This is a genomic window from Actinoplanes sp. NPDC049548, from assembly GCF_040676695.1.
In the GTDB taxonomy this organism is placed as follows: domain Bacteria; phylum Actinomycetota; class Actinomycetes; order Mycobacteriales; family Micromonosporaceae; genus Actinoplanes.
In genome coordinates this window covers 1-207,706 of sequence record NZ_JBFAPM010000015.1, presented here as the reverse complement: position 1 = coordinate 207,706, position 207,706 = coordinate 1, and the positions used below count along the sequence as shown (strand labels likewise).

Genomic DNA, 207,706 nt, shown 5'->3' with positions numbered 1-207,706 from the left:
CTCTGCACCGTGGCCGTCACCTGCGGGCCGGTCGACGACGAGAAGGCCTCAGTCACCCGCTGACGCCACTGCGCGTCGGTCCAGTCGTCCCTCCCGCTGCCCACGAGGAACAGCCTTTTGCCAGGACTCTCGGCCAGCAGACCGCCCAGCCCCGGCAACAGCAGGCGTGCGGTGAGGTCGCCGCTGGCGCCCAGCACCAGCAGTGTCTGTTCGTTGTCGGCTGATGCCACGGATTGCGTCGTCATGAACCGACCATCCCCCGCCCGCAACCTCGCTAACCGTCTCGGCGAACGCCGGTCAGGTGCCGCTCGAGCGGAACGGAGGAGGGCGGCAGAACTCGGCGACCTCACCGGGCCCCACAGGTGGGGTCAGCCCTACCCGGATGATGGGGTTCTGTCGTAGTGCCCGCAGGCAGCGCGGTTGATGTACTCAGACCTATGCGATCTTCTGCTGTGGCTACGATAGGCGCCTTCTGCTGGGCGGCCGCTGCCCCGCTGTTCCTGGCTGCGAATGTTGTCGTCGGGCTCGCCTGGGACGACCCGGCCTTCAGCTGGGCGACCAATAACATCAGCGACCTGGGGAACGTGACCTGCGGCGTGTGGGACACCACCCGCCCCCGGTACGTGTGCTCACCATGGCACACCACCATGAATGTGGCGTTCGTGCTGACGGCGGCGCTGCTGATCGCCGGGCTGGTGCTGAACCGGCGGATGCGGGGGCCGGGAAGGGTCGCCCGCTGGGGTTGGTGGCTGATGCTGTTCGGGTCGACCGGATTGGGTCTGGCCGGGGCTTTCCCGGCGGACAGCAACGAGAACCTCCACCTGCTCGGCGCGGTGTTGGTCTTCGGGTGTGGGAACGTGGGCTTGATGGCCGCGGGGTGTGCCCGCGAGGGTGCTCTGTCGGCCCGGCTGCGGCCGGTCACGCTGATCCTCGGCGTGCTAGGAGTCGGCGGCAGCCTCCTGTTCATCGCACAACAAGGGATGGGTCTAGGCGTCGGAGGCATGGAACGCGTCGCCGTATTTCCGCTGCCTGTATGGGCCTGCTACACCGGCTGCTTCTTGTACCTGACGACGCGCAAGAATCGGTCCCGCCCCATCATGATCACCGGGTGAACGAGCAGCGAGCATTGTGCCGGATCTCTCCTATCGCCGTCGGTGGGACGAGATCCGAGGCGATGAATTCGGCGGCCGGGGCATTCAGTCTGGCACTTCGAGGCCGGTCGGTGATGACGGCCGGCCCGCGGTTCAGCGCTCGGCTTGCGACCAGAAACGGACGCCCTCATGGAGTCACGAGCGTGTGGTTCGTCGAAAGGCCGTAAGCCGATGAGATGATCATCTTCATGAGCTCAAGCGCGGCCGGCAGTCCTTCACACCGCCGCGCGTGGTGGCCCACTGTGATGGGTTGGGCGGCCTTGGCCTGCTCCTATTTCGTGGCGGTTCCTGTATTCGGAGTGCTGTCGCCGGTGACGTGGACGATGGCCTACCTAGGCTGGCTTGGTGCCATCCTGGGTCCGGCATACGGGGCGTTACGGTCGGCTCGGATCCGAGGTCTAACTCCGACGGTGATGTGGTGGTGCCTGTGGGTGGTGCTGGCTGTTGCCATCCTTACGATGCTGCGCCCGCCCGTGCTCACGGTCGACGACCTGTACCAGAGGCATCGCGCTGATCTGGATCAGTTAGCTGCCGAGTACCGAGCTGAAGGCATCGGCGAAGATCGTGCCCTGCCCTTGCGGCTGCGTTTTCTAGCAGTGGACGGGCAAGCGCATCTTCGGTGCACCTCTCGAGACCCGGATCGCGGCTGCGGTGTCTACCTGATGCTGTGGCAGGACTGGCGGGCCGAGGCCGGCTTCGGTATTGCGTACTTCCCGGTGCGGCCGAATTCAGAAGTGCGGATTACTACGGCGTCGGGCGACAGTGGCGGACCCACGCGAGAGCTCGGGAAGGGCTGGTGGCTGGTGGAGTGAAACCCGGCTACATACTGATCTCGCCACGTTCGGGACCTCGGCGGTTTGCTGCGGGCCTGGCGGAACCTACGATGGTCCGACGGATCATGAGTGCCCGGAGGTTCACGGATGAACGCCCAGGAGCTGTCGCCGGAGCGGCCCGGCCGGGTGCCGCCGGCGATCGACACGTCGGTGGCGCACCCCGCGCGCCGCTATGACTACTGGCTCGGGGGGAAGGACAACTTCGCCGCCGACCGGGAGTCCGGGGATGCGATCGCCGCGAAGTTTCCGGCCATCCGGACCGCGGTGGTGGAGAACCGGCGGTTTCTGCGCCGCGCGGTGAGCTTGCTGGCCGGTGAGGCGGGGGTGCGCCAGTTCCTCGATGTCGGCACCGGGCTGCCGACCGCGAACAACACTCATGAGGTCGCCCAGTCGATCGCGCCCGATTCCCGGATCGTCTACGTCGACAACGACCCGCTCGTGCTGGTCCACGCCCGGGCCCTGCTCACCGGTTCCGGCACGGGCGCCACCGCGTACGTCGACGCGGATCTGCGCGAGCCGGAGAAGATCCTCGACTCGCCGGAGCTGCGGCACACGCTGGACCTGAATGAGCCCGTGGCGCTGATGCTGCTGGCCATCCTGCACTTCATCCCCGAGGAGGACGACCCGTACGCGATCGTCCGCCGCCTCGCCGGCGCCCTGCCGTCCGGGAGCTACCTCGTCGTCTCGCACGCCACCAGCGATTATCTTCCGCCGGACCTGGTGGCCGACATCTCCTCCGGGCGGCACGGGCAGGGCCGGCTGCGTACCCGGGACGAGGTCTCGCGGTTCTTCGCCGGACTGGAGCTGGTCGAGCCGGGGGTGGTGCCCCTGGCCGAGTGGCGCGCCGAGGACGAGCCCGGGCCTCGGCCGGCCGCTGAGGAGACCGCCATGTATGCGGGCGTCGCGCGGATTCCCTGAGGTCCGGACAGCAGACTTCGATCGACTTCGATAGGTTCTGGGTGACTGATCCACGTCGGACCGTGATCCGGTCCGCCGACGGAAGGAAGCCCGACCGTGCGACGACTTCTGGTGGCGACGCTCGCCACCGTGTTGACCCTCGCCGGGACCGCCGCCCCCGCGGCAGCCGCGCCCGCACCCGGCGGCGCCGGCCTCGGGGACGAGTACTTCCCCGACTACGGCAACGGCGGCTACGACGTCTCCCACTACGACATCCGGCTGCGCTACTACCCGGACGAGGACCGGCTGACCGGCACCACCACCATCCTCGCGCGCGCGGAGCAGGACCTCAGCTCCTTCAACCTCGACTTCATCCTGGACGTCGCCTCCATCAAGGTGAACAACCGCCCGGCCACCTTCGTCCGGCAGGGCGACCACGAGCTGGTGGTCACCCCGGCCCGGCCGGTCACCGACGGGCAGGCCATGACGGTCGTCGTGCAGTACTCGGGCGTGCCGTCGAACAAGGTCGCGGCCGGCTTCACCGCCTGGATCCGTACCCCTGACGGTGCTCTTGCCGTCGGCGAGCCGGAAGAGGCGTGGTGGTGGTTCCCGAGCAACGACCACCCCTCGGACAAGGCGACGTTCGACGTCTCCGTCGCCGTGCCCGACGGCGTGGAGGTGATCAGCAACGGGGTGCAGCCGCGTACCCCCACGCCGGAGATCCTCGGCTGGACGCGGTGGTACTGGCGCTCGGCCAAGCCGCAGGCGACGTACCTGGCGTTCATCGCGATCGGGCAGTACGACATCACCCGTGACGTCACTCCCGGCGGCGAGCCGGTTATCAACGCGTACTCGCAGCGGCTGCCGGGGGACTTCGACGCCGCGGCCCGGGCCAGTGTGGAGCGGACGGCGGAGATCACCCAGTGGGAGGAGAGTGTCTTCGGGCCCTGGCCGTTCACCGCGCGCGGCGGGGTCGTGGCGCCGCCCGCCACGCTGAGCTTCGCCCTGGAGAACCAGACCCGGCCCGTCTACTCGGCCAACTTCTTCCGCGCCGGCGCCAACACCTCGGTGATCGTGCACGAGAACGCCCACCAGTACTTCGGTGACTCGGTGTCGGTCGCGCAGTGGAAGGAGATCTGGCTCAACGAGGGCTTCGCCAGCTATGCGGAGTGGCTGTGGTCCGAGGAGCAGGGCGAAGGCACCGCGGACGAGATCTTCGACTACCTGTACGCGACCGAGTCGGACGACTTCTGGACCGTGGAGCCCGGCGACCCCACCGCGCCGCGGCTGTTCGACAACGCGGTCTACGACCGTGGTGCGATGACCCTGCACCAGTTGCGCAAGACGGTCGGTGACGACGACTTCTTCGAGATCCTGCGCACGTGGACGGCCGAGCATCGCTACGGCAACGCCACCACCGAACAGTTCATCGCGCTGTCGGAGAAGATCTCCGGCGTCCAGCTGGACGACCTGTTCCAGACGTGGCTGTACACCCCGTCGAAGCCCGTCCTGGCGAGCTCCTTCGCCCGGCCGGTCGCGCCGAAGTCGTGGGCGACGATCCAGCGGACCCACGAGCTGCTGCACCAGCACTGACGGTGCGGGCCCTGCGGAGCTATCTGCCCCGCAGGGCCTGCGTCAGCCGGTCGGCGAGATCGCGGGGGAGCTGCTGCTGCCGCCCGCTGAGCACCTCGGACACCAGCTGGTAGAGCCGCGTGCTGAAGGCGACATAGTTCGGTGACACCGGGCGCAGCCGTGCGGTGTCGACCGCCTCGCGCAGCAGTGGAGCGTACGGATATTTCTGCTTGATGAGCTCGTCCTCGTAGACGGCGGCGCGGGTCGCGGCGAAGCCGCCGGGGTCGAAGAGGTTGCGCTGGCTACGTTCGCTGGTCAGGAACTCGATCAGCGCCTGCGCCGCCCGGGGCTTGCGGGTCCGCTCGGAGATCGCCAGGTTCTGCCCGCCCAGCACGCTCGGCCCGGGCAGCCGCGCGACGTCGAAGCGCACCTGCCCCCGGCTCGCGTGCGTCTGGTCGCCGGCCGTGGCCGCCCGGGGCTCGTCGCCGGCCGTCATCGCCCGATAGGCGACCGGCCAGTTGCGCATGAACGCCACCCGCCCGTCCTGGAACGCGCCGCGGCTGCCGGTCTCGTCGAAGGACGTCGACTCGGGCAGGACCACGGCGGGGCCCGACCGGCGCGGGGTGAGCCGCCGGACCGCTTCGTCCCACTTGTCGAGGTCGAGGGTGACCCGGCCGTCGGCGGCGACGTCCAGGCGGCCGCCCGCGGCCCACACCGCCTCGAGCACGTTGACGGTGAGGCCCTCGTAGCCGGCGAGCTGACCCGTGTACGCGGCCTCGAGCCCCTTGCGGCCGGCGGCCTTCTCGATCGCGGCCCAGTCGAACGGCGGCTTCAGCCCCTGATCGGTCCGGTAGTAGAGCAGCCCGGCGTCGGTGTTGAACGGCAGCGCCCACAGCTTGCCGGCGTAGCGGCACGTCTCCAGCGGCTTTGCCATGAACGCCCGCTCCGGCTTCTCCGCGAGCAGCGACTCGTCGATCGGGCGGATCAGCGGGCGCGCGGACGGCGACGGCGGGTCGGCGAAGTACGCGGTCCAGGCCACGTCGAGGTTGAAGATGTCGGTGTCGCCGTCCTCGGCGCGGTTGGCCATCTCGAACCACTGGCCGTCGGCGGCCTGCGGCACCGTGACGATCCTCGCGGGGTTGCGCGGGTGGCTGTCGTTCCACAGGTTGATCAGCTCCTGCCGCTGACCGCCGGTGCTGTCGTCCTGCCCGCTGAGGACGACGAGCTCACCGGGCTCCAGCTCGGGCGGCCCGGCCAGCGGCCCGTACAGGAACAGCGCCGCCGCGACGGCGGCGCCGGTCAGGTTGCCGGCGACGAAGATCCACCACGGCTTGCCGCGTACGCGCACGAGCCCTCCCTATCCCCAGATCGCCCGGAAAACCCGGGTCAGCACCGGCTCGAGCGAGCCCAGGCCGGCGTCGTAGCAGCTGCCGCCGGTGTCGCCGGTGAGCCGCTTCAGCCCCGCATCGGCGCAGGTCACGTCCCCGACCGCGATGACGACGACGCGGACCCCCGCGGTCTGGGCGGGGGTCGGCCGGGGCTGGGCGCCGGTGTTCTTGCCGTCGGTGAGAACCACGAGCGTGCGCCGCGGATCGCCCGTGTCCGGCCCCTGCCGCAACGCGGCCGCTCCTCGCCGGACCGCCTCGTAGAGCGGGGTGTCGCCGCCCGGCCGGACTCCGGCCGTCGCCTTGCGGACCGCGCCGACCGGATCCGGACCGGGCGGAGCGAGGCGCCGCAGGTCGCGGATGGGACGGCCGTCACCGGTGTCGGCGAAGGTGAGCAACCCGAAGCGGTCCCGGCCGCCGAGGCGCGTGACGGCCTGCTCCACCGCGGCGACGGCGACCTCCCATCGCGTACGGGTCGGATCGGCGGTGACGGTGTTCATGGACCCGGACGAGTCGAGCGCCACGAGGAAGTGTCCCGGGCGCCGGGCTCGCGTGTAGACCTGGCTGACGTCGCGGCGGACGAACGCGTCCGGCTCGGGCTGCACCACGCGGGCGAACGGCCAGTCGGTCAGCGCGCCCTGGTCGGCGCTCAACGGCGGCCCGGCGTCGTACGCCCACGGCCGCAGCCCGACCCGCACCAGCGCCGCCCTGCCGGGGTCGGTGTGCAGCCACCGGGCGAACCACCGCGCGTACGCCTCGGTGGTGCCGGCCTGCACCTCGCGCGGCCAGTCGAGGGTCACGACGAGCTGCCGGACGGCGGGCGTGTCGGAGGGGTAGTAGGCGCGCAGCCGGTCCCCGTCCCGCGGAACCGTGGATCCCGGGCAGACGCCGCCGGCCAGGTCACCGCGGTTGAAGCGCACGAGCTGCTGTTCGGTGAGGACGAGCGCGGTGCTGCCCCGCAGCTGCGTCTGCCGGCAGAGCAGCCCGGACTCGTCGCCGACGGGATAGCCGCCCGCGTCGAGCGACTGTTCGAGGTGCTGCTCGAAACGGGTACGCGCGGTGGCGGGGTCGATGCCGCCGTCGGCGTACAGCTTGGCGGTGGCCATCCGCGCGACCGGGGAGACGTCGGGGTCGCCGCGGACGATCCCGATCCGCGGCGCGGCCAGCGCGAACAGCTGCGCCCAGGTGGTGGTGGCACGCCGGGCGCCGTCGCCGAGACCGGCCCGCTCGGGTACGCCCAGCACGATCGGTGTCCGGGCGACCTCCTCGGCGCTCGCCACCAGGTCCGCGGCGGGCCCGCTCAGCGGCGGCAGGTCGGTGGCGGCGGCGGGCAGCCACACGTCCGGGTGCGGGCCGACGTCGCGCAGGTACGCGCGCCCGTCCGGGTCCCGCCCCCACCCGCGCCGCAGCCCGTCGGCCATCTCCTGCGCGCCGACCGGGTAGACGTACAGGTCGGCGGAGCGGCAGCCGTGCCGCTGCCCGGCGACCCAGTCCTCGAACGCCGTGGCCAGCTCCCGGTACGCACCCAGCGCGGCCGGCGCGGCGGCGACCCGCAGGTGCGTAGGCACCGGGCAGCCGCCGCCGCCGGTGGGGCTGTCGGCCTGGACCGCGCACCCGGACAGCAGCACCGCCGCCACCAGCAGCCACCGCCTTGAGGTGCGCAAGATCAGCGAGCGGCGAGCAGGCGAGGTGGCCGGTGGCGCGGCAGGTACTGGGGAGGCGGGCGGTGGCCCGGCGGGCGTAAGGGAGGCGGCCGGTGGCGCGGCGGGCGTGGGGGAGGCGGGCGGTGGCCCGGCCCGGTGGGCGATGCGCAACATGCCCTGCAGCCGGTGCACCGAGTAGGACGGGTGCTGCTCGACCCCCGCACCCAGCCGCCGCATCCGCGCGTCGACGTACAGGTGGAGCTCGTGGGCGTCCACCTCGCCGTCGTGGTTGAGGTCCGCCTCGCCGGTCCGCAGCCCGTGCACCACGCAGCGGGTGAAGAGCCCGCCGGTGCGGCCCTCGGTCGCCTGCTGGATCGAGGTGGCGGCGGCGATGACCACCTGGCCGCGGACGTGCGCGTCGTCGGCCGGGGGCAGGCCGAGGCGTTCCGTGCCGGTGGTCTCCGCGGAGCCGACCGGGGGAGCGGTGGGCACCGGGCGCGGTCCGGCGTGGTCGAGGTCCTTGCGGTCGTCGAAGGCGCCGGCGTAGCAGCAGTCGAGCAGCACGACGATGCGCCGGGCCGGGCTGGTCTCGATCTCGTGGGTGATGTCCTTGGCGGCGAGCGCTGTCACCCAGAGCAGGTCGGGGACGGTGTCGGTGACCGCGAAGTACAGGTTGCCCTCGTCGTTGCGCAGGCCGTGCCCGGCGATGTACAGCAGCAGGATGTCGTCCGGTTCGGCCCGGGAGAAGAAACTCTTGATCTGCCGGCCCGCGGTCAGCACGTCCGGGTCCTGGAGCACGATGGTGTCGAAGTCGCCGACGCGCGGATCGCCGAGCACCTGGCGCAGGGCCTCGGCGTCGGTGGTGGTGCCGGGCAGCTCGGAGAACGCGGGGTCGAGGTAGTGCTGCGAGGCGAGGATCAGCGCATGTCGGTGGGTCAGCGTCGCCTCAACTCCCGGACGAACGCGTCGACGATCTTCTTGGTGTCCGCCTCCGTGGGGTTGCTGACCTCGAGCTCCTTGTCGCCGATCTTGACCCGGATGGTGCCCCGGTTGTTGCCGGGGCGGCGCAGCCAGTCGATCAGGTAGGTCAGCACCGCGCCGAGGACGTCGGGGCTGGCAGCGACGGTGAGCAGCAGGGTGCCGACCGCGACGAGGTCGATGCTGCGGGCGTTGTCGGGGCCGGGGACGGTGGCCTGCTCGACCGCGATGATCTCGGGAAGGTCGTGCAGCTCCTTCATCAGCTTCTGCGCGGCCTCGTCGGAGGCGGCCGGGTCACCGGCCACCACTGTGAGGCGCGCCACGGTTGTCGTCTCCACGCTGTGCACCATACACAGTGGAATCAAGATCACACTGTCCGTGATCCCAGGGTCGCGCGGTCGGCGGCGGTGCGCCCGGACTCCCAGCCCTCCTCGCTGTCCACCCGGAAGCCCCGGCCCCGGACCGTACGGGGGAACGCCCGCTCCCGCGCCTGACGTACCTGCGTCTCGCGGGATGCCAGCACGGGCAGCAGCGCGGCGGCGTCAGCCGCACCCTGCAGGGCCGTCCGGTCCGCCTCGGCCAGGCGCTCGCCGATGCGCACCGCGTACCCGATCAGGAAGGACTGCCGGAAGGTCTTGAGTCGCGCCCGCCCGGCCTTCCCGCCCGGCGGCTCGTCCCGCGCCATCGCGCGGTGCGCCTGCACCAGCAGCGACGTGTGCAACAGGTCGACCGCGTCGATGTCGGCGTCGAAGCCGAACACCGTGGCGAAGCCGAACTCCGGCGACCAGACGACCTGGCACCGGTTGGCGCGCGCGACCGCGTCGAGCAGGGACGCTTTCTCGCTCTCGTACGGGTGGTCCACGCCGAGGCGCCGGGCGTACGGGGTGACCGCGGTGTCCCCGGCCTCGAGCAGCGCCTCGTCCAGGCTGTGCCGCGAGATCAGCTCCTGGGCCTTGGCGCTGAACGCCTCCGCCTCGGCGGGGAACGTGGTCGCCTCGGCCTTGGCCAGCAGCGCCCGGACCCGGCTCAGCATCGCCTCGCTGCCGCCCGGCCGGGTGGCCCGCGCGACCTGTCCGGGCGGCGGGACGAGAATGTCGATGGGTGGCAGCGTGGCCAGCACCTGCAGGACGCTGAGGAACGCGTCGATCAGGGCGACCCGGTCGGTACGCCGCCGCGCAGCCACCTGCCGCAGGTAGTCGTCGTCGGCACCCCACCACACGCGGGCGCCGAGCTCGTCCGCCTGCGCGCGCCAGCGCGGGTCGACGGTCCGCGGCTTGAAGCCCCGCAGGTGCGCGGCGACCGCGTCGACGATCAGGTGCGCCTGGGCGGGATCACCGCGGCGGGCGACGACGCGGTGCAGCTCCGCCGGCTGCCACCCGTCGCGGAAAAGCCGGGCGGACGCGTCGAACAGCGCGCGGCCGAGCACCGGATCCACCTCGGCGGCCGGCGCCACGGTGAGCAGGTCGAGCCCGTCCTCGTACCCGGTCCGCCCGCTCAGGACGGCCGCGACCGTCTCCCGCACCGAAGCCATCCGCCCAGCGTAGATGCGGTGCGGACGGCGATCGGTGGGTGGGTGGACAGCCCGGGCCGCCGCGGTCGCGGCGGCCCGGCGTTCTCAGCGGCTCGCGCCGACCAGCTCGGTCTCCGGGGTCTCGCGAGGCTCCTCGGCCACCGGGCGCAGCTTCTCGCCCTCGACGTCGACGTCCGGCAGGATCCGGTCCAGCCAGGCGGGCAGGGCCCAGGCGCGGCGCCCGAGCAGCGCCATCACGGCCGGCACGATCGTCATGCGGACCACGAACGCGTCGAAGAGGATGGCCGCGGCGAGGGCGAAACCGATCGACTTGATGATCGACTCGGGGGAGAGGACGAACCCGGCGAAGACGCTGACCATGATGATCGCCGCCGCCGTGACGACCCGGGCGCTGTGGCTGAAGCCGTCGACCACCGCCCGCTTCCCGGTGGCGCCGTGCACGTGCTCCTCGCGCATCCGGCTGACCAGGAACACCTCGTAGTCCATCGCCAGGCCGAACACGATGCCGATGAGGATCACCGGCAGCATGCTGACGATCGGCCCGGTCTGCTCGACACCCAGCAGCCCGGACAGCCAGCCCCACTGGAAGACCGCGACCACCGCGCCGAAGGTGGCGCCCACACTGAGCAGGAAGCCGGCGATCGCCTTCAGCGGCACCAGCAGCGAGCGGAACAGCACGGCCAGCAGCAGGAACGCCAGCACGACGATCACCGCCAGGTACGGCACCAGCGCCGCGCCCATCTTCGCCGACATGTCGATGTTGACCGCCGTCGTGCCGGTGACGGAGAGGTCCGCGCGTACCGAGTCGTCCTTGTCGCGGATCGCGTGCACCAGGTCGGTGGTCTCCTGGCTGTCGGGTGCGCTCGCGGGCACGACCTGCAGGACGGCGGTGTCGCCGCCGGGGTTGAACGTGGGCGGGCTGACCGCGACGACGTCCGGCAGCCCCTTGACGGCGTCGGCGGCCTCCGTGGCCGCGGCCCTGGGGTCGGCGCTGCCGGCGGCGTCCACGACGACCACCAGCGGCCCGTTGAAGCCCGGCCCGAAGCCCTCGGTGAGCAGGTCGTACGCCTTGCGCTGGGTGGTGTCGGGGCCGGCCATGTTGTCGCCGGGCAGACCGAGCCGCAGCGACAGCGCCGGGATCGCGACCACCAGCAGACCCAGGGTGGCGGCCATCAGGGTCAGGGCCGGGCGGCGGGTCACCAGGGTGGCCCACCGGCGTCCGGCGGTGACGCGGGTGCCGTCACCCTCCGGGTCGCGGCTGCGGCGGCGGCCCATGATCCGGGTGCCGGTGAAGCCGAGCAGCGCCGGCAGCAGCGTGAGCGCGATGAGTACGGCGATCGTCACGGCCCCCGCGGCGGCCAGGCCCATCTGGGTCAGCACGGGAACGTTCACCACGGCCATCGCCGCCAGTGCGATGACCACCGTCAGCCCGGCGAAGGTGACCGCGGAGCCCGCCGTGCCGACGGCGCGCCCGGCCGCCTCCAGGGGCGGATGCCCCTCGGCCAGCTCGTGCCGGTAGCGGGAGACGATGAACAGCGCGTAGTCGATGGCGACCGCCAGGCCGAGCATCAGCGCCAAGGTGGACGTGTTGCTGCTGAGGTCGACGAACCCGGAGACGATCTGGATCCCGGAGATCGCGGCGGCCACGCCGAGGATCGCGGTCAGCAGGGGCAGCCCGGCCGCGACCAGCGACCCGAACGTGATCAGCAGGACGACCGCGGCGACGAGGAAGCCGAGCACCTCGCCGATGCCCTGCTCGCCCTGTTCCTGCATCGCGTCCCCGCCGGCCTCGACGGCGAGCCCCGTGGCCCGGGCGGCGTCAAGGGCGCCGGTCAGCGCGGCCCGATCGTCGTCGGTCACCTCCGGCGCCGGGATCTTGTACGTGACCTGGGCGTACGCGACCGTGCCGGCCGGGTTGACCGCGCCCTTCAACGGGTCGGTGACGTTCGCGACCTGCGCGCCGGTCTTCAGCTGTGCCACCGTGCGCTCGACGGCGGCGCGGTTGGCGGGGTCGGTGAGCTTCTGGCCGGCCGGCGCTGCGAAGACCACGCGGGCCTGGGCGCCGCCGGCGGCGGCCTGCGGGAACCGCTCGGTGAGCAGGTCCTGCGCCTGCTGCGCCTCCGTACCCGGGATGGAGAAGCTCTCCGAGGTCGGCCCGGAGAGCGTGGCGGCGCCCACCCCGAGGGCCGCTATCAGGGCCAGCCACATCGTGAGGACCAGCGCGCGGCGGCGGAAGCTGAACCGCCCGAGCCGATAGAGATAGGTAGCCATCACTTCTCCTGTGAGCCTGCGTCTGGGACTCACCCACCGTGCCGAAATGCGGGCGCGAAGTCGTCGTCCCGGTGCAGGCATCGCCGTACCATGATCGTGGTACCGGAACCGGTGCCGCTTACCACGGGGAGATGACGCGCGGCCCGCAGTGCGCGCGTACGGTCCTTAGCTGATGGAGACCAGGCACATCGCGCGGCTCAGGGCGTGGAAGGAAGCGGCGGACAAGCCTCTGCTGCTGGACATCGTGCTGGCCCTGGTGCTGGCGTTCGCGGTGCTCAAGGCGGCCGCCGACAACTCGGTGACGGGCAACGACGTCGTCGTGGCCGGGGTGGCGTTCGTCGCGGTGCTGATGCGCCGGATCCGGCCGTATCTCGCGCTCGGCGTGGCCACCGCCGCCACGGTCGGCGCGGTGCTGCGCGAGGTCGACAACCCCGGGCTGATCGTGGCGATGGGCGTCATCACGTACTCGATCGCCGCCCACACCGGCCGCCGCGAGGGCTGGGTCTGCGCCCTGGCCGCGTCGTCGGTGGTCTACCTGACCGGGCTGATCGTCGCCGCCGAGGACTGGTGGCGGGCCGAGACGCTGGGCGTCTTCGCCTGGATCTTCATGGCCGCCGCGGCGGGGGACGCGGCGCGCACGCACCGCGCGTACATCGAGGAGGTCGAGGAGCGGGCCCGGCGCGCCGAGCGGACCCGCGACGAGGAGGCGCGGCGGCGGGTCATGGACGAGCGGTTGCGCATCGCCCGGGAGCTGCACGACGTGGTGGCCCACCACATCGCGGTGATCAGCGTGCAGGCCGGGGCGGCCGCCCACGTGCTGGAGCGCCGCCCGGACCAGGTCGGCCCGGTGCTCGCACACATCCGGGAGGCCTCGGACACCGTGCTCAAGGAGATCCAGTCGGTGGTCGGCGTGCTGCGCAGCACCGACGAGGGTGAGAGCACCGAGCCCACCCCGGGGCTGGCACGGCTGCCGGAGCTGCTCGCGAGCCTGGAGGCGACCGGGTTCACGGTACGCCTGCACCAGCGCGGCGAACCCCGGCAGCTGCCCGCGATGGCCGACCTGGCGGCGTACCGGATCGTGCAGGAGGCGCTGACCAACGCCCACAAGTACGGCGACGGCTCGGCCCGGCTCCTCGTCGAGTACGCCCCCAGCGGCGTCATCCTCGAGGTCGCCAACGACGTACGCCCGGCCTTCTCCCCGCCGGGCTCGGGCTACGGCCTGCTCGGCATGCGCGAACGCGCGACGTCCGCAGGCGGCCAGGTCACCGCCGGCCCGACCGGCGACGGCGGTTTCCGGGTGCACGCCGTCCTGCCGACCGAGCCCCCGGCGCCCGTCGAGGAGCCGGTCCCGCGCACGGGACGGATCAGAGCCTGCCTTCCCGGTGAGGAGCCGGCATGACGATCCGCGTGCTGCTCGCCGACGACCAGGCGCTGATCCGCGCGGGCTTCCGCATGATCATCGACTCGGAGCCCGGCTTCGAGGTGGTGGCCGAGGCGGGCGACGGCCGGGAGGCGGTCGACCTGGCCCGCACCGCGCGCGCCGATGTGGTGCTGATGGACATCCGCATGCCCCGGATGGACGGCCTGGAGGCGACCCGGCGCATCGACGCCGACGACAACCTGGCCGGGGTGCGGGTGCTCGTGCTGACCACCTTCGAGAACGACGACAACGTGGTGCTGGCGCTGCAGGCGGGGGCGAGCGGCTTCCTCGGCAAGAGCGTGCCGCCCGAGGATCTGCTGCATGCGATCCGGGTGGTGGCCGGTGGCGAGGCCCTGCTGTCGCCGAAGGCCACGCGCGGGCTGGTCAGCCGCTTCCTGACCACCCTGCGTCCGGAGGGCGCCGCCCGGCCGGCGGGGCTGGACCTGCTCACCGAGCGGGAGCGGGAGATCCTGGTGCTGGTGGCCCACGGGCTGTCCAACGACGACATCGCCGAGCGGCTGCACGTGTCCCCGCTGACCGCGAAGACGCACGTCAACCGGGCGATGACCAAGCTGAACGTCCGGGACCGGGCGCAGCTCGTGGTGCTGGCGTACCAGAGCGGCCTGGTCCGTCAGGGCGACGCCCTGCCGGAGCCGTGACCCTCAGAGCGAACGCCACCGGCGGCGCAACAGGTGCGCGGCGGCTTTGGGCTGCCGGTCGCGGGTGAAGACGCCCTTGCGGTTGCCGCCCACCCGCGTGATGCCCGACGTCGTGGCGAAGTCGGCGAAGTTCCAGACGTGCTCGCCCACCACCTCGGGGATCCGGTCGAACAGGCGGTGGTTCATCTCCAGGTACGCGGCCTGGTACTCCTCCGTCCACGGCACCGGAACGACGGCGTGCAGGCCGGGCAGGGTGTCGGCGCCGTACTCGCTGATCAGGATGGGTTTGCCGGTCCCGGCCCAGGCGCGCAGCTCCGCCTCGAACGCCTGCTCGGCCGCGGCGAGGTCGCCGGTGTGGACGTACCAGCCGTAGTAGCGGTTGAGCATGAGCACGTCGGCGTGGCGGGACAGGCGGCAGCGGTCCGGGGTGGCCGCGCCGTAGTTCGCGAATGTGACCGGCCGCTCCGGGTCCAGCTCGCGGGTCAGGGCGAACAGCGGCAGGAAGTACGCCTCGGCCGCCGCGGTCTCCGACTCGGGCTCGTTGGCGATCGACCACATCACCACGCTGGGATGGTGCCGGTCGCGGGCGACCAGCTCCCGGATCGCCTGGGCGTGCACCTCGCGGGTGGTGTCGTTCACCGTCTCCGGCCCGTACGTGGGAAGGGGTCGCCGGCTCGCCGTGCCCTGGGCCAGCGCGGTGTTGAGGCCCACCGCCGCGGTCTCGGAGATCACCACGATGCCGTGCCGGTCGGCGTAGTCCAGCACGTCCTCGCTGTAGGGGTAGTGGGAGGTCCGGAACGAGTTGGCGCCGATCCAGTCCATGAGCGCGAAGTCGTGGAGCAGCCACGCGTCGTTGTGTCCCCGGCCCAGCACCGGCAGGTCCTCGTGCCGCCCGAAACCCCGGAACCGGAACGGTCGCCCGTTGATGAGAAACCGCGGGCCGTCGACGGTCACCGTCCGGAATCCCACGGTACGCCGATAGCTGTCGCGAACCTCGCCGTCCTCGATCCGCTGCGCCTCCAGCTCGTACAGGTAGCCGTCGCCGGGCGACCAGGGATGCACGTGGTCGACCTTGACCGTTCCCTGGTCGCCGCCGCTCGCCACCACCCTGCCCTCGCGGTTGCGCAGGATCATGCGGGACCCGCCGGTGATCTCCCAGGACAGGGTGCCGTCCGCCGCCGCGGAGAAGGTGACGTCGGTGATGCAGTCGCGCGGTGTCGCGTACAGCCAGACCGGGCGGTGCAGTCCCGCGTAGTTGAAGAAGTCGTGCCAGTAGCGCTGCCGCCGCCCGCCCGGGCTGTCCTCGACGACCCCGGGCGGGATGGACGCGAACGTGAGCGTGTTGTCCACCGCCACCACGATCTCGATCGTCTCGCCGGCGGTGACGTCCAGCTCCGCCTCGAACGGCGTGTACCCGCCCTCGTGGCTCATCACCTCGGCGCCGTCCACCCACACCGTCGCCCGGTGCGTGGCCGACTCGAAGTGCAGCACCACCCGCTGCCCGGCCCACCCGCGCGGCACCACCACCCGCTTGCGGTACCAGACCGGGCCGACGTGCTCCCGGCCACCGGGCAGCACGTCGTTGTACGACGCCGGGACGGCCATCTCCGCGTCGTACACCGGCGGAGACGAGAACGAGAAGTCCCACAAGCCGTCGATCCTCCGGCGGTCCCGGTACGCCGAATCCTGTGGCCGCAGCATGTCTGGACCCTCTCACGTCTGTGTCACTCTTGGGGCTGGAGAGGGGACAACCATGACCGAGTCCTTCCGGTACGCCGGCGCCACCGTCGAGATCGTCGAGGCCCGCACCATCCTCGCCGCCGCCCGGGTCAACCCCGTGGAGCTGCTGCGCCGCGCCACCTTCCCGCCGCCGGTACGCCGTGCCGACCTCACCGTGTCCAGCGCCGACACGCCGGCCGGCCCGGTGCACGTGTTCGCCGCCGAGATCAGCACGTCCGTGAGCGACCTGCCGCAGAAGGACCGCATCCGGGCCGTGGTGCTCGGCCACGACCCCGTCGGCACACTGCTCGCCAAGCGGATCGCGGCCGGCGACCCGATCGCCACCCGCATCGTGGACGGCGTGGGAACGGCGGCCGTGGCGGCGTACAAGAAACTCGGTCTTGACCGTCCGAGCGGGACCACCCCCGAACCGGAGACGGCGGTTTTGGCCGACGCGACCGCCGGGTTGCAGGCGACGGTCACCAGCGAGGCCGACGGAAGCCTGGTCCGCCTGCGCGCCGAGGTGCCCCGCGACGAGGTCGACCCGGAACACCTCACCGCCATGGTCCGGCTGGTCCTGCAGGCCGTCGTCGAGCTGCTGCCCCCGTCGACCGAACCGCTGACCGGCCGCCGCTACGTGGTGAGCCGCGAGAGCATCCCCCGGGTGACCACCACCACCCAGGAGGTCACCCTCGACCAGGTCGGCGGCCTCGCCGACGTCGTCGCCGAGCTCCGCCAGATCGCGGTGTCGTTCCGCCACCCGGAGGCGATGGCCCGCTGGGGCGCCCGCCGGCCCCAGGGCATCCTCATGTACGGGCCGCCCGGCACCGGCAAGACCATGCTGTCGCGCGCCCTCGCCAACGAGATCGGCGCCGACTTCCGCGAGATCCGCACCCCGGAGATCCTCGACAAGTGGCTCGGCGGCTCGGAACGCAACATCAAACAGATCTTCCGAGACGCCCGCCGCTACCGGGTCCCCACGCTGATCCTCTTCGACGAGTTCGACTCCATCATCAGCTACGCGGGCGCAGGCGGCGACGCGGCCAGCCAGGCCATCAACGCGGTCGCGGGCATCTTCAAGCAGGAGATGAACGACCTCATCGAAGCCAACCCCAACGTCATCGTGGTGGCCACGACCAACTTCCCCCACCGCGTCGACGACTCCCTGATCCGCTCGGGCCGCTTCGACGTCAAGATCTCCGTCCCCAAACCGGACGACACCAGCCGCTCCGAGATCTTCCGCAAGATGATCGCCCAGCTCGCCGCCGCCCACGAGGAACCGGGCTTCACCATGTTCGCCGACGACCTCGACCTGGGCGAGCTCGGCCGCGTCAGCCCCGGCATGACCGGCGCCGACATCAAGGAGGCCCTGCGCCGAGTCCAGCTGGCCAAGGCGATGCAGGACGCCCGCACCGGCGGCATGGTCGACCCGATCAGCCAGGCCGACCTGCTGGCGAGCATCCGGGACCTGCTCGGCCAGCACTGACCGGGTCAGTCATCATCGCCGGTGACGGTGATGCGGACGGCCACGGGAACCCCAGCGGCGTCGACATCCAGGTGGACGGGAAAGAATCCGTCGCCGACGGAGGTCATAGCCATCATCAGGCGGGCGCCGCCGACCTCGATGCCGGCGGCCTCGTGGTCGGATGCCCGTACGTCGGCCATGACCTGCCAGTGGTGCGAGTGGGGCCGGAAGTCGAAGGCGAACATGCGTGGCGGATCCGCCTGCCTGCGGTGGTCGAGGGCGAGGGCACGTGCGTAGGCGTCCCGCACCGGCAGGTTCAGCCAGCCCTGGACGTCCTCGCCGGGCGTGTCTGTAGGCCCGGCGGCGATGGCCGCCGCATCCCTGCCCCAGAACACCACATCGGCGAGGCCGTCGAGAGGCCGGTGGTGGTCCCACGAGCCGAGTGCATCGGCATCAGCGAACACGAACCGGGCGAAGTCCACACCGATCTCGCCGAGCGGGCGGGTGGCAACCGCGGTGTCCTCACGGAAGCCGATTCTGATCTCCCGCCATCCCCACTGCCCGCCTACAGCGGTCACGGGCAGCGGCCGGTCGATGGGCACTTCACCCACCGGGACTACCGACACACCAGTGATCAAGAAGTCGGGATCGCCCACAGTGGTGGCGCGCCGCACCCGGTCACGATGCGGCACCCTGCGAGCTGACCGGTGCAGTGCCGCGTTCAGCCCTCTCGTGCGGCAGTGTTCGTCGAACAGCTCGGCGAACTCGGCCGTGCCATGCTCGGGGATGTCGTACAGCATGCGGCCGGACTGCCGGTCGAACGACCGCGCCGCCGCGTCTGCATCCGCTCCTACGACCTCGAAGTCAGCTGCGGGCCCGGAGTCGTCTCGGGCATCGTCGTCATCCGGTGAGCGGTCGCCGGACCACAGGTCCAAGTAGCCGCCGTCCATGAGGACGAGCTCCCCGGAAGGGCACGTCACCTGGCCCAGCGCCGCAGTCTCTTCCATGATCGCGACAGTCTAGGGTCAGCCGCCGGAGGCCTTCTTGATGGCCTGGCGGACGCGGTGGTACGTGCCGCAGCGGCAGACGTGCTCGATGTGGCCGCCGGCGCGGTCCGCGACGGGGACCACGGAGGGTGGAATTCGGCTGGTGAACGATGACAACGCTGAGCCTGCCGAGTATTGAGAAAACGCCGTCAACGGCGGCCGATCGCGAACCGCCGACGCGTGAATTGCGAAACGTCAAAGCCTGCGATCCTGTGGCCTTGTCGCTGTTTCCGTCTTGCCAATCTGCGGATCATCAAGTCAGCTTCGGATCATTTCTTTATATGAAACATCCGCGGCTACCATCGCTGATTCCGGGGAGTGCCGGGGATAATTGTAGGATGACGCAGCTCGCATTGTTCCCATCGAAGAATGTGCGGAACCGCACCCTGCGTCGCAATTATTCACCGGCGGCTGAGAAGTTTCGGCGCGAGCATGAACGCCACCGCTCGTGGGGATTGGTACAACGTCATTCCCGGCGTTTGCGCCGGCTGCGCGAGGCCGGGGATCAGTCCGCGGGCCTGCAGGCCGGCCCTGGCGACATTCGCCCTGGGGTGTCGCCCGGCATGGCGCATCGCGGTGACACCACTGACTGTCTCGAGCGGCCGGATGCTGAGCACAAGACGACGAGTCGGGCAGGCACAGCACCCCAGGACGGCGAAGGGCAAAGCAGTAGCGCGGACGATCAGCGGCGCGAGCTGGTGGCTGCGGACCGGGCGCGGAGGCTCGGCCGGTCATTTCCCGCCGGTCGCGGTAGCCGCGTGTCCCGCCGGGTCGGGCATCCGCAAGCGGCGTGCAGGCTTCGACCGCGCCTGCTTTCGGGTTGCGCGGGATGCTGTCATGTCGGACCGGCGAGGCGGCCGCTACTGATCACGGTCGAGAGGGTACGTGGCCCTACCCGGAAGTACTGCCGGGGCAAGCCGTTGGGGTTCTCGTTGGAGCAAGCGACTGACTCAGCCCTGCCAGGAGGGTGGAGAGCACGAGGCTTGGCCGCCTGCGAAAGTGTGCGGCGTTGCGGCCTTGCGGGACGCGAATGAGCAGGATGTAGCGGGTGCTGCGCTCGACCGGGGTGCCGATGGCCGTTCGCTTGTGGACTCCCATGAATCGCCTGGTTCGGTCATCCGGCAAGTGTGTGCAGGACTGTGGCGGTTGGTCAGTGGTGGCCGGACGCCTTCTTGATGGCCTGGCGGACTCGGTGGTAGGTGCCGCAGCGGCAGACGTTCTCGATCTTGTCGATGTCGGCGTCCGTGGGGTGGGGAGTGCGGTTCAGGAGGGCCACCGCGGCCATGATCTGGCCGGGCTGGCAGAAGCCGCACTGGGCCACGTCGCAGTCGAGCCAGGCCTGCTGGACCGGGTGGAGGTGGTCGCCGTCGGCGAGGCCTTCGATCGTGGTGACCTGGCGGCCGGCGCAGTCCGCGATGGGGACCACGCACGGCTGGATCTCGGCGCCGTCGAGGTGGCTGGTGCAGGCTCGGCAGGCGCCGATGCCGCAGCCGTACTTGGGGCCGGTGATGCCGAGCAGGTCGCGCAGCGCCCACAGCAGGGGCATGTCGGCCGGGGCGTCGACGGTGACCGGTTCGCCGTTGACGGTGAGGCTGTACTGCGGCATCGGTGGCTCCTCAGCTGACGATCGGGAAGCGGCGCGGGTGGGTGCCGGTCGCCCGGGCGTACGCGGTGGCGACGGCTGCCGCGGCCGCCGGGACGCCGAGTTCGCCGGCGCCGCCGGGTGCGCGTTTCGACGGCATGATGTGGACCTTGAAGTCCAGGGGGCTCTGCCGTTGGCGGGCGTAGTGGAAGTCGGCGAAGCTGCTCTCGCGGACCGCTCCCCGGTCGATGTGCAGACCCGCGTGCAGGATCGTCGAGATGCCGTCCATCGCGGCGCCCATGAGCTGGGCTTCGAGGCCGCGGGGGTTGATGACCGTGCCGACGTCGACCGCCATCACGATGGTCTTGACGCGGGGTTTGCGGGGGTCGGTGGCGTCGATCTCGGCGAGGCAGGCCAGGTAGGAGCCGTACTCCTCGTGCACCGCGACGCCCTGGCCCCAGTGGGCCGGGAGGAGGCGGCCCCAGCGGCCGGCGGCGGCCTTGTCGAGGACGGCCTTGGCGGGGGCGGTGAGCCGGGTGCGGCGGAAGGCGACCGGGTCCTTGTGCAGGGTGCGGGCGACCTCGTCGAGGATCAGCTCCTCGGCCACGCGGGACGTGCCGGAGTCCACCGAGCGCCAGGCGCCCAGCGGGATCGGCAGGTCGAGGCCGTGGCCCGCGCCCTCGTTGACCGAGGTGGCGTCGTGGTCCAGGCGGGCGATGCGGCCGTCCTTGACGTTGGCGCGGACCCGGCGGTACGTGGCCGGGCGCATCCGGCCGTGCCGGATGTCGTCGGCGCGGCTCCACATGAGCTTGACCGGCCGCCGCGCCGCCTTGGAGATGAGCGCCGCCTCGATGGCGGCGTCGTAGTTGAGCCGGCGCCCGAACGAGCCGCCGGCGCGGACGACGTGGACTCGGACTTTCCCGGCGGGAAGCCGGATGGCGGCCGCGACGCTCTCCGCAGCCTCGACCGGGGTCTGTGAGGAGAACCAGAGCTCCGCTCGGTCGGTGCGGACGTCCGCCACGGCGGTGAGCACTTCCATCGGGGCGTGGCTGACGAACGCGAACTCGAACTCGCCCTTGACCGGTGTGGAGCCGCGCGGGGCGGCGCTGAGCGGGGGCAGGGCGGCGCGCAGCCGGGTCCGGATGCCGGCGTCGGACAGGGTCGCGATCGGGCCGCTCGACCACTTGATCTTCAGCGCGTCGCGGGCCTGGAAGGCGTGGTGGAAGGTCTCCGCGACGACGGCGACGCCGCTCGGGATGCGGACCACGGCCAGCACGCCGGGCATGGCGCGGGCGTCGTCGACCGAGACCACCGTGCCGCCGAGCTTCGGCGAGCGGGCCACGACGGCCGGCTTGGCGCCGGCCACGGTCAGGTCGCCGGCGTACCTGGCCTTGCCCGTGACGAGGTCGCGGGCGTCGATGCGGGTCGTGGGGCGGCCGATGGTGCGGTGCTGCGCGGCCGGCTTGGGTTTGGCGGGCACGTCCGGGTGGGTGATGCCGCTCGCGGCGGCGGTCAGCGAGCCGAAGGTCGCCGTACGGCCGTCCGGCGCGACCACCGTGGTGTCCTTGGTCCGCAACGTCTTGGCGGGAACGTGCCATTGCCGGGCCGCCGCCGTCACGAGCCGGGCACGAGCGGCCGCCGCCAGCCGGCGGGCGGGGTCGTAGAGAGAGCTGACCGAGCTGGAGCCGCCGGTGAACTGGTTACCGCCGTCGGTGCGGGCGTCGGCCAGCGGGATGTCCACGTCGGCGAGCCGCGCGTCCAGCTCCTCCGCGATCATCATGGCCACCGCGGTGGTGATGCCCTGGCCGACCTCGGCGCGCGGCAGCCTCACCCTTACCTTGTTGGCCGCCGTGACCTCGAGGACCAGCTTCTCCTCGTCGGCCCCGACGACCACGACGTCGGAGCGGTGCGGATCACCCGGCGCGGGTGCCTGCGCCGCCTCGGCCTGCGCCAGCCGCCGGATGCCCAGCGGTGCCACCAGGGTCAGCGTGGACGCCGACAACGCATAGACGATGACCTTCCGGCGTTCCATGGCGCAGACAATGCCGCTGCGGGCGTAAGGCTCCCGTGAGGTGGACCATCACGGATCTCTAAATGCCGGGCAGGGGTCCCGTAACCGGCGGCAGCTGCTTGGCGTCCGCGTCCGGTGCCGTCTGGACGGAGAACCCGCCGGCCTTGCCGCTAGTGAACGGCTGCATCGGCGAGCGGCAGATCGTGCCGGCCGCGGGCAGCGTGACGCGCAGCAGGTACGAGTCGATCGCCCTGGTGACGCAGGTGCCGGTGCCGTACGCGGTGTGCCCCCAGTTGTCGCTGGTCAGCAGCCGGCTGTTGGGCAGCAGCTTCGCCGACGACACGGCCTCCCGGTAGTTGGTGGCCGGGTCCCAGTAGCTGCCGACGACGAGCACGGGTGCGATGGTGCGGCGGTTGAACGGGCCGACGTAGGCGTCCTCGTCGCGCACGGTCCAGGTGTCGCTCGCGCACTGGGAGCTGCCCCAGCCCCACGCCCGGCCGAAGTAGGGCGCGCGCCGGTCGGCCGCCGCGGTCAGCGCGGGCCAGCTCGCGGCGTCGGCGGGGTGCAGGCCGTCGGTGCACAGCACGCCGGCGAAGGCCTCGAGAGAGTTGTCGTACGCGAAGTCGCGCGCCGCCGCCCGCAGGTCGACGACCCGTCGCAGCAGCGCCTGCCGCGCGCGCGTGGCCGAAGTCGCCTGCAGGGACTCCGCCTCGGCGGTCAGTGCCGTGACCGCCTCGCCCGCCGACGGGGTGTAGAGGGCGCCCAGGGTCAGGCCGATGAAGGTGGCGTACGTGAGCTTGATCGTGCCGCCGGTCTCGTCCCTGCCCAGCACCAGCGGCTTGGTCCGCAGCTTGCGGGCGACGGCCGCGAACCGCGCGGACGGGCTGCCGGCGGCGAGCGGGCACCGCTTGACGCCGGCGTGGTCGCAGCGCTCGAACAGCTTCCCCAGCGCCCGGTAGGCACCGTCGGCCGAGCGGAGCCGGTCGTCCTGCAGGATGCCCGCGGTGGCCGAGCTGCCCACCCAGGACACCGGGTTGATCACGCCGTCGACGGCGACCGCGCGGATCCGGTCGGGGAACATGTTGGCGTAGTACTGCCCGAGTGCCGTGCCGTAGCTGAAGCCCAGGTAGGTGAGCTTCGGGTCGCCGACGGCGCGGCGCAGCACGTCCATGTCGCGGGCGGCCTCGGCGGTGGACATGGCACCGGCCAGGTCGGCGCCGGTGGTCGAGCAGCCCTGGCCGATCGTCCGGGCGGACTGGACGAACCTGCCCTCCTCCGTGGCGCCGTACGGGAAGAAGACGTTCATGCGGGCCAGCGTGATGCTCTGGCTGCGGGTCGACGAGAAGCATTTCAGCTGGGCGCTCGCGCCGATGCCGCGCGGGTCGAAGCCGACGACGTCGAACCGGTCGAGGACGCTGTCGCTCAGGAAGAGCCGGGCCGCCGCCGCCATCTCGGTGCCGGATCCCCCCGGTCCGCCGGGGTTGACGAAGAGGCTGCCGATCCGGCTCTCCGGCTTGCGCGCCTTGACCCGGACCACGGCGATCTCGACCGTCGGACCGTACGGGTCGTCGTAGTCCAGCGGCAGCCGGGCCGTGGCGCACTGCGCCTTCTCGTAGCAGTTGAACCAGGCGAGGTCCGGCGTGGGCACGCTGTCGACGCGCTGCGCCTCCTGCTCACTGGTCACGTCGGAGGCCGCGGCGGCCCGGGCGGGCGCGGGAGCCGGCTGGGCGACCGCGGGGGCGGCGAGTGACGCGGTCACCATCGCCCCCGCGATCACTGCGGCGGACATGCGAGCGCTGAGCGACATCCGTGGTCCTCCAGGTACGCGGGGCGGGGCGGTGGTCATCGGGTGCTGCCGGACATGTGCGGGACCAGGAACGACGGCTCCGCGACCGGCCGGCCGAAGTGGTAGCCCTGGGCCAGTTCGTAGCCGAGGCGGTGCAGCTCGGCGGCCTGCTCGGCGGTTTCCACGCCCTCGGCGACGGCCTTGAGCCCGAGCCCCGCGCTGACCTGGATGAGCGCCGTGGCGATGACGGCGTGCCGCCCCGCCATGGTGATGCTGTCGACGAAGGACTTGTCCACCTTCAGCACGTCGACCGGGACGGTCTGCAGCAGGCCCAGCGACGAGTGACCGGTGCCGAAGTCGTCCAGCGCGATGCGGACCCCCAGATCGTGCAGGTCCTGCACGGTCTGGACGGCCTGGCCGCCGCCGAACACCGCGGTCTCGGTCACCTCGATCGTCAGGCTGCCGGCGCTCATCCCGGTCTCCTCGAGCACCCTCGCCACCAGCGCGGCGAAGTCCGGCTCGGCGAGCTGGCGGGCGGAGACGTTGACGCTCATCCGGGCCGGCGCCAGCACGCCGTGCTGAGCCCGCCACTCGACCGCCTGGGCGCAGGCCGTCCGCAGGATCCACTCGCCCAGCTCGACGATGAGGCCGTTGCGCTCGGCGGCGGGGATGAACCGGTCCGGCGGCACCAGGCCGTGCTCCGGGTGGTCCCAGCGCACGAGGGCCTCGACCGCGACGGTACGCCCGGTGGGCAGCGCCACGATCGGCTGGTAGACCACGCGGAACTGCCCGGCGTCCAGCGCCGTGCGCAGCTCCGCGCCCACCCGCGCCTGCTCGTCGGAGCGTTCGTCCAGCTCGGCGGCGTAGCGGCGGGGCCGGTCGGCGGCGGCCTTGGCGGCGTACATGGCGACGTCGGCGCGGCGCAGCACCTCGTACGGGTCGTCGGTGCCGTCGGCGCCGGTGACGCCGATGCTGGCCCCGACGAGCAGCTCGTGCTCGCCGGCGCTGACCGGGGCGTTCAGGGTGTCGGCGAGGCGGGCCACGATCCGGTCCGCCCCGGCGTCGGTCTCGCCCGGCATGAGCAGGGCGAACTCGTCGCCGCCCATCCGCGCGACCAGGACCTCCGGGCGCAGGGCGGCGCGCAGCCGCCGGGCGATGACGGTGAGCAGCTCGTCGCCGACGCCGTGGCCGAGCCGGTCGTTGACACCCTTGAAGTCGTCGAGGTCGAGCAGTGCCACCTGGGTCTGACCGGCGGCCAGCGCGGTGCGCAGCGCGTGCTCGAAGCGGCGGCGGTTCGCCAGGCCCGTCAGGTCGTCGGCCATGGCGAGGTCCTCGAGCAGGTCCGCCTGGTGCTGCACCTGCTTGACGAAACCGGACATCCGGACCACGACCAGCAGGAACAGGACGACGGCACCGCCGGCGACGGTCAGCCGGTCGACGTGGTCGGAGCCGATGCCGGGAAGGAAGAGCAGGGCGGGGGCGAGCAGCGAGCAGACGGCGAGGAGCACCAGCCGGGACCGCCCCACCCGGGCGCCGAGCGTCCGCTCCGGCGCGGTGCCGGCGGTACGCATGGAGGGGTGCAGCGCCGCGGCGCCCCAGCACACGTACGACATCAGCCAGCCGGCGTCGAGGATCCCCTCGTCGGCGTCGGAGTAGAGCTCCATGAGGGCGTACGCGATGTCGGCGACGAGGAGCAGCAGCGCGGCCGCGCCCAGCAGGCGGATGCTGCGGGACCGGGCACCCATGCCGGTGTAGAAGCGTGCCAGCATCGCCAGCAGCAGCGTGTCGGCGGCCGGGTAGGCGACGCCCACGGCGCGCTCGAACGCCGACGCGGTGGAGTCGGCGGCGATCGGGTGCATGACGAAGACCCAGAAGACCAGACCCAGCCCGACCGCGACGATCGCGGCGTCGACCAGGGCGGTCAGGTCACGGCCTGCACCGGTACGCCCGCGCATCAGCATGACGAGCCCGGCCACGAGCATCGGGTACGCGCTCAGATAGAAGTAGTCCGCGGGCGACGGGTACGGCTCCCGGTCCAGGACGTACATGTAGTACTCCCACACCAGGTCGCCCGCGACCCAGGTGAGCTGTCCGGCGGCGAACAGGTACCACATCGCCGGCCGCCGGGCGCGGTGCAGCCGGACGCCGATCAGGATGAGGGCGGTCGACGCCAGTCCGATGGCGTCGTACCCGAGGTTGGACGCGAGCCCGTCGGAGGGCAGCAGGTAGTAGGCGGCCGTGGCGACCGAGCCCACCGCCAGCCAGCACCACCACAACCGTTCGCGCCGCACGTCTTGACATCGGCTGCCGCTCCGGACAGCTGAGATGTCCGACGGTCGGGGAGATCGCCGCCACAGGCGTGTCACCCGAGCGCCGGGCGAGCCGGGCACCCTAGGATGCGATACGCATCGAGATCAATCTATCTCTGGAGGACGCTCATGAGGTCTCGTGTCCGCGCGACGCTGGCGGCGCTCATCGCCGCCGGGTCCATGATCGTGGCGCCGGCCACCACGGCCACGGCCGCCGGGACGGCGCCCGACCCGATGACCGGCCTGGTCGCGCACCGGCCCGCGCGGGCCGCCGCCGCCGCGGCGGACTGGACCTCTCTGGGCGGCACCGCCATCTCCCAGCCGGCCGTGGCGTCCGACCGCACCGGCCGGCTGGACGTGTTCATCGTCGGCGCGGACCACGCCCTGTGGCACAAGGCCCGGACCGCCGGGAGCTGGTCGACCTGGGAGTCGCTGGGCGGCACCCTCACCTCCGCGCCGGCCGCCGTCTCCTGGGGGCCGGGCCGCATCGACATCGTCGCCCGCGGAGCCGCCGACGACGTGGTGCATCTGGCGTACGCCGACGGCTGGTCGCGCTGGGAGTCGCTCGGCGGGACGCTGATCGCGGCGCCGGCGATCGCCTCGCGCGGGCCCGGCCTGCTGGACCTCTTCGCCGTCGGCGTGGACCGCGAGATCTACGTCAAGTCGCTCGGCGCGAGCTGGTCCGGGTGGACGTCGCTGGGCGGGTACGCGGCCTCGCTGCCGTCCGCGGTGTCCTGGGGACCGGACCGCACCGACGTGGTGGTCGCGGGCACGGACGACGCGGTCTGGCAGAAGTCGTACTCGGCCGGCGCCTGGTCGAACCGCTGGGTCTCCCGCGGCGGCGTCGTGGCGTCGGCCCCCGCCGTCGCGTCCACCGGGCCCGGCCGGCTCGACCTCTTCGCGGCCGGCAACGACGGCGCGCTGTGGCGCAAGTCCTTCGACGGCATGTGGACCAGCTGGTCGTCGGTGGGCGGCCGGCTGAACTCGGGTCCCGCCGCGACCGGGTCCGCCGCGGGCATCGACGTCGCCGTCATCGGCCACGACGACGCCGTCTGGCACCGTACGCTCGCGCCCTAAGCAGGCATCGCGCGCTCGAGCAGCGCGGTGGTGTCGGCACCCGGCGGCAGGGTGCCGAAGGTGTGACCCCAGTCGCCGCCGAGGCGGGTGGCGCAGAACGCGTCGGCGACCGCGGCCGGGGCATGCCGCACCAGCAGCGAACCCTGCAGCACCACGGCCATCCGCTCCACGATGCGCCGCGCCTGGGACTCGAGGTCGTCGCCGCCCAGCAGGATGTCCAGGCCGGCCGCTGCCGCGTCGAGGCGGCGGTCGGCCCCTGCCGCGGCGGCGACCTCGGCCCGGAAGGCCTCCAGGCTGGCGGGTTCCCGCCGCAGGGCCCGCAGCACGTCCAGCGCCTGGACGTTGCCCGAGCCCTCCCAGATCGAGTTCAGCGGGGCGTCGCGGTAGAGCCGCGGCAGCCCCGACTCCTCGACATAGCCGTTGCCGCCGAGGCACTCCAGCGCCTCACCCACCACCGCGGGCTGGCGCTTGCAGACCCAGAACTTGGCCACGGCCACCGCCAGGCGGCCGAAGGCGCGCTCCGGCGCGTCACCACGTACCCCTCGGTCGACGGCCCCGGCCAGCCGCAGAGCCAGCGCCGTCGCTGCCTCGGTCTCCACCGCCAGGTCCGCGCAGACGTTGCGCATCAGCGGCTTGCCGATCAACGGGCCGCCGAAGGCGGAGCGGTGCCGCACGTGGTGCAGGGCCTGCGCGAGCGCCGCGCGCATCCCGGACGCCGAGCCGATGACACAGTCCAGCCGGGTCGCCGCGACCATGTCGATGATCGTGCGGACCCCCTGGCCCTCCTCGCCGACCAGCCACCCCACCGTGTCGTCGAACTCCGGCTCGCTGCTGGCGTTGCTGCGGTTGCCGAGCTTGTCCTTGAGCCGCTGGATCCGGAACGTGTTGCGGCTGCCGTCCGGCAGCACCCGCGGCACCAGGAAGCACGACAGGCCGGCGGGAGCCTGCGCGAGCACCAGGAAGAGGTCGCACATGGGCGCACTGGTGAACCACTTGTGACCGCGCAGCCGGTAGGTGCCGTCGTCGGCCGCGGTGGCGGTCGTCGAGTTCGCGCGGACGTCCGAGCCGCCCTGCTTCTCGGTCATCCCCATGCCGGCGAGCAGTCCCCGCTTGGCCTGCGGAGTGCGCAGCCCGGGATCGTACGTCCTGCTGGTCAGCAGCGGCTCGTACGCGCCCGCGAGCTCGGCGTTGTGGCGCAGCGCCGGAACCACCGCGTACGTCATCGAGATCGGGCAGATGTGCCCGGCCTCGACCTGACTCCACACGAAGACGCCGGCGGCCCGCGCCACGTGCGCCCCCGGCCGCGGATCGGCCCACGGTGCGCCGGCCAGTCCCTCGCCGACGGCCACGTCCATCAGCCGGTGCCAGGACGGGTGGAACTCCACCTCGTCGATGCGGTGGCCGTAGCGGTCGTGGGTGAGCAGCCGCGGCTCGTAGCGGTTCGCGTCGTCGGCCCACCGCTGCGGCTCGGTCTCGCCGGCCAGCTTGCCGAGCCGGTGCAGGTCACCGGCTGCCCAGCCGGCACCCTCCCGGTCGACGGCCTCGAGCAGCGCGGCATCCGCGGCGACGTCGTGACCGGCGAGGGGTGGGGGCTGGTTGACGACCTCGTGCGTACTCATCGGCCGAATGTAGCGCCGGCAGCGACGCGGCGGTGATCACGAAGGGTCAGTGCCAGGACCATGAGGCCGGCGGTCACGAACGTCACGGTCGTCACCCAGCCGAGGAGGTCGGTCCGGGACGGCGGCACGCAGCGCGGGACCGGATGTCGGATCGGATCTAGGACATGCGGACGTCACGCCCGGGGCCTGAGGAGGGTGATGCGGGAGGCGCCGAGCTCGGTGACGTACAGGTTGCCGTTGGCCGGGTTCTGGGTGAGGTCGAGCGGCTGGCTGAAGCCCGTGAACCCGGTGATGCCCGTCGTCCGGTTGCTCAGCGAGCCGTCCGCCGCCACGTCGAAGGTCTCGATGTCCTGGCCGGACGAGTAGCGGACCACCAGGAGCTTGCCGTCCAGGGCGCCGCCGCGGTACTCGATCGCGCCGTCCGCCGAGGCGTGCAGGCCGGCGTCGTACGTGCCGGCGCGGTCGAAGTTCGGGTCGGGCCGGGTGCCCGTGGGGTACGCCGGCACCTCGAACGGGTCCGTGGCCGTCGTGGGGTTGCCGCCCGCCAGGACCCATTCGCAGCGCAGCGGGTTCGGGTGGCCGTAGTAGCGGCCCGGCTTCACGTCGAACACGTAGTCGGTCTCGGCCGTCGGCACCGCGGTCAGCGCCGGCACCGCGGGGCCGGTGTAGCCGCGGCGGGTGCACGACGACGGCAGTGGGGACGGCGTCGCCGGGGTGTTGCCGCCGGCCGCCGAGCCGTTGGTGGGGGCGTACAGGTGGCCGTTGCGGTGCCAGACCAGGTCGTAGGCGTTGCGGACGCCGGTGGCATGGATCGTGAGCGGGGCCGTGGCCGCGTACGGGTCGTAGCTGCCGCCGTCGGCCGTCCTCACGTCGAGCGGGGTCGTGCCCAGCCGGGTGGTGTCGATCCGGAGCAGCGCCGCGCTCAGGAGCTGTTCCGGGCGGTTGCCCCAGGTGGAGTCGGCGGCGCCCATGGCGTTGTTCGCGCCCTGGGTGACGTACAGGGCGCCGTCCGGGCCGAAGGCCAGCGAGTTCGTCTCGTGGTCCTTGACCGAGCGGGGCAGGCCGACCACCTTCGGCGTGTACGTCCCGAGGTTCGTGCCGCTGAGCCGGCCGATGCGCCCCGACCAGTCGGGGACGTCCAGCGGGCCGACGTACTGGTAGTTGTCCGTCACCCACAGGCCGCCCGCCGCGTCGAACGCCATGCCGATGACCGTGCGGGCCGGGGCGCCCGGCAGCCCGAGCGCCGCCGCGTTGTCGCGGACCGCCGTGATGACCGTGGCGGCTCCCAGCGTGCCGTCGGCGTTGATCGGGTAGCGGAGGATGCGGCCGTCGAGCGTGCCCGCGTACAGGCGGCCGTCGGGACCGGTGACCACCGACGTGAAGGACGCGCCGGTCGCGACCCCGACCACCTTGTCGAAGGCGGCCGGGCCGCCGGGCCCGCCGCCGGTCCCGGTGGTGAAGACGATCGAGTACGGCTGGAACGCCCGCCCGCTCACGTCGCGCACCCCGGAGGTGAGGCTGAACCGGTACGCCGTGGACGGCGCGAGCGGCGCGGTGGGGGAGAGGTTGACCACGTCGCCGCCGCCGCTCGTGATGACGGTGGCGGGCACGGGCGAGCCGTCGCCGACCCGCGTGAGCGTCACCGTGCTGCCGGTGAGGGTGGCCTGGTCGACGCCGCCGTTCGGCAGGACGAGGTCCTCGACGACGCTGGTGGTCAGGGCGACGCCGGTCGCGCCGTTCGCCGGGGTGCTCGTCCGGACGGCCGGGACCGTGTTCGAGGCGGGGACGGCCGCGATGTCGACGTAGTCGAGCTTGGTGTTCGTGCCGCCGGCCGCGCTGAGCGTGAGCCTGCCGTCGGTGACCGTGACCGTACGCGTGACCGTGGCGTGCTTGACCGTGGCCGTGGGCGTGAACGCCGCGACGCCGTTCTGGTCCTCGATGCTCAGCCAGTGCGTGCTGTCCACGGCGGTGCCGGCGTCGCCGACCGTGGCCGTGACCGTGTACGCCCCCTCGGGCAGCCCCACCTCCCACGATCCCGGGGTCGTCACGCCGGCCGAGCCCGCCGGCAGCTGCATGTGCATCAGGGTCGCCAGCCGCACGTCGCTCTGGCCGGCGGCGGGGTTGCGGTTGCGCCCGTTGCCGCTGAGGTCCAGCGGTGTCGTGGTGCCGGCCCGGACCCAGCCGTACCCGCGGGAGTCGGTGTACGCGCCGCCCGAGTCGCGCACGTAGCCGGCGGGTGCCGCGGTGGCCGCGTCGGAGAAGTTGACCTTCAGGGCGAAGGCCGGCGCGATCTCCACGTAGTTCAGCTTGGTGTTGGTGCCGCCGACCGCGTCCACGGTCAGGCGCCCGTCCGTGACCACCACCGTCACGGTCGCCGTCCGGTACTCGGCCGCCGCCGTGGAAACGAACCCCGAGATCGCGGGTACGCCCTCCACCCGGACCGTGTGGGAGCTGTCGTACGCGGGCTGGTCGCCGGCCGACACGGTCACCTGGTAGGAGCCGGCGGGCAGCGCGTACTCCCACGCGCCCGCGGTCGGTACGCCGTTGCTGCCGCCGACGTCTCCGTACTGCAGGTGGATGAGCGTGTTGAGCCGTGCGTCGATCCCGGCGCGGGCCCGGTCGCGGGTGTTACGGGTCAGGTCCAGCGGCGTAGCGGACCCCTGCACGACCCAGCCCGAGCCGCGCGCCGCGTCGTACGGGGCCCCGGTGTCGGCGGTGTACCCGGCCGGCACGGTGGAGGAGGCGGGCTGGAAGTTCACCCGCGCGACCGGCTCGGCGGCGGCACGGGCGGGGCTGACAACGGCGAACGGTGTGACGAGCGCGGCCGTGGCGGCGATCCACAAACGACGGTTTCCCACCCGCCCAGGCGAGCACGGATCCCGCCCCGGGCCGCTGTCGGGAATCTGCCGGTGGTGCATCCGCCCAGGTCAGCGACCTGATCGTTTCGTCCTTACCCCGGCGATCAGCGGGAACGGAAGCCTGCGGCAAAACCGAGAATTCAGATCGATCGGCCCAACTCGGCCGCATGCGCCAGGTGCTCGGCCTTGACCGCCGCCCACGCCCCGTCGCGCTGCACCGAGCCCCCGAACACGACGAACTCGCTGGACCTCGCCCGCGCCCCGATGCGGTCGGTCACCATCACGGTCCGCATCGCCTGGTAGCACCCCGACTCCTCGAGCTCCGCGATGCTGTACCCGGCGGTGCACAGCACGAACGCCTTCCGGGCCGCGCGGACGGTACCCGGCTTGTACGCGAACCCCGCCGTCCACACCCGGTCGAACCACCCCTTGAGCCGCGCCGGGCAGTCGGCCCACCACACCGGGTAGACGAACGCCCACACCTCCGCCGCGTCCAGCCGGGCGTGTTCGCCCGCGACGTCATCGGGCACGCGCGCGTCGGGGCGGTGGCCGGACTCGCGCTCGTACTCGTCGGCGGAGAGCTCGGAGCGGAATTGCATCGCGTAAAGGTCGGACACCGTGCGGGAGTGCCCGGCGTCGTCGAGGCCGCCCACGAACGCGTCGAGAACCTCCCGGGTGAAGCTGCGGTCGCTGGGATGGGCATAGACGACATGAACCTGGGTCACGCGGCCATTCTCACGCACCGTAGGCTGCCTCTCGAGGCGCGCATCGAGGAATGGTGAGGACGGTTGCCCACGGACCTGCCGGCAGAGCTGGAAGCGGCCCGCCGCCTGGCCGCCGGCAACGACCGTCCCGATCTGGCCGAGCGGCTGGAACGGGCCGCCCGCCGCCTGGGCTCCGGCGAGGTCGCCGTCGCGGTGGTCGGTGAGTTCAAGCAGGGCAAGAGCACGCTGGTCAACGCGCTGCTGCGGACCGACGTCTGCCCGGTGGACGCCGACGTCGTCACCGCCGTGCCGACCGTGCTGCGCTACGGGACCCCGGCGGCCGTACACGTGCAGGTTCCGGGTGAGGACGGCGCCCTCACCGCGGTCCCGGTGCCGTTCGACGAGCTGCGCCGGCACGTCACGGAGGGCACCCACGGCGTCGAGATCCGCCTCGACCGGCGACTGCTCGGCGCCGGGCTCACCCTGATCGACACGCCGGGGGTCGGTGGCCTCGACTCAGCGCAGGGCAACATGACGCTGGCCACCCTCGCCTCCGCGGCCGCGGCGCTCTTCGTCACCGACGCCGCGCAGGAGCTGACCGCGCCCGAGGTCGACTTCCTGCGCCGGGTCGTCGAGCGGTGCCCGACCGTCGTCTGCGTCGTCACCAAGACCGATCTGCACGCCGAGTGGCGGCGCATCGTCGAGCTCGACGCCGCCCACCTCGCCAAGGCCGGGCTCGACATCCCGATCGTGACTGTCTCGTCGTTCCTGCGGCTGCGCGCCCAGACCCACGACGACGCCGAGCTCAACGCCGAGTCCGGCTTCCCGCGCCTGGTCGAGATGCTGCGCCGCGACGTGCTCGGCGCTGCCCGGGCGGGGGTCGAGGCCGCGGCGCGCGCCGAGCTCGCGTTCGTGGTCGGGCAGCTCCGCGAGCAGGTCGAGGCCGAGCACGCTGCCGCGGCGGCGCCCACCGCGGCACCCGCTCTCTCCCAGCGGTACGCCGAGAAGCAGCGTCGCACCCAGGTGGCCGGCTCGTGGCAGACGGTGCTCGGCGACGGCATCCAGGACCTCACCGCCGACGTCGACCACGACCTGCGCGAACGGCTGCGCCGGCTGTTGCGCGACGGCGAGGACCTGATCGACGCCTCCGACCCGAAGGACACCTGGACGGAATTCCAGGCCTGGGCCGCCCGGGAGGCCGCCTCGGCCGCCGCGGACAACCTGATGCTGCTGGTGTCCCGCAGCGAGCAGCTGGCCCGTGAGGTTGCCGAACGCTTCGACCTCGAGGTGGACGCCCTGGGCGCCGATTTGCCCGCGCCGGACCAGGGCCTGGCCAAGGTCGCCGACCTCGACGTCACCTTCCACCGCTCCGGCATGCAGCAGTTCCTCGGCGCCTTCACCGCGGCCCGCGTCACGTACGGCGGGTTCTACCTGCTCGGGGCGGTCGGCGCGCTGTTCAACATCGCCCTGGCGGCGCCCATCGGCGTGATCGCCGGGCTGACGCTGGGCCGGCGCCTGATCAAGCAGGAACGCGAGCGGCAGGCGATGCAGCGGCGCCAGCAGGCCAAGGCGGCGCTGCGGCGCTACGTCGACGACGTCACCTTCCACGTCGGACGCGACTCCCGGGAGGCGGTCCGGCGGACACAGCGGTTCCTGCGCGACGAGTTCGCCGCGCGCGCCGCGGAGATGCAGCGGTCCGCGGCGGCCACGGCTGCGGCCGTACGCGAGACCGCCGCCCTGCCCGACGCCGCCCGCCAGGCCCGCGCCCGGCAGCTGGCCGCCCTGCGCGACGAGCTGGACCGCCTCTCATGAGCCTGCTCGCCGACGTCCGGGCGCTGCTCGACCGGGCCGTCGCCGAAACGCCGGACGCCCAGGCCCGCGCGGCGATCGGGGCCGCCCGCCGGCGCATCGACGAACCGCTGCGGGTGGCGATCGCCGGCAAGGTCAAGGCGGGCAAGTCCACGCTGCTCAACGCGCTGGTCGGCGAGGGCCTCGCCCCGACCGACGCCGGCGAGTGCACGCGCATCGTCACCTGGTACGCCGACGGGCCGGCGTACTCGGTCACCGCCCACCTGCACGACGGCACCGCCGAGCCGCGCCCCTTCGACCGGGTCGCCGGCGCCGTGCGGATCGCCCTCGGGCGCCCCGCCGAGCAGGTCGACCACCTCGAGGTCCGGGTGCCCAGCGCCCGGCTGCGGCAGCACACCCTCATCGACACCCCGGGCATCGCCTCGCTGTCGACCGACGTGTCCCTGCGCACCATGGCGTTCCTGGAGGCCGAGGGGGAGCGGGCCACGCAGACCGACGCCGTCATCTACTTGCTGCGCCACATGCACGCCAGCGACGTACGGTTCCTGGAGTCCTTCCACGGCGACGGCCTCAGCGGCGGCAGCCCGGTCAACGCGGTCGGGGTGCTGTCGCGCGCCGACGAGATCGGTGGCGCCCGCCTCGACGCGATGGAGTCGGCCGCCCGCGTCGCCGCCCGGTACGCCGCGGACGTTCGGCTGCGACGGCTCTGCCCGGTGGTGGTGCCGGTGGCCGGCCTGCTCGGGGCGGCCGGGGCGACGCTGCGCGAGGACGAGTACCGCACGCTGGCCGCGGTCGCCGCCGAGCCGATGGCCGCGATCGTCGAGCTGCTGCTGACCGCCGACCGCTTCGCCGCCTCCGCGCCGGACCGGCGGGCGGTACTGGAACGGTTCGGGCTGTTCGGCGTACGGCTGTCCGTCCGGCTGATCCGCGAGCAGAAGGTGCACGACTCGGCGGACCTGGCCCGGGCGCTGACCGCGCACAGCGGCATCGAACGGCTGCGCGAGGTCTTCGCCGCCCAGTTCGCCGGGCGCAGCGCGGTGCTCAAGGCCCGTTCGGCGCTCGCGGTCCTGGACGAGCACCTGGCGCCGGAATCGGCCCTGGCGGCCGAGGTGGAGCGCATCCGGGCCAGCGCCCACGAGTTCGTCGAGCTGCGGCTGCTGCACCTGGTCCGCTCGGGACGGATGCCGGGGCGTCCCGAGCAGCTGACCGAGATGGACCGGCTGCTCGGTGGCGAGGGCGCGGCCGCGTACCAGCGGCTCGGGCTACCGGCGGACGCCCCCGCGGACCGGGTCGCCGAGGCGGCCCGGGAGGCGCTGGCCCGCTGGCAGAAAGTGGCGGAGCACCCGCTGTCGGCCCGTGACCTGCGGACCGCGGCGCGGGCAGTGGCCCGTACCTGTGAAGGTGTGCTCGCTCAGGACCAGCAGGGGTGACCCTCGCGAGCGTCGCCCTCGGTCAGTTCCTCCTCTTGCGAGCCATCCTTCTTCACGACGACGATCCGGGGTTCCTCCAGCGGGCCGCGGGTGAAGGCGATCCACTCGCCCTTGTCCGGCGCCCATGACGGGTCCATCTCCCGCTCTGGATTCTGGGCGACGGCGCCCGCATCGGTGCCGTCGGCGTCGACGACCCAGATGTCCGACAGCCCCGGCCCGGTGATGCGCGTGTAGGCGATCATGCTGCCGTCCGGGGACCAGGCGGGGTCCACCCCGGGACCGGCGTCGCCCTTGGTGATCAGCTTGCCCGGCTCCTGGGGGTCGGCGACGGTCAGCAGGTAGATGTCCCGCCGTCCGTTGCGCTCCACCCAGTAGGCGATCTCCTTGCCGTCCTTCGGTGACCAGGCCGGGTCGTCCTTGTCGTCGCTGGACCACGTCAGCTGGGTCGCCTCGCCGCCGGCCACCGGCATGACGAAGATCTGCGAGACGCCGTCGACCTTCTTCATGAAGGCGAGCTTGGTGTCGTCCTTGGACCACGCCGCCCGGCCGCCGGTGACCCCGCCGACCAGCTTCCGTCCGCCCTGGCCGTTGCTGTCCATGATCCAGATCTCGTTGGTGCCGTCGTCGAGATTGCGGGTCAGGGCGATCTGCTTGCGGTCGTGCGACCACTCGGGCAGCGCGTCGCCGCCGGTGTCGGAGACCGGCTTGCGGTCGCCGTTCTCCATGTCGATCAGCATGATCTTCGACTTGCGTTCCGGCCGGTCCGCGCCGCCCGTGTCGACCCGGATCAGCATGTCGTACTTGGTCGGGTACGGCGGCGCGCTCGCGGACGGCGCGGCGGCCTGCTGCTTGTCCTTGCTTTTGTCGCCGTCGTCGCCCTGGTTGAGCAGGACGGCGATCGTGGTCCCCGCAGCGATGACGGCCGCGGTGAGCGCGGCGGCGAGCAGGAGCTTTCCGGTACGCCGGGGCGGCTCGCCGTCGTCGTCGCCGAACGTGGCCGGCGGATACTGCACCGGCGGGCCGGGCGAGATGGGCGGGTACTGCGGGGCGCCCGGGGATACGGGGGGATGGAGAGCCGTCGGGCCGGGGGACGCCGGCGGGGCGTCGAAGGACTGGGTGGGAGCCGGATTGTTCGGTCGTCCGACGGACGCAGTGCCGCGGGAGAACGCCACGGGTGCGGGACCGGCCGTCTCCACCATGGTTGCTGCCGGGTTGGTCGCGGGGCGAGGTGGTGTGGCGCCCACAGTCGCCCGGGCGGTGACCGGTTCGATCAGCGGCTGCGTCGCCGTCGTCGCCGCCGTCGCCGGGAGAGTGACCACCGTCGTCGGATCGGCGTCGGAAGTCACCACGGGCGGGACGGGGCCGGGTGCCACCTCTGGCGCCGCGACCGTCTCCTCAACGGTCGGCGGCTGAGCCTCCTCGACCGGCTCGGCTTCCTCGACAGGCTCGGTTTGCTCGACCGGCTGGGCCTTCTCTGTCGGCGCGGGGGTGACCGCTGCGGCGAACGGTGACATGCCGCCCGTGATCAGTGCCGTCGAGACCGCCGCGCCCATGGCGATGCTGTGCTCCGGGTGCGGGTCCGCCACCACCGGCCGGCCGAACTCCGCGGACAGCAGCTGGCTCACCAGCGGGATGCGCGAGGACCCGCCCGCCAGCAGCACTGCGTCGAGCTCCTCGGGCGCCACCCGGGCCGTCCGCAGTGCCCGCCGCAACGCGGCGACCGTGTCCTCCAGCGCCGGCGCGATCATCGACTCCAGCTCGGAGCGGTTGAGGCGTACGCGGGTGTGGATCCCGGGCAGCGCCACCGGGATCATCACCTCGGTGTCGAAGGAGAGCGCCTCCTTGGCCTCGACACAGTCGCGCCGGAGCCGGGCCAGGGCCGCCAGCACCTCGGGGTCGTCGGGGTCGAGGGCGGCCGGCGCGTCGCCGAGCATCTCGATGACGTGGGCGAAGACCGCCTCGTCGAAGTCGGCGCCGCCCAGCTGCTCGACGCCCTCCGGCTCGCCGAGGAGGAGGAACCCCTCGCCCTCGCGGCGCAGCACCGCCGCGTCGAAGGTGCCGCCGCCCAGGTCGTACACGGCGACGGTCTCGCCCTCGGCGATCCGGCGGGCGGTGGCGTGCTGGAGTGCCGCGGCCTCGGGTTCGGTGCGCAGCAGCACCGGGCCGGTCTCGGCCATCCGCAGCGCCTGGTCGAGCTGCTCGCGCTTGTACGGCCCCCAGTTGGCCGGGTGCGTCACGGTCAGCACGGCGGGCGGGCCGCCCTGGAGCTGGGTGACGGTGTCCAGGACGTGGCGCAGCAGCTTGGCGGTCAACGCGTGGGCGGAGAACGGCACGCCGCCGGCCAGCACCGGGACCGGGTCGCCCATCCGTCGCTTGAACTCGCGGGCGAGCCGGCCGGGTTCGCTGAGGCCGCGGCGTTCGGCGGCGTCGCCGATGAGCAGGCCGCCGTCGGGCGTCACGAAGATCAGGGACGGGATCTCCGCCCGGCGCGCCCCGAGGCGCACGATCTCGATCCGCCCGTCCACGCGGACGGCGGCCGCTGTCTGGGTCGTGCCGAGGTCGACGCCCAGGCCGTACTGCTCCACCACAGCTCCTGACCTTATTGCCCGCGCGCCACGGGCGGCACCGCCGGATGGCCGGTGTCGGATCCGCGTCACCCTCTCCGGGCGTGGAGATCACCGGCAGCTGCCCGAGTGTTGACAGCATGTGACGAGCGCATCAACATATGTCCACTGACCTATGGAAGCGCTCCCAAGGAGACGCCCGTGAAACGCGCACTCGGATCCGCCGTCGTTCTCGCGGCAGCCCTCCTGGTCGTACCGTCGGCTCCCGCGCGGGCGGACGAGGTCGAACACGTCGTCAACGGCGGGTTCGAGACCGGAGTCGACCCGTGGTGGTCCAGCTCGGGGCCCATCACCGTCACCGGCGGCCGGGGCTGCGTCACGGTCCCCGGCGGAACGACGAACAAGTGGGACGTGGCCGTCGGCCAGAACGACATCGACCTCGTCGCGGGGGAGACCTACCGGCTGTCGTTCACCGCCTCCGGCGTCCCCGACGGGCACATCGTCCGGGCGCTCACCGGGCTGTCCGTCGCGCCCTACGACACGTACTTCGAGGCGTCGCCCGCCCTGACCGCCGCGGGTGACACGTACTCGTACACCTTCACCTCGACGGTGACCACCGACCAGGCGCAGGTCGCCTTCCAGCTCGGCGGCAGCGCCGAGAGCTGGGGTTTCTGCGTCGACGACGTCTCGCTGGCCGGCGGCGTCCCGCCCGAGGTCTACGTGCCCGACACCGGGCCGCGGGTCCGTGTCAACCAGGTCGGCTACCTGCCGTCCGGTCCGAAGCGCGCCACCCTCGTCACCGAAGCCACCAGCGCCCTGCCGTGGCAGCTGCGGAACGCGTCCGGGAGGGTCGTCGCCCGGGGCGCCACCAAGCCGCGCGGCGTCGACGCGTCGTCCGGCCAGAACGTGCACACCGTCGACTTCAGCGGCTACCGCCGGGCCGGCACCGGCTTCACCCTGGTCGCCGACGGGCAGACCAGCCGGCCGTTCGACCTCGGCACGGCGGCGTACGACCGGCTGCGCACCGACGCGCTCAAGTTCTTCTACACCCAGCGCAGCGGCATCGAGATCCGCGGCGACCTGCGGCCCGGGTACGCCCGCCCGGCCGGCCACGTCGACGTCCCGCCGAACCTGGGCGACGGCGACGTCCCCTGCCAGCCGGGCGTGTGCGACTACCGCCTCGACGTGACCGGCGGCTGGTACGACGCCGGCGACCACGGCAAGTACGTCGTCAACGGCGGCATCTCCACCTGGCAGCTGCTCAGCGAGTACGAGCGCGCCCACGCGAAGAACCCGGCGCTGGCGATCCCCGAGAGCGGCGACCGCGTCCCGGACCTCCTCGACGAGGCGCGGTGGGAGCTCGAGTTCCTGCTCAAGATGCAGGTGCCGGCGGGTCGTCCGTACCAGGGAATGGTGCACCACAAGATCCACGACGCGGCCTGGACCGGCCTGCCGTTGCTGCCCCACCTCGATCCGCAGCAGCGTGAGCTGCACCCGGTCTCGACCGCCGCGACGCTGAACCTGGCCGCGACCGCGGCCCAGGCGGCCCGCCTCTACCGCCGCTACGACCCGCCCTTCGCCAGGCGCGCCCTGGCCGCCGCCCGCACGGCCTTCGCCGCCGCCCAGGCCAACCCGGCCCTCTTCGCCCCCGCGTCCGACGGCAACGGCGGCGGCGCCTACAACGACAGCATCGTCGACGACGACTTCTACTGGGCCGCCGCCGAGCTTTATCTGAGCACGGGCGAGAAGCGCTACGCGGACTTCGTGCTCGCCTCGCCGGTGCACACGGCCGACGTGTTCGGCCCGGGCGGCGCCTTCGACTGGGGCAACACCGCGGCCGCCGGCCGCCTCGACCTCGCCCTGGTGCCCAGCAGGCTGCCCGGGCGGGCCCAGGTCCAGGCATCGGTGGTACGCGGCGCGCAGAAGTACCTGGCCCTGCAGCAGGCCCACCCGTACGGAGTCGCGTACGCGCCGGCGGACAACAGCTGGGACTGGGGCTCGAACAGCGCGATCCTGAACAACCTGGTGGTGGTGGCGTCCGCGTACGATCTCACCAAGCAGCGCCGCTACCGCGACGCGGTCCTGGAGGGCATGGACTACATCCTGGGCCGCAACGCCCTGAACGTGTCCTACGTGACCGGCTACGGCGAGGTCAGCTCCCACCACCAGCACAGCCGCTGGTACGCCCACCAGCTCGACCCCTCCCTGCCGGAGCCGCCGGCGGGCTCGCTGGCCGGCGGTGCCAACTCGTCGATCCAGGACCCGTACGCGCAGAGCAAGCTCACCGGCTGCGTGGCCCAGTTCTGCTACATCGACGACATCCAGTCCTGGTCGACGAACGAGCTGACCATCAACTGGAACTCGGCGCTGGCCTGGGTATCGGCCTTCGTGGCGGACCAGCACTGAGGCCGGGCGGGCTCGACGCGAACGGCGACCACGGTGCAGAACCCGGTATGCGTTGTCGGCGGCATGTCGAAGCGTTTGGCCCCGTGGCCCGTCCGCTGATTTCGTGATGCCGGACGTGCCTATCGTCCCATCGGTTCCGGATGATTTCCTGATATGAAATACCCGTGGTCGGCATCGTCGGATCGAAGGGTGTGCGGGATAATGAGGAAATGACGCAGCTCGCATCGTTCCCCACGAAGAATGTGCGGGATCGGACGTTGCGTCGCCATTATTCGCAGGCGGCTGAGGAGTTCCGGCGCCAGCATGAGTCGCACCGCTCGTGGGGCTTGGTGCAACGTCATTCCCAGCGTCTGCGTCGGCTGCGCGAGGCCGCGGATCAGGTCGCGGGTCCGCTGCCGGTCGCCGATGACCTTCACCCGGAGGCGTCGCCCGACATGACTCATCCCGGCGGCGCAACCGATCATCGCGAGCCACCGGAAAGCCCCGCACTACAAGACGGGCCGGGGCGCGGCACCGCATCTCAGGACGGCCGAGTGCGGCGCAGCGGCGCGGAAGATCACCGCGGCGAGGCAGTGGCCGCGGAGCAGGTGCGGGTGACCGGCTCGCCTGTTCCACCAGGGCGCGGCAGCCTCTCCACCAGGGCGCGGCAGCCGCTCCAGCGGCCGCTTCAGCGGGGTGCGGCAGCCGCGGATACCGCCGCGCGTCCCATGCGATCAGCGGGCACGGTCGAAGTCCGCCCGACGCTTCCGCGCACCCGAATATCCCGGCGCGATCGAACCACCGCCATTGTCACGCCGAACCGGCGAGATGACCCCCCGCCGACCACGACGGAAAGGCGAACCAGACCTCCCGGCGAAACCGTCGATGACGAGTCCCGGGCGCACTCCTTCGGCTTTGACTACGCGTCAGGCACCGGCCTCGAGTACAGCGAGATCGCGCACCGCGTAGCGGTGATGCTCGGCCTCTTCCTTCAGTATCACCTTGAGACAGCGCCGTACGACGTACTCCTGGTCGGGATACGGATCCGCCGGCTTGCGACCGCATACGCGGTCGAGCTCAGTCTCGGTGAGCCCGTCGACGACACTTCGCATCGTGGCCATGCGGGCAAGCCGCGGCGCCAGCACTTCGTCAAGTGTCGGGGTGGCCTCGAGGATCAGCCCGAGCTTGGCCGCCGCGTCGGATGGCATCCCGCCGGCGGGAAAGCCCAACGGGTGGTAGGGCGCCTCCTCCTCGAGCACAGCGTTGCCGAGCCAGGCGTCACTCGCGAACAGCAGGTGCCGTTGAGTTTCGACGAACGACCACTCGCCGTCGACCTGCTCGTGCAACTTGGTCTCCGGCAGCAGTCTGGCGCGGTCGAGCGTCGCCGTCCACAGCGTCTCGATGGCATCCCAAGCGGCCCGGTAGTCGTCGGGGGACCCGGCGTCACGCGCCAGTGCCCGCGTGGGGTGCTGCCGGTCGAGTTCCGCCTCGACGTAAGCCGTGACGTCGACGTCGTTGACGACGAGACGCTTGAAGTCGCCGCCGATGTAGACGTCGCTGCCGTAGCAGTCGACGATCTTCAGGCCGCTGACCTCGCAGTCGCGGATCTCGAGGCCGGCAAGCTCGCACAGGTGAATGCGGGCACCACGGAACTGGTCACTCTGGGTGTACTCGGCAGCCATCGGAGCAGTCTCTCCCAGCTGACCCCGCCCGCGCCATGTCCGGGCGCCGAAGCCTTCGAAGCCGCGTTTCCACCGGCTGGCCAGGTCGCAGAAGGAAGTCCTGCGTGCTACGGGTGTGGTCGTCAGCGGTGACGAGCCGGTGATGGACAGTCTCGAGCGTCGGTAGATCGCCGGTGTCCGTTGCTCGCGCCCCGACGACGTGGTGCCCGGAGCGAACCGCCCCTGTGCAACCTGCCGCCGCTCGTGCGCAGCCTGCACGCCGACCCCCATCCCGCGGGGCGCAGTGTCGGCCGCTTCAGCTCGCCGCAGTCCGGGCGGTGCCGGGTGACGGTCACCGGCTGATCTGGACGGACGACGAGGCGCTGCCTGCCGCGCAGACAGGGCCCTGCAGCCCGAGCACCTGGATCTGGGGGAACGGTTCGCGAAACCGCTCGACTGAGCAATCGTTAATGCGTTAACAGGTTCTTCTTCATTTCGTGTGAGCTTCCTTGCAGCGCGCGTCGAAATCGCCCCGTACGGTCATTCCTTGCCGCCGTGGAGAAGACCCTCCCGCGGTGACTGTAAAAGGTGCTGCGGGAAAACCCCCGCAGCCGTTTCCCGGAGGATGTCGAGAAATGCGTAGCGTCGTTCTGGCCGCGACCGTGGCCGCCGCCGCCCTGCTCACCCCGAGCGCCGCCCAGGCCGCGCCCGGATACCCCACCACCGACCTGCTGGGCACCTACGGCTTCGGCCGCGCCGAGGTCATCGCCGCCGGTGGTCAGGCGGCCGGCCTGTGGACCGACGCCAAGGTCCGCTCCGGCTTCGCCGGCGACGACCTGATCGTCACCTACGCCCCGCGCACCGCCGCTCTCCCGGCCGAGAAGCAGGTTTACACCGCGCTCTACAACCAGGTCGCCGACCCCCAGGCGGAATGCGCCCGAGTCGGCGCCGACGGGGTGGCCCGCCAGGTGTGGACGACATTCCGTTGCCGCACCGGTGTGGCGCCGAACTACACCCTTCTCGTGCGCTGAGCGCATTCGACCTTACTGGGGGGATGACCCGGTTCCCGTCGCCATTTGCGGCGGCGGGAACCGGGGCCCCGGCTTTCCGGCCCGCTCTCGGTGCGCCGCTTGTCGCGCGACATCGGTGACCGCCGGGCCTCTGCGGCCCCGTTCTGCGGGTTCCCGGAGCGCCGTGCCACGCCGTGACCGTTGTCGTCCAGGTAGGCCGTGAGCCCGGGAAAATGCCGTCTCACCGTGGTCTCGTCCGACAGGTCGACCGGCGTCCCTTCTCTCAATGCGCCGAGCCGGCGCGGTCTGGTCATGGGCGCTTCTCACAGATACAGCGCGCGCAGTCGGGGGTCGGGGGTCTGGTCGGGTTCGGTCGCCATGGCGCCGAGAATCTCCCGCAGCGCACCCAGCGCCGGTGCGCCGTGGTCGCCGGCCAGACGTCGTTCGTAGCGCTGATGGAACCGGTGTGCCGCCGCGAGCGCCGACTTGCCGCGGGCGGTCAGCTCCAGGCGCTGTGCCCGGCGGTCGTCCGGGTCGGGGGTGCGCACGACGTAGCCGCGCCGCTGCATGTCGTCGATGATCTGGGCCGCGGCCTGCTTGGTGACGTCGAGCCGGGCTGCCAGGTCGCTGACCGTCATCGGCCGGGCCCCGAGCGCCCGGAACACGAATCCGTCCGATCGGCCCAGGTCGTCGAAGCCCTGCTCGGCCAGGTGGGCGCGCAGGTCGCGGACGAAGTTCTGGTACGCGAGCGCGAGCAGGATGCCGAAGTCGAGGGGTTGCGCCGGAGCGGGCATGTCCCCATGATAGTCAAGCCAGCTTGGACAAGCTGGCTTGACTAATTTGGAGGAGCGATGCACGTCATCCACACCGCGCAGGCCCCTCGCTTCGAGGTGCCCGGCGTCGAGTTCACCGCGCTGGCCGCCCCGAGCCGCGGCTCGGCCGAGATCTGCACCTGGCGGATCACCGTCGCGCCGGGCCTGCGGTCACCGGAGCCGCACACCCTCGACCACGACGAGATCTTCATGGTGGTGGGCGGCACCGTCCAGCTGACCCCGGCCTCGGAACCGCTCGGCCCCGGGGACGCGGCCGTCGTGCCGGCCGGGGAGCCGATCCAGCTGGGCAACCCGGGCGACGAGCCGGCCGAGGTGTACGTGGCGATCCGTGCCGGGTTCGTCGCCCGAAGCGCCGACGGCACCCCGGTCGGCACGCCGCCCTGGGCGCACTAGCTCCAGTACGCGGCCGGCGGAGACAGGGAGGCAGCCGGCGGCGACGGACGCCGCCGGCCGCCGACGACCAGAAACATCAGGGCGTGGCCCGACGCTCCAGGAACTCGTAGACGTCCTGGGCGTCGACCCCGGGAAACGTGCCCGGCGGCAGCGCCGCCAGCAGATGCGAGTGCACCCTCGCGCTCGGCCACGCATGTCCCGCCCAGTGCTCCACCAGCGCGGCGGGCGGCCGGCGGCAGCAGTCCGGGTCCGGGCAGCGGGACACCGTACGCCGGGTCGTGTCGCCGCCGCGGAACCAGCGGGCGTGCTCGTACGGCGTACCGACCGTCACCGAGAACTCCCCGGACCGCGTCGACTCGACGTGCACCGTGCACCAGTACGTCCCGCCCACCGTGTCGGTGAACTGGTAGAAGGACGAGTACGGGTTCGACGACTGGAACACCGTGCGCGACGCCCAGTTGCGGCAGACCGGCTGGCCCTCGATCGCGCCGGTCACGTCCGACGGGAAGCGGACCCCGTCGTTCTCGTACGCCTTGTAGACCGTGCCGCTCTCGTGGACCCGGCAGAAGTGCACCGGGATGCCGAAGTGGTGGGTCGCGAGGTTGGTGAAGCGGTGCGCCGCGGTCTCGTAGGAGACGCCGAACGCGTCGCGGAAGTCGTCGATCGCGAGGGCGCGGTCGGCTTTCGCGTCCCGGAGGAAGTCGACGGCGAACTTCTCGGGCATCAGCAGCGCCGCCGCGAAGTAGTTGGCCTCGACGCGCTGGCGCAGGAAGTCGCCGTAGTCGGAGGGGTCCTCGTGGCCCAGCACGAAGTGCCCGAGGGTCTGCAGCACCACGGCGCGCGGGTCGTGGCCCTTGTTGCTGGCCACCTGCGGCATGTAGATCCGCCGGTTGCGCAGGTCGGTGACCGAGCGGGTCGAGTCGGGCAGGTCCGGCACGTAGTGCAGGGTGAAGCCGAGCTGCGCCGCGATGTCCAGGATGCCGCGCTGGGACAGCGGGCCGGTGGTGTGCTTCACCGACTGCAGGATCTTGGCCGCTGCCTGCTCGATGTCCGCGAAGTAGTTGTTGCGTTCGCGCATCTGCTCGCGCAGCTGCTGGTTGGCGCGCCGCGCCACCTCCGGCGTGGCGCTCTGCTCGGTCAGGACGCGGGTGAGCTCGCGGTGCAGGCCGATCAGTGACTCCAAGGCGTCCGCGGGCAGACGCCGGCCGCCGCGCACGATCGGCAGGCCCAGCGCCTGGTAGGCGGGTTCCTTCTGGAAGTGGGCCAGCTCGATCTCCAGCCCGGCGCGCCGGCTCGGCGCCTCCGGTCGCAACAGGTCCTGCATCGGTACGCCCAGAGCAGCGGCGATCGCCTGCAGCACGCTGAGCTTCGGCTCGCGTTTGCCGTTCTCGATGAGTGACAGCTGGGAGGGTGCCCGGCCGACCGCCGCGCTGAGCTGGTCGAGGGTCATGTTCTTGGACCTTCGCAGGTGCCGGAGCCGCTGGCCGAGGGTCACCAGGTCCACCGAGCCGTCCGAAGATGAAGCCGTCACGGGTTTTTACGTTAGCAGAAGATTCACGTTTCTTCTCCTCACAAACGCCTTCAAGGGGGCTTGCGGCGTGCGCGAGAGTCAAGTTCTTCCCGCACGGAGCAGGGCTGGAAAGGAAATATGAGATGACTGATCAGCTGACCGAAGTCAGGGGCGGTACCGCCGCGGACCTCACTCGGGCGTGGGCCGGCGATCCCCGATGGCTCGGCGTCAAGCGCGACTACACCGCGCAGGATGTCGTGCGTCTGCGTGGCAGCCTCCAGGAACGGCACACCCTCGCCGAGCGCGGCGCCCAGAAGCTCTGGGAGCTGCTGCACTCCGAGGACTACATCAACGCGCTCGGCGCCCTCACCGGCGGCCAGGCGGTGCAGATGGTCCGGGCCGGCCTGAAGGCGATCTACCTCTCCGGCTGGCAGGTCGCCGCCGACGCGAACCTTTCCGGCCACACCTACCCGGACCAGAGCCTCTACCCGGCCAACTCGGTGCCGGCCGTGGTCCGCCGGATCAACAACGCGCTGCTGCGCACCGACCAGATCGAGGTCGCCGCCGGCCGTCACGAGAAGGACTGGTTCGCGCCGATCGTCGCCGACGCCGAGGCCGGCTTCGGCGGCCCGCTCAACGCGTTCGAGCTGATGAAGGCGATGATCGCCGCCGGTGCCGCGGGCGTGCACTGGGAGGACCAGCTGGCCTCCGAGAAGAAGTGCGGCCACCTGGGCGGCAAGGTGCTCATCCCGACCCAGCAGCACATCCGTACGCTCAACGCGGCCCGCCTCGCGGCCGACGTCGCCGGCGTTCCCACCCTGGTCATCGCCCGCACCGACGCGCTCGCCGCGGACCTGCTGACCACCGACGTGGACGACCGCGACAAGCCGTTCCTGACCGGCGAGCGCACCGCGGAGGGCTTCTTCCGGGTCCGTCCGGGCGAGGACGCCGCCATCGCCCGCGGTGTCGCGTACGCCGACTACGCCGACCTGCTCTGGGTCGAGACCGGCAAGCCGGACCTGGAGTTCGCGAAGCGGTTCGCCGAGGCCGTGCACGCCAAGCACCCGGACAAGATGCTGGCGTACAACTGCTCGCCGTCGTTCAACTGGAAGCGCAACCTCGACGACGACACGATCGCCCGGTTCCAGAAGGAGCTCGGCGCGATGGGCTACAAGTTCCAGTTCGTCACGCTGGCCGGCTTCCACGCCCTGAACCACTCGATGTTCGAGCTGGCGAAGGGCTACTCGACGACCGGCATGAGCGCGTACGTGAAGCTGCAGGAGGCCGAGTTCGCGGCCGAGGCCGACGGCTACACCGCGACCAAGCACCAGGCGGAGGTCGGCACCGGCTACTTCGACGCGGTCTCGACCGCGCTGAACCCGGAGAGCTCCACCACCGCGCTGTCCGGCTCGACCGAGGCGGAGCAGTTCTGATGGGCGGCGAGGAGGTCACCATCTGTGGCGAGAGCCAGGGCCGGTACGCCGAGATCCTCACCCCCGAGGCCATCGACTTCGTCGTGGCGCTGGACCGTGAGTTCGGCGCGCGCCGGGTGCAGCTGCTCGAGCGCCGGCGGCGGCGCCGGGCCACCCGGACCACCGAGCTGGACTTCCTGCCCTCGACCGAGGCCGTCCGCAAGGACGACTCGTGGACGGTGGCGCCGCCCGCCGAGGACCTGACCGACCGCCGGGTGGAGATCACCGGGCCGCCGGAGCGCAAGATGACCATCAACGCGCTCAACTCCGGCGCCAAGGTGTGGATGGCCGACTTCGAGGACGCCACCGCGCCGACCTGGGAGAACATCGTTCTCGGTCAGCTCAACCTGCGGGACGCGCTGGACGGGACGCTGGACTTCACGGCGCCGGACGGCAAGGAGTACAAGGTCGGCGAGAACATCCCGACCATCATGGTGCGGCCGCGCGGCTGGCACCTGCCCGAGTGCCACCTGCGCATCGGCGGACGGGCGGTGTCGGCGTCGCTGTTCGACTTCGGCATGTACCTGTTCCACTGCGGACGCAGGCAGCTCGAGCGGGACAGCGGGCCGTACTTCTACCTGCCGAAGCTCGAGAACCACCTCGAGGCGCGGCTGTGGAACGACGTCTTCGTCTACGCCCAGCAGGCGCTCGGCATCCCGCGCGGCACGATCCGCGCGACGGTGCTGATCGAGACGATCACCGCCGCCTTCGAGATGGACGAGATCCTGTACGAGCTGCGCGAGCACTCGGCCGGCCTGAACGCGGGCCGGTGGGACTACCTGTTCAGCATGATCAAGAACCGGCCGGACGTGGTGCTGCCGGAGCGCTCGCAGGTCACGATGACCGCGCCGTTCATGCGGGCGTACACGGAACTGCTCGTCAAGACCTGCCACCGACGCGGGGCCCACGCGATCGGCGGCATGGCCGCCGTCGTCCCCAGCCGCGACCCGGTCGCGGCGAAGCGGGCGCTGAACCAGGTCCGGCAGGACAAGCGGCGCGAGGTCGGCGACGGCTTCGACGGATCCTGGGTGGCGCACCCGGGCCTGGTCGAGACCTGCAAGGAGGTCTTCGACCAGTGGCTGGGCTTCGAGCCGCACCAGATCGTGCGCCGGCGCGACGACGTCAACGTCACCGCGAAGGAGCTGCTGGACGTGCGGGCCACGGCGGTCACGGTCAGCGAGGTCGCGCTGCGCAACAACGTCAGCGTGGCCCTGCGGTACGTGGCCGCGTGGCTGGGCGGCCGGGGCGCGGTGGCGCTCGGCGGCCTGATGGAGGACGCCGCGACGGCGGAGATCTGCCGGGCCCAGCTCTGGCAGTGGATATCGACCGGCACCCCGACGGACTACGGTGTGCCGGTGACGGCCGGGCTGGTCACCCGGATGCTCCGTGAGGAACTGGACGTGCTCGCCGAGACCGGCGCGCTCGACGAGGACGCCGCCCGCCGCTTCGGGCAGGCCCGCACCCTGCTCACCGTGCTGCTCACGGAGCGGACCTGCCCGGAGTTCCTCACCCTGCCCGCCTACCTGCGGCACATGACCGGCGACAAGCCGGCTCCGGCGGAGGCACTGACCGCCTGAGCGGGAAGAACGGTACGGCCCGGTGGCGATGCGCCGCCGGGCCGTGACCGTTTGGCGCAGCGTCGTGCCCGGCTTGACGGACCGTGAGAAAGATCTTGATGTTCCGGGCCCGGCGGGGACCCTTCCGGGATGCGATGCTGGGGGCGTCATGAGGGCCCCTCGCAGCGCTGGGAGGACACTGAAGATGTTGCCGCTCACTGCCCAGAACCTCGCGTCCCTGCCCCCCGACCTGCCCGTCCCCTCGTACGACCGGGGCGCCCTGCGGACCGGGATCGTGCACTTCGGCGTCGGCGGGTTCCACCGGGCCCACGAGGCGATGTATCTCGATCGGTTGATGAACGAGGGCAAGGCGCAGGAGTGGGCGATCTGCGGCGTCGGCGTCATGCCCTTCGACGAGCGGATGCGCGACGCGCTCGTGGCCCAGGACGGCCTCTACACGCTCGTCGTCAAGGCGCCCGACGGCACCCTCGAGCCGCGGGTGATCGGTTCCATCAAGGAATATCTGTACGCGCCCGACGACCCCGAGGCGGTCATCGAGAAGATGGCCTCGGAGGAGGTGCGGATCGTCTCGCTGACCGTCACCGAGGGCGGCTACAACTTCAACGCGGTGACCGGCGAGTTCGTCGAGGACAACCCCGACGTGCAGCACGACCTGCAGCCCGGCGCGGCACCGAGGACGACGTTCGGCCTCATCACCGAGGCGCTGGCCCGAAGGCGCGACCGCGGCCTGCCGCCGTTCACGATCATGAGCTGCGACAACATCCAGGGCAACGGTCACGCCGCCCGACGCAGCTTCGTCGCCTTCGCCACGCTGCGCGATCCGCAGCTCGGCGCGTACGTGCAGGAGCACGTCGCGTTCCCGAACAGCATGGTGGACCGCATCACCCCGGTGACCACCGACGACGACCGCGAGGAGGTCCGCAAGCGGTTCGGTGTGGACGACGCGTGGCCGGTGGTCTGCGAGCCGTTCACCCAGTGGGCGCTCGAGGACGCGTTCCCGCTCGGCCGGCCGCCGTTCGAGGACGCCGGGGTGCAGGTCGTCGCCGATGTCGAGCCGTACGAGCTGATGAAGCTGCGCCTGCTCAACGCCAGCCACCAGGCGCTGTGCTACTTCGGCTACCTCGCGGGCTACCGGCTCGTGCACGACGTCGCGCAGGACCCGCTGTTCGCCGAGTTCCTGCTCGCGTACATGGACCGCGAGGCCACCCCGACGCTGGAGCCGGTGCCGGGCATCGACCTGGACGAGTACAAGCACCAGCTCATCGACCGCTTCTCCAACGCCCAGGTGAAGGACACCGTCGCCCGGCTGTGCGCGGAGAGCTCCGACCGCATTCCCAAGTGGCTGCTCCCGGTGATCCGCCACAACCTCGACAACGGCGGCGAGATCCTCCGCTCGGCCGCGGTCGTGGCCTCCTGGGCCCGGTACGCCGAGGGCGTCGACGAGCAGGGCCGGCCGATCGAGGTCGTGGACCGGCTCCGGGACACGCTCGTACCCGTCGCGCAACGGCAGCGCGAGGAGCCGCTGGCCTTCATCGCCAACCGCGAGGTCTTCGGCGACCTGATCGACAACGAGCGCTTCGTGTCCACGTACCGGTCGGTGCTGGCGTCCCTGCACACCAAGGGCGCCCGGGCCACTCTGGAGGACCTGGCCACCGCCTCCTGAGCCGGGTCAGACGCCGGTCAGCACGGCGGGCAGTCCGGTGCCGCAGGCCGGGGTGATCACCCCGAGCAGCGAGCGGGCCGCCGCCACCACCAGCTCGCGGTCGTAGGTGGTGGCGAAGGTGAAGCGGCGCCCGGCCTCCGGGCCGGCGTCGCCGAGGTCCCGCGCGACCAGAGCCGCGGCCCGGTGCGGCCCCACGACGATGACGTTCCACTCGCCGCGCAGCGGGTCGGCGGCGTGCAGCGCGGCACCGCGGACGCCCGGCGCCGGTTCCTCCGGCAGGCCCGTGCCGAAGGCGGCGACCATCGGGCTGTGCCGGGCGATCCGCGCGAAGCGCCGTGCCGTCGCGCCCGCGAAGTACCGGGCGTCCTGGAAGCAGGCGAGCAGGATCTGGCCGTCGTCCGCCAGGGCTTCCAGGTGGCGGCTCATCGGCATCAGCGCGGCCTTCGTCGTCTCCACCACCGGGCGGCGTGCCGTCACGATCTCGTACGGCGTGCCGGGCGCGGACGGTGGCCGGGCAACCGGGGTCAGGAGCGGTCCCGGCGCCGGGGGAGTGGCGGGCAGCGGGGCCGGGCGCCCGTACCGCCAGCCCTGCCCGACGGTCGCCCCCATGGTGCGGGCGGTGCGCTCGTGCTCCTCGGTCTCCACCCCCTCGGCGAGGATGACGGCGCCGCTGGCCTCCGCGTACGCCTGCACCGCGGCGACCACCTGCGCGGTGTACGCCTCCGACGGCGAGCGCAGCAGGCTCATGTCGAGCTTGACCACGTCGGGGTGGACGAAGGGCATCAGGGCCAGCGACATCCGGTCCGCACCCACGTCGTCGAGGGCCACGCCCCAGCCCGCCGCGCGGCAGCTCGCGGTCGCCGCCAGCAGGGCCGAGGGGTCGTCCGCGATGGCCCGCTCGGTCATCTCCGTCACGACGCGCAGCCGGCGCTGGGCCGCCGCGACCACGTCCTCGAGGTCGGCCGGGCAGGGAACGCGCCAGGCCGACGGTTCCATGTTGACGAACAGCGTGGTCCGCAGGCCGGCGTCGAGTGCCGCCCGGTACGCGGCGGCTCGGCACACCCAGTCGAGCTCGCCGTCGCGCCCGGCCTCGCGGGCCGCCGCGAACAGCGCCACGGGTGCTTCCCACCGGGTCCCGGCCGGGCCGCGGCTCAGTGCCTCGTAGCCGACGACGGCGCTCGTAGCGAGCGACACCAGCGGCTGGAAGACGGGAGTGACCGCGCGGGCGCCGATCACGTCGTGGATGTCCACCACTCATACGTCTTCGGCAGCTCCGCCCGCGAGCTGAGCCGCGGGACGTCAGACGTAATAAGTACGTCATCGTTGTTCTTGGACCTACGCGGGGCCAACTCTGCTGGACGGGGTGCGCGTATCGAAAATCTTCGTTATCTCTCTTTACTGTTAACAAGCTTTAACTTATGTTGGGCGCACAGCCGGGAGTGCCCCCCATGCTCATCCCGGTCGATTCCGCGGCGGGTCGGGTCATCCCCCATCCCGGCCTGCCGTCCCCATGAAGAGGAGCACTTCATGAGACGAAGAATCACGCTTCCCCTGCTGAGCATCGCCACCCTCGGAGCCTCACTCTTCGTCGCCGTGGCACCCGCCTCGGCGCACGGCTACATCTCGTCACCACCCAGCCGCCAGGCCAACTGCGCCAGCGGCGCGGTCGCCAACTGCGGCGACATCATCTACGAGCCGCAGAGTGTCGAGGCCCCCAAGGGTTCGATGCAGTGCAACGGCGGAGGCAGCCGCTTCGCCGTCCTCAACGACAACAGCAAGAACTGGCCCGCCGCGTCGGTCGGCCAGACGGTGACGTTCAACTGGGTGCTCACCGCCCGGCACTCCACCACCTCGTGGGAGTACTTCATCGGCAACACCCGGCTGGCCGTCTTCAACGACGGCGGCGCGCAGCCCGGCGCCACCAAGTCGCACACGGTCAGCATGGGCGGCTTCACCGGCCGGCAGACCCTGCTCGCCCGGTGGAACATCGCCGACACGGCGATGGCCTTCTACTCCTGCGTCGACCTGAACATCGGCGGAGGCGGCACCCAGCCGCCGCCCACCACGCCGCCGACGACCCCGCCCGCGCCGCCGCCCACCACCCCGCCCACGCAGCCGCCGGCCGGTGGCACCTGGCAGGCCGGCACGGCGTACTCGGTCGGCAACACTGTCACCTACGGCGGGGCGACGTACCGCTGCCGCCAGGCGCACACCGCGATCGTCGGCTGGGAGCCGCCGAACGTGCCCGCGCTCTGGGAACGGATCTGACGATGCGCCCGGAACGGGTCCACGGCCGCCGTCGTGGGCCCGTTCCGGCCGTCATGGCGGCGCTGCTTCTGCTGCTCACGGCGTGCGGCTCCGGCTCGCGGGATCCGGCGCCGGCCCCGTCCCCGGCGTACAGCGGCACCGACGTGATGTTCCTGCAGATGAGCGTGGCCTATATCGACCAGGGTGACCAGGTGGTGTCGGCCGCGGCGCGGCGGGCGGCCGGCCCGCAGCTGCGGGCCCTGGCGGCCGAGCTGGCCGGGCAGTGGCAGTCGGAGGGCCGGATCATGCGCCGCTGGCTGGCCGGCTGGCAGCAGCCGCCGTCCGCCGACCCGGACGCCGGACTCCATGCCGGCCACGGCGACCTGCATTCGCTGCGGCCATCCGACATCGCGGAGCTCACCGCGGCGAAAGGCGAGCAGTTCGACCGTACGGCGGTGAGCCTGCTCCTCGGGCACCTGCACAACTGCGTCGAGGTGAGCCGCATGGAGGTCACCGGCGGCCGCTACCCACCGGCCAAGGCGCTCGCCGAGCGCATGACCGCGACCCGTCAAACCCAGATCCAGCGGCTGCTCGCCCTGGCGGCGTAGCCCGATCGATCGCTCGTTGAAGCTTCAAACCGACAGTACGATGGGGCGGTGAGTGCCGAACCCGCCACCCCGGCCCGCTGGCTGAGCCCGGACGAGCTCGCATCCTGGCTGCCGGTCGGCGGCCTGCTCCTGCGCCTCCCGGCGGCCCTCGACGCCCAGATGCAGCGCGACTCGGGACTGAGCCACTTCGAGTACCTCGTCCTCGCCAACCTGTCCGAGGCGCCGCAGCGCACCCGGCGGATGAGCGCCCTGGCCGCGCTGGCCAGCGGCTCGCTGTCGCGACTGTCGCACGTGGTCAAGCGCCTCGAGGCCCGCGGCTGGGTCGAACGGACGGCGTGCCCGGAGGACGGCCGGTACACCAACGCCGTGCTGACCGAGGCGGGCTGGCGCAAGGTGCTGGAGAGCGCCCCCGGCCACGTCGAAGCGGTACGCGCCCTCGTCCTGGACGCCCTCACCGGCGAGGAGCTGGCCCACCTCGGCGACATGGCCCGCCGCATCCTCGCCCGCCTGGAGGACGCCGAGCAGAACGGGGTCGCCGCCCGGCCCACCGCCCGCTAGCCTCCAGCCATGCCGCAGTTGATCGCCCCCACCACCCGCCTGCACCGGCAATGGCTCGCCGCACGCGACGACTGGGGACGCGGCGTGCACCAGGACGGCTCAGGCCTGCGCCCCGACGACGACGTCGACACCCCTGAGGGCTTCACAGCCTTCGTCCGCAAGCTGCTGCGCGAATCGGACCCGTCCGTGGCGCCGGTGCCCGGCTGGGTGCACTGCACGTACTGGTGGATGACCGAAGGCGACGAGGTGCTGGGCACGATCTCGCTGCGGCACGAGCTCAACGACCTGCTGCTCGAGTCGGGCGGTCACATCGGGTACGGCGTACGCCCGACCGCCCGCCGCCGAGGCCTCGCCTCGTGGGCGCTGGGCGAGGTCCTGGGGCACGCCCGCGGCATGGGCATCGACCGGGTGCTGGTCACGTGCAAGGTGGACAACGACCCTTCGCGGCGCACGATCGAGGCTCATGGCGGTGTGCTGGAGGACGTCCGGGACACCGAGCAGGGCCGGGTGCGGCGTTACTGGATCAAGCTCGGCGGCGGTTCCTAGAACAAGTTCTCCACGTTCACCTCCTGCATGGTGCCGTCAGGACCCATGCGGTACATGCGCGGCGGTCCCATGCGACTCATCACCTGCCGCATCAGGGCCTCACGCTCCTCCTGCTCGCGACCGGTCGGATCGGCAACGCGGAAGCCGTACAAGGGGATCGTCTCGGCGTTGACGTCACCGGGCTCCGGACTGCCCTCGATGACGAAGCCGAACAGCTCGCGCAGCGCCTCCTCTCCGAGATCCAGCGGATGGAACGGCAGCGGATAGGGTCCCTGACCCGGAAACATCGACGTGACCGGGTGCTCCCCGGCCCAGTACGGGCGCTCGAAAGGGTACGGCTCGCCGATGTCCTCCACGATCCCGGTGTCCGGCGACACGCTGAGCGAGCGGATGAGCCGCCCGTCCTCCCACGCGGCAAACGTGAGCTGGTCGACGACCGAGTGCATCGAGTGCAGCAGGATCCGCCGGCCCGCCGCCTCCGCGAGCACGTGTTCCGGCAGCTCGGACGGAGCCTGCGCGACGAGCCGCTGGTCGCACAGCAGGGCGGCACCGGGCAGCACGGCAGCGAAGGCGACGTCGTCGGGTGGGTAACAGTCATAGAAGAGTGTCCCGCCGTCGATCGGCGTCACCTCGTATCCGGGCGACAGCCGCCGCACGAGGGCTTCGGCCGCGCCGGCGCCCGACCCTCCGTCCCGGCCCGCCTGCAACGGACCGGTGTCCCTGAGCGTCGCCGGTAGATCACCGTCGACGAACGCCAGCAACGCCGTCTTCGCACCCATCCGGACCCCCGCCTTCCACGGTCGAGCCGCCGAGATGCTAACCGAAGGCCGGCAGCTCGGTGCGGGTCGAGGCGGGCGGGCGCGCTGCCGAACACGTCACCCGAGGCGCCGTCATGGGGCTAGGTTGATCATCATGTCGGTGTCGATGCACCCACCCGTACCGCCTCCGCAGCGCCGTACGCTGCGGACGGTGCTCATCGTCGTCGGTGTCGTGTCGGTGCTGTTGTGTGCTGGTGGGTTGACCGGCGGCTACTTCTTCTTCCGGGCGGTACAGAAGGCGACCGGGCCGGCTCGCCAGGCCGCCGACGGGTTCGTGACCGACCTTGAATCAGGCAACGCCGGCGCCGCCTATGGCCGGCTCTGCGCCGACACACGACGCGATTTCACGCGCGACGAGTTCGTGCAAGGGCTCAATGGGCAACCCAGAATACGTAGCCACAGGATCGTGGGCGTCTCCGTATCGGATTCCAACGGTCGGGTATCGGCCCTCGTCACCGCGGAGCTGAAGCTCGATACCGGGTTCGTCGACCAGCACAGGTTCCCGCTCGTCAAGGAGGACGGGCAGTGGAAGATGTGCGGGCAGCCGTTCTGACGTATGTCGAGCATCGGCCTTCAGCTCGGCGTGAAGCAGCTCAGTTCCATGCCGTCGGCGACGGGAAAGTCCACAGTGACGTACCCGTTCGCCGGGTCCCGCACGTACGCCAGATAATCGGCCATGCTCGCGAAGGTGGTGTCGTCGGCGACCACGAGCGCTCCCGGCCGCAGCCGTGGCTCGAGCTGCCGCAGGACCGGCAGGCACAGCTCCTTCCAGCCGTCGAGCAGCACGAGATCGATCGGCCCGGCAACGTCTGCCAGCGTCTCGCGGGCGTCGCCGGGCAGGACGGTGACCACGTCGCTGAGGCCCGCCTCGGCGATGTTGGCGCGCGCCGCCGCGACCTTCGCCGCGCTCAGCTCGGTGGTGTACACGTGTCCGGCGCCGTTGTCGGCCACCGCCGCAGCCAGGTAGATCGTCGAGATGCCGTGGGAGGTGCCGAACTCGACGACCGTGCGGGGGCGGCCGGTGCGGACCAGGGAGTAGAGCAGCTCGCCGCCCTGCGGGGAGACCGGCATGTAGATGTCTCTCAGTGCGTCCGCCCGCTCCTGGGCGGTCGCGGTCGCGAGGGACGGATCCGGGACGGCGGCGTCGTCGTTGAAGGCCGCGGCGAAGAGCTTGTCGAGTACGGCGGCAGCGGCCGACCGTGTCAAAGTGGTGGGCATGATGGCTAGACTAGACGCAACGTTGCGTCTCGACAAGCGACAGGGAGGCTCGATGAACCACCGGGGCAACCGGCACGGGCGCAGCGAGGAGGCCCGGCGCAACGTGCTGCACGCGGCCGACGACCTGCTCGCCGAGAAGGGGTTCGCGGCGCTCACCATCGAGGGCATCGCCGCCCGCGCCGGCGTCGCCAAGCAGACGATCTACCGGTGGTGGCCCTCGAAGACCGACGTGCTGCTCGAGGCGTTCACCGAGGATGCGGCCGAGGACCTGACTCCACCCGACACCGGGAGCCTGGCGGGGGATCTGCGGGCGTACCTGTTGCTGCTGGCCGCGTATCTCACCGAGTCCGATGCCGGGGCGGTGTTCCGGGCGCTGAACGGGCAGGCGCAGCACGACCCCGCGCTGGCCGCCCGGCTGCGCGAGGAACACCTGACCCGGCAGCGGGCCCGCGACCGCGCGCCGCTCGAGCGCGCCGTGGCGCGCGGTGAGCTGCCCGCGGACGCGGACCTCGACGTGCTGGTGGACCGCCTGGTCGGGCCCATCTACTACCGGGTGCTGGTGACCGGCCAGGCGGTGGGGGAGGAGTTCGTCGACGAGCTGGTCAGGGCGTGCACATCCGCCGCTCGTGCTGAGGAGCCGGACCGGATCGGGTGAGCACGGCCGATCGGTCAATTTCGGGTCGGCCGATCGGCCCTGTTCGGGGAAAAGATCTCGTCGCGGGCGACAGCTGCCGATGGCGCTCGATACCCGAACTGCGAGGAGAGTGGCATGCGACTCCGACACCTGGTCCCGAGTGTGGTGGCCGGTCTGGTGGTCAGCGGTGCCTTCGTGGCCCCGGCGGACGCGGCGACCACGACCGCGGCGGACTGGACCATCGCGAACAACGCCCCCATGCTCGCCGACGTCGCGCGGATCATCCGCGCCGATACGGCATACAGCCAGAAGCTGACCGGCAAGGGCGTAGGCATCGCCCTCATCGACACCGGGGTGGTCCCGGTGCCGGGCTTGACGAGCGGCAACATCGCCAACGGTCCTGACCTGTCGCTCGAGAGCCAGGTTCCCTCGCTGCTGCACAAGGACGGGTACGGTCACGGCACGCACCTCGCCGGAATCATCGCCGGGCGTGACAACACCACGGGCACCGGCTTCCGCGGCATCGCGCCGGATGCCAAGCTCACCGTCCTCAAGGTCGGTATGTCCAACGGCGCGGTGGACGTCACCCAGGTCATGGCAGCCGTCGACTGGGTCGTCAAGCACCGCAACGACGACCCGGCCAACCCCATCAAGATCATCAACCTGTCGTACGGCACCGACGGCTCGCAGAGCTTCCTCAGTGACCCGTTGTCCTACGCGGTGGGTAACGCGGTGAACAACGGCATCAACGTCGTCGTAGCGGCCGGCAACACCGGCTCGAAGATCACCAACCCGGCCACCGCGGCGTTGCCCATCGTCGTGGGCGCCAGCGACCCGCAGGGCACCACCGACCCGGCAGACGACAAGGTGTCCGCGTTCTCCTCGGCCGACGGGCGGCTCATCTCGGTGGACGTGCTGGCGCCCGGCCGGTCGATCGTGTCGCTGCGCGACCCGGGCGGCTACGCCGACGTCCTGTATCCGGCAGCCCGCGTCGGCGACCGCTACTTCAAGGGCAGTGGAACCTCGCAGGCCGCGGCGGTGATGTCGGGCGCCCTGGCCCTCTACCTCCAGAAGTATCCGACCGCCACGCCGTTGCAGGTGCGGCAGGTGATCTGGGGCGGAATCCCGAGCCTCACCGGCAAGCAGTGGAAGCTCGACGTGAGCACCTTGCTCGGCCGGGCGCCGAGCCTGTACGGCCCCGTGAGCATCTCCAACAGCAACGCCAGCGGCACGCTCCAGGCCGCCCGTGGCACGAGCCTGGTCACGTTCGGCGACTCGACCACCCTGTCCGGCGAGCGGGACGTGTTCGGCGCCCTGTCGGTGGCCTCCTGGGCGAAGGCCAGCGCTGCCCGGACCTCCTGGAACGGTGGCGCCTGGATGGGTCACACGTACACCGGCGCCGGCTGGGGAACGGCCACCGCCGGGCAGGCCAACTGGAGTGGTGCGACCTGGGCCGGAAAATCCTGGTCCGGCCGGGTCTGGTCGGATGTCGCCTGGTCGGGTCGCCAGTGGTCGAACGCCGGCTGGTCCGGCACCACGTCGGACTTCACCGGTCGGCAATGGAGCGGCGGCAGCTGGAGCGGGGCCATCTGGCAGTAGTGCTCGAACGCCGGAGGGAGGCGCGGCCCGCCGGGCCGGCCCGATCCGGGATCGGGCCGGCGAGGTCGTCAGGGCGTGTACGTGCGTACCGTCCGCCCATTGGTGACGTAGAGCCGGCCGCCGGCCAGGACCACGTGGTCGGTGGCCGTGCCGAAGGTGCGAATGGTCGTGCCGCTGGTCGGCGCCAGGATCAGCAGCGCGGTGCCGCTGGTCGCGTAGAGCAGGCCGCCGGCGCGGACCAGGTGGCCCGGCGTCTTGAGCGCCCGGGTCCACAGCAGCTTGCCCCTCACGGCGTCGTACGCGTTGATCCGTCCCGCCGACGCCACGTAGACGCGCCGGCCGTCGGTGGCCAGCTCGCCCGCCTCGTTCTTCACCGTCCACAGGGTCTTGCCGCTGGTGGTGGCGAGGGCGCGCAGGCCGGCTGTGCCGGACACGTAGAACTGGGGGCGGCCCGGATCGGCGGCGCTCGCCGAGTAGCGCAGCCCGGTGGTCCAGGTCCCGATGCCGGTCCTGATCGAGACGGCCTCGGTGTACGGGCTGGTCGTGCCCGCGAGGAGGATGCGGCCGCCCGCCGACACGGGCCCGGCCAGGACTGCGTTGGGACGGCTCCACAGGGACGCTCCGTCGGAGAGCCGGAAGGCCTGGACGCCGTGCTCCTCGCCGTCGCAGATGCCGCAGTAGCCCGAGACGGCGACGGTGCCGGCGTCGACGACCACGGTGTCGGTCGTCCACCCGGTGAGGCTGCTCCAGCGCTCCGCGCCGGTCGCCGCGTCGAGCGCGATCACGTTGCTGTCGTAGTTGCTGTTCGAGTAGCAGGCGATGTCCGTGACGACGACCGTGTCACCTGACACCGCCAGCCCGGTCGCCTCCAGATAGCCGGCGAAGTACGACCACAGTCTCTTGCCCGTCTTGGTGTCGTACGCGCCGACCCCGTTGCCGTCGGGCTCGAGGACGTACATCCGGCCGGCGACGACGACCGGGGCGACCGGGTCGATCGGGCAGCCGTCGACGGCGGCCTTCGGCGTGACGGTCCAGCGGGTCTTGAGCTTCTTGACGGTGCCCGAGTTGATGACGGACTCGCCCGGGTTGTAGAAGGTGTGGCCGGAGCCGTAGCCGTCCTGGGCCCAGTTCTCAGCCGGTGCGGCCGCCACTGCGGGGCCGGCGAGGCCGGCGGTGGTCAGGAGGACGGCCAGGCCGAGGTGTACGTATCGCTTGAGCTGCATGGGCACGATCGTCGGGGCCGGGCGCGCCACCCCGAGGCGGAATACCGGACAATCCGCCCGAATCCCCCGTTCAGGGTCAGCTCACCAGCCGACGCTCCCAGGCCCAAGCGGCGATCTCGACGCGGTTGCGGGCCCCCAGCTTGGTCTGGACGCTGCCCAGGTGCGTCTTCACGGTGCCGACCGAGATGAACAGCTCGGTGGCGATCTCGGCGTTCGTCAGGCCTCGTGCCGCCAGCTTCACGACGTCGAGCTCGCGGGGCGACAGACCCCCGTCGTCGTTGCTCGGCGCGGGTGGGGACAGGTGCTCCAGCAGGCGTACGGTGATCGACGGGCTGATCAGCGCGTCCCCGGACACCGCGGCGCGGACCGCCTCCACCAGCAGCGACGGGCCGGAGTCCTTGAGCAGGAAGCCGGCCGCGCCGTTGCGCAGCGCCTGGTGCACGTACTCGTCGAGGTCGAAGGTCGTCACCACGACCACCTTCATCGGGTCCGCGACGCCGGGGCCGGCCAGCAGCCGCAGCGCCTCGAGCCCGTCCATCCGGGGCATGCGGATGTCGAACAGCGCCACGTCCGGCTTCAGCTTGCGGGCCATCGCCACCGCCTCGACGCCGTCGGACGCCTCGCCGACCAGCTCCATGTCGGGCTGCGCACCGATGATCATGCCGAAGCCGGTGCGTACCATCGCCTGGTCGTCGGCGATCATCACGCGGATCACCGCGTCACCTCCTGGTCCAAGGGCAGGGCCGCGTCGACCACCCAGCCGCCGTCGATGCCCGGCCCGGCGGTGATGCGCCCGCCGACCGCGCGGACCCGCTCCTGCAGGCCCACGAGACCGTACCCCGGCGCCTCCCGGACCGCGGGGGCCTTGGGTGGTAATCCGTCGTTCGCCACCCGGACCAGCAGCCAGTCGGGCGTACGCCGGACCCAGACGTCGGCCACGCGCGCGCCCTGGGCGTGCCGCCGGATGTTGGTCAGCGCCTCCATCACCACGCGGTAGGCCGACGTGGACACCTCCACGGGCACCCCGGCGGTGCTGCCGTCCACGTGCAGCCGGGCCAGCGGGCCGCCGGAGTTGGTGAACTGGTCCAGCAGCGGGCCGAGCTCGTCCACACCGGCCAGCGGGGTCAGCGGCGCGTCCGGCTGCGCGTTCGGGTCGCGCAGCACACCCACCATGCGCCGCATCGACGCCATGGTCTCGGCGCCGGCGGCCTCGATCTGCTCCAGCGCGAGCAGCACCCGCTGGGGGTCCTGCTCGGCGATGAACCGGGCGCCCTGGGCCTGCACGACGATGCCGGTCACGTGGTGGGCGATGAAGTCGTGCAGGTCGCGGGCGAACTCGGCGCGCTGTTCCGCGCGGACGGCGTCCATGGCGCGGGTCCGGGTCGCCTCGATCGTCCGCAGGTAAACGCCGAGGCCGATGACGGCCGTGGCGAACAGGCCCTGGGCGAGGCCGATGATGACCCGGTCGGTGTCGAGGCCGCTGCGCAGCGGCAGGAAGCCGATCGCCATCGAGACCGCCAGCACCGCACCGACGGCCCACTGGGCATCGCCGCGGCGGCTGACCACGAACAGGACGCCGAGCAGCCCGAGCAGCTCCGCGGTGCCGTAACTGCCCCCGCTGGGGCTGTCGGCCGCGACGATCATCGTGAGCAGCAGGGAGGCGATGCCGAGCGCCAGTGCGACTTTCGGCAGACGCTTCGATCCCTGCCGGTGCCGGGGCAGCCAGACGGCAGCGGTCGCGACCGCGCTGAGGACCTGCAGCAGGACGAGCGAGCCGGTGCCGCTGCCCATGCTGGCGGCCAGATCGAACAGGCCCAGGCACGCCATCACGAACAGAGCGGCAAGCTGCGCCACACGCAGGAACAGGTCGCGTTGCTTCAACATCGTGACCCAGCGTAACCGCTGCCCACGGGCGCTCCATCGGCCGAAAGGCAGATCCGCACCGGACCCCGATCCCCACTGCGGACCGATGTGCGCGCCCGGGTCCCTCGCCCAAGATTCTCAGCGTTCCCCTTCCTTGCGAACCCGGAGGCAATCCCCATGTACACGCAGTCCCAGGCCGACGTGCCGACGACATCCGCCGCGGGCGGCCCGGACGGGCGTCTGACCGCCGTCGCGGCCGAGGACCTGGTCAAGGTGTACGGCAGCGGCGACACCGCGGTCCGCGCCCTCGACGGCGTGACCGTCGGTTTCGCCCGCGCGCAGTTCACCGCCATCATGGGCCCGTCCGGCTCCGGCAAGTCCACGCTCATGCACTGCCTCGCCGGGCTCGACACGGCGACCTCCGGCCGGGCCCTGCTGGGCGGCACCGACCTGACCGTGCAGCCCGACCGGGTGCTGACGAAGGTCCGCCGGGAGCGCATCGGCTTCGTGTTCCAGTCCTTCAACCTGCTCCCGCAGCTGACCGCCGAGCAGAACATCACGCTGCCCCTCGACCTGGCGGGCCGCACCCCCGAGCGCGGCCTGCTCGCACACCTCACCGAGGTGCTCGGCCTCGCCGGCCGGCTCAAGCACCGGCCCAGTGAGCTCTCCGGCGGCCAGCAGCAGCGGGTGGCCCTCGCCCGGGCCCTGGTCGCGCGCCCGGAGGTGGTCTTCGCCGACGAGCCGACGGGCAACCTGGACTCCCGTTCCGGCGCCGAGGTGCTGTCGTTCCTGCGCAACTCCGTCCGTGACCTCGGCCAGACCGTCGTCATGGTCACGCACGACCCGGGCGCGGCCGCGTACGCCGACCGCGTCGTCCTGCTCGCCGACGGCCGCATAGCCGGCGAGATCGACCGCCCCGACCGCGCCTCCGTCGCCGAGGCCCTGCAGAGCCTGGGGAACCACCGGTGAAGGTCCTCGGAACCCAGCTGGCCGGCGTGGCGAAGCGCCCGGCCCGGATGCTGCTGACCGGCCTCGCCGTGCTGGTGGCCTCCTTCGTGGTCTACGCGACGGTCCTCGCCCAGCAGATCACCGAGCGCACCGCGCTGGACGGCCTCAGCGGCACGCCCGCCGCCGTGGACCTCGTCATCGGCTCGGGCGACGAGTTCGGCAACTCGGTCCAGCTCAGCACCGGCGACGTCGCCAAGTTCCGGGGGCTGCCCGGCGTGGCCGAGGTCGCCGCCCGGGTGGAGGCGTCCGGTGAGGTCAACGGCGACTACCTGAACATCGTGTCCGACCCCGGCACCGGGCCGCTCGCCTCGGTCACCGTCAAGCAGGGCGCGTACCCGTCGGCGCCGGGCGAGATCGCGGTCACCCCGCGGACCGCCGACCGGATGGGCCTGCCGGTGGGCACCGTCGCGACCGTCAACACCGAGTGGGACGACAAGGGCAAGCCCATCAAGCCGGTGAAGCTCAAGGTCACCGGGCTCGTCGAGGGTGACAGCGACTACGGCTTCAGCGCGTACGCGCCGCAGGCGTCCGTGTCGCCGCTGCTCGGCAAGGATGCGGACTACGTCCAGCGGGTGGACCTGCGGCTGGAGCCCGGCGCCGACGCCGCCGCCGTCCAGTCCGCCGCCGAGCGGATCATCGCCGCGGCCCCGGCACCGAAGGAGGGCTTCGCGAGGGCCCAGGTCCGCACCGGCGACGACGTGCGCCGGGCGGAGGCCGAGGAGGCCGCCTCCGAGGTCAACGAGGTCTTCATCGCGGTCGGCGTCTTCGTCGCCGTCGCGGTCTGCGCCGCCGGCCTGGTCGCCACGTCCACCTTCCGCATCGTCTTCGCCCAGCGCATGCGCCAGCTCGCCCTGCTGCGGGCCGTCGGCGCCGGACGTGGCGCGCTGTGGCGGGCCCTCGCCGCCGAGGGCGCGCTCACCGGTCTGGTCGCCGGCGTGGTCGGCGTCCTCGGCGCGCTGGCCCTCGGGTACGCCGTCCCGCCGATCGCCGGCGCCTTCGACGTGGACCTGGCGAGCCCGGGCCTGCCGGTGCTGCCGGCCGTGGGCGTGGTGCTGCTCGCCGTGGCGATCACCGTGCTCGCCGTCCTCGCTCCGGCGTTCTCGGCCGCGAAGGTCGCGCCGCTCGAGGCGCTGCGGTCCGCCAGCGTCACGTCCGGGCGCAAGAGCATCGGCAAGCTGCGCGGCGCGTTCGGCCTGGTGCTCGCGGGTGGGGCGGGGCTGCTGGCCGCGTACGTGTCCATGAACCTGCCCACCCGCGACGCCCGCAACTACGACCCGGAGCCGATGCTGCTCGCCGTCGTGGGCTCCGGAGCGCTCGCCTTCTTCGCACTCATGGCGCTCGGCCCGCTGCTGGTGCGGCCGGTGCTCGCCACGGTCGGCTGGCCGCTGCGCCGGCTGGGACCGATCGGACGGCTCGCGGTCGGCGGGGTCGGCGGCGCACCACGGCGTGCGGCGGCCGTGTCGGTGGTCGTCGCCCTCGGCGTCACGCTCATCGCCGGCGTGGTGGTGACCGGCGCCTCCGTGCGCGTGCTCGCCGACCGGGAGATGGCGTCGTCGGTGCCGGCGGACTACGAGCTGACCGCCAACGGCGACGAGCAGGTCCCCTCCGCCCTCGTCGAGCAGGCGAAGGCCAGTGCGGACCTGACCCACGTGACGCCGTACCGGCGACTGCCCGAGGTGCAGGTCGGCGGGGGCAGCGACACCAAGCTGACCGCCACAGACCTGGTCATGTCCGGGTTGCCGGCGCTGGACAAGATCGACGTGAACGGTGGCTCGCTCGCCGCGGTCGGCCCGGGCAAGGTCGCCCTCGCGGCGATCGCCACCGAGATCTCCGGACTGAAGGTCGGCGACATCACCACGCTGACCGCGGGCAAGAAGAAGGTCAAGGTCGAGGTCGTGGCGACGCTGCCCGACTCCGCGCCGCTGCAGTCCGGCATCGTGGTGGACCCGGCCGACCTGACGAAGCTGGGCGCGCCGGCGACCTTCTCCGGGATGCTGGCCGACGCCGCGAAGGGTGGCGAGGACGGGCGTACCGCCGGGCAGAAGGCCATGCGGCAGCTGACCCAGGGCCACGCCGGGCTGGGTGTGGACGTCCTCGCCGACCAGCGGGACCAGTTCAACACCGTGCTCAACGGGGTCCTGGCCGTGGTCATCGGCCTGGTCGGCCTCACCGTGCTGATCGCGGTGGTCGGCGTGGGCACCACGACCGCCCTGTCCGTGGTCGAGCGGGTCCGCGAGTCCGGTCTGCTGCGCGCCGTCGGGCTCTCCCGCGGCAGCCTCCGGATGATGCTCACCGCCGAGTCCAGCCTGTACGGGGTGATCGGGGCGACCATCGGCGTGGTGCTCGGCGTGCCGTACGCCTGGCTGGCGCTCAAGGCCCTCGGGGTGAACGCCCCGCTGGAACTGCCGGTCGGCCAGCTCGTCGTGGTCTTCCTCGTCCTGGTGCTCTTCACCGCCGCCGCGGGTGTGCTGCCCGCCCGGCGCGCCGCCAAGGTCAGCCCGGTCGCGGCCCTGGCCACCGACTGACCGGCTCCGACGCCGGCCCGCTGTCAGAGGCGGCGGGCCGGCGGCAGGGTGAACCAGAACGTCGCCCCGCGGCCCTCCTCGCCCTCCGCGTGGATCTCGCCGCCGTGCCGCTCCACCGCCCGGTGCACGGTCGTGAGGCCGATGCCGGTGCCGGGGAAGTCGGCGGCGCTGTGCAGCCGGGCGAAGGGCCGGAAGAGCTCGACCGCCTTGCCTTCGGGGAACCCGGCCCCGTTGTCGCGGATGTGGTAGCGCGGGTCCTCGCCCGGTCCGCTCCAGCCGACCTCGATCTTCGGCTTCTCGATCTTGCGGGTGAACTTCGCCGCGTTGTTGATCAGGTTCTCCAGGATCACCCGGACCAGCCCCTCGTCGGCGTCGGCGGTCATCGCCTCGTCCACGACGAACTCGATCTCCCGGTCCGGCTCCCGCGCCTGCACCTCCCGGATCACCTGCCAGGCGGTCTCGGTCAGGTCGAAGCGCTGGCGGCGCAGCTCTCCGCGGCTGGCCCGGGCCAGGATCAGCAGCGACTCGACCAGGTCCGCCATCCGCCCGGCCGCCGCGTGGATGCGCTGCAGCCGGTACCGGGTCTGCTCGCCGATCGGTTCCTCCTCGTCGAGGATCGTCTCGGCGTAGCTGCTGATCACCTGCAGCGGCCCGCGCAGGTCGTGCGATACCGAGCCGCTGAACGCCTCCAGCTCACGGTTGCGCCACTCCAGCTCCTCCACGAGCGCGGCGCGGGTCTCGGCGAGCTGCCGGGCGGCGCGCTCACCGGCCGCGTCGAGCTCCCGGCGCATCAGCTCCTCGCGGATCCGCCGGCTCTCGTCCAGTGACTGCTTGCGGCGGATCTGGGCGCGTACGTGGGCCCGCAGCGTCTGCGCGCCGTCCGCCGAGCGCACGTAGTCGTCGGCGCCGGCGGCCAGGCTCTCCAGCAGGGCGTCGTCCTGGTCCCCGGTGATCACCAGGGGGGTGTCGCGGATCTGCGGCACCTCCTTGATCCGGGCGCAGGTACGCCGCGAGTCGCCGTCCAGGCCGAGCACGATGCAGTCGACCGGCTGCGCGGCGAGCAGGTCGAGCGCCTCGTCGCCATTGGCGGCCGCGACCACGTCGTACCCGTCGGCCCGCAGGGCGTCGCCCCACTCGTCGAGCCGGCGCCGCTCCGCGGTCACGGCGAGCACCTTGCCGGGCCCGTGCAGGCTCCCGATCGCCTCGATGGGCAGCTGCTCGGCGCTGGTCCGCAGCACCGCGGCCAGCTTCGCCAGGACGACGGCCAGGTCCTCCTGCTTGCGGACGAACGCGTCGGCGCCCGCCTCGAGCATCTGCACCTCGGTGGCGTAGTCGTCGGCCGCGGTCATCAGCAGGCAGGGTGTGTCCCGCAGCGCCGGGTCCAGCCGCAGGCGCCGGATCACGGTGGCGCCGTCGATGCCGGGCATGATGCCGTCCACGATGACCGCTTGCGGGCGCCGCTCCGCCGCCGTGCGCAGCCCCTCCTCGCCGGAGGCGGCGGTCAGCACGGCGTACCCCGCGGGCTCCAGCAGGCCGCGGAGCTGCTCTCGGAAGGTCACACTGTCGTCGATGACCAGCACGGTCGTCCGGGAGTCGGTTGCCGAGCCGCCCTCGCCGAGTAGCTGCCGCGTGCGGGCCACCACGTAGCCGGAGTCGTACGGCTTGCCCACGTACTCGTCGGCGCCGGTGCGCAACCCGAGCAGGCGGTCGGCCACCTCCGCCTCGCTGGACAGCAGCACCGTCACGGTGTCCTCGCACCCCGGCAGTGCCCGCAGCTCCCGCAGCAGGTCCACACCGTCGGCGTCGGGCAGCAGCACGTCGAGCACGGCGACGTCGAAGCCGCCGGTGCGGAACGCGGCCCGGGCCTCCTCGCCGGTCGCGCAGAGGATGGTGCTGCAGCCGTCGGCCTCGAAGGCCTCGTGCAGGTCCATCCGTACGGTGAGACTGTCGTCGACGATCAGCACGACCGGGTTCACGGCAGGACCCCCTCACGGGGAGCCAGCTCGGCCAGCCGGGCGGCGATCCGGGCCGGGGGCAGCACGTAGGTCGCCGCGCCCAGCAGGGCGGCCTCGCGCGGCATGCCGTACACCACGCAGCTCGCCTCGTCCTGGGCGAACGTCACCGCGCCACGCGAGCGCATCCGCAGCAGCCCTTCGGCGCCGTCGCGGCCCATGCCCGTCAGCAGGCAGCCGGCGGCCGACGAGCCGTTCTCCGCGGCCACCGACTCGAACAGCACGTCCACCGAGGGCCGGCACGAGTGGCGGGGCGGACCCTGGTTGAGCCGGATCAGACCGTCGGCGACGAGCATGTGGCGGTCCGGCGGGGCCAGCAGCACCCGCCCGGCCGCCCTGCGCAGCGGCATCCCGTCGGTCGCATAGCTCACGTTGCGCCCGGTCTGCCCGGCGAGCCAGTCGGAGAACGCCACCGCGAACGGCTCACTCGCCGCGATGTGCTGCACGCAGAGCACCGGCGTCCGGAAGCCGGCCGGCAGCGCGCGCAGCAGTTGGGTGAGCGCGCCCGGTCCGCCCGTCGACGCGCCGACCGCCACCACGCCCAGCGCCGACCCGGCGGGTGCCGCCGGCACCGGCGCGGGCGGCGTCGCCTCGGCCCGGCTGCGTCCGTTCAGCCGCGCACGCGGGTGCGTGATCACCCGGATCCGCGACACCATGCGGACCGCCGAGCACAGCCGCCGCTCCCACCCGGCGTCCGAGTCGTCGCCGCGCGGCTTCTCCAGCACGTCGACGGCACCCGCCGCCAGGGCGTTGTAGGTGCTGAACAGCTCCTGCCGGTCCGCCGAGGAGACGACGAGTATCGGGGTCGGGAACTCCGCCATGATGTGCTCGGTGGCGGCGAGGCCGCTCATCGTGGGCAGCATCATGTCCATCGTCACCACGTCCGGCCGCAGCCGCCCGACCAGCTCCACCGCCTGCCCGCCGTCGATCGCCTCGCCCACGACCTGCAGCTCCGGATCCGCGGCGAGCGACTCGCGCAGGTGGTGCCGCATGGTCGCCGAGTCCTCGACGACGAGCACCCGGATCATGACGCCACCAGCCGGCGGATGTGGGCGAGCAGCTCCTCCTGGTTGAACTCGCCCTTGACCACGTACGCGCTCGCGCCGGCCGCGGCACCCCTGGCCCGGTCCTCGGCGCTGGCCCGGGAGCTGACCAGGATCGCGGGCACGGCGGCGAGCTCGGGATCGGCGCGCGTCTCGGTGACGAAGGTGAAGCCGTCGATGCCGGGCATGTCGATGTCGGTCAGGTACAGCCCGTAGCGCCGGGAGCGCGCCTTCTCCAGGCCCTCCTCGCCCGAGGCCGCCAGGTCCACCTCGAAGCCGGCCGACTCGAGGATGCTGCGTTCCAGCATCCGGGTGGTCAGCGAGTCGTCGATCACCAGGATCGGCAGCCGCTCGGCGGGTTGCGGCGGTGTCGTTCCGCCGGCTGCGGTCCGGGACGTCTCGGCGATCAGGCCGTGCGCGTCGAGGACCAGGCGGGGGTTGCCGTCGAGGTCCATGGCGACGCCGCCGATCACCGGGGCCGCCGGTGCCAGCTCCGGCAGCGGGCGGACGACCAGTGTGGACGTTCCGGCCAGCCGGTCGACGCCCACGGCCACCGACCGGTCGTCCGCGGTGACGAGCACCGCGACGCCCGGGCCGCCGCCGTCGGGCACGGTGGTGCCGGCGTACAGCGCGCGGGCCAGGGGCAGGAACGGCACCGCCTCGCCGTCGTGCGCCAGCTTGCCGGTCAGGGTCGCGGCCGTCGCCTGCTCGGGCACCAACCGTACGCAGGTACGCACGCAGTCGAGCGGCACGGTCGCGACGGTCCCGGCCGCCTCGACGACGAGCCCGTGCAGCGACAGCAGGGCCAGCGGAAGCACCAGCTCGATCGTCGTGCCCTGCCCGGCGGTGGTCCGGACGCTGACGTCCCCGCCGAGCTGGTCGGCGACGTCGCGGGCCACGTCGAGGCCGATGCCACGCCCGGCCACCTCGGTGACCGTGGGGGAGGTGCTGATCCCGCCGCGCAGCACAAGGTCGAGCAACGCCTGCTCACCGGGTTCCGGGCCGCCGGGCGTGAGCAGCCCGCGCGCCTGCGCGGTACGCCGCAGCGCCGCCATGTCGAAGCCGCGGCCGTCGTCCGTACAGAGGAATGCCGCGTAGCGACCGCGGCGCTCGACCGCGACGACCACCGTGCCCTCCGCGGGCTTGCCGGCCGCGGCGCGCTGCTCCGGTGGCTCGATGCCGTGCACGACCGCGTTCCGGACGATGTGCAGCAACGCGCCGCTGGCCAGCGCGAGCACCTGCGGGTCCATCCGCAGGTCGCCGCCGCGGCCCTCGAAGCGCACCCGCCGGTCCTGCGCGTCGGCGGCATCGCGGACCGCACGGTGCAGCGCGGTGAAGATGCTCGACGCGGCGACCAGCCGCAGCCGCTCGGCCCGGCCGCGGACCTCGTCGAGCTCGCGTTCGACCTGCTCGACCGTCGTGGTGAGCCGGCGCCCGAAAGTGCTCAGGTCCGCGGCGAGCCGCAGCGCCGTGGCCCGGGCCGCCTGAGCCTGGGCCGGGCCGCGGCCGGCGCGCAGCTGCTCGGCCAGCGCCTCGGCCGCCCGGTACAGCTGGTCCAGCGAGGCGCCGCCGCTGCGCAGCGGCCCGAACCGGGCGTGCGCCTCGCCGACGGCGTCGAGCAGGTCGTCGACGTCGGCCGTGGCCGCGCGGGCCCCCGGTGCCGGCTCGCTGACGGGCGCCGGTGCGGGGGCCGGTGGGCGGGGTTGCGCCTCCGGGGCCGTCGCCTCCTGGGCAGGCTGGTCGGCGGGTTCGAGGGCGGCCACGTACCCTTCGATCTCGTCGTTGAGGCGCAGCAGCTCGCGCATCTGCTCGGCCGGCAGCGGCCCGTCCCCGCCGCGATGCGGGACCAGCACCTCCTCGAAGGCGTGCGCCCGGTCGGCGATCTCCTGCTGGCGCACCACCCGGGCGGCGCCCTTGAGCGTGTGCGCGAAGCGCAGCAGCCGCGCCACCAGCTCGGTGCCGGGGTGCTGGTCGAGGTCGAGCACGCCCGCGCTGATCTGGTCCACGAGCTCGCGCGCCTCCACCCGGAAGTAGCGCAGCGGGTCGGCGCTCATCGGCGGCCGGTGCCGACCAGCTGGAGCAGGTCGCTGGAGAGGGTGGACAGGTGCGCGGCGGTCTGCCGGGTCTGGACCGCGCTCGCCTCGGTCTCGCGGGTGACCCGGGCGGTGTCGTTGGCGGCGACGTTCACCTGCTCGACCGCCGTGGTCTGCTGCTTGGTGGACAGCTCGATCTCGCGGGTGGCGTCGTTGGTGGTGGCGACGAGCTGGGCGATGCGCCGGAAGGAGTCGGTGGCGTCGTCGAACTGCCGGGCGCCCGCGTCGACCGACTTTGCCCCGATCTCGGTGGCCATGACGGTGGTGTTGACGGCGCCGCGGACGTCCTCGATGAGGGCGCGGATCTCCTTGGCCGACCCCGCGGTCCGGTCGGCGAGCTTGCGGATCTCCTCGGCCACCACCGCGAACCGGCGCCCCCACTCACCCGCGCCGCTGGCCTCGATGGTCGCGTTGATCGCCAGGATGTTGGTCTGCTCGGCCAGCTCGGACACCAGGTCCACGACGCCGCCGATCTGCTGCGACTTCTCGCCGAGCGACAGCATGTGCTGCACGATCTGGTCCACCTGGGCGCGGATCGCCGAGATCGAGGCGCGGGTCTGGTCGATGGTCGCGTCACCGTTGCGCGCCGCCTCCGAGGTCTCCTCGGCGATCTTCGACACCCGCTGCGCGCTCTCGGCGATCTGCCGCGAGGTGATGAGCAGCTCGCTGATCGTCGTGGTGATCTCGCTCATCGCGCTGGCCTGGTCCCGGCCGCCGCCGGCCTGCTGGGTGGCGGCCGCCTCCAGCTGTGCCGACGAGCTCTGGATGTGCCCGACCGCCGTGCCGACCTCGCGCCGCAGGTCGCGGCTGAGCTTCCAGGCGATCGAGGCGCCGAGGAGCACGCCCAGCACGCTCAGCGCGATGATGACGATGATGGAGCGCGTGGCCTTGCCCGACGACGCGCGCCGGGCGCTTTCCACGTCGGCGCGGAGCCGGGCGATCAGGGCGGTGATGGCCTCCCTCAGCGCCTTGCGGGCCGGCCCGACGTTGGTCTCGTTAAGCCGGCCGATGTCGGACAGATCGGTCATCGTCCTCCGGCGCTCGATGACCGTGTCGATGGCCGCGGTGTACCGGGCCTCCGCCGTCGACACCGAATCCAGGAGGGTCCGCGCGGCCGGATCGGACAGTCCGCCGCGCAGTTGCGTGACCAGGCCGAGGAACTGTTGCCGGTCGGCGATCGTCGCATCCAGCCAGTCCTGGGTGCCGTTCACGAGGTAGCCCCGGTAGTCGGAGATCCGGTCCCCGGCCGTGGTTGCCAGCTGTTGGGCCATGCCCAGGTCGTCGGCCGCCAGCTTGATCGCGCCGTCCTTGGCGTCCACGACGACCGAGAGTGCGGCGACCGACGCGACGCAGGTGAGCGCCGTCAGTGCCATCTTGATACCGAGGCCGGTCGCCAGTTTGGTGCCGAAGGTGCGTCTGGCCATCATTGCTCCTCGTGGACGTCCGGTTTGTGGCCGGTGAGCTGGTGCACCGCCGCGCGGGCGGCGGGCAGGTCGACGATCGGGCGGCTCCCCCCGGCGATGGGCGCCATGCCGCGCAGGATGTCCGAGCCGTCCCGCCCGGCGGTCTCCTCGACGATGTCCGTCGCCGGCACCCGGACGTGGCCGTCCAGCTCGTGGAAGGCGAGCGCCAGCGGGGGAGCGCCGGAGGCGAGTACGAGCCACCGTGGTCGCTCCGGAACGGCGTGCCCGAGCAGGGCGGCGAGGTCGTAGACGGGCACGATCGCGCCGCCGAAGCCGGCCACGCCGAGCAGCGCGGCCTGCGGGCCGGGCAGGGGCGTCACCGGCCGGTCCGGGTGCAGTCCGGAGGCCTGGGAGAGGCGCAGGGCGTACGGGCGCCCACCCGCGCGCACGGCGAGCAGCTCCGCGTACTCGACGTCGTGACGGCGGGCGGGCTCGGCGAAGGAGCGGTCGAACTCCTCGCGCAGCCCGGCCAGCCGCTCGGCCACCTCGTTCGGGCTCATCGGCGCACTCCCGCGTCGAGCTCGGCGCGGCACAGGGCGGTCAGCGCGATCCGCCCGAAGCCGCCGCCGAACAGGGTCAGGCGGTCCTCGGCCTCCTGCTTGAGCAGGGTCAGCGCCCGTTCCAGCTCGGCGCCGGCCGCCTCGTGCTCGCCCCGGCGCCGGGCCAGCGAACCGAGCCGCAGCCGGGGCATCGCGAACGCGGGATCGAGGTACGCCGCCAGCCGGTAATGGCCGACCGCCACCTCGACGGCCGCGCCGCCCTCGAGGCAGACGCCGAGCTGGTGGTGGGCGTCGGCGTACAGCCCGTCGGTGTCGAGCAGCCGGCGGCAGACGATCTCGGCGTCCTCGAGCCGCCCGGCCTGGGCCAGCAGGACGCTGCGCAGCAGCAGGTCACGGGGCGCCGGGCGGCTCCCGAGCCCCGCCTCGACACAGCTCAGCGCCTCGGCGAAGCGCTCCTCCCGCAGCAGTCCCAGCGCCTTGTCGTACGGGCTGCGCGTCCCGGTCTGCGCGGCGGCCGGCGGGGGCAGCGTCCGCGGCGGCGCCGGACCCGGGCGGGGCGAGGGGGCGGGCTGAGCGGTGGCCACGGTCCGGCGGTAGTAGAACGTCCGGTGCGTGTGCTGGGGCTCCAGCCCGTCCGGCCGCGTGCCGAGGGAGTCGGTGTGCCCGAGGAACAGGTAGCCGCCCGGGGCCAGCGCGCCGGTCATCCGCCGCACCAGCGTCTCCCGCAGCTCCGGCGTCAGGTACATCAGCAGGTTCCGGCAGAAGATCACGTCGTACTGGCCGGCGCGCCACAGCAGCTCGTCGTCGGTGGCGACGTTGTAACGGCGGAAGCGCACGGCGGCGCGGATGCGGGGGTCGAGCACGTACTCGCCGTCCTGCGGACGGAACCAGCGCTCCCGGATGGCGTCCGGTGTCTCCCGCAGCGACCAGGCCGAGTAGACGGCGCGTTCGGCGCGGCGCAGGACGGTGGCGCTGGCGTCCAGCCCGAGCACCGCGACGATCCAGTCCGGGTCCGGCTGGGCCTCCCGGGCGAGGATGCCCATCGTGTACGCCTCCTCGCCGGACGAGCAGCCCACGGAGAGCATCCGGAGCACCCGCTGGGCGTACCGGTCGCGGAGCCGCTCGGGGAGCACCACCTCGGCCAGCGCGCGGAACTGTTCCCCGTGCCGGAAGAAGTAGGTCTCGTTGATGGTCAGGTCCTCGGCCAGCGCGGTGAGCTCCGCCTCCCAGTCGCCGGCGGCGAGGCGTCGCAGGTAGGCGGCGGGCTGCAGGCGGGTGGCGTCCACGCGCTGCCGCAGCACCTGGGCGAGCTGGGACACGTCGTTGTCATCGAAGACCCAGCCCAGCTGGACGGCGAGCACGGACCGGAACCGGATGACGTCGGGGCCCGCCCTCACGACGGCACCCCCAGGTCGGCTGCGGCCGCCCAGACCTCGTCCGGGACAAGCCGCAGGCTCTGCAGGACCAGGACGGGTTCGGCGTCGAGGGTGCCGACGGCGGCCACCAGCCGGGCGGGTGCGTCCCCGAGCAGCGCCTCGTGCCGGGCGTCCGGGTCCGCGCCGACCGGCCGTACTCCCTGGATCTCGCCGATGGCGAAGGCCACCGTCCCGCGGCCGGTCCGCACCGCGACGAACCGGTGCACCGGTGCGGTGACCCCGCCGAGCAGCCGGGCGACGTCGACGACCAGGGTCGGCGCGCCCCGCATGATGCAGATGCCGCTGACGAACGGCGGGGTGCCGGCGAGCGGGTGTACGGCCAGGGGACGCATCGTCTCGACGACGTCCTGGATGCGCAGGGCGCAGAGCAGCGGGCCGGCCCGGAAGACGAGTGACGCCGCTCCGGCGGTCGTCTCCGCCGGTGGCGCAATTTGTCCCGGCTGCCCCATTCGCTCAGGCTAGCGGGCATTTCTGCCGGATCAGCGAGAATGTTTCAGTTCAGCCGGGTGTCCGGCTGCCCGGCCGGAGTGTCACTCCCGGTCCGGGCCACTGCCGAACCACGAGACCGCCGGCTCCTCGGCGGGAGCCTCCCGGCGAGCCTGAACGGGCGGCTGAACCGGCGCCGGCCGGTGCGCGGGCGGACGGTCGTCCGGGGCCGCATGCGCACCCGCCGGCGCGGAGGAATGATCCGCCGGCACCGGAGAGGCGGACGCCGGCCACAGCCGGGGGCGGCGGCGGGCGGCCAGATCCTCCACCCAGCCGAACGCCAGGACCGCCACCGCCGTCAGCGCCACCGTGGCGCCCAGCGAGACCGGGCCCTCGAGCGACCCGAGGTCGTCCATCGCGACCAGGGTCAGCACCGGCCAGATCGCCGCGATCGCGATGTTGTGCCAGAGGTAGATCGTGACGGCTCGCGCGTTCAGCAGGTTGACCGTCCGGTCCAGCGGCCCGGCGTAGGACAGCCAGGTCATGTCGGGGCGCCAGCGCAGCGCCACGAGAACGAAGGCCAGCGACCACAGCGCCTGGGCCTCCGGTACGTCGTTGAGGTCGTACCCGTCCTCGCCGGCGTGCCCGTGCAGCCAGTACAGCGCGGCGACGCCGAGCACCGCCGCGGCCGCCGCCACCAGGCCCGGCCGGATCCGGTGCAGGCGGCCGTCGTGGTGGGCGAACCCTGCGATCCAGCAGGCCCCGTAGGTGGCGAAGTCCCACATGGCGGCGTCCGCGCGACCGAACGGCAGGGAGAAACCCGTCTTGTCCAGCACTGCGATCAGCACGATCGGCGCGGCCACGGCGGCCCAGGAGACCTTCTTGTACGCGAGATACAGCAGCGGGGACAGCAGCACGAACCACAGGTACGCCCGGATGTACCAGAGCGGCTCCCAGGCGTCGATGCCCTCCGAGCTGCCCGGCGGGTCGCCCAGCGGCAGGACCCAGAGCGCCAGCTTCCAGCTCCACGGCCGGTCGCCGCCCTCCTGCCCGGCCCAGCCCGCGTAGATCATCGCCGGCACCACGATGAGCCCGAGCAGCCACAGCGGCGGCAGCAGGCGGCGCAGCCGGGAGCCGACGACCCGCGCGGCCGACCGCCGGTCCAGCGACGCGGCGGTCAGCGACCCGGCGAGGGCGAACATGATGCCCATCGCGGGCAGCAGGAGGGCCAGCCACGGCCAGCCGAAGAGGTGGTAGACGACGACGCGAGCGATCGCGGCGGCCCGGAGAAGGTCCAGGTAGCGGTTGCGCACCGCGAAACGGTAGCCACGGCCGGGGACACGGGGGACCGGTCGCCCGGTCGGCAACTACGCCCGGCCGGGTTACCCCGAAGGAATGAAGTGTGGCGTTCCCCGGTGCGACTGTGCGACGTGGATGGTCCATGTCGAACGCCGAAAGTGCAGCTCAGGCGCCATTTCGTGAGTTCGGGCCGATCGTGGGACGCGACGGCCGCGAGTCACCAGGTCGATCATCGCCGCGTTGGACCCCCTCGAGGGCGGCGTGCACGGGGCGCGGTGCCACGAGCACGAGAAGAGGGCCAGGGTGCGCAAGCCTGCTGTCGTGGTGACCGTCGCGGTGTCGGCGGTCCTGGTGGGCGGGGTCATGGTCGCGACCACCGCGGGCGCGGAGACGACGTCCGAAGCGCCGCCGGTGCCGTCGATGGTGATCTCGGACGTGCCCATGGTGCCCCAGCTGCCCCCGGACGCCGGCGTACCGGCCGCCGCCGGGTCGGACGCGTCCGGCCTCCCCGGCACCGATGCGCCCGGCGTCACCGGCGTACCGGATCTCCCCGGGACCGACGACCCGGCCGTGCCCACCCGGGAACCCGCGGCCCGGCCCGGAGGGTCGCCGGCCGCGAAGCCGGACCGGCCCCAGGACGAGCCGGACCTTGCGCCGAGCACCCGGCCCGCCCCCGCGCCGGACGCCGACAAGCCGCAGAAGAACACCGCCAGCGCGCAGCGCGACGTCACCGCCGCCCAGGCGCTCTCCGCCGACCCGCGCGGCGACGTCCAGCAGCAGGCTCTGCGCCTGGTCAACGAGCATCGCCGGCGCGGCGGCTGCGACGACCTCACGGCCGACCGGCGGCTCATCGCCGCCGCCAACCGGCACGCCGCCGACATGGCCCGGCGGGGCTACTTCGCTCACGAGGACGGCAACGGCGACCGGGCCGGGGAGCGAGTCCGCGCCGCCGGCTACGAGTGGTCGCGCTACGGCGAGAACATCGCCCGCGGCCAGGACAGCGTCTACGAGGTCGTGGACGGCTGGATGCACAGCCCCGAGCACCGCGAGAACATCATGGACTGCCGCCTGCACCAGGTCGGGCTGGGACTGGCGTTCTCCCCGGACCGGACGCCGTACTGGGTGCAGGACTTCGCCACGCCCCTGTGACGGGCCTGACCTACCGGATCCGTGCCACGGTCGCCCGGCGGACCCTGCGCGCGTTGCCGATGTGCTTCCATGTGCCTCTCACGTTTTCCTGGGGAGGAACATTTTGGGAGCACAGCGGGTTTCCGCGCGCTTCGCCGCCGCCGTCGTGGCGACGGCGGTCGGCGGGGGACTCGGCGCTGTCGCGCTGACCCCGGGCGCGGCCACGGCCGCCCCGCGGGTCGCCGCCGCGGCACCGGTCACCGCCGTCGTCACGAAGGCCGCCGCGGCTTCGTGCTCGACGGGCAGATATCAGAAGCAGGTCGAGGGCTACCTCAAGAAGCTCGGCGGCTTCGGCGCCGTCACGGTCGACGGCCGGCAGTCCGCCGCCGACTGCAAGGCGATCAAGAAGTTCCAGAGCCGGTACGGCATCCAGCCGGCCGCCGGCCTCGCGGGCCCGACGACGTACGGGGTGGCCAAGCGCCTCGCCGAGACCAAGACGTCGGCGTGCCACGCGAGCCGGACGAAGACCACGTTCTGCGTGGACCTGACGCACCAGACGACCTGGGTGATGAAGAACGGCAAGGTCTACCGCAAGCCGACCGTCACCCGGACCGGCATGGCGGGCTACCGGACGCCGGCCGGCACCTTCAAGATCAACAAGCGTACCAAGAAGGAATGGTCGGACCCGTACGACGTGTGGCTGCCGTACTGGCAGCGCTTCATCGGCGGCCGGGGCTTCCACCAGACGACCACGTACATCCACGACGCGTGGCGCGGCTCGCACGGCTGCGTCAACCTGCTGCCGTCGGACGCCAAGGCGTACTACGGCATCGGCAAGATCGGCCGCACGGTCAAGGTCTTCGGGCGCCGTCCCGGCACCTGATCACCGCCCGTACGACAACGGCCCGCCGGAGACCGGCGGGCCGTTGTTCGTCGTCGGGCTCAGGCCGCCAGGGGCGGGTGGGCGTACGTCGCCTGGGTGGTCAGGATGTCGTGGCCAGGGAACGCCTTCTCGTCGCCCGTCGCGGTCAGCACGCGCAGGCCCTCGCGGCTCAGCGAATAGCTCACGTCGGTGAACCGGCTCACCGTGTCGTCGTGGTGCACGACGGTCAGCTCGTCGGCGCGCAGCATCCCCGCGGCGGGTAATCCATGGAGCGACATGTCTCACTTCCTTCGCTGGAGGATTACGGGCGCCAAAGGCGCGCGGTTCACGACGGCCGATTGTCATCGGATGCGGCCCACCGGCTGCCGGCCGCATCACAGGCTCGCACGCCATGGTGAGATGCGCCGTCGGCCTTCCGCCACCCGCCGAGCGGATACCTGACACGACCGTGTGACCGTTCGGCCGGTCCGAAAACGTTCATCTCGGCCGTTCGGCCGGCGGGTGCTGGGCCACCCGGCTCGCCGGGGCCCCGCCGTTCGGACCGGCCGCCGCGCCGGGCGGCGACATAGAGTGGCGTCCGTGTCCCGATCCCCCCGTCGCGCCACCGCGCTGCTGCTCGCCTGCGTCCTGCTGCCCCCGCTGACGGCGGCGTCCTGCGGTCACGAGCCGTCCGGGGTCACCGTCGGGACCGCCGGCCGCGGCACCGTCGACGAGATCGTGGAGGCGTCCGGGGCGGTGACCGCCCGGGCCGCCGGGACCGTCACCTCACCCGCCGAGGGCACCCTCGCGGAGCTGCGCGTGGAAGCCGGCGACCGGGTCCGCAAGGGTCAGGTCGTCGCCGTCGTCGACTCCCCGGCCGCCCAGAAGCGCCTCGACTCCGCCGCCGAGGCGCTCGACGCGGCGAGCGGGGGCGGCGTACCGGCCGGCGGTGGCACGGCCGGGTTCGTGGCGGCGCGGCAGCGTACCGACGCGAACGCGGACAAGGCCTTCGCCGAGGCGCGGGAGGCGGCCGCCGCGATCACCGACGAAGCATTGCGCAAGGTCCTGCTGGCCCAGCTCGCCGCGGCCCGGGAACAGTATGCGGCGGTCTCCGAGGCGGCCGCGGCCGCGGTACGGTCGCTCGATCGCGGGGTGGCGAGCGTGAGCCAGGCCGTCAGCGCGCTCTCCGCCGCGCAGCGGGTCCAGGCCCGGCAGGCGTACGAGCTGGCCGAAGCGGCCGTCGACGCCCTGACCCTGCGCGCGCCGGTCTCGGGCGTGGTGCAGCTGGGCGGCACCGGCGCCACGGGCAGCCCCTCACTGACGGACCTCATCGCGAACGCCGACCCGGCCGCCGCCACCACCGGCACCGCCCAGGCCCCGCTGCCCGGCGTCGACGTCGCCGTCCCCGAGGGCGCCACGGTCGGCACCGGCACCGCGATCCTCACCGTCGTCGACACCGCCGCGCTCGGCGTCGCGGCCGAGGTGGACGAGACGGACGTGCTGCTGGTCAAGCCCGGCGGCACGGGCACGGTGGAGCTCGACGCGGCCGCCGGCGCCACGTACGAGGCGAAGGTCCGCGCGGTCGACCTGCTCCCCACCACGTCGGCCCGCGGCGGCGTCTCGTACCGGGTCCGGCTGTCGCTGGGCAAGGGAAAGTACGCCGACGGCACGGCCGCTCCCGACCCGCGGCCCGGCATGAGCGCCATCGTCCGGTTGCGGGTGCGACAGGCCACCGACGCGGTCACCGTGCCCGCGGGCGCCGTGCAGTCCAGCGACGGGCGCGACGTCGTCTGGGCCGACCGCGGCGGCAAGGCCGAGCGGGTCCCGGTCACCCTCGGCGTCCAGGGCGAGGACGTGGTGCAGGTCGTCACCGGCCTCGACGCCGGCCAGCGGATCGTGGTGGCGGGCGCCGACCAGGTCAGCGCCGGGCAAGACCTGCCGTGAGCGGTCCGGCCATCGTCGCCACCGGCGTCACCCGCACGTACGAGCTGGACGGCGTCTCCGTGCCCGCCCTGCGCGGCGTCTCGCTGACCGTGGCCGACGGCGACTACCTCGCCATCGTCGGCACCTCCGGCTCCGGCAAGTCGACGCTGATGCACCTGCTCGGCGGCCTCGACCGGCCCACCGGCGGCACGCTGGTCATCGGCGGCCGTGACGTCACCTCGCTCTCCCCGCCCGAGCTGGCCCGGCTGCGCAACGAGGTCATCGGCTTCGTGTTCCAGTCCTTCCACCTGCTCCCGCGCACCACCGCCCGGGACAACGTCGCGCTGCCGCTGGTCTACCGCGGCGTCGGCCGCCGGGAACGCCGCGCCCGCGCCGCGGAGCTGCTGGACCGGGTCGGCCTGGCCCACCGCGTCGACCACCGCCCCAACCAGATGTCCGGCGGCGAGCAGCAGCGGGTGGCGATCGCGCGGGCGCTGGTGACCGGACCCTCCGTGCTGCTGGCCGACGAGCCCACCGGCAACCTCGACTCCGCGACCGGCGAGTCGGTCCTCACGCTGCTGGAGTCGCTCAACGCCGACGGCGTCGCGGTGGTGCTGGTCACCCACGACCGGGAGGTCGCCGCCCGGGCCCACCGGCAGATCGTCATGCGCGACGGCCGTATCGTCGGCGAGTCGCTCGCCGCCCCCGACCCCGACGGCGGGCAGTCGTGAGGCTCGCCGAGGCGTGGCGGGTCGCCCTCGACGCGCTGCGCGCCAACCGGCTGCGCAGCGTGCTCACCATGCTGGGCGTGGTCATCGGCGTCGCCGCGGTGGTCGCGCTCGTCGCCATCGGCACCGGCACCAAACAGCAGATCGAGCAGCAGGTCGAGGGGCTCGGCTCCAACCTGCTCATCGTCGTACCCGGGCGGCTCGAAGCCGGCGCCGCCCCCTCGGTCTCGACCATGTCGCTCGACGACCTCGACCCGGTGAGCCGGGTGGTCGGCGACCGGTCGCGGGTCGCGGTCACCATCGCCTCCGGGGAGAACGTCCGCGCGGGCAGCCGCTCCACGTTCGCCAGCATGCAGGGCGTCCTCGAGACCACGCCCACCGTGTTCGTCCGCAACCTCGATCGCGGCGCCTACCTCACCCGCGCGGACGTCAACACCGCCCGCCGCGTGGCCGTCCTCGGCGCCGGCGTCGCCACCCAGCTGTTCGGCGACCGCGACCCGATCGGACGGCAGATCACCATCGGAGGCGTCCGGTTCCGGGTCATCGGCACCTTCGAACGCCTCGGGCAGAGCCTCGGCGTCGACCGCGACAACGAGGTGCACGTACCCGTCACCGCCGCCCAGCGGCTGCTCGGCACCGACCGCATCGACGGTCTCGCCATCCGCGCCCCCGACCGCGAACGCATCGACGCCCTCGGTGCGGACATCGTCGCGACCCTGAGCGAGCGGCATCCGGACACCGACTTCAGCGCGGTCACCCAGGAACAGATCCTGGGCGTGCTCGGCGACATCCTCGGCGTGCTCACCGGCGTCCTGGCCGCGATCGCCGGGATCAGCCTGCTCGTCGGCGGCGTCGGCGTCTCCAACATCATGCTGGTCTCGGTCCGCGAACGCACCCGCGAGATCGGCCTGCGCAAGGCGGTCGGCGCCCGCCCCCGCGACATCGGCCTGCAGTTCCTGCTCGAGGCCGTCCTGCTCACCACGATTGGAGGCGTCCTCGGCATGGCGCTCGGCATCGGCGCGGCCCTGCTCGTCGACCGGCTGTCCCCGGTCCCCGCGGCGGTCACCTGGTGGTCGCTCACGCTGGCGTTCGGGGTGTCGGCGGCCGTCGGGATCATCTTCGGCGTCGTGCCCGCGCAGCGCGCCGGGCGGCTCGACCCCGTCGTCGCGCTGCGCACCGAATGACCGCCGTCGACCAGCGGCGCCGGGCCGTGCCGGCACCCCTGCTCGTCCTGACCGCCATCGCGTCGGTGCAGGTGGGCAGCGCGGTCGCCCGTACCCTCTTCGACGATCTCGGCGCAGCGGGCGTGACCCTCCTGCGGCTGGCCGTCGCCGCGCTCGTCCTCGGGATCGCCTTCCGGCCGAAGGTCCGGATCTGGACCGCCGGCGCGTGGCGGGCCGCGGCCCTGCTCGGCCTCGCGATGGCCGGCATGAACCTGCTCTTCTACCTGGCCCTGCGCACGGTGCCGCTCGGTGTCGGCGTCACGGTCGAGTTCCTCGGCCCGCTCCTGCTCACGCTCGCCCAGACCCGGCGCCTGGCCGACCTGCTGTGGGCGCTGCTCGCCGGCGGCGGCGTCGCCCTGCTCGGGCTCGGCTCCGGCCTCGCCGCGCCGCTCGGCGGCCTGCTCCTGGCCTTCGCCGCCGGGCTCTGCTGGGCGGGTTACATCCTGGCCAGTGCGCATCTGGGCTCCCTGGTTCCGGGTACGGGCGGACTGGCCGTCGCGCTCGCCGTGGCGGCGGTGATCGTCCTGCCGTTCGGCGCGCCGGGCGCCACCGAGGTCGTCCACCAGCCGCACCTGCTGATCGGCGCCGTCACCGTCGCCCTGCTCTCCTCGGTCCTCTCGTACGGGTTGGAGATCAACGCGCTGCGCCGCATGTCGACCCGCGTCTTCGGCATCCTGATGAGCCTCGAACCGGCGGCCGCGGCGATCGCCGGCCTGGTCGTGCTGCACCAGCGGCTCGGCCTCCGCGAGATCGCGGCCCTGGTCCTGGTCAGCGTGGCCAGCCTCGGCGCCACCCTGGGTTGATTGCTCAAGTAGCCGGTGGGGCGGCCGATCTGGGGACGTGTTGTTCAGGACGGACCGCGCCGGATTCGAGCTGCGTGACCTGCACGGGGCTGCCCGCGCGGTCGCGTACCTGACCCTGGCCGGAGCCCCGTACCTGCTGGTCACGGGCGTCCTGACGCCGAACATCTCGCACCTCGGCGTCGTCGGAGTGGTGATCGCGTTCGTCGCCGTGGCGGCGATCGGGGTGATCTGCTGGCGGCGCCCCGCCCTCATGCCGCGCAGCTTCTGGTACATCGCGCCGATCCTGGCCACGGTGCTCATCACGGTGCTCAACATGGCCACCAACGACGCCAGCACCGGCGCCCAGCTCTTCTACCTCTGGCCCGTCCTGTACGCCGCGAACTTCCTCGGCCGCAGCGTCATCCAGCTCAACCTCGCCCTGATCTTCGCCGGTGACGCGGTGGCGGTCTTCACCATCCTCGGCGCCAGCCGGGGCCTCGCCGACTGGGTCGCGATGGTGCTGGCGTCGACGATGACGGCGGTCGTGGTCTCCAGCCTGCGTACCCGCGCCGACAAGTTCCGCGAGGTGCTGGAACGGCAGGCCAACGCCGACGCTCTCACCGGCCTGGCGAACCGGCGCTCCTTCACCGAGGCACTCGCCCGGGAGGCGACCGCGGCCCGCTCGTCCGGCCGCAGCCTCGCCCTGATCACGGTCGACCTCGACCACTTCAAGGCCATCAACGACACGTACGGCCACACCGAAGGCGACCGCGCGCTGCAGAAGGTCGCGACGGCCATGCGTACGGTCGCAGGCGACGTCGGCACGGCGGCCCGCCTCGGCGGCGACGAGTTCGTCATGCTCCTGCCCCTCAGCCGCTCGGCGGCGGTCGCCGTGGCGGAAGCGCTCACCCGCATGGTCGCGGCGGCCACAGACCTCCCGGGCGGCCCCCCGAGCCTCAGCATCGGCGTCGCGGTCCTCCCCGGCGACGCCGACACGGCGGAGGAGCTGGTGTCAGCCTCGGACGCGGCCCTCTACGACGCCAAAGCCTCCGGCCGCGGCAGAATCTCCACGGCCGTGCGGCCGCAGCACCCCGTACCGGAAGTCAGGACCTTCGTTCCGGATCCCCGCCGCTGACCGTGCCCAGAATCTCGCGGCGCAGCCGCGGATAAGGCCCCCACCCGTCCCGCAGCACATGGATGTACACGGCCTCGAGCGCCACATCGATCCGCTGCACCAGCTCCTGGTCGTCAGGCGCCCCCAACCGCACAGCCCGAGCGAAATGATCGAGCGCCTCCATGTGCCGCCCCTGGTCGAACGCGCTCCGCCCGGCATTCTCATGCACGACGCTGCGCAGGGCATCCGGAGCATCCGCGCTGGCAGCCTGCTCGAACAGCCGGTCCGCCTCCTGATGGTCACCCCGCAACCGCAGCACATGCGCCAGCTCGGCCTGCGCGATGACGGTGGCCTGCACATCCCCGGCAGACTCCGCATGAGCCAGCGCCAGCCGGCTCGCGGCCGCCGCCATCCCCAGCTCACCCAGCAACCGGTAGACCTCGGCCCGCACACTGAGCAGCCCCGCCCGGGCGACGTTGTCCAGCTCCTCGGCCAGCGGCTTGTCGAGCCGCTCCCCGAGCTCCCGGAGGGCGTCGCGGTCGTCGACGACCTCCTTGAGCGTGGCACCGTCGAGCCGCCAGCGGATCGCGGCGAGATCCTCCGGAGCCAGCGGGCGGTCCGCGTCGTCTGCCGGGCTTTCGGCCGCAGCGAGATCCTTCGGAGCCGGCGGGCGGTCCGCGTCGCCTGCGGAACTTTCGGCCGCGGCGAGCTCCTCCTGGGCCGGCGGGCTGTTGTCGTCGCCTGCCGGGCTTTCGGCCGCGGCCTCGCGGGGAGAGTCGTCGGCGGTGGGTGTCGCGGCCAGGCCGTTCACCAGCCCGGTGATGTCCAGGTCGATCGATACGCCGGCGGCCTTCTGGTCCGTGCCCCCGCCTTCGTCGCCCGCCGTCGGCGCGGGTCGGTCGGCATCCGTGGTTGCCTGCGGCTCCGCCTTGGGGTTGAACCACGTGGGACCGAGGTCGGCGTCCGCGTACTTGCGCGGCCCGTCCGGGCCGAAGGTGAGCAGCCGGCCGATCGGCTGGGCGTTCAACGCCGGGTTCGGGCCCGGGCGGTGGACGGGCGGCTCGGCGGAGACCGGATGGGTGGGGTTGTCCTTCTGGAGAGCCCGGGTCGCCTCGGCCTGGCGAGCCGCCTCGGCTTCGCGGGTGGCTTCGGTCAGGCGGAGGGCTTCTTCTGCGCGGCGGGCTGCTGTCGCGTCCCGGGCGATCTCCGCCTGGCGGGCCGACTCTGCTTGGCGGGTGGCTTCCGCCTGGCGGGCTGCCTCGGTGCGGCGGGCCACCTCGGCGAGGTGGGCTGCCTGGGCTTCCGCCTGGCGGGCTGTCTCCGCGCGGCGGGCGGCTTCGGCTTGGCGGGTTGTTTCCGCTTGGCGGTGAGCTTCGGCCCAGCGTGCGGCTTCGGCCTCGCGGGCGGCTTCGGCTTGGCGGGCGGTTTCCGCTTGGCGGGCGGCTTCTGCCTGGCGGGCGGCTTCCGCCTGGCGCGCCGCCTGTGCCTGGCGGGCTGCTTCCGCTTGGCGAGCGGCCTCTGCGTGGTGGGGTGCCTCGGTGCGGGCCGGCTCGGCGTGCGGGTTCGGGGCTGGGGGGAGCGGGTGGTGCGGTTCCGGTGGGCGAGGTGCCGGGACGCGGACTGTGCCCTGTCCGGACATGCCCATCCTGGAGGCGTCGCCGGCCGTGGTGGTCGGGAGCTCGTCCGTCGGCGCGCCCAGCAGGCGCGGATCGACAGTCGCCCGTCCGGAGGCTTCCGGAGGGGCGCCCGCCGGCCGTTGGGGGACCGAACCGGGTTCGCCGGCTGGGGCTCCGCTGATCGGCCGGTACTGAGTAGGGGCTCCGCTGGTGGGCTGGAATCCGGGGGCTCCACTGGTGGGCTGCTGGAAGCCGGCTGCGCTGATGGGGCGTTCGCGGCCGGGGATGGCGCTGATCGGGCGGTCCTGGCCGGGGACTGCGCTTGTCGGACGGTCCTGGCCGGGGGCTCCGCTGATGGGGCGTTCACGGCCGGGGATGGCGCTGATCGGGCGTTCCTGGGCGGGGGCTCCGCCGACGGGGGCGATGCGGGACGGCGGCCGCTGGGACGGGGGTACCGCGGTCGGCTCGCCCGTCGACAGGATCATCGCGGTGCGGGGGCCTCCGACGATGGGCCGCTCCGCGGTCGAGGCGTCGTCGTGCGCGGCCGGCGGGAGCTGGCCGGAGCGCGGGTCCGTACCGGCGGGGGCGTCCTGAGGGTCCGCCCACGGCTGGAACGCGGCGGCCGGTGCGCGCGGCGCCTCGAACGACGGCCGCTCGGCAGCGGGAACCCGCGGAGGCACAGCGGCAGCCGGCCGGCGAACGGGTGGCGGTGCGGTCGGAGCCACCGGCGGCGGAGCCATGGCCGGCATCGGCCGCGGAGCCGGACCCACGGGCGATCCGGGAGCGGCGGAGACCGGAGCAGCGCCGGCAACGGTCGGGCCGTGCGGCGACCGCGGAGCGGATGCAGCCGAGGCGTCGAACCCGGAACCCGGCGAATCGTCCTCACGGGCAGGCGAGACCGGCGCGGACGGAAGGGAGGATGGCGGGGCGTATGCCGCCGGGACGAGGCGTGCCCGACCGTCGCGTCCGGGCTCCGCGGGGCTGACGGGCGCACCTGCGCGGTGGCTGCCGGGCTGGTATGCGGCCGGGCTGACGGGGTTGTCGGGGCGTTGGTTGCCGGGCTGGTATGCGGCCGGGCTGACGGGGTTGTCGGGGCGTTGGACGCCGGGCTGGTATGCCGTCGGGCTGACGGGTGCGTCCGGGCGGTCCGCGTACGCCGCCGGGCTGACCGGTTGGTCGGGTGTGCCGCCGGCTCGTTCCGGTCCGGCTGGTGGGACGGCTGCCGTGCCCGGGCTCGGACGGCGGCCGTGGCGGTCCTGGCCGGGCGGGATGATCGGGCCGTCCGAGGTGATGTAGCCGACACGCGTGGGCCGGTTGCCCGGGCCGCCCGTTGCCTGCTCCGGTGGCGTCGAAGTGTCTGCTCCCGGCGTACCCGCCTGGAAGGCCGCCGGCGACTTGGGCACGGTCGGTGGTGCGGGGGTGACCACGCGGGGAGGCGCGGTCTGGGGGTCGGCCTTCTTGATCACCTTGGGTTGGGCCGGCGGGTCGGCCTTCTTGATGACCTTCGGGGCGGCCGGTGGGGTGGCCTTGCTGATGATCTTCGGGGCGGCCGGGGGAGTGGTGCGGCTCAAGACGCGAGGTCCCTCGCTGTCCCGCTCCGCGTTGCGGTCCTTCGGCTCCGCCGGCTGGTCGCCCCATTGGGCGGCGCGGTCCTCCGGTTGGGCGGCCGCTGCCGGAGCGTCTCGATCAGAGCGGTACGGGTCCTGCTCACTGGGCAGGTCCGACCAGAGTTCGGTACGCGCACGGTCCGCCCGCGTGCCCCGCCCGAACGCGGCGCCGGGCCGGCCAGCGGCCGCCTCGTCCACGTCGCGCCGCACCGGAGCGGAATCCTCGGCAGGCCGCACCGTCGCGCGCCCGAACGCCGGGACGTCCTGCCCTCTGCGGACGACGCCGTCCTCGCCCCGGCCGAAGGCCGCGCTGTCATCGCCGTCGCGGCGCAGCGCCGCCGCGTCATCCACACGACGATCGAAGCCGGCGGGGTTGTCCACACCGCGGTCGTAGGCGGCGGGGTTGTCCACACCACGGTTGAACGCGGCGGGGTTGTCCACACCGCGGTCGTAGGCGGCGGGGTTGTCCACACCGCCTTCGAAGGCGGCAGGGCTGTCCACACCGCGGCCGAAGGAAGCCGGGTTGTCCACATCCCGCCGGAACGCTGCCGGGTCGTCCACATCGCGCCGGAAAGCCGCGGGGTCGGACACATCGCGTCGGGAGGCCGCGGCCTCGTCGGCCTCGCGCGGAAGCGGGGCCGGGCTCTGAGGGCGCGAGCGACCGAACCGGCGCCGCTCACCACCACGCCGCCCGTCGTCACGCTCGTCCCGCCGGCGACCGCGGTCCCGCCGCTCGTCTGCGGCCAGTCCATCGTCGCGATCCGTCGCCCGGCCGTCGCGTGGGGCGTTTCCGGCACGCCGACGCCCGTCCTCGGACGGTTCGTACAGGTCTTCGTCGCTCGTCGGCGGCGTGACGCGGGCGCGCCCGGTGATCGGGGCCTCGGCGGGTTTGCGCCGGCTCAGGCGGCCGCGGCTCGGTTCCTCCTCCTGGTCGCCGTCCCAGAAGGACGATGTCTCGATGCGGCGGGCTCGCTGGGCGGTCACGTACCGGCGCTGTGCCTCCCAGTCGGAGGCGTCGAAGTCGCGGTCGTCGTACTCCAGCTCGTCGAAGTCGAGGCTGCGCATCTGCCAGCCCTCGACGCCGGGGGAGACCGGCGCGACGTCGAGATCGGCTTCCTCGAAGTCCGGGTCGTCCAGCCAGCTGGGTCGCTCGCCGTCGAAGGCCTGCTTGATCTGCTTCTCGCGGTTCGGCGACCGTTTGTAGCCGGCCTGTCGTCGCTCCCTGCGCTCGGCCAGCTCGTCGACGACCGGTTCCGCCGGGCGTGGTGCGGTCCTTTCCCGCGTACGGGAAATGGCCGGTGCCTCCTCGAAATCATCGTCGTCGACGTATTGCGCGCGGGGCGGTTTGACCGGTTCCGGACGCCGTCGTGTGTCGGGTCCCCAGCGCGAGAGGACGGCTGCATCCGCGTACGGGTCTCGGGCCGCGACGGTGGAGTCGGTGTACGGGGTCGGCCGCTCGTCGTCGTACTCGGCGTCCCAGTACTCGTCGTCCTCGTAGCTCATCGGGTCACCCCGGCGCCCAGGCGCGGTGCGGGGTGCGCCGAGCCGGCCCGATGCCGCATGCGTCCCCCTGTCCTCGCCGTCACGTACGCCGGCCGCGCGCCCCGTCACCACCCCTCGCGCGGTCGAGTTGGAAGGTTAACCACGGTTTTGCGCGGCGCGCTACCGCCTGTGGAGCCGCGTCACCCGACCCATGGACGCCCCTCGCGCCCTCGAGCCGGTCCGCCGCGGACGCCGGTGGCCCCCAACCCTCACCGGACACTACGGCCGTGACCGCCCATTGGTTCACTTTTCTCCGGGGCGCCATACGGATGGTCGAACGTGTTTGACACAGCGTCACGGCTCTCGGGCGCGCGGGCGCGCATTCCATGAACACCCACTCATGTTTCCGGCTGGGAGAAAACCCGAGAAGTTAAGCCATTCTTAATGGCCCGCTGAACCCGGCGACAAAAACGCATCCGCAGCCACGGGAAACCGCTTCACGGGTGCGGCTACAGAACGTGACCGTGTGGACGACCACGTCGTGGGACCTCGCACCAGGGCGCACAGGGTGGCGCCGTGGTGGAGACGGGTCACCCCGGCTCGGCGCCGGACCCTTTTGGCACCGTTTGCGAGCCGCCTCGACGGCCTCCCGATGAAGTGACGGATACCCGACACCGACGCGGTGGTTGCCCTGTCCGATCCAGCTCGCGCATGGTCACGGCGGATGTCGCGCACAAGGCCGTCGATGGGGATCGAGGCCCGGTCAGAGGCGGCCATGCCGGGTGAAATGCCCGATTGTTGCGGGCAGTACCAGTCCCGCGTCGGCGAGCCGGTGCAGCAGGGCGATCAGCTCCCCGCGGGTCAGCTCACCCGGCTTTCCCGGTGCTCGGTGCGGCACGTCGAGCGCCTGGGCGGCCTCGACGGCTCGTGCCGCGATCGCCGCCTCCACCGCCCAGAGCCGGTGGGCCAGCATGGCGACGTGGGCCGAGCGGGTCAGCTCGTCGTGCAGGCGCAGGAGGCGGCGCAGGTCCGCGGCCAGCTGTTCGATCGGCGGTCCGAGTGGCCGCGGCTCGCGTTCGGTGCGGTCGGGCCAGCGTGCGGCGATGCGCGCGCACAGCTTGGGTGCGTAGACGACGGCCGCGCCCACGAGGGTGGGTGTCAGGGTGACGATGGCGAGCTTTCCCACGTCCAGCAGGCTCATGACGCTCCTCAGGCCCGCGTGACAAACGATGCATCTCCGACGATCCGCCGCCCCGCGACCAGCGTCAAGCCGACTTTGTGCGACATCGCCGCTGGCAAACGTGGCTGATCAGCTTGGGGCTCGGCGGGCCGCAGGGTTGGGCGGGCCGGAGGGTTGGGCGGGCCGGAAAGCTCGGGCGAGCCGGAGGGCTCGGCGCGCCAGAGGCCGGGGTGCCGGAGATCCGGGTGCCGCGGCGGTCAGCGCACGCGCCCGCGGGGGACCAGGCGCGTGATCGGCATCGGCGGCGCGGGGATCGGCGGCCCGTCGTAGCCGCGTACCTGCCCGAACCGACCCGCCGTCTCCCAGTCCTCCCGAGCCGCCACGATCTCCTCGTGGTCGCGGGCGACGAAGTTCCACCACATCACGAGCTGTTCCTCGAACGGCTCGCCCCCGAGCAGCATCACGCGGCTCGCGGGGCCGGCCGTCAGCGACAGCGATGACCGGCCGTCGCCCAGGTACACCAACAGGCCGGGGCCGGCGGGCACGTCCGCCACGGTCACCGTCCCGTCCAGCACCAGGACGGCGTACTCGTATCCGGGTTGCAGCGGAAGCCGGGCCGCCGTGCCGGCCGCCAGCGTGATCTCGGCGCCCGTCAGCGGGGTGTGGCACCGCGCCGGGGATCGTGCCCCTGCCAGGTCGCCCATGAGGACCGTGGCGGTCATGCCGGGCTCGGTCAGGACCGGGAGGTCGTCGTGGTGGGTGAAGGCCGGGGCCATGTCGCGGTCGCTGCCGGGCAGCGCTACCCACAGCTGTACGCCCTGAAGTACCGCACTGTGCTCCGACGGCGTCTCCTCCGAGTGGGAGATGCCCCGCCCCGCCGTCATCAGGTTGAGCTGACCGGGCCGGATCTCCTGGCGGCTGCCGAGGCTGTCCCGGTGCAGGATCTCGCCCTGCACCAGCCAGCTCACCGTCTGCAGCCCGATGTGCGGGTGCGGCCCGACCCGCATGCCCGCCGACCGGCTCAGGTCGTGCGGCCCGTACGCGTCCAGGAAGCACCACGCGCCCACCATGCGCCGCTGCTTGCTGGGCAGGGTCCGCGTGACCTCCATGCCGCGCGGCCCGCCGAGCGCAACCGGCATGCCGTCCAGCAGCTCGATCGACGAGTCCGTCACCTCCGCCACGCTACTCCGCGCCGGTGGAGGAGCGCGGCACCGAGCGCCATCAGCACCAGCGCGACCGGCGCGGTCACCGGGATCCCGGCCATCAGCGCCGTGCGGCCCTCGAGCAGTCCGCCGAAGCCGACCGCGGAGACTCCGAGCACTCCCAGCGTGCACGCTCCCGCCCCGAAGGCCGCGCGTGCCGCCGGAGCCGAGGGCGCGATGTCGGCGTCCCGCAGCGTGTCGAAGCGCCGGAAGGCCGCCACGAACGCCGCGGTGACGGCCGCGGCCGCTGCCAGCCACACCGGCCGGGTGAGCCACCACGATGCCGTGCCGGGGGTGCCGCCGATCCCCGACCGGAACGTCGCGAGCAGCACGAATGCGGCGCTCAGGTGCCAGAGGAAGGCCGTCATCGCGAGCCCGTTCGCCGCGACCACGGCTCGCCAGACGCGCGCCCGGGCGAGCAGGCGGGTGGCCGGCGCGCGCAGCAGCATCGCCAGGCCGGTGAGCCAGAGCGCGTGGGCCGCCAGCGCCAGCGTCGGCGGGGACATGTTGGAGATCGGCTGACCGGGTACCCCCACCATCGACACCGGGTACGGCCCCACGGTCGTCAGGAGCAGCAGCCCGGCCAGGCCTCCCGCGGCGAGGCGGGCGCCGTACCGCGGGAGGGTGCCGTCCGCGTACAGGAAGCCCAGCTGGTGGATCGCGGCCCACACGAGCAGGAGGTTGAGGACCGCGGGTCCGGCGTACCCGTGGAAACGCAGGCCGTCCACGACGGCGGCCGCGCCCAGTAGGACGACCGGGACGCGTCCGCCGAACCTGCGGTGCAGCCGCAGCATGACCGGGGCGAGCGCGACCAGGGCCAGGTAGACGCCGAGGAACCACAGTGGTTGCACCACGGTCCGCAGCGCCACCCGCACGATCCCGTGGTCGTGCCCGGCCAGGGCGGCAGCGAGCGCCGCCGCCAGCCACACGCCGAGGAACACCGATGCCGGGCGCAACAGCCGCAGGGTCCGCGACCGGACGAAGTCGGCGTAGCCGCCGCCGCGGCGGGCGATCGACGCCCAGGCGGTGGCGTGCGCGAAGCCGCCGACCATGAAGAACAGCGGCATGACCTGGAAGAGCCAGGTCAGCGGCTGCAGCACCGGGACGACGGCGAGGACGTTGGTGATCCGGTCACCGCCGGCTTCCGGTACGGCCATGAGCCAGTGCCCGGCTATCACGACACCGAGCGAGACCACCCGGAGCAGGTCGACGTAACGGTCCCGGGCGGCCGGGGTGCGGGCCGCGAGCCGGGCCGCGGAGAGCGTGGCGGAGGTCATGGGAGATCACCCTGCCGCCACGGCGGGCGGCGGCGGATGAGCCCGCGTACCCAACCCGGTCCGGGTATACGGTGGCCCGAGCCCGTGGACATGGAGGTCGATGTGCTGGCTCGCCGTGCTGTCACCGTCCTGACCGTCGCCGCCCTCGCCGGTTGCAGCAGCGACGGCCGGCCCGTCGAGGAGGCGACGCCGTCACGGGCGCCCGCGAGCGTGGCGCCGGCGCCCGTGGATCCCGCTCCGCCGCCGAAGGAGCTGCCGCTGGGCGGCACGAAGGTCTTCCCGGCCTACCGTGTCGTCGCCTACTACGGCACCGCCGGCAACGCCGCTCTCGGCGTGCTGGGTGAGGGCAGCCCGGACAGGATGCTGCCGAGGCTGCGCGCGGCGGCGAAACCCTTCGCCGGTGGCCGCAAGGTGCAGGTCGCCTACGAGCTCATCGCCAGCGTCGCCCAGGCCGGGCCGGGCGAGGACGGCGACTACAGCCGGATGATCCCCCTGGACCGCATCGCGCACTACGTCGACCAGGCGAAGCGCCACAAGGTCCTGGTCATCCTGGATCTGCAGCCGGGCCGCGGTGACTTCCTGCCGCAGGCCCGGCGGCTCGAGCGGTTCCTGGTGCAGCCGCACGTCGGGCTGGCCCTCGACCCCGAGTGGCGGATGCCGGCCGGCAAGGTGCCCGGGAAGACCATCGGGCGGGTCGGCCCGGCGGAGGTCAACCGGGTCTCCGCGTACGTCGCCGGCCTGGTGACGCGGCACGCGCTGCCGGAGAAGCTGTTCGTGCTGCACCAGTTCCGGGCGTCGATGCTGCCCGGCGTGGCGAGGATCGAGAAACGGCCCGGCCTGGCGATGGTCCAGCACGTCGACGGGTTCGGTACGCGGTCCGAGAAGAACGCGACCTGGAACCGCCTGCGCCGCCCCCAGCAGTTCCACCTCGGCTACAAGCTCTTCTACGACGAGGACGTCAAGCGGTACGGCGCGGCCGACCTGCTCAGGTTCAGGAATGTTCCGGAGCTGGTGAGCTTTCAGTGAGCCGCGCCGAGCCCAGCATCCTGGTGATCGTCACCTCGAGGACGACCCGCTCGGGGTTCGGGCGCGGCTGCCGGTAGCGCTCGGCGTAGCGGCGTACGGCCTCGGCGACGGCACCGGGGTCGTCGCGGACCACGGCGATGCCCTCGACCGTGCACCAGCGCGCGCCGTCGACCTGGCAGACGGCGACCTGCTGCGCCCCGGCGAGCACGTGCCGCACCTTGGCCGAGGTTCGTGAGGCGGTGACGCGCAGCAGGCCCGCCTCCGGGTCGAGCGTCGCCCCGACCGGTACGACGTGCGGCGAGCCGTCGGCCCGCAACGTGGTCAGCGTGCACAGATGCCGCTCGCGCCAGAACTCCTGGACCGCCGGGGAGTCCAGGCTCACCCGCCCGCTCACGCTCGTCCTCCCGTTGGCATGCCCTCCTGGCCCTCGCTGTCGCGGCAGGCGTGCAGCGCCGGTCCGGTCAGCTCGGTGCAGTCGGTCATGCCTTCTCCGCCGGGAGGGCGCCGGCGCGGACGGCGGAGACCAGGCGCTCGTGGTCGCGCTCGACCTGGTCCGCGTACGCCCGGGCGAACTTGCACAGCATCTCGTCGAGCTTGTCGCTGCCCCCGATGTACCCGGAGATCATCGACGCCCCGCTGGTACGCGCGTGGCTCTTGGCGAGCAGGTAGCCGCAGATACCGGCGTAGTCCTCGAGCGCCGACGCATTGATGTCCTCGATGATGATCGCGCCCTTCATGTCGCGGAACTGCCGCACGTAGTACTGCACGTCGCCGACGGTGGTCCAGCCGAGCAGCGGGTCGCTGACCGTCTGCAGCGCCTGCTGGTACTCCACCACACGCTGCCCCTGGTGCCGGTGCCAGGCCGCCGCGCCGTGCTGGTGCTTCGCGATGACCGACCGCCGCGCCTGCTTGAGCTGCAGGAACACCACGTCGTCGGGGCTGCTGCCCTCGCACAGCGCCACGTACGCCCGCAGCCCGACCGACCCCACCCCGACGACCTTGTGCGCGATGTCGACGATCCTGTACCCGGCGAGGATCCGCGCCCAGTGCGGCGGCAGCGTGTTCAGGTAGCCGTCCAGCGCCGCGGACAGGTACTCGAGGTCGGTGTCGCTGGGCCGGGTGATCAGCGGCGGCTCCTGGACCAGCTTGACGGTGCCGTCGCGCTGCTCGGTGAAGCGCGGCAGGGCGCGGTCGCTGGTGCGGCGGCGGGCGCGGCGGGCGGCACGTTCGATCTCGTCCTTGAAGCTCGCCTTGGTGGCCGCCTTGCGCAGGTCGTCGACGTCGACCGTGTCGAAGGAGCGGGCGAGCAGCGGCTGTTCGGCGAGGTGCCCGATCTGTTCCCTGTACTCCTGGACGCAGTGCCGGACGGCGTCGCCGCAGTCGTGCTCGCGGAACCCGTTCTGCCGCCCTGCGACGTACACGCTGGTGACCAGCCGGCGCAGGTCCCATTCCCAGGCGCCGGGGTGTGCCTCGTCGAAGTCGTTGAGGTCGAAGACCAGCTCGCGCTCGGGCGAGGCGTAGAAGCCGAAGTTGCCCAGGTGGGCGTCGCCGCAGATCACCGGGGTGATGCCGGTGTGCGGCAGCCCGGCGAAGTCGTCGGCCATGATGTTCGCCGAGCCGCGCAGGAACGCGTACGGCGAGGCGATCATCCGCCCGACCCGGACCGGGATCAGCCAGTCGAGCCGTCCCTGGTGGGCGTCGACGAGCTGGTCGACGGGGTCGGGCCGGCCGGGCGCGGGCGTCCACTGGGCGAGGTCGGAGCGCGGTGAGCGCTCGCGCAGGGACCGGCCGAGCTCGTACCGCTCGGCGCGGGGCCGGGCGGGCCGGCGCAGGGAGCGGAAACCGTCGTCGCCGCCGCCGTCGATGACGACATGGCCACCGGGCGGTACGGGAGCAGGGCTTTCTTCCATCACCGCTGAGCCTACGCAGGTCAGCGGGCCGGGATGGGGCAGCCCCGCCGACGCCGTCATTGTTATCGCTAACAATCGGCGGCCCGGCTCATCTTGACAACCGAAATTGTTAGCGTTCACACTCGACGCACGCCGCCAATCCCCCCGTGGAGGTACCTCGACATGTCCTACGTGATCGGTGTCGACTTCGGGACGCTGTCGGGGCGCGCGGTCGTCGTCCGCGTCGCCGACGGCGCCGAGCTCGGGTCCGCCGTGCACGAGTACCCGCACGCCGTCCTCACCGACGCGCTGCCCGGCGGCACCAGGCTCGGCCACGACTGGGCCCTGCAGGTGCCCGCCGACTACGTCGAGGTGCTGCAGCACGCCGTGCCGGCCGCGGTGGCCGCCGCCGGCATCGACCCGGCGCAGGTCATCGGCATCGGCACCGACTTCACCGCCTGCACGATGGTGCCCACCACCGCCGACGGCACGCCGCTCAACGAGCTGCCGCAGTTCGCGGACCGGCCGCACGCGTACGTGAAGCTCTGGAAGCACCACGCCGCCCAGCCGCAGGCCGACCGGATCAACCAGCTCGCCGCGAAGCGGGGCGAGCCGTGGCTGGCCCGCTACGGCGGGCTCATCTCCTCGGAGTGGGAGTTCGCCAAGGGCCTGCAGGTCCTCGAGGAGGACCCCGACGTCTACGCCGCCATGGACCGCTGGGTCGAGGCCGCCGACTGGATCGTCTGGCAGCTCACCGGCTCCTACGTGCGCAACGCCTGCACGGCCGGCTACAAGGGCATCCGGCAGGACGGCCACTACCCGTCGCCGGAGTTCCTGGGCGAGCTGAACCCCGCGTTCGCCGGCTTCGTCGCCGCGAAGCTCGACCAGCCGATCGGGCTGCTCGGGGAGGCGGCCGGCACGCTGAGCGCGCGGGCGGCGCAGTGGACCGGACTGCCCGAGGGCATCGCCGTCGCGGTCGGCAATGTGGACGCTCACGTCACGTCGGCCGCCGCGCAGGCGCTCGAGCCGGGGCAGATGGTGGCCATCATGGGCACCTCGACCTGCCACGTCATGAACGGGGCGGAAGCCGCCGTGGTGCCGGGCATGTGCGGCGTGGTCGACGGCGGCATCGTCGCCGGGCTGTGGGGCTACGAGGCCGGGCAGAGCGGGGTCGGCGACATCTTCGCCCACTACGTGCCGCCGACGTACACGCACGAGCAGCTGACCGAGCTGGCGGCCGGGCAGCGCCCGGGCGAGCACGGTCTGCTGGTGCTGGACTGGCACAACGGCAACCGGTCGGTGCTGGTCGACCACGAGCTGTCCGGCCTGGTGGTGGGGGAGACCCTCGCGACGCGGCCGGAGGACGTCTACCGCGCGGTCATCGAGGCCACCGCCTTCGGTACGCGGACCATCGTCGAAGCCTTCGACCGCGCCGGCGTGCCCGTCCACGAATTCGTCGTGGCCGGCGGCCTCATGAAGAACGCGCTGGTCATGCAGATCTACGCGGACGTGCTCCGGCGCCCGCTGTCGGTGATCGGCTCGGACCAGGGGCCGGCGCTGGGCTCGGCCATCCACGCGGCGGCCGCCGCGGGGGCGTACCCGGACGTGCGGGCCGCCGCCGCGGTGATGGGCCGCAAGCAGGACGCGGTGTGGCGCCCCGACCCCGAGGCGGGCGCCGTCTACGACGAGCTGTTCGAGGAGTACACCCGGTTGCACGACTACTTCGGCCGGGGCGAGAACAAGGTCATGCGCAAGCTGCGGGCCATCAGACGCCGGGCGGTGGTCTCATGATCGTCTCGAGCCGCATCCGCGAGCTCCGCCGGCAGGTCGCCGACCTGCACGCCGAGCTGCCGCGCAACGAGCTTGTGGTGTGGACGGCCGGCAACGTGTCGGCCCGGGTGCCCGGCGAGGACCTGCTGGTCATCAAGCCGTCCGGGGTGCGCTACGACGAGATCACCCCGGAGAACATGGTGGTCACCGACCTCGACGGCAACCTCGTCGAGGGCGAGCTCAGCCCGTCCAGCGACACCGCGGCCCACGCGTACGTCTACAAGCACATGCCCGAGGTCGGTGGCGTGGTGCACACCCACTCGACGTACGCGACTGCGTGGTCCGCGCGCGGCGAGGCCATTCCCTGCGTGCTCACGATGATCGCCGACGAGTTCGGCGGGGAGATCCCGGTGGGGCCGTTCGCGCTGATCGGCGACGACTCGATCGGCCGCGGCATCGTCGAGACGCTGCGCGGGCACCGGTCGCCGGCCGTGCTCATGCGCAACCACGGCGTCTTCACCATCGGCCGGGACGCCCGCGCCGCGGTCAAGGCGGCGGTCATGTGCGAGGACGTGGCCCGCACGGTGCACATCTCCCGGCAGCTCGGCGAACCCCTGCCGATCGGTCAGGCCGACGTCGACTCGCTCTACGCCCGCTACCAGCACGCCTACGGACAGGAGCCCGCCAAGTGAAGCCCCAGATCTGGTTCCTGACCGGAAGCCAGCACCTGTACGGGCCGGAGACCCTCGAGCAGGTCGCCGCCCAGTCGCAGGAGATCCAGCAGCTGCTCGTCGCGGGCGGGCTGAGCGCGCAGGTCGTCGGCAAGCCGGTGCTCACCGACAGTGCGGCCATCCGTACGGTCATGCTCGAGGCCAACGCCGACCCGGCCTGCCTCGGCGTGATCGCGTGGATGCACACGTTCTCGCCGGCCAAGATGTGGATCACCGGCCTGGACGCGCTGCGCAAGCCGCTGCTGCATCTGCACACCCAGCTCAACCGGGCGTTGCCGTGGGAGTCCATCGACATGGACTTCATGAACCTCAACCAGGCCGCGCACGGCGACCGGGAGTTCGGCTACATCCAGACCCGGCTCGGGGTGGCGCGCAAGACCATCGCCGGGCACGCCGCCGACCCGTCGGTCGTCGCCCGCATCGACGGCTGGGTCCGGGCCGCCGCCGGGGTCACCCACCTGCGCAGCCTGCGGCTGGCGCGCTTCGGCGACAACATGCGCGGCGTCGCGGTCACCGAGGGCGACAAGGTCGAGGCCGAGCTGCGGTTCGGCGTCTCGGTCAACACGTACGGCGTGAACGACCTGGTGGCGGTGGTCGACGCGGTCGAGGACAAGGCCGTGGACGAGCTCGTCGCCGAGTACGCGGACGCGTACCGGATCGCGCCGGAGCTGGCCCGCGGCGGTGACCGGCACGAGTCGCTGCGCTACGCCGCGCGGATCGAGGCCGGTCTGCGGCAGTTCCTCGGCGACGGCGGCTTCGGGGCCTTCACCACGAACTTCGAGGACCTGGGCGGGCTGCGGCAGCTTCCCGGCCTGGCCGTGCAGCGGCTGATGGCCGACGGCTACGGCTTCGGCGGCGAGGGCGACTGGAAGACCTCCGCGTTGCTCGCGGCCGTCAAGGCCATGGGTACGGACACCGGCCGCGGCACATCGTTCATGGAGGACTACACGTACCACTTCGGGCCCGGCGAGCCGAAGATCCTCGGCGCGCACATGCTCGAGGTCTGCCCCTCGATCGCGGCGGACCGCCCCTCGTGCGAGATCCACCCCCTGGGCATCGGCAACCGTGAGGACCCCGTACGCCTGGTGTTCGACGCCGCTCCCGGCGCGGGCGTGGTGATCGGCATGGCGGACCTCGGCGACCGTTTCCGGCTGGTGGCGAACACCATCGAGGTGACGCCGCCGGACGAGCCGCTGCCGAGGCTGCCGGTCGCCCGGGCGGTGTGGAAGCCGGCGCCGTCGCTGTCGACGTCGGCCGAGTCCTGGCTGACCGCGGGCGGCCCGCACCACACCGTGCTGACCCAGGCCGTCGGGGTCGAGCCGCTGCGGGACTTCGCGCACATGCTGCACACCGAGCTGCTCGTGATCGACCAGCACACGACCGCGCACGACTTCACCGACCGCGTGCGCTGGAACCAAGCCTATTACCGCCAGTTCCCCAGTTAATGGCCAAGGTAACGCCCCGGTAACGAACATGTCCGGACCTGTTCACTTCTGATCGTACGTGCGAGAAAGTCGTCCCACTCGTTCGACCATCGCCGCCACCCCCCAAGGAGCAAAGATGAAGTTCACCCGGCTTGCGTCCGTGGCCACGGCCATGACGCTCGCGGCGGCGATGGCCGCCTGCGGTTCCAGCGAGAAGAAGATCGACCAGCAGGGCGCCGGCGCCGACAACAAGGGCGCGCTGGTCGGCGTGACCATGCCGACCCGGTCCTCCGAGCGGTGGATCAGCGACGGCGACAACGTCAAGAAGCAGCTCGAGGCGCTCGGCTACAAGGTCGACCTGCAGTACGCCGAGGACAACATCCCGACGCAGACCCAGCAGCTCGACAACCAGATCACCAAGGGCGCCAAGCTGCTGATCATCGCGTCGATCGACGGCACCGCGATCACCACCCAGCTGGAGAACGCGAAGGCCGCCAACATCCCGGTCATCGCGTACGACCGGCTCATCCGCAACAGCCCCAACGTCGACTACTACGCCACCTTCGACAACTTCAAGGTCGGCGTGCAGCAGGCGACGTCCCTGCTGACCGGCCTCAAGGTGCTCAACGCCGACGGCTCGAAGGGCTCGGCGAAGGGCCCGCTGAACATCGAACTGTTCGCCGGCTCGCCGGACGACAACAACGCCACGTTCTTCTTCAACGGTGCGATGAGCGTGCTCAAGCCGTACCTCGACAACAAGACCCTGGTGGTCAAGAGCAACCAGACCGACTTCAAGCAGGTCGCCACGCTGCGCTGGCAGCCGGCCGTCGCCCAGGACCGGATGGAGAACCTGCTGACCTCCACCTACCGTGGCGGCGCCAAGGTGGACGGCGTGCTCTCGCCGTACGACGGCCTCTCGATCGGCATCCTGTCGGCGCTCAAGAGCAACGGCTACGGGACCGCGGGCCAGCCTTACCCGATCGTCACCGGCCAGGACGCCGAGCAGGCGTCGGTGAAGTCGATCATCAAGGGCGAGCAGTACAGCACCATCTACAAGGACACCCGGGCGCTGGCCAAGACCACCGTCGAGATGGCCGACGCGGTGCTCAAGGGCCAGACCCCGAAGACGAACAACACCAAGGACTACGACAACGGCAACAAGGTCGTCCCGTCGATGCTGCTCGACTCGGTCATCGTCGACAAGAGCAACTACAAGAAGGAGCTCGTCGACTCGGGCTACTACACCGAGGCCGACCTGAAGTGACCAGCCCCGACACCATCCTTCACATGCAGGGCATCACCAAGACGTTCCCCGGCGTCAAGGCCCTGCAGGACGTCACGCTGGACGTGCGCCAGGGAGAGATCCACGCGATCTGCGGGGAGAACGGCGCCGGCAAGTCCACGCTGATGAAGGTGCTGTCGGGCGTGTACCCGCACGGCTCGTACGACGGAGAGATCATCTTCGCCGGCGAGCCGTGCCGGTTCTCCGGCATCCGCGACAGTGAGAGCCGCGGCATCGTCATCATCCACCAGGAGCTGGCGCTCGCCCCGAACCTGTCGATCGCCGAGAACATCTTCCTCGGCAACGAGCAGGCCAGCCGGGGGTTCATCGACTGGAACAAGACCAACGCCGCCGCCGCGGAGCTGCTGCGCCGCGTGGGGCTGCGGGAGAACCCGACCACCCAGGTGCTCGACCTCGGCGTCGGGAAGCAGCAGCTCGTCGAGATCGCCAAGGCGGTGTCCAAGCGGGTGCGGCTGCTCATCCTCGACGAGCCCACCGCGGCGCTCAACGACGAGGACTCCGAGCACCTGCTCGACCTGCTGCGCGGGCTGCGGGACGAGGGCATCACCTGCGTGATCATCTCGCACAAGCTCAACGAGGTGATGGCCATCGCGGACCGGATCACGATCCTGCGCGACGGCCGCACCATCAAGACGATGAGCGTCGTCGAGGACGAGGTCACCGAGGACAAGATCATCTCTGGCATGGTGGGGCGCGACCTCGACCACCGATTTCCGCCGCACGAGCCGCACGTCGGCGAGGAGGTGCTGCGCATCGAGGACTGGACGGTGCACAGCCCCACCCAGCACGGCCGGGTGATCGTCCAGGACGCGAACCTGTCGGTACGCCGGGGCGAGATCGTCGGCCTGGCCGGGCTGATGGGCGCCGGCCGCACCGAGCTGGCGATGAGCGTCTTCGGGCGCTCCTACGGCACGAACATCTCCGGCCGGCTGTACAAGGACGGCAAGGAGATCCACCTGCGCTCGGTGCGGGACGCCATCGACCACGGCATCGCGTACGCGACCGAGGACCGCAAGCGCTACGGCCTCAACCTGATCGAGGACATCAAGCGCAACGTCTCCGCGGCGGCCCTGCGCAAGCTGGCCAGGAGCGGCTGGGTCGACGACAACGAGGAGTTCAAGGTCGCCGACGAGTACCGGCAGTCGCTGAACATCAAGGCGCCCAGCGTCTCCAGCATCACCGGCAAGCTCTCCGGCGGTAACCAGCAGAAGGTCGTGCTCTCGAAGTGGATCTTCACCGATCCGGACGTGCTCATCCTCGACGAGCCCACCCGCGGCATCGACGTGGGCGCCAAGTACGAGATCTACACGATCATCAACCGCCTCGCGGACGCCGGTAAGGGCGTCCTCGTGATCTCGAGCGAGCTGCCCGAGCTGCTCGGGCTCTGCGACCGTATCTACACCCTCGCCGAGGGGCGGATCACCGGTGAGGTGCCCCGCGCCGAAGCCACCCAGGAGGGTCTGATGACCCTGATGACCCACGGACAGGAGGTCGCGCGGTGACCAGCGTGGCACCCACCAACGCCGACCTCGCGCTCGGCACGCCCTCGGCCTCCGAGCCGGGCAACGCGCCGCGGAGGTTCAACTTCAACCTGCGGCAGAGCGGCATCTACATCGCGTTCGCGCTGATCGTGCTCCTGTTCACGGTGCTGACCGGCGGTGACATGCTGGCGCCGCAGAACATCAGCAACATCGTGGTGCAGAACTCCTACATCCTGATCCTGGCCATCGGCATGATCATGGTGATCATCGCCGGGCACATCGACCTCTCGGTCGGCTCGGTGGTGGCCGCCAGCGGCGCCTTCGCCGCCGTCATGATGGTCAACTGGGACGTGCCCTGGCCGCTGGCGCTGCTGATCACGCTGGTCTTCGGCGGGCTCATCGGCGCCTGGCAGGGCTACTGGATCGCGTACTTCGGCATCCCGGCGTTCATCGTCACGCTGGCGGGCATGCTGCTGTTCCGTGCCGTGACGCTGCTGATCCTCGGCAACCGCGGCATCGGCCCGTTCCCGGACGAGGTCCGTACGCTGGCCAACGGCTTCACCGACGGTTACCTGGGCAACATCGGCCTGGGTGCGCTCGGCGGCGCCGACCTGTTCAGCCTCCTGATCGGCCTGGTCGCTGTCGGCGCGATCGTCTACACCCAGTGGCGTACCCGCGCCGCACGCCAGCACTACCTGCAGGCGGTCGAGCCCCTGCCGATGTTCATCACGAAGATCGTGATCGCCGCGGTGATCCTGATGTTCGTGATCGTGCAGCTGGCCCGGTTCCGCAACCTGCCGTGGGTGCTCGTGCTGCTGGCGGCGCTGGTCATCGGCTACTCCGTGCTGACCAACCGGGCGGTCTTCGGCCGGCAGATCTACGCCGTCGGCGGCAACCTGCAGGCCGCCACGCTCTCCGGCGTCAAGGTCAAGAGCGTCGTCTTCTGGCTCTTCGTCAACATGGGCGTGCTCGCGGCCGTCGCCGGCATCATCTTCGCCGGCCGGCTCAACCAGGCGAACCCGACCGCGGGCAACGCGTTCGAGCTGGACGCGATCGCGGCGGCCTTCATCGGCGGCGCGGCGGTCCAGGGCGGCGTCGGCAAGGTGGTCGGCGCGATCACCGGCGGCCTGATCATGGGTGTGATCAACAACGGCATGAGCCTGATCGGCGCCCCGAGCGAGCAGGTCATGCTGGTCAAGGGCGCGGTGCTGCTGGCCGCGGTGGCCTTCGACGTGTGGACCAAGCGGCGTTCCGGCGCGAGCCGGTGAGAGACGCCCGTCACGGGTGAGAGGGGTCGAAGGGGGTGGCGTCCTGCCACCCCCTTCGCTTGTCCCATGACGATCGGACAGCGGTACCTCGACTTCGCCGCCCGGGAAGCGCGCGGCGTCTCGCCCGTGTACGAGAGGCTCGCCTCGGCGGTGGCCCACGACGACGAGCTGCTGGCGCGGCTCGGCGACCTGCCCGAGGCCAAGCGGCAGCCCAACCTGTTGTTCGGCGTGGTCCGGCTGCTCGGCGGCCCGGTGGACGACCCGGCCGCGTTCCACGACTACGTCCTGGCGCACTGGCCCGCGATCGCCGCCGAGATGAGCTCCCGGATCACGCAGACGAACGAGCCCGGCCGCTGTGCGGTGCTGCTACCCGTCCTCGCGTCGCTGCCCCAGCCCCTCGCCTTGCTCGAAGTCGGTGCCTCGGCGGGCCTGTGCCTCTACCCCGACCGCTACGCGTACCGGTACGGCGACCACGTCATCGGCGCCGGCGAGCCCGTCCTCGACTGCGCCGCGCAGGGTGCGCCGCTGCCGGACCGCCGGCCCGAGGTCGTGTGGCGGGCCGGTCTGGACATCAACCCGCTCGACGTCACCGACCCGGCGGACGTGGCGTGGCTCGATGCGCTGATCTGGCCGGAGCACACCCACCGCCGCGCGCGGTTGCGAGCCGCGGCCGCCGTCGCCGTCGCCGACCCGCCGGTGCTGGTGCGCGGCGACGTGCTGGACGACCTGCCGGCCCTCGCCGCGCAGGCGCCGCCGGGCGCCACCCTCGTCGTCTTCCACTCGTCGGTGATGTACCACGTGCCCGAGCCCCGCCGGAAGGCGTTCGCCGAGGCCGTGGCCGCCCTGCCGGGCCACTGGATCTCGAACGAGGCGCCGGACGTCATCGGCTTCGACGGGCTTCCCGAGCCGCCGGACGACGCCCACCACAACGTCCTCGCCCTCGACGGACGGCCGCTCGCCTGGACCCGCGGCCACGGGCAGGCGATCACCTGGTTCGGCTGATGCATCATCCGGCGGGGTCACTCCGCGAATGCAACGTGCCAGACTGCTCACCTCCCGGGATGCCCGCCGATAGAGCAGGCACAGCGGCGCGTAGTGCCGCCGGTCACACGAGGGAGACTGGAATGCTGGTGATGGTGGTCGACGATTCCCGCGCCATGCGCGCCATCCTGCGCCGCATCGTCGAGGCGGTGGGCTGCGAGACCATGGAGGCCGACAACGGCCGCACCGCCCTGCAGGCCCTCGACACCGCCGACCGCATGCCGGACCTGGTCATGGTCGACTGGAACATGCCCGAGCTCAACGGCCTCGAGTTCATCGGCGCCGTCCGGGCCCGCCAGGAATGGCGCGACATCACGCTCATGATGGTCACCACCGAGAGCGAGCAGAGCCAGATCGTGCGCGCCCTCGCCGCCGGAGCCCACGAGTACGTCATCAAGCCGTTCACGTCCGAGGTGATCGCCGAGAAGCTCTCGATGCTGGGTCTGCTGTCGGCCGCCTAAGGTCGCAGGATGACGGAACGGAAGGTGCGGCAGCTGCGGCTGGTCGTGGAGGCCGAGAACTTCGCCGAAGCGGTGGCGTTCTACCGGGACGTGCTCGGCCTGCCGGAGGAGGCGGCGTTCGAGGGTGAGGGCGATGCCCGCGTGGTGATCCTCGACGCCGGGCGGGCCACGCTGGAGATCGCCAACCCGGCCCAGAAACGCATGATCGACGACGTCGAGGTCGGGCGGCAGGTCGCGCCGCGCCTCCGGGTCGCCTTCGAGATCGACGACACCGCCGCCCGGGCCCGGGAGGCGACCGCGGCCGGTGCCACGGAACTGGCCCCGCCGACGGTCACGCCGTGGCGCTCCCTCAACGCCCGCCTGGAAGCACCGGCCGGCCTCCAGGTCACCCTGTTCCAGGAACTGGACTCCTAACGCGCGGTGGCCAGCCCGAACGACGCCGGCGTCACGCCCGGGAAGACGTCCGCCAGCGAGCCGAGGCCGCAGCGCTTCTGCAGGATCTCGCCGATCACGGCGCGGTAGTCGGTCGTCGCCGCCAGGTCGCCGTCGACCAGCGCACCCGGCGCCAGGCCCGGCCAGTTCGCGTACACGGTGCCGCCGCGCACGCCGCCGCCCATGAGCAGCATGGCGTTGCCGTGGCCGTGGTCCACGCCCTTGGAGGCGTTCTCGGCCACGCGTCGGCCGAACTCGCTGACCGTCACCAGGGTCACGTTCGCCATGCCGTCCGGACCGAGGTCCGCCGCGAACGCCGCCAGCGCCGTCGCCGTCTCCGCCAGGTTGTCGTACATCCGCTGGCCTTTGACCGCGGTACCGAGGCCCTCGTGCATGTCCCAGTCGCCCGAGTCGACGGCCGCCGCGACCAGGCCGGCCTTCGCCTTGATCAGCCGGGCGACGTCACGCAACGCGGTGCCCAGCGGGGTCTTCGGATACACCGCCCCGTTCGCCGGGGTGTACGCGGTCGCCCGCACCGAGGCCGTCGCCGTCAGCGCCGAGTCGGCGGCCAGCGCCGGCGCCGCGAGCAGCTCGGGAGCCGACTGGTACATCCGGCGCAGCGCCGCCGTCATCGGGCGCTTGGCGCTCTCGCCGGCGACGGTGAAGCTGTCGACCGTCGCCATGGAGACGTCGGTGGTGGGACCGGCGAGCAGCCGGGCCGGCATCGCGCTGCCCAGCGACACCCCGGCCAGCGGCCCGGTCGCGCCGGTGAGGCCCAGCATCCGGTCCAGCCAGCCGCTGCGCACCGAGGTGCCCGCCGCCGCGCGTTCCATCTCCTCCATGGCGGCGAAGTGGGAGCGGGTCGGGTTCGGCTGGCCGACCGCGTGCACCGCCGCCAGGCTGCCGTTGTTCCACAGGGGCAGCAGCGGGGCCAGCGCCGGGTGCAGGCCGAACATGGCGTTGCCGCCGATGACCTGGCTCTTCGGCAGGGCGATCGAGGGCCGCGCCCGGTAGTAGTCGGCGTCGCCGATCGGGGCGATCGCGGAGAGCCCGTCGAAGCCGCCGCGCAGCGAGAGCACGACGAGGGTGTCCCCGGTGTAGGCGCCCGCCGCGAAGGCCAGCTGCGTGGAGAGGCCCTCGCCGACCAGGCCGGCCAGCGCACCCGCCGCACCGGCCGCGAGGCCGCGGCCGAGCACCCCCCGGCGGGTCAGGGTCTTGATCTCGTCGCAGCCACACGTCGTTGCGGTCATCGGGTCACCTCAGCTGGAAGGTCGGCGAGTCCAGGACGAGAGCGACCAGGTACGGCAGGCTGCCGGTCACCGACGTGTCCTTGGCGGTCAGAGAACTCGTCGGCAGCTTGCCCGCGACGCTGAGCACGGCCGCGACATGGTCGGCGGGAAGCCTGGTGCCGGTCAGCCGGACCGCCAGCGCGTCGACGAGCCCGCCGTACGTGGGAGGCAGGACGGGCACGAGGGCCTTGAGCATGTCCGCGGGGCGGGTGAGCTGCTTGGGGTACCAGCCGGTGGCCAGGTTGAGGTGGGTGTTGCAGCGCAGCAGGAACGCCGACGGGGACGACCAGGCGGCGGCGATGTCCGGGAAGCCGTTCGGCGGGGCCCAGCGGAACGGGGCGTTGCCGGCGTTGACCAGCGCGTTGTAGAGCGCGTCGAGGCCGGCGGTGCCGGAGGTCTCGGGGCCCAGACCGAGCGCGCGGACCGTGGCGGCGAGGTCCTCGAACGGCGTGCGGACCTTGCGGCCCACCGACGCGGCGAACTCGGGGGAGGTGAAGAGCGCCCTGAGGACCGGGGCGACGGCCGTACCGTTGTCGAGATACACCTTGGCGAGCCGGGTGACCAGCGACGCCGGGGCCTCGTCGGCCACGAAGCGCACGCACAGTTTGGTCGCGATGCGCTCGGCGGTCGCCGGGTGGGTCGCGAGGTGGTCGAGGAACGCCAGCGCGGCCGCCTCGCCGCCCTCCGCCGTGGCGTTCGGGTGGCTGAAGCCCAGGATGGAGACGGTGCCCGTGGCGTGCTTCGCGGCGCTGTAGGTGTAGAGCCCGGTCGAGCCGACCGTCAGCCCGGTCAGCAGCCGCGCCGCCGCCTTCACGTCGGCCTCGCTGTAGATCATGCCGACGGTGTGCAGCTCCATGAGCTCGCGCGCGTAGTTCTCGTTCGGCTGCTTCTTCGTCGACGTGCGGTTGTCCAGGTACGTGAGCATCGCCGGGTGGCGGGCGGACGCCTTCAGCATGTCGGCGAACCGCCCGAACGTGAAGGCCCGGATGACCGACGTGTCGTAGTCGCTGCGGCTGTCCCAGACGCCGCTGGACGGGGCGGTGACGTGCAGGTGGTTGCTCCAGAACGCCGCCACCGTCTCGAACAGCTGCCGGTTGCTCCAGATGGCGCGGGCGACCGTGGCGCGGCCCAGCTGGCCGAACGCTTCGTAGGAGTGCACGGGCAGCTTCGCCCGTACGGTCGTGATGCCGGCGCCGGCCAGCGGCAGTCGGGTCAGCAGCGCGTCCAGCTCGCCGTCCGGGATGGCGGCGGGGTCGAGCTGGCGGTCGAGCCAGCCGGCGACGCCGAGCCTGGCCGCCTCGGCCAGCGCGGCCGGGGTCGGGCCGTACGTGGCGCGGCGCAGCAGGTGGGCGATCGGGTCGGCGCAGACGAGGTCGGTCACGGCCGCGGGCGCGGCGGCGGCGGGCGCGGCCAGGACCGTGTCGACGGCCAGGGCCCCCACGGCGGTGGCGGCCACGGCGGCGGCGCCACCGAGCACGGCGCGGCGGGTCGGCTGAGGCATCGTCTGCATGCCCGGCTGTTCGGCCCGTGCGGCCGGGCCCGTCGCTCCCGCAACCGCCGGCTCCCGAGCCGCAATCCGCGCGCACCCGTCGCTTCGGCGCCCGGGAAAACGTACGCTCGCAGGTGTGGATCAGATCGATGTGGTGAGGACCCCCGCCTCGTGGGTCGTGGTGGGTCTGGACAACGGCGGCACCTGCAACAACGCGACCGTCCTGGACGCGACGGGACAGTTTCTCGTCGATCGGCTCGTGGAGAACCCGAGCCGGGTCCAGGAAGGGCCGGAGTCGGCCGTCGAGTCGCTCGCCGAGGCCTTCACCGGCATCCTGACCATGACCAGCACGCCCGTGAGCCTGGTGCGCGCGGTCGGCCTCGACACCCCCGGCCCGGCCAGCGCCGACGGCGTCATCTCCTCCAAGGGGTCGACGAACTTCTCCCAGGTCTCCTGGCACGGCTTCGACATCCGCGGCGCCCTGGAGGCGCGCATCGGCCTGCCGGTGATCTACAACAACGACGCCAACGCCGCGGCCCTGTACGCCCACCACCGGCACTTCGGCCCGGACGCGGCGAACCGGTCCTCGGTCGCCGCGATCGTCGGCACCGGCCTGGGCGGCGGCGTGGTCGAGGCGGGCAAGGTCATCGGCGGTGCCGCGGGCATGGCCGGCGAGCTGGGCCACGTCCAGATCCCGCTGCAGGGCGTCCTCGAGCAGGACCAGCCGATGCCGGTCTGCAACTGCGGCTTCGAGGGCGACGTGGAGAGCATCGCCTCGCTGACCGGCATCACCAAGAACCTGCTGCCGTACTGGCTCGCCAAGTTCCCGGACCACCCGCTCGCGGGGGAGGAGATCGGCAAGGCGGCCAAGCTGCTCCGCGGGTACGGGGAGAAGGACGACCCGCTGGCCCTCGCCGTGTTCGGGCAGCAGGCCCGGGCCATCGGCAAGCTCTTCACCATCGCGGCGAACTTCACCGACCCGGCCGCCTACTTCCTTGGCGGGGGAGTGGTGGAGGCCGCGCCGCACTTCCGCCAGTGGTTCCTCAACACCGTGCGCGAGCACACCCAGCTGCGCCGCGAACAGCAGGCGGCGTCCACGTTCGCGCTGGTGCCCGACCTGGACATGGCCGGCGCGCGCGGCGCGGCCGTCGCCGCCCTGGAGGCCGTCTCGGCCTGAAAGTCCGGTGTGGACGGCCGGAAGGGCATCCTGACCGCCACAGGTGTTACCGATCATTGACAACGCTAGATATTGATCAGCCTCTTCAGTAGCGTCGCTGTTGCCGTCCGTGGCGGGGGCCCGGACGCGCTGAAGGGGGATAACCTGATGCGACGTAGCATCGCGACCGTCGGAGCGGTCGCGCTCGGGCTCGCCACGCTCCTTCCGGGTGTCGCGCAAGCCGCTCCGAAACCGTCCGACCCGGGGCTCAGCCCCGCCGACAAGGTCTCGCTGGCCGCCGGGATCCCGGTCGCGCCCAAGGCCGCCCCGGGCGCCAAGCCGGCCGGGCCCAACCCGTTCCTCGCCCTGCTGCCGGACGCCGCCAAGGCCGACTACAGCGGCTGGGCGAACTACCTGAAGAAGCAGGCCACCAGCAAGGCCGCCGCCCGGCTCAAGGCGCAGGGCGCGTCCTCGGCCGCGGCGAAGGCCGCCGCCGCGATCGCCGTCGACGAGGACGAACCCGACGGTACGTTCGGCGCCAACGACAACCCGGCCTCCGCCCAGCTGATCCAGAACTTCGGCACCGGCGCCAAGCAGAACCCGGCGATCCGCATCCTCGGCTCGCTCGACCCCGAGTCGGTCACCGCGGAGAACCGCGCCGCCACCCCCGAGGACGACGGTTCCATCCCGCTCGCCGGCGAGACCGGCATCGGCGAGGGCCGCGCGGCGATCGTCACCTCGGCCGAGATCGGCGACGGCCCGCACGGCTCCGCCGGCACCGGCACCAACGACTTCGACTTCTACAAGCTGACGGCGACCGCCGGGCAGACCGTCACGGTCGACACCGACACCCCCACGGGCGCGCTCGACACCCTGGTCGCGCTGTACACGCCGGACGGCACCATCGTCGCGTCCAACGACGACGCCGACGGCTTCGACAGCCTGCTCACCTACAACGTGCCGGCCTCCGGGACGTACTACGTGGTCGTCGCGGCGTACAGCGGCCTGCCCGCCGACCCGTTCGACCCGGCCAGCGGCGACGGCGGGGCCAGCGAGGGCCCGTACACGGTCACCATCTCCGCGGCCTCGGCCGACAAGGACTTCTTCGCCGTCAAGCTCAAGCCCGGCGACGTCCTCGGCGCCTCGGTGAAGGGCGCGCCGTCGTACCTCACGGTCTACGACACCGACCCGCGCGAGGTGCACGGCTCCAACCAGGACGCGTCGTTCATCTACCCGATGGACAGCAAGCTGCCGGGCGGCGGCAAGGCGGTCACCGACTACGTGGCCACCAAGGCCGGCTGGCACTACATCGGCGTGTCCGACGGCAAGGGTAGCTACGACATCACGGTCGAGGCCTACCGCCCGCCGCTGCAGGGCGACAAGCCCACCCAGACGCTGTACCTGGACTTCGACGGCGCCCGAGTCAACACCGGCGTCTTCGGCGGCACGGGCAACGTCACGCTGAGCCCGTTCTCGGCCTTCCTCGCCAAGTGGGGCATCCCCCGCGCCCAGGAGGACGCCGTCATCGACGCCGTCGTGGCGACCGTCACCGAGAACATCAAGCAGGACCTCATCGACAGCGGCCTCAACAGCCGGTTCAAGCTGAAGATCCTCAACAGCAAGGACGACCCGGACCCGTGGGGCCAGAAGAACGTCAGCCGGATCATCATCGGCGGCACCATCGCCGAGTCCGGCGTCAGCACCATCGGCATCGCCCAGAGCATCGACCCGGGCAACTTCGAGACCGAGGAGACCGCCCTGGTGCTGCAGGACGTGCTCAGTGACACGGCCGGCGGCCCGGCCTCGCTGAACACGTACCTGACCGACGCGAGCGACCGGGTCGCCTTCGTCGGCCAGGCGGTCGGCAACGTGACCGCCCACGAGGCGGGCCACTTCTTCGGCGACTGGCACACCGACAACGCCGACGAGACCCCCAACCTCATGGACGCAGGCGGCGCCAACTTCGACGTGCTCTTCGGCGTCGGCCCGGACGGCATCGGCGGCACGGCGGACGACACGGACGTCGACTTCGGCGACAGCCGCTTCAGCCCGGCCGAGGGCTTCGTCGGCACGGAGGACACCCTGGGCCGGATCGTCTTCGGCCTCACCAGCTGAGGCGAACCTCACTCAGCGAGTCGCGGGCCCGTCCGGAGCGATCCGGGCGGGCCTTCGCCTCGCCACCAGAACCAGCGCCAGGACACCTCCGGCGACCAGCGCCAGGATCGCCGCGTCCTGGAGGCGGCGCCACATCAGGTACGCGTACAGCCGCCCCTCGGGCACCGGCGTCACCGTGTACCTCTGACCGGGGGAGCCGGGATCGAGAGCGCACTCGAGCCGGTGTGGTCCCGGAGCGGTGGCGGTGAATGTCGCCGTCCAGGTCCACAGCGTGTCGTCGGTGGCCGGTTCGACCCAGTGGATCACCGGGCGGGGTGCCGACATCGCGGAGGCGCCCGCCACGGTGCAGCGGCCGGCGTCCGGGGCGATGGTCGGCCGGGTCGCCCAGATCGCATAGCGGCCGGCCGCCCGACGGCACGTCCACGACCGAGTCGCCGCGGAAGGACAGTTGCGTCGGCTCCCGACGGTCCCAGATCCGGTCCCGGACGGCCGGTACGGCGGCCACCGGCCCGGTGAGGCCGGTCAGGAGAAGCGCGCCGCAGAGCGACCACAGCAGGACGCGAGCCTGTCGTCTCCTCATGCGGTCATCGTCGCGCGCGACCGGCCGCCACGCGCCGGGCGAGCGGCCGCTCTGCCCGTTGGTCTCAGTCTTTCAGCGCGGTCTCCACGTCGGTGTGCAAGGACAGGAAGTCCGTGAGGCCGAGGGTGTCGAGCAGCCGGCGGAGGAAGCCCGACGGCGCCGCCAGGCGCACCCAGCCGCCTCGTTCCATGGCCCGGCCGTGCGCGGTGACGAGCACGCCGACGCCCATCGAGTCGCAGAAGTCGAGGCCGGCCAGGTCGACCACGACGTGGGGGCTGGGCCGCTCCACGAGGCGGCTCAGGTTGGCCTTCAGGGAGGGCGCGGTGTCGATGTCGAGCGAGCCGCGCAGCGTCAGAACGGCCGTGTTGGGTGGGTGGTGCGCGACCGAGACCTGCATGGGGGTGTCGCTTTCGTCGGGGGCGGGCAGGGGTCAGCCGTGGGTCGTAGGGACGCGGAAGGTGGTGTCTCCACCCTAGGCGAGCGGTCCCGCATGGGCGAATTCAGTCGCGTACCGTTGACCGCGTGACGATCGACACTGGTGACTTTGCCCCCGACTTCACCCTGCCCGACCAGCACGGGGAGCCGCGCCGGCTCGGCGAGCTGCTCGCCGCCGGTCCGGTGGTGCTCTTCTTCTACCCGGCGGCGATGACCACCGGGTGCACCGCGGAGGCCTGCACCTTCCGGGACCTGGGTGCGGAGTTCCGTGAGGCGGGTGTGCAGCGGGTCGGGATCAGCCGGGACGCGGTCGACCGGCAGAAGGAGTTCGCCGACCTGCACGGGTTCGACTACCCGCTGCTCTCCGACGCCGACGGCGCGGTCGCGAAGGCCTACGGCGTCAAGCGCCGGGTGCCGCTCGGCCCGCTCAGCATGAAGCGCCTGACGTTCGTCATCGACACCGACCGGACGGTGCTCGAGGTCATCCACAGCGAGCTCAGCATGAGCGCGCACGCAGAACGGGCCCTGGCGACTGCCAGAGCCCGTGCGAAGCGGTGAGGCTTACAGCTCGTTGCGCCACTTGCGGCCGCTGCGGCCGATGAGGCGGTCGGCGTCCGTGGGGCCCCAGGAGGCCGCCTCGTATGTCGGGATGGGCGACGGGTCGTTGGCCCAGTGCTCGATGATCGGGTCGACGATGCGCCAGCACTGCTCGACCTCGTCGGTGCGGATGAACAGGGTGGGGTCGCCGAGCAGGGCGTCGAGCAGCAGCCGCTCGTAGGCCTCCGGGGACTCCTCGCGGAACGTCTGCTCGTACGAGAAGTCCATGCTGGCCGTGCGCACCCGGAACGAGTGGCCCGGGACCTTGGCGCCGAAGCGCAGCGAGATGCCCTCGTTGGGCTGGATCCGCAGGATCAGCGCGTCCGCCTCCAGCTCGGTGAGCTGGTTGGTCGGGATCGGCAGGTGCGGCGGCCGCTGGAACTGCAGGGCGACCTCGGTGACCCGGGCCGGCAACCGCTTTCCGGTACGCACATAGAACGGCACCCCGGCCCACCGCCAGTTGTCGACGTTGAGCCGCATGGCGGCATACGTCTCCGTGCGCGACAGCGGGTCGACGCCGGTCTCCTCGCGGTAGCCGGCCATCAGGTCGTCGCGGGTGCCGCCGCGGGTGTACTGGCCGCGCACCGCCAGGTCGGCGATGTCGCGGTCGGTGGGCAGCCGGATCGCCTGCAGCAGCTTGACCTTCTCGTTGCGCAGTCCCTCGGCGTCGAACGAGGCGGGCGGCTCCATGAGCGCGAGCGCGAGGACCTGCAGCACGTGGTTCTGCACGATGTCGCGCATGGCGCCGGCGTGCTCGTAGAAGCCCCCGCGGGTGCCGACGCCCAGCGTCTCGGCGACCGTGATCTGCACGTGGTCGACCCAGGAGCGGTTCCAGATGGGCTGGAAGATGGCGTTGGCGAAGCGCAGCGCCAGCACGTTCTGGACGGTGTCCTTGCCCAGGTAGTGGTCGATGCGGAAGACCTGCGGCTCGTCGAAGGCGGCGTGCACGATGCCGTCCAGCTTGCGGGCGGTCTCCAGGTTCTTCCCGTACGGCTTCTCGATGACGAGCCGGGAGAAGGAGTCCTCGTGCGCGTGGTTGAGCCCGGCACCGGCGAGGCCGTTGATGACCGGCTCGAACGCCTCCGCGGGGGTCGAGAGGTAGAAGATGCGGTTGCCCGACGTGCCGCGGGTGGCGTCCAGCTCGTCGAGGACCTCGGCGAGCCGCTTGTACGTCTCGGGGTCGTCGTAGCCGCCCGATACGTACCTGATTCCGCCCTGAAGCTGCGGCTTGTCCGCCAGGCTGCGGCCGCCGAGGGCGCTCTCGGCGAACTGGTGGTCCTCCATCGGGGTGCGAGCCACGCCCACGAGCGCGAACTCGGCCGGCAGCCGGTTGTGCCGGGCCAGGCTCTCCACCGCCGGCAGCAGCTTGCGGCGGGTCAGGTCGCCGGACGCGCCGAAGATCACCAGCGTGGCGGGCGGCGCGTTGCGGTCCTGTACGAGCTGGGGAACGTTGTCCATCGTCTGGTCTTCCTCCGACCGCGTTCGTGAGCTTCCACCGGAACTTTACGCAGCGCGACCACCCTTCGGATCAAACCGGTACGCGGATGCGACCAGGGCCATAGCCTCAAAAGTGGCAAAATGGGAAGTAAGCCGCCGCCCGGCAGAGGGAGAAGCTCGTGAAGTACCGTCTCGTGACGCGCAGTGACATGGACGGCCTGGTGTGCGCCGTGCTGCTGAAGTTCATGAACGTCATCGACATCGACGACATCAAGTTCGTGCACCCGAAGGATGTCCAGGACGGCACGGCAGACATCACGGAACGTGACATTCTTACCAATCTGCCGTACCACCCCAAGGCTCACCTGGTCTTCGATCACCACTTCTCCGAGACGCTGCGTAACGAAGGTGACCGGCCGAACCACATCATCAACGCCAGCGCCCCGTCGGCCGCGCGGGTCGTCTTCGAGTACTACGGGGGTGCCGACCGCTTCCCCGAGGTGCCGGACGACCTCATGCGCGCCGTCGACCAGGCCGACTCGGCCGACTACACGATCGACGACATCCTCAACCCGACCGGCTGGACCCTGCTGAACTTCATCATGGACAGCCGCACCGGCCTGGGCCGCTTCCGCGAGTTCCGGGTGGCGAACTTCGACCTCATGCGCACGCTCATCGACGCGTGCATCCAGATGGGCATCGAGGAGATCCTCAAGATGCCCGACGTGGCCGAGCGCGTGGACATGTACCGCGACTCGTCCGCCATGTTCGTCGAGCAGCTGCAGCGGGTCTGCCGCATGGACGGTGACGTCGTGATCGTGGACCTGCGCGACGAGGAGACCATCTTCGCCGGCAACCGCTTCATGGTCTACGCGCTCTTCCCCGAGGCGCGGGTGTCGGTGCACATCATCTGGGGTTTCAAGAAGCAGAACACCGTCTTCGCCTGCGGCAAGTCGATCCTCGACCGCACCTCGCCGGTCAACATCGGCGAGGTCATGCTCCGCTACGGCGGCGGCGGCCACCAGGCGGCCGGCACCTGCCAGGTCGCCCACGAGGATGCCGAGCGGGCCCAGCACGAGATCATCGAAGCCCTCAAGTCGCCCCGCACCGTCTCCGTCTGACCCCACGTTCCCCGCGCGTTCGCGCCGGCGTCACCGAGACGGCGGTACGAACGCTTGCCGGCGCTGCCGGCGCTCGGCGGCGGTCAACGACAGCCAGGCCAGCGGTCCGCCGATGACGGCGCCGATCGTGTTGTTGATCCAATCGCCGGAGTCACACGAGCGGCCGATCGCGGGCACCGCTGCCTGCACCGCCTCCACCACCACCGACAGCCCGGTCCCGGCGAGCACGGCCAGGACCGGGCGGCGGGTGGCCACGCCTGCCAGCAGCACCGGCGCGACGAAGAGCAGGATGTTCGCCAGCGACTCGGGGCCGGTCAGCGTGGGGAGCTCCCAGCGCACCTCGCAGCGGGCGAAGAGCTCGCGGTCCTGCGGCACCAGGGTGAGCAGTGCCAGCGGCAGCATCGAGGCCGCGGTCAGCACCCAGGCGATCCTCGGCCGGGTCACCAGCCAACTGCCTGCCAACGGCCCGGCGAGGATCAGCAGCACCAGGGCTGCTGGTGCGATCCACCGGTGTTCGACCAGGAACGTCGAGATCATCCGCAGCGGCCCGGCATCAGGTCGGGCTCGGTGCGGCGACCGGAGAGTTGATCGAACACGGGTTCACTCTAGAGGAGGCAGGCACCTGGCGGATCGTGCAAGCTGCGGTCCGCCAGGATCGCCAAGCGGCTCACCCGGCCGGATAACAGGGGGGCGGGAAGCCGAACCTTCCCGCCCCGCCGTACGCAGGTCGTGGGTCTTGCCCTTGACCCCACCCGCATGTCGTGGTCCGCGCCCCACGCGCTTCATCACGACAGGCCCGCGCCCACCTGCGCGGGACATCTCCCTCTACTCCTCCGGGCCGTCCTTGTAGCTCCACGCGGTCACCCGCGGTGCTCCCGCGCCGACCAGTTCCTTCTTCACCTCGGCGGGCGTGTCGCCCGAGTCGGGGCGCCGGCGCGAGCGCAGAACCGCGACCGCCGCGGCGGCCACCGCCAGGGCGGCGATCACCCAGCCGGCGATGGTCCAGAAGCCGGGTCCGTCGTCGGCGGCCTCGGCCAGGGCCGCGAAGGTGGCGGCGTCGGCGTCGGTGTCGCCGGCGGTCGTGCCGCCGTGCCCGGTGTGGCCCGCTGTTGCGTCGCCGGGGGTGAGGCCCAGCACGACCGGCGGCATCGGGGCGCCCTTGGCCGGGTCGGCGTACGTCGGCTGCAGGGTGAACGTCATCTGTGTGCCGGTGCTCGGCATGGGCCCGATCGAGACGGTCAGATCGGCGGACTTGCCCGGCGGCAGCGTCTTGCCGGGCATCGCGATCCAGGTGATCGACCCGGTCGTCTCCGTCACCATGGTGCCGTGGATGCTGGGCAGCGCCGTCGCCAGCTTCCGGCTCGCGATCTGCGGAGCCCAGTCGGGCTGCGACAGCGGGTACACCTCGGCGACCGGCAACTCGGCCGGGAGCACCAGCTTGACCCGGGTGATCGGGCTCTGCCCGGTGTTCGTCACCCGGAACGCGAGGTTCTGCCCCGTGCCCTGCGGCACGGCGGCCGGGCTCACCGTCGCGTCGGCCGCGGCCGGGGCGGCGAGGCCGAGCACGCCCGCGGCGACGGTGGCGGCGAGGACGCCCGCCCGGCGGTGCTTCTCGAGTCGAGTCACGCCCGGTAGTTCGGCTGCCGCGCGCGAATGGTTCAACGCCTCGCGGAAATTCTTCGGCGGCGATGGCGGATGATGGTCGCATGCGTGAGGTGGCGATCGGCGGAGACATGATCAGACTCGGACAGTTCCTCAAGCTCGCCGATCTCATCGACACCGGCGGGGAGGCGAAGGTGCTGATCGCTGTCGGCGACGTGACGGTCAACGGAGAGGTGGACACCCGGCGCGGACGGCAGCTGTTCCCGGGCGACGTGGTGGCCGTGCGCGGCCGGGAGGCGAGGGTGATCGCTTGAGGACGGTCGCGCACACTTAGACGCCCGTTTATGCAGCGGTGCGTGATGAGCTGTTGACATCGTGTCGATCACAGGCATCTACTGAGTCCGGAGTGTTACCCGCGTCACAGTTGTCGGATTCGATGTCCGCCTCGCCGGGGAGGCCTCATGGCTCGCGCGCACGTCCGCTCTGTCCTGTCCGGGACCGCCGCTGCTCTGCTTGCGGCAGCGCTGGCCGGTTGCGCGGGGTGGGGCGGCGGTGGCGGGGGATCCGGCGGCGCGAACAGCATCGACGTACTCATGGTCAACAACCCGCAGATGATCGACCTGCAGCGGCTGACCGAGGCGAACTTCACGAAGCAGACCGGGATCAGAGTCAACTTCACGGTGCTGCCGGAGAACGACGTCCGCGACAAGATCAGTCAGGAGTTCTCCAGCCAGGCCGGGCAGTACGACGTCGCCTCGCTGAGCAACTTCGAGATCCCGATCTACGCCAAGAGCAAGTGGATCGCCCCGCTCGACGACTATGCCAAGACGGACACGGCGTTCGACCAGGCGGACATCCTGCAGCCGATGACCGAGTCGCTCTCCGCCGAGGACGGCAGGCTCTACGGGGAGCCGTTCTACGGTGAGTCGTCGTTCCTGATGTACCGCAAGGACGTGCTCGACGCGCAGGGCATCCAGATGCCCGCGAAGCCGACGTGGCAGCAGGTCGCCGACATCGCCGCCCGGGTGGACGGCAAGCAGCCCGGCATGGCCGGCATCTGCCTGCGCGGCCAGCCCGGCTGGGGTCAGATCTTCGCCCCGCTCACCACCGTCGTGAACACCTTCGGGGGTACGTGGTTCGACGCCGACTGGAACGCCCGTGTCGACGCCCCCGAGTTCCAGCAGGCCACCCAGTTCTACGTGGACCTGGTACGCGCGCACGGCGAGACCGGCGCCCCGCAGGCCGGCTTCACCGAATGCCTCAACAACCTGGTCCAGGGCAACGTCGCCATGTGGTACGACGCCACCAGTGCCGCGGGCTCGCTGGAGGCCGCCGACTCGCCGGTGAAGGGCAAGATGGGCTATGTCGCCGCGCCGGTCGTGAAGACCCCGAGCTCCGGCTGGCTCTACGCCTGGTCCTGGAGCATCCAGCAGGCGAGCCAGAAGAAGGACAACGCCTGGAAGTTCATCTCCTGGGCGTCCAGCCGGCAGTACGAGGAGCTCGTCGGCGGCCAGCTCGGCTGGTCCCGGGTGCCCGCGGGCAAGCGCGCGTCCACGTACAAGAACGCGGACTACCTGAAGGAGGCGTCGGCCTTCGCCAAACCGACCGAGCAGGCCATCTCCAGCGCCGATCCGCGCAATCCCGGCGTGCAGCCGCGCCCGGCGATCGGGATCCAGTTCGTCGACATCCCGGAGTTCACCGACCTCGGCACCCAGGTCTCGCAGTACGTCAGCTCGGCGATCGCCGGTCAGATGAGCGTCGACGAGGCGCTGCAACGCGGCCAGCGCCTCGCGGACGACGTCGCCGAGCGCTACCGGTCCCGTGAGAACGGCTGATCAGGACAGGAGACGGCTATGACATCCGTGGCCGAGAAGACCGAAGCCGGACCCGCCGGCGCGCCCACGACCGCCACGGCCCGCCGCGCCGCCGGCTGGGCCCGCCGGGCACCCCTGATGCCGGCCCTGATCTTCATGATCGTGGTGACCCAGCTGCCGTTCGTGGCGACGCTGGTGATCTCGTTCATGGACTGGAACGCGTACTACCCGGACGAGATCGGCTTCGCCGGGGTGGACAACTTCCGCCGGGTCTTCACCGACGTCAACATGCGTGACGCGGTCTGGACCACCATCCTCCTCACCGCCGGGGTGGTGCTGCTCAGCCTGGTCCTCGGGCTCGGCATCGCGCTGCTGCTGGACCGCAAGTTCCGGGGCCGCGGGGCGGTGCGGACCATGATGATCGCGCCGTTCCTGGTCGTGCCGGTCGCGGCTGCCCTGCTGTGGAAGCACGCGCTGTACAACCCGGAGTACGGCCTGTTCAACGGTGCCCTGACCTGGATCTGGGGCCTGTTCGGCTCGGACAACCCGCCGCAGCCGGACTGGATCAGCAACATGCCGCTGTGGTCGGTGATCTTCGCGCTGGTCTGGCAGTGGACGCCGTTCATGATGCTGATCCTGCTCGCCGGCCTGCAGGGACGCCCGCTCGACGTGGTGGAGGCGGCCCGCATCGACGGCGCCAGCAACTGGCAGATCTTCCGCAGCATGACCCTGCCGCACCTGCGCCAGTACCTCGAGCTCGGCGCGCTGCTCGGCTCGATCTACATCGTGCAGAACTTCGACGCCGTCTTCACGATCACGTCCGGCGGGCTTGGCACGGCGAACCTGCCGTACACGATCTATCAGATCTTCTACCAGGCGCACGACTACGGCCGGGCCTCCGCGGCGGCGGTCGTCGTGGTGATCGCCACGATCGCCATCGCGACGTTCGCGCTGCGGACGGTCTCGTCGCTGTTCAGGGAGGAAACGGGCCGATGAGCATCACCGACACCGCGCCGGTCCCGGCGACCCGCGACGAGCGCGGCGAACCGGTCAAGAAGCGCAAGGAACGCGCCGGGATCTGGCTGACCCTGCTGGCATGGGTGGTCGGCATCCTGTTCGTGCTGCCGGTCATCTGGATGGTGCTCACCTCGGTGCACAGCGAGGCGAACGCCGCCCAGAACCCGCCGGCGGTGTTCGCGCCGCTCACCCTCGAGGGCTACCGCGAGTTCTTCTCCGGCGGGGCGAGCCCGTGGCCGCCGCTGCTCAACTCCCTGACCGCGAGCATCGTGTCGACCGCGCTGGTGCTGCTGCTGTCGTTCCCGGCCGCGTACGCGCTGTCCATCAAGCCGGTGAAGAAGTGGACCGACGTCCTGTTCTTCTTCCTGTCCACCAAGATGCTCCCGGTCGTCGCGGGCCTGCTGCCGCTCTACCTGTTCGCCCAGAGCACCGGCCTGCTGGACAACATCTGGCTGCTCATCGTCTTCTACACCTCGATGAACCTGCCGATCGCGGTCTGGATGATGCGCTCGTTCCTGTCCGAGGTGCCGGTCGAGATGCTCGAGGCGGCGGCGATGGACGGCGCGGGGCTGTCGAAGACGCTGCGCTCGGTGATCGCGCCGGTCGTCATGCCCGGCATCGCGGCGACCGCGCTGATCTGCTTCATCTTCAGCTGGAACGAGCTGCTCTTCGCCCGGGTCCTGACCGCCACCGTCGCCGAGACCGCCCCGGTCTTCCTGACCAGCTTCGTCACCAGCCAGGGCCTGTTCCTCGCCCAGCTGTGCGCCGCCGCGTTCGTGGTGTCGCTGCCGGTCCTCGTGGCCGGCTTCGCCGCCCAGGACAAGCTCGTGCAGGGCCTGTCGCTGGGATCGGTCAAATAGCCTCCGCCCTGCCCCCGGAAGGTGGCCGGCCCCGCGTGCGGGACCGGCCACCGATTTTCTCCGGGCGTCGGCGGAACCGGACCGCCTCCGGGTACGTCGGAAGGGTCATGACGACATTTCGCGGCCTGCGGGCGGCTGCTGCCGCCGCCACCCTGGTTCTCCTCGGCGCCTGCGCCCAGCCGGTCGCCGCCGACGAGAGCGTGGCCGGCTCGCCGCCGGTGAGCGACGGTGACGCTCTGGTGCTGCGGGTACGGCAGACCGGTGGCTTCGTCGGCCCCGACGCGCTCGCCGGGCGCCTGCCCGAGGTCAGCGTGTACGCCGACGGCCGGATGATCTTCAACGGCCCGACGACGGCGATCTATCCCGGTCCGGCGCTGCCGAACGTGCTCGTGCGGAGCCTCTCGGCGGAGCAGGTCACCCAGCTGACCCGGCAGGCGGTGACGGCGGGCGTACGGCCGGGCACCGACTTCGGGCAGCCCGGCGTGGCCGACGCGACGACCACCGAGGTCACGGTGGTCACGGACGCGGGTGAGCAGACGGCCGGCGCCAACGCGCTGCGCGAGGCCCTGCCCGATGACCCGGCGCTCACCGCGGTGCAGAAGCAGGCCCGGACCAAGCTCATCGGCTTCCTCGACGAGCTGGACAAGCTCACCTCGGGGACGGGCGCGCAGCCCTACCGGCCCGAGACCCTGGCCGCGGTCGTGCGCCCGTACGTGGACAACACCGACGCCCTGCCCGGCCGGCCGGCGGCGATGCCGTGGCCGGGACCGGCTCTGCCCGGCGAGCCGCTGGCCGAGGCGCAGAAGCTCGGCTGCGTCACCATGACCGGCGAGCAGCGCGACGCCGTGCTGGCGGCAACGAAAGAGGCGAACGCGAGCACGCCGTGGAGCTCCGGTGGCAATGGCTGGACGGTCACCTTGCGTCCGCTGCTGCCCGACGAGACCGGCTGCGCGGACCTGAAGGCGGCGCGATGACCCCGATCGGAGAGCCGTTCGACCCGTCCCAGCACTCGCCGCGTCCCGCCTCGGACCCGGACAGAAGCGAGCCGGGACAGGCGACGCCCGTCCCGGCCCGTGCGGCCTGCCGGCCGTGGCTCAGCGCACGCCGAGCAGATCCACCACAAAGATGAGGGTCTCGTTCGGCTTGATGACGCCGCCTGCGCCGCGAGCGCCGTAACCCAGGTGCGGAGGGATGGTCAGCTTGCGGCGGCCGCCCACCTTCATGCCGGCCACCCCCTGGTCCCACCCGCTGATGACCTGCCCGTCGCCGAGGCCGAACTCGAACGCCTGGCCGCGGTTGTACGACGCGTCGAACTCCTTGCCGGAGGAGAACGCGACGCCCACGTAGTGGACGCTGACCTGGTGGCCGGGCTTCGCCTCGTCGCCGTCGCCGACGATCAGGTCTTCCACGAGCAGCTCGGCCGGCGGCTCACCGGTGATGGGGCCGACGTCGGGCTTTTCCATGTGTCCTCCTGTGTCGATTCCTTGGGGCCAGACCATGCAACCACAGCGCCGTGTACTTTCGGGCAGCGCCACTCGTGACGGTGAACGATCCGGGGCTGAGCTGCGTAGTTTGCGTCGTGGGCCGCTCCGCCCACGCGGGTGCCGCCGAGGAGGTCGCATGAGGTCCGTCCGCCGTACCGCAGCTCTCGCCGTCGCCGGCGGGATCGCCGCGGCCGCGACCGTGCTCCCGGCGGTGCCGGCGCTCGCCCACGGTGCGCCCACGTCGCCGATCTCCCGGACGGCCGCGTGCGCCGCCGGCGGTGAGCGTACGGGCACCGCGGCATGCAAGGCGGCCCTGGCGGCGAACGGCAGGCCCTTCGGCAGCTTCGACAACCTCCGGGTGCCCAACGTCGCCGGCAAGGACCGTCAGTTCATCCCCGACGGCAACCTGTGCAGCGGCGACCTGCCCGAGTTCCAGGGCCTCGACCTCGCCCGCACCGACTGGCCGTCGACCAAGGTGACCGCGGGCAGCACCCTCGACGTCACGTACGCCGGGACCATCCCCCACGAGGGCTCGTTCCGCCTCTACCTGACCCGGCAGGGATACGACCCGGCCAAGCCGCTGAGCTGGGGGGACCTCGGCTCGCCCCTGGCCGAGATCAAGGACCCGCCGCTGCGGGGCGGCTCGTACCGGATGAGCGTGAAGCTGCCCAAGGACCGGTCCGGGCGGCACGTGCTCTACACGGTGTGGCAGACCTCGAGCACGCCGGACACCTACTACTCGTGCTCCGACCTGGTGGTGAAGGCGGTCGCCGCCGCGGCCGCGCCGACGAAGAAGCCCACTCCGAAGACGTCCCGCTCGGCGGAGCCCGGGGCCGTGGCGGTGCCCCTGGACGCGCAGAGCCCGGCGGTCGCGGCGGCGCCCAAGGCCGAGCACGAGTCGTGGCTGAGCCCGGCCGCCGCCCAGGCCGACGACCGGGTCGAGCTCGGACACCAGATCGTCATCGCCGCGCTCATCGTCATCACCGGCGTCACGGCCGGCGCCGGGTTCATGCGCCTGCGCGCCGCCCGGGCCCAGGTCCACCGCTTCGGCCCGCCGCACCGCTGACGAGCGCCGCGCCGCTGATGAGTGCTCAGCCGACCTGCATGCGCTCGCACAGCCCGCGTAGCTCGGTGCCGCCGGCCTGCCTGCGGGAGCGGTCCAGCAGCGCCCGCGTGGTCTCCCGGGCCACGGACGACGTGTGCAGGTGCTGCGGAGCGAGCCGTTCGGCGATGAGCAGGAAACGGATCGCCTCCCGGTCGCGGCCGCGCAGCCGGGCCAGCGCCCGGGCCGTGTCGGCATAGAAGAAGACCTGCCGGAACCCGGCCGGGACGGCCGCCGGGTCGGTGCTCCGGGCCACCTCCGCCGCACGGCCGGGGTCGCCGCCGTCGACCTCGATGCCGATCCGCCAGATGCCCACGTTGGTCGGCCCGAAGTACAGGCCCATCGTCGTGGTCTCGCCGGTGCGCCGGGCCAGCGCCGCCGCGTCGGCCGCCCAGGCCCGGCTGTCGTCCGGCCGCCGGGCGCCCCGGGCCGCGTACGCGCACAGCAGCTGCAACGAGCCGAGCACCTCCGCCCCGCCCGGCCGTGCGGCGTACGGCTGCAGCTCGTCCACCGCCCGCCCGGCCAGGACGAGTCCGCGGTCGTACGAGCCGCAGGCGGTCGCCGCGCTCGCCCTCGCGTACGCCGCGTACCCCCGCAGCACCGGGTCGTCGGCGGCGTCGGCGGCGTCGCGGCACCGCTCGGCACCCAGCCATGCCTCGGCCGGATGCCCGAGGTTGCGCAGCACCGACGAGGCGATGAAGGCGATGTCGCACAGCAGCCGCAGCGCCCGCTCCCGGTCCGGTCCGGCTGCCGCGGCGTGCAGGCCGCGCAGTAGGTCCGGGGTGAGACGCGCCGTCCCCGCATAGTCGCAGGCCTGCCGCAACGTGTCGACCAGGGCGAGGGTGCGGGCCAGGTCGGCGACCGGGGGAGCGGTCCGCTCGGTCGGCTCGTCGAGGTCGATGTCGACCAGGGCCTGCCGGATGCCCTGCACGGCGGCGTGCGCGGCCACCGCGGCCCGGTCGGCGGCCGGCACCGGTGTGCCCGCGAGGTCCGCCGGTGCGCAGTCCAGCGCCCCGGCGATATCCGCCAGCACGAACCTGTTGTCCGCGGCCTGCAGCCCCCGTTCGATCCGGCTCCAGGTCGCGTGCGAGATGCCGGCCCGGCTGGCTGCGTACCGGATGCTCCAGCCGCGGAGCAGGCGGCGGGCCCGGATGCGTTCGCCGATGGTGGGGTCCGCGGAGGGTCGTGGCGTCATGGGGCGACCGTAACGACGGCGGCGCCGGGGGTGGTGCATCCCTGTACCGGCGCCGGCTCAGCCCGCCCGCATGAGGTCGAGGAAGCGGCCGGCCAGGTCGAGCATCTCGTCCTGGGTCGTCACCGTGAGGGTCAGGTCGATGAAGACCTCGTCGGCCGCGGCGGCCTTGGCGTAGTCGGCGATCTGCCGCAGGGTGCCCATCGCCGGCACCCGCGCCGGGTCGGCCGGGGAGCTGGTCAGCCGCGGGTTGAGGCGCTGCACGATGCGCAGCGGGGTGTCGCGGCCGTACGCCTCCGCCTCGGAGGTGATCTTCTGCCACAGCGACCTCAGGTACGGCAGCGGCAGACCGACGGCGAGCCAGCCGTCGGCGCGGCGGGCGATGCGTCCGGTGGCCTGCGGCGTCAGGCCCGCCAGCAGGATCGGGGGCCGGGGTCGCTGCACGGGCTTGGGCAGGATGCGGCTCGGCGGTACGCGGAAGAGCGGCCCCTCGTGCCCGACGACCTCCGCACCCCAGATCTCCTCCAGCACGTCCAGGGTCTCGTCCAGGCGCGCACCCCGGCCCTCCCACGGCACGCCGGTCGCCGTGTACTCGTCGCGCAGCCAGCCGAGCCCGAGGCCGACGTCCAGGCGGCCGCGGCTCAGCACGTCAAGGGTGGTGAGCGTACGGGCCAGCAGCACGGGCGGGTACCAGAGGGCGTTGAGCGTGCTGGTGCCCAGCCGGATCCGGGAGGTGCCGGCTGCGGCGAAGGTCAGGGCCGTGAGCGGATCCAGATACGTCGCCATCTCGGCCGGCATGGTGCCGTCGCCGCCGGGATAGCGGTCACTGGGTTGCAGCGGGGCCAGGATGCGGTCGCCGGTCCAGAGGCTGTCGAAGCCGAGGCTCTCCGCGGCGCGGCTCACCCCGGCGACGGCCTCGGGAGCCGTCAGCGGGCCGTAATGAGGCAGGTTGAGGCCGATACGCACGGACTGTCCCTCCGGGGAACCGCGAACACTGTGGACGGACACCCTAATGTGATCGGATCCCCGACAGCTCCGCCGGGTACGCATCCCAGGGTGCCCGTCCTCCGGCACTAGGGTCGCGCCCGGATCCCCCGCGATGCCCGGGTCAATAGCGTCGGACCGGTTGGTGACACGACCGGGGGAAGGCACGACGATGGCGATCAAGGACTACGAGGGCATCCAGCAGCTCATCCACGCCGCTCAAACCGGCGACCAGGGGGCCTGTGAGCAGCTGATCAAGCGGTTCGAGGCCCTGGTCTGGTGGACCGTGCGGACGTTCCGGCTCTCCGAGGCCGACGCCGAGGACGCCGTCCAGAACACCTGGCTGCGCATGGTCGAGCACCTCGGTGACCTGCGGGACCCGGAGCGGGTCGGCGGCTGGCTCGCCACCGTCGCCCGGCGCGAGTGCCTGCAGCTGCTGCGCCACGGCCGGCGCGAGGTCGTCGGACTCGACCAGCAGCCCGACCGTCCGGACGAGCGGGAGCCGCAGCCCGAGCGGGCCGCCGTGGACCGCAGCATGAACGACCTGCTGTGGCAGCACGTCGACCGGCTGCCCGCGCCGGCTCGCACGCTGCTGGTGACGCTCAGCGCCATCAATGCCCCGGGGTACGCCGAGTTCGCCCGCAACCACGACATGCCGGTCGGCAGTGTCGGCCCGACCCGGATGCGGTCGCTGCGCAAGCTGCGGACCGAGCTCGAGGGAAGTGGCCTGGGCTCGTACGCATGGCTCTGACCGTCTGACTCACAATTTCTTGACATAGGGTGATTTATCGCGAATCCTTCTTACGTCCGATTCCCCCGGAATGCCTGGTGCGCACGGCCATCCCCTCTCGCCGGCACCGCCAAGGAGCCCCCATGACCTATGCCCTCGACGACGCCACCATCGGTGACCTCTGCGCCGAGGCGCTCAGCCGGCACGCGTCGGAGAACCGCTTCGTCGCCCTGGCCCTCGCCGCGCACGACCCGCTGGCCGATGTCGCACGCACCGTCGAACGGATCGTGTTCGAGGAGTCGTTCGGGCTGGACGAGGCCGCGATGCTCGCCGAGTACACCGCGTACGAGGAGCAGAGCTACTTCTTCCTGGTCCTCGACCGGGAGACCGGGCTGCCGGCGGGCGCCGCACGGGCGATCGAGGGTGGCGGCAAGACCCTGGACGACGCGCCCGGCCTGATCGACGTGTCGCTCTCCGAGATCGTCGTCGCGCACGGCATGCATGACGGCGGCAAGATCTGGGACTACGCCACGCTCGCGGTGCTTCCCCGCTACCGCGCCGACCGCAACGGCCTCACGGTCAGCAGCATGCTCTACCGGTCGTTCATCAACGCCGGCCACCGCTGGGGCGTCCGGCACGTCGTCTGCATGCTCGACTCGGCCGCGTTCCGCAACCTGGACATGCTGGGTGTCCGGTTCGTCGCCATGGCCGGCTCCGCACCCTTCGAGTACCTCGGCTCGCCCGCGAACCGCGCCCTCTACATCCCGTTCGAGGACATCGCCCGCTCGATGGGCGACATGGCCGAGCTCCTGAGCCTCCCCGAGGTCCCGGACGCCTCCGGCCGCCGCCGGCCCGGGGCCCGCCGCATCACCCAGCGCCTGGCCGCCCAGGTGTCCTCCGGCGACGGCCTCGACCCGCACATCGACATGCCGGGCTTCGAGCGGCGCCACCGGCCGCGCCTCTGACCCCGTCTACGAGCCGGGCAGGCAGGCGACCGTACGGGAGTGGCCGAAACCCTCGTCGGCGACGCCGTGGGTGATGCCGGTGAAGCCGGGCCAGCGGTGGGCGAGGATCTGTTCGTGCTCGAGGAAGCGGACGATCGTCTCGCTGATCCGCTCGCCGGGCACCAGCAGCGGAATGCCCGGCGGGTACGGCGTGAGCAGCACCGCGGTCGTACGGCCGGCCAGTTTCTCCACCGGCACGTGCTCGACCTGCCCGGCGGCCATGGCGGTCCACGCGTCGGCCGGGAGCGTCACCTGCTCGACCGGCTCGGTGTAGATCGCCGAGGTCAGTTCGGCGAGGTCGGCGTCGCGGTAGGTGGCGTGCAGGGCATCGCAGAGGTCCCGTAGTCCGAGCGCGGCGTAACCGGGGTACGCGGCGGCGAAGGCCGGCATGAGCCGTTCGATCGCGGCGTTGCCGTCGTAGGCGCTCTTGAAGCGGTGCAGCTCGGCGACCAGGGAGACCCAGCGGCCTTTGGTGATACCGATGGTGAAGAGGACCAGCAGCGAGTACAGGCCGGTCTTCTCCACCACGACGCCGTGCTCGGCGAGATAGCGTGCCAGCACCACGCCCGGGATGCTGGGCGAGCCGGGCTCGCTGAACTCGCCGTGCACGGTCAGGCCCGGCGTCGTGAGGGTGACCTTGATCGGGTCGAGCATGGTGAAACGGTCGTCGACCTGGTCGAAGCCGTGCCACGGGGCGCCGGCGGTCAGCTCCCACTCGGCGCGCTCGGGCAGTCCGGTCCGGGGCGGGGTGTCCGGTCCCCAGACGCCGAACCACCAGTCCTCGCGTTCCTCGCCGACGCGGATGATCGTGCGGCGGAACTCCATCGCCTCGGTGATGCTCTCCTCGACCAGGGCGCGACCCCGTTTGCCGGCCATCATCTCGGCGGACACGTCGCAGCTGGCGATGATGGCGTACTGCGGGCTGGTCGAGGTGTGCATGCGGTACGCCTGGGCCAGGACCCGGCTGTCGAAGTGCCCGCCGGCGGTGTCCTGGACGAGAATCTGGGACGCCTGGGAGAGGCCGGCGAGGAGTTTGTGGGTGGACTGGGTGGAGTAGACCACGGTCCGTTCGGTGCGGTCGCGGTCGTTGGCGACACCGTGCATCCCCTCGTACAGGTCATGGAAGCCGGCGTGCGGCAGCCAGGCCTCGTCGAAATGCAGGGCGTCGACGACGCCGTCGAGGTTCTTCCGCAGCTCGTCGGCGCGGTAGATGATGCCGTCATAGGTGGACTGGGTCAGGGCCAGCAGGCGGATCGGCTTGCTCTTGTCGGTGACCAGCGGACTGGCGTCGATCTTGGCCCGGAGTGCGGCGGCGGTGAACTCGCTGCGGGGGATGGGCCCGATGATGCCGGCCTTGTTGCGGGTCGGCATCAGATAGATCGGTACAGCTCCCGTGAGCATGATGGCGTGCAGGACCGACTTGTGGCAGTTGCGGTCCACCGCGACGACGTCGCCCGGCCCGACCAGCGAGTTCCACACGATCTTGTTGGACGTGGAGGTGCCGTTGGTGACGAAGTAGAGGTGGTCGGCCCGGAACGTCCTGGCAGCGAGGCGCTCGCTGTCGGCGATGGGGCCGGTGTGATCGAGCAGCTGGCCCAGCTCCTCCACGGCGTTGCACACGTCGGCGCGCAGCAGGTTCTCGCCGAAGAAGTCGTGGAAGAGCGTGCCGATGGGGCTTTTCAGGAACGCGGTGCCGCCGGAGTGCCCGGGACAGTGCCAGGAGTAGGCACCGTCGTTGGCGTAGCGCATCAGCGCCGCGAAGAAGGGCGGCGCCAGCTGGCCGAGATAATGGCTGACCTCGCGCTGGATCTTGCGGGCCAGGAAGTCGGGAGTGTCCTCGTAGGCGTTGACGACGCCGTCGATCCGCGAGAGCACCGACTGCGGGATGCGCCGCGCCGTCAGCTGCTCGCCGAACAGCAGGATCGGGACGCGGTCGTTGTGGGCGCGGACGGTCTGCACGAACTCGGCTGCCGCGCGGACGGCGGCGACGTCGGAGGGGTCCTCGGGCCCTTCGTGGGATCCACGGACGGTGAGCTGGAGCGTGTAGAGAACGGCCGAGCTGGACCGGGCGACGTGCGCCAGCATTCCCAGCCGCTCGGTGCCCCGGCCCTCGTCGCCGAACCGCCGAAGCTCCAGACCGGCCCGCAGCAGGGCGGCTTCGAGGAGCTCCAGGGGCCGTTGCGCCCCGGCGGGACCTTCCGCGGGCGTGACGATCGTGACCGGGAACGACAAGGTGAACGCCCTCTCGGCGGTAGCTGGCGCAGGGGCGCATGGGCATCGCCGTGAACCTAGCCAGGACGAAGGCGACCCGGGCGGGAATCCCGTGCGGGTCCCCGACCAGGGTGACATCGCCCAGGGCTCCGGCGCGGCGATTCGCTCTGCCAGGCCGAAACGGTCAAAACGCCTCGGTGTCCGGTACTGGCTCGAGCGGTAGCGGCGATCCGGTCCCTCTGACCGAGCTGACGCCCCGGGAGCTAGGTGGTGGTCAGTACTGCCAAGAACAGCACGGTTGCCAGAACCCCGACAACTGCGCCGAAAACGGCGCGGCCGCGACCATGGCTGCCGTCGCGAGACGCCTTGACGAGCGCCCAGACCCCGAGGCCAACCGCCACCGGCCCGAGGAACCAGGCCACGATGGCAACCAGCCCTACGTACCCTGCGGCGATCGACTGCCAAGACCGGCCCGTGGGCAGTATCCAGTGCACGACGCTCGCCGGGGACTCCCCGAAACCCGCCGCCGGAGTGAACTGCGAGGCGGGGTACGACGGGAGCGGGTAATGCGCGGGTTGATACGACGCGGCACGAGCCGCCTCGCCCTCGTGCCAGCGATCGACTTGGGTGAACGGCTGCTGCGGCTGCATCTGTGCCCCCTGACTCGGATCACGCGCTTGATCCATCGGCGGCGAAGGCCGGACGACGGGCAGGAGAATCGGCACGACCGCGCGGCATCTGAGAAGACCGCCGGACGGCTACAACTCGGCCGCTGGTGCAGACAGCCTGCTAAGCCGCTCCGGCCGCCGCGATGCCCGCCAGCTCAGTGCGGGAGCGGATGTTGGTCTTCCGGTAGATGTTGCTGAGGTGGTACTCGATCGTCTTCTGGCTCAGGAACAGGGTGGCCGCCGCCTCGTGGTTGGTGGCGCCGCGGCCGACGACCAGCGCCACCTGCAGCTCCTGCGGGGTGAGGCCGGGCAGGGTGGCGGCGGAGCGGGTGATCGTCGTGCCGGTGGCCCGCAGCTCCGTCTGCGCCTTGTCCGACCAGGGCCGGGCGCCGAGCCGTTCGAAGACCTCGAGCGCCTCGTGGAGCTGCTCGCGGGCCTGCGCACGCTGCCGGGCGCGGCGCAGCCGCTCGCCGAAGCTCAGCTGGGTGCGGGCCCGCTCGAACGGCATGTACGCGCACGCCTCGGCCGCCAGTGCCGCCTCGAACGCCACCCGCATGTCGTCGGGTTCGGCCAGCAGGGCCCGGCACCGCAACGCCGCCGCCCGGGTCCAGGGCCCGTCGCCCGCGGCCTCCGGGGCGTCCAGCAGTGCCCGCGCCTCGTCGGTGTGCCCGGCCCGGATGTACGCCTCCGCCAGGTCGAAGACCCACGGCACCACACCCGGCTCGCGGATCTCCCGGACCACCGGCAGCGACCGGACCGCCTCCAGGCGCACGATCGCCTCCGCCGCATCGCCGTGGCTCAGTGCCAGCAGGCCCAGCTCGTGCCCGGTGTAGAGCGCCATGCAGTCGACGCCGAGCCGCTGCGCCACCTCGTCGGTGCGGGCCACCCGGCGGCGGCAGTCGTCGGCGCGCCCCTGGACCGCGTCGAGGCGGCCGGCGAAGAAGAGGCCGTACAGGTTGGCGGAGCGGGTCTCGCTGGCCAGCCGCAGGCTCTCGGCGGCGCTGACCCGGGCGTCGTGCCAGCTGCCCGCGCGGAAGTGCAGCTCCGACTCGATGCCCAGCGCCTGGGGGAGCACGCCCAGCGCGCCGGTCGAGCGGGCGGCGCCGATCACCCGGTCCACCAGCTCGGCCGCCCGGTCGAAGCCCTCCATCCAGATCCACGTCAGCGCCGCGTGGCACATCTCCTGGGCGCGGACCAGCGGGTCGGCGCGCAGCAGCTCAGGGTGGCAGTCCTCGAGCAGGCGGACCGCCTGCGCGCGTGCGCCGGCCAGGGCCCGGCCGCCGGCGTACGCCACCGCTGCGACCAGCCGCGCCGTGCCGCCGACCCGTACGCCGAGCTCGTGCGCGCGCCCGACCGCCGCCTGCAGCTCGTCCATGCGCCCGGTCATGAAGTACGGGATGACCGCGTCGGAGTACATGAGCGCCGCCCGGCCCGGGTCGGCGTGCTCCACGGCCTCCGCGTTCGCGGTCAGATACTCCAGGGCCTCGTCGGGCCGGCCGCGCCACATCCGCACGTACGCGCTCATGTGCTGGATGAGCGCCCGCCGGCCCGGTTCGGTGGTCAGCGGCAGCGCCTCGTCGAGCAGCGGCAGCACCTGGTCGTTGCGGCCGGCGAGCTGCCAGCAGCGGGCCGCGCGCAGCAGCCGCCGCGGCCGGTCAGGGCCGCGGCTGAGCCGGGCCGCGTGCGCGAACGCGCGGGCGGCGGCGACATAGCCCGCCCGGCGGTTGGCGCGCTGGGCGGCCTGCTCGAGCTCCGTGGCGACGTCGTCGTCGGGCTCCAGGGTGGCCGCGGCGAGGTGCCAGGCGCGGGCGTCGGCGGCGGCGTCACCGGGCACACCGGCGAAGGCGGCCGCGAGCGCGGTGTGTGCGGCGCACCGGTCGTCCATCGATGCTCCGTAGTAGACCACCGAGCGCAGCAGCGGGTGCCGGAAGTCGATCCGCCGCTCGTCGATCGAGACCAGGTCGGCCTTCTCCGCCGGGGCGAAGTCGCGCAGACCCAGGCCGGAGGCCCGGGCCGCGGCCAGCAGCGTGCCCACGTCCCCGCCGACCGCGGCGGCGGCGAGCACCAGCGCCCGGCGGGTCGGCTCCGGCACCTGCGCCAGCCGGGACGCGAGCGCCCGCTCGATCCGCGAGCCGTTCGGGACCATCGGTGCGCCGATGACGTCGTCGACCGGGTCGGTCCACTCGCGGCACAGCTCGATGACGCCGAGGGGGTTGCCGGCCGTGGCCGCGTGCAGGCGGGCCGCGGCGCCGGCGGGCGGGGCCGGCATCGAGGCCCGGGCCAGGGCATCCACCTCGTCGACCGTGAGCCCGCTGAGGGCCCGCTGCGGGCAGCGCAGCTCGGCCGCGTCGGCGGGGTCCCGGGTGGCCAGCAGCAGCGCGATCCCGTCCGCCTGCAGCCGCCGGCCCGCGAACAGCACCGCCTCCCGCGAGGACGCGTCCAGCCACTGCAGATCGTCGACGACGACGAGCAGCGGTGCGGCCTCGGCGGCGGCCGCGAGGATGCCCACCGTGGCGGCGCACACGGAGAAGCGGTCGCCGGCGACGGGCGGTCCGAGGGCCAGCGCGCTGCGCAGCGCCGCGGCCTGCGGGCCGGGCAGGGTGTCCAGCTCGGACAGCGCCGGGCGCAGCAGGTCGGCCAGGCCGGCGAACGGGATCTCCGACTCGGCCTCGAAGCCGCGGGCCCGCAGCACGCGCATGCCCTCGGCCTGCTCGATCGCGTACTGGATCAGGGTGGTCTTGCCGATGCCGGGCTCGCCGGTGAGGACCAGGGCGTCGCTGTGGCCCGCCCGGGCTCCTGTCAGAAGGGCGTCGATCAATGCACGTTCGGCGATCCGTCCGAGCATCATCGGCCGAGTGTATTCCGGCCCCCGCGGCGCGATGCTGTCCGTACCGCATCGGCGGAGGCCGATGGGTCGATCTTCGGGGGATACCAGAATGACCGTCACCGCCCGATCGGGCCGGGGCACGGCGCTCACCGTGCTCAGCCCGATGCCGCGCCTGTGGGCCGGGCCGCTGCGCTTGATCCTGTACGTGCGCAAGCTCCTCGGACCGAGCCGCGAGCTGCAGCAGATGTCCTTCATCCACTTCGCGCACTGGAGCGTCATCACGCGCTTCCCGTTCCAGCAGCGCCGCTCCCGGTACGCGTACCTGCTGTTCCGCAGCGACTTCAACCGTGACTGGGACGAGTACATCGACGCGTTCTCGATCGTCATCCCGGGGCGGATGGCGCTGATCTGGGGCTGGTCGTACGGTTTCCCCGGCGCCCTGCCGACCGAGCCGTTCCGGCGCTACATCGGGCGCAATGACCTGCCGGTCGACCACTACTGGTCGGCGTACCCCGAGTCCTCGGTGACCGAGGTGGCGGCGGCGCTGCGGGTGCGCGACGCCTACCGCGCCTTCTTCGGTGACCTCGACCCGGACGCGGCCCAGGCCCACCCGCAGTGGGCGCGTTTCGTGCACGACGTCCAAGGCGACCTCTCCACCTGGGAGCGTGACGATGCGCCGGCAGCCTGACAGCGGCACCCGGTCGGTGACCGTGATGGCCCGCGTCGCCGACGGCCGGGCCGCGGAACTGCGAAAGACCCTGCGCGAGTGCGGTACGCCCTTCGCCCACGTCCCCGGCGTCCACTTCGCCCGTCTGCTCGTGGTCGAGCACCCCGTGGCGCAGGCCCGCCCCAGCGTGTGGGGCTGGAAGGCGCGCCTGCTCGACCTGCTGGTGCATGCCGGCCGCCCGCCCCGCCCGGATGATCTGCCCCACCCGTACCTGCTGCTCACGGCCACGGTGGACGGCCCGCAGGAGCGCTTCTTCGCCGGCGTCCGCGCTCTCGGGCCGGAGGCCGACGCGATCTGGGACCACTGCACGGACTACCCCGGCAGCGAACGCGCGGACGACTTCGTGCGGTTCTTCGCCGAGCGCAGCCTGCGTGCCGACTACACGTTCGCCGGTGCGCCGGACGGCACGGTCGCCGAGCTGCGCGACGCCGTGGCCCTGCGCCGCCGGCTGGCAGATCTCGCCGCCGCCGGGGCGGAGGGCCGGGTGCCGCCGCTCACCTCGTCGGGCCGCCCCGCCGTCCCGGTCCGCGCGGCCGGGGAGAGCCCGCTGCCGCTCGGCGACATCCAGGGCATGGTGCTGCGGGGGTACGGTCACCACCGCGCGGCCACCCACCTCTTCCTGCGGCTCACCGACGCGGCCGCGGCCCGGGCGTGGCTGGGTGCGCTGGCACCGCGCATCACTTCCGCGGCGGACGTCCAGGCGCGGCCCAACCGCGCGCTGCACCTGGGTCTGAGCCACGCCGGCCTCGCGGCCCTGGGCGTCGCCGGCGACGAGCTGGCCCGGTTCCCGGACGAGTTCCGCGCCGGCATGGCCGGGCGCGAGCCGAAGCTCTCGCCCGGGCGGGGAACGTCACGGTGGAGCGCACCCTTCACCGAGCCCGGCGGTACGCACGCCGTGCTCATGGTCTCGGCCACCACGCCCGAGATCCTCGGCGCGGTGGTGCGCGAGCTGCGCGTGGAGGTGACGGCATCCGGCGGCGCCGAGATCGTCGGCGAGAGCTTCGGCGAGCGGCTCGTGGCCGCCGGCGGCGCCTTCATCGAGCACTTCGGTTTCGCCGACGGCCTGTCCACCCCGCTGGTCGAGGGGTACGACCGGGGCGCGCCCGGGGACCTGCTGCCGCCTGGGGAGTTCGTGCTCGGGCTGCGGGACGTCGACGGCGACATCGCCGGCCGGGGGCTGCCCGCGGACCTGGCGCGGCACGGCAGCTACCTGGTCTACCGCAAGCTGGAACAGGACGTCGCGGCGTTCCGGCGGACCGTCGGCGAGGTCGCCGGTCAGTTCGCCGGCGGGGCCGACGACGCGGCGGCCGCGCTGGTGGGCCGCGCGCGGGACGGCGGCACGCTGGACCGGTGCCCGGTGGCCTCGCACGTACGCCGGGCCAACCCGCGCGGCTCCCTTCCCGGCGGACAACGGCTGTCGCGACGGCACATGATGCTGCGGCGGGGCATCCCGTACGGGCCGTACCTGCCGGAGGGTGCTCCCGACGACGGCCGGGAGCGGGGTCTGCTGTTCCTGGCGGTGGTCGGCGACATCCGCCGGCAGTTCGAGTTCGTGCAGACCGAGTGGATGGGCGACGGTGACGCCTTCGGCCGCGGGGGCGAGCAGGACGTCTTCACCACGGCCGGCGGCCCGCAGGCGCGCATCCTGGTCGAGGGGGAGTCGCCGGTGCACGTGCCGCTCCGGCGGCCGGTGGTGACCTGCCGCGGCGGGGAGTACTACCTGCTGCCGGGGCTGGCCGCCCTGCGGTCCCTCGGAGATCAGGCTGCGTACTCGAAGCGGCGCAGCTCGCGGGCTTCCTTGGCGTAGCGGGCGAGCAGGTGCACGGTCCGCGGGCCGGCCACGCCGTCGGTGTCCAGGCCGACCCGTGCCTGGAAGCGGCGGACGGCGGTGGTGAGGGCCTGGTCGCCCTCGCCGACCGCCATGCCGAGCTGCGCGAACAGCTCGCGCACCGCGGCGGGGTCGGCGGCGGGCGCGGCGTCCTGGGTCCAGCCGATGAGACCGCCGACGGCCGTCCCGACCACGCTGAGCATTCCTCGTGCCGACATCGCTACCTCCTGGGGGGATTTCTGTGGGGTAGCACCAGAATCCGCAATCCGCCTGTGGGAGACATCGGACCGCGGTCCTGACCTGCTGGGGGTTCGCTGCGACTTTCGGCCGACCCCCGATCAGCCGGTGTCGCGGCACACGCCGGTCACCCGGTCGCGCAGCCACCGGTGGGCAGGATCGGCGTCCAGTCTCAGGTGCCACAGCAGTGACACGGTCACCTGAGGGGCCGGGAACGGAAGGGCGAAGGAGTGCATGCCGTGCCACAGGTTCTCGGTGTGCCGTTGCGGGACCGTGGCCACCAGGTCGGCGGCCCGCGCGAGGGCCACCGCGGCGCCGAAGCCGTCGACGACCGTCACGACCTCGCGCTGCCGTCCCGTCGCGCGGATCGCCTCGTCGACCAGTCCCTCGGCCAGACCCCGCCGGGAGACGTGCACGTGCCGGGCCGCGGCGTACCGGGCCACCGTCACCGTGCCGGTGCTCAGCGGATGCCCGGGGCGGACGACGCCGACGAACCGGTCGGTGAACAGCGGCAGGCTGCGCAGGTCCGGAGGCGGCGCCTCGTCGAGCACGCCGGTCTCCAGATCGACCGCGTCGCGCAAGGACCGGGGGTCACTGCGGGTCTTCTGCAGAAAACGCAGCCGTACGCCGGGAGCCTCGGCGCCGGCCGTCGCCACCAGCGCGGGCCCGAACCGCTCGACGAATCCGTCACTGCAGCGCAGGGAGAAGGTACGGGTCAGTGTCGCGAGCTCCAGCCGCGCGGCCGGCCGGAGCACCTCCTCGGCGTCGTGGACCAGCGTGCGTACCCGCTCGCGCAGCTCGAGGGCGCGCGGCGTGGGAACGAGTCCCCGGCCGGACCGGACCAGCAGCGGGTCTCCCGTGGCGCGCCGCAGGCGGGCGAGCGCGCGGCTCATCGCGGACGGACTGAGCGCGAGCCGCTCCCCGGCCCGGGTCACGCTGCCCTCCTCGAGCAGCACGTCCAGCGTGACGAGGAGGTTGAGATCGGGACGGGCCATTCGCCGATGATATGGCGTCCGGTGCACAGGTTCGTTGCCATCTTTGCGCGTTCCGCCAGGCCTGGATCGCTCCTACGGTCGGGACGTGACAACTTCCCGCGCTTCTCGGCCAGGCATCGCCCTCACGGCCCTGTCGCTGTCCACACTTCTGCCGTCGCTCGGCATCAGCATCGCCAACGTCGGCCTGCCCGCCATGGCCGCCGCCCTGGGTGCCACCCTTTCCCAGGTCCAATGGGTGGTGATCGGCTATCTCGCGGTGGTGACGGCTCTCATCGTGGTCGCCGGGCGGCTCGGTGACCTCGTCGGCCGCCGCCGGCTGCTGGTCACGGGCGTAGCCCTGTTCACGGTGGGGACGCTGCTGTGCGGGCTCGCCCCGAACATCGCCCTGCTGATCCTCGCGCGAGGCCTGCAGGGGGCAGGAGCGGCGGGGATGCTGGCGATGACCATGGCGGTCGTCGGCGACACGGTGCCCGAGGACCGTACGGGCACCGCCATGGGACTGCTCGGCACGATGTCGGCCGTGGGAACCGCGCTGGGCCCGACGTTGGGAGGCGTCCTCGTCGAGGGCTTCGGCTGGCGGGCGATCTTCCTGGGCGTCGTACCGCTCGGCGCGGTGACCCTCGTCCTCGTCCACAGGGCGCTTCCCCGGGTGCGGGCCGCTGCGCCCATCGGTCGGCCGCGCGCGGCCCTGCTGGACCTGACGGTGCTGCGCGAGCCCGCGATCGCCCTCGGCCTGACGACCAGTGTCCTGGTCTCCGCCGTGATGATGTCCACGCTGGTCGTCGGGCCCTTCCACCTGTCCGGGGCGCTGCGTCTGGGCCCGGCGCTCGTGGGACTCGTCATGTCGGCCGGTCCCGCGGTCGCGGCGCTCACCGGCGTACCGGCCGGGCGGGCCACCGACCGGCTCGGCACCGGGACCATGGTCGTCGCGGGGCTCGGCGCGATCATCGCCGGGGCCGTGGTGCTCGCGCTGATGCCCGTGGCGGCGGGTGTACCCGGTTACGTCCTGCCGCTGGTCGTGGTCACCGCCGGCTATGCCGTGTTCCAGGCCGCGAACAACACCGCCGTCATGCGGGACGCGCCGGCGGACCGGCGCGGCCAGGTGTCGGGCCTGCTGAACCTGTCCCGCAACCTCGGCCTGATGGCCGGCGCCTCGATGATGGGCGCGGTGTTCGCCGTCGCCGGCACGAGCGACGTGGCCACGGCGACGCCGGCCGAGATCGCGCGTGGCACCCACGCAACCTTCGCGGTCGCCGCCGTCCTGGTCGGCCTCGGTCTCACCCTGGCGGCCGCCGGCCCGCGGCTGGCAGTCGCGGGTGCCGGTCAGAACTCGTCGACGCGGCGGTCCTGATCGGGGCAGATCGTGTCGATGGCCAGCTTGACCAGCTCCCGGGCGGTGGCCTGGTCGGTCGCCTCGGCGTCGGCGGTGCCGAGGCTGCGGGTCCGCGCCACGATCTTGTCGGCGTCGAGGCCGCCGGCCAGGTCCGCGCAGGCCTGCCGGCCGATCGCGGCGAGCTCCTCGTCGCGCCGGTCCAGGGCCACCTCGGGCAGCCGGTCGCGCACGGTGGCGACGAAGCCGTCCGGGCCCGCCGCGTCCCGGGCCGCCGCGGTCGTCCGCGAGGCGCGCGGACGACCGGTCGTGGTGGCCGTTCCCGCGCCGGCCGTGGTGCTCTCGGTCGCCATGGCCCGGGTCGCCGTGCCACTGGTCGTGGTCGCCGGCACCGGCACCGTCTCCGGTCGCGTCGCGTCGTCGCCGCACCCGCCGAGAGCCAGCAGGAGCGCCGTGGCGGCCAGCCACCGTGTCATCGAAGTCACCCCGTCCTTCGCCGATTGCGTTGCCGCTGACCTAACGGCGAGCGCGGGCGGGGGCGACGCCCCGCACGGGTGAACCCGTCCAGCGAACCCACAGACGGCTCACCGGAGACCGACAACGTCCGGCGGGACACGGTGAGCGTCCGCCTGGCTGACGGGCGTACCGTTCCCGCCCCGGCCGTCGCGGCCGACACCACCCACGACCTGGCGCTGGCCCGGGCGGCGCAGGCCGCGTGACCGGCGGTGTGAACGGCCGCGGCGGGGGTACGCCGCCCGGCATGGCACGCACGGTGACAGCGTCGGTAGCGGCGTCCAGTGAGTGGACGGATCCCGCGGGCGTACGCCAGCCCGGCGGTGAGGTGCACGCATGGCAGCCGGGCACCAACCAGACGGTGTGCGGGCTGGCGCTCAGCCGCACCCGGCTGCGCCGCTTCCCGCACGTGCCGTTCGACTTCCGCCGCACCGACGTGGTGACCCCGCAGGACGAGGTCCGGCACATCTGCCCGCGCTGCGTCGCCGCGACCAGCCGGCGCGGGGAGCGGTCCTGGACCCGGACCTCCCCCCGCCCCTGACGGGCCCGGCCGGCGCTCAGCCGGCCAGGTGGCCGTACCGGTCCTCGAGCTCGGGCCAGGTGCCCTGCGCCATCACGCGGCCGCCGATCAGGACGACCACCCGGTCCGCGCGGGACAGCGCCGCCCGCTTCGACGTCGAGCCGACCACCGTGACCCCGTGGTCGCGCAGCGCCCGCCAGAGCTCCAGCTCGGTCGTGACGTCCAGCGCCGAGGACACGTCGTCCGCGATGAGCAGCTCCGTGCGCGGCGCGAGCGCCCGGGCGAGCGCCAGCCGCTGGAGCTGACCGCCCGAGAGCCGGGTGCCCTTGTGGCCGATCAGCAGCTGCAGGCCGCCGCCGGCCGCCGCCAGGTCGTGCTCCAGCTGGGCGGTCGTCACCGCGTCCGCGGCGTCGACCTCGTGCCCGAGCGCGATGTTGTCGGCGACCGTCCCGGACAGCACCCGGGGCAGCTGGGCGACGTACCCGACCTGGTTGGGCCGCAGGAACGTCTCCGGCTCGTCCACCGGCCGCCCGTTCCAGGCCAGCGTGCCGGTGTGGTGCACGATGCCGGCCAGGGCCCGCAGCAGCGAGGACTTGCCGGCGCCGACCGGGCCGACGACGAGGACCAGCTCGCCGCGCTCGACGACCAGGTCCACGTCCTGGGCGCCGACCGTGCCGTTCTCGTGGACCGCGCTGAAGCCGGCGAGCTCCAGGCGCCGCAACGGGCTGCGGGCGGCCACCGGAGGGGCGTCGGCGGTGCCCGCCGCGATGTCCACGCCGGGCACCGCCGACGAATACGCCGCCACGCCCGCCATCGCCGTCGTCCGCCGCGTCCACACCCGCGCCGACGGGAAGTGCGACACGAGCGAGGCCGTGGTCCACGCGAACCAGCGCGCCGACCCCAGCACCGCCACCGCGATGAGGGTGGCGGCCGCCGACAGGTCCCCGGCCAGGTACAACGCCCAGGCGGCGATCGGCAGCAGGCCGCTGAGCACCGACGGGGTGGAACGGGCCCACACCTGGATGGCGATCTCGTGCCGTTGCCGCTCGCTGCGGACGGCGTCGAGCCCCGCCAGGTGGCGCAGCACCGGCACCGTCGCGCCGGCCAGCTTCACCGTGCGGGCCGCGGACAGCGACGACACCAGGGCCGTCGCGAACGAGGCCCGGGCGGCGACCGTACGCCGGGCCGCCCGTTCCAGCCGCGGCCCGAACAGTGTGGCCGCCAGCCCGGACACCACCATCGTGCCGGTGAAGAACAGCGCCGGCACCCACGACCGTGAGGCCAGGGTCATGCCCAGGATCATGACGACGGCGACACCGGTGTCGATGAGGTTGTCCGCCAGCATGACGACCCGTTCCGTGTCGCCGCCCTGGGCCACCACCTCCGCCGGGGTGTGCTTGCTGATCCGCCGCGGGCCGATCTGCCCGTGCACCAGCCGCATGCTGATCCGCAGCATCTGGCGCACCCACCACTCGGGGAACCAGGCGCCGGTGTAGTACAGCGTCGGGATGGCGACGATCAGGGCGGCCGCGATCCCCACCGCCGGCCACATCGGGTCGCCGACGCCGTCGACCACCTGCGACCAGAGCAGCGGCAGGATCGCGCCGTCGAGGCCCAGCAGCACGAGCACGGCGAAGAGGGCGACCGCCGCCAGGCCGTACCGGGCGTCGTTGGTGGTCAGCCGGAAGATCTCCCGCATGGTCCGGGCCGGGGGCGGCTCGGGCAGCGGCGGTGGGTCGGCCTGCGGCAGGTTGTTGCCCAGCTCGGTGGGGACGGGCTCCGGGTCGCGCTCCAGCACCGCCACCCCGCCGCCGGTGCGCGCCGGGGCGACCACGTTGGAGCTGGCCAGCAGCTCGGCGAAGCGGCGGGACTCGGCGAGCGGCCCGGCCTCGAGCACCTCGCCGTCGGCCAGCACGACCACCTCGTCGCAGCGGCGCACCGAGGACAGCCGGTGGGCCACGATGACGCCGATGCGTCCCTGCAGCAGCCGGTCCGTCGCCCGCTGCACCCACGCCTCGGTCACCGGGTCCATCCGCGCGGTGGCCTCGTCGAGGATCACCACCTGCGGGTCGCGGACCAGGATCCGGGCGAAGGCCACCAGCTGCTCCTGGCCGGCGGAGAGCACGTAGCCGCCCTCGCCGAGCTTGGTATCGACGCCGTCAGGCAGGCTCTGCGCCCACGTGTCCAGGCCGAGCTCGGCGAGCGCCGCCGCCGCCTGGGGCAGCAGCTCCTCGTCGAAGAGGGCGATGTTCTCGGCGAGGGTGCCGGCCAGGATCTCGGTGCGCTGCGGCACGATCGCCGTCCACCGGCGCAGGCCCTCGATGTCGAGGTCGTTGATGTCGGTGCCCGCGAGGAACACCGTGCCCCGCGGCACGTCCACCGCCCGCGTGAGCACCTTGGCCAGCGTCGACTTGCCCGAGCCGGTGCGGCCGATCAGCGCGTACGACCGGCCGCGGCGGAACGTCAGGGTGACGTCGCGCAGCGCGGGCGGGCGGCCGGAGCCGGCTTCGCCGTACCGGAAAGTCAGGTTGCGGACCGTGAGGTCGCCGTCGGCCGGGGACTGCCCGCCGGCCGGCTCCTGCGGCACGGCGCGCAGCAGCTGGACGCGGCTCCAGGCGCCGAGCGCGTTCTGCAGCTCCGGCACCATGCGGGTGACGTGCTCGAGCGTGCCGCCGAAGCCCAGCGCCAGCAGCCAGACCGCGGTCAGCCGGGCGCCGTCGATGTGCCCGGCGGTCAGCGCCCACGCGCCGCCGACGACCAGGACGGCGATGAGCGTGCGGGTGATGGCGCCGGCGCCCATGGTGATCCGCGACGACATCCGCCACACCCGGCGCCCGCGCTCGAGCACCTGGCGGGCCCGCTGGGCGTAGAGGCGGCGGACGTACGGCGCGGCGAGGCTGGTGCGGACGTCGTCCTGACCGTGGACGGCCTCCTCCATCACGGCGGCCAGGTCCGACCAGGCCTCCTCCTCGCGGATCCGGGCGGGGGAGATGCGCTGGATGGGTTTGTTCATGACCAGCACGAGCACGATCGACACCAGCACCATGCCGACGGCGGCGGGCCACCACGCGAAGAAGGCGGTGACGATCGACAGCGCCGCGACCGCCAGCGACTGCGCCAGCCGGACGCCGCTGCCGCGCAGTTCCGAGCCGACCGCGTAGACGTCGCTGTCGATGCGGTCGAGCAGCTCGCCGACCGGGGTGTTCTCCAGCGTCGGGACGTCCTGGCCGAAGGCCACCCGGCACAGCCCACGACGGACCGCGGCCGCCCAGTCGGCGGTCAGCCGCGCGGCCACGAGGCCGACGACGACGTCGCTGAAGACCGACACGACCAGGGCGGCGGCGAGCACGCCGAACAGCGGCACCGACCGGTCGACCAGCACCGCGCCGGCGAGGCCGAGGGCGCCGGCCTGCCCGGCGGCGCCGAGCACGATGAGGACGGCGATGAAGGCGGTGCGACGGGGCGAAGTAGCCCATAAGTCGCGAAGCAGGCGCATCGATAGTCCTCTGGCAGCAGGGGCGGTGACTCCATCCTGCGGTCCCCGCCCGGGCGGCTCAACGCAATTACCTGGCCGGCGCCGGTGCCCTCTGGCACGATCACGGCCGTGCACGTACCCGCCGTGGTGACCGCGAAGGCCCGGGCCGCGCAGGCGGACGGCTGGCTGGCCGCCCTGCCGTCGCTCGTGGCCGCGCTCGGCGCCGAGTGGGGACTCGAGACCGGACCGGCCTACGAGGATGCGACCGAGGCGTACGTCGCCCCTGCCACCCTGGCCGACGGCACGCCGGCGGTGCTCAAGCTGCTGGTGCCCCGCGCCGGCAACCACGCGAGCCACGAGATCACGGTGCTGCGGCTCGCCGGTGGCGATGGGTGCGTACGCCTGCTGCACGCCGACGAGTCCCGCGGCGCGTTGCTGCTCGAACGCCTCGGACCGTCCATGGCGGACGTGGGGCCACCCCTCGCCGAGCGGCTGGAGATCCTCACCGAGCTGGCCCGCCAGGTGTGGCGGGCCGCGCCCGGAGTCGGCCTTCCGACCGGAGCGGACAAGGGGCGGTGGCTCATCGGGCACATCCGGTCGCGGTGGGAGGAGCTCGGGCGGCCGTGCTCCGCGCGTACGGTCACGCACGCGATCTCCTGCGCCCAGCGGCGCATCGCGGCCCACGACGACGCCCGGGCGGTGCTGGTCCACGGCGACGTGCATCAGTGGAACGCCCTGCGGGCCGGCGACGGCTGGCGGCTGGTCGACCCGGACGGCCTGCTCGCCGAACCCGAGTACGACCTGGGCGTCCTCATGCGCGAGGACCCCGTCGAGCTGATGGCCGGCGACCCGTGGGACCGGGCGCGGCTGCTGGCCGGGCGCACCGGCCTGGACGCGAGCGCCGTCTGGGAGTGGGGCGTGGCCGAGCGGGTGTCCACCGGCCTGCTCGCGACCGGCATCGGCCTGCAACCGGTCGGCGACGAGATGCTGGCCGCCGCGGAGGCGATCAGCGCCGCGCATTGACAGGCCCCCTCGGGCGGGAAACTATCAATATCGGTCGATACGCGTCGCCGAGCCCGAGGAGTGCCCGTGCGCCGACTCACCGCAGCAGCCGCCGCCCTGGTGCTCGCCTCGTCGCTGGTCGCCGCCGCACCCGCGCGGGCCACCACAGCGACCGGCGGCCCGCAGACCGTCGCGGACGTGTACCGCTACCTCGAGGATCCGCAGCTCACCGGCGAGGGACAGGAGCCGCCGCACGCCGACCTGCGGCCGTACGCGTCGATTCCCGAGGCCGCCCGCGGCGGGTCGAGCCCGTACGTCCGCTCGCTCGACGGCGCCTGGCGGCTCAAGATCTTCGACCGGCCCGATGACGTGCCCGCCGCGTTCCACGAGTCCGGCTTCGACGCGTCGGCGTGGCCGTCGGTACGCGTGCCGCACACCTGGCAGTCCGACTTCGCCGACCACCCGGTGTTCCGCAACATCCCCTCGGACATCGTCCCCGACGACCCGCCCCGGGTGCCGCACGACGTGAACCCCACCGGCGCGTACGTGCGCACGGTCGACCTGCCGGCCTCCTGGCGCGGCGGGCGGTTCTACCTCCGCTTCGAGGGCGTGACGAGCAACTACCTGGTCTGGGTCAACGGCGCCTACGTGGGATACGACCAGGGCGGCTACACACCCGCCGAGTTCGACGTCACCGACCGGCTGCACTCCGGCCGCAACACCATCGCCGTACAGGTGCACCGCTGGGGTTCGGGGGCGTACCTCGAGGACTTCGACCAGTGGCGTTACAGCGGGATCTTCCGCGACGTCGTGCTCTACCGCACCGAGCAGACGCGGCTGCGGGACGCGTACGTGACGACCGACCTCGACGCGTCCTACACCGACGCCGTCCTCTCCGCCCGGGTCGACGTGGCGGGCGCCGCCGGGACCTTCACCGTGCGCGGCACCCTGCTGGACGGCGCGGGGCGGACCGTGACCACCGCCGAAGCCGTGACCGGCGGCGGCCGGGTGACCCTGACGGCGCCGGTCGCGAACCCGGCGAAGTGGAGCGCCGAGGAGCCCAGCCTCTACACGCTGGCGCTGCAACTGCTGGACGCGAGGGGACGCGTGCTGCAGACCACGGCCCAGCCGGTCGGGTTCCGCGAGATCGAGGTGCGCGACCGGCAGATCCTCGTCAACGGCAAGCACATCCTCATCAAGGGCACGAACCGCGCCGAGACCGACCCGGACACCGGCCGGCACGTCACCCGGCAGGCCCAGCGCGACGACGTGTTCCTGATGAAGCGGCTGCACCTCAACGCGGTCCGCACCTCGCACTACCCCTCCGACCCGTACCTCTACGACCTGGCCGACCGCTACGGCCTGTGGGTGGACGACGAGGTCGACATCGAGACGCACAACCACGAGAGCTGCCCCTCGGTCTGTCTCGCCGACCGGCCGGAGTGGCAGAAGGCGTTCGCCGACCGCTTCCACGCGATGGTCGAGCGCGACAAGAACCACCCCAGCGTGATCTTCTGGGACACGGGCAACGAGGCCGGGCTGGGTGCCGCCCACTACGCGATGGCCGCGTGGGCCGACGCCAACGAGCCCACCCGGCTGCTCTACCACCAGTCGAACAACCCCGACGGCGACGCCCCGTACGCCGACGTCGACGGCCCCCGCTACCCGACCCCGGCCCGGCTGGAGGCGCGGACCCTCAGCAGCACGAAGCCGATCGTCATGGGGGAGTACGCCCACGCCATGGGCAACGGGCTGGGCAACTTCGACCAGTTCTGGGCGCTCGCCCGCAAGCATCCCGAGATGCAGGGCGGCTTCATCTGGGACTGGGCCGAACAGAACCTGCGCCAGCCGCTGATCCTCACCCCGGACTCGGCGCCCGGACACCTGCAGGCCTTCCTCGTCGGCAAGCCCGGTCAGGCGGCGGGGCGGCGCGGCCAGGCGGTGGCGCTGTCCAGCCTGGACGACTACGTCGACGTGTTCCGCGACCGGCGCCTCGACCTGACCGGGCCGCTCACCCTCGACGCGTGGGTCAAGCCGGGCGAGTGGGCCGGCAGCTTCCCGATCCTCACCAAGGGCCAGGGGTACGCGTTGCAGATGCGCGACCGCGACACCCTCGAGTTCGGCGTCGACGCGAACGGCTGGGCCACGACCGTCGCCGACGTCCCGGCGTCCTGGTACGGCGCCTGGCACCGTGTCACCGGCGTCTACGACGGGGCGGCGCTGCGCCTCTTCATCGACGGCGCGCAGGTGGCGTCGGTACCCCGCACCGGAGCGGTCGACCCAGGCCTGTACGAGGTGAACGTCGGCCACAACGCCAAGACCCAGCAGGACAACGACCTGTGGAACGCGCGCCTCGCCCGCGGTCTCGTGGACGACGTCCGCGTCTACCCCACCGCCCTCACGCCCCAGCAGCTCGCCGCCGGAGCCGACCCGGCCGGCGACGCCGTGCTGGCGCTGGACTTCGACACCTACCAGCGCCGCGGCGACTTCCTCAGCCTCGGCATCAGCCTGTCCGGCACCGACGGCCTGGTCGGCTCCGACCGGTACGTGCAGCCGGAGACCGCCGAGATGGCCTGGGCGCAGGCGCCGGTGCGGATCAGCGCGACCGACGCCGCCGCCGGGCGGATCCGGCTGCACAACGAGCAGCAGGCCGGCGCCCTCGACGTGCAGGTGCGGTGGGCGCTGACCGAGCAGGAGCGGACGCTGCGCTCGGGTACGCGTACCGTGCGGCTGGGCCCGTCCGCGACGGCCGACCTCGCCGTCGGGGCGGTGCCGGCGAACCCGCAGGACCGCGAGCGCTTCCTGACCGTCACCGCGGTGAGCACCCGCGACGTGCCCTGGGCCCGCCGCGGCTGGGTGCTCGGCCACGACCAGTTCCCGGTGGGAGGCACGGCGGTGCCCGGCGTGGCGACACCACCGGTTCCCGGCGCACCCGCGCTGTCCACGCGAGGCGAGACGGTGACGGTGTCCGGGCCGGGATTCACGTACCGCTTCGACAACGGCACCCTGGCGTCGTTGCGCAGCGGCGGCCGGGAGCTGCTGCACGGCGGGCCCCGGCTCGACGTGTGGCGCCCGCCGACCAGCAACGAGACGTACGACTGGGGCACCGACGACCGCCGCATCTGGCACGACACCGGCCTGGACGCGCTGACGCCGTCGGTCACCGGCGTGCGCGCCACCACCGAGCCGGACGCGGCCGTGGTGGAAGTCCGCAGCCGGTGGGCCGGGACGGGCATCGCGTTCGACCAGACGCTGCGCTACCGCATCGACCGGCGCGGCACGATCACGCTGCGCCAGGACGTGGTGCCCTCCGGGCCGCGCCTCGGCTCGCTGCCCTACCTGCCGCGGGTCGGCCTGTCGCTGCGGCTGCCCGACGAGATGCAGCAGTTCGCGTACCACGGGCGCGGGCCGCAGGAGTCGTACAACGACCGCCGCAGCGGCGCGCCGATGGGTGTGTACCGCAGCAGCGTGGCCGAGGAGTACGTGCGGTACTCGCGGCCGCAGGCGTACGGCAACCACACCGACGCCCGGTGGGCGGCCCTCACCGACGGGCGTGCGGGCCTGATCGTCGGCGGCATGCGGGACGTCAGCGTCACCGCGTACGACGACCTCGACCGTGCCGAGTACGACCACCAGCTGCCGCTCGTGCGCAACCGCGGCTGGGTCACCCTGCACGCCGAGGCGGGGGAGACCGGCATGGGGGAGACGCCCAACTCGGTGCTGGCGCCGTACCGGCTGTCCCCGACCAGTCCGTACACCCAGGAGCTGGTGCTGCGGCCGCTCACCCGGCGCGAGGCGGCGGCCGGCGGCGTACCGGACTCCGACGTGCCGGCGCCGTGCCCGCCGTCGCTGTCCGCCACCACCGACGGCTCGGTGCAGCCCGGCGTGGCGGAGCCGGTCCAGGTGACCGTCACCGCCCGCTGCGCGGGAGGGCTGGAGAACGCGACGGTACGCCTGACCGCTCCGCAGGGCTGGAGCGTCGACCCGCCGTCGGTCACGCTCGGCACCGTCGAGCTGGGCACCCCGGCCACCGCGAGCTTCCGGGTCACCGCGCCGGCGGGCACCGACGTCGGCTCGTACGCCCTGACCGCCACCGCCGTGACGACCACCCCGGCCGGGTTCACCTCGACCACCTCGGCGACCGTGACCACGTCCGCGCCGCTGCCGCCGGGCTGGGCGTGGCTGAGCGACCGCCCGTACACGCCCCAGACCAACGGCTGGGGCCCGGTGGAGAAGGACCGCAGCAACGGCGAGCAGGCGGCCGGCGACGGCGGCCCGCTCACCATCGGCGGTACGCAGTTCCCGAAGGGTCTCGGCGTCCACGCGGTCTCCACGGTGACCGTGCCGCTCGCGGGTGCCTGCTCCCGCCTGCGCGCGGCCGTGGGCGTCGACGACGAGACCGGCACCGGTGGGTCGGTGGTGTTCTCGGTGTGGCTGGACGGCCAGCGTCGCTACGAGTCGGGTGTCGTGACCGGCGCGGACGCCGCCACCGACGTCAGCGTCGACGTGACCGGCGCGACGACGATGGAGCTGCGGGTGGCCGACGCCGGCGACGGCAACGGCCTGGACCACGCGGACTGGGCGGCGGCCCGGGTAGCCTGCGGCTGATGTACCCGCCCTCGCCGTGGCACCTGCGCGGACAGCTCCACCTGTCGGTCTTCGTCGTGCCCCGCCGCGCCCTGCCACCGCTGCCCGCGGGACTGCGCCCCCTGACCGTCGCCGGCCGGGCCCTCGTCGGCGCGGCCTGGGTCACCTACGAGCCGGGCGGCACGCTGCACTACCGGGAGCTGCTCGCGGCGGTGCTGACCCGCCCGCTGCGCACGACGATCATGGACATCTGGGTGGACAGCCCGGAGTCCCGCGACGGCGGCCGCGCCCTGTGGGCCATCCCCAAGGATCTGGCCGAACTGACCGTCGCCCCGCCGGAAGCCGGGGCCGCGGGCATCGCGCGCGCGGAGATCTCGCCGGGCCGCCGCCTGCCCGGCCGGTGGCCCACTCCGCTGTCGCTGGCCCAGAGCGACCGCAACATCGTCGTCCGCACTCCCGTACGCGGCACAGGGGCACTACGCCACACGGACATCAGCTGGCACATCGATCGCACCGGACCGCTCGGGTACCTCGCCGACCGCAGGCCGCTGCTGTCCCTGACTTTCGCGGATTTCCGTCTCACCTTCGGCCGGTAGTTCCTAAGGTGCCGCCCCGCGGCGTCGATTTCTCTCCTCGATCCCGCCGTTGACGAGGAGCAGTGCCTGATGACGAAGCACGACTGCCACCGGTGGGCCCCGCGGGCCCGGGCCGGTCGCGGCGTGCGCTCCGACGACGGCGCGACGCTGATGGAGCTCCTGGTCAACCTGGGCATCATGTCGCTGGTGATGGCGGTCGCCACCGGGGCGCTGGTCCAGATGTACCGCACCAGCAACCGGGGCGAGAGCATGTCGATCGAGATCGGCCAGCTGCAGACCGCCTTCCAGCTCCTCGACAAGTCCGTCCGGTATGCGACCGGGATCAGCCAGCCGAACACGATCGCGACGGCCGGCGGCAGCTGGTACGTCGAGTGGGCGAGCGGGACCAACGGCGAGCTCTGCACCCAGATGCGCCTCGATCCGTCGGGGCGCCTGCAGCGTCGCGAGCTGCCGTCCACCGCCGCCACCCCCAGCGGCTGGACGACCATGGCGTCGTCCCTCGCCGGCACCCAGCCGTTCGTCCTGGAGCCGGCCAGCGCGAGTACGTATCCGCACCAGCGCCTGACCGTCAACCTCGAGGCGCGTGCTCCGGGGCAGGACGGCCACACCGGCCGCCGGTCGGTCTTCACGTTCACCGCCCTCAACACGTCGCTGACGACGTCCAGCGCGGGCGTCTGCTCGGGGATGGTCCGGTCATGAGACTGCGGCGACGCGACGACGACGGCTCGATGCCGCTGGCCATGCTGGTGCTGGTGGTCGCGGTGGGCCTCAGCGTGCTCCTGATGGCCACGGTCATGCGGGAGACCGTCAGCTCCCGCACATCGTCCAGCCGTGCGACGGCCCTGCTCGCCGCGCGGACCGGGCTGAACAGCGCGCTGGCGAGCCTGCGCGCCGCCAAGTCGAGCACCGACGAGTACGGGGACCCGTCCAAGCTGCCCTGCGGCTTAGTCGAAGGGACCGTGGGCACCACCGGCGGCACGTACAAGGTCAAGATCTGGTACCTGACGACGAACCCGGCCTCGCACGACGAGTCCTGGGTCATTGCGCACGGCGGGGTGCCGTGCGCCACCGACCTCCCCACCAGCGCGAAGTTCGCCTACGTGCTCGCGAAGGGCTCCTCCGCCGGGGGACATTCCCGGACGCTGAGCGGCACCTACGAGTTCGTCCTGCGGGAGAAGGGTTACACCCCGGGCGGCCAGATCCGGATCTACCGGACGTCGTCGGCGACGCAGGACTGGTGCCTCACGGCCGCTCCCGTCGTGAACACGAAGCTGCACCTGGAGGCCTGCGCGCTGGCCGCCGACGGCTCCATCCGGGCCGACCAGCTGTGGGCGTACACGGAGCTGCTGACCATCCGGCAGGTCAACTCGCCGGATGCCGCCGCCCTGTGCGCGGAGGCGGGCTCGCCGCAGGCGTTCGGACAGTACGTCACCCTGAAGCCCTGCGTCAGCAGCCGGACGGCGCGGCAGCAGTGGAGCTTCGACGAGAACAGCAACTTCCGGGGCACCGATGACGGGCAGACTCTCAACGGTTACTGCTGGAACGTCACGATGCCGGGCTACTACATCCAGCTCAACGACATGAGCGGGTCCCTGAGCGGCTCGTCGAAGAAGTGCGGGCAGACCCTCACCGACTACCAGTCGTGGAACGTCACCACGACCGCGGGCTCCGGGGCGGCCGGGAAGAAGTCCAAGTCGAGGACGTCCCGGCAGCTGGTGAACTACTTCCAGTTCGGCAAGTGCTTCGACTACACCGGCTACAAGAACAACGGGTCCTCCTCCGGATACCTGGTCTGGGCCTTCCCCTGTAAGCAGTCGCCCGACCCGGACAAGCTCATCATGAGCTCGGTGTGGAACCAGCTGTGGGACCTGCCGGAGGAGGGCGAGGGGCCGATCTACACGACGGACCCGAAGGGCGTGACGCTCTGCCTGCGGGTGCCCGGCGCGCACGCCGTCCGCAAGGATGTGGTCACCGCGGAGAACTGCAACGCGGCGAACGTCGCTGCCAAGCCCACCCTCTACCCGGAATTGATCTGGCGGGTCCGGGGACCGCACGCCGCCACATGGAACGAACGCTACCGCCTGGAAGGCACCGGAGCGTGGCGCGACCGCTGTCTTGCGCCGCTGGCCGGCGTGGCGGGTAATGCGGTGCAGGCCGACTACATCGGCCTCGTCTCGTGCGGCGGTCACGACCTGCAGAAGTGGAACGCCGTGCCGGATGTCAAGGGTATGGGCCTGATGAGTGTGACGGAACAGTGAGCCGGTCATCGCGCCCGCCGTCCGACGAGGGCTTCTCGCTGCTGGAGACCGTCGTGGCGATCGGCCTCGTCGGCATCGTCATGGCGAGTGCCATCGTCTTCTTCGTCGGCTCCCAGGTGAGCCTGCGCCGCCAGGCGGACCTGCAGGCCGCGGTCCAGATCGCGGCCGGAAGCATGGACTACGTGAGCCAGCTGACCGGGAAGAACGTGCTGCTGGGCCGGACCAAGAGCCTGGTGGACGAACAGGTGAAGGACATGGTCCCGGGCGTCGAGGTCTACTTCGACAAGGACCAGCACATCACCAAGCTGGCCTATGAGAACCCGGCCGACGCCACGAGCTCGGACCTGAAGCCTCTGTCCACGAAAGGGGAAACCGTTCTCGTGAGCAGCATCGCCACTCCGTACGAGCGGTCGTACTACGTGGGCAGGTGCTGGCAGAAGAAGAACGGCGGTCTTTGCGACGCTCCGGACAGTCCTCCGTCCGATGCGGTTCCCATGTACCGCGTCGTCGTCGCGGTCACCTGGCCGTCGCCGCAGTGCCCGGCCGGGAAGTGCCACTACGTGGCGGCCATGCTGACCGAGGTCGACACGGTCGACCTCACCTGGAAGTGACTACCCCCGCCTCAGGGTCAGCAACGTGATCTCGCTCGGCGCGAACACGCGGAACGGCGGCCCCCAGAAGCCGGTGCCCCGCGAGGTGTAGAGCTGGGTGCGCTCGCCGTGCCGGCTCAGCCCCTGCAGGACGGGCTGGTCGAGGCGGACGAGGTAGTGGAACGGCCAGATCTGGCCGCCGTGGGTGTGCCCGGAGAGCTGCAGGTCCACCCCGTGCGCGACCGCGCCGGTGATCTGCTGCGGCTGATGAGCCAGCAGCAGCACGGGCAGGGACGGGTCGGCGCCGCGCAGCGCCGCCTCGTGGTCCATGTGGTGCCCGGGTACGCCCGAGCCCGCCGCCGTACGGTCGTCCACGCCGGCGACGACCAGGCTGCTGCCGTCGCGGGTGACCACGACGTGCCGGTTGTGCAGGGCCTCCCAGCCCAGCGACGCCATGTGCTCGACCCAGCGTTGGGCGCCGCTGAAGTACTCGTGGTTGCCGGTGACGTAGACGCGGGCGAACCTCGCGCGGACGTCGCCGAGCGGGGCCGCCTGCTCGCGGCGCTGCGCCACTTCGCCGTCGGCGATGTCTCCGGTGTGCGCGACGATGTCGGCATCCAGCGAGTTCACGACCTCCACGACGCCCCGCGACCAGCGCGCGCGGTCGATCGGGCCGTAGTGAGTGTCGGTCAGCAGGACGACCCGCAGCCCGTCCAGCCCGGGACCGAGGCGCGGGATCGTCACGTCGACGCGGCGGACACGCGAGACGCGCATCGCTTCGGCGTACCCCCAGAGGAGCAGGACCAGCGCGATGAGCGCGACCGTCGCCGTGACGATCCGGGACCGGGCCGGGTCGGCGACGCCCGCGACGGCCAGGACCGCGCGCAGCACGTTGCCGAGGATGGACCACACGAACAGCACCCAGACGACGCCGAGCAGGGTGTCGGCCGTGCGGGCGGCGCCGTCGCGGTGATGCCGGCCGTGCCCGGAGAACATCAGCGCCGGGAAGGCCGCGGCGAGCGCGGCGAAGACGATCGTGCCGGCGGCGAAAACCGTGCCGGGCCAGCGGTTGCCGGCCCAGACCAGCGTCCACCAGGGCACGCCGAACAGCAGCAGGAGGACGGCGGTGACGATCAGGCCGAAGCGTACGGCCCGGCCGGGCCGCCGCCGCGGCTCGGTCTCGACGGACTCACCGACAGACACGGGTGAAGTCTGCCACGCGCGGGATCACGACGGCGGCGTGCCGAGGGCGCGGATCAGCGCCGCCGGCACGAGCAGGTCCGCCCGGTCCCTGGTCGCCTCGATGACGGCCGCGTTGCGCTCGTCCGTGCCGGTGGCCCACGCGACCGCCGCCTTCTCCTCCTTGCCGAAGCGGATGTGCCGGGCGATCAGGCGGTCGAGGCGGGACTCGCGGTCCAGGTCGGTGTACCAGACCTCGGCGAGCAGCGGGCGTACGGTGCGCCACCGCTCGTCGTCGACCAGCAGGTAGTTGCCCTCGGTGACGATGAGGCGGGCCGCGCGGGGCACCGGGATGGCGCCGGCGATCGGCTGCTCGATGACGCGCTCGAAGCCGGGCGCGTACACGATGTCGTCGGTGTCCTCGTGCAGCCGACGCAGCAGGGCGGCGTAGCCGAGGGCGTCGAAGGTGTCCGGTGCGCCCTTGCGGTCGCGGTTGCCGAGCCGTTCCAACTCCACATCGCCCAGATGGAAGCCGTCCATCGGCACGTGGGCGACCCAGCCGGGCGGGCCCTGCGCCGCGATCGCCGCGACGAGCTCCTCGGCCAGCGTGGTCTTGCCCGCGGCGGGGGCGCCGGCGATCCCGAGGATCGCGCGGCGCCCGTCGCGCACCAGGCCGCGGGCGCGCTGCACCAGGGCGTCGAAGGTGAGGACCCGGGCCGCCGCGGTCATGAGGGGCGGGCCGTCAGCTGGTCGGCCATGAAGGCGCGGGCGTGCCGGGCCAGGTCCTCGCCGTCGGACCACAGGTTGCGCCAGATCGCCAGGTCGTTGGAGAGGCCGCGGGCGACGACCGCGGACGAGAACGACTCGAAGGTGATCGGGCCGGTGTAGCCGATGTCGGCGAGGGCGTGGAAGAACGACGTGAAGTCGAGGTGGCCGGAGCCGAGGTAGCCGCGGTGGTTCTCGCCGATGTGCACGTAGCCCAGCCGGTCGCCGACCTCCCGTACGGGCCGCACGAGGTCGTCCTCTTCGATGTTCATGTGGTAAGTGTCCAGGTGTACGAGCACGTTGTCCGCTCCGATGTCGTCGGCGAGCCGCAGCGCGTCGCGGGCGGTGTTGACGACGTTGGTCTCGTAGCGGTTGCAGACCTCCAGGCCCAGCGTCATGCCCCGGGTACGGGCCTCCTCGGCCAGGTCGCGCAGCACCCGGACGACGTTCGCCCGGCCCGCCTCGGTGAGCGGGGCGCCGTACTTGCCGAGCGCGCTGTAGAGGGCGCCGGTGAAGTGGGTGCCGCCCAGGTCGTGGGTGATGGCCAGGGAGTCGTGCAGCAGTCGCGCTCCGCGTTCCACCACCGCCGGGTCGGCGCTGGAGACGTCGGCGTCGAAGGCCAGCCCGCGGGAGCAGGCGACCTGCAGACCGTGCTCCTTGAGGAGGGCGCGGGTGGCGGCGACGTCGAGGTTGAGGGAGTCGTGCAGGGAGAACTCGAGCAGGTCGAAGCCGGTCTTCGCGGTCTGGCTGACCGCGTACGCGACGGAGGCGGGTGACGTGTCGCCCGCCCAGACCAGAGCGTGGACGCCGAGGGGGTTGCGCAGTTCCATGAGGGGTGTCCTTGGGGTCAGGCGCTCTTGGCGCCGGTGATCAGGGCGACGATCTCCTCGCCGGTGGTCTGCGCGGTGCGGCGCCCGCCGACGCAGCGGCCGGCGCGCATCACCCACACCTGGTCGCTGAGCGCCATGACCTGGGCGAAGTTGTGGCTGATGAGCAGGACGGCGTGGCCGTCGTCGCGCAGCTTGCGGATCAGGTCCTCGACCCGGGCGGTCTCCTGGACGCCGAGCGCGGCGGTGGGCTCGTCCATGATGACCAGCCGGGACTCGAAGCCGGCCGCCCGGCAGATGGCCACGGCCTGGCGCTGCCCGCCGGAGAGGCGGCGGACCCGGCTGCGGACGGCGGGCACGTTGACCGCGAGGGTGGAGACCATCCGCTGCGCCTCGCGCTGCATGCCGCGGCGGTCGAGCACGGCCAGCGGGCCGGCCCGGTGCACCATCTCGCGGTTGAGGAAGAGGTTCTGCCATACGGTCAGGTCCTCGACCAGGGCCAGGTTCTGGTGCACCGTCTCGATGCCGGCCTCGCGGGCGTCCTCGGGGGACTTGAAGTGCAGCGGCTCGCCGTCGAGGGAGATGGTGCCCGCGTCCGGCCGGTGGATGCCGGAGATGCAGCGGACCAGGGTGGACTTGCCGGCGCCGTTGTCGCCGACCAGGGCGGTGATCTCGCCGGGCTGCAGGGTCAGGGAGACGTCGACCAGGGCGCGCACGCTGCCGAAGGACAGCGACACACCGTCGACGGTGAGCAGGTCGGTCATTTCTGGAACCTCGTGAGCAGGGCGGCGAGCACCACGACGATGCCGACGGCGAGCGGCTGGTAGAACTGCGAGACGCCGAGCAGGGTCAGCCCGTTGGTGAGGGCCGTCAGCAGCAGGGCGCCGATGACCGGGCCGGTGATCGTGCCGCGGCCGCCGAGCAGGCTGACGCCGCCGAGGACCACCGCGGCCACGGAGTTGAGCAGGAACGAGGTGTTGGAGGCGGGCTCGGCCGCGCCGACGCGGGCGACCAGCAGGATCGCGGCCAGCCCGGCGAGCACCCCGGAGACGGCGTACACGGCGATCTTGATACGAGCGGTGCTGATGCCGGTCGCGGTGGCCGCCTCGGCGGAGCCGCCGGTGGCGAGCACGTGCGTGCCGAACCGGGTGTGGAAGAGCAGGATGTGGGCGATCACCGCGACCACGGCGGCGATGACGACGAACCAGCCGAAGATCCCGATGCCGCCTGTAGAGAGCCGGAGCAGGAAGGTGTTGATGACGGTGACCGGCTTGCCGTCGGAGAGCACCAGGGCGGTGCCGGAGGCGGCGGAGAGCATGCCGAGCGTGACGATGAAGTCGGTGATCTTGCCCCGGGCGATGAGGACGCCGTTGACGAGGCCGGCGACGACCCCGGTGACGAGGGCGGCGAGCATGGCGCCGGCGACGCCCCAGCTCGCATAGGTGGCGCCGAAGACCACGGCGGCCAGCGTCATGATCGACGCAACCGACAGGTCGATGCCCCCGGTGGCGACCACGAAGGTCTGCCCGACCGCGAGGACCACCAGGATGGCGGAGGCGATCAGCATGGAGCGGACGTTGCCGCTGCTGAGGAACGTCGGGTTGAGGATCTGGAAGATGATCACGAGGGCGACGAGGCCCACGAGGGCGGCCCACTCGGCCCAGAAGCCGATGTCCTTGAGGCGGTGGGCCCAGGGCTCGGTGTCGCGCGCGGCGACGGCTGCGGTCGTCATGCTCATCCGCCGATCAGGGCTTTGAAGGGGTCGTCGTAGGTGCCGAATGGCTTCGGCGTGCTGGCGAGCGCCTTGTCGGCGTTCTCCTTGGTGACCAGCTCGACCGGCGCCTCGACGTTGGCCGGCAGGGTCTTGCCGGCCGCGGCCGCCTGGCAGGCCTCCATGCCCATCAGGCCGATCGCGTACGGGTACTGCGCGACGGTCGCGTCGAGCCCGCCGTTCTTGACCGCGGTGAGCGCGTCCTTGTTGCCGTCCACGCTGATGATGTGGACCTTCCCGGTCTTCCCGGCGTTGGCGACCGCCTGGGCGGCGCCGAGCCCCATGTCGTCGTTGGCGACGAAGAAACCGGCCAGGTCCGGGTGGGCCTGCATGATGTTGGTGGTCTGGGTGAGCGCCTCCTGGCGCTCCCAGTTCGCCGCGACGGTCTGGACGAGCTGGAGCTTGCCGGTGGTCGCCTTGGTGAACCCGTCGACCCGGGCGCCGCTGGTGACGTCGCCGGCGATCCCGCCGATGGCGGCGACCTTCGCGTTCGCCGGCACCAGGGTGATCATGTGCGCGCCGGCCTTCTCTCCCGCCGACTCGTTGTTGGTGCCGACGTAGGTGGCCGGCGTGGCGTTCGCGGCCTTCGCGGCGGCGGCGTCGACCGGGCTGTCGATGTTGACGATCGTGTCCTTCTGCGCCGCGATCTGGGCCATGCCCTGCACCAGGTTGGTGCCGGAGATCGGGTTGACGATGTAGCAGGAGAAGTCCTGCCCGGCGAGCGCGGTGAGGCGGTCGGCCTGGCCGGTGGTGTCGGTGATGGAGTTGGCGGCCTGCACGGTGGGGGTGATCCCGGCGGCCGTGCCCTGGTCCTTGATGCCCTGCTCCATGGACTGGAAGAACGGGTTGTCCAGGCCCTTGATGACGGCGGCGACCTTGGCGGTCCCACCGTCGCCCGCCGCCGAGTCCGAGCCGGAGGAGCAGGCGGCGAGCAGGAGAAGGAGTGCGGTGGTGGACGCCGCGGCGATGCGTGGCATGGGGGTTCCTTCCGAGGGGGGAGGTTTCGCTTGATTAGATGCTCGACTTATGACGACTGTCAAGCAAAAGTGTGAAGACTTTCGCGTAGTGACTAGACGTAATAGGATCGCGGCGTGAGCATCAGCCCCCCGGCCACCGGGGTCTCCGGCGCGGGCCTCGGCGAGGTCCTGGCCCTTTTCCGTACGCAGCCCAGCCTCACCCGGGCCGACGTCATGCAGCAGACGGGCCTGTCCCGGTCCACGGTCAACCAGCGGCTCGACGCCCTGCTGGGGGCCCGGCTGGTCGTCCCGGGCGGCGAGGGCTCGTCGACCGGCGGCCGCCCGGCGAGCCGGTTCACGTTCCACCGGGACCGGGGCGTCCTGCTCGTCGCCGACATCGGTGCCACCGGCATGCGCACCGCGCTGTGCAACCTGTGCGGTGAGGTGAGTGCCGAGCGGGAACGGGCCATGGACGTCGCCTCCGGCCCGCAGGTCGTGCTCAGCGCCGCGCACGAGATGTTCACCGAGCTGCTGGCCCAGGCCGGGCGTGTGGCCGCCGACGTGCACGGCATCGGCATCGACGTGCCGGGCCCGGTCGACTTCGACAGCGGTCAGGTGGTCAGCCCGCCGATCATGAGCGGCTGGGACCGGTTCGACATCCCCGGCTGGTTCGCCGGCCGCTACGACTGCCCGGTCCTGGTCGACAAGGACGTCAACGCCATGGCGTTCGGCGAGCACCGCAGCATCCACCCGGAGGTCCGGCAGCTGCTGATGCTCAAGGTCGGCACCGGCGTGGGGGCGGGCATGATCATCGGCGGAGAGGTCTACCGCGGGGCCGACGGGGCGGCCGGCGACATCGGGCACATCCAGCTCGCCGTCGCCGACACGGACGACGAGCCGCTGTGCCGGTGCGGCAACACGGGCTGCGTCGAGGCGTACGCGGGCGGGTGGGCCCTGGTACGCGACCTCCGGGCGGCCGGCAAGGACGTCACCTCGGTGGACGACGCGGTCACGCTGATCCGCACCGGCGACGTCACCGCCGTACGGCTGGCCCGGCGCGCCGGGCGCATCGTCGGCCACGCGATCGCCGACTCGGTCAGCCTCTTCAACCCGCGCGTGATCGTCATCGGCGGCCAGCTGGCGCGCATCGAGGAGCAGCTCTTCGCCGGCATCCGGGAGATGGTCTACCGGCGGTCCCTGCCGCTCGCGACGCGTAACCTCGAGATCGTCGCCACCAAGCTCGACACCCGCTCGGGACTGGTCGGCCTCGCGCTGCTGCTGGCCGACGACATCTTCGCCCCGCAGCGGGTGGGAACCCTGATCAGCCGCGGCTGATCAGGGTTCGGTTCCTACAGGCCGAGCCGCAGCGCGGCGACTCCGGCCGGGGACAGTGGCCGAGAGGTGGCCCGCAGCAGATCGGCGTGGATGGTGACGGGCAGCTGGGTGCCGAGCGCGCACAGGGCGGGGTAATGGTCCAGCACGTCGCGGTGGCTGAGCGCCCCGACGCCGATCAACAGGCCGTTCACGGCGCTGGGCGTACGGGCCAGCTCCGCGCACAGCTCCATCCGCCAGACCGGGTCGTCGATGTGCGAGGCGAATTCGCGGGCGATCCGGTTGCCGATCGAGCAGCTCTCCTCCGGCGCGGCGTGCCGGCCGGACGGGGCCAGGACGGGCGCCAGGCGTACCGCGACCCCGAGCCGCAGCGCCAGCTCCGGCAGGGTGAGCACCTCGAGGCCGAACGAGCAGGTGTCACACAGCCGCTGGAACGTCTCCGCGTGCACCACCACCGCCTGCCTCGGGCAGCTCGCGGCGGGTCCGCACACCGTGTCCATGATGATCTCCGCCAGCCGCCCCGACTCGTCGAAGCGGCCCACGCCGAAGAACTCGGCCGGTGTCTCCCGGTAGCGGGCGAGGGCGGCCCGTTCGCTGCCGTAACCGTCGGGATCCACGCCGATGCGCGGGACGCCGTGCTGCGCGTGGAGCTGGATGAGGCGGAACATCCTGGTCACCCCCGGGTGTCGTGAGAGCGTGCAACCCGGGGTACGCGCCAGGACGTCCGACGGTTCATTCCTTACGCTGGGTATAAGAAAAACTGCCCTTCCGGCGCTGAGCCGTCAGGCGGAAGCAGTCGAACGTGACTGCGTGTAGCGCGTACGTCGCGGCGGTGAGCACGGCGAGCATGCCGGCGAGTATCACGATCAGCTCGCCGTCGAGGGCGCGCCAGGCGGTCGGCAGCGCCGTGAGCCCGAGCACCAGCCCGGCCTCACAGGCGGCCTCGGCGAGGCGGCGCGCACGGTCTGAGGTCATGGTCATCACCTTGCCGTCACCGAGGGTGCGCGCGCTTCCCTCCGCAGCCGGATCGGCGCCTATGACTTTCGGCAGAGGCCGGATCGTCCACGGTCCGGGGCAAAAACCCTGAAAGCCCACAACAGGTACGCGCGGCGCCTAGCGTGGGACATGTGGCCGCGTTCGGGCGGCGACGCCCCGCCAACGGCGAAAGGTGCCCATCCAACCACCCCGCCGCCGCCCACTAAAGGACTGAAGGCTGACCCCATGACCGTGCAGATCCCCGCCGCCCGCCAGGACGACCTCGCAGAACACCTCGCCGCCCGCATCGAACGGCGGCTGGCCCTGCTGGCCGACGAGCTGGAGCACGCGGGCGTCGTGGCGTACGAGGCGGACCGGGGTCTGGCGACCCGGGGCGGGGTTGTCCGAATGACCGTCGCCGATATGTCGGCCGTGGTCGCCGCAGTCGTGCTGGACACTGCGGAAACTGCCCCGTAGCGTGGCCTGAGCGGCGCAGACATGGCGCCGCCGGTCCCTGCGACAACAGTGCGCGAACCACGAAGCTTGCCGGGTCCACGACCGATAATGGTCATATCCGGGAGCGCGTGGGAGGGATGCGGTGACCGTCACGGCGCCGCCGGCGTGGGAGACCATGCCGGCGTTGATGTACCACTCCGTGTCCGCGGTCGCCGGTCCGATGCGCGACCTGGCGGTGCCGCCGGTGCGGCTCGCCGAGCAGCTGACCGCGCTCACCGCCGCCGGCTACCGGCTCGTGGGGCTCACCGAGGCGCTCGACCTGCTCGAGCACGGCTGCACCGACAAGCTGCTCGCCGTCACCTTCGACGACGGCTACCGCGACTTCCTCACCCAGGCCGTCCCCGTCCTGGCCGAGGCCGGCGCCGGCGCCACCCTGTACGCCTCCGTCGGCCACCTCGGCGAGTACGCCGACTGGCTGGGCCGCTGGTCCCCGGACTTCGGCAAGCTGCTCACCTGGGACGAGCTGGCCGAGGTCGCCGACGCGGGCATCGAGATCGGCAACCACAGCCTCGTCCACCACCCGCTCGACGTCCTGCCCGCGGCCCAGCTGCGCGAGGAGATCGCCCGCAGCAAGGACGAGCTCGAGCAGCGCCTCGGCCGGCGGGTGCGCAGCTTCGCGTACCCGCACGGCTACAACGGCGCCAAGGTCCGTGCCGCCGTGCTCACCGCCGGGCACGACAACGCCACCGAGGTCGGCCGGCGGCTGCACACGCCGGGGGAGCGGCGCTTCGCCGTACCCCGGTTCCAGCCGACCCCGGACATGACCGGCGCCGAACTGGTGAACCTGGTGAGCGGCGGGGGTTCGCCGCTGGTGCCGCGGCTCAAGCAGCTGGCCCAGCCGGGCTGGCGGGTCGTCCGCCGGCTGGCCCGTGCCGCCGGCCGGAACCTGACATGAGCCCTACCCACCGCGCCCCGCGCCGCAGCCTGAGCCGCCGCCAGGTGCTGGGCGTCGCCGCGCTCGCCGCCGTCCCCGCCGCGGCCGTGGCCGCACTGAAGATCCGCCCGGACGACGGTCCCGCGGAGGCGACGAGCTCACCCGGCCGGTCGGCCTCGCAGACGCCCCGCGCGTCGGCCCCCACCCCGCCACCGGTGGTCACCAAGGGTGGCGGCCCGGTGCCGTTCCGGCCGGGCAAGGTCATGCTCGGCGCGTACCTCGACCTGTCCGCCCGGACCCGCACGCAGGCACAGCAGCTGCGCCGGCAGCAGACCGGCCGCGACGAGCGGATCCTGCACGTCTTCTACGACTGGGACGACCTGCTGCCCCGCACCGTCGAGGGCCTGCCGGACCACGCGTTCCCCATGGTGTCCTGGCGTGGCACCCGGTACGCCGACATCACCTCCGGTGCCGCCGACGACCTCATCGCCCGGGCCGCCCGCCGGCTCAAGAAGGTCGGCCGGCCCCTGCTGCTGCGCTGGGCCTGGGAGATGAACGGCGACTGGTACCCCTGGGGCGCGGCCCGCAACGACAAGGACGCCGGAGGCTTCGTCGAGTCGTGGCGGCGGCTGCACCGGATCTTCGGTGAGGAGGGCGCGGACAACGTCGCGTGGGTCTGGAGCCCCAACTGGAACTCCGCGCCGGTCGCCGACTGGAACACCCACGCGGCCCTCTACCCCGGCGACAAGTACGTCGACTGGGTGGGCGTCTCGGGCTACAACCTGCACCACGAGAAGCCCGAGACGCTGTTCGGGCCGATCTACCGCTCGTACGCCGCCCGCAAGCCCATCCTGATCTCCGAGGTCGGCGCCGTGGACCGCGGCGGCCGGACCAAGGCGGACTGGATCACGCTGTTCGCCCAGTGGGTCGAGGCGCACCCGGCGGTGGGCGGCGTGGCGTGGTTCGACACCGACACCCACCCCGGGTACACGGAGAAGTGGCGCATCGACACCGACCCGCAGTCGCTCGCGGCGTACGTGGCGATGGCGAAGAGCGCCCGCTTCAGCGGCTGACGCCCGCGGCCTTCTCCGCGGCCTCGATCGCGTTGCGGAACAGCATGGCGACGGTCGTCGGGCCGACGCCGCCGACCCGCGGGGTGATCGCGCCGGCGACCGTGGCGACCTCCTCGGCGACGTCCGGCAGCAGGCGGCGGCCCTCGTAGCGCACGCCGGCGCCGATCACCGTGGCCCCGGGACGCACGTGCTCCGGCTGGATGATGCCGGGGACGCCCGCCGCCGCGATGAGGATCTCGGCCCGCCGGGTGTACCGCTGCCAGTCCGGCACCCCGGTGTGGACGACGGTAACGGCGGCGTTCGCCGTCGGCCGCTTCTGCGAGAGCAGCATGGCCAGCGGCCGGCCGATGGTGGCGCCCCGGCCCAGGATGACCACCTCACGCCCCGCCACCGGGACGTCGTGGTGCGCGAGCAGCGCCTCGATGCCGGCCGGGGTGCAGGGGCGGGGCCCCGGCAGGCCGACGGAGAGCCGGCCCAGGTTGAGCGGGTGCATGCCGTCGACGTCCTTGTCCGGGTCGACGGTCATGAGGGCCGCGTCGTAGTCGATGTGCGCGGGCGGCGGGTACTGGATCAGCAGGGCGTGCACGGCGGGGTCGGCGTTGAGCCGGTCGATCACCCGGTGCAGGTCGTCCTGGGTGGCGGTGGCCGGCAGGTGCTCGTGCGGGGACACGAAGCCCAGCTCTCCCGCCTGGCGCTGCTTGATCCGGATGTATCCGGCGCTGGCGTCGTCGTCGCCGACCAGGATCGTGGCCAGCGAGGGCTGGACGCCGCCCTCCCGCAGCTTCGCCACCCGCTGCGCGACGTCGGCCAGGACCGCGTCCGCGACGGGCTTGCCGGGCAGGAGCCGGGCCTCGTGAGCCGGCGCCTCAGGGCTTTCGGACATGCGCGTCTCCCAGAGCGTGGGCACCCAGGCGGACGGCGCCCACGACGTGCTCCCCGATGGTGGTCCATCCTCGATGCCGCCAGTCGCGTGTCGCGGACCAGTATGCCGTGCCGCCCGGCGCGCGCCGAAGCGGTGTCACCCGGTCATTCCACCGCGCTGATGTACAGCGTCCGGAACGCGCCCGTGTCGCCGAACCGGTACAGGCTCACGGTCAGCCGCTGGTCGCCCGGCAGCGTCAGGTTCTCACTCCAGGTCCCGTCACCGGACGGCGCGATCACCCTGCGGGTCGGCGTCGTGCCGCCCGCCCCGCTCACCGTCAGCCGGTACGGGCCGTCGGCGGCCACCAGGCCGGACGCGGACACCGCCACCACCCGGTTGCCCAGCGCGTCCACCGGCCCCGAGGGCGCGGCGGACAGTGCGGTCACCGTGGTCTCGTACGTCGCCCGCGAGGTGCCGAACGACAGCCAGCTGGCACCGCCGAGCACCGCCAGGACCAGCACCAGCGGCAGCAGCTGCCGTACCAGCCGGCTGCGCTGCGCCTTCTCGTCGACGGCCGCCTGCTGCTCGTCCTCCGGGGGCACCACCGACATGACGATCGTCCGGGCCTCGGCCATCACCACCGCGTCACGCGGCGTCAGGTCGATACGGGCCCGCCGCTCGCCGACCGGCCGCGACTCCTCTTCCTCGGCGGTCGGGGCGGCCGCCACGCCCTTCGACAGCACCAGCGGTACGCCGAGCGCCAGGAGGGTCAGGCCGCCCGTGGCGACGGCCCAGGACACCCGGTCCAGGGGAAGGCGGCACAGGTGGATCGCCAGGCCGGCGACGATCAGCACCGCCATGCTCAGCGCCGGGGCGAGCAGGACCCGTTCGATGGCGGTGAGCGTACGGCGGCGGAACAGCGCCCCGGTGACCGCCATGCCGGGCAGCACGAACGCCAGCAGCAGGCCGCCGGCGACGGCGAGCGGCTTCGGGCCGGCCAGCACGGCCACGCCCGCCGCCAGGGTGAGCCCGGCGACGATCCGGGTGAGCAGCGCGTTCACTGGGCCCCCAGGCGGTAGACGCGGACCGTGCCGTTGTCGTAGAGCCGGTCGACGTCGGTCAGCGAGTCGAACTTGGCGATCTGCGTCGTGGTCAGCGGCCGGGTGATGGAGCCCGCGTTCGGGTCGTTCTCGAAGTACGCCTCACCCTCGGGCAGCTGCTCCGACAGGCGCTTGTCGACCACCAGGTACTGGATGGCGAGGTCGGAGACGAACTGCTCCTCGTCCAGGCCCCAGTCGTCGGCGTAGTACAGCGGACCCACCTCGCGGACCGGGTCCTGCCGGCCGTACGTGGACGCCAGCGACACCGACGTCACGTCACCGCCGATCCGGTTGCCGTGGCCCAGCGTCCGCCGCTCCCACTCCGCCGTGTCCACCCCGTACACGTCGACCGACCGCTCGAAACCACCGGCCAGGTACGGGCCCGGCAGGATGGAGCCCAGCGGCGGCCAGCCGCCGGCCCGGGCGCCGATCATCAGCAGGGTGATCATCGCGGAGCCGGCGGCGACCCGGCTGTACAGGTTCCAGCCGCCGGGGACGACGACGTCGATCGCCGGCGCGGCGGCCCGCCACCGCCACCGGCGCCCCTCGGCGTCCTTGGCAGGGATGATCTGCACGCCCCGGACCAGCGCGATCGCCGCCAGGATCGAGATCGGCACGTACGTGAACGTGGAGAGCCGCCCGGCGATCTCCGGGCCGTTCTGCCCGAGGAACCGCACGCCGTTGCCGGCGAAGAAGACGGCCCCGCCGATGACCGCCGCCCACCGCCAGGAGTCCCGATCGCGGCGGTGGATCATGTCGCGCACCAGGGCGGCGTAGAGGACGAACAGCCCCAGCAGGCCGGAGCCCTGCACCACGAGCTGCCCCACGCTCACCGCCGCCGTGGTCGACGACGCCTCGGACCGGCCGTTGATGAGGTTCGAGATGGTCTGCCCCACCTGCTCGACCGGCGCCTCCAGGTAGCCGAGCACGTCGCGTGCCACGGTGAGCATCCACACGGCGACCACGACCAGGGCCACCGCCGGCATCACCAGGGCCTTCCACTGGCGCGGCCGCTGCACCGCCAGCTCCACCACGGCGAGCAGGAGCAGCGTGATGACCAGCGCGAAAGCGGTGACGTGGTGGCTGACCGTGGTGAGCGCCGCGGCGCAGACCGCCAGCGTCACGAACGGCCACCCGCCCTCGGCCCGCCACCGCCGCGTCGCCCAGATCGTCAGCATGAAGAAGGGCAGCGCCGCGGTCTGGTAGAGGAACATCGAGTTGAAGAACAGATAGTGCAGAGCCGTCGCGTACGTCGCGCAGCACACCCCGGCGACGGCGGGGGAGTTGCTGGCGCGCAGCACCGCCGCGAAGAGCACGGACACGAACACGAGGTGCGCGACACCGGCCACGATGACGCCGGCCGCGGTCACCGGCAGCCCGGTCATCGAGCTCACGGCCGCGCCCATCTCCGCCAGCCCGGGGAAGTGCACGGCGGGCGGCAGGGCCGGGTTGGGCTGGAACAGCTTCCCCGACTCCACGATGATCGTCGTCGCCAGCCAGTGCTGCAGCTCGTCGGGGAAGCGGAACTGGTCTGGGCTGTACATCCACTTCAGCAGGTACTGGTTCAGCGCCAGGCCCATGACCAGCAGGAACGACTCGGCGGCGCCGGCCATCCGGCGGCTGAGCAGCCGCACGACCACTGGGGTGAAGACCACGACCTGGCCCAACCAGTAGGCGTACGGCGCGTTGCCGGTGCTGACCCGGCCGCCGGCGTACGCGAGCGCCACCATGAGCACGCCCAGCGCGGAGATCGTCAGGACGGCCGGCGCGTGACCCAGGTCGAGCAGCTCCCGCCGGGGCCGGGCCGGCTTCGGCGCCCGGCCGGGGTCGGCGGGGGCGGCCTCGGCGGACGTCGCCTGCCTGGGCTTGAACTCCTTGGCCCCCGGCGCACCCGCCTTCCGGCCGGGCACGACCGGGATGATCGCCGTGACGACCTCGGTCGGCGGGGCGACGGTCCCGACGGGCAGCACCATGGTGTCGTCGGCGGCGGGCGGCACGATCACCACCGTGTCGTCGCCGGGGTCCCGGGCGGGCTTCGCCTCGGCCGGGCGCGGCTTGGCCGGGCTCGCCCCGGCCGGGTTCGGCTGGACCGGGCGCGGCTTGGCCGGGTTCGGCTGGGCCGGGCGCGGCTTGGCCGGGTTCGGCTGGGCGGGGCGTGGCTTGGCCGCAGGGCCCGGCTGGGCGGGGCGCGGCTTGGCGGGGATCGGCTGGGCGGGGGTCGGCTTAGTGGGGGTCGGCTCAGTGGGGCGCGGCGTTGCCTCGGGGGTCGGCTTGGCGGGGATCGGCAGCACGACCGTGTCGTCGACCGACGACGGTGGCATCGTCAGGACGACGGTCTTCTCGGGGTCGTGGTCCGGGAGCTTGATGACGACCGTCTTCTCCGGGTCGTTCTCACCCTCGACCTGAGGTTCAGGCTTGGCACCCTCACCCTCGACCTGAGGTTGAGGGTCGGCGTCTTCCTGTCCCTTGGTGTCCGTTTCGAGGAGGGCAGTGGGCTCATCGTCGGCGTCTGCCGACTCCGTGGCCGCCACCTCGACGGTCGGTTCCCCGGCCGCGGACGTCTGCCTTTCACCGGCCGATTTGTCCGCTGCTGACGATGACGTCGGCCTTTCGCCGGCCGGTTCGTCCGCTTCCGACGTCTTCGGGGCGGCCGGCTCTGCGGGGGCGGCCGGGTCTTTGGCCGGCGCTTCTGCGGACGGCCTCTCCTCGGCCGGCTGCGCGGCCGGAATCGGCTTCTTCGGCACGCCCGAGGTCGTCTGGATGTCCGTCCGGGCCGGTCGCTCCGCACCCTCGGGCGCCGCCGGGCGTACCCGGGCCGAGCCTCGGGCGGCCGGGCGGTTCCGGTCGTCGTCCGAGGCCCGCGCCGGCTCCGCCGCGCGCTGGTCGGGCATGGGTTCGGCCTCCCCGGCCTGGTCGGGGGCCCCGGGTGCGGCGATCTCGTCGCTCGGGGCCTCGAAGTGCTGGATCGAGGTCATCGGCGCGGCCGGGCGCAGTGCCGGCTCGCCCGGTTCGGGGCTGGGCACGGTCAGCATCCGGTCGCCGCCCCCATCGAGCGGGCGGCGCGCCGGATCCTCACCAACTGCCACATATGTACCGAGAATGCCGCGTGGTCGGGCGACTGTCCGGGGAACGGCGGAGTCACCACGATCAGCGGCCGCTCCGGGCCTTGGCCCGTGCCGCCCGCCGGCCCTTCAGGTACGCCCGCGGACCCCTCAGCATGCCGCGCCGGTTGGCGGTCAGCAGCTCCCGAGGGAAGTCCTCGCGCAGGGTGGACACGCGCAGGCTGTCCTTGCTCGTCAGGTCGCGCAACGCGCCCGGGACGAGCTTGAGCAGCGGCCACAGCAGCCCAGGCTGCTTCATCAGCAGGCTCGTGTACGCGGCGGTCAGCCCGGCGCCGTACCCGACCATCTGCTTCTGCAGGCCCTCGAAGTCACGCCGGTGGTAGTGGTGCGTGACCGCGGTCGGCTGGTAGACGATCGTGCCGCCGCCGACCAGCACCTGGGTGAACGCGAGCGTGTCCTCCGAGCCCATGGCCGGCGTGCCGGCGCCCAGCGCGGTGTCCCAGCCGCCGATGCGCTCGATCACGCCGGGGCGGAAGGTCATGTTCGCGCCGGTGCCGAACGGCGGCAGCGGGTACAGCGGGCTCTGCCGGTGCGCGGTAGCGGGGCTGAACACGTCCGGCGTGAAGCCGCGGCCCTTGCTGTGACCGCCGAACTGCTCGAACCACAGCTGCGCCTGCGTCTCCAGCTCCGCCGGGACGATCACGCCCGAGACCACGTCGGCCTCCGGGTGGTCGGCCAGGGCGCGGGCGACCTCGGCGAGCCAGTTCGGGTCGGCGTACTCGTCGTCGTCGATCCAGGCGAGGATCTCGCCGGGCGCGGCCGCGACGGCGGCGTTGCGGGCGAACGACAGCCCGGCCTTCGGCTCCTTCAGGTAGGTCACCGGGCCGCGGCGGGCGGCCGAGCGGACCACCTCGGCGGTCGCGTCGGTGACCGGGGCGTTGTCGACGACCAGGACGCGGAAGTCCGGGTAGGCCTGGGTGAGCAGGCTGTCCAGGCAGCGGGCGAGCGCTCCGGGCCGCTCCCGGGTGCAGATCACCACGGTGATCGGCGGGGCGTCGGCGAGCACCTCACGCCGCCGGGCCAGGAAGGCGGGCTCCGCGGCGGGGGTGATGCCGTCGACCGGCAGGCCGGTCAGGCCCAGCTCGGCGAGGCGCGGCGCGAGCGTCGTGCCCAGTTCCGCATCGATCGCGGCGGCCAGGCCGTCCGGCGTCAGGCCCTGCTCCGGTACGTCGGTCAGCACGGTGCCGAGCGGCTCGGTGAAGAGCCGGACCAGCACCCAGGCCTGCCGGACGCGCCGCCCGTCGGGGCCGACCGCGGCGACCGTCTGCAGCGGCTCCGCGAGGTCGACGTCGAGCACGACGGCCGGGCGGACGTCGCCGCCGGCCTCGAACGCGGGGGCGGTGATCAGCTCGTCGACCCGCAGCGGCGGCTCCCACACCGTGCCGTTCACGCCCGTACCGTTCACTCCGGCCGTCATCGGGTCGCCCCGACGGTCTCGAACCGGCTCTCGGCGCGCCGCGCGGCCACCGTCTCCACCACGCCGCCCCAGCCGGCGGCGGCCACACCGGCGAGCACGCCGCCCGCCTTGAGGGCGTGGTGCAGGCCCCGGCCCCGGCCTGCGGCGGCGAGGTTGCGCACCACGGCCTTCGGCAGGGAGCGCAGGTACGCGCGCTCCGACCCGAGGCTCTCCGATCCGTCGAGCAGGCCGGCCATCGCAACCTTGCCCCGGCCCTCGGCGTAGCACCGGCGGACGAACCAGCCGAAGGTGGACCGCTCGACCGGCACCTCGTGGCGGATCATCGCCTCGGGGACGTACATCCAGTGGCCGCCGCCGAGGGCGCTCATCCGCAGGCACAGCTCGGTGTCCTCGGGGCGGTTCTGGCTGCCGAGCTTGCCGAAGCCGGTCCGGAAGCCGCCGACCGCCAGGAACGCGTCGCGGCGGACGACCATGCCGGCCGACCAGACGTTGCGGACCCGGCTGGTGCTGGTGGGCAGGCCCGCGTACGAGCCGCCGACGGCCCAGAGGAACTCCTCGGGCATCCAGCGCGGCTCGGCGCCCTCCCAGGCGGGGGCGATGCCGCCGCCCGCGCCGATCACCTTGGGGTCGGCGAACGGGGCGATCAGGTGCCCGAGCCAGTCGGTGTCCATGATCACGTCGTCGTCCACGAACGCGATCAGCGAGGTCGAGGTGTGGAACGCGCCGGTGTTGCGGTTGCCGGAGACGCCCTGGTTGTACAGGTTCTCCAGCACCGTGACGCCACTGAGGTCGCGGCGGGCCCGGCGGTACAGGGCGGAGTTGTGGTCGACGACGACCACGATCTCGGCCGGCGTGTACTGCTGGGACTTGACTGCCGCGACGGTGCGCACGAGCGACGCCCAGCGCTGCTCGCTGTGGGTCGGGATCACGATGCTGACGGCGGGGCGGGGGGTGGGTTCCACGGGGGGGTGCTCCTCGAGCGCAGGTGGGGGTGCGGGACGACGGGCGGGGGCGCAGGCGGGAGGACCTGCGCGCGGCGTCAGTCCTCGCGGGTGGCGCGGGCCTGCAGGGCCTTGATGTCGTCGGTACGCCGGGTGCCGACCTCGTCACGGCGCAGGCCGCGGTTGAGGTGAGCGACGTGCTGGCGCTGCTCCCCGGCGGGGACGCCGGCGGCCGGCGGCCGGTTGACGACCTTGTTCAGCACGTGGGCCGGCGCGGTGTTCGACGGCGTGGCGGTGGGGTGCTGGTGCACGATCACTCCGGCGCGGGTGGCGCCGCTGCGGCGCAGGCGGCGCATCCGGCCGTACTCGCTGAAGATCGTCCGCAGCACCCGGAAGCCGTCGCGGAAGGTGTTGAGGTTGCTCTGGCCGTGGATGCGGGCGTGCTCGATGCTGCCGACCTCGCCGACCTTCATGCCGTCGGCGGCGGCCCGGATGTTGATCATCGTCTCGATCTCGAACCCGTCGCCCCACAGCTTCGAGCCGTCGTTCGGGCGCGGCAGCCCGGTGTCGGGCAGGTCCAGCGTCGGCACGACCCGGCGCCAGAACGCGTTGTAGCCGTAGCAGAGGTCGGTGAACTTGGTCCCGAACAGCACGTTCACGACGAGGTTGAGCCCGTCGTTGCCGAGCTTGCGCAGCTTGGTGATGTCGTGGCTGTGTCCGCCCTTGGAGAACCGCGAGCCCTTGACGAAGTCGGCCCCGGCGACGAGCTGAGCCACGAAGAGCGGGATCTCGGCCGGGTCGGTGGAACCGTCCGCGTCGATCATCACGATGATGTCACCGGTGCAGGCCGCAAAGCCGCAGGCCAGCGCGTTGCCCTTGCCGATGCGCGACTGCTGCACGATCACGACGTCCGGGCGGAGCTCGCGCGCCACCTCGACGGTGCGGTCCACGGAGCCGCCGTCCACCACGATGACCTCGTCGATGCCCTCCGGAAGCTTGGCGAAGACATGCGGCAGGTTCCGCTCCTCGTTGAGAGCCGGAATCACGACGCTTACGGTCGGTGATGACTGGCCGTTACCAAACGTGTTTCCGGGAGGCGTGGCGTGCTGCATGTGGATCCCTTCGGGGGCGGCAGAGGCGACAGAATCGGAGGTTTCCGGGGGCAGAAACCCAAGTCGCTCGCTTCTGTCGACAAATCTAGCGGCACGCTACGTAGCGTCAACTAACCGAAGGGCCAGGGTGACAATCTCCATACGTTGAACCCTAACCAGACGTATGAGCAGGGGGTATTCACACGGGCAACAAGATCAGCCTGAAGCCCCACCAATCACAGCGCGTAACGGACAGGCGGGCACGGGCGACCGCAGAAAGGCGGCGAACGCTCATTTCGCCATTTCGAATTCGAGAACGGTATGCCGGGACAGAAAATTGCTAAGTCGGATTTATGGGGGTGATCCACCTCACTCTACGTAGTATTACGCTGCGTGAGGTGACGGTTGCAGGTCGGTTGTATCGGCGTGGCACGGGCGCGCGAAGCGGTCGATGCCTACGCTGTGACCATGACCGATCGCCGGCCGTGGGCCGCCACTGCAAGCCGTCCGCACGGTGCGTGATCCGGTGACGACGACGGCAGCGCTGTGTGTCTGCGGCCACGAGCGAGCGGCCCACGAGCACCACCGGCGAGGAACCGAATGCGCGCTGTGCGGGCCCGAGATCTGCCCCCGCTACCGCCGTCGCACCTGGTGGCGCCGCCGTCCCTGAAGGCGGCCCCCGAACTCGGCGTCCCCAGGGCGACGTCCCGGCGGGTTGTCGCCGGTCGCGTCGGCGGCCGGGCCGCGACGTCCCGTGCGCAGCCGCTCCCACGGAGTCCCCGGGGTGCGCGACGTCACGCGTCTTCCGGACGCAGCCGTTTCCGCGGCTTTCTCATGAGCGACGTCACGCGATCTTCCGGTCGCCAGATCAGCGAGGTCGTCTGTTGAACCGGTGGTCCGGACGCGACGTCATAAGGGCGTCGCTCAACCCCGGCCGGCGCTGTCGGTCCCGGGTCGGCGGCCTGATGTCCCGGCGGTGAAACCCCGGCGTGTGCCCGCTTCCGCCCCGCTGCACCCGAACGCGCGGTGTGCTTGGCGGGGCCTGGGGGTAAGAGTGCCGTTCGCAGGGTGGACACCGGCTTCCCAAAGCCTACTACTTCTGTAGGCTAACTCTTAGATCGATCGGCTGCCGTACCCGTACGGCGCCGTGCCTGGCACGAGGAGGGACCCCCCATGCCACTCCCAGACTTCCTGATCGCCGGCGTGCCCAAGGCCGGGACCACCGCGCTGCACGCGGCCCTGGTCCGGCATCCCGGGCTCTTCCTGCCGACCGTCAAGGAGCCCAAGTTCTTCCTCACCGACGGCCGGCCGCCGACGGCGGGCGGCCCCGGCGACGTGCAGACCTACCAGGAGCACGTCTGGCGCCGCCCGGACTACGAGGCGTTGTTCGACCCCGCGCCGACGGGTGCGCTCAAGGGGGAGGCCACCCCCTTCTACCTGTACGACCACAGCACCCACCTGCGCATTCACGCGCTGCTGCCCGACGTACGGCTGATCCTGCTCCTGCGCGACCCGGTCGACCGGGCGCACTCGAACTGGACGCACCTGTGGAACGCGGGGCTGGAACCCGAGGCGGACTTCCTCACCGCCTGCCGGGCCGAGGAGGAGCGCAAGGCAGCCGGCTGGGCGGACTTCTGGCACTACGTCAGCCTCGGCCTGTACGGGCGCCAGGTGCAGCACCTCTTCAAGGTCTTCTCGCGGGAGCAGGTGCTGCTCCTGCGCTACCGCGAGCTCAAGGACGCGCCGGCTGCCACCCTCGACCGGGTGTGCGACTTCCTGGGTGTGCGTACCGGTGTGCTGCGGGACATCCCCAAGCAGAACGTCAACCGGCACGTGGTCGAGGACAATGCGGTCAACGGCGTGTTGCGCGGTCTCTTGCGGGCGGGCGGTACTTTCGGGCATCGCTTCCCCGTACCGTTGCGGCTCGCCGCCCGGGGTCCGTTGCTCACGCTGCTGCACCGCAAGCGGGGCAACCGGCCCGTCACCACTCCGGCCGAGCGAGCCGCGCTGCTGCCGCTGTTCGCCGACGACATCGCGCTGCTGCAGGACGTGACGGGCGAGCGGTACGACGACTGGTTGTCGGTGGACCGACACGCCAGCGCGTCGTAATCCCTATCTTGCCCATAGATAATGCACACTTGAGCGGATACTCTTCGCTGTGCCGCCGACGCCACGAAACGGAGCCGCCTTGTCCATCGGAACCCACACCCTGTCGCTGCCTCGCTGGGAGGACTCGACGGTGGTGGTCGAGCCGCCCGGTGACGAACCGGGAGCGTGGGCGGGCGCACCGTCCTCGATCGTAGCCGAGGGTGACATCTACCTTGCGTACCGTCTTCGGCTGCCGATCGGTGAGGGGCGCGGCATCTCCAACGTCGTGGCGCGCTCCAGCGACGGCGTGAACTTCACCGTCGTGGCCACGGTCGACAAGGACCGGTTCGGCGCCGAGTCGCTCGAGCGCCCGGCCCTCGTGCGGACGCCCGAGGGCCGGTGGCGGCTCTATGTCAGTGCCGCCACCCCGGGCACCAAGCACTGGCGGGTCGACCTGCTCGAGGCCGACACCCCGGAGGGGCTGGAGACCGCGCCGGCCCGGACCGTGCTGGCCGGCGACGAGACGGTGGGCGTCAAGGACCCGGTGCTGCACCACGACGAGCACGGGTGGCACCTCTGGGCATCGGTGCACCCCCTCGAGTCCTGGGACGACGCGGACCGGATGACCACCGAGTACGCGACCAGCCCCGACGGCGTGCACTGGACCTGGCGCGGCACGGCGCTCGCCGGTCGCCCGGGCCAGTGGGACGCGCGTGGCGTGCGGGTGTCCTCGATCTCCGTCGAGGGGGACACGATCCTGGCCGCGTACGACGGCCGGGCGACGGCGGGGGAGAACTGGGAGGAGCGCACCGGTGTGGCCCGGGGCGTCCGCCTGCCCGACGGCAGCTTCGGCGAGCTGACCGCCGAGGACGGCGAGCCGCTCGGCAGCCCGCACGCCCCGAACGGGCTGCGCTACCTGAGCCTGGTGTCGCTGCCCGACGGGCGCCGGCGCATCTACTACGAGGCGACCCGCGCCGACGGCGCTCACGACCTGCGCACGGAGCTTGCCTACTGACCGGTAGCCCGGTGAGAGCGGCGTCACCCGCGCCACCCCCGAGGCATCGGCTGTGATCCACTTCGCCTACCGTCATCCCATAACTCCCGGTCCTCCCGCGCCCGCCATCAAAATCGGCGGTGGCGACATCGAGTGACCGCCTGTGGCGGAGCCCGTCCCACAAGGACGGGCTCCGCCATGTTTGTGCGGCGAGCGGTGAGGCGGAGTTCACATTTCCGAACAACTCCCACCGGGCTCCCGAAACGGAGGGTTGCTGTCTGCCCGTCGTCGCACCCCCGTGAGGAAGCAATGCTCGACTTCAAGGACCTCGCCCCGACCATCCACCGCCAGCGCATGGTCGTCGAGGGGTACCCGACGTTCGTGATCACCGACGCACACATCAAGGACTACTTGCGCAAGCTCTCGGACGTCACCGACATGGTCACGATCATCGAGCCCGTGACCCACGTCAGCGAGCTGTACGGCTGGGCCGGCTGGATCCACTGGGAGACGTCCGGGGCGCACTTCTACTCCTGGGAGCGCCCGATCTCGTTCTTCAGCGTGGACATCTACACCTGCAAGGCGTTCGACCCGCGGACGGTCATCGACTTCACCCGTGACTACTTCCGGACCACCGAGATCGTCGCCAAGGAGTTCTGAGCCGTGACCGCCACGACCCGTACCCGCTACGAGCTGGCCCCGGCGCAGGCACGCCGGATCACCGGGAACTTCCTGGCCGGGCACCCCGAGCTCCGCGGACGGTTCGTCTGCGCGGTGGCGGGCCCCGACACCGAGCTGGCCGACGTCGGCCGGGCGCTCGAACGGCAGATCTTCGAGCACTCCTTCGGTAACGACGCGGCGGTCATGGCCGCCGAGTACGGGCCCTACGAGGCGAACAGCCTGTTCTTCGTCGTCATCGACCGCCGCCGCCGCATCCCCGCCGGGGTGGCGCGCATGATCGAGAGCACCGGGCGCGGCGTCAAGACCGTCGACGACGCCCCGCAGCACATCGGCGTCGACATCGACACGATCCTGGCCGCGCACGGGATGGACGGCGGCCTGGTCTGGGACTGCGCCACGCTCGCGGTGCTGCCCGCCTACCGCGGCGGCCGGTCCTCGCTCATCGTCAGCTCGCTGCTCTACCGCACCTTCCTGGTGGTCGGCGGTCGCCGCGACGTCCGGCACGCCGTCTCCATGCTGGACCGCGGCGCCTACCGCAACATCGGGATGATGGGTACGCCGTTGCAGCCGCTGGCCGGCTCGGGGCCGTTCGCCTACCTCGGCTCGCCGGAGAACCGCGCCGTCTACATGGACTTCCCGGCCATCGCGCCGGCCGTCGCCGCCCAGGCCGCGGTGCACCGGGAGGCCGGTCGTCTGCGGCCGGCCGTGCTGCGCCCCTCCGGCCTGCGCCGCACGCTCACCCGCCGCGTCGCCGCCACGGTGTCCGAGCGGGTCGGCACCGGCAAGGACCTCGACGAGTTGATCGTGATGCTCGCGTGACACCTGTGGGGTGGACCGACCGCTGAGGCGTTTGTGCTGCCGGGACCACGGGTAGGGGAGCGGGGATCGCGGTGCGGGCGGGCGCCGCGCGGGGAGCCAGGGGGTGGCCGATGCGCACGCTGGGCGGGCGGTACCAGCTCGTACAGCGCATCGGGATCGGCGGGATGTCCGAGGTGTGGCGGGGCCACGACCGGGTGCTCGACCGGCCCGTCGCGGTGAAGATCATGGCGCCCGCGGTCGAGGGCACCCTGGGCGACGTCAGCAGCGTCGACCTGGTCCGGACCGAGGCGCGTTCCGCGGCCCGGCTCGCGCACCCGAACGTCGCCGGGGTGCACGACTTCGGCACGTCGCCCGCGCCGGACCGCGACGTCCCGTACATCGTGATGGAGCTGGTGGACGGCCAGACGCTGAGCGAGCACCTCACCGCCGGCCGCCTGGACTGGCGCATCGCCGTGCGGATCTGCGCCGAGGTGGCCGCGGCGCTGGCCGCCGCCCACGCGGAGCACGTGGTGCACCGCGACATCAAACCCGCCAACATCATGCTGACCCCGTCCGGGGCCAAGGTGCTCGACTTCGGCATCGCGGCCGCTGCCGGCAGCCACGACCCCGACCCGGACGGCCCGGTCATGGGTACGCCCGCCTACGTCGCCCCGGAACGCTTCGACGGCCTCCCCGCCACCCCCGCCTCGGACATGTACGCCCTCGGCGTGCTGCTCTACCACTGCCTGTCCGGCCGGCTGCCCTGGTACGCCGAATCCAACACCGCGCTCGTGCACGCCCAGCGCTTCCGTGACCCGGACCCGCTGCCCGAGATCGAGGGCCTGGCACCCGAGGTGCTCGACCTGTGCTCGCGGTGCCTGCACCGTGAGCCCGCCGAGCGGCCCACAGCGCTCGTCGCCGCGCTCCTGCTCGCCGAGGCCGTGGACGCCCGGGTGTACGTGCCACTGGCGGACCTCGGCACGCGGATGCCCCGCCCTTCCGCGGTGTCGGCCTGGGACGAGCGCGCGGCCGAGGCCCCCACCGACGTGGCGCTGCCCGCGGACGACCAGACGGCGTACCAGGAACGGCCCGGCCGCCACCGGGCCTGACGTCAGCCGCTGCGCGGCACCACGACGACCGGGCGCCGCGCCCGGCGGACCAGCCGGGCCGAGACGCCGCCCAGCAGCACCCGCCGCGCCGGGCCGTACCGGCGCGAGCCGCAGAACAGCACGTCCACGTCGTCGAGCTCGGCGAGCTGGTCCACCACGTCGCCGACCCGGATCTCCCAGTCCACCTGAACCCCCTCGACGGACTCGGCCGCCCGGGTCAGCGCCTGCTCGTAGGTCTCCCGGGCGGTGTCGAGGAAGGCGTGCTCGGCGTCCTGGCCGACGAGGAACGGCAGTGTGGCATCACTGTCGGCCACGACCGTGTAGAGCCGTACCGGGGTGTCCGTCCGCGCCGCCAGCCGCGCCGCCTCCTGCAGCGCCGCCCGCCCGTCCGGGGTGTCCACGTAGGCCACGCCGATGCGGCCGAGCGCTCCCGGCGGCTTTTCCATCCCTGCCGGCGCCACGGCCACCGGGCACATGCTGCCGGCCAGGAGCCGCTCCGCCGTGCTGCCGGCGAAGAGCCGGTGCCGCGGGCCGGCCCGTCCCGAACCCACCACGATGGTCTCGGCCTCGAGCTCCTCGGCGAGGTCGTGCAGCCCGTGCGCCGCCGACGTGGAGGCCACGGTCCGGTACTCGACCGGATCCTCGTCGGTGTCGCCGAGCACCGCCCGGGCGCCGTCGAGCACGGCCGCCGCCGCCCGGTGCCGGTCGGCGACCCACTCGGCGTCGACCCGGCCCGAGCCCAGCGCCGACGGCGCCGGGTGCACGACGGCGACGACCAGCGGGGCGCCGAGCACCGACGCCGCCCAGCGTCCGAGCACCAGGGCGTCCTCTCCGGACGCGCCGCCGTCCACGCCCACGATCACCGGTGCGGTCACGGCTGCTCCCCCTCCTCACGCGCCCAGCCCGGTGTCCCCTCCGGGTGCTCCCGGCGCAGCCGCGAGTTGCGGTAGCCGTACAGGAAGTAGATGAGCATGCCCACGACGAGCCAGACGACGAACCGGATCCAGGTGTCGACCGGCAGGTCGGCCATCAGGTAGATGGCGAACGCCACGCCGATGATGGGCAGCACCGGCGACCACGGCACCCGGTACGGCCGGGGCATGTCCGGACGGGTCCGGCGCAGGATGATCACGCCGACGTTGACCAGGATGAACGCGAAGAGCGTACCGATGTTGACGAGCTTGACGATCTCCGAGAGCGGTACCAGGGCCGCGAGGATGGCGATCAGGACGCCGAGGCCGATCGTGAGCTTCGCGGGCGTGCCGTAACGCTGGTTGACCGTGGCCAGGCGTTCGGGGAGCAGCCCGTCGCGGCACATGGCGAAGAAGATGCGCGTCTGGCCGTACATGATGACCAGGACCACGCTGGTGATCGCGACGACCGCCCCGAGCGAGAGGATGCCCGCCGCCCAGCTGATGCCGGCGCCCTGGTCGAGGGCCGCGGCCAGTGGCGCGTCGCTGCCCTCGAGCTGCTGCGGGCTGGCGACGCCGATGGCGCCGACGGCCGTCAGCACGTAGAAGATCGTGCAGATGACCAGCGATCCGATGATGGCGAGCGGCAGGTCCTTGGCCGGGTTGCGCGCCTCCTCGCTGCCGGTGGAGACCGCGTCGAAACCGATGTACGCGAAGAAGATGATCGCCGCGGCGGCGGTCACCCCGTCGATGCCGTCCGGGGCGAACGGCTGGAAGTTGCCGGTGCCGAAGTTGAAGAACGCCACGACGATGAAGAACAGCAGCACCGTCAACTTCACCACGACCATGACGAGGTTGACCCGGGCGCTCTCGGTCACGCCGCGGACCAGCAGCAGCGTGATGGCGAGGACGATGAAGACCGCCGGGAGGTTGAACACGCCGCCGTCCTCGGGCGACTTGGCGATCGCGTCCGGCAGGGTGTAGCCGAACGCCGCGTCCAGGAACGCGTTGAGGTTGCCGCCCCAGCCGACCGCGATGGCGGCGACGCTGACCCCGTACTCGAGGATCAGGTCCCAGCCGATGATCCACGCGACGATCTCGCCGAGCGTCGCGTAGGTGTAGGTGTACGCGCTGCCCGAGACCGGGATCGACGAGGCCAGCTCGGCGTACGAGAGCGCCGAGAACGCGCAGGCCACCGCCGCCAGGACGAAGGACAGGATCACCGCCGGCCCGGCCACCCCGGCGCCCTCGCCGATGACGACGAAGATGCCGGTGCCGATGATCGCGCCGACGCCCATGGCTGTCAGCTGCAGGGGGCCGACGGCCTTCTTCAGGCCGTGCCCCTCCTCGGCGGTCTCGGTGATCAGTGACCGGACGTCGCGGACCGCGAAGATGCCCGGCTTCTGGCTGCTGCTCGTCGCCACAGCCCACCTCCCCTCCTCCGGTGGCGGTCCGTATGTAGATGACCACCGTTGTCACCGTGTCCCCCACCTGCGGTGACCGCAAGATGATCTGCGGTATGCGGGAAACTTGCCCGCTCCGCTTGCCGATCTGCCCCAGCGGCGGGTAATCGGCCGGTAACACTCCGCCGGACTGGGTGTCCGCCCTGCTCACGCCCTGGTGCGGGAGCCTGCGGTGGACGACTCGGGCGTTGTACCGTGGGCCTACGGGCTTCCGATGCCCGGAAAGGCGGAATGCATGGGCGAGGCCGTCATGACCACCCGGCGCCAGGCGGACGGCGCCATCGTGGTGGACGTCCGCGGCACGCTCGACGCGGCCACGGTCGACGCGCTGCGCAGCGCCCTGGTGGGCACGCTGCACGCCGAGCGCCCGGCCACGATGATCGTCGACCTCACCTTCGTGACCTTCATGGACTCGCAGGGCGTCGGTGCACTGGTCGCCGGCTACAACACCGCCCGCGAGACCGGCACCCGGTTCGTGCTGCGCAATCCCAGCGAGTTCGTGCACCGGCAGCTGCGCGTCACCGGCCTCGCCGACATGTTCGGGCTGTCGCCGGCGTCGCCCTGATCCCTCCCGGAGCGGTTAAGGTTCCGTCATGGAACCCGTGGCGGGATCGTGGTGCACGTCCACCGAGCTCGGGTTCCGGCTGCGGGACCACGACCGGCGGCTGACTTCGGTACGCCTGGAGTCGTCCGTGGTGTCCGGCGACTTCCGTTACCTCGACGAGCTGCGCGCCTGGGAGCTGCGGGTGCCGCGGCCCGCGGTGCAGCGCCTCGAGTACCGGCTCACGCTCGGCTACCCGGACGGCACCACCGAGACCGTCGACGACCCCGACAACCCGCGCCGCCTGGGTGACGCGTCGGTGCTGTGGTGCCCCGACTACCGCGAGCCCGACTGGCTGCACCTGCCGCACGGCGCCGGCCGGTGGCGCGACGTGTACCTGCCGCTGCCCGCGGTGCGCGGCGAGATGGTGGCCCGGATCTGGTCGCCGGACGCCGCCACCGACCGGGTCGTCGTCGCCCACGACGGGCCCGACTACCACCGGTACGGCGAGCTCGGCCGGTACAGCGCCGCCATGATCGCCGCCGGGCGGGTGCCGCCGTACCACCTGGTCCTGCTGCCGCCGGGGGAGCGGCTCGAGTGGTACTCGGCCAGCCCCGCGTACGCCCGCGCCCTGGCCCGCGACGTCCTGCCGAAGATCGCCGCCGAGCTGGGCACCGGCCGGCCCGTCGTCGGCATCGGCGCCAGCCTCGGCGCGCTCGCGATGCTGCACGCCCAGCGCCGGCACCCGGCCGGTTTCGGCGGTCTCTTCCTGCAGTCCGGCAGCTTCTTCCAGCCCCGCTACGACCGGCAGGAGTCCGGCTTCCGCCGCTACCTGCGGATCGTACGGTTCACCGGCCGCGTGATCCGCGCCGATGACGGCCCCGGCGTGCCGGTTGCGCTCACGTGCGGCACCGTGGAGGAGAACCTGGCCAACAACAGGGACATGGCGCGTGCGTTGCGAGATCACGGGTACGCCGTGTCGTTCGCGGAGGTGCCGGACGTGCACAACTGGACCGCCTGGCGCGACGCGCTCGACCCGCAGCTCACGACGCTGCTGCAGAAGGTGTTCAACTAGCGAGGAGGCGCCAATGGCCGACGTCGAGCACACCATCGGACTGCTGCTGGGCACCGAGGACGACTGGCCGCGGGCGTACGAGGCGCTGCTGCGGCGGGTCGGCGCCATCACCGACGACGCCGGGCGCAGCCACCGGATCCGCAGCGTGCGGGTCACCATCGAGCCGTTCAACCTGCGCTACCGCCCGCAGCACGACCTGGTCATCGACCGGCTCGCCTACTGGTACTACCACCCGCGCGAATGGCTCAAGAAGGCCGCGCTGATGGACGACGTGTACCTGCTCAACAGCCCGTTCACGTTCCAGTCCATGGAGAAGCACGCCGCCTACTGCGCGATGCTGCGGCTCGGGCTCAAGGTGCCGGAGACGGTCCTCGTGCCGTTCAAGAACCCGCTGGACAACTCGCGGTACGCGTACACCTCGGCCCGCTACAACCAGCCGTTCAACCTCGAGACGCTGGCCGAGTCGATCGGCTACCCGATGTTCATGAAGCCGTACGACGGCGGGGCCTGGGTCGGCGTCTCCAAGATCCGCAACCCGGAGGAGCTGCACGCGGCGTACGACGCCTCCGGCGAGCGGCTCATGCACCTGCAGGCCGCCGTCGAGGACTACGACGTGTTCGCCCGCTCGCTCACCATCGGCCCCGAGACCATGGTGATGAAGTTCCGCCCCGAGCTGCCGATGCACGAGCGGTACGCGGTCGACCACGACTTCCTCAGCCCTCAGGTGGGCGACGAGGTGGTCACCATCTCCCGGCTGGTCAACGCGTTCTTCCGCTGGGAGTTCAACTCGTGCGAGTCGCTGGTCAAGGGCGACGAGGTGCACCCCATCGACTACGCCAACGCCTGCCCGGACGTGGCCGTCACGTCGCTGCACTACTACTTCCCGTGGGCGATGACCGCCCTGCTGCGCTGGACCGTCTTCTGCGTGGTCACCGGGCGCAAACCGCGGCTGGACATGGACTCGTCCGCGTACTTCGCCGTCGCCGACGACCCCGGGCTGTCGTACCAGGAGAAGCTCGGCGCCTACCGCAAGCTCGCGGACGACTACTTCGAGATCGACAAGTACGAGGAGTTCTGCGAGAAGCACCTGTCGCACGTCGACGAGATGGTGCACGAGTGGGTCGGCTCGCCGGAGTTCCGGTCGCTGCTCACGGAGACGGTGCGCGCGATGTACCCGCCGCACGAGCACGAGCGGTTCCTCGGGCATTTCGGCGGGCTCATCGACGCCTGGCTGCGCGATCACGGCTGACCTCTCGACCGGCTGGGCCGGCGCTCTCGGAGCCTTCCCGCTCCAGGCGCCGGCCCGTTCGCCGGTCAGGTTTCGTTCGGTCGTCGGTCGTCGGCCGTTTCGCCGGTCAGCGCAGGGGCGGGTTCGCCAGTTGGACCAGCTCCACGGCCTGGGCCGGGAACCAGGCGCCCGCGGCCGGGTCGGCCGTGTTCCCGCGCGCCGGGTCAAGGCCGGTTCCGGTGCCGCGGTCACACTGGCCGTCCGACTCGCCCGGAATCTTGATCCAGAGGAAGGCGTCGGCGAGCGGGTCTCCGGTGCGGGTGGTCGGCCGCATTCCGAGTCCACGGTCGGGCGGGTTGCACCACGTCATCGGGTCCGGCCACGCCGTACCCGCCGGCGGGGTCCAGGAGCCCTGGCCGTTGCGGCTGGTGTCGAGGACGAAGTGCGGGAGCTCGTCCGGGGAGACGGTGCCGACGTTGGCGTCGTACCAGGCGTCGCTGCGCGTCCAGGTGCTGAAGTCGGCGGGGTCGGCCGGGTAGTACTGGCTGGCACAGTCCCGGAACCGGCCCGGCGCGACCCGGGTGCCGTAGTGGACGCACTTGGAGATCCAGCTGCCGTACTTCAGCAGCCGCGGCGTCGCCTCGAAGTTGGAGACGTTGAGGAAGAAGCCGTCGGCCCGCAGCACGCCGGCGCGGACCAGGCGGTCGGCGGCGTCGCCGGAGCTGAGCCAGTTGCTGTTGGTGCCGTCCAGGTAGACGCTGGTCCGCCGGAGCGCCTTGAACCGGTCCACCGCGTAGTTCAGCATCGTGAACCGGTCCTGCTGGGCGGTGGCCGGGTCGGCCTCGGCGGGCTTGCACCATTCGGCGTTGCCGTTGATGTCGGTGTACCAGGGGATGATGCCGAGACTGTCCGGCTCCAGCATGACGGCGGCCCGGGTGTTGCCGATGCCGGCGGCGAAAGCGTCGATCCACGCCTTGTACTCGGCGACGGTGCGCGCGCCTCCGGAGGAGTAGGCACCGCAGTCGCGGAACGGCACGTTGTAGGCCACGAACACCGGCGTGCTGTGCTGGCGTGCTGCCTTGCGGACGTGGGTGCGGACGACGCGGGTGAGCTCGCTGCCCTCGTACTTGGTGAGCCAGACCGCCTGCGGCGTCTCGGTCATGGAGGCGAGCTTGCGGGCGAGGGGCCGGCGGCCCTGAGCCTTGAGCGCGGCGATCTGGTCGACGGCCCCCGGGTTGGGTGGTGGCGTGTAGAAGGTGGTGCGGCGCCCGGCCGGGTGGCGCCCGAGGCTTGTCGGCTGCGCCTTGGCGACCGTCGCGGTGGTGGACGCCTTTGCCGGGCTTGCCGCGTCGGCCGCTGTCGCCGTGAGCGGCAGGACCGCCGTGAGTGCCAGGACAGCCGCGCCGGCGCGTAGCCGGCGCGCACGCCGCAGGGACGACATCGCCACGTTTTCGCTCCTCGAAGGGTTCGGACCGAGCGCATGAAAGCGCTCCCATGGCCGGAAGAGTGCTCGCCCCGGATTATCACTGTCAATGTTCCGAAATGTTTTGGACTTTGATGGAAGTCGCTGTCTGCGGAGGATTCGGAACCGGCCCGGCAAAACGACTCCGTCGTCCGCCCCGTCGGTGCTGCGTCGGCGGGTCCGGAAGTGTCGGAGGGTCCGCCTAGAGTTCAGGGCGTGCACATCAGGATCGAGGGCGAGGACCTCCCCGGACGCCGCGGCGGCGCCGAGGCCGACACCCTGCGGCTCGGGAACGTGCACGTCGGCGTCCAGCGCAAGACCCAGGTCGTCGACCGTTACCCGGCCGACGCCGAGGCGGCGGTCTGGACGTTCGAGGTGACCAGCCGCGAGGTCGACGACCTCCTCGACGTGGGCGGCCCCTACGTGCACGGCCGCCCCGGTGCACGCTTCCTCTATCTGAGCTGGGGAGCCGTCGACGGCGAGGCGTTCGCCATGTTCCGGCGGGCCAAGCTCATGTTCGCCGACGTCCCCACCACCATGCTGCGTGCGGCCCATGACGGCGCCGGGGTGCTGGTCGGGCGGCTCGGTCTCACCGGCCCGGACGGCGGCCCACGGTGCGCCCGGGTGCGGCCGCCCGACATCGCCTGGCAGATCGCATGACCGGCCCGGCGCCCGCAACGGTGAGCGTGCTGCACGGCTTCATCAGCCGGGACGGAGCCCTCTCCCTCTGGATCGAGACCGCCACCGGTCAGGACGGTGGCACCCAGCGGGGTCTGCATCCGCGGGCACGAGCCGCGCCGGGTGAGCCGCGGATCTCGACGTTGCTGCTTCCGTCCACCTCGGCGGGGCCGTTGCCGTCTCCGCATCTCGGGCTGGCTCCTCGGCGAGGCTCGCCCCGGTTGCGGCCATGGCGGGTGCCTGCGGCCACGGTTCCGTTCGTGACGACGGATCTCGCCGACGAGCTGGGTGCGCGGCCCGCTCCGTCACTGGAGTATCTGGCCGACATCTGTGCCTTCGCCGCGGACCTGGTCGCCCGCGGGCGGGTGCTTCCGGCCGTGCGCGCCGATGCGCAGGACGTCCGGGCCTGGTGGCGGCCGGTGCTGACGGGCCCGGACGCCGTACGCCACGGTGAACTGGTCGAGGCGATGCCGGCGGCCTGCCGTGCCGAACGGGCACGGCCCGGTGAGATCGACGGCCTCCCCGCCGTGGACGCGCTGCACGGCGCGCTGGAGCGCCTGGTCGACGGGCTGGTGCGCACCCGGCTGGCCGAGGCGGGCGTGACGCTCTCCGGGGCGCCCTGGCTGGCGGCCCTCACCGCTGACGACCCCACCGTGGCAGCCGGTCGGGGTTCGCTCGACGCGGTCGCGGACGCGCTGGATCAGTGGCACACCGAGGCGAGCAGCGGGGCCGCGGTCCGGGTCGTGTTCCGGCTGAGCCACCTCGACGAATTGGAGCCCGACGAACCCGACGCGACCACCGTGCCTGACGCCACGACGGCCGCCGACGCCAAGACATCCGCGGCTGCCGCGGGTGCCGCGGTGGGCGCCGACGCCACGTTGGCCGCGGAGGTGACCGGACAGGACGCCGCGCCCGACGCGTGGCTGCTGGAGTTTCTGCTGCAGCCGGTCGACGAGCCGAGTCTGCTCGTGCCCGCCGCCGATGTGTGGCGCGATGCCGTCGCGCCGCTGCGGCGGTGGACGCATCGGCCTCAGGAGCGGCTCATCGCCGGGCTCGGCCGGGCTTCGCGGCTCTTCGGTGAGCTGGACGCCGCGCTGCGGATGGCCCGGCCGACCGAGCTCGTGCTCGACACCGAGGGTGCTCACCGGTTCCTCGGGCGGGCCGCGCTGCTCGAGCAGGCCGGCTTCGGCGTCCTGCTGCCGGCGTGGTGGCGGGAGCCGCAGCGGCTCGGGCTGGCGCTGGAGGTTCGCACGCCCGAGGCCGTCGCCCCGGTGCTGCGGGACGAGGCCGCCGATCTTGCCACCATCGTGGGCTACAACTGGGGGCTGTCGCTCGGCGGGCGGGTGCTCACCGAGACGGAGCTTGCCGAGCTGGCTCGGGTGAAGGTGCCGTTGGTGCGGCTGCGGGGCCGGTGGGTCTACCTCGATGCCGAGCGGTTGCGCGCCGGGCTCGAGTTCCTGCGGCGGGGCGGCGGCACCATGACCGCCGGGGACGCGTTGCGGCTGGTCCGGTTGCTGCCGCCGGAGGAGGTGCCGCTGCCGGTCACCGAGGTGCGGGGGCGGGGGTGGGTCGCCGACCTGCTCTCCGGGCGGCTGGGGGAGCGGCTCGAGCTGCGGGAGGCTCCTGCGGACCTGATGGGGGTGCTCAGGCCGTACCAGAGACGGGGTTTCTCGTGGTTGGCCTTTCTCGACGGTCTGGGGCTGGGCAGCTGCCTGGCCGACGACATGGGCCTGGGCAAGACGGTGCAGCTGCTGGCGCTGCTGCTGCATCGCCGCAGCGGGCCGACGCTGCTGATCTGCCCGCTGTCGGTGCTCGGCAACTGGCAGCGGGAGGCGGCCCGGTTCGCGCCGTCGCTGCGGGTGAAGGTGCTGCACGGCGCTGACCGGCCGGATCCCGCGGACCTCGCCGACGGGGCCGACGTCGTGCTCACCACCTATGCGACCGCCACCCGGGACGCGGACGCGCTGGCCGGTGTGACCTGGGACCGGGTGGTGCTCGACGAGGCGCAGCACATCAAGAACAGTTCCGGTGGGGCGGCGAAGGCGGTCCGCCGCCTCAAGGCCCGCAGCCGGGTCGCGCTGACCGGTACGCCCGTGGAGAACCGCCTGGCCGAGCTCTGGTCCATCCTCGACTTCCTCAATCCCGGGCTGCTGGGCAGCGCGCACACGTTCCGCAACCGGTACGCGGTGCCGATCGAGCGGTACGCCGACGAGGAAGCCGCCGGCCGGCTGCGGCACGCCACCCGGCCCTTCCTGCTGCGCCGGGTCAAGGCGGACCCGGCCGTCATCGACGATCTGCCCGACAAGCGCCACACCCGGCACCTGTGCGGGCTCACCGCCGAGCAGGCCACCCTGTACAGGGCGGTGCTCGACGACATGATGCTGCGGCTCAAGGAGACCACCGAGACCCGGCGCAAAGGCCTGGTCCTGGCGGCGATGACCAAGCTGAAGCAGGTCTGCAACCACCCGGCCCAGCTGCTCGGCGACGGCTCCCCGTTGCCGGGGCGCTCCGGCAAGCTGGAACGCCTCGAGGAGATCCTCGACGCCGCCCTCGCCGAGCGCGAGAGCGTGCTGTGCTTCACGCAGTTCGCGCGGTTCGGGTCCATGCTCGTCCCTCACCTCTCCGCCCGCTTCGGGGTGCCGGTGCGCTACCTGCACGGCGGCACCCCGCGAGGGGCGCGGGACGACATGGTGGCGGCGTTCCAGGACGACCGCCGGCCCGGCGTGTTCGTGCTGTCGCTCAAAGCCGGGGGTACGGGACTCAACCTCACCGCCGCCAACCACGTCGTCCACGTCGACCGCTGGTGGAACCCGGCGACCGAGGCGCAGGCGACGGACCGGGCCTTCCGCATCGGACAGCGGCGTGACGTGCAGGTCCACACCCTCGTCTGCCTCGGCACCCTGGAGGAGCGTATCGACCGCCTCATCGCCGACAAGGGCGTCCTCGCCGAGCGCGTCGTCGGCAACGGCGAAGGCTGGCTGACCACCCTGTCCACCGACGAGCTGCGCGACCTGACCGCGCTGGATCCGGAGGCCGTCGGTGACTGACCGGTTCGCCCAGCCGTTCGTGGCGATGTTCGAGGCGCTGCGGATGGCACCCACCTTCGCCCGCGGCCGCCGGGACGCCCGCGCCGGCCACGTCCGCAGCCTGACGATCTCCAGCAGCCTGGTCACCGCTCAGGTCCGCGGCCCGGACGACGTCCACGCCTACCGGGCCCGCATCGCCGTCCGGGCGTTCGGTGCCGCCGAATGGTCCCGCGTGGAAGCCGACCTCGCGGCCCAGGCCCGCTACGTCGCCGACCTGCTCGCCGGTCGTATGCCCGCCGACATCGACACCGTCTTCCGCGACGCCGGCCTGACCCTGCTGCCCCTGTCGCTCGACGAGGTGGCGATGGACTGCAGCTGCGAACGCTGGCCGATGCCGTGCGTCCACCTCGCAGCGACCTGTTACGCCCTGGCCGCGTCGTTCGACACCGACCCGTTCGGCGTGTTCGCCTGGCGTGGCCGCGGCCGCGACGAGCTGCTGACGCGGCTGAGCGACCTGCGCAGCACCTCGGTCCACGTGGCGGACGCGATCTCCGCGCCGGACGAGCCCGCCGACGCGGGTCTCGGTCTGCTGGAGGACTTCTGGAGCTCCGGTACGCCCACCGCACCGCACCCTGCCCCGCCGGTGCTGCGCCCGGACCTGCTGCTCGACCAGCTCGACCCGCCACCGCTGACGTACGCCGGGATGCCGCTCGCCGAGATCCTCAGACCCGCCTACCAGGCGTTGCCGCCGGACCGGTCCTTCTGAGGGGACAGCGCCTCGGCGATCATCCGGTGGCCCTGGGCTTCGAAGGCCTCGTCGCCCACCCGGTACGCCCACGCGGCGGTGCCGATCGCCTCGCGTACCCGGTTGCGGTGCCACAAGCCCGCCTCGCGAGGATCCCCTCCGTACCCGTCGAGAAAGGCCGCCTCGAGTGTCGGGGCCTGGCGGAATTCCTGCACGGCCAGGCGAGCGAAGTCCGTCAGCGCCGGACGCAACGCCGCACGCCCGAAGTCGATGATGGCGACGACGCCGTCGTGAACGAGCCAGTTCCGGGGCTGCCAGTCGCCGTGGGTCGGCACCAGGGTCACGGGCGGGGTCGGCCAGCCGGCGATCTCCGCTCGCAGGCGCTCTGCGGTGGCAGCAGCGATCCGATGCGGGCCGTCGAGCCACGCCAACGACTTCTCGTTCGCGCGCGCTTCGTAGGTGTCGTCCCTCACGGCGTCCTGGGCATGCAGGAGGGCCAGCAGCTCACCCGCTTGCCGATAGATGCGGGGATCGTCGGCGTGTTCGCTGCCGAGCACAAGGTCCCCGGGCAGGTAGCGGGTGACGAGAACTTTGGCGTCCGGGTCACCGTGCACCAGGGCGGGTGCGCGACCCCTGCTCGTCCACGGTCGCAGCCAGTGGAGATGGGCGTTGAGCTCCCGCGCGATGTGGTGGTCGTCCTCGTCGCCGGCCTTCACGATGAAGCGCGACCCGGCATGGGTCACCTCGAGGACGACGGTGCCCACCAGGCCCCAGCTGTGGTCGCGCTCGACGGTCGCGCCGGGGAGCCACCGGTCCACCAGCGCCTGCTGCCGCGGAGAAAGGGTCATTCTCGGGACCACCGGGTCATGGTAGGCGCCAGTGCTGGCCCGGGGCGCCGGTACAGCCGGCGACGCGGACGCCCGCACCCGGGCCGGCGCCGTTCGCGGGGTCGGTGAGGCAGCCGCCGATCGCGACGTTGACCAGGGACTGGTTCGGACCGGCCCGCCACTGCGCCGCCGCCCGTCCGTCGCAGGCCGCGATGCGCACCGTGCCGTCGTCGACCGGGCCGGCACACCTGCCGACGACGCGCAGGGTGCCCTCGCTGGTCAGGGTCCAGATCTGTGCGGCGGTGCCGTTGCACTCGTACATCTGGACGTGGTTGCCGTCGGCCGGAACCCCGCCGTTGAGGTCGAGACACAGTCCGCCGGCGCCGGTGATGGCGCCGGTGCGGTCGGCTTCCGGAACGGCGGAGAGCGTCGGCGCCGGGCTCGACACTCGGATCTCGGGCGCGGCGCCGGCGGGCGGGGCGGTCGTCGCCCGGGTGGTCGCGGGCGCCGGTGCGGAGGTCGGGGAGGGCGGCGGGCTGCTGTGCGTGGTGGCCGGTGAGGTGCCGACGGTCGTGGGCCCATGGCTGGGCGTGGCGGACGGCGAGGATGCGGCGGTCGCCGGGGTGGAATAGGGCGGAAGGCTGACGTCGGTGAAGGCCTGCGGGCCGCGGTCGGAGCCCGAGGGCAGTGCCGCGAGGGCGCCGGCCACGCCGAGGCCCGTCAGCAGCGCTACGGCACCGCCGACGATCAGCAACGCGCCACGCCGCCTCGGCGCCGGGGACCCTTCGGACACAGCGCTGGACGCCGCCGCGAGATGGCGTGGGGGTGAGCTGTTCGCTGCGGGTTCGACTGTTTCGGCTTGAAGTGGTTCCGGTACGGGGAGCGAGGAATGCGTTCGGGATGCGAACGCCGTCTCCGGCCAGGTCTCCGCGAGATCGTCCACCCGGGTCGTTCCGGGATCACCGTCGAGATACGGCCGGACAAGGAGCGGTTCGCCCTCGAGGTCGGGTGGGAGCGGCCGCGGGTCCCCGTGCTCGGGGGTCGCGTGCACGTCCCCGCCGTCCCGCTCCGTCATCGTCCGCCTCGCCGCCGTACCGTCGCTGACCTCCCGGAAACCTACCCGCTACCGGCCGGCGCCGCGCGCCGCGACCTCGGCGCAGGATGGGCCGAACGGCCAGGGTGAGGGCACCCGAACGGGCTACTCGGGGCATCGGAGCGGTGCCGATTCGTCTGATACCTCCGCTGAAAGGGCGCCCGCATGCCGCTCACCCTCCGCCTGCTCGCCGCGAGCGTCGCCGGGCTCGTCCTCGCCGGCGGGGCCGCGGTGCCGGCCGTCGCCGCGCCCGGCACGTCGGTGACCGCATCCGGCACGTCGGTGACCGCGCCCGGCACGCCGGTCGCCGGGATGGACGCGGCGGGGAGCGCGGTCACCAGCGCCCTCGAGGCCCGCCGGGTCGGTGCCGTCGCCACCCCGCATCTGCGCTGGTACGCCTGCTACAGCTGGGCCCAGTGCGCAACCGCCCACGTCCCGCTCGACTACGACAACCCCCACGGCGAGCAGACCACGGTCGCGCTGCTGCGGGTGCGGGCCAAGGACCAGCGGCACAGGATCGGCAGCCTGTTCGTGAACCCGGGCGGCCCGGGTTCCTCCGCCACCTCTTTCGCGCTCGTGGCGCCGATGGTGCTCAGCGACTCACTGCTGGAGCGTTTCGATGTCGTCGGCATGGATCCGCGTGGCATCGGGGCCAGTGACGCCGTCTCCTGCTTCACCGACGCGGGCCGGCAGACCGCGGCGCTCAAGGGCATGGGTGTGGCATTCCCGGTGGGCGCGAAGCAGACGAGGACGTACCTGAAAAGCGTCCGCAAGCTCGCCACCGGCTGCTCGACCACCGGGCGCCGGCTCGCCGGCGCGATGTCCACCGCCGAGGTGGCCCGGGACATGGACGTCATGCGCCGCGCCGTGGGCGACAAGAAGCTCAGCTACCTGGGCTTCAGCTACGGCACCGCGCTCGGCCAGTACTACGCGAACATGTTCCCCGACCGCTTCCGCGCCATCGCCGTCGACGGGGTCATCAACCCGCGGTCGTGGATCGGCTCGGCGAGGACCCAGGGTGTGATCCAGGACGAGCGGCTCGGGTCGGCGCAGGGCGCCGAGCGGGCGTTACGGCGCATCCTCACCCTCTGCGACAAGGCCGGCGAGAGCCGGTGCGCGTTCGCCGCCGGCGACCCTGTGCGGCGCTTCGCCACCCTTGCCGGGCGGCTGCGCGCCAGGCCGGTCACCCTGGAGGGTGTCAAGGTCACCTACGCGACATTCATCGGGTACGTCCTGACGTCGCTGTACGCCGCTGACGCCCCGGACCAGGTCACCGGCCTGGCACGCGACTTGTGGGCACTGACGTCCACGCACGCGTCGGCGAGCGAGGTGGCCGCAGCCGCCTCGTCGGTGCAGGGCCGCGCGTTCCCGTACGACAACTCGCTCGACGCGTACGCGGCGGTCATGTGCACCGACGGGCGGCACCCGGCCAAGGTGGCGTCGTGGCCGGCGAAGGTGGCGAAGGCCGCCGAGCGGGCGCCGTACTTCGGTCCCGCCTGGGCGTGGGCGAGCGCCCCGTGCGCCCGCGACATCTGGCAGGTGCGCGACGAGGACGCCTACACCGGACCGTTCACCCGGCGGACCCGCAACACCGTGCTCGTCGTCGGCAGCTACTGGGATCCGGCGACCAACTACTACCAGGCCGTCGGCTCGGCCGGGTTGCTCGCCCACGCACGCCTGCTCAGCAGCGACAACTTCGGGCACACGGCGTACGGGACGTCGCCGTGCGTGACGGCTGCGATGGACGGCTACCTGCTGCACAAGACGTTGCCCGCGAAGGGTGCCGTCTGCCGGGCCGCGCAGCCGTTCACGACCGCGCTGGAGCAGCCGGTCCAGGAGACGGCGGCGGCCCTGGATCTCGCCACGGCCTCGAAGGCCGAGATCGCCGCCCAGGGCCTGCCGCCCGCGGACGCGCCGAAGCAGCTTCCGCCGGTCGGCACCTTCCCGTTCTGAGCAGCCGGTCAGCGCTTCCAGAACGCCTTGCGCTGCCCGGCCGCGGGTGTGAAGCCGTCCAGCACCCGCCGCGCGTACGCCCAGTCGGCCGCCGGGTCGCCGCCGGTCCGCAGCCGCTCGGCCAGCTCGCGCAACGCGGTGACCTCGGGCGCGGTCATGCCCTCCAGCAGGGCGGTGAGCCGGGTGCCCAGGTCCGCCAGCAGCTCCCGGCGTTCGGCGAGCGGCCGGTTCTCCGCCTCGCACAGCCGTTGCGCCTCGACCGCCACGATCGCGGTGAGGTCCTGCAGCGTCAGCCCGGTGCCGGCCGGCGCGACCGCCTTGCGGTTGAAGCCGCGTGCCATCACCCCGGACGGTACGGCCGCGAACGGCTGCGGACCCCGGGCGGCCTGGCCCCGGACCGGCGCGAAGCCGGGCCGGCCGGGCATCGGGCCGCCGGGCGCGGGAGCGGCGGGTGGTGGCATGGCCGCCGCGGCTCCAGCCACCAGGAAGGGCCGCGGCTGGGCGGCGTCGAACAGGTCCCACCCGGACGGCGACTCGACCGGCTGGGTCACCCGCCGGCTCCGGCCGCCCTCGTTGACCACGCGGCTGTCCACGGCGACGAACGCGGTGAAGCGGCACAGCACCCCGTAGCGCAGGGACGTGCTGACGATCTCCTGCTCCAGGGAGTGGTCGCCGGCGGCGTACCGGTCCTCGAGCTCACGGAGCCGCGTGCGCGCCCACTGGGCCGTCACCGCGGGCTCGTCGCGGCGTTCGACCGGGACCTCGACGGTGAAGGCGCTGTCGTCGCGGTGGCGTCCCCGCACGGTTACCGCGGACGGCGCGGCACCGGTGGAGCGTCCGAACAGGACCAACGGTACGCCCGGGAAGATCGACTGTGGCCGGCCCGGCCTCATCCCGGTCACGGTGACGTCGGTGACCAGGGGTGAGCCGATCCGCCGGTGGATCTGCTCCATCGCCTCGTCCAGCCGGTCCTCGCTCTCGACCAGCTCGCAGCGGCCGGCGCCGAGCGCGGCGAGCCGGCCCAGGAAGCCGGCGTTCACGGCTCGGTCGATGCCCACGGTATGCACCCGGGTGGTGCCGATCAGCGCGGTCACCTCGGCGAGGATCTGGTCCTCGTTGCCGACCTGGCCGTCGGTGACCAGCACCAGCACCCGCTCGCGCCCCTCCACTCCGGCGAGCAGGGACAGGCCTTCGCGCAGCGGGGCGAGCAGCTCCGTGCCACCGCGGGCGTCGGCGCGGGCCAGGTGCTCGACCGCGCGGAACCGGTGGCGGTCGGTCGCCTCGGCCAGCCCCTCGCCGAGGTCGTCCGGGCGGCCGACCTGGTGGTCGAAGGTCAGCACCGCGAACCGGTCGTCGGCGGTCAGGGTGTCGACCACCCGGGCCGCGGCACGCCGGGCGGCGACCATCTTCCAGCCGCCCATGCTGCCCGAGCGGTCGAGCACCAGCACCACGTCCTTGGGCCGGGCCGGTGCGTCGGCGGCGGCGGGCGGCAGGACCACCAGCTGGTACGTGCCCTCGTCGCCGTCGGGGTCCGGCACGAACACCGCCCCGGAGCCGTCGCCGGCGTACGGCAGCCGCAGGACGAAGTCGCGGTCCGCGCGCTCCCCGGCCGCGATCTCGACCCGGCCGCCGGAGGTCGTCACCGTGTGCAGGCTCGAGCGCACCTCGCTGAGGGGGAGACCTGCGGTGTCTATGTCGACGGAGATCGACAGCCGCAGCGGGTTGGGGAAGCCGGGCAGCAGCACCGGGGGGGTGATCCGGGAGGCGTCCGGCACGGCGTCGGTGTCGCGGACCTGCCCGGCGCCCACCGGGGTGTCCGCCAGCGGCGTGCCCGGCACGTACCGGGGTGCGACCACCAGCGGGAAGCGGAACGTCGCGGCGCCGTCCTCCCAGGGCAGCGGGCCGGCGAGCGTCAGCTCCACCACGACCCGCTCGCCGGGAACGATGTTGCCGACCCGCATGGTGAAGACGTCGGGCCGTTCCTCCTCGGCGATGGACGCTCGCTGTCCCGCGGCGACCGCCTGGTCGTACGCCTCCCGGGCCGCCGCCCGCTCCTGCAGCACGGCCGCGACCGTACGCCCGTCGGCGGTCATGGTCATCCCGGTGACCGCGGCCCGGTCGGGCAACGGGAACACGTACGTGGCCTCCAGCGCGGTGTCGTACGCGTTGACGAACTCGGTGGTGACCGTGGTGTGCGCGACCAGCCCGCTGATCCGGGCCCGGACGTCGAGCCGGTCCAGCGGCAGGTTGCCGCGGTCGGTGCGCAGCGCCCCCAGACCGGCGTCGGGCAGGATCCGGATGCGGTTCAGCTCCGCCGGCTCCATCGGCGTGACGGACAGGGTCATGACGGGCTCCCATCGTCGGGGGTGGGCTCGAGCGGGTCTCGGGCGGCGGACAGGTCAGGGGTGGGCACCAGCAGGCCTCGGGCGGCGAGCAGGTCGAGCAGGGGGCGGGCGGCGGTCGCGATCGCGGCGTGGTCGGCCGGCTCCGGGCGTACCGGAAGAACCAGGATCGCCCCGCCGCCCAGCGTGACGCCACCGACCTCGGTGACCAGCGGCTGCGATGGGGAAGGAGAGGGGGAAGAGGTGGCGGGTGCCGCCGTCCAGAACCGGGGCCGGCCCGGTGCGGCGACCTCCGCGTCGCCGGCACCCGAGAGCAGCTCCGGTGGCACCCGGGCCGCAGCGGCCAGCTCCGCATCGCTCGCGCCGGCCAGCTCCGCCTGGATCGCGGCGAGGGAGTGCCCCTGCGCCTGGCGCCGCTTCACCGCCACCAGCTGCATCACATGCCGTGGGCCGTAGAGGGCGGTGCGGCCTCGCATCCCGGCCGGGCGGTCGACCAAGCCGGTCGTGGTGTACCACCGGATGGCCCGCCGGTCGGGCACGTCGCGGACCCGGCCGTTGGGCGCGCCGGGATACTCCGCCGCCAGGGCCGCGCGTACCCGCTCCACGAGCTCGTCCATCGTCCACACGCCGACCATACTGACACTGTCAATATGACAGTGTCAACGTCGGTCGTTTCCCTTCAGTGACGGCACGGCCCGCCGATGCGTCAGGCATGCCGGACGTGAGGTTGACCGAGGCCGAGCGCGACGCGGTGTACGCCGAGGCGGTCGCCCGCCACCCGGATGCCTTCGTCAGCGCGGTCACGCCGTCCGGGCTGTTCGCCGGCCTGCCCGCCGGTTTCGAGCTGGGCACCCTGCGCCCGGTGGTCGGGCCCCGCTCGGCGCTGGACATCTTCGTCGCCGAGGACCACCCGGTCGTCATCGACGCGTGGCACGAGTTCCTGACCCGCGGCACCGCCACCTGCCGGGTGCGCCCGATCGCCGCCCCCTCCCAGCTCGTCGAGCTGCGGATCTTCGACCTCACCCACCGGTACGGCTTGCCGCTGGTCCTCATCGCCGGCCTCACCGGCGACGGCGGCGACGGGCCGCTGGAACACGAGCCGATCAAGCCGCGCCTGATCACCGTCCGTAAGGACCTCAACGCCGTCATCCTCGGCGCCGACCCGGAGGTCGTCCAGGTGCTGGGCTGGACCGCGGAGGAGCTCAAGGGCACGCGCGCGGTCGACCTCATCCACCCCGACGACCGGGTGCGGGCCATCGCCAGCTGGATGGACCTGCTGTCCACCTCAGACGGCGCGGCCCGCCGGGTACGCCTGCGCCACCTGCACCGCGACGGGCACGTCGTCTGGTTCGAGATCACCAACCACAACCGCCTGGCCGATCCCGAGGTGGGCGAGGTCGTCGCCGACATGCTCGACATCTCCGACGAGATGGCCGCCCAGGAGGCGCTGCGGGCCAGCTCGCAGCTGCTGCGCCGGCTCACCGAGACGATCCCGATGGGGATCGTGCAGATCGGCACCGACCGCCGGATCGCGTACCAGAACGAGCGCGCCGCCCGGGCCATCGGCGCCGACGCCGGCGAGATCCTGGGCGGCCACCACCTGGACCGGATCGTGTCCGCGGACCGGCCCGCCATCGAGGCGGCCATCGACGCCGTGCTGGCCGGGCACGACACCGACGCCGAGTACGGCTACCACCACGCCGCGCGCGGCCTGCGCCGGGTCCGTGCCAACCTGCGCTGTCTCACCGGTACGGCCGGGGCGGTCACCGGCGCCATCATCTGCCTCACCGACGTCACCGAGGACGTGCGGCTGCGCGAGGAGCTCAACCAGCGGGCGACGTACGACGCGCTGACCGGCTGCCGCAACCGCGCCGCCACGCTCGCCGCCCTCCAGGAGTCGCTGACCGGAACCGGAGCGACCCGCGGCACCGCCGTCGTCTTCATCGACCTCAACGAGTTCAAGCAGGTCAACGACGTGTACGGGCACGCGGCCGGCGACCGCCTGCTCACCCACGTCGCCTCCCGCCTGCGCGCCGCGGTTCGCGACGGCGACGTGGTCGGCCGGTTCGGCGGCGACGAGTTCGTGGTCATCTGCCCCGACGTCCCGGCCGCCCTCGACGCCCGGCACATCGGCCAGACCCTCGTGGCGGCCCTCGCCACCGGCGGACTCGACGTCGAGGGCGGCCGCCTGCTGCCCCAGGCGAGCATCGGAGTGGCCTGGGGCGACCCGCGGACCACGGCCGCGGACACCCTGATCGCCCGCGCCGACGCCGCCATGTACGCCGCCAAGAAGAGCCGCACCGGCCGCCTCGCCCTGGTCCTCGCCGACCCCGCACACTGACCGGATGCAGCTGAACCTCGTCAGCCTCTCGCACGTCGCCGACCCCGCGGCCGCATGCCTCTACCCCGGCGACCCGGCGTTCACGACCGACACCGTCGCCACCATCGCGCGCGACGGCTACCGCCTGAGCTACGTGCGCCAGGGCGAGCACACCGGCACCCATTGGAGCGCGCCCGGCCACTTCACCGAGGGCGCCGCGCTCGCCGACGACCTGGAGCCCGACGACCTGTTCCGCCCGGCCGTCAAGATCGACGTCCGGGACCGGTGCGCCGCCGATCCCGACTTCGCCCTGTCCCGCGCGGACCTGCTGGACTGGGAGGAGGAGCACGGGCCCATCCCGCCGGACTCGTTCGTGGTCCTCTGGACCGGCTGGGACGCCAAGTGGGGCACGGACGCCTACTACGGCCGCGACGCCGACGGCGCCCTGCATCAGCCGGGCTTCGGCGTGGACGCGGTGCGGTGGCTCGTCGACAGCGGGCGGCTGGGCCGGCGTGGCGGCACCGGCACCGACACGTTCGGCCCGGACCCCGGCACGGACACGGCGTACGCGGCCTCCCGCCTCGTCCATCAGGAGCACCGGCTCAGCCTCGAGGTGCTCGCCAACCTCGCCGCCCTGCCCGAGACCGGCGCGTGGATCCTGTGCGGCGGGCAGATCGTGCGGGGCGGCGCCGGCTCCCCGGCCCTGATCTACGGCGTGCTGCCGCCCGGCTGAGCAACGCCGTTCACGGTCAGCGCGTAGGGCGCGTACTGGTCGACCTCGCCGGTCGGCTCGTCGTAGGCGACGATCGCCACCACCTTCGGGTACGCCCGCAGCGCCGCGAACTGCCCCACGGGCACCTGCCGCGCCCGTTTCCCGGCATCGTCGAGCCCGACCAGCCGCACGTTCCACGCGTGCACCGCCACCGGCACGATCTGCGTGGGCGAGCGGAAGCCCTTCAGCGTCGTACCGTCGCTGACCGTCCGGCCCCCGAGCATCACGTCGTCGACGAACCAGCCGCCCTCGTTGACGCCGCCGTCGCTGACGTAGCGCAGGCCCAGCAGGACCCGCTTGCCGGCGTACGCGGAAAGGTCGTAGGTGTGTTTCTCGAAGCCGTCCGTGGTTCCGGTGACGCCGGGGCCGAGCGGACCGGCGACGGTCCGGTCACCGGCGACGGCCCGGTACGTGCGACCCCCGTCGGCCGACACGGTCACGTACCCGTAGTCGTAGCCCTTCTCGGCGCCGTACCGGGCACGCAGCGTGAGGGTGGCCGACCCCTCCGGGACCCGCACCGGAACCACTGCGGCGGCGTCGGTGTCACTCGCGTCGCCGGAGAACAGGGCGCCGTCGCGTACCGTCCACTCCAGCGGGAGCGAGGGCAGCGTGCGGGCCCCGCGGAACCGCACCGACCGTAGGTCGGCCCCGCGCAGCGACCGCCCGCGGGCATCGCGCAGCCGCACATAGTCGGCACCGTTCGGGGCCGCGCCGGGCCGGTCGTAGGACGCCGGGTTGGCCAGGTTGACGGTGGAACGCAGGCTCGCGGCGGTCACCCGCTCCCGCGGTACTCCGATCATCGTCCCGTCCTGGGCGACCTTGTCCACCAGGGTCATGGTCTGGAAGTCGTGCAGCACGCCGTAGAGCCGCACCTTCGGGCCGAGCGCCGTCTGCACGGCGGCGAGGCCGTGGTGGTCACCGTCGCGGTGCAGCCGCGACAGCACCCCGGCGCCGAACCGGTCCCGTAGGTAGAGCAGGAACTGGTACGCGTTGCCGTAGTCGGCGAGCACCTCCGCGGGCTCGCTCTCGGTCCACAGGTTCAGCGAGTTCTGCGCCCCGCCGCACTCGCGCGGGTTGGCGTTGAACGCCGTCTTCACGACCGCGAACCCCTGGAAACACACCAGGTGCGAGTCCGCACCCGGGTGGTACACGGTGGCGGTGCCGTCGGCGTATCCCACGAGGCTCTGCGCGTAGTCCGACAGGCCCTCGTTGACCCACAGGTCCTCGCCCGGGTCGGTGTAGTGCTGCAGCAGGTGCTGCCACTCGTGGGCGAACGTCCCCTCGTACATCCGCGGGCGCGCGGGCCGGCTGGTGCACAGGTCGCCGGTCGGCTCGTCCGGCGGGCTGGCCCCGGTGCGGTGCTGCCAGTCGTACGCGTCGATCGTCATGACATTGCGGTCGACGAGATCGTTGAGCTGCTCGGAGAAAAAGCCCGCGATGTACGTGGCCGCCGCGGGAAAGTCGTAGTAGTTGTCGTCGCGGACGTTGTCCACCAGCGTGACCGTCCGCTGCCCGGCGCCGGTGTAGTCGCCGGAGAGCTGCGCGCCGGAGCCGTCGCGGTCCGGTGGTGTGCTGAACGCGGCGGTCTCGCGCGGGAAGATCGTCGAGTCGAACTCCCGCACCAGGCCGGCGATCTGCGCGTCCGTGACCACCGTGGACCCGGCGGGGCGGCAGTCGCCGGCCGGGAACGCCACGTCGTCGGCCACCCACACCTCGATGTGGTCGCCGATGCCGCGGAGTGTGTAGTCCTTGCGGTAGAACCGCCCGTCGATGTCGTCGAGGGCAGGCCATTTTCGCACCGTGCCGGCCGGCGGCGTGGGCCCGGCCGCGGCGCGGCGCGCGAGACCGGGCCGGCGCCGCTCCAGGCCGGCGGTCGAATACGTCTTGCGGGCCGGCTCCCGGACGTCGTCGATCACGGCCGTCCTGGCCGGGGCGGGCGCCGCGACGCCGGACGCGGCGGGCGGCACCAGGGGAGCGAGGAGGAGAACAGCGGCGGCGGCGAAGCGGTATGAGGCGCGCACAGCACAGGACGGTACAGGGAGTAAACGCCCGAAACCGGGCATGACGCGCAGTCCGGGGGAAGGAACGCGACCGCGTGGGCCGGCCGTCCATCGGCCGAAAGGCAGATCCCCGTCCGCCCGCCTTCCTCTCGTGCGGCCGATGCGCCCGCCACCGATCGCCTGCAGGATTCCGTGGTCACCGACTTCCACGCAGAGGACGATTTCCGATGAGTTCGAGTCCCCTCCGGCCGCCGAGCCGGCCCCGGCAGCCCTCCTCCCCGGGACGGCAGCGATGAGCCGCGCCGTCCTGCGTACCCAGCTCGGGGGCGTCGCCCGGCGGCCCAGCCGGCTGCTGCTGACCGGCCTGGCCATGCTGGTGGCGTCGTTCGTGGTCTACTCCGTGGTGCTGGCCTACCGGATCGCCGAGAACACCATCGTGGACGGGGTCAAGGACCCGGCGGCCGGTGTGGTCGTGGAGGGTGACCTGCCCGTGGGCCTGCTGCGGAAGCTCGACGCGGTCCCGGGCGTCGCCGGGCACGCCGCGCGGATGAGCGGCTCCGTCCAGCTCAGCGGCGGCTACCTGGAGGTGACCGCGGATCCCGGTGGCGGCCCGCTCGCCGAGGCCACCGTCCAGCAGGGCCGCTATCCGAAGGCCGAGGGCGAGATCGCGGTCACCCCGCGTACCGCCGAGCGGCTCGGCCTGCAGGTCGGGGCGAAGGTCGCAGGTGAGGTGTCGGCCGGCGAGGGCGGCAAGGGCAGACGGGCCGAGCTCACCGTCGTCGGGGTGGTGGACGGACAGAACGACTGGGGCCAGAACGCCTACAGCACCGAACGTACGGTGATCGACGTGCTCGGGGTCGGCACCTTCGGGCGTGCGGACCTGCGGCTGGACCCGGGCGTCGCGCAGCAGACCGCGAGGAAGGCCGTGGAGCAGGTGACGAGGTCGGCGCCGACCGCTCCGGACGGCTCCGAGACCCGGGTCCTGACCGGCGACGAGTACCACGCACGTGAGGTCGAGGGAGCACTCAACGGCGCGAAGAACCTGCTCCTCGTGGTCAGCGTCTTCATCCTCATCGCGGTGGTGGCCGCCGTACTCGTGGCGATCTCGACGTTCCGGATCGTCTTCGCCCAGCGGATGCGGCAGCTGGCTCTGCTGCGGGCCATCGGTGCCGGGCGCCGCTCGATCTCGCGCGCGCTCGCCGTCGAGGGCGCCGTCACCGGCCTGGTCACCGGCGGCGCCGGCGTGCTGGCGGCGCTCCTGCTCGGGCAGTTGGCGCCGCCCGTCGCCGCAGCCTTCGGCGCGAAGATCTCCGGGCCGGGCCTTCCGGTGACCGAGGGTCTGTGGGTGGTGGCGCTGGTGGTCTTCCTGACCCTCGTGGCGGTCCTGTCGCCCGCCCGTGCGGCGGCCAGAGTCCCGCCGCTCGAGGCGTTGCGCTCCGCCAGTACCGCGGCCGGGCGGCGTGACATCGGAGTGGCGCGGTGGATCCTCGGCATTCTCCTGGTCCTCGGCTCGGCGGGCCTGGCCGCGCTGGTCTTCGCCGAGATGCCCACCGCGGCCACCGAGCACTACGATCCGACCGGCCCGCTCTTCGGCACCGTATTGTCCGCGTCCCTGGCCTTCTTCGCGCTGGCCGTGCTGGGTCCGGTGCTCGTCCGGCCGTTCCTCGCCGTGGTGGGCTGGCCGCTGCGCCGGCTCGGCCCGCTCGGGCGGCTGGCGGTCGGCGGCATCGGCGGCGCTCCCCGGCGCGCGGCGGCGGTCTCGGTCGTCGTGGCCCTGGGCGTCGCACTCGTCGGCGGCACCCTGGTCGCCGGCGCGTCGCTGCGTTCCGTTCTCGAGCAGCAGGTCGCGGTGGAGGCGCCCGCGGACTTCCAGGTCTCGGCCGAGAACTCGACGCTGCCCCGCAGCATCGTCACCGCTGCCGGGCAGCGCCCCGAGCTGACCGGCGTGACCTTCTACCGAAGCGTGTTCGACATGGTGGTGGACGGCAAGGAGGACTCCACCTTCAGCTCCCTCGACATCGACCCGGCCGCGCTGCCGCAACTCGCCGGCATCGCCCGGGTCGGCCCGGGACAGATCGCGGTGGCACGATGGGCGGCGGGCGGCATGGGAGTCCGCGAAGGCGACCGGGTCACCGTCCGGCTGCGTGACAGGACCACCGAGGTCACCGTCGCCACGCTGCTCAACCCGTCTGCTCCGCTGGGCCTCTCGGTGCTGATGAACCCGGCCGACATGACGAAGCTCGGCGTCCCCGCCGCGCCGACCGCGATGGTCGCCAACGCAGCAGAGGCGGGCGAGGCGGGCCGCACGGCCGGGTCCAAGGCCCTGCGCGAGCTGCTCGCTGCCGAACCCGGAATGGGCGTGGAGGTCCTGGCCGACCAACGCGACGAGATGGACCGGACCCTCACCATCGTGCTCGTCGTCGGGGTAGCCCTGATCAGTCTCACCGTGCTGGTCGCGGTGGTCGGCGTGGGCAGCACGGCGGCGTTGTCGGTCGTCGAGCGGACCCGCGAGTCGGGCCTGCTGCGCGCCGTGGGACTGTCCCCCGGCGGCCTGCGCACGATGCTGACCGCCGAGTCCAGTCTCTACGGCGTCGTCGGCGCCGGGTTCGGGCTGCTCATCGGCGTCCCGTACGCGTGGCTGGCGGTCCGGACGCTGGACGTGAACGCGCCGCTGCGGCTGCCCGCCGGCCAGCTGGCGACGGTCTTCCTGGCGCTCGTCGTGTTCACCGCGCTGGCCGGGGTGCTGCCGGCCCGGCGCGGGGCCAAGGTGAGCCCGGTGACGGCACTGGCCGCCGACTAGCGCTGCCGGCTACTCGAAGAGCGAGTGGTCGCTGCCGCCCTCGGTCCGTGCCCGCGCGCGGCGCCGCAGCTGCACCACCACCGCATCGCCGACCGCGATCAGCGCCCACGCCGCCAGCAGCCAGCCCGGCACCGTCCATCCGGCACGGAACAACAGCACGGACAGCACCGTGCACACGACGAAGCCGAACAAGGCCAGCACGAGCCGCAGATTGAGCGCGCTGTACGGCTCGTCGACCGTGCCCCGCCGGCCGGGTGGCTGCGCACCGATCGGCATACCGTTCACCCTACCGCCGTCCCGGCCGCCGCGAACCTGCGCGGCGGCCGGTCGGTGCCACCGTCAGGAGATCTCGCGGCGCAGGACCCGGATGGTGCCCAGCACCAGGGGCAGCCCCACCCACAGGGCGCACGCCGCGGCGAGCCTGGCCCATTGACCGGCGGCCATCGACGGTTCGCTCAGCGGTGCCGCCGTGATGTTGATGTCGAGCCACTCGGCCGCCTTGCCCAGCCACTTCACCATCGCGCCGAGCGCCGACCACGCCGTCGGGATCGCGAAGTACAGCACGATGGCCAGCGGCGAGTTCATCAGCAGCGCCCCGAACGCCGAGCCCATCAGGACGAACAGGACCTGGTTGAGCAGGAGCCGGGCGACCTGTTCCGCGGTGATGTGCCAGCTGCCGTCGCCGCCGGTGCCGAGGACGACCAGGTTGGCCGCCGCGGAGAGCAGCGCCGCCGCGGCGGTCGCGGCGATCGCGATGAGCACCGTCGCCGCCAGCTTGGCCGCGATGACCCGCCCCCGGGCCGGGGTCAGGGTGAAGGTGCCGAGCGCCGTGCGTTGCGACCATTCGCTGGTCATCGAGAGGATGCCGAGCACGGGCAGCAGCACGCTCGCCGGCAGCAGGCCGAACGAGAGCAGCCCGTGGTACGTCTGCTCGGCGTCCGGGACCGCCGTGATCATGATGACGGCCGTGGCGGCCGAGGCCAGGCCGATCACCACCAGCAACCAGAGACCGGCCCGGGTGTCGGCCAGCTTGCGCAGCTCCACCTGGGTGAGCCGGGCGAAGGACACCCCTTTTTCGGTACGGCTACCGCGCGCATCAACCGCAGCGGCGGCCGGAGAGGTCAACGGGCTCTGCACCGCGGTCATCGCACGGCCTCCTTCACCGAGTCACCGGCGGTCAGGGTCAGGAACAGGTGCTCGAGTCCGCTGCTGCCCGCGGGGCGCAGCTCGAGCAGGACGAGTCCGGCGTCCGCGGCCGCCCGGCCGACGGTCTCCGCGTCAGCAGGGACCACGACACCCCCGTCGGTCGTGGCGGTGCCGGTGAGCCCGGCGTGGTGCAGCACCCGCTGCAGGGCCCCGGCATCGAGCGCGCGGACCATCGTGCCGGACGAGGCCAGCAGGTCGGCCTTGTCGCCCTGGGCCACGATCCGGCCGCCGCCGATGACGACCAGCCGGTCGGCTACCGCCTCCACCTCGCGCAGCAGGTGCGAGGAGAGCAGCACCGTGCCGCCGCGGTCGGCGAAGTCGCGCAGCAGCCCGCGCATCCAGAAGATGCCCTCCGGGTCGAGGCCGTTCGCCGGCTCGTCGAGCACGAGGATGCCGGGGTCGCCGAGCAGCGCGTACGCCAGCCCGAGCCGCTGCCGCATCCCCAGCGAGTACGCCCGCACCCGGCGCTTGGCGGCGGTGTCGTTGAGACCGACGCGCTCCAGGCTCTCGTCGACCCTCCGCTTGTCGACGCCCATGGTCAGCGCGGCGAGGGTCAGCACCTCCCGCCCCGTCCGCCCGGCGTGCTGGGCGGACGCGTCGAGCAGCACGCCGATGCGCCGTCCCGGGTTGCCGATGCGGCGGTACGGCACGCCGTCCACGGTCGCCGTACCCGAGGTCGGAGGGGTGAGTCCGCAGATCATCCGCATCGTCGTGGACTTGCCGGCCCCGTTGGGACCGAGGAAGCCGGTCACCGTGCCGGGCCTGCAGGTGAACGAGACGTCGTCGACGGCCGGGTGCGTCCCGTACCGTTTGGTGAGGTTCTCGACCGTGATCATGCGTCCCAGCGTGCCGGGACCGCCCGGTCGGGCGCGTCGGCCGCCGGTCGATGCCGGCGAACCTTGGTCTAGCGCGGCTTACGACTTTGGTCGGTATCGGCGCCGCGGACGGCGACCGTACGATGGCGGCCATGGGGGAGCTGGCGCCGGTGCGCCCGGACGAGCAGGCGCCGGAATACCGCTGGCTGCTGCCGGCCGCCCTGCGCGACGAGGCCGACGGCCCGCCCGGGCCGCGCTCGACCCGCGACTGGCTCATCGACATCCTGTGCTTCGTCTGCAGTCTCGGCTGGACCCTGCTGGTGACGGCGGATCTGCTCGATCCGCACCCCGAGATGGTTCCCCAGTGGAGCAGCACGCCGACCTGGCTGATCCTCGGCGACCTCGCCATCGGCGTCGTGTTCTCCGTCTCGCTGTGGTGGCGCCGCCGCTGGCCGGTGCACCTCGCGGCCGGCGTGCTGGTCTTCGGGACGGTGTCGGTCACCATCGCCATCGCCGCCCTGGTCATCCTCTTCTCCGTCGGGGTGCACCGCCGCTTCGCGGTGACCGCCGTGGTGACGGTGGCCGGACTGGCGACCAACGCGGCGTTCTGCGTGATCCGGCCCGAGAACGACACCCCGGTGCTGGAGTCGCTGTTCTGGAGCATCGCGATCCTGCTCATCGTGCAGCTGTGGGCGATGATCGTGCGTGCCCGCCGGCAGCTGGTCGTGTCGCTGCGCGACCGTGCCGACCGGGCCGAGGCCGAGCAGCAGCTCCGGGTCGCCCAGGCGCGCGCCCTCGAGCGCACCCGTATCGCCCGCGAGATGCACGACGTCCTGGCGCACCGCATCTCGCTGCTCAGCCTGCACGCCGGGGCGCTGGAGATCCGGCCGGACGCGGCGCCGGCGGAGGTGGCCAGCGCCGCCGGGGTGATCCGGGCGAGCGCCCACCAGGCGCTGCAGGACCTTCGCGAGGTCATCGGCGTGCTGCGCGAGCCGGCCGGCGACGCCCCGCCCGAACGGCCCCAGCCGACCCTGCACGAGCTGCCGGCCCTGGCCGACGAGTCCCGGGCCGCCGGGGTCAAGATCCGGCTGGACGTACAGGTCGACGAGCCGCAGGAGGTGCCGGCGGGCACCGGGCGCACCGCGTACCGGATCGTGCAGGAGGGGCTGACGAACGCGCGCAAGCACGCACCGGGCACGGCGGTCCGGGTCGCGGTCGGCGGCGCGGCGGGGAAGGGGATCACCATCGACATCCGCAATCCGGCGCCGGTCGGCCGCCCGGTTCCGGCGGCGCTCCCGGGTGCCGGCACCGGGCTCATCGGGCTGGCCGAGCGGGCCACCCTGGCCGGTGGCCGGCTCACCCACGGCCGCTCCGCGGACGGCGACTTCGTGCTCGCGGCCTGGCTGCCGTGGCCGGCATGAGCGGCCCGCCGCCCGCCCCCATCCGGGTGCTGATCGTGGACGACGACGCCCTGGTCCGGGCCGGCCTCACGATGATCCTGTCCAGCGCGGACGACGTGTCGGTCGTGGCCGAGGCAGCGGACGGGTCCGAGGTGCCGGCGGCGGTGGCGGCGCACCGGCCGCACGTCGTGCTCATGGACATCCGGATGCCGCGCGTCGACGGGCTCGCCGCCACCGAGACGCTGCGGGCCCGCCCCGGCGCCCCCGAGGTCGTCGTGCTGACCACGTTCGACGCGGACGAATATGTGCTGCGCGCGTTACGGGCCGGCGCCAGCGGCTTCCTGCTCAAGGACACCCCGCCCGTCGAGATCCTGCATGCGGTCCGCCGGGTGGCCGGCGGCGAGGCGACGCTGTCGCCCACGGTGACCCGGCAGCTCATCGCGCACGTGGCGGCGCCCGACGGCAACACCGGCCGGCATCGCGCCCGGCACCTGCTCGAGACGTTGAGCGACCGGGAACGCGAGGTGGCCGTGGCGCTGGGTCAGGGGAAGACGAACGCGGAGATCGCCGGCGAGCTGTTCATGAGCGTGGCGACCGTCAAGGCGCACGTCTCGCGCCTGCTCACGAAGCTCGACCTGAACAACCGTGTGCAGGTGGCGCTCCTGGTGCACGACGCCGGCCTGGTGTGACCCGGTGAGGCGTCTCCGTCAGGCCGGCCACATCGGCTCGGTGGCGTGTTCCTCCGCCGCCCGCAGCACCCGCAGGATGTTGCGGCCGGTCAGCTTCTCCAGATCGGCCGCCGCCCAGCCCCGCGCCGCCAGTTCGGCGAGCAGGCGCGGATAGCCCGACACGTCCTCGAGTCCGGCCGGGAGCCGGTCGCAGCCGTCGTAGTCGCCGCCGAGCCCCACGTGGTCGACGCCCGCGGTCTCGCGGACGTGCTCGACGTGGTCGGCCACCTGGGCGATGGTCGCCTCGGGGCGGGGATGGGCGGCCAGCCAGGGCCGGAAGGCGGCGGGCGGGTGGTCGCCGCCCGGCCCCTGCGGCACGGGCCGGGCGGGGAGCTCCTCGCCCGGCCGGGGTGCCCGCGGCCAGGCGTCCAGGTCGCCGGGCAGCCCCAGCCGTTCCCATTCCGCGTCGGCCGCCTCGGTCCACGCCGCCACCTCGGCCGAGACGAACGGCGGCACGAAGGTCACCATGCACACGCCGCCGTTGTCGCGCAGCTTGACGAGGACGTCGTCGGGTGCGTTGCGGCGGTGGTCCGTGACCGCCCGCGCCGACGAGTGACTGAAGATCACCGGGGCCGTGGCGGCGTCCAGGGCCGCGTGCATGGTGGTCGTCGCGACGTGCGACAGGTCCACGAGTACGCCGATGCGCTGCATCTCGGCGACGACCGCGCGCCCTTCGTCGTTGAGCCCGCCGCAGCCCGGTTCGTCGGCGGCCGAGTCGGCCCAGGACGTGTTGTGGTTGTGGGTCAGCGTCACGTAGCGGATCCCGAGCCGGGCCAGGGCCCGCAGCACGCCCGGCGACGACCCCAGGCTGTGCCCGCCCTCGACTCCGATCAGCGAGGCGATCCGGCCCGCCCGCTGCGCCCGGGTCACGTCCGCGGCGGTGTACGCGATCGCGAGGTCCTGCGGGTACGCGGCGACGAGCCGGTACACCGCGTCGATCTGCTCGAGCGTGGCCACCACCGCCTCCGGCTCCGGCAGGTCGGAGGGGACGTACACGGACCAGAACTGCCCGCCCACGCCGCCCGCCCGCAGCCGGGCGATGTCGGTGTGGAACTCCGGCCGGTCCGCCGCCAGCCCCTCCACCCGGTAGCCGGCTCGGGCGCGCAGGGCCATGGGCAGGTCGTTGTGCCCGTCGATCACGGGCGTGGCCGCCAGGACGGCGCCGATGTCGGTCACGGGGCTCCCCCTCTCGGACGATCATCGCGCGGCGAGCATATGACCGTTGCGGACCCGTGTGCGCCCCGGCTCGCCCCGCGAAATCCTCAAGTCTCGCCGTTCGGGTCGTTCGCAACCGGGCCGCACCGCGACGGGCACGATGCGCGCACCGTACGCCCCGGAATCTTCTTCCCATGCCCGGCCGAGACGCGGCCGGACAACGCGGGGGAGATGAAAAGTGCGTCGTGCGAAGCTGACGAAGTCCGTGACGGCCCTGGCCGCCTTGGCCGCCGGCGCCGGAGCCGTGGCGGGTGCCGCCCCGGCTGCCGCCGCCCCGGCCGGGGGCGCCGAGCTGAAGCTGGCCGCCACCGACGACGCGTACGTCTCGAGCGGCCGTAAGAGTGCCGTCTTCGGCGCCGAGGACAAGCTCGCGATCGGGCGCCTCAAGGGCGACGCCAAGACCGCGTTCCTGCGCTTCGAGGTCCCGGCCGGCACCGCGGTCGCCGCCGCCCGGCTGCGGCTGACCACGGTCGGCGGCGTGGCCGGCCGGCTCACCCTCGCCCGCGTAGCCGGCACCGCCTGGTCGGAGCGCTCGCTCACCTCGGGCAACGCCCCCGCGCTCGGTGCGGTCGTCGCTTCCGCCACTCCGGCCCCCGCTGCCACGGAGGTCACCTTCGACCTCAGCAAGGTCGTGAGCGGTCCGGGCGCGTACGCCTTCGCGCTGCAGTCGTCCGCCACCGCGATCACCCGGCTCCGCTCGGCCGAGAGCACCGGCGGCCCGGCCCTGATCATCTCGACGGCCGCCGCTGCGACCCCCGCGCAGCCGCAGCCCCAGCCGACCGTCCCGGCCCAGCCCGAGCCGGCGCCGAGCACCCCGCCGGCCACCCCGATCGAGGACGAGGACATGCCGCCGCCCGCCGCCCCCGCGGCCGGTGACTGCGTGACCGACAAGCTGCTCGTGCCGTCGTGTGGCGTGCTGTGGGGCGCCGCGGCCGGTGGTTTCACCGACGCGCCGCGCGATGCCGCGCTCAAGGACTGGGAGAAGCTCAGCGGCCGCACCGCCAGCATCTTCCACACCTACCACAAGGGTGACGAGCCGTTCCCGACCAAGTCGGAGATGGCCATGGCCCGCGACAGCGAGCACCCGCGCGTGCTGCTGATGAACTGGAAGATCGCGTACGGCTCGACGTGGGCCAAGGTCGCCAAGGGTGAGCAGGACGCCCGCATCGACCGCTTCGCCGCCCGGATCAAGAGCAGCTTCCCGGAGAAGTTCTTCCTGGTGCTCAACCACGAGCCCGAGAACGACGTCATCGCCAAGGCCGGCTCCGGCTGGGAAGCCAAGGACTTCGCCGCCATGTACCGGCACACCATCGAGCGCCTGCGCGCCAAGGGCGTCGACAACGCGATCAACGTGATGGCGTACATGGGCAA

At 72.5% G+C, this 207,706-nt stretch carries 170 protein-coding genes, 1 pseudogene and 1 riboswitch; of the genes and pseudogenes, 88 read left to right on the top strand and 83 right to left on the bottom strand.

Features of this window, described 5'->3' with window-relative positions; all coding sequences use genetic code 11:
* Positions 1-245, bottom strand: a pseudogene (locus tag AB0J80_RS27295) (glucose-6-phosphate dehydrogenase); the annotation flags it as partial.
* A 192-nt stretch (positions 246-437) separates the two neighbouring features.
* On the opposite strand from AB0J80_RS27295, the gene AB0J80_RS27290 reads away from it, so the two are divergent.
* The 4 genes from AB0J80_RS27290 (at position 438) to AB0J80_RS27275 (ending at position 4,474) form a co-directional block, all read left to right on the top strand.
* A complete protein-coding gene (locus tag AB0J80_RS27290) occupies positions 438-1,112 on the top strand; it encodes a DUF998 domain-containing protein (protein WP_364710264.1) in 675 nt (224 codons plus the stop codon).
* Positions 1,113-1,327: 215 nt separating this feature from the next.
* Positions 1,328-1,963 (top strand): hypothetical protein, encoded by a 636-nt coding sequence (locus tag AB0J80_RS27285; protein WP_364710262.1) that lies wholly within the window; start codon positions 1,328-1,330, stop codon positions 1,961-1,963.
* Positions 1,964-2,071: 108 nt separating this feature from the next.
* Positions 2,072-2,902, top strand: a complete 831-nt coding sequence (locus tag AB0J80_RS27280; RefSeq protein WP_364710261.1) for an SAM-dependent methyltransferase — start codon at positions 2,072-2,074, stop codon at positions 2,900-2,902.
* A gap of 96 nt (positions 2,903-2,998) precedes the next feature.
* A complete protein-coding gene (locus tag AB0J80_RS27275; RefSeq protein ID WP_364710258.1) occupies positions 2,999-4,474 on the top strand; it encodes a M1 family metallopeptidase in 1,476 nt (491 codons plus the stop codon).
* A gap of 19 nt (positions 4,475-4,493) precedes the next feature.
* On the opposite strand, the gene AB0J80_RS27270 is transcribed toward AB0J80_RS27275, so the two are convergent.
* From AB0J80_RS27270 to AB0J80_RS27250, 5 genes are all read right to left on the bottom strand, one after another.
* Positions 4,494-5,801, bottom strand: coding sequence for an extracellular solute-binding protein (locus AB0J80_RS27270; RefSeq protein ID WP_364710255.1), 1,308 nt, complete (start codon positions 5,799-5,801; stop codon positions 4,494-4,496).
* A 9-nt stretch (positions 5,802-5,810) separates the two neighbouring features.
* A complete protein-coding gene (locus tag AB0J80_RS27265; RefSeq protein WP_364710270.1) occupies positions 5,811-8,399 on the bottom strand; it encodes a caspase family protein in 2,589 nt (862 codons plus the stop codon).
* A 17-nt stretch (positions 8,400-8,416) separates the two neighbouring features.
* Positions 8,417-8,797, bottom strand: a complete 381-nt coding sequence (locus AB0J80_RS27260; RefSeq protein ID WP_364710252.1) for a hypothetical protein — start codon at positions 8,795-8,797, stop codon at positions 8,417-8,419.
* 29 nt (positions 8,798-8,826) lie between these two features.
* The gene (locus AB0J80_RS27255) at positions 8,827-9,990 is read right to left on the bottom strand and encodes a DUF2786 domain-containing protein (RefSeq protein WP_364710251.1); all 1,164 of its coding nucleotides are present in this window, start codon (positions 9,988-9,990) and stop codon (positions 8,827-8,829) included.
* 84 nt (positions 9,991-10,074) lie between these two features.
* Complete coding sequence (locus AB0J80_RS27250) at positions 10,075-12,261, bottom strand: MMPL family transporter (RefSeq protein ID WP_364710249.1); 2,187 nt, start codon at positions 12,259-12,261, stop codon at positions 10,075-10,077.
* A 172-nt stretch (positions 12,262-12,433) separates the two neighbouring features.
* On the opposite strand from AB0J80_RS27250, the gene AB0J80_RS27245 reads away from it, so the two are divergent.
* Entirely contained in the window at positions 12,434-13,660 is a 1,227-nt protein-coding gene (locus AB0J80_RS27245; RefSeq protein ID WP_364710246.1) for a histidine kinase, read from the top strand.
* Positions 13,657-14,340, top strand: a complete 684-nt coding sequence (locus AB0J80_RS27240) for a response regulator transcription factor (protein WP_364710244.1) — start codon at positions 13,657-13,659, stop codon at positions 14,338-14,340. Before AB0J80_RS27245 ends, AB0J80_RS27240 begins: the two co-directional genes overlap by 4 nt.
* Positions 14,341-14,343: 3 nt before the next feature.
* Here AB0J80_RS27240 and uidA read toward each other — a convergent pair whose 3' ends face one another.
* Complete coding sequence (gene uidA, locus AB0J80_RS27235; protein WP_364710242.1) at positions 14,344-16,041, bottom strand: beta-glucuronidase; 1,698 nt, start codon at positions 16,039-16,041, stop codon at positions 14,344-14,346.
* A gap of 52 nt (positions 16,042-16,093) precedes the next feature.
* On the opposite strand from uidA, the gene AB0J80_RS27230 reads away from it, so the two are divergent.
* Positions 16,094-17,545 carry an ATP-binding protein gene (locus AB0J80_RS27230; protein ID WP_364710240.1) on the top strand — a complete coding sequence of 484 codons (1,452 nt, stop codon included), beginning with the start codon at positions 16,094-16,096 and terminating at the stop codon, positions 17,543-17,545.
* Between the two features lie 5 nt (positions 17,546-17,550).
* Here the strand turns inward: AB0J80_RS27230 and AB0J80_RS27225 are convergent, their stop codons facing one another.
* The 5 genes from AB0J80_RS27225 to AB0J80_RS27205 all read right to left on the bottom strand — a co-directional run bounded on the left by AB0J80_RS27225 (position 17,551) and on the right by AB0J80_RS27205 (position 26,240).
* On the bottom strand, positions 17,551-18,531 hold the full coding sequence (locus AB0J80_RS27225; protein WP_364710239.1) for a hypothetical protein: 981 nt from the start codon (positions 18,529-18,531) through the stop codon (positions 17,551-17,553).
* Positions 18,532-19,720: 1,189 nt separating this feature from the next.
* Positions 19,721-20,176 carry a (2Fe-2S)-binding protein gene (locus tag AB0J80_RS27220; RefSeq protein WP_364710237.1) on the bottom strand — a complete coding sequence of 152 codons (456 nt, stop codon included), beginning with the start codon at positions 20,174-20,176 and terminating at the stop codon, positions 19,721-19,723.
* Positions 20,177-20,186: 10 nt separating this feature from the next.
* Positions 20,187-22,184, bottom strand: coding sequence for a molybdopterin cofactor-binding domain-containing protein (locus AB0J80_RS27215; RefSeq protein ID WP_364710236.1), 1,998 nt, complete (start codon positions 22,182-22,184; stop codon positions 20,187-20,189).
* A 58-nt stretch (positions 22,185-22,242) separates the two neighbouring features.
* Positions 22,243-23,970, bottom strand: a complete 1,728-nt coding sequence (locus AB0J80_RS27210; protein WP_364710234.1) for an alpha/beta hydrolase — start codon at positions 23,968-23,970, stop codon at positions 22,243-22,245.
* Positions 23,971-24,005: 35 nt separating this feature from the next.
* A complete protein-coding gene (locus AB0J80_RS27205) occupies positions 24,006-26,240 on the bottom strand; it encodes a bifunctional diguanylate cyclase/phosphodiesterase (protein ID WP_364710233.1) in 2,235 nt (744 codons plus the stop codon).
* Between the two features lie 147 nt (positions 26,241-26,387).
* Between AB0J80_RS27205 and AB0J80_RS27200 the strand changes: the two genes are divergently transcribed.
* Entirely contained in the window at positions 26,388-27,335 is a 948-nt protein-coding gene (locus tag AB0J80_RS27200; RefSeq protein ID WP_364710230.1) for a hypothetical protein, read from the top strand.
* Here AB0J80_RS27200 and AB0J80_RS27195 read toward each other — a convergent pair.
* The 3 genes from AB0J80_RS27195 to AB0J80_RS27185 form a co-directional block, all read right to left on the bottom strand.
* On the bottom strand, positions 27,332-28,954 hold the full coding sequence (locus AB0J80_RS27195; protein ID WP_364710228.1) for an isovaleryl-CoA dehydrogenase: 1,623 nt from the start codon (positions 28,952-28,954) through the stop codon (positions 27,332-27,334). The two genes, AB0J80_RS27200 and AB0J80_RS27195, sit on opposite strands and share 4 nt — an antisense overlap.
* 173 nt (positions 28,955-29,127) lie before the next feature.
* A complete protein-coding gene (locus AB0J80_RS27190) occupies positions 29,128-31,812 on the bottom strand; it encodes an Ig-like domain-containing protein (protein ID WP_364710225.1) in 2,685 nt (894 codons plus the stop codon).
* Between the two features lie 140 nt (positions 31,813-31,952).
* On the bottom strand, positions 31,953-32,537 hold the full coding sequence (locus tag AB0J80_RS27185; protein WP_364710222.1) for an NAD(P)H-dependent oxidoreductase: 585 nt from the start codon (positions 32,535-32,537) through the stop codon (positions 31,953-31,955).
* Between the two features lie 63 nt (positions 32,538-32,600).
* On the opposite strand from AB0J80_RS27185, the gene AB0J80_RS27180 reads away from it, so the two are divergent.
* Positions 32,601-34,328 (top strand): dynamin family protein, encoded by a 1,728-nt coding sequence (locus AB0J80_RS27180; RefSeq protein WP_364710219.1) that lies wholly within the window; start codon positions 32,601-32,603, stop codon positions 34,326-34,328.
* The gene (locus tag AB0J80_RS27175) at positions 34,325-35,755 is read left to right on the top strand and encodes a dynamin family protein (RefSeq protein ID WP_364710217.1); all 1,431 of its coding nucleotides are present in this window, start codon (positions 34,325-34,327) and stop codon (positions 35,753-35,755) included. Before AB0J80_RS27180 ends, AB0J80_RS27175 begins: the two co-directional genes overlap by 4 nt.
* Here AB0J80_RS27175 and AB0J80_RS27170 read toward each other — a convergent pair.
* Entirely contained in the window at positions 35,737-38,343 is a 2,607-nt protein-coding gene (locus AB0J80_RS27170; RefSeq protein ID WP_364710214.1) for an Hsp70 family protein, read from the bottom strand. The two genes, AB0J80_RS27175 and AB0J80_RS27170, sit on opposite strands and share 19 nt — an antisense overlap.
* A gap of 177 nt (positions 38,344-38,520) precedes the next feature.
* Here AB0J80_RS27170 and AB0J80_RS27165 point away from each other — a divergent pair, with 177 nt between their 5' ends.
* Positions 38,521-40,725: a glycoside hydrolase family 9 protein gene (locus AB0J80_RS27165; protein ID WP_364710212.1), complete on the top strand. Its 2,205-nt coding sequence runs from the start codon at positions 38,521-38,523 to the stop codon at positions 40,723-40,725.
* Between the two features lie 905 nt (positions 40,726-41,630).
* Here the strand turns inward: AB0J80_RS27165 and AB0J80_RS27160 are convergent.
* Positions 41,631-42,386 carry a DinB family protein gene (locus AB0J80_RS27160; RefSeq protein ID WP_364710209.1) on the bottom strand — a complete coding sequence of 252 codons (756 nt, stop codon included), beginning with the start codon at positions 42,384-42,386 and terminating at the stop codon, positions 41,631-41,633.
* 614 nt (positions 42,387-43,000) lie between these two features.
* Between AB0J80_RS27160 and AB0J80_RS27155 the strand changes: the two genes are divergently transcribed.
* Positions 43,001-43,396, top strand: coding sequence for a hypothetical protein (locus tag AB0J80_RS27155; protein WP_364710207.1), 396 nt, complete (start codon positions 43,001-43,003; stop codon positions 43,394-43,396).
* Between the two features lie 302 nt (positions 43,397-43,698).
* Here the strand turns inward: AB0J80_RS27155 and AB0J80_RS27150 are convergent, their stop codons facing one another.
* A complete protein-coding gene (locus tag AB0J80_RS27150) occupies positions 43,699-44,169 on the bottom strand; it encodes a MarR family transcriptional regulator (protein ID WP_364710204.1) in 471 nt (156 codons plus the stop codon).
* Positions 44,170-44,226: 57 nt separating this feature from the next.
* Here AB0J80_RS27150 and AB0J80_RS27145 point away from each other — a divergent pair, with 57 nt between their 5' ends.
* Positions 44,227-44,601 (top strand): cupin domain-containing protein, encoded by a 375-nt coding sequence (locus AB0J80_RS27145; RefSeq protein ID WP_364710201.1) that lies wholly within the window; start codon positions 44,227-44,229, stop codon positions 44,599-44,601.
* Between the two features lie 76 nt (positions 44,602-44,677).
* Here the strand turns inward: AB0J80_RS27145 and AB0J80_RS27140 are convergent, their stop codons facing one another.
* A complete protein-coding gene (locus AB0J80_RS27140; protein WP_364710199.1) occupies positions 44,678-46,132 on the bottom strand; it encodes a helix-turn-helix domain-containing protein in 1,455 nt (484 codons plus the stop codon).
* A gap of 122 nt (positions 46,133-46,254) precedes the next feature.
* On the opposite strand from AB0J80_RS27140, the gene aceA reads away from it, so the two are divergent.
* The 3 genes from aceA to AB0J80_RS27125 all read left to right on the top strand — a co-directional run bounded on the left by aceA (position 46,255) and on the right by AB0J80_RS27125 (position 50,823).
* The gene (gene aceA / locus AB0J80_RS27135) at positions 46,255-47,544 is read left to right on the top strand and encodes an isocitrate lyase (RefSeq protein ID WP_364710196.1); all 1,290 of its coding nucleotides are present in this window, start codon (positions 46,255-46,257) and stop codon (positions 47,542-47,544) included.
* Positions 47,544-49,160, top strand: coding sequence for a malate synthase A (gene aceB / locus AB0J80_RS27130; RefSeq protein WP_364710193.1), 1,617 nt, complete (start codon positions 47,544-47,546; stop codon positions 49,158-49,160). Before aceA ends, aceB begins: the two co-directional genes overlap by 1 nt.
* 184 nt (positions 49,161-49,344) lie before the next feature.
* Positions 49,345-50,823 carry a mannitol dehydrogenase family protein gene (locus AB0J80_RS27125; RefSeq protein ID WP_364710190.1) on the top strand — a complete coding sequence of 493 codons (1,479 nt, stop codon included), beginning with the start codon at positions 49,345-49,347 and terminating at the stop codon, positions 50,821-50,823.
* A 6-nt stretch (positions 50,824-50,829) separates the two neighbouring features.
* Here the strand turns inward: AB0J80_RS27125 and AB0J80_RS27120 are convergent, their stop codons facing one another.
* Complete coding sequence (locus tag AB0J80_RS27120; protein WP_364710187.1) at positions 50,830-52,077, bottom strand: EAL domain-containing protein; 1,248 nt, start codon at positions 52,075-52,077, stop codon at positions 50,830-50,832.
* A gap of 273 nt (positions 52,078-52,350) precedes the next feature.
* Here AB0J80_RS27120 and AB0J80_RS27115 point away from each other — a divergent pair, with 273 nt between their 5' ends.
* From AB0J80_RS27115 to AB0J80_RS27100, 4 genes are read left to right on the top strand one after another with little or no spacing between them, the layout of a single operon-like run.
* Positions 52,351-53,091: a lytic polysaccharide monooxygenase gene (locus tag AB0J80_RS27115; RefSeq protein WP_364710185.1), complete on the top strand. Its 741-nt coding sequence runs from the start codon at positions 52,351-52,353 to the stop codon at positions 53,089-53,091.
* A gap of 2 nt (positions 53,092-53,093) precedes the next feature.
* On the top strand, positions 53,094-53,678 hold the full coding sequence (locus tag AB0J80_RS27110) for a DUF305 domain-containing protein (RefSeq protein WP_364710183.1): 585 nt from the start codon (positions 53,094-53,096) through the stop codon (positions 53,676-53,678).
* A gap of 48 nt (positions 53,679-53,726) precedes the next feature.
* Entirely contained in the window at positions 53,727-54,236 is a 510-nt protein-coding gene (locus AB0J80_RS27105; protein WP_364710181.1) for a MarR family transcriptional regulator, read from the top strand.
* 9 nt (positions 54,237-54,245) lie between these two features.
* Positions 54,246-54,782, top strand: a complete 537-nt coding sequence (locus AB0J80_RS27100; protein WP_364710178.1) for a GNAT family N-acetyltransferase — start codon at positions 54,246-54,248, stop codon at positions 54,780-54,782.
* Here the strand turns inward: AB0J80_RS27100 and AB0J80_RS27095 are convergent.
* Complete coding sequence (locus tag AB0J80_RS27095) at positions 54,779-55,561, bottom strand: hypothetical protein (protein ID WP_364710176.1); 783 nt, start codon at positions 55,559-55,561, stop codon at positions 54,779-54,781. The genes AB0J80_RS27100 and AB0J80_RS27095 overlap by 4 nt on opposite strands.
* A gap of 190 nt (positions 55,562-55,751) precedes the next feature.
* Here AB0J80_RS27095 and AB0J80_RS27090 point away from each other — a divergent pair, with 190 nt between their 5' ends.
* The gene (locus AB0J80_RS27090) at positions 55,752-56,153 is read left to right on the top strand and encodes a hypothetical protein (RefSeq protein ID WP_364710174.1); all 402 of its coding nucleotides are present in this window, start codon (positions 55,752-55,754) and stop codon (positions 56,151-56,153) included.
* 20 nt (positions 56,154-56,173) lie between these two features.
* On the opposite strand, the gene AB0J80_RS27085 is transcribed toward AB0J80_RS27090, so the two are convergent.
* Positions 56,174-56,818, bottom strand: coding sequence for a class I SAM-dependent methyltransferase (locus AB0J80_RS27085; protein WP_364710171.1), 645 nt, complete (start codon positions 56,816-56,818; stop codon positions 56,174-56,176).
* Positions 56,819-56,870: 52 nt separating this feature from the next.
* Here AB0J80_RS27085 and AB0J80_RS27080 point away from each other — a divergent pair, with 52 nt between their 5' ends.
* Together AB0J80_RS27080 and AB0J80_RS27075 are read left to right on the top strand one after the other, a co-directional pair.
* Complete coding sequence (locus AB0J80_RS27080) at positions 56,871-57,473, top strand: TetR/AcrR family transcriptional regulator (RefSeq protein WP_364710169.1); 603 nt, start codon at positions 56,871-56,873, stop codon at positions 57,471-57,473.
* A 114-nt stretch (positions 57,474-57,587) separates the two neighbouring features.
* Complete coding sequence (locus AB0J80_RS27075) at positions 57,588-59,051, top strand: S8 family serine peptidase (protein WP_364710167.1); 1,464 nt, start codon at positions 57,588-57,590, stop codon at positions 59,049-59,051.
* 68 nt (positions 59,052-59,119) lie between these two features.
* Here the strand turns inward: AB0J80_RS27075 and AB0J80_RS27070 are convergent, their stop codons facing one another.
* The 3 genes from AB0J80_RS27070 to AB0J80_RS27060 all read right to left on the bottom strand — a co-directional run bounded on the left by AB0J80_RS27070 (position 59,120) and on the right by AB0J80_RS27060 (position 62,158).
* Complete coding sequence (locus AB0J80_RS27070) at positions 59,120-60,274, bottom strand: PQQ-binding-like beta-propeller repeat protein (protein ID WP_364710165.1); 1,155 nt, start codon at positions 60,272-60,274, stop codon at positions 59,120-59,122.
* A gap of 76 nt (positions 60,275-60,350) precedes the next feature.
* On the bottom strand, positions 60,351-60,989 hold the full coding sequence (locus AB0J80_RS27065) for a response regulator transcription factor (protein WP_364710164.1): 639 nt from the start codon (positions 60,987-60,989) through the stop codon (positions 60,351-60,353).
* On the bottom strand, positions 60,986-62,158 hold the full coding sequence (locus AB0J80_RS27060; protein ID WP_364710162.1) for a histidine kinase: 1,173 nt from the start codon (positions 62,156-62,158) through the stop codon (positions 60,986-60,988). Before AB0J80_RS27060 ends, AB0J80_RS27065 begins: the two co-directional genes overlap by 4 nt.
* 156 nt (positions 62,159-62,314) lie before the next feature.
* On the opposite strand from AB0J80_RS27060, the gene AB0J80_RS27055 reads away from it, so the two are divergent.
* Together AB0J80_RS27055 and AB0J80_RS27050 are read left to right on the top strand one after the other, a co-directional pair.
* Positions 62,315-63,106, top strand: a complete 792-nt coding sequence (locus tag AB0J80_RS27055; protein WP_364710160.1) for an ABC transporter ATP-binding protein — start codon at positions 62,315-62,317, stop codon at positions 63,104-63,106.
* Positions 63,103-65,670 carry an ABC transporter permease gene (locus AB0J80_RS27050; protein WP_364710157.1) on the top strand — a complete coding sequence of 856 codons (2,568 nt, stop codon included), beginning with the start codon at positions 63,103-63,105 and terminating at the stop codon, positions 65,668-65,670. The genes AB0J80_RS27055 and AB0J80_RS27050 overlap by 4 nt, the downstream gene beginning before the upstream one ends.
* Positions 65,671-65,693: 23 nt before the next feature.
* Here AB0J80_RS27050 and AB0J80_RS27045 read toward each other — a convergent pair whose 3' ends face one another.
* The 8 genes from AB0J80_RS27045 to AB0J80_RS27010 all read right to left on the bottom strand — a co-directional run bounded on the left by AB0J80_RS27045 (position 65,694) and on the right by AB0J80_RS27010 (position 75,956).
* Positions 65,694-67,646, bottom strand: coding sequence for a response regulator (locus AB0J80_RS27045; RefSeq protein WP_364710155.1), 1,953 nt, complete (start codon positions 67,644-67,646; stop codon positions 65,694-65,696).
* Entirely contained in the window at positions 67,643-68,710 is a 1,068-nt protein-coding gene (cheB, locus tag AB0J80_RS27040; RefSeq protein WP_364710154.1) for a chemotaxis-specific protein-glutamate methyltransferase CheB, read from the bottom strand. Before cheB ends, AB0J80_RS27045 begins: the two co-directional genes overlap by 4 nt.
* Positions 68,707-70,779, bottom strand: coding sequence for a response regulator (locus AB0J80_RS27035; protein ID WP_364710153.1), 2,073 nt, complete (start codon positions 70,777-70,779; stop codon positions 68,707-68,709). The genes cheB and AB0J80_RS27035 overlap by 4 nt, the downstream gene beginning before the upstream one ends.
* Entirely contained in the window at positions 70,776-72,242 is a 1,467-nt protein-coding gene (locus AB0J80_RS27030; RefSeq protein WP_364710151.1) for a methyl-accepting chemotaxis protein, read from the bottom strand. Before AB0J80_RS27030 ends, AB0J80_RS27035 begins: the two co-directional genes overlap by 4 nt.
* The gene (locus AB0J80_RS27025) at positions 72,242-72,781 is read right to left on the bottom strand and encodes a chemotaxis protein CheW (protein ID WP_364710148.1); all 540 of its coding nucleotides are present in this window, start codon (positions 72,779-72,781) and stop codon (positions 72,242-72,244) included. Before AB0J80_RS27025 ends, AB0J80_RS27030 begins: the two co-directional genes overlap by 1 nt.
* Positions 72,778-74,178: a CheR family methyltransferase gene (locus AB0J80_RS27020; RefSeq protein ID WP_364710147.1), complete on the bottom strand. Its 1,401-nt coding sequence runs from the start codon at positions 74,176-74,178 to the stop codon at positions 72,778-72,780. Before AB0J80_RS27020 ends, AB0J80_RS27025 begins: the two co-directional genes overlap by 4 nt.
* Positions 74,175-74,666 (bottom strand): chemotaxis protein CheW, encoded by a 492-nt coding sequence (locus tag AB0J80_RS27015; protein WP_364710146.1) that lies wholly within the window; start codon positions 74,664-74,666, stop codon positions 74,175-74,177. Before AB0J80_RS27015 ends, AB0J80_RS27020 begins: the two co-directional genes overlap by 4 nt.
* Before the next feature lie 81 nt (positions 74,667-74,747).
* The gene (locus AB0J80_RS27010) at positions 74,748-75,956 is read right to left on the bottom strand and encodes an acyltransferase family protein (protein ID WP_364710143.1); all 1,209 of its coding nucleotides are present in this window, start codon (positions 75,954-75,956) and stop codon (positions 74,748-74,750) included.
* Positions 75,957-76,182: 226 nt separating this feature from the next.
* Between AB0J80_RS27010 and AB0J80_RS27005 the strand changes: the two genes are divergently transcribed.
* Positions 76,183-77,091, top strand: coding sequence for a CAP domain-containing protein (locus tag AB0J80_RS27005; protein ID WP_364710140.1), 909 nt, complete (start codon positions 76,183-76,185; stop codon positions 77,089-77,091).
* Positions 77,092-77,194: 103 nt separating this feature from the next.
* Complete coding sequence (locus AB0J80_RS27000) at positions 77,195-77,953, top strand: L,D-transpeptidase family protein (protein ID WP_364710138.1); 759 nt, start codon at positions 77,195-77,197, stop codon at positions 77,951-77,953.
* Between the two features lie 59 nt (positions 77,954-78,012).
* On the opposite strand, the gene AB0J80_RS26995 is transcribed toward AB0J80_RS27000, so the two are convergent.
* Complete coding sequence (locus AB0J80_RS26995) at positions 78,013-78,231, bottom strand: hypothetical protein (protein WP_364710135.1); 219 nt, start codon at positions 78,229-78,231, stop codon at positions 78,013-78,015.
* A 301-nt stretch (positions 78,232-78,532) separates the two neighbouring features.
* On the opposite strand from AB0J80_RS26995, the gene AB0J80_RS26990 reads away from it, so the two are divergent.
* Genes AB0J80_RS26990 through AB0J80_RS26970 form a run of 5 tightly spaced genes read left to right on the top strand, consistent with a single transcriptional unit; the run spans position 78,533 to position 83,723 of the window.
* Positions 78,533-79,876: an HlyD family efflux transporter periplasmic adaptor subunit gene (locus tag AB0J80_RS26990; RefSeq protein WP_364710132.1), complete on the top strand. Its 1,344-nt coding sequence runs from the start codon at positions 78,533-78,535 to the stop codon at positions 79,874-79,876.
* Positions 79,873-80,586, top strand: coding sequence for an ABC transporter ATP-binding protein (locus AB0J80_RS26985; RefSeq protein WP_364710129.1), 714 nt, complete (start codon positions 79,873-79,875; stop codon positions 80,584-80,586). The genes AB0J80_RS26990 and AB0J80_RS26985 overlap by 4 nt, the downstream gene beginning before the upstream one ends.
* A complete protein-coding gene (locus tag AB0J80_RS26980; RefSeq protein WP_364710126.1) occupies positions 80,583-81,767 on the top strand; it encodes an ABC transporter permease in 1,185 nt (394 codons plus the stop codon). The genes AB0J80_RS26985 and AB0J80_RS26980 overlap by 4 nt, the downstream gene beginning before the upstream one ends.
* Positions 81,764-82,609 carry an EamA family transporter gene (locus AB0J80_RS26975; RefSeq protein ID WP_364710124.1) on the top strand — a complete coding sequence of 282 codons (846 nt, stop codon included), beginning with the start codon at positions 81,764-81,766 and terminating at the stop codon, positions 82,607-82,609. The genes AB0J80_RS26980 and AB0J80_RS26975 overlap by 4 nt, the downstream gene beginning before the upstream one ends.
* A gap of 37 nt (positions 82,610-82,646) precedes the next feature.
* Entirely contained in the window at positions 82,647-83,723 is a 1,077-nt protein-coding gene (locus tag AB0J80_RS26970) for a GGDEF domain-containing protein (protein WP_364710122.1), read from the top strand.
* On the opposite strand, the gene AB0J80_RS26965 is transcribed toward AB0J80_RS26970, so the two are convergent.
* The 4 genes from AB0J80_RS26965 to AB0J80_RS26950 all read right to left on the bottom strand — a co-directional run bounded on the left by AB0J80_RS26965 (position 83,692) and on the right by AB0J80_RS26950 (position 92,066).
* Positions 83,692-88,428 (bottom strand): hypothetical protein, encoded by a 4,737-nt coding sequence (locus tag AB0J80_RS26965; protein WP_364710119.1) that lies wholly within the window; start codon positions 88,426-88,428, stop codon positions 83,692-83,694. The genes AB0J80_RS26970 and AB0J80_RS26965 overlap by 32 nt on opposite strands.
* A gap of 742 nt (positions 88,429-89,170) precedes the next feature.
* Positions 89,171-89,608: a hypothetical protein gene (locus tag AB0J80_RS26960; protein WP_364710117.1), complete on the bottom strand. Its 438-nt coding sequence runs from the start codon at positions 89,606-89,608 to the stop codon at positions 89,171-89,173.
* Between the two features lie 236 nt (positions 89,609-89,844).
* Positions 89,845-90,759, bottom strand: a complete 915-nt coding sequence (locus AB0J80_RS26955; protein ID WP_364710115.1) for a pirin family protein — start codon at positions 90,757-90,759, stop codon at positions 89,845-89,847.
* Positions 90,756-92,066 carry an acyltransferase gene (locus AB0J80_RS26950; protein WP_364710112.1) on the bottom strand — a complete coding sequence of 437 codons (1,311 nt, stop codon included), beginning with the start codon at positions 92,064-92,066 and terminating at the stop codon, positions 90,756-90,758. Before AB0J80_RS26950 ends, AB0J80_RS26955 begins: the two co-directional genes overlap by 4 nt.
* 84 nt (positions 92,067-92,150) lie before the next feature.
* Here AB0J80_RS26950 and AB0J80_RS26945 point away from each other — a divergent pair, with 84 nt between their 5' ends.
* Positions 92,151-93,092: a hypothetical protein gene (locus AB0J80_RS26945; protein ID WP_364710109.1), complete on the top strand. Its 942-nt coding sequence runs from the start codon at positions 92,151-92,153 to the stop codon at positions 93,090-93,092.
* Here AB0J80_RS26945 and AB0J80_RS26940 read toward each other — a convergent pair.
* The gene (locus tag AB0J80_RS26940; RefSeq protein WP_364710107.1) at positions 93,058-93,486 is read right to left on the bottom strand and encodes a TIGR03618 family F420-dependent PPOX class oxidoreductase; all 429 of its coding nucleotides are present in this window, start codon (positions 93,484-93,486) and stop codon (positions 93,058-93,060) included. The two genes, AB0J80_RS26945 and AB0J80_RS26940, sit on opposite strands and share 35 nt — an antisense overlap.
* 85 nt (positions 93,487-93,571) lie before the next feature.
* Positions 93,572-95,002: a DUF2252 domain-containing protein gene (locus tag AB0J80_RS26935; protein ID WP_364710106.1), complete on the bottom strand. Its 1,431-nt coding sequence runs from the start codon at positions 95,000-95,002 to the stop codon at positions 93,572-93,574.
* A 162-nt stretch (positions 95,003-95,164) separates the two neighbouring features.
* Here AB0J80_RS26935 and araB point away from each other — a divergent pair, with 162 nt between their 5' ends.
* The 9 genes from araB (at position 95,165) to AB0J80_RS26890 (ending at position 104,874) form a co-directional block, all read left to right on the top strand.
* The gene (gene araB / locus AB0J80_RS26930) at positions 95,165-96,772 is read left to right on the top strand and encodes a ribulokinase (RefSeq protein WP_364710103.1); all 1,608 of its coding nucleotides are present in this window, start codon (positions 95,165-95,167) and stop codon (positions 96,770-96,772) included.
* A complete protein-coding gene (locus tag AB0J80_RS26925; protein ID WP_364710100.1) occupies positions 96,769-97,443 on the top strand; it encodes an L-ribulose-5-phosphate 4-epimerase in 675 nt (224 codons plus the stop codon). Before araB ends, AB0J80_RS26925 begins: the two co-directional genes overlap by 4 nt.
* Entirely contained in the window at positions 97,440-98,927 is a 1,488-nt protein-coding gene (gene araA, locus AB0J80_RS26920) for an L-arabinose isomerase (protein WP_364710098.1), read from the top strand. Before AB0J80_RS26925 ends, araA begins: the two co-directional genes overlap by 4 nt.
* 115 nt (positions 98,928-99,042) lie before the next feature.
* Positions 99,043-100,170: a multiple monosaccharide ABC transporter substrate-binding protein gene (gene chvE, locus AB0J80_RS26915; protein WP_364710095.1), complete on the top strand. Its 1,128-nt coding sequence runs from the start codon at positions 99,043-99,045 to the stop codon at positions 100,168-100,170.
* Positions 100,171-100,193: 23 nt separating this feature from the next.
* The gene (mmsA, locus tag AB0J80_RS26910; protein ID WP_364710094.1) at positions 100,194-101,711 is read left to right on the top strand and encodes a multiple monosaccharide ABC transporter ATP-binding protein; all 1,518 of its coding nucleotides are present in this window, start codon (positions 100,194-100,196) and stop codon (positions 101,709-101,711) included.
* Positions 101,708-102,958 carry a multiple monosaccharide ABC transporter permease gene (gene mmsB, locus AB0J80_RS26905; protein ID WP_364710092.1) on the top strand — a complete coding sequence of 417 codons (1,251 nt, stop codon included), beginning with the start codon at positions 101,708-101,710 and terminating at the stop codon, positions 102,956-102,958. Before mmsA ends, mmsB begins: the two co-directional genes overlap by 4 nt.
* A 66-nt stretch (positions 102,959-103,024) precedes the next feature.
* Positions 103,025-103,960, top strand: coding sequence for a DUF2332 domain-containing protein (locus AB0J80_RS26900; protein WP_364710089.1), 936 nt, complete (start codon positions 103,025-103,027; stop codon positions 103,958-103,960).
* Between the two features lie 122 nt (positions 103,961-104,082).
* On the top strand, positions 104,083-104,460 hold the full coding sequence (locus tag AB0J80_RS26895; protein WP_364710088.1) for a response regulator: 378 nt from the start codon (positions 104,083-104,085) through the stop codon (positions 104,458-104,460).
* 9 nt (positions 104,461-104,469) lie between these two features.
* On the top strand, positions 104,470-104,874 hold the full coding sequence (locus tag AB0J80_RS26890) for a VOC family protein (RefSeq protein WP_364710085.1): 405 nt from the start codon (positions 104,470-104,472) through the stop codon (positions 104,872-104,874).
* On the opposite strand, the gene AB0J80_RS26885 is transcribed toward AB0J80_RS26890, so the two are convergent.
* Together AB0J80_RS26885 and AB0J80_RS26880 are read right to left on the bottom strand one after the other, a co-directional pair.
* A complete protein-coding gene (locus AB0J80_RS26885) occupies positions 104,871-106,142 on the bottom strand; it encodes a DUF1501 domain-containing protein (RefSeq protein ID WP_364710084.1) in 1,272 nt (423 codons plus the stop codon). The two genes, AB0J80_RS26890 and AB0J80_RS26885, sit on opposite strands and share 4 nt — an antisense overlap.
* A 4-nt stretch (positions 106,143-106,146) precedes the next feature.
* Entirely contained in the window at positions 106,147-107,691 is a 1,545-nt protein-coding gene (locus tag AB0J80_RS26880; protein WP_364710082.1) for a DUF1800 domain-containing protein, read from the bottom strand.
* 115 nt (positions 107,692-107,806) lie between these two features.
* On the opposite strand from AB0J80_RS26880, the gene AB0J80_RS26875 reads away from it, so the two are divergent.
* Together AB0J80_RS26875 and AB0J80_RS26870 are read left to right on the top strand one after the other, a co-directional pair.
* Positions 107,807-108,847, top strand: a complete 1,041-nt coding sequence (locus tag AB0J80_RS26875) for an ROK family protein (RefSeq protein ID WP_364710080.1) — start codon at positions 107,807-107,809, stop codon at positions 108,845-108,847.
* Between the two features lie 147 nt (positions 108,848-108,994).
* A complete protein-coding gene (locus tag AB0J80_RS26870; RefSeq protein ID WP_364710077.1) occupies positions 108,995-110,941 on the top strand; it encodes a PPC domain-containing protein in 1,947 nt (648 codons plus the stop codon).
* 12 nt (positions 110,942-110,953) lie between these two features.
* Here AB0J80_RS26870 and AB0J80_RS26865 read toward each other — a convergent pair whose 3' ends face one another.
* A complete protein-coding gene (locus AB0J80_RS26865) occupies positions 110,954-111,106 on the bottom strand; it encodes a hypothetical protein (protein WP_364710075.1) in 153 nt (50 codons plus the stop codon).
* A gap of 79 nt (positions 111,107-111,185) precedes the next feature.
* Between AB0J80_RS26865 and AB0J80_RS26860 the strand changes: the two genes are divergently transcribed.
* On the top strand, positions 111,186-111,338 hold the full coding sequence (locus AB0J80_RS26860) for a hypothetical protein (RefSeq protein WP_364710073.1): 153 nt from the start codon (positions 111,186-111,188) through the stop codon (positions 111,336-111,338).
* A 247-nt stretch (positions 111,339-111,585) separates the two neighbouring features.
* Here the strand turns inward: AB0J80_RS26860 and AB0J80_RS26855 are convergent, their stop codons facing one another.
* Positions 111,586-111,918, bottom strand: a complete 333-nt coding sequence (locus AB0J80_RS26855) for an STAS domain-containing protein (RefSeq protein WP_364710070.1) — start codon at positions 111,916-111,918, stop codon at positions 111,586-111,588.
* 125 nt (positions 111,919-112,043) lie between these two features.
* Here AB0J80_RS26855 and AB0J80_RS26850 point away from each other — a divergent pair, with 125 nt between their 5' ends.
* Entirely contained in the window at positions 112,044-112,514 is a 471-nt protein-coding gene (locus AB0J80_RS26850) for a peroxiredoxin (protein ID WP_364710067.1), read from the top strand.
* A 3-nt stretch (positions 112,515-112,517) separates the two neighbouring features.
* On the opposite strand, the gene zwf is transcribed toward AB0J80_RS26850, so the two are convergent.
* A complete protein-coding gene (gene zwf / locus AB0J80_RS26845; protein WP_364710065.1) occupies positions 112,518-114,011 on the bottom strand; it encodes a glucose-6-phosphate dehydrogenase in 1,494 nt (497 codons plus the stop codon).
* A 158-nt stretch (positions 114,012-114,169) separates the two neighbouring features.
* On the opposite strand from zwf, the gene AB0J80_RS26840 reads away from it, so the two are divergent.
* Positions 114,170-115,111 carry an exopolyphosphatase gene (locus tag AB0J80_RS26840; protein ID WP_364710063.1) on the top strand — a complete coding sequence of 314 codons (942 nt, stop codon included), beginning with the start codon at positions 114,170-114,172 and terminating at the stop codon, positions 115,109-115,111.
* Between the two features lie 30 nt (positions 115,112-115,141).
* On the opposite strand, the gene AB0J80_RS26835 is transcribed toward AB0J80_RS26840, so the two are convergent.
* Together AB0J80_RS26835 and AB0J80_RS26830 are read right to left on the bottom strand one after the other, a co-directional pair.
* Positions 115,142-115,648 carry a VanZ family protein gene (locus AB0J80_RS26835; RefSeq protein ID WP_364710061.1) on the bottom strand — a complete coding sequence of 169 codons (507 nt, stop codon included), beginning with the start codon at positions 115,646-115,648 and terminating at the stop codon, positions 115,142-115,144.
* 288 nt (positions 115,649-115,936) lie between these two features.
* Positions 115,937-116,737 (bottom strand): DUF1775 domain-containing protein, encoded by an 801-nt coding sequence (locus tag AB0J80_RS26830; protein WP_364710059.1) that lies wholly within the window; start codon positions 116,735-116,737, stop codon positions 115,937-115,939.
* Positions 116,738-116,817: 80 nt separating this feature from the next.
* Here AB0J80_RS26830 and AB0J80_RS26825 point away from each other — a divergent pair, with 80 nt between their 5' ends.
* The 5 genes from AB0J80_RS26825 (at position 116,818) to AB0J80_RS26805 (ending at position 121,378) form a co-directional block, all read left to right on the top strand.
* Positions 116,818-117,027: an RNA-binding S4 domain-containing protein gene (locus tag AB0J80_RS26825; protein WP_364710056.1), complete on the top strand. Its 210-nt coding sequence runs from the start codon at positions 116,818-116,820 to the stop codon at positions 117,025-117,027.
* Positions 117,028-117,174: 147 nt separating this feature from the next.
* Positions 117,175-118,548, top strand: coding sequence for a sugar ABC transporter substrate-binding protein (locus AB0J80_RS26820; protein WP_364710054.1), 1,374 nt, complete (start codon positions 117,175-117,177; stop codon positions 118,546-118,548).
* A gap of 18 nt (positions 118,549-118,566) precedes the next feature.
* Positions 118,567-119,523, top strand: coding sequence for a sugar ABC transporter permease (locus AB0J80_RS26815; RefSeq protein WP_364710051.1), 957 nt, complete (start codon positions 118,567-118,569; stop codon positions 119,521-119,523).
* Positions 119,520-120,404, top strand: a complete 885-nt coding sequence (locus tag AB0J80_RS26810; protein ID WP_364710048.1) for a carbohydrate ABC transporter permease — start codon at positions 119,520-119,522, stop codon at positions 120,402-120,404. Before AB0J80_RS26815 ends, AB0J80_RS26810 begins: the two co-directional genes overlap by 4 nt.
* A gap of 107 nt (positions 120,405-120,511) precedes the next feature.
* Entirely contained in the window at positions 120,512-121,378 is an 867-nt protein-coding gene (locus AB0J80_RS26805; protein WP_364710046.1) for a hypothetical protein, read from the top strand.
* Between the two features lie 120 nt (positions 121,379-121,498).
* On the opposite strand, the gene AB0J80_RS26800 is transcribed toward AB0J80_RS26805, so the two are convergent.
* Complete coding sequence (locus AB0J80_RS26800) at positions 121,499-121,867, bottom strand: FKBP-type peptidyl-prolyl cis-trans isomerase (protein WP_364710044.1); 369 nt, start codon at positions 121,865-121,867, stop codon at positions 121,499-121,501.
* Positions 121,868-122,024: 157 nt separating this feature from the next.
* Here AB0J80_RS26800 and AB0J80_RS26795 point away from each other — a divergent pair, with 157 nt between their 5' ends.
* Positions 122,025-122,954, top strand: a complete 930-nt coding sequence (locus AB0J80_RS26795; protein ID WP_364710042.1) for a lytic polysaccharide monooxygenase — start codon at positions 122,025-122,027, stop codon at positions 122,952-122,954.
* A 25-nt stretch (positions 122,955-122,979) separates the two neighbouring features.
* Here AB0J80_RS26795 and AB0J80_RS26790 read toward each other — a convergent pair whose 3' ends face one another.
* Entirely contained in the window at positions 122,980-124,185 is a 1,206-nt protein-coding gene (locus tag AB0J80_RS26790; RefSeq protein WP_364710040.1) for a helix-turn-helix domain-containing protein, read from the bottom strand.
* 57 nt (positions 124,186-124,242) lie between these two features.
* Positions 124,243-125,148: a TIGR03619 family F420-dependent LLM class oxidoreductase gene (locus tag AB0J80_RS26785; RefSeq protein ID WP_364710037.1), complete on the bottom strand. Its 906-nt coding sequence runs from the start codon at positions 125,146-125,148 to the stop codon at positions 124,243-124,245.
* Positions 125,149-125,311: 163 nt separating this feature from the next.
* Between AB0J80_RS26785 and AB0J80_RS26780 the strand changes: the two genes are divergently transcribed.
* Positions 125,312-125,917, top strand: a complete 606-nt coding sequence (locus AB0J80_RS26780; protein ID WP_364710267.1) for a sigma-70 family RNA polymerase sigma factor — start codon at positions 125,312-125,314, stop codon at positions 125,915-125,917.
* 122 nt (positions 125,918-126,039) lie between these two features.
* The gene (locus tag AB0J80_RS26775) at positions 126,040-126,861 is read left to right on the top strand and encodes a hypothetical protein (RefSeq protein WP_364710035.1); all 822 of its coding nucleotides are present in this window, start codon (positions 126,040-126,042) and stop codon (positions 126,859-126,861) included.
* 6 nt (positions 126,862-126,867) lie between these two features.
* Here the strand turns inward: AB0J80_RS26775 and AB0J80_RS26770 are convergent, their stop codons facing one another.
* The 3 genes from AB0J80_RS26770 to AB0J80_RS26760 all read right to left on the bottom strand — a co-directional run bounded on the left by AB0J80_RS26770 (position 126,868) and on the right by AB0J80_RS26760 (position 132,627).
* On the bottom strand, positions 126,868-129,132 hold the full coding sequence (locus AB0J80_RS26770) for an Orn/Lys/Arg decarboxylase N-terminal domain-containing protein (RefSeq protein ID WP_364710033.1): 2,265 nt from the start codon (positions 129,130-129,132) through the stop codon (positions 126,868-126,870).
* Positions 129,133-129,374: 242 nt separating this feature from the next.
* A complete protein-coding gene (locus AB0J80_RS26765) occupies positions 129,375-129,761 on the bottom strand; it encodes a DUF4190 domain-containing protein (RefSeq protein WP_364710030.1) in 387 nt (128 codons plus the stop codon).
* A gap of 139 nt (positions 129,762-129,900) precedes the next feature.
* Positions 129,901-132,627, bottom strand: a complete 2,727-nt coding sequence (locus tag AB0J80_RS26760) for an AAA family ATPase (RefSeq protein WP_364710028.1) — start codon at positions 132,625-132,627, stop codon at positions 129,901-129,903.
* A gap of 88 nt (positions 132,628-132,715) precedes the next feature.
* Between AB0J80_RS26760 and AB0J80_RS26755 the strand changes: the two genes are divergently transcribed.
* The gene (locus AB0J80_RS26755) at positions 132,716-133,294 is read left to right on the top strand and encodes a hypothetical protein (protein WP_364710026.1); all 579 of its coding nucleotides are present in this window, start codon (positions 132,716-132,718) and stop codon (positions 133,292-133,294) included.
* Positions 133,278-135,140, top strand: a complete 1,863-nt coding sequence (locus tag AB0J80_RS26750) for a hypothetical protein (RefSeq protein ID WP_364710024.1) — start codon at positions 133,278-133,280, stop codon at positions 135,138-135,140. Before AB0J80_RS26755 ends, AB0J80_RS26750 begins: the two co-directional genes overlap by 17 nt.
* Here AB0J80_RS26750 and AB0J80_RS26745 read toward each other — a convergent pair.
* Positions 135,092-135,379 (bottom strand): peptidoglycan-binding protein, encoded by a 288-nt coding sequence (locus AB0J80_RS26745; protein WP_364710022.1) that lies wholly within the window; start codon positions 135,377-135,379, stop codon positions 135,092-135,094. The genes AB0J80_RS26750 and AB0J80_RS26745 overlap by 49 nt on opposite strands.
* Before the next feature lie 120 nt (positions 135,380-135,499).
* Complete coding sequence (locus AB0J80_RS26740) at positions 135,500-136,393, bottom strand: LysR family transcriptional regulator (protein WP_364710020.1); 894 nt, start codon at positions 136,391-136,393, stop codon at positions 135,500-135,502.
* An 85-nt stretch (positions 136,394-136,478) separates the two neighbouring features.
* Between AB0J80_RS26740 and AB0J80_RS26735 the strand changes: the two genes are divergently transcribed.
* The gene (locus AB0J80_RS26735) at positions 136,479-137,744 is read left to right on the top strand and encodes an MFS transporter (protein WP_364710017.1); all 1,266 of its coding nucleotides are present in this window, start codon (positions 136,479-136,481) and stop codon (positions 137,742-137,744) included.
* On the opposite strand, the gene AB0J80_RS26730 is transcribed toward AB0J80_RS26735, so the two are convergent.
* Positions 137,717-138,199, bottom strand: a complete 483-nt coding sequence (locus AB0J80_RS26730; RefSeq protein ID WP_364710015.1) for a DUF732 domain-containing protein — start codon at positions 138,197-138,199, stop codon at positions 137,717-137,719. The genes AB0J80_RS26735 and AB0J80_RS26730 overlap by 28 nt on opposite strands.
* Positions 138,200-138,277: 78 nt before the next feature.
* Here AB0J80_RS26730 and AB0J80_RS26725 point away from each other — a divergent pair, with 78 nt between their 5' ends.
* Positions 138,278-138,442 (top strand): hypothetical protein, encoded by a 165-nt coding sequence (locus AB0J80_RS26725; RefSeq protein ID WP_364710013.1) that lies wholly within the window; start codon positions 138,278-138,280, stop codon positions 138,440-138,442.
* On the top strand, positions 138,439-138,777 hold the full coding sequence (locus AB0J80_RS26720; RefSeq protein ID WP_364710011.1) for a hypothetical protein: 339 nt from the start codon (positions 138,439-138,441) through the stop codon (positions 138,775-138,777). Before AB0J80_RS26725 ends, AB0J80_RS26720 begins: the two co-directional genes overlap by 4 nt.
* A 16-nt stretch (positions 138,778-138,793) precedes the next feature.
* Here the strand turns inward: AB0J80_RS26720 and AB0J80_RS26715 are convergent, their stop codons facing one another.
* Positions 138,794-142,252 carry an ABC transporter ATP-binding protein gene (locus tag AB0J80_RS26715; RefSeq protein ID WP_364710009.1) on the bottom strand — a complete coding sequence of 1,153 codons (3,459 nt, stop codon included), beginning with the start codon at positions 142,250-142,252 and terminating at the stop codon, positions 138,794-138,796.
* A gap of 108 nt (positions 142,253-142,360) precedes the next feature.
* Between AB0J80_RS26715 and AB0J80_RS26710 the strand changes: the two genes are divergently transcribed.
* From AB0J80_RS26710 to AB0J80_RS26685, 6 genes are all read left to right on the top strand, one after another.
* Positions 142,361-143,254: an aminoglycoside phosphotransferase family protein gene (locus AB0J80_RS26710; RefSeq protein ID WP_364710007.1), complete on the top strand. Its 894-nt coding sequence runs from the start codon at positions 142,361-142,363 to the stop codon at positions 143,252-143,254.
* A 66-nt stretch (positions 143,255-143,320) separates the two neighbouring features.
* Positions 143,321-147,841: a glycoside hydrolase family 2 TIM barrel-domain containing protein gene (locus AB0J80_RS26705; protein WP_364710004.1), complete on the top strand. Its 4,521-nt coding sequence runs from the start codon at positions 143,321-143,323 to the stop codon at positions 147,839-147,841.
* Positions 147,841-148,416: an acetoacetate decarboxylase gene (locus AB0J80_RS26700; RefSeq protein WP_364710002.1), complete on the top strand. Its 576-nt coding sequence runs from the start codon at positions 147,841-147,843 to the stop codon at positions 148,414-148,416. Before AB0J80_RS26705 ends, AB0J80_RS26700 begins: the two co-directional genes overlap by 1 nt.
* Positions 148,417-148,485: 69 nt before the next feature.
* Positions 148,486-149,115, top strand: coding sequence for a hypothetical protein (locus AB0J80_RS26695; RefSeq protein WP_364710000.1), 630 nt, complete (start codon positions 148,486-148,488; stop codon positions 149,113-149,115).
* On the top strand, positions 149,112-150,674 hold the full coding sequence (locus tag AB0J80_RS26690) for a hypothetical protein (RefSeq protein ID WP_364709998.1): 1,563 nt from the start codon (positions 149,112-149,114) through the stop codon (positions 150,672-150,674). Before AB0J80_RS26695 ends, AB0J80_RS26690 begins: the two co-directional genes overlap by 4 nt.
* Complete coding sequence (locus AB0J80_RS26685; protein WP_364709996.1) at positions 150,671-151,285, top strand: type II secretion system protein; 615 nt, start codon at positions 150,671-150,673, stop codon at positions 151,283-151,285. The genes AB0J80_RS26690 and AB0J80_RS26685 overlap by 4 nt, the downstream gene beginning before the upstream one ends.
* Here the strand turns inward: AB0J80_RS26685 and AB0J80_RS26680 are convergent, their stop codons facing one another.
* Genes AB0J80_RS26680 through AB0J80_RS26655 form a run of 6 tightly spaced genes read right to left on the bottom strand, consistent with a single transcriptional unit; the run spans position 151,286 to position 156,783 of the window.
* Positions 151,286-152,467, bottom strand: coding sequence for a metallophosphoesterase (locus AB0J80_RS26680; protein ID WP_364709994.1), 1,182 nt, complete (start codon positions 152,465-152,467; stop codon positions 151,286-151,288). It lies immediately after the preceding gene.
* Between the two features lie 24 nt (positions 152,468-152,491).
* Complete coding sequence (locus tag AB0J80_RS26675; RefSeq protein ID WP_364709992.1) at positions 152,492-153,172, bottom strand: nucleoside/nucleotide kinase family protein; 681 nt, start codon at positions 153,170-153,172, stop codon at positions 152,492-152,494.
* Entirely contained in the window at positions 153,169-154,038 is an 870-nt protein-coding gene (locus tag AB0J80_RS26670) for a sugar phosphate isomerase/epimerase family protein (protein ID WP_364709990.1), read from the bottom strand. Before AB0J80_RS26670 ends, AB0J80_RS26675 begins: the two co-directional genes overlap by 4 nt.
* A gap of 17 nt (positions 154,039-154,055) precedes the next feature.
* Positions 154,056-154,799 (bottom strand): ATP-binding cassette domain-containing protein, encoded by a 744-nt coding sequence (locus tag AB0J80_RS26665; protein ID WP_364709987.1) that lies wholly within the window; start codon positions 154,797-154,799, stop codon positions 154,056-154,058.
* Complete coding sequence (locus AB0J80_RS26660) at positions 154,796-155,767, bottom strand: ABC transporter permease (protein WP_364709984.1); 972 nt, start codon at positions 155,765-155,767, stop codon at positions 154,796-154,798. The genes AB0J80_RS26665 and AB0J80_RS26660 overlap by 4 nt, the downstream gene beginning before the upstream one ends.
* Before the next feature lie 2 nt (positions 155,768-155,769).
* Positions 155,770-156,783 (bottom strand): substrate-binding domain-containing protein, encoded by a 1,014-nt coding sequence (locus AB0J80_RS26655; RefSeq protein WP_364709983.1) that lies wholly within the window; start codon positions 156,781-156,783, stop codon positions 155,770-155,772.
* 114 nt (positions 156,784-156,897) lie between these two features.
* On the opposite strand from AB0J80_RS26655, the gene AB0J80_RS26650 reads away from it, so the two are divergent.
* Complete coding sequence (locus AB0J80_RS26650) at positions 156,898-158,097, top strand: ROK family transcriptional regulator (RefSeq protein WP_364709981.1); 1,200 nt, start codon at positions 156,898-156,900, stop codon at positions 158,095-158,097.
* Positions 158,098-158,111: 14 nt separating this feature from the next.
* Here AB0J80_RS26650 and AB0J80_RS26645 read toward each other — a convergent pair whose 3' ends face one another.
* Together AB0J80_RS26645 and AB0J80_RS26640 are read right to left on the bottom strand one after the other, a co-directional pair.
* Positions 158,112-158,762, bottom strand: coding sequence for a hypothetical protein (locus tag AB0J80_RS26645; RefSeq protein WP_364709979.1), 651 nt, complete (start codon positions 158,760-158,762; stop codon positions 158,112-158,114).
* Positions 158,763-158,826: 64 nt separating this feature from the next.
* Complete coding sequence (locus AB0J80_RS26640; protein WP_364709976.1) at positions 158,827-159,069, bottom strand: hypothetical protein; 243 nt, start codon at positions 159,067-159,069, stop codon at positions 158,827-158,829.
* A gap of 246 nt (positions 159,070-159,315) precedes the next feature.
* Here AB0J80_RS26640 and AB0J80_RS26635 point away from each other — a divergent pair, with 246 nt between their 5' ends.
* The 3 genes from AB0J80_RS26635 (at position 159,316) to AB0J80_RS26625 (ending at position 161,532) form a co-directional block, all read left to right on the top strand.
* Positions 159,316-159,546, top strand: coding sequence for a hypothetical protein (locus AB0J80_RS26635; protein ID WP_364709975.1), 231 nt, complete (start codon positions 159,316-159,318; stop codon positions 159,544-159,546).
* Between the two features lie 121 nt (positions 159,547-159,667).
* Positions 159,668-160,480, top strand: a complete 813-nt coding sequence (locus AB0J80_RS26630) for a polysaccharide deacetylase family protein (RefSeq protein WP_364709972.1) — start codon at positions 159,668-159,670, stop codon at positions 160,478-160,480.
* Complete coding sequence (locus tag AB0J80_RS26625) at positions 160,477-161,532, top strand: glycosyl hydrolase (RefSeq protein WP_364709970.1); 1,056 nt, start codon at positions 160,477-160,479, stop codon at positions 161,530-161,532. The genes AB0J80_RS26630 and AB0J80_RS26625 overlap by 4 nt, the downstream gene beginning before the upstream one ends.
* Here the strand turns inward: AB0J80_RS26625 and AB0J80_RS26620 are convergent.
* The 6 genes from AB0J80_RS26620 to AB0J80_RS26595 form a co-directional block, all read right to left on the bottom strand.
* A complete protein-coding gene (locus AB0J80_RS26620) occupies positions 161,522-162,415 on the bottom strand; it encodes a tetrahydrofolate dehydrogenase/cyclohydrolase catalytic domain-containing protein (protein ID WP_364709969.1) in 894 nt (297 codons plus the stop codon). The genes AB0J80_RS26625 and AB0J80_RS26620 overlap by 11 nt on opposite strands.
* A gap of 15 nt (positions 162,416-162,430) precedes the next feature.
* A riboswitch (ZMP/ZTP riboswitch) is annotated at positions 162,431-162,512 on the bottom strand.
* Positions 162,513-162,558: 46 nt separating this feature from the next.
* Positions 162,559-163,455, bottom strand: a complete 897-nt coding sequence (locus AB0J80_RS26615; protein ID WP_364709966.1) for a hypothetical protein — start codon at positions 163,453-163,455, stop codon at positions 162,559-162,561.
* Complete coding sequence (locus AB0J80_RS26610; RefSeq protein ID WP_364709964.1) at positions 163,452-166,580, bottom strand: hypothetical protein; 3,129 nt, start codon at positions 166,578-166,580, stop codon at positions 163,452-163,454. The genes AB0J80_RS26615 and AB0J80_RS26610 overlap by 4 nt, the downstream gene beginning before the upstream one ends.
* Positions 166,581-166,641: 61 nt before the next feature.
* The gene (locus tag AB0J80_RS26605) at positions 166,642-168,033 is read right to left on the bottom strand and encodes a glycosyltransferase family 2 protein (protein WP_364709961.1); all 1,392 of its coding nucleotides are present in this window, start codon (positions 168,031-168,033) and stop codon (positions 166,642-166,644) included.
* Entirely contained in the window at positions 168,030-168,995 is a 966-nt protein-coding gene (locus tag AB0J80_RS26600) for a glycosyltransferase (protein WP_364709959.1), read from the bottom strand. Before AB0J80_RS26600 ends, AB0J80_RS26605 begins: the two co-directional genes overlap by 4 nt.
* 77 nt (positions 168,996-169,072) lie before the next feature.
* Positions 169,073-170,020 (bottom strand): glycosyltransferase family 2 protein, encoded by a 948-nt coding sequence (locus tag AB0J80_RS26595; protein ID WP_364709957.1) that lies wholly within the window; start codon positions 170,018-170,020, stop codon positions 169,073-169,075.
* 1,218 nt (positions 170,021-171,238) lie between these two features.
* Between AB0J80_RS26595 and AB0J80_RS26590 the strand changes: the two genes are divergently transcribed.
* The 5 genes from AB0J80_RS26590 to AB0J80_RS26570 all read left to right on the top strand — a co-directional run bounded on the left by AB0J80_RS26590 (position 171,239) and on the right by AB0J80_RS26570 (position 175,735).
* A complete protein-coding gene (locus tag AB0J80_RS26590; protein WP_364709954.1) occupies positions 171,239-172,174 on the top strand; it encodes a sulfotransferase domain-containing protein in 936 nt (311 codons plus the stop codon).
* Positions 172,175-172,253: 79 nt separating this feature from the next.
* A complete protein-coding gene (locus tag AB0J80_RS26585) occupies positions 172,254-173,168 on the top strand; it encodes a hypothetical protein (RefSeq protein WP_364709952.1) in 915 nt (304 codons plus the stop codon).
* A gap of 288 nt (positions 173,169-173,456) precedes the next feature.
* Positions 173,457-173,807 (top strand): S-adenosylmethionine decarboxylase, encoded by a 351-nt coding sequence (locus tag AB0J80_RS26580; RefSeq protein WP_364709950.1) that lies wholly within the window; start codon positions 173,457-173,459, stop codon positions 173,805-173,807.
* 3 nt (positions 173,808-173,810) lie between these two features.
* Positions 173,811-174,647 carry a hypothetical protein gene (locus tag AB0J80_RS26575; RefSeq protein WP_364709948.1) on the top strand — a complete coding sequence of 279 codons (837 nt, stop codon included), beginning with the start codon at positions 173,811-173,813 and terminating at the stop codon, positions 174,645-174,647.
* Positions 174,648-174,757: 110 nt separating this feature from the next.
* Positions 174,758-175,735, top strand: a complete 978-nt coding sequence (locus AB0J80_RS26570) for a serine/threonine-protein kinase (protein WP_364709946.1) — start codon at positions 174,758-174,760, stop codon at positions 175,733-175,735.
* Positions 175,736-175,737: 2 nt separating this feature from the next.
* Here the strand turns inward: AB0J80_RS26570 and AB0J80_RS26565 are convergent, their stop codons facing one another.
* A complete protein-coding gene (locus AB0J80_RS26565) occupies positions 175,738-176,610 on the bottom strand; it encodes a universal stress protein (RefSeq protein WP_364709944.1) in 873 nt (290 codons plus the stop codon).
* The gene (locus AB0J80_RS26560) at positions 176,607-178,070 is read right to left on the bottom strand and encodes an amino acid permease (protein WP_364709943.1); all 1,464 of its coding nucleotides are present in this window, start codon (positions 178,068-178,070) and stop codon (positions 176,607-176,609) included. The genes AB0J80_RS26565 and AB0J80_RS26560 overlap by 4 nt, the downstream gene beginning before the upstream one ends.
* A 274-nt stretch (positions 178,071-178,344) precedes the next feature.
* Here AB0J80_RS26560 and AB0J80_RS26555 point away from each other — a divergent pair, with 274 nt between their 5' ends.
* Genes AB0J80_RS26555 through AB0J80_RS26545 form a run of 3 tightly spaced genes read left to right on the top strand, consistent with a single transcriptional unit; the run spans position 178,345 to position 180,974 of the window.
* Positions 178,345-178,674 (top strand): STAS domain-containing protein, encoded by a 330-nt coding sequence (locus tag AB0J80_RS26555; RefSeq protein WP_364709941.1) that lies wholly within the window; start codon positions 178,345-178,347, stop codon positions 178,672-178,674.
* Positions 178,675-178,702: 28 nt separating this feature from the next.
* The gene (locus tag AB0J80_RS26550; RefSeq protein WP_364709939.1) at positions 178,703-179,725 is read left to right on the top strand and encodes an alpha/beta hydrolase-fold protein; all 1,023 of its coding nucleotides are present in this window, start codon (positions 178,703-178,705) and stop codon (positions 179,723-179,725) included.
* A 13-nt stretch (positions 179,726-179,738) separates the two neighbouring features.
* Positions 179,739-180,974, top strand: a complete 1,236-nt coding sequence (locus AB0J80_RS26545; RefSeq protein WP_364709936.1) for a hypothetical protein — start codon at positions 179,739-179,741, stop codon at positions 180,972-180,974.
* Between the two features lie 106 nt (positions 180,975-181,080).
* Here AB0J80_RS26545 and AB0J80_RS26540 read toward each other — a convergent pair whose 3' ends face one another.
* Complete coding sequence (locus tag AB0J80_RS26540) at positions 181,081-182,400, bottom strand: glycoside hydrolase family 6 protein (RefSeq protein WP_364709935.1); 1,320 nt, start codon at positions 182,398-182,400, stop codon at positions 181,081-181,083.
* A gap of 231 nt (positions 182,401-182,631) precedes the next feature.
* Here AB0J80_RS26540 and AB0J80_RS26535 point away from each other — a divergent pair, with 231 nt between their 5' ends.
* From AB0J80_RS26535 to AB0J80_RS26525, 3 genes are read left to right on the top strand one after another with little or no spacing between them, the layout of a single operon-like run.
* Positions 182,632-183,075 (top strand): DUF5990 family protein, encoded by a 444-nt coding sequence (locus AB0J80_RS26535; RefSeq protein ID WP_364709933.1) that lies wholly within the window; start codon positions 182,632-182,634, stop codon positions 183,073-183,075.
* Positions 183,072-186,140 (top strand): DEAD/DEAH box helicase, encoded by a 3,069-nt coding sequence (locus tag AB0J80_RS26530; RefSeq protein ID WP_364709931.1) that lies wholly within the window; start codon positions 183,072-183,074, stop codon positions 186,138-186,140. The genes AB0J80_RS26535 and AB0J80_RS26530 overlap by 4 nt, the downstream gene beginning before the upstream one ends.
* Positions 186,133-186,885 carry a hypothetical protein gene (locus AB0J80_RS26525; RefSeq protein WP_364709928.1) on the top strand — a complete coding sequence of 251 codons (753 nt, stop codon included), beginning with the start codon at positions 186,133-186,135 and terminating at the stop codon, positions 186,883-186,885. The genes AB0J80_RS26530 and AB0J80_RS26525 overlap by 8 nt, the downstream gene beginning before the upstream one ends.
* On the opposite strand, the gene AB0J80_RS26520 is transcribed toward AB0J80_RS26525, so the two are convergent.
* A complete protein-coding gene (locus tag AB0J80_RS26520; protein WP_364709925.1) occupies positions 186,852-187,712 on the bottom strand; it encodes a phosphotransferase in 861 nt (286 codons plus the stop codon). The two genes, AB0J80_RS26525 and AB0J80_RS26520, sit on opposite strands and share 34 nt — an antisense overlap.
* Before the next feature lie 16 nt (positions 187,713-187,728).
* Positions 187,729-188,445: an RICIN domain-containing protein gene (locus tag AB0J80_RS26515; RefSeq protein ID WP_364709923.1), complete on the bottom strand. Its 717-nt coding sequence runs from the start codon at positions 188,443-188,445 to the stop codon at positions 187,729-187,731.
* 504 nt (positions 188,446-188,949) lie between these two features.
* Between AB0J80_RS26515 and AB0J80_RS26510 the strand changes: the two genes are divergently transcribed.
* Entirely contained in the window at positions 188,950-190,737 is a 1,788-nt protein-coding gene (locus AB0J80_RS26510; RefSeq protein WP_364709920.1) for an alpha/beta hydrolase, read from the top strand.
* An 8-nt stretch (positions 190,738-190,745) separates the two neighbouring features.
* On the opposite strand, the gene AB0J80_RS26505 is transcribed toward AB0J80_RS26510, so the two are convergent.
* Positions 190,746-193,082, bottom strand: coding sequence for a VIT domain-containing protein (locus AB0J80_RS26505; RefSeq protein WP_364709917.1), 2,337 nt, complete (start codon positions 193,080-193,082; stop codon positions 190,746-190,748).
* The gene (locus tag AB0J80_RS26500) at positions 193,079-193,714 is read right to left on the bottom strand and encodes a MerR family transcriptional regulator (protein ID WP_364709915.1); all 636 of its coding nucleotides are present in this window, start codon (positions 193,712-193,714) and stop codon (positions 193,079-193,081) included. The genes AB0J80_RS26505 and AB0J80_RS26500 overlap by 4 nt, the downstream gene beginning before the upstream one ends.
* An 86-nt stretch (positions 193,715-193,800) precedes the next feature.
* Here AB0J80_RS26500 and AB0J80_RS26495 point away from each other — a divergent pair, with 86 nt between their 5' ends.
* Together AB0J80_RS26495 and AB0J80_RS26490 are read left to right on the top strand one after the other, a co-directional pair.
* Positions 193,801-195,420, top strand: coding sequence for a diguanylate cyclase (locus AB0J80_RS26495; protein WP_364709912.1), 1,620 nt, complete (start codon positions 193,801-193,803; stop codon positions 195,418-195,420).
* Positions 195,421-195,424: 4 nt separating this feature from the next.
* On the top strand, positions 195,425-196,132 hold the full coding sequence (locus AB0J80_RS26490; RefSeq protein WP_364709910.1) for a cyclase family protein: 708 nt from the start codon (positions 195,425-195,427) through the stop codon (positions 196,130-196,132).
* Here AB0J80_RS26490 and AB0J80_RS26485 read toward each other — a convergent pair.
* Positions 196,108-198,192, bottom strand: a complete 2,085-nt coding sequence (locus AB0J80_RS26485; protein WP_364709908.1) for a peptidase M6 immune inhibitor A — start codon at positions 198,190-198,192, stop codon at positions 196,108-196,110. The genes AB0J80_RS26490 and AB0J80_RS26485 overlap by 25 nt on opposite strands.
* A gap of 271 nt (positions 198,193-198,463) precedes the next feature.
* Between AB0J80_RS26485 and AB0J80_RS26480 the strand changes: the two genes are divergently transcribed.
* Positions 198,464-200,971, top strand: a complete 2,508-nt coding sequence (locus AB0J80_RS26480; protein WP_364709905.1) for an FtsX-like permease family protein — start codon at positions 198,464-198,466, stop codon at positions 200,969-200,971.
* Between the two features lie 9 nt (positions 200,972-200,980).
* Here AB0J80_RS26480 and AB0J80_RS26475 read toward each other — a convergent pair whose 3' ends face one another.
* The 3 genes from AB0J80_RS26475 to AB0J80_RS26465 all read right to left on the bottom strand — a co-directional run bounded on the left by AB0J80_RS26475 (position 200,981) and on the right by AB0J80_RS26465 (position 203,013).
* Entirely contained in the window at positions 200,981-201,247 is a 267-nt protein-coding gene (locus tag AB0J80_RS26475; RefSeq protein ID WP_364709903.1) for a hypothetical protein, read from the bottom strand.
* 63 nt (positions 201,248-201,310) lie between these two features.
* Complete coding sequence (locus AB0J80_RS26470) at positions 201,311-202,117, bottom strand: ABC transporter permease (RefSeq protein ID WP_364709900.1); 807 nt, start codon at positions 202,115-202,117, stop codon at positions 201,311-201,313.
* Entirely contained in the window at positions 202,114-203,013 is a 900-nt protein-coding gene (locus tag AB0J80_RS26465) for an ABC transporter ATP-binding protein (protein ID WP_364709897.1), read from the bottom strand. Before AB0J80_RS26465 ends, AB0J80_RS26470 begins: the two co-directional genes overlap by 4 nt.
* Before the next feature lie 131 nt (positions 203,014-203,144).
* Between AB0J80_RS26465 and AB0J80_RS26460 the strand changes: the two genes are divergently transcribed.
* Entirely contained in the window at positions 203,145-204,413 is a 1,269-nt protein-coding gene (locus AB0J80_RS26460; RefSeq protein WP_364709895.1) for a histidine kinase, read from the top strand.
* A complete protein-coding gene (locus AB0J80_RS26455; RefSeq protein WP_364709893.1) occupies positions 204,410-205,081 on the top strand; it encodes a response regulator transcription factor in 672 nt (223 codons plus the stop codon). Before AB0J80_RS26460 ends, AB0J80_RS26455 begins: the two co-directional genes overlap by 4 nt.
* An 18-nt stretch (positions 205,082-205,099) precedes the next feature.
* Here AB0J80_RS26455 and AB0J80_RS26450 read toward each other — a convergent pair whose 3' ends face one another.
* Complete coding sequence (locus tag AB0J80_RS26450) at positions 205,100-206,296, bottom strand: dipeptidase (RefSeq protein WP_364709892.1); 1,197 nt, start codon at positions 206,294-206,296, stop codon at positions 205,100-205,102.
* Between the two features lie 217 nt (positions 206,297-206,513).
* On the opposite strand from AB0J80_RS26450, the gene AB0J80_RS26445 reads away from it, so the two are divergent.
* The coding region (locus tag AB0J80_RS26445; RefSeq protein WP_364709889.1) for a DNRLRE domain-containing protein at positions 206,514-207,706 on the top strand (1,193 nt) is incomplete at its 3' end.

Excerpts from the sequence above, each read along its gene's own strand:
- AB0J80_RS27290 (WP_364710264.1), top strand. The coding sequence starts at position 438 with ATGCGATCTTCTGCTGTGGCTACGATAGGCGCCTTCTGCTGGGCGGCC.
- AB0J80_RS27285 (WP_364710262.1), top strand. The coding sequence starts at position 1,328 with ATGATCATCTTCATGAGCTCAAGCGCGGCCGGCAGTCCTTCACACCGC.
- AB0J80_RS27280 (WP_364710261.1), top strand. The coding sequence starts at position 2,072 with ATGAACGCCCAGGAGCTGTCGCCGGAGCGGCCCGGCCGGGTGCCGCCG.
- AB0J80_RS27255 (WP_364710251.1), bottom strand. The coding sequence starts at position 9,990 with ATGGCTTCGGTGCGGGAGACGGTCGCGGCCGTCCTGAGCGGGCGGACC.
- AB0J80_RS27250 (WP_364710249.1), bottom strand. The coding sequence starts at position 12,261 with ATGGCTACCTATCTCTATCGGCTCGGGCGGTTCAGCTTCCGCCGCCGC.
- AB0J80_RS27245 (WP_364710246.1), top strand. The coding sequence starts at position 12,434 with ATGGAGACCAGGCACATCGCGCGGCTCAGGGCGTGGAAGGAAGCGGCG.
- AB0J80_RS27240 (WP_364710244.1), top strand. The coding sequence starts at position 13,657 with ATGACGATCCGCGTGCTGCTCGCCGACGACCAGGCGCTGATCCGCGCG.
- uidA (WP_364710242.1), bottom strand. The coding sequence starts at position 16,041 with ATGCTGCGGCCACAGGATTCGGCGTACCGGGACCGCCGGAGGATCGAC.
- AB0J80_RS27230 (WP_364710240.1), top strand. The coding sequence starts at position 16,094 with ATGACCGAGTCCTTCCGGTACGCCGGCGCCACCGTCGAGATCGTCGAG.
- AB0J80_RS27225 (WP_364710239.1), bottom strand. The coding sequence starts at position 18,531 with ATGGAAGAGACTGCGGCGCTGGGCCAGGTGACGTGCCCTTCCGGGGAG.
- AB0J80_RS27220 (WP_364710237.1), bottom strand. The coding sequence starts at position 20,176 with ATGCCGCAGTACAGCCTCACCGTCAACGGCGAACCGGTCACCGTCGAC.
- AB0J80_RS27215 (WP_364710236.1), bottom strand. The coding sequence starts at position 22,184 with ATGGAACGCCGGAAGGTCATCGTCTATGCGTTGTCGGCGTCCACGCTG.
- AB0J80_RS27210 (WP_364710234.1), bottom strand. The coding sequence starts at position 23,970 with ATGTCGCTCAGCGCTCGCATGTCCGCCGCAGTGATCGCGGGGGCGATG.
- AB0J80_RS27200 (WP_364710230.1), top strand. The coding sequence starts at position 26,388 with ATGAGGTCTCGTGTCCGCGCGACGCTGGCGGCGCTCATCGCCGCCGGG.
- AB0J80_RS27195 (WP_364710228.1), bottom strand. The coding sequence starts at position 28,954 with ATGAGTACGCACGAGGTCGTCAACCAGCCCCCACCCCTCGCCGGTCAC.
- AB0J80_RS27175 (WP_364710217.1), top strand. The coding sequence starts at position 34,325 with ATGAGCCTGCTCGCCGACGTCCGGGCGCTGCTCGACCGGGCCGTCGCC.
- AB0J80_RS27160 (WP_364710209.1), bottom strand. The coding sequence starts at position 42,386 with ATGGCTGCCGAGTACACCCAGAGTGACCAGTTCCGTGGTGCCCGCATT.
- AB0J80_RS27155 (WP_364710207.1), top strand. The coding sequence starts at position 43,001 with ATGCGTAGCGTCGTTCTGGCCGCGACCGTGGCCGCCGCCGCCCTGCTC.
- AB0J80_RS27150 (WP_364710204.1), bottom strand. The coding sequence starts at position 44,169 with ATGCCCGCTCCGGCGCAACCCCTCGACTTCGGCATCCTGCTCGCGCTC.
- AB0J80_RS27145 (WP_364710201.1), top strand. The coding sequence starts at position 44,227 with ATGCACGTCATCCACACCGCGCAGGCCCCTCGCTTCGAGGTGCCCGGC.
- aceA (WP_364710196.1), top strand. The coding sequence starts at position 46,255 with ATGACTGATCAGCTGACCGAAGTCAGGGGCGGTACCGCCGCGGACCTC.
- aceB (WP_364710193.1), top strand. The coding sequence starts at position 47,544 with ATGGGCGGCGAGGAGGTCACCATCTGTGGCGAGAGCCAGGGCCGGTAC.
- AB0J80_RS27125 (WP_364710190.1), top strand. The coding sequence starts at position 49,345 with ATGTTGCCGCTCACTGCCCAGAACCTCGCGTCCCTGCCCCCCGACCTG.
- AB0J80_RS27115 (WP_364710185.1), top strand. The coding sequence starts at position 52,351 with ATGAGACGAAGAATCACGCTTCCCCTGCTGAGCATCGCCACCCTCGGA.
- AB0J80_RS27110 (WP_364710183.1), top strand. The coding sequence starts at position 53,094 with ATGCGCCCGGAACGGGTCCACGGCCGCCGTCGTGGGCCCGTTCCGGCC.
- AB0J80_RS27100 (WP_364710178.1), top strand. The coding sequence starts at position 54,246 with ATGCCGCAGTTGATCGCCCCCACCACCCGCCTGCACCGGCAATGGCTC.
- AB0J80_RS27095 (WP_364710176.1), bottom strand. The coding sequence starts at position 55,561 with ATGGGTGCGAAGACGGCGTTGCTGGCGTTCGTCGACGGTGATCTACCG.
- AB0J80_RS27085 (WP_364710171.1), bottom strand. The coding sequence starts at position 56,818 with ATGCCCACCACTTTGACACGGTCGGCCGCTGCCGCCGTACTCGACAAG.
- AB0J80_RS27080 (WP_364710169.1), top strand. The coding sequence starts at position 56,871 with ATGAACCACCGGGGCAACCGGCACGGGCGCAGCGAGGAGGCCCGGCGC.
- AB0J80_RS27075 (WP_364710167.1), top strand. The coding sequence starts at position 57,588 with ATGCGACTCCGACACCTGGTCCCGAGTGTGGTGGCCGGTCTGGTGGTC.
- AB0J80_RS27070 (WP_364710165.1), bottom strand. The coding sequence starts at position 60,274 with ATGCAGCTCAAGCGATACGTACACCTCGGCCTGGCCGTCCTCCTGACC.
- AB0J80_RS27060 (WP_364710162.1), bottom strand. The coding sequence starts at position 62,158 with ATGTTGAAGCAACGCGACCTGTTCCTGCGTGTGGCGCAGCTTGCCGCT.
- AB0J80_RS27055 (WP_364710160.1), top strand. The coding sequence starts at position 62,315 with ATGTACACGCAGTCCCAGGCCGACGTGCCGACGACATCCGCCGCGGGC.
- cheB (WP_364710154.1), bottom strand. The coding sequence starts at position 68,710 with ATGATCCGGGTGCTCGTCGTCGAGGACTCGGCGACCATGCGGCACCAC.
- AB0J80_RS27035 (WP_364710153.1), bottom strand. The coding sequence starts at position 70,779 with ATGAGCGCCGACCCGCTGCGCTACTTCCGGGTGGAGGCGCGCGAGCTC.
- AB0J80_RS27030 (WP_364710151.1), bottom strand. The coding sequence starts at position 72,242 with ATGGCCAGACGCACCTTCGGCACCAAACTGGCGACCGGCCTCGGTATC.
- AB0J80_RS27025 (WP_364710148.1), bottom strand. The coding sequence starts at position 72,781 with ATGAGCCCGAACGAGGTGGCCGAGCGGCTGGCCGGGCTGCGCGAGGAG.
- AB0J80_RS27015 (WP_364710146.1), bottom strand. The coding sequence starts at position 74,666 with ATGGGGCAGCCGGGACAAATTGCGCCACCGGCGGAGACGACCGCCGGA.
- AB0J80_RS26995 (WP_364710135.1), bottom strand. The coding sequence starts at position 78,231 with ATGTCGCTCCATGGATTACCCGCCGCGGGGATGCTGCGCGCCGACGAG.
- AB0J80_RS26975 (WP_364710124.1), top strand. The coding sequence starts at position 81,764 with ATGACCGCCGTCGACCAGCGGCGCCGGGCCGTGCCGGCACCCCTGCTC.
- AB0J80_RS26965 (WP_364710119.1), bottom strand. The coding sequence starts at position 88,428 with ATGAGCTACGAGGACGACGAGTACTGGGACGCCGAGTACGACGACGAG.
- AB0J80_RS26960 (WP_364710117.1), bottom strand. The coding sequence starts at position 89,608 with ATGAGCCTGCTGGACGTGGGAAAGCTCGCCATCGTCACCCTGACACCC.
- AB0J80_RS26950 (WP_364710112.1), bottom strand. The coding sequence starts at position 92,066 with ATGACCTCCGCCACGCTCTCCGCGGCCCGGCTCGCGGCCCGCACCCCG.
- AB0J80_RS26935 (WP_364710106.1), bottom strand. The coding sequence starts at position 95,002 with ATGGAAGAAAGCCCTGCTCCCGTACCGCCCGGTGGCCATGTCGTCATC.
- araB (WP_364710103.1), top strand. The coding sequence starts at position 95,165 with ATGTCCTACGTGATCGGTGTCGACTTCGGGACGCTGTCGGGGCGCGCG.
- AB0J80_RS26925 (WP_364710100.1), top strand. The coding sequence starts at position 96,769 with ATGATCGTCTCGAGCCGCATCCGCGAGCTCCGCCGGCAGGTCGCCGAC.
- chvE (WP_364710095.1), top strand. The coding sequence starts at position 99,043 with ATGAAGTTCACCCGGCTTGCGTCCGTGGCCACGGCCATGACGCTCGCG.
- mmsA (WP_364710094.1), top strand. The coding sequence starts at position 100,194 with ATGCAGGGCATCACCAAGACGTTCCCCGGCGTCAAGGCCCTGCAGGAC.
- AB0J80_RS26900 (WP_364710089.1), top strand. The coding sequence starts at position 103,025 with ATGACGATCGGACAGCGGTACCTCGACTTCGCCGCCCGGGAAGCGCGC.
- AB0J80_RS26895 (WP_364710088.1), top strand. The coding sequence starts at position 104,083 with ATGCTGGTGATGGTGGTCGACGATTCCCGCGCCATGCGCGCCATCCTG.
- AB0J80_RS26890 (WP_364710085.1), top strand. The coding sequence starts at position 104,470 with ATGACGGAACGGAAGGTGCGGCAGCTGCGGCTGGTCGTGGAGGCCGAG.
- AB0J80_RS26885 (WP_364710084.1), bottom strand. The coding sequence starts at position 106,142 with ATGACCGCAACGACGTGTGGCTGCGACGAGATCAAGACCCTGACCCGC.
- AB0J80_RS26880 (WP_364710082.1), bottom strand. The coding sequence starts at position 107,691 with ATGCAGACGATGCCTCAGCCGACCCGCCGCGCCGTGCTCGGTGGCGCC.
- AB0J80_RS26870 (WP_364710077.1), top strand. The coding sequence starts at position 108,995 with ATGCGACGTAGCATCGCGACCGTCGGAGCGGTCGCGCTCGGGCTCGCC.
- AB0J80_RS26855 (WP_364710070.1), bottom strand. The coding sequence starts at position 111,918 with ATGCAGGTCTCGGTCGCGCACCACCCACCCAACACGGCCGTTCTGACG.
- zwf (WP_364710065.1), bottom strand. The coding sequence starts at position 114,011 with ATGGACAACGTTCCCCAGCTCGTACAGGACCGCAACGCGCCGCCCGCC.
- AB0J80_RS26835 (WP_364710061.1), bottom strand. The coding sequence starts at position 115,648 with ATGATCTCGACGTTCCTGGTCGAACACCGGTGGATCGCACCAGCAGCC.
- AB0J80_RS26825 (WP_364710056.1), top strand. The coding sequence starts at position 116,818 with ATGCGTGAGGTGGCGATCGGCGGAGACATGATCAGACTCGGACAGTTC.
- AB0J80_RS26820 (WP_364710054.1), top strand. The coding sequence starts at position 117,175 with ATGGCTCGCGCGCACGTCCGCTCTGTCCTGTCCGGGACCGCCGCTGCT.
- AB0J80_RS26815 (WP_364710051.1), top strand. The coding sequence starts at position 118,567 with ATGACATCCGTGGCCGAGAAGACCGAAGCCGGACCCGCCGGCGCGCCC.
- AB0J80_RS26810 (WP_364710048.1), top strand. The coding sequence starts at position 119,520 with ATGAGCATCACCGACACCGCGCCGGTCCCGGCGACCCGCGACGAGCGC.
- AB0J80_RS26805 (WP_364710046.1), top strand. The coding sequence starts at position 120,512 with ATGACGACATTTCGCGGCCTGCGGGCGGCTGCTGCCGCCGCCACCCTG.
- AB0J80_RS26800 (WP_364710044.1), bottom strand. The coding sequence starts at position 121,867 with ATGGAAAAGCCCGACGTCGGCCCCATCACCGGTGAGCCGCCGGCCGAG.
- AB0J80_RS26795 (WP_364710042.1), top strand. The coding sequence starts at position 122,025 with ATGAGGTCCGTCCGCCGTACCGCAGCTCTCGCCGTCGCCGGCGGGATC.
- AB0J80_RS26790 (WP_364710040.1), bottom strand. The coding sequence starts at position 124,185 with ATGACGCCACGACCCTCCGCGGACCCCACCATCGGCGAACGCATCCGG.
- AB0J80_RS26775 (WP_364710035.1), top strand. The coding sequence starts at position 126,040 with ATGACCTATGCCCTCGACGACGCCACCATCGGTGACCTCTGCGCCGAG.
- AB0J80_RS26765 (WP_364710030.1), bottom strand. The coding sequence starts at position 129,761 with ATGCAGCCGCAGCAGCCGTTCACCCAAGTCGATCGCTGGCACGAGGGC.
- AB0J80_RS26760 (WP_364710028.1), bottom strand. The coding sequence starts at position 132,627 with ATGATGCTCGGACGGATCGCCGAACGTGCATTGATCGACGCCCTTCTG.
- AB0J80_RS26755 (WP_364710026.1), top strand. The coding sequence starts at position 132,716 with ATGACCGTCACCGCCCGATCGGGCCGGGGCACGGCGCTCACCGTGCTC.
- AB0J80_RS26750 (WP_364710024.1), top strand. The coding sequence starts at position 133,278 with ATGCGCCGGCAGCCTGACAGCGGCACCCGGTCGGTGACCGTGATGGCC.
- AB0J80_RS26745 (WP_364710022.1), bottom strand. The coding sequence starts at position 135,379 with ATGTCGGCACGAGGAATGCTCAGCGTGGTCGGGACGGCCGTCGGCGGT.
- AB0J80_RS26740 (WP_364710020.1), bottom strand. The coding sequence starts at position 136,393 with ATGGCCCGTCCCGATCTCAACCTCCTCGTCACGCTGGACGTGCTGCTC.
- AB0J80_RS26730 (WP_364710015.1), bottom strand. The coding sequence starts at position 138,199 with ATGACACGGTGGCTGGCCGCCACGGCGCTCCTGCTGGCTCTCGGCGGG.
- AB0J80_RS26715 (WP_364710009.1), bottom strand. The coding sequence starts at position 142,252 with ATGCGCCTGCTTCGCGACTTATGGGCTACTTCGCCCCGTCGCACCGCC.
- AB0J80_RS26700 (WP_364710002.1), top strand. The coding sequence starts at position 147,841 with ATGTACCCGCCCTCGCCGTGGCACCTGCGCGGACAGCTCCACCTGTCG.
- AB0J80_RS26695 (WP_364710000.1), top strand. The coding sequence starts at position 148,486 with ATGACGAAGCACGACTGCCACCGGTGGGCCCCGCGGGCCCGGGCCGGT.
- AB0J80_RS26690 (WP_364709998.1), top strand. The coding sequence starts at position 149,112 with ATGAGACTGCGGCGACGCGACGACGACGGCTCGATGCCGCTGGCCATG.
- AB0J80_RS26675 (WP_364709992.1), bottom strand. The coding sequence starts at position 153,172 with ATGACCGCGGCGGCCCGGGTCCTCACCTTCGACGCCCTGGTGCAGCGC.
- AB0J80_RS26670 (WP_364709990.1), bottom strand. The coding sequence starts at position 154,038 with ATGGAACTGCGCAACCCCCTCGGCGTCCACGCTCTGGTCTGGGCGGGC.
- AB0J80_RS26665 (WP_364709987.1), bottom strand. The coding sequence starts at position 154,799 with ATGACCGACCTGCTCACCGTCGACGGTGTGTCGCTGTCCTTCGGCAGC.
- AB0J80_RS26660 (WP_364709984.1), bottom strand. The coding sequence starts at position 155,767 with ATGACGACCGCAGCCGTCGCCGCGCGCGACACCGAGCCCTGGGCCCAC.
- AB0J80_RS26655 (WP_364709983.1), bottom strand. The coding sequence starts at position 156,783 with ATGCCACGCATCGCCGCGGCGTCCACCACCGCACTCCTTCTCCTGCTC.
- AB0J80_RS26645 (WP_364709979.1), bottom strand. The coding sequence starts at position 158,762 with ATGTTCCGCCTCATCCAGCTCCACGCGCAGCACGGCGTCCCGCGCATC.
- AB0J80_RS26640 (WP_364709976.1), bottom strand. The coding sequence starts at position 159,069 with ATGACCTCAGACCGTGCGCGCCGCCTCGCCGAGGCCGCCTGTGAGGCC.
- AB0J80_RS26635 (WP_364709975.1), top strand. The coding sequence starts at position 159,316 with ATGACCGTGCAGATCCCCGCCGCCCGCCAGGACGACCTCGCAGAACAC.
- AB0J80_RS26625 (WP_364709970.1), top strand. The coding sequence starts at position 160,477 with ATGAGCCCTACCCACCGCGCCCCGCGCCGCAGCCTGAGCCGCCGCCAG.
- AB0J80_RS26620 (WP_364709969.1), bottom strand. The coding sequence starts at position 162,415 with ATGTCCGAAAGCCCTGAGGCGCCGGCTCACGAGGCCCGGCTCCTGCCC.
- AB0J80_RS26605 (WP_364709961.1), bottom strand. The coding sequence starts at position 168,033 with ATGACGGCCGGAGTGAACGGTACGGGCGTGAACGGCACGGTGTGGGAG.
- AB0J80_RS26590 (WP_364709954.1), top strand. The coding sequence starts at position 171,239 with ATGCCACTCCCAGACTTCCTGATCGCCGGCGTGCCCAAGGCCGGGACC.
- AB0J80_RS26580 (WP_364709950.1), top strand. The coding sequence starts at position 173,457 with ATGCTCGACTTCAAGGACCTCGCCCCGACCATCCACCGCCAGCGCATG.
- AB0J80_RS26570 (WP_364709946.1), top strand. The coding sequence starts at position 174,758 with ATGCGCACGCTGGGCGGGCGGTACCAGCTCGTACAGCGCATCGGGATC.
- AB0J80_RS26555 (WP_364709941.1), top strand. The coding sequence starts at position 178,345 with ATGGGCGAGGCCGTCATGACCACCCGGCGCCAGGCGGACGGCGCCATC.
- AB0J80_RS26550 (WP_364709939.1), top strand. The coding sequence starts at position 178,703 with ATGGAACCCGTGGCGGGATCGTGGTGCACGTCCACCGAGCTCGGGTTC.
- AB0J80_RS26545 (WP_364709936.1), top strand. The coding sequence starts at position 179,739 with ATGGCCGACGTCGAGCACACCATCGGACTGCTGCTGGGCACCGAGGAC.
- AB0J80_RS26530 (WP_364709931.1), top strand. The coding sequence starts at position 183,072 with ATGACCGGCCCGGCGCCCGCAACGGTGAGCGTGCTGCACGGCTTCATC.
- AB0J80_RS26520 (WP_364709925.1), bottom strand. The coding sequence starts at position 187,712 with ATGACCCTTTCTCCGCGGCAGCAGGCGCTGGTGGACCGGTGGCTCCCC.
- AB0J80_RS26510 (WP_364709920.1), top strand. The coding sequence starts at position 188,950 with ATGCCGCTCACCCTCCGCCTGCTCGCCGCGAGCGTCGCCGGGCTCGTC.
- AB0J80_RS26505 (WP_364709917.1), bottom strand. The coding sequence starts at position 193,082 with ATGACCCTGTCCGTCACGCCGATGGAGCCGGCGGAGCTGAACCGCATC.
- AB0J80_RS26500 (WP_364709915.1), bottom strand. The coding sequence starts at position 193,714 with ATGGTCGGCGTGTGGACGATGGACGAGCTCGTGGAGCGGGTACGCGCG.
- AB0J80_RS26490 (WP_364709910.1), top strand. The coding sequence starts at position 195,425 with ATGCAGCTGAACCTCGTCAGCCTCTCGCACGTCGCCGACCCCGCGGCC.
- AB0J80_RS26480 (WP_364709905.1), top strand. The coding sequence starts at position 198,464 with ATGAGCCGCGCCGTCCTGCGTACCCAGCTCGGGGGCGTCGCCCGGCGG.
- AB0J80_RS26475 (WP_364709903.1), bottom strand. The coding sequence starts at position 201,247 with ATGCCGATCGGTGCGCAGCCACCCGGCCGGCGGGGCACGGTCGACGAG.
- AB0J80_RS26470 (WP_364709900.1), bottom strand. The coding sequence starts at position 202,117 with ATGACCGCGGTGCAGAGCCCGTTGACCTCTCCGGCCGCCGCTGCGGTT.
- AB0J80_RS26465 (WP_364709897.1), bottom strand. The coding sequence starts at position 203,013 with ATGATCACGGTCGAGAACCTCACCAAACGGTACGGGACGCACCCGGCC.
- AB0J80_RS26460 (WP_364709895.1), top strand. The coding sequence starts at position 203,145 with ATGGGGGAGCTGGCGCCGGTGCGCCCGGACGAGCAGGCGCCGGAATAC.
- AB0J80_RS26455 (WP_364709893.1), top strand. The coding sequence starts at position 204,410 with ATGAGCGGCCCGCCGCCCGCCCCCATCCGGGTGCTGATCGTGGACGAC.